This is a genomic window from Filobacillus milosensis (assembly GCF_004402015.1).
Lineage (GTDB): Bacteria > Bacillota > Bacilli > Bacillales > Alkalibacillaceae > Filobacillus > Filobacillus milosensis.
In genome coordinates this window covers 1-230,686 of the sequence record NZ_SOPW01000002.1, presented here as the reverse complement: position 1 = coordinate 230,686, position 230,686 = coordinate 1, and the positions used below count along the sequence as shown (strand labels likewise).

The 230,686-nt window shown below is 37.2% G+C and carries 222 protein-coding genes, 1 tRNA gene, 1 other RNA gene and 5 riboswitches (1 of these 229 cut by a window edge); of the genes, 170 read left to right on the top strand and 54 right to left on the bottom strand.

All coding sequences use genetic code 11. The features are described from left to right. The 5 genes from E3U55_RS02775 to E3U55_RS02755 form a co-directional block, all read left to right on the top strand. Positions 1-339 carry the 3' portion of a TRAP transporter large permease gene (locus E3U55_RS02775; RefSeq protein WP_134338795.1) on the top strand. Its footprint begins 942 nt before the window's first position, so the window shows 339 of its 1,281 coding nt (coding positions 943-1,281); its start codon lies beyond the left edge, outside the window; it ends in the stop codon at positions 337-339. Between the two features lie 306 nt (positions 340-645). After that, a complete protein-coding gene (locus tag E3U55_RS02770) occupies positions 646-1,293 on the top strand; it encodes a bifunctional 4-hydroxy-2-oxoglutarate aldolase/2-dehydro-3-deoxy-phosphogluconate aldolase (protein ID WP_134338794.1) in 648 nt (215 codons plus the stop codon). Position 1,294: 1 nt separating this feature from the next. Beyond that, on the top strand, positions 1,295-2,443 hold the full coding sequence (gene dgoD, locus E3U55_RS02765) for a galactonate dehydratase (protein WP_134338793.1): 1,149 nt from the start codon (positions 1,295-1,297) through the stop codon (positions 2,441-2,443). Between the two features lie 6 nt (positions 2,444-2,449). Continuing rightward, positions 2,450-3,346: an AEC family transporter gene (locus E3U55_RS02760; RefSeq protein ID WP_134338792.1), complete on the top strand. Its 897-nt coding sequence runs from the start codon at positions 2,450-2,452 to the stop codon at positions 3,344-3,346. Between the two features lie 18 nt (positions 3,347-3,364). Beyond that, entirely contained in the window at positions 3,365-3,628 is a 264-nt protein-coding gene (locus tag E3U55_RS02755) for an HPr family phosphocarrier protein (RefSeq protein ID WP_228547453.1), read from the top strand. 38 nt (positions 3,629-3,666) lie between these two features. On the opposite strand, the gene E3U55_RS02750 is transcribed toward E3U55_RS02755, so the two are convergent. After that, positions 3,667-4,455 carry a carbon-nitrogen family hydrolase gene (locus E3U55_RS02750; RefSeq protein ID WP_134338791.1) on the bottom strand — a complete coding sequence of 263 codons (789 nt, stop codon included), beginning with the start codon at positions 4,453-4,455 and terminating at the stop codon, positions 3,667-3,669. Between the two features lie 176 nt (positions 4,456-4,631). Here E3U55_RS02750 and E3U55_RS02745 point away from each other — a divergent pair, with 176 nt between their 5' ends. From E3U55_RS02745 to E3U55_RS02715, 7 genes are all read left to right on the top strand, one after another. Next, complete coding sequence (locus tag E3U55_RS02745) at positions 4,632-5,528, top strand: AEC family transporter (RefSeq protein WP_134338790.1); 897 nt, start codon at positions 4,632-4,634, stop codon at positions 5,526-5,528. Between the two features lie 60 nt (positions 5,529-5,588). Then, complete coding sequence (locus E3U55_RS02740) at positions 5,589-5,963, top strand: cytochrome-c oxidase (protein WP_134338789.1); 375 nt, start codon at positions 5,589-5,591, stop codon at positions 5,961-5,963. A 323-nt stretch (positions 5,964-6,286) separates the two neighbouring features. After that, positions 6,287-7,279, top strand: a complete 993-nt coding sequence (locus E3U55_RS02735) for an ABC transporter ATP-binding protein (RefSeq protein ID WP_194840800.1) — start codon at positions 6,287-6,289, stop codon at positions 7,277-7,279. Further along, positions 7,276-8,247 carry an ABC transporter ATP-binding protein gene (locus tag E3U55_RS02730; protein ID WP_134338788.1) on the top strand — a complete coding sequence of 324 codons (972 nt, stop codon included), beginning with the start codon at positions 7,276-7,278 and terminating at the stop codon, positions 8,245-8,247. Before E3U55_RS02735 ends, E3U55_RS02730 begins: the two co-directional genes overlap by 4 nt. Before the next feature lie 51 nt (positions 8,248-8,298). Beyond that, positions 8,299-9,999: an ABC transporter substrate-binding protein gene (locus tag E3U55_RS02725; protein WP_134338787.1), complete on the top strand. Its 1,701-nt coding sequence runs from the start codon at positions 8,299-8,301 to the stop codon at positions 9,997-9,999. 103 nt (positions 10,000-10,102) lie between these two features. Continuing rightward, positions 10,103-11,107: an ABC transporter permease gene (locus tag E3U55_RS02720; protein ID WP_134338786.1), complete on the top strand. Its 1,005-nt coding sequence runs from the start codon at positions 10,103-10,105 to the stop codon at positions 11,105-11,107. A gap of 52 nt (positions 11,108-11,159) precedes the next feature. Next, on the top strand, positions 11,160-12,029 hold the full coding sequence (locus tag E3U55_RS02715) for an ABC transporter permease (RefSeq protein ID WP_407644092.1): 870 nt from the start codon (positions 11,160-11,162) through the stop codon (positions 12,027-12,029). A 327-nt stretch (positions 12,030-12,356) separates the two neighbouring features. On the opposite strand, the gene E3U55_RS02710 is transcribed toward E3U55_RS02715, so the two are convergent. Continuing rightward, positions 12,357-13,262, bottom strand: coding sequence for a LysR family transcriptional regulator (locus tag E3U55_RS02710; protein ID WP_134338784.1), 906 nt, complete (start codon positions 13,260-13,262; stop codon positions 12,357-12,359). A gap of 229 nt (positions 13,263-13,491) precedes the next feature. On the opposite strand from E3U55_RS02710, the gene gltB reads away from it, so the two are divergent. From gltB to proC, 3 genes are all read left to right on the top strand, one after another. Continuing rightward, positions 13,492-18,006: a glutamate synthase large subunit gene (gene gltB, locus E3U55_RS02705; RefSeq protein ID WP_134338783.1), complete on the top strand. Its 4,515-nt coding sequence runs from the start codon at positions 13,492-13,494 to the stop codon at positions 18,004-18,006. Positions 18,007-18,027: 21 nt separating this feature from the next. After that, positions 18,028-19,515 carry a glutamate synthase subunit beta gene (locus E3U55_RS02700; RefSeq protein WP_134338782.1) on the top strand — a complete coding sequence of 496 codons (1,488 nt, stop codon included), beginning with the start codon at positions 18,028-18,030 and terminating at the stop codon, positions 19,513-19,515. A 162-nt stretch (positions 19,516-19,677) separates the two neighbouring features. After that, positions 19,678-20,478 (top strand): pyrroline-5-carboxylate reductase, encoded by an 801-nt coding sequence (gene proC / locus E3U55_RS02695; protein WP_323740392.1) that lies wholly within the window; start codon positions 19,678-19,680, stop codon positions 20,476-20,478. 227 nt (positions 20,479-20,705) lie between these two features. On the opposite strand, the gene E3U55_RS02690 is transcribed toward proC, so the two are convergent. Both E3U55_RS02690 and E3U55_RS02685 read right to left on the bottom strand, forming a co-directional pair. Beyond that, positions 20,706-20,939, bottom strand: coding sequence for a hypothetical protein (locus E3U55_RS02690; RefSeq protein ID WP_134338780.1), 234 nt, complete (start codon positions 20,937-20,939; stop codon positions 20,706-20,708). A 49-nt stretch (positions 20,940-20,988) separates the two neighbouring features. After that, positions 20,989-22,086 carry a M20 peptidase aminoacylase family protein gene (locus E3U55_RS02685; RefSeq protein ID WP_134338779.1) on the bottom strand — a complete coding sequence of 366 codons (1,098 nt, stop codon included), beginning with the start codon at positions 22,084-22,086 and terminating at the stop codon, positions 20,989-20,991. Positions 22,087-22,196: 110 nt separating this feature from the next. Here E3U55_RS02685 and E3U55_RS02680 point away from each other — a divergent pair, with 110 nt between their 5' ends. From E3U55_RS02680 to E3U55_RS02670, 3 genes are read left to right on the top strand one after another with little or no spacing between them, the layout of a single operon-like run. Further along, complete coding sequence (locus E3U55_RS02680) at positions 22,197-22,691, top strand: VanZ family protein (RefSeq protein ID WP_194840799.1); 495 nt, start codon at positions 22,197-22,199, stop codon at positions 22,689-22,691. Positions 22,692-22,751: 60 nt separating this feature from the next. After that, positions 22,752-23,717, top strand: coding sequence for a GNAT family N-acetyltransferase (locus tag E3U55_RS02675; RefSeq protein ID WP_134338777.1), 966 nt, complete (start codon positions 22,752-22,754; stop codon positions 23,715-23,717). Beyond that, complete coding sequence (locus E3U55_RS02670; protein WP_134338776.1) at positions 23,710-24,426, top strand: PIG-L deacetylase family protein; 717 nt, start codon at positions 23,710-23,712, stop codon at positions 24,424-24,426. The genes E3U55_RS02675 and E3U55_RS02670 overlap by 8 nt, the downstream gene beginning before the upstream one ends. 36 nt (positions 24,427-24,462) lie before the next feature. On the opposite strand, the gene E3U55_RS02665 is transcribed toward E3U55_RS02670, so the two are convergent. Continuing rightward, entirely contained in the window at positions 24,463-26,025 is a 1,563-nt protein-coding gene (locus tag E3U55_RS02665) for a SpoIID/LytB domain-containing protein (protein ID WP_194840798.1), read from the bottom strand. Positions 26,026-26,236: 211 nt separating this feature from the next. Between E3U55_RS02665 and E3U55_RS02660 the strand changes: the two genes are divergently transcribed. The 11 genes from E3U55_RS02660 (at position 26,237) to E3U55_RS02610 (ending at position 38,793) form a co-directional block, all read left to right on the top strand. Then, a complete protein-coding gene (locus tag E3U55_RS02660; RefSeq protein ID WP_134338774.1) occupies positions 26,237-27,208 on the top strand; it encodes an N-acetylglucosamine kinase in 972 nt (323 codons plus the stop codon). Next, the gene (locus tag E3U55_RS02655) at positions 27,205-28,161 is read left to right on the top strand and encodes a GNAT family N-acetyltransferase (RefSeq protein WP_134338773.1); all 957 of its coding nucleotides are present in this window, start codon (positions 27,205-27,207) and stop codon (positions 28,159-28,161) included. The genes E3U55_RS02660 and E3U55_RS02655 overlap by 4 nt, the downstream gene beginning before the upstream one ends. Before the next feature lie 13 nt (positions 28,162-28,174). Beyond that, entirely contained in the window at positions 28,175-29,221 is a 1,047-nt protein-coding gene (locus E3U55_RS02650; protein ID WP_134338772.1) for a serine hydrolase domain-containing protein, read from the top strand. Positions 29,222-29,233: 12 nt separating this feature from the next. Next, positions 29,234-30,805 (top strand): beta-N-acetylhexosaminidase, encoded by a 1,572-nt coding sequence (nagZ, locus tag E3U55_RS02645; protein WP_228547452.1) that lies wholly within the window; start codon positions 29,234-29,236, stop codon positions 30,803-30,805. 435 nt (positions 30,806-31,240) lie between these two features. Beyond that, positions 31,241-32,401 (top strand): anhydro-N-acetylmuramic acid kinase, encoded by a 1,161-nt coding sequence (locus E3U55_RS02640; RefSeq protein WP_134338771.1) that lies wholly within the window; start codon positions 31,241-31,243, stop codon positions 32,399-32,401. 27 nt (positions 32,402-32,428) lie between these two features. Further along, on the top strand, positions 32,429-33,763 hold the full coding sequence (locus tag E3U55_RS02635) for an extracellular solute-binding protein (RefSeq protein ID WP_134338770.1): 1,335 nt from the start codon (positions 32,429-32,431) through the stop codon (positions 33,761-33,763). Positions 33,764-33,818: 55 nt separating this feature from the next. Next, on the top strand, positions 33,819-34,775 hold the full coding sequence (locus E3U55_RS02630; protein WP_228547450.1) for a carbohydrate ABC transporter permease: 957 nt from the start codon (positions 33,819-33,821) through the stop codon (positions 34,773-34,775). A 12-nt stretch (positions 34,776-34,787) separates the two neighbouring features. Then, the gene (locus E3U55_RS02625; protein ID WP_134338769.1) at positions 34,788-35,762 is read left to right on the top strand and encodes a carbohydrate ABC transporter permease; all 975 of its coding nucleotides are present in this window, start codon (positions 34,788-34,790) and stop codon (positions 35,760-35,762) included. A gap of 15 nt (positions 35,763-35,777) precedes the next feature. Then, on the top strand, positions 35,778-36,923 hold the full coding sequence (locus tag E3U55_RS02620; RefSeq protein ID WP_134338768.1) for an exo-beta-N-acetylmuramidase NamZ family protein: 1,146 nt from the start codon (positions 35,778-35,780) through the stop codon (positions 36,921-36,923). 12 nt (positions 36,924-36,935) lie between these two features. Further along, positions 36,936-37,847 carry an N-acetylmuramic acid 6-phosphate etherase gene (murQ, locus tag E3U55_RS02615; protein WP_134338767.1) on the top strand — a complete coding sequence of 304 codons (912 nt, stop codon included), beginning with the start codon at positions 36,936-36,938 and terminating at the stop codon, positions 37,845-37,847. Between the two features lie 73 nt (positions 37,848-37,920). Beyond that, entirely contained in the window at positions 37,921-38,793 is an 873-nt protein-coding gene (locus E3U55_RS02610; RefSeq protein ID WP_134338766.1) for a MurR/RpiR family transcriptional regulator, read from the top strand. Positions 38,794-39,051: 258 nt separating this feature from the next. Here the strand turns inward: E3U55_RS02610 and E3U55_RS02605 are convergent, their stop codons facing one another. Both E3U55_RS02605 and glcD read right to left on the bottom strand, forming a co-directional pair. Beyond that, positions 39,052-40,353, bottom strand: a complete 1,302-nt coding sequence (locus E3U55_RS02605; RefSeq protein ID WP_134338765.1) for a (Fe-S)-binding protein — start codon at positions 40,351-40,353, stop codon at positions 39,052-39,054. A gap of 14 nt (positions 40,354-40,367) precedes the next feature. Continuing rightward, entirely contained in the window at positions 40,368-41,774 is a 1,407-nt protein-coding gene (glcD, locus tag E3U55_RS02600; RefSeq protein ID WP_134338764.1) for a glycolate oxidase subunit GlcD, read from the bottom strand. Positions 41,775-41,890: 116 nt separating this feature from the next. Here glcD and nagA point away from each other — a divergent pair, with 116 nt between their 5' ends. Both nagA and nagB read left to right on the top strand, forming a co-directional pair. After that, positions 41,891-43,024 carry an N-acetylglucosamine-6-phosphate deacetylase gene (gene nagA / locus E3U55_RS02595; RefSeq protein ID WP_407644090.1) on the top strand — a complete coding sequence of 378 codons (1,134 nt, stop codon included), beginning with the start codon at positions 41,891-41,893 and terminating at the stop codon, positions 43,022-43,024. Between the two features lie 14 nt (positions 43,025-43,038). After that, the gene (nagB, locus tag E3U55_RS02590) at positions 43,039-43,743 is read left to right on the top strand and encodes a glucosamine-6-phosphate deaminase (RefSeq protein ID WP_194840805.1); all 705 of its coding nucleotides are present in this window, start codon (positions 43,039-43,041) and stop codon (positions 43,741-43,743) included. Positions 43,744-43,965: 222 nt separating this feature from the next. Here nagB and E3U55_RS02585 read toward each other — a convergent pair whose 3' ends face one another. Both E3U55_RS02585 and E3U55_RS02580 read right to left on the bottom strand, forming a co-directional pair. Further along, positions 43,966-45,099 carry an ABC transporter ATP-binding protein gene (locus E3U55_RS02585; protein WP_134338762.1) on the bottom strand — a complete coding sequence of 378 codons (1,134 nt, stop codon included), beginning with the start codon at positions 45,097-45,099 and terminating at the stop codon, positions 43,966-43,968. A gap of 100 nt (positions 45,100-45,199) precedes the next feature. After that, positions 45,200-46,057, bottom strand: coding sequence for a PucR family transcriptional regulator (locus tag E3U55_RS02580; RefSeq protein WP_134338761.1), 858 nt, complete (start codon positions 46,055-46,057; stop codon positions 45,200-45,202). A gap of 62 nt (positions 46,058-46,119) precedes the next feature. Here E3U55_RS02580 and E3U55_RS02575 point away from each other — a divergent pair, with 62 nt between their 5' ends. The 4 genes from E3U55_RS02575 to E3U55_RS02560 all read left to right on the top strand — a co-directional run bounded on the left by E3U55_RS02575 (position 46,120) and on the right by E3U55_RS02560 (position 50,097). Then, positions 46,120-46,593, top strand: coding sequence for a GntR family transcriptional regulator (locus E3U55_RS02575; protein ID WP_228547449.1), 474 nt, complete (start codon positions 46,120-46,122; stop codon positions 46,591-46,593). After that, the gene (locus tag E3U55_RS02570; protein WP_134338760.1) at positions 46,590-47,465 is read left to right on the top strand and encodes an ABC transporter ATP-binding protein; all 876 of its coding nucleotides are present in this window, start codon (positions 46,590-46,592) and stop codon (positions 47,463-47,465) included. The genes E3U55_RS02575 and E3U55_RS02570 overlap by 4 nt, the downstream gene beginning before the upstream one ends. Continuing rightward, positions 47,455-48,417, top strand: coding sequence for an ABC transporter permease (locus E3U55_RS02565; protein ID WP_134338759.1), 963 nt, complete (start codon positions 47,455-47,457; stop codon positions 48,415-48,417). The genes E3U55_RS02570 and E3U55_RS02565 overlap by 11 nt, the downstream gene beginning before the upstream one ends. 204 nt (positions 48,418-48,621) lie before the next feature. Continuing rightward, positions 48,622-50,097, top strand: a complete 1,476-nt coding sequence (locus E3U55_RS02560) for a S8 family peptidase (RefSeq protein ID WP_134338758.1) — start codon at positions 48,622-48,624, stop codon at positions 50,095-50,097. 51 nt (positions 50,098-50,148) lie between these two features. Here E3U55_RS02560 and E3U55_RS02555 read toward each other — a convergent pair whose 3' ends face one another. Both E3U55_RS02555 and E3U55_RS02550 read right to left on the bottom strand, forming a co-directional pair. Beyond that, positions 50,149-51,234, bottom strand: a complete 1,086-nt coding sequence (locus tag E3U55_RS02555; protein WP_134338757.1) for an AI-2E family transporter — start codon at positions 51,232-51,234, stop codon at positions 50,149-50,151. Between the two features lie 156 nt (positions 51,235-51,390). Beyond that, positions 51,391-51,948 (bottom strand): hypothetical protein, encoded by a 558-nt coding sequence (locus tag E3U55_RS02550; protein ID WP_134338756.1) that lies wholly within the window; start codon positions 51,946-51,948, stop codon positions 51,391-51,393. A 308-nt stretch (positions 51,949-52,256) separates the two neighbouring features. Between E3U55_RS02550 and E3U55_RS02545 the strand changes: the two genes are divergently transcribed. Beyond that, positions 52,257-53,741, top strand: a complete 1,485-nt coding sequence (locus tag E3U55_RS02545) for an APC family permease (protein WP_228547448.1) — start codon at positions 52,257-52,259, stop codon at positions 53,739-53,741. Positions 53,742-53,947: 206 nt separating this feature from the next. Here E3U55_RS02545 and E3U55_RS02540 read toward each other — a convergent pair whose 3' ends face one another. Beyond that, complete coding sequence (locus E3U55_RS02540; protein WP_228547447.1) at positions 53,948-55,492, bottom strand: S8 family peptidase; 1,545 nt, start codon at positions 55,490-55,492, stop codon at positions 53,948-53,950. A gap of 390 nt (positions 55,493-55,882) precedes the next feature. Then, the gene (locus E3U55_RS02535; RefSeq protein ID WP_194840796.1) at positions 55,883-57,247 is read right to left on the bottom strand and encodes a S41 family peptidase; all 1,365 of its coding nucleotides are present in this window, start codon (positions 57,245-57,247) and stop codon (positions 55,883-55,885) included. A 126-nt stretch (positions 57,248-57,373) separates the two neighbouring features. Between E3U55_RS02535 and E3U55_RS02530 the strand changes: the two genes are divergently transcribed. Next, positions 57,374-57,592, top strand: coding sequence for a CopG family transcriptional regulator (locus E3U55_RS02530; protein ID WP_134338754.1), 219 nt, complete (start codon positions 57,374-57,376; stop codon positions 57,590-57,592). Between the two features lie 95 nt (positions 57,593-57,687). On the opposite strand, the gene E3U55_RS02525 is transcribed toward E3U55_RS02530, so the two are convergent. Together E3U55_RS02525 and secA2 are read right to left on the bottom strand one after the other, a co-directional pair. After that, on the bottom strand, positions 57,688-58,578 hold the full coding sequence (locus E3U55_RS02525; RefSeq protein ID WP_134338753.1) for an accessory Sec system S-layer assembly protein: 891 nt from the start codon (positions 58,576-58,578) through the stop codon (positions 57,688-57,690). Between the two features lie 11 nt (positions 58,579-58,589). After that, a complete protein-coding gene (secA2, locus tag E3U55_RS02520) occupies positions 58,590-60,977 on the bottom strand; it encodes an accessory Sec system translocase SecA2 (protein ID WP_134338752.1) in 2,388 nt (795 codons plus the stop codon). A gap of 180 nt (positions 60,978-61,157) precedes the next feature. On the opposite strand from secA2, the gene E3U55_RS02515 reads away from it, so the two are divergent. After that, positions 61,158-62,342, top strand: a complete 1,185-nt coding sequence (locus E3U55_RS02515; RefSeq protein ID WP_228547456.1) for an N-acetylmuramoyl-L-alanine amidase — start codon at positions 61,158-61,160, stop codon at positions 62,340-62,342. A 263-nt stretch (positions 62,343-62,605) separates the two neighbouring features. Further along, the gene (locus tag E3U55_RS02510; RefSeq protein ID WP_134338750.1) at positions 62,606-63,655 is read left to right on the top strand and encodes a glycosyltransferase family 4 protein; all 1,050 of its coding nucleotides are present in this window, start codon (positions 62,606-62,608) and stop codon (positions 63,653-63,655) included. Positions 63,656-63,808: 153 nt separating this feature from the next. Here E3U55_RS02510 and E3U55_RS02505 read toward each other — a convergent pair whose 3' ends face one another. Next, positions 63,809-64,450, bottom strand: coding sequence for a YigZ family protein (locus E3U55_RS02505; RefSeq protein ID WP_134338749.1), 642 nt, complete (start codon positions 64,448-64,450; stop codon positions 63,809-63,811). Between the two features lie 151 nt (positions 64,451-64,601). On the opposite strand from E3U55_RS02505, the gene E3U55_RS02500 reads away from it, so the two are divergent. Both E3U55_RS02500 and E3U55_RS02495 read left to right on the top strand, forming a co-directional pair. Continuing rightward, positions 64,602-65,747, top strand: coding sequence for a sensor histidine kinase (locus E3U55_RS02500; RefSeq protein ID WP_134338748.1), 1,146 nt, complete (start codon positions 64,602-64,604; stop codon positions 65,745-65,747). Between the two features lie 58 nt (positions 65,748-65,805). Continuing rightward, entirely contained in the window at positions 65,806-66,510 is a 705-nt protein-coding gene (locus tag E3U55_RS02495; protein WP_134338747.1) for a response regulator, read from the top strand. Between the two features lie 81 nt (positions 66,511-66,591). Here E3U55_RS02495 and E3U55_RS02490 read toward each other — a convergent pair whose 3' ends face one another. Both E3U55_RS02490 and sda read right to left on the bottom strand, forming a co-directional pair. Next, positions 66,592-67,134, bottom strand: a complete 543-nt coding sequence (locus E3U55_RS02490) for a hypothetical protein (RefSeq protein ID WP_134338746.1) — start codon at positions 67,132-67,134, stop codon at positions 66,592-66,594. A 24-nt stretch (positions 67,135-67,158) separates the two neighbouring features. Next, positions 67,159-67,326: a sporulation histidine kinase inhibitor Sda gene (sda, locus tag E3U55_RS02485; RefSeq protein WP_134338745.1), complete on the bottom strand. Its 168-nt coding sequence runs from the start codon at positions 67,324-67,326 to the stop codon at positions 67,159-67,161. Between the two features lie 100 nt (positions 67,327-67,426). Continuing rightward, positions 67,427-67,512, bottom strand: a riboswitch (cyclic di-GMP riboswitch). A 386-nt stretch (positions 67,513-67,898) separates the two neighbouring features. Here sda and E3U55_RS02480 point away from each other — a divergent pair. From E3U55_RS02480 to E3U55_RS02210, 55 genes are all read left to right on the top strand, one after another. Then, complete coding sequence (locus E3U55_RS02480; RefSeq protein ID WP_134338744.1) at positions 67,899-68,891, top strand: nuclease-related domain-containing protein; 993 nt, start codon at positions 67,899-67,901, stop codon at positions 68,889-68,891. A 162-nt stretch (positions 68,892-69,053) separates the two neighbouring features. Next, entirely contained in the window at positions 69,054-69,899 is an 846-nt protein-coding gene (locus E3U55_RS02475) for a DegV family protein (protein WP_134338743.1), read from the top strand. Between the two features lie 79 nt (positions 69,900-69,978). After that, positions 69,979-71,307: a DEAD/DEAH box helicase gene (locus tag E3U55_RS02470; protein ID WP_194840795.1), complete on the top strand. Its 1,329-nt coding sequence runs from the start codon at positions 69,979-69,981 to the stop codon at positions 71,305-71,307. Further along, positions 71,308-71,991, top strand: coding sequence for a ComF family protein (locus E3U55_RS02465; RefSeq protein WP_134338742.1), 684 nt, complete (start codon positions 71,308-71,310; stop codon positions 71,989-71,991). 77 nt (positions 71,992-72,068) lie between these two features. Further along, a complete protein-coding gene (locus tag E3U55_RS02460) occupies positions 72,069-72,494 on the top strand; it encodes a TIGR03826 family flagellar region protein (protein WP_134338741.1) in 426 nt (141 codons plus the stop codon). 63 nt (positions 72,495-72,557) lie between these two features. Further along, on the top strand, positions 72,558-72,827 hold the full coding sequence (flgM, locus tag E3U55_RS02455; RefSeq protein ID WP_134338740.1) for a flagellar biosynthesis anti-sigma factor FlgM: 270 nt from the start codon (positions 72,558-72,560) through the stop codon (positions 72,825-72,827). A 12-nt stretch (positions 72,828-72,839) separates the two neighbouring features. Next, positions 72,840-73,334, top strand: coding sequence for a flagellar protein FlgN (locus E3U55_RS02450; protein WP_134338739.1), 495 nt, complete (start codon positions 72,840-72,842; stop codon positions 73,332-73,334). A gap of 181 nt (positions 73,335-73,515) precedes the next feature. Then, complete coding sequence (gene flgK, locus E3U55_RS02445) at positions 73,516-75,129, top strand: flagellar hook-associated protein FlgK (RefSeq protein WP_134338738.1); 1,614 nt, start codon at positions 73,516-73,518, stop codon at positions 75,127-75,129. A gap of 10 nt (positions 75,130-75,139) precedes the next feature. Beyond that, on the top strand, positions 75,140-76,027 hold the full coding sequence (flgL, locus tag E3U55_RS02440; RefSeq protein ID WP_134338737.1) for a flagellar hook-associated protein FlgL: 888 nt from the start codon (positions 75,140-75,142) through the stop codon (positions 76,025-76,027). A 62-nt stretch (positions 76,028-76,089) separates the two neighbouring features. After that, positions 76,090-76,680 (top strand): DUF6470 family protein, encoded by a 591-nt coding sequence (locus E3U55_RS02435; protein ID WP_134338736.1) that lies wholly within the window; start codon positions 76,090-76,092, stop codon positions 76,678-76,680. 17 nt (positions 76,681-76,697) lie between these two features. Then, positions 76,698-77,147, top strand: a complete 450-nt coding sequence (gene fliW, locus E3U55_RS02430; RefSeq protein WP_134338735.1) for a flagellar assembly protein FliW — start codon at positions 76,698-76,700, stop codon at positions 77,145-77,147. Continuing rightward, a complete protein-coding gene (gene csrA, locus E3U55_RS02425) occupies positions 77,131-77,358 on the top strand; it encodes a carbon storage regulator CsrA (RefSeq protein WP_134338734.1) in 228 nt (75 codons plus the stop codon). The genes fliW and csrA overlap by 17 nt, the downstream gene beginning before the upstream one ends. A gap of 131 nt (positions 77,359-77,489) precedes the next feature. Continuing rightward, positions 77,490-78,632, top strand: coding sequence for a flagellin N-terminal helical domain-containing protein (locus E3U55_RS02420; RefSeq protein WP_134338733.1), 1,143 nt, complete (start codon positions 77,490-77,492; stop codon positions 78,630-78,632). 451 nt (positions 78,633-79,083) lie between these two features. Then, on the top strand, positions 79,084-80,136 hold the full coding sequence (locus E3U55_RS02415; protein WP_134338732.1) for a hypothetical protein: 1,053 nt from the start codon (positions 79,084-79,086) through the stop codon (positions 80,134-80,136). 103 nt (positions 80,137-80,239) lie between these two features. Beyond that, entirely contained in the window at positions 80,240-80,608 is a 369-nt protein-coding gene (flaG, locus tag E3U55_RS02410; protein WP_134338731.1) for a flagellar protein FlaG, read from the top strand. Positions 80,609-80,632: 24 nt separating this feature from the next. Further along, positions 80,633-82,189, top strand: coding sequence for a flagellar hook-associated protein 2 (locus E3U55_RS02405; RefSeq protein WP_134338848.1), 1,557 nt, complete (start codon positions 80,633-80,635; stop codon positions 82,187-82,189). Positions 82,190-82,217: 28 nt separating this feature from the next. Next, positions 82,218-82,607, top strand: coding sequence for a flagellar export chaperone FliS (gene fliS / locus E3U55_RS02400; protein WP_134338730.1), 390 nt, complete (start codon positions 82,218-82,220; stop codon positions 82,605-82,607). After that, positions 82,607-82,957 (top strand): hypothetical protein, encoded by a 351-nt coding sequence (locus tag E3U55_RS02395; protein ID WP_134338729.1) that lies wholly within the window; start codon positions 82,607-82,609, stop codon positions 82,955-82,957. Before fliS ends, E3U55_RS02395 begins: the two co-directional genes overlap by 1 nt. An 8-nt stretch (positions 82,958-82,965) precedes the next feature. After that, on the top strand, positions 82,966-83,343 hold the full coding sequence (locus tag E3U55_RS02390) for a hypothetical protein (RefSeq protein WP_134338728.1): 378 nt from the start codon (positions 82,966-82,968) through the stop codon (positions 83,341-83,343). A 262-nt stretch (positions 83,344-83,605) separates the two neighbouring features. Next, the gene (gene hpf / locus E3U55_RS02385) at positions 83,606-84,175 is read left to right on the top strand and encodes a ribosome hibernation-promoting factor, HPF/YfiA family (protein WP_134338727.1); all 570 of its coding nucleotides are present in this window, start codon (positions 83,606-83,608) and stop codon (positions 84,173-84,175) included. Between the two features lie 397 nt (positions 84,176-84,572). Next, positions 84,573-84,803 carry a hypothetical protein gene (locus tag E3U55_RS02380; protein WP_134338726.1) on the top strand — a complete coding sequence of 77 codons (231 nt, stop codon included), beginning with the start codon at positions 84,573-84,575 and terminating at the stop codon, positions 84,801-84,803. Positions 84,804-84,992: 189 nt separating this feature from the next. Further along, complete coding sequence (gene secA, locus E3U55_RS02375) at positions 84,993-87,509, top strand: preprotein translocase subunit SecA (RefSeq protein ID WP_134338725.1); 2,517 nt, start codon at positions 84,993-84,995, stop codon at positions 87,507-87,509. A gap of 141 nt (positions 87,510-87,650) precedes the next feature. Beyond that, positions 87,651-88,697, top strand: a complete 1,047-nt coding sequence (locus E3U55_RS02370) for an S-layer homology domain-containing protein (RefSeq protein ID WP_194840794.1) — start codon at positions 87,651-87,653, stop codon at positions 88,695-88,697. Between the two features lie 168 nt (positions 88,698-88,865). Further along, positions 88,866-89,970, top strand: a protein-coding gene (prfB, locus tag E3U55_RS02365) for a peptide chain release factor 2 (RefSeq protein ID WP_134338723.1) whose coding sequence is annotated in 2 segments (ribosomal slippage) — positions 88,866-88,937 and positions 88,939-89,970 — 1,104 coding nt in all. Because the reading frame shifts where the segments join, the coding sequence is not laid out codon by codon here. 59 nt (positions 89,971-90,029) lie between these two features. Then, positions 90,030-90,419, top strand: a complete 390-nt coding sequence (locus tag E3U55_RS02360; protein ID WP_134338722.1) for a c-type cytochrome — start codon at positions 90,030-90,032, stop codon at positions 90,417-90,419. A 341-nt stretch (positions 90,420-90,760) separates the two neighbouring features. Then, a complete protein-coding gene (ftsE, locus tag E3U55_RS02355) occupies positions 90,761-91,447 on the top strand; it encodes a cell division ATP-binding protein FtsE (protein WP_134338721.1) in 687 nt (228 codons plus the stop codon). After that, positions 91,437-92,330, top strand: a complete 894-nt coding sequence (gene ftsX / locus E3U55_RS02350; RefSeq protein ID WP_134338720.1) for a permease-like cell division protein FtsX — start codon at positions 91,437-91,439, stop codon at positions 92,328-92,330. Before ftsE ends, ftsX begins: the two co-directional genes overlap by 11 nt. A 36-nt stretch (positions 92,331-92,366) precedes the next feature. Next, positions 92,367-93,710, top strand: coding sequence for a PcsB-like coiled-coil domain-containing protein (locus E3U55_RS02345; RefSeq protein ID WP_134338719.1), 1,344 nt, complete (start codon positions 92,367-92,369; stop codon positions 93,708-93,710). A gap of 153 nt (positions 93,711-93,863) precedes the next feature. Further along, positions 93,864-95,366 (top strand): S41 family peptidase, encoded by a 1,503-nt coding sequence (locus E3U55_RS02340; protein WP_134338718.1) that lies wholly within the window; start codon positions 93,864-93,866, stop codon positions 95,364-95,366. 344 nt (positions 95,367-95,710) lie between these two features. Next, entirely contained in the window at positions 95,711-96,904 is a 1,194-nt protein-coding gene (locus tag E3U55_RS02335; RefSeq protein WP_134338717.1) for a PDZ domain-containing protein, read from the top strand. Between the two features lie 194 nt (positions 96,905-97,098). Further along, positions 97,099-99,069, top strand: a complete 1,971-nt coding sequence (gene uvrB, locus E3U55_RS02330) for an excinuclease ABC subunit UvrB (protein WP_407644089.1) — start codon at positions 97,099-97,101, stop codon at positions 99,067-99,069. Positions 99,070-99,078: 9 nt separating this feature from the next. Then, positions 99,079-101,943, top strand: a complete 2,865-nt coding sequence (gene uvrA / locus E3U55_RS02325) for an excinuclease ABC subunit UvrA (RefSeq protein WP_134338715.1) — start codon at positions 99,079-99,081, stop codon at positions 101,941-101,943. Between the two features lie 12 nt (positions 101,944-101,955). Next, positions 101,956-102,309, top strand: coding sequence for a YojF family protein (locus E3U55_RS02320; protein WP_134338714.1), 354 nt, complete (start codon positions 101,956-101,958; stop codon positions 102,307-102,309). Positions 102,310-102,321: 12 nt separating this feature from the next. Beyond that, on the top strand, positions 102,322-103,011 hold the full coding sequence (bshB2, locus tag E3U55_RS02315) for a bacillithiol biosynthesis deacetylase BshB2 (RefSeq protein WP_134338713.1): 690 nt from the start codon (positions 102,322-102,324) through the stop codon (positions 103,009-103,011). Positions 103,012-103,120: 109 nt separating this feature from the next. Then, a complete protein-coding gene (locus tag E3U55_RS02310; RefSeq protein WP_194840792.1) occupies positions 103,121-104,209 on the top strand; it encodes a DUF4097 family beta strand repeat-containing protein in 1,089 nt (362 codons plus the stop codon). Between the two features lie 15 nt (positions 104,210-104,224). Next, positions 104,225-104,581, top strand: coding sequence for a phage holin family protein (locus tag E3U55_RS02305; RefSeq protein ID WP_134338711.1), 357 nt, complete (start codon positions 104,225-104,227; stop codon positions 104,579-104,581). A gap of 141 nt (positions 104,582-104,722) precedes the next feature. Further along, on the top strand, positions 104,723-105,661 hold the full coding sequence (gene hprK / locus E3U55_RS02300; RefSeq protein ID WP_134338710.1) for an HPr(Ser) kinase/phosphatase: 939 nt from the start codon (positions 104,723-104,725) through the stop codon (positions 105,659-105,661). 14 nt (positions 105,662-105,675) lie between these two features. Then, a complete protein-coding gene (gene lgt, locus E3U55_RS02295) occupies positions 105,676-106,536 on the top strand; it encodes a prolipoprotein diacylglyceryl transferase (protein ID WP_134338709.1) in 861 nt (286 codons plus the stop codon). Positions 106,537-106,560: 24 nt separating this feature from the next. Then, a complete protein-coding gene (locus tag E3U55_RS02290) occupies positions 106,561-107,535 on the top strand; it encodes a nucleoside recognition domain-containing protein (RefSeq protein WP_134338708.1) in 975 nt (324 codons plus the stop codon). Beyond that, positions 107,510-108,148 carry a pyrophosphatase PpaX gene (ppaX, locus tag E3U55_RS02285; RefSeq protein ID WP_134338707.1) on the top strand — a complete coding sequence of 213 codons (639 nt, stop codon included), beginning with the start codon at positions 107,510-107,512 and terminating at the stop codon, positions 108,146-108,148. Before E3U55_RS02290 ends, ppaX begins: the two co-directional genes overlap by 26 nt. 4 nt (positions 108,149-108,152) lie before the next feature. Next, entirely contained in the window at positions 108,153-108,668 is a 516-nt protein-coding gene (locus E3U55_RS02280) for an acyltransferase (protein ID WP_134338706.1), read from the top strand. A gap of 329 nt (positions 108,669-108,997) precedes the next feature. After that, positions 108,998-110,491, top strand: coding sequence for a glycerol kinase GlpK (gene glpK, locus E3U55_RS02275; protein ID WP_134338705.1), 1,494 nt, complete (start codon positions 108,998-109,000; stop codon positions 110,489-110,491). Positions 110,492-110,504: 13 nt separating this feature from the next. Further along, positions 110,505-112,160, top strand: coding sequence for a glycerol-3-phosphate dehydrogenase/oxidase (locus E3U55_RS02270; RefSeq protein ID WP_134338704.1), 1,656 nt, complete (start codon positions 110,505-110,507; stop codon positions 112,158-112,160). 242 nt (positions 112,161-112,402) lie between these two features. Then, entirely contained in the window at positions 112,403-113,380 is a 978-nt protein-coding gene (locus tag E3U55_RS02265; protein ID WP_134338703.1) for a tetratricopeptide repeat protein, read from the top strand. A 72-nt stretch (positions 113,381-113,452) separates the two neighbouring features. After that, entirely contained in the window at positions 113,453-114,403 is a 951-nt protein-coding gene (gene trxB, locus E3U55_RS02260) for a thioredoxin-disulfide reductase (RefSeq protein ID WP_134338702.1), read from the top strand. 462 nt (positions 114,404-114,865) lie between these two features. Beyond that, positions 114,866-115,336, top strand: a complete 471-nt coding sequence (locus tag E3U55_RS02255; protein ID WP_134338701.1) for an 8-oxo-dGTP diphosphatase — start codon at positions 114,866-114,868, stop codon at positions 115,334-115,336. 27 nt (positions 115,337-115,363) lie between these two features. After that, positions 115,364-116,251: an RNase adapter RapZ gene (gene rapZ, locus E3U55_RS02250; protein ID WP_134338700.1), complete on the top strand. Its 888-nt coding sequence runs from the start codon at positions 115,364-115,366 to the stop codon at positions 116,249-116,251. Next, positions 116,252-117,208, top strand: coding sequence for a gluconeogenesis factor YvcK family protein (locus E3U55_RS02245; RefSeq protein ID WP_134338699.1), 957 nt, complete (start codon positions 116,252-116,254; stop codon positions 117,206-117,208). A gap of 38 nt (positions 117,209-117,246) precedes the next feature. Then, positions 117,247-118,194 carry a DNA-binding protein WhiA gene (whiA, locus tag E3U55_RS02240; protein ID WP_134338698.1) on the top strand — a complete coding sequence of 316 codons (948 nt, stop codon included), beginning with the start codon at positions 117,247-117,249 and terminating at the stop codon, positions 118,192-118,194. A gap of 100 nt (positions 118,195-118,294) precedes the next feature. Next, complete coding sequence (locus E3U55_RS02235; protein ID WP_134338697.1) at positions 118,295-118,549, top strand: HPr family phosphocarrier protein; 255 nt, start codon at positions 118,295-118,297, stop codon at positions 118,547-118,549. A gap of 374 nt (positions 118,550-118,923) precedes the next feature. Further along, positions 118,924-120,093: an LL-diaminopimelate aminotransferase gene (locus E3U55_RS02230; RefSeq protein ID WP_134338696.1), complete on the top strand. Its 1,170-nt coding sequence runs from the start codon at positions 118,924-118,926 to the stop codon at positions 120,091-120,093. Positions 120,094-120,132: 39 nt separating this feature from the next. Next, on the top strand, positions 120,133-121,767 hold the full coding sequence (locus E3U55_RS02225) for a thiamine pyrophosphate-dependent enzyme (RefSeq protein ID WP_134338847.1): 1,635 nt from the start codon (positions 120,133-120,135) through the stop codon (positions 121,765-121,767). A gap of 36 nt (positions 121,768-121,803) precedes the next feature. Further along, on the top strand, positions 121,804-123,306 hold the full coding sequence (locus tag E3U55_RS02220) for an aldehyde dehydrogenase family protein (RefSeq protein WP_134338695.1): 1,503 nt from the start codon (positions 121,804-121,806) through the stop codon (positions 123,304-123,306). A gap of 39 nt (positions 123,307-123,345) precedes the next feature. Continuing rightward, on the top strand, positions 123,346-124,521 hold the full coding sequence (locus tag E3U55_RS02215) for a saccharopine dehydrogenase family protein (protein WP_134338694.1): 1,176 nt from the start codon (positions 123,346-123,348) through the stop codon (positions 124,519-124,521). A gap of 81 nt (positions 124,522-124,602) precedes the next feature. Beyond that, entirely contained in the window at positions 124,603-124,911 is a 309-nt protein-coding gene (locus E3U55_RS02210; RefSeq protein ID WP_134338693.1) for a DUF3870 domain-containing protein, read from the top strand. Between the two features lie 362 nt (positions 124,912-125,273). Here E3U55_RS02210 and E3U55_RS02205 read toward each other — a convergent pair whose 3' ends face one another. From E3U55_RS02205 to E3U55_RS02185, 5 genes are all read right to left on the bottom strand, one after another. Continuing rightward, a complete protein-coding gene (locus tag E3U55_RS02205) occupies positions 125,274-126,728 on the bottom strand; it encodes an NAD-dependent succinate-semialdehyde dehydrogenase (protein WP_134338692.1) in 1,455 nt (484 codons plus the stop codon). Between the two features lie 4 nt (positions 126,729-126,732). Beyond that, positions 126,733-127,947 carry an acyl-CoA dehydrogenase family protein gene (locus E3U55_RS02200; protein WP_134338691.1) on the bottom strand — a complete coding sequence of 405 codons (1,215 nt, stop codon included), beginning with the start codon at positions 127,945-127,947 and terminating at the stop codon, positions 126,733-126,735. Positions 127,948-127,961: 14 nt separating this feature from the next. Then, complete coding sequence (locus tag E3U55_RS02195) at positions 127,962-129,149, bottom strand: CaiB/BaiF CoA transferase family protein (RefSeq protein ID WP_134338846.1); 1,188 nt, start codon at positions 129,147-129,149, stop codon at positions 127,962-127,964. Positions 129,150-129,377: 228 nt separating this feature from the next. Continuing rightward, positions 129,378-131,288, bottom strand: coding sequence for a vWA domain-containing protein (locus tag E3U55_RS02190; protein ID WP_134338690.1), 1,911 nt, complete (start codon positions 131,286-131,288; stop codon positions 129,378-129,380). A 10-nt stretch (positions 131,289-131,298) separates the two neighbouring features. Then, complete coding sequence (locus tag E3U55_RS02185) at positions 131,299-132,177, bottom strand: ATP-binding protein (RefSeq protein WP_134338689.1); 879 nt, start codon at positions 132,175-132,177, stop codon at positions 131,299-131,301. Positions 132,178-132,474: 297 nt separating this feature from the next. Between E3U55_RS02185 and E3U55_RS02180 the strand changes: the two genes are divergently transcribed. From E3U55_RS02180 to E3U55_RS02170, 3 genes are all read left to right on the top strand, one after another. Beyond that, entirely contained in the window at positions 132,475-132,747 is a 273-nt protein-coding gene (locus E3U55_RS02180; RefSeq protein ID WP_134338688.1) for a YhdT family protein, read from the top strand. Next, entirely contained in the window at positions 132,744-134,189 is a 1,446-nt protein-coding gene (panF, locus tag E3U55_RS02175; RefSeq protein WP_134338687.1) for a sodium/pantothenate symporter, read from the top strand. Before E3U55_RS02180 ends, panF begins: the two co-directional genes overlap by 4 nt. Positions 134,190-134,322: 133 nt before the next feature. Then, complete coding sequence (locus tag E3U55_RS02170; protein WP_134338686.1) at positions 134,323-134,928, top strand: plastocyanin/azurin family copper-binding protein; 606 nt, start codon at positions 134,323-134,325, stop codon at positions 134,926-134,928. A 132-nt stretch (positions 134,929-135,060) separates the two neighbouring features. On the opposite strand, the gene clpP is transcribed toward E3U55_RS02170, so the two are convergent. Further along, the gene (gene clpP, locus E3U55_RS02165; RefSeq protein WP_134338685.1) at positions 135,061-135,639 is read right to left on the bottom strand and encodes an ATP-dependent Clp endopeptidase proteolytic subunit ClpP; all 579 of its coding nucleotides are present in this window, start codon (positions 135,637-135,639) and stop codon (positions 135,061-135,063) included. Positions 135,640-135,868: 229 nt separating this feature from the next. On the opposite strand from clpP, the gene E3U55_RS02160 reads away from it, so the two are divergent. Next, positions 135,869-135,940 (top strand) — tRNA-Arg (locus tag E3U55_RS02160). A 386-nt stretch (positions 135,941-136,326) separates the two neighbouring features. Here E3U55_RS02160 and E3U55_RS02155 read toward each other — a convergent pair. Then, complete coding sequence (locus E3U55_RS02155) at positions 136,327-137,445, bottom strand: N-acetylmuramoyl-L-alanine amidase (RefSeq protein ID WP_134338684.1); 1,119 nt, start codon at positions 137,443-137,445, stop codon at positions 136,327-136,329. A 215-nt stretch (positions 137,446-137,660) separates the two neighbouring features. Here E3U55_RS02155 and E3U55_RS02150 point away from each other — a divergent pair, with 215 nt between their 5' ends. Next, on the top strand, positions 137,661-138,176 hold the full coding sequence (locus tag E3U55_RS02150; RefSeq protein WP_134338683.1) for a hypothetical protein: 516 nt from the start codon (positions 137,661-137,663) through the stop codon (positions 138,174-138,176). 382 nt (positions 138,177-138,558) lie between these two features. Continuing rightward, positions 138,559-138,642: riboswitch (cyclic di-GMP riboswitch) on the top strand. A 74-nt stretch (positions 138,643-138,716) separates the two neighbouring features. Continuing rightward, the gene (locus E3U55_RS02145) at positions 138,717-139,430 is read left to right on the top strand and encodes an EAL domain-containing protein (RefSeq protein WP_134338682.1); all 714 of its coding nucleotides are present in this window, start codon (positions 138,717-138,719) and stop codon (positions 139,428-139,430) included. A gap of 355 nt (positions 139,431-139,785) precedes the next feature. Here the strand turns inward: E3U55_RS02145 and E3U55_RS02140 are convergent, their stop codons facing one another. Both E3U55_RS02140 and E3U55_RS02135 read right to left on the bottom strand, forming a co-directional pair. Continuing rightward, entirely contained in the window at positions 139,786-140,475 is a 690-nt protein-coding gene (locus E3U55_RS02140) for a DUF421 domain-containing protein (RefSeq protein ID WP_134338681.1), read from the bottom strand. Positions 140,476-140,647: 172 nt separating this feature from the next. Next, a complete protein-coding gene (locus E3U55_RS02135) occupies positions 140,648-141,712 on the bottom strand; it encodes a nitric oxide synthase oxygenase (protein ID WP_323740390.1) in 1,065 nt (354 codons plus the stop codon). Between the two features lie 203 nt (positions 141,713-141,915). On the opposite strand from E3U55_RS02135, the gene E3U55_RS02130 reads away from it, so the two are divergent. From E3U55_RS02130 to rnr, 12 genes are all read left to right on the top strand, one after another. Beyond that, positions 141,916-142,284, top strand: a complete 369-nt coding sequence (locus E3U55_RS02130; protein WP_194840791.1) for an ATP-binding protein — start codon at positions 141,916-141,918, stop codon at positions 142,282-142,284. Between the two features lie 3 nt (positions 142,285-142,287). Further along, entirely contained in the window at positions 142,288-142,536 is a 249-nt protein-coding gene (locus tag E3U55_RS02125; RefSeq protein ID WP_134338678.1) for a glutaredoxin family protein, read from the top strand. Positions 142,537-142,674: 138 nt separating this feature from the next. Next, the gene (locus E3U55_RS02120; RefSeq protein ID WP_134338677.1) at positions 142,675-143,694 is read left to right on the top strand and encodes a sugar-binding transcriptional regulator; all 1,020 of its coding nucleotides are present in this window, start codon (positions 142,675-142,677) and stop codon (positions 143,692-143,694) included. Between the two features lie 23 nt (positions 143,695-143,717). After that, positions 143,718-144,725, top strand: a complete 1,008-nt coding sequence (gene gap, locus E3U55_RS02115) for a type I glyceraldehyde-3-phosphate dehydrogenase (RefSeq protein ID WP_134338676.1) — start codon at positions 143,718-143,720, stop codon at positions 144,723-144,725. 152 nt (positions 144,726-144,877) lie between these two features. Continuing rightward, on the top strand, positions 144,878-146,062 hold the full coding sequence (locus tag E3U55_RS02110) for a phosphoglycerate kinase (RefSeq protein WP_134338675.1): 1,185 nt from the start codon (positions 144,878-144,880) through the stop codon (positions 146,060-146,062). A 17-nt stretch (positions 146,063-146,079) separates the two neighbouring features. Continuing rightward, on the top strand, positions 146,080-146,844 hold the full coding sequence (tpiA, locus tag E3U55_RS02105; RefSeq protein ID WP_134338674.1) for a triose-phosphate isomerase: 765 nt from the start codon (positions 146,080-146,082) through the stop codon (positions 146,842-146,844). Continuing rightward, a complete protein-coding gene (gpmI, locus tag E3U55_RS02100) occupies positions 146,834-148,369 on the top strand; it encodes a 2,3-bisphosphoglycerate-independent phosphoglycerate mutase (RefSeq protein ID WP_134338673.1) in 1,536 nt (511 codons plus the stop codon). Before tpiA ends, gpmI begins: the two co-directional genes overlap by 11 nt. A gap of 28 nt (positions 148,370-148,397) precedes the next feature. Continuing rightward, positions 148,398-149,681, top strand: coding sequence for a phosphopyruvate hydratase (eno, locus tag E3U55_RS02095; RefSeq protein WP_134338672.1), 1,284 nt, complete (start codon positions 148,398-148,400; stop codon positions 149,679-149,681). A 196-nt stretch (positions 149,682-149,877) separates the two neighbouring features. Further along, complete coding sequence (locus E3U55_RS02090; RefSeq protein ID WP_134338671.1) at positions 149,878-151,125, top strand: dicarboxylate/amino acid:cation symporter; 1,248 nt, start codon at positions 149,878-149,880, stop codon at positions 151,123-151,125. A 229-nt stretch (positions 151,126-151,354) separates the two neighbouring features. Next, positions 151,355-151,588, top strand: a complete 234-nt coding sequence (gene secG, locus E3U55_RS02085) for a preprotein translocase subunit SecG (RefSeq protein ID WP_134338670.1) — start codon at positions 151,355-151,357, stop codon at positions 151,586-151,588. A gap of 131 nt (positions 151,589-151,719) precedes the next feature. Then, complete coding sequence (locus E3U55_RS02080; RefSeq protein ID WP_134338669.1) at positions 151,720-152,466, top strand: alpha/beta hydrolase; 747 nt, start codon at positions 151,720-151,722, stop codon at positions 152,464-152,466. A 22-nt stretch (positions 152,467-152,488) separates the two neighbouring features. Then, positions 152,489-154,696 (top strand): ribonuclease R, encoded by a 2,208-nt coding sequence (rnr, locus tag E3U55_RS02075; RefSeq protein ID WP_134338668.1) that lies wholly within the window; start codon positions 152,489-152,491, stop codon positions 154,694-154,696. 89 nt (positions 154,697-154,785) lie between these two features. Here the strand turns inward: rnr and E3U55_RS02070 are convergent, their stop codons facing one another. After that, on the bottom strand, positions 154,786-155,649 hold the full coding sequence (locus E3U55_RS02070) for a GNAT family N-acetyltransferase (protein WP_134338667.1): 864 nt from the start codon (positions 155,647-155,649) through the stop codon (positions 154,786-154,788). Between the two features lie 135 nt (positions 155,650-155,784). On the opposite strand from E3U55_RS02070, the gene smpB reads away from it, so the two are divergent. After that, positions 155,785-156,246 (top strand): SsrA-binding protein SmpB, encoded by a 462-nt coding sequence (gene smpB / locus E3U55_RS02065; RefSeq protein ID WP_134338666.1) that lies wholly within the window; start codon positions 155,785-155,787, stop codon positions 156,244-156,246. Positions 156,247-156,320: 74 nt separating this feature from the next. Next, positions 156,321-156,680, top strand: a transfer-messenger RNA (tmRNA) gene (gene ssrA, locus E3U55_RS02060). A gap of 644 nt (positions 156,681-157,324) precedes the next feature. On the opposite strand, the gene E3U55_RS02055 is transcribed toward ssrA, so the two are convergent. Then, positions 157,325-157,723 carry an LAGLIDADG family homing endonuclease gene (locus E3U55_RS02055; protein ID WP_134338665.1) on the bottom strand — a complete coding sequence of 133 codons (399 nt, stop codon included), beginning with the start codon at positions 157,721-157,723 and terminating at the stop codon, positions 157,325-157,327. 159 nt (positions 157,724-157,882) lie between these two features. Between E3U55_RS02055 and E3U55_RS02050 the strand changes: the two genes are divergently transcribed. After that, positions 157,883-158,038, top strand: a complete 156-nt coding sequence (locus tag E3U55_RS02050) for a DUF1540 domain-containing protein (RefSeq protein ID WP_134338664.1) — start codon at positions 157,883-157,885, stop codon at positions 158,036-158,038. A gap of 47 nt (positions 158,039-158,085) precedes the next feature. On the opposite strand, the gene E3U55_RS02045 is transcribed toward E3U55_RS02050, so the two are convergent. Both E3U55_RS02045 and E3U55_RS02040 read right to left on the bottom strand, forming a co-directional pair. Then, positions 158,086-158,835 carry a TspO/MBR family protein gene (locus E3U55_RS02045; protein ID WP_134338663.1) on the bottom strand — a complete coding sequence of 250 codons (750 nt, stop codon included), beginning with the start codon at positions 158,833-158,835 and terminating at the stop codon, positions 158,086-158,088. 133 nt (positions 158,836-158,968) lie between these two features. Further along, positions 158,969-160,027, bottom strand: coding sequence for a M42 family metallopeptidase (locus E3U55_RS02040; RefSeq protein WP_134338662.1), 1,059 nt, complete (start codon positions 160,025-160,027; stop codon positions 158,969-158,971). 142 nt (positions 160,028-160,169) lie between these two features. Between E3U55_RS02040 and E3U55_RS02035 the strand changes: the two genes are divergently transcribed. From E3U55_RS02035 to E3U55_RS02020, 4 genes are all read left to right on the top strand, one after another. Next, positions 160,170-161,378 (top strand): MFS transporter, encoded by a 1,209-nt coding sequence (locus E3U55_RS02035; RefSeq protein ID WP_228547446.1) that lies wholly within the window; start codon positions 160,170-160,172, stop codon positions 161,376-161,378. A 109-nt stretch (positions 161,379-161,487) separates the two neighbouring features. Beyond that, entirely contained in the window at positions 161,488-161,568 is an 81-nt protein-coding gene (locus E3U55_RS02030) for a YjcZ family sporulation protein (protein WP_134338845.1), read from the top strand. A gap of 106 nt (positions 161,569-161,674) precedes the next feature. After that, positions 161,675-161,767, top strand: a complete 93-nt coding sequence (locus E3U55_RS02025) for a YjcZ family sporulation protein (RefSeq protein WP_134338660.1) — start codon at positions 161,675-161,677, stop codon at positions 161,765-161,767. Positions 161,768-161,899: 132 nt separating this feature from the next. Beyond that, positions 161,900-161,989 (top strand): YjcZ family sporulation protein, encoded by a 90-nt coding sequence (locus tag E3U55_RS02020; RefSeq protein ID WP_134338659.1) that lies wholly within the window; start codon positions 161,900-161,902, stop codon positions 161,987-161,989. Between the two features lie 117 nt (positions 161,990-162,106). Here E3U55_RS02020 and E3U55_RS02015 read toward each other — a convergent pair whose 3' ends face one another. Then, positions 162,107-162,973: a DMT family transporter gene (locus E3U55_RS02015; protein WP_228547445.1), complete on the bottom strand. Its 867-nt coding sequence runs from the start codon at positions 162,971-162,973 to the stop codon at positions 162,107-162,109. A 122-nt stretch (positions 162,974-163,095) separates the two neighbouring features. Between E3U55_RS02015 and E3U55_RS02010 the strand changes: the two genes are divergently transcribed. Then, positions 163,096-164,064: a cation diffusion facilitator family transporter gene (locus tag E3U55_RS02010; RefSeq protein WP_134338658.1), complete on the top strand. Its 969-nt coding sequence runs from the start codon at positions 163,096-163,098 to the stop codon at positions 164,062-164,064. A gap of 46 nt (positions 164,065-164,110) precedes the next feature. On the opposite strand, the gene E3U55_RS02005 is transcribed toward E3U55_RS02010, so the two are convergent. Next, positions 164,111-165,352 (bottom strand): MFS transporter, encoded by a 1,242-nt coding sequence (locus E3U55_RS02005; RefSeq protein ID WP_228547455.1) that lies wholly within the window; start codon positions 165,350-165,352, stop codon positions 164,111-164,113. A 113-nt stretch (positions 165,353-165,465) separates the two neighbouring features. On the opposite strand from E3U55_RS02005, the gene E3U55_RS02000 reads away from it, so the two are divergent. The 4 genes from E3U55_RS02000 (at position 165,466) to E3U55_RS01985 (ending at position 172,392) form a co-directional block, all read left to right on the top strand. Next, the gene (locus E3U55_RS02000; protein WP_134338656.1) at positions 165,466-166,599 is read left to right on the top strand and encodes a zinc-dependent alcohol dehydrogenase; all 1,134 of its coding nucleotides are present in this window, start codon (positions 165,466-165,468) and stop codon (positions 166,597-166,599) included. A gap of 79 nt (positions 166,600-166,678) precedes the next feature. Further along, positions 166,679-168,289: an ABC-F family ATP-binding cassette domain-containing protein gene (locus E3U55_RS01995; protein ID WP_134338655.1), complete on the top strand. Its 1,611-nt coding sequence runs from the start codon at positions 166,679-166,681 to the stop codon at positions 168,287-168,289. A 102-nt stretch (positions 168,290-168,391) separates the two neighbouring features. Continuing rightward, on the top strand, positions 168,392-169,573 hold the full coding sequence (ftsW, locus tag E3U55_RS01990) for a putative lipid II flippase FtsW (RefSeq protein WP_456071342.1): 1,182 nt from the start codon (positions 168,392-168,394) through the stop codon (positions 169,571-169,573). Positions 169,574-170,100: 527 nt separating this feature from the next. Next, complete coding sequence (locus E3U55_RS01985) at positions 170,101-172,392, top strand: sensor domain-containing protein (protein ID WP_134338653.1); 2,292 nt, start codon at positions 170,101-170,103, stop codon at positions 172,390-172,392. Between the two features lie 46 nt (positions 172,393-172,438). Here E3U55_RS01985 and E3U55_RS01980 read toward each other — a convergent pair whose 3' ends face one another. Genes E3U55_RS01980 through E3U55_RS01965 form a run of 4 tightly spaced genes read right to left on the bottom strand, consistent with a single transcriptional unit; the run spans position 172,439 to position 175,471 of the window. Then, the gene (locus E3U55_RS01980) at positions 172,439-172,849 is read right to left on the bottom strand and encodes a Fur family transcriptional regulator (protein ID WP_134338652.1); all 411 of its coding nucleotides are present in this window, start codon (positions 172,847-172,849) and stop codon (positions 172,439-172,441) included. After that, the gene (locus E3U55_RS01975) at positions 172,839-173,702 is read right to left on the bottom strand and encodes a metal ABC transporter permease (RefSeq protein ID WP_134338651.1); all 864 of its coding nucleotides are present in this window, start codon (positions 173,700-173,702) and stop codon (positions 172,839-172,841) included. The genes E3U55_RS01980 and E3U55_RS01975 overlap by 11 nt, the downstream gene beginning before the upstream one ends. Before the next feature lie 15 nt (positions 173,703-173,717). Continuing rightward, positions 173,718-174,461 (bottom strand): metal ABC transporter ATP-binding protein, encoded by a 744-nt coding sequence (locus E3U55_RS01970; protein WP_134338650.1) that lies wholly within the window; start codon positions 174,459-174,461, stop codon positions 173,718-173,720. 11 nt (positions 174,462-174,472) lie between these two features. Continuing rightward, positions 174,473-175,471, bottom strand: coding sequence for a metal ABC transporter solute-binding protein, Zn/Mn family (locus E3U55_RS01965; protein WP_134338649.1), 999 nt, complete (start codon positions 175,469-175,471; stop codon positions 174,473-174,475). Between the two features lie 151 nt (positions 175,472-175,622). Here E3U55_RS01965 and E3U55_RS01960 point away from each other — a divergent pair, with 151 nt between their 5' ends. From E3U55_RS01960 to E3U55_RS01920, 9 genes are all read left to right on the top strand, one after another. Further along, the gene (locus tag E3U55_RS01960) at positions 175,623-176,015 is read left to right on the top strand and encodes a DUF302 domain-containing protein (protein ID WP_134338648.1); all 393 of its coding nucleotides are present in this window, start codon (positions 175,623-175,625) and stop codon (positions 176,013-176,015) included. A 144-nt stretch (positions 176,016-176,159) separates the two neighbouring features. Continuing rightward, entirely contained in the window at positions 176,160-177,077 is a 918-nt protein-coding gene (locus tag E3U55_RS01955) for a proline dehydrogenase family protein (protein WP_134338647.1), read from the top strand. Between the two features lie 386 nt (positions 177,078-177,463). Next, complete coding sequence (locus E3U55_RS01950) at positions 177,464-179,866, top strand: 3-hydroxyacyl-CoA dehydrogenase/enoyl-CoA hydratase family protein (protein ID WP_134338646.1); 2,403 nt, start codon at positions 177,464-177,466, stop codon at positions 179,864-179,866. Between the two features lie 33 nt (positions 179,867-179,899). Further along, complete coding sequence (locus E3U55_RS01945) at positions 179,900-181,075, top strand: acetyl-CoA C-acetyltransferase (RefSeq protein WP_134338645.1); 1,176 nt, start codon at positions 179,900-179,902, stop codon at positions 181,073-181,075. Positions 181,076-181,096: 21 nt separating this feature from the next. Then, positions 181,097-182,881 (top strand): acyl-CoA dehydrogenase family protein, encoded by a 1,785-nt coding sequence (locus E3U55_RS01940; protein ID WP_134338644.1) that lies wholly within the window; start codon positions 181,097-181,099, stop codon positions 182,879-182,881. A gap of 229 nt (positions 182,882-183,110) precedes the next feature. Then, positions 183,111-183,467: an arsenate reductase family protein gene (locus E3U55_RS01935; RefSeq protein ID WP_134338643.1), complete on the top strand. Its 357-nt coding sequence runs from the start codon at positions 183,111-183,113 to the stop codon at positions 183,465-183,467. Between the two features lie 78 nt (positions 183,468-183,545). Further along, positions 183,546-183,929: a glycine cleavage system protein GcvH gene (gene gcvH / locus E3U55_RS01930; protein WP_134338642.1), complete on the top strand. Its 384-nt coding sequence runs from the start codon at positions 183,546-183,548 to the stop codon at positions 183,927-183,929. A gap of 92 nt (positions 183,930-184,021) precedes the next feature. Continuing rightward, positions 184,022-184,387 carry a toprim domain-containing protein gene (locus tag E3U55_RS01925; RefSeq protein WP_134338641.1) on the top strand — a complete coding sequence of 122 codons (366 nt, stop codon included), beginning with the start codon at positions 184,022-184,024 and terminating at the stop codon, positions 184,385-184,387. Then, positions 184,384-184,695, top strand: coding sequence for a thioredoxin family protein (locus tag E3U55_RS01920; protein WP_228547444.1), 312 nt, complete (start codon positions 184,384-184,386; stop codon positions 184,693-184,695). The genes E3U55_RS01925 and E3U55_RS01920 overlap by 4 nt, the downstream gene beginning before the upstream one ends. A gap of 45 nt (positions 184,696-184,740) precedes the next feature. Here the strand turns inward: E3U55_RS01920 and E3U55_RS01915 are convergent, their stop codons facing one another. Then, positions 184,741-185,166, bottom strand: coding sequence for a TlpA disulfide reductase family protein (locus E3U55_RS01915; RefSeq protein WP_134338640.1), 426 nt, complete (start codon positions 185,164-185,166; stop codon positions 184,741-184,743). Positions 185,167-185,251: 85 nt separating this feature from the next. Then, positions 185,252-185,360: riboswitch (SAM riboswitch) on the top strand. Between the two features lie 90 nt (positions 185,361-185,450). Then, positions 185,451-185,559: riboswitch (SAM riboswitch) on the top strand. Between the two features lie 105 nt (positions 185,560-185,664). Between E3U55_RS01915 and E3U55_RS01910 the strand changes: the two genes are divergently transcribed. The 19 genes from E3U55_RS01910 (at position 185,665) to aceA (ending at position 207,065) form a co-directional block, all read left to right on the top strand. Next, positions 185,665-186,693 carry a methionine ABC transporter ATP-binding protein gene (locus tag E3U55_RS01910; protein ID WP_134338639.1) on the top strand — a complete coding sequence of 343 codons (1,029 nt, stop codon included), beginning with the start codon at positions 185,665-185,667 and terminating at the stop codon, positions 186,691-186,693. After that, a complete protein-coding gene (locus E3U55_RS01905) occupies positions 186,683-187,351 on the top strand; it encodes a methionine ABC transporter permease (RefSeq protein ID WP_134338638.1) in 669 nt (222 codons plus the stop codon). Before E3U55_RS01910 ends, E3U55_RS01905 begins: the two co-directional genes overlap by 11 nt. A gap of 21 nt (positions 187,352-187,372) precedes the next feature. Next, entirely contained in the window at positions 187,373-188,245 is an 873-nt protein-coding gene (locus tag E3U55_RS01900) for a MetQ/NlpA family ABC transporter substrate-binding protein (RefSeq protein WP_134338637.1), read from the top strand. A gap of 246 nt (positions 188,246-188,491) precedes the next feature. Beyond that, a complete protein-coding gene (locus E3U55_RS17525; RefSeq protein WP_194840806.1) occupies positions 188,492-188,632 on the top strand; it encodes a hypothetical protein in 141 nt (46 codons plus the stop codon). A 224-nt stretch (positions 188,633-188,856) separates the two neighbouring features. Further along, positions 188,857-189,642 carry a Fe-S cluster assembly ATPase SufC gene (sufC, locus tag E3U55_RS01895; RefSeq protein WP_134338636.1) on the top strand — a complete coding sequence of 262 codons (786 nt, stop codon included), beginning with the start codon at positions 188,857-188,859 and terminating at the stop codon, positions 189,640-189,642. A gap of 19 nt (positions 189,643-189,661) precedes the next feature. Continuing rightward, complete coding sequence (gene sufD, locus E3U55_RS01890) at positions 189,662-190,969, top strand: Fe-S cluster assembly protein SufD (protein ID WP_134338635.1); 1,308 nt, start codon at positions 189,662-189,664, stop codon at positions 190,967-190,969. Continuing rightward, entirely contained in the window at positions 190,969-192,189 is a 1,221-nt protein-coding gene (locus E3U55_RS01885; protein ID WP_134338634.1) for a cysteine desulfurase, read from the top strand. Before sufD ends, E3U55_RS01885 begins: the two co-directional genes overlap by 1 nt. Further along, entirely contained in the window at positions 192,179-192,625 is a 447-nt protein-coding gene (gene sufU, locus E3U55_RS01880) for a Fe-S cluster assembly sulfur transfer protein SufU (protein ID WP_134338633.1), read from the top strand. Before E3U55_RS01885 ends, sufU begins: the two co-directional genes overlap by 11 nt. 37 nt (positions 192,626-192,662) lie before the next feature. Beyond that, positions 192,663-194,060, top strand: a complete 1,398-nt coding sequence (gene sufB, locus E3U55_RS01875) for a Fe-S cluster assembly protein SufB (RefSeq protein WP_134338632.1) — start codon at positions 192,663-192,665, stop codon at positions 194,058-194,060. 366 nt (positions 194,061-194,426) lie between these two features. Continuing rightward, the gene (locus E3U55_RS01870) at positions 194,427-195,467 is read left to right on the top strand and encodes a zinc-binding dehydrogenase (protein ID WP_134338631.1); all 1,041 of its coding nucleotides are present in this window, start codon (positions 194,427-194,429) and stop codon (positions 195,465-195,467) included. Positions 195,468-195,722: 255 nt separating this feature from the next. Further along, on the top strand, positions 195,723-196,544 hold the full coding sequence (locus tag E3U55_RS01865; RefSeq protein WP_134338630.1) for a sulfite exporter TauE/SafE family protein: 822 nt from the start codon (positions 195,723-195,725) through the stop codon (positions 196,542-196,544). Between the two features lie 25 nt (positions 196,545-196,569). Continuing rightward, positions 196,570-197,949, top strand: coding sequence for a bifunctional metallophosphatase/5'-nucleotidase (locus E3U55_RS01860; RefSeq protein ID WP_134338629.1), 1,380 nt, complete (start codon positions 196,570-196,572; stop codon positions 197,947-197,949). 60 nt (positions 197,950-198,009) lie between these two features. Then, on the top strand, positions 198,010-198,315 hold the full coding sequence (locus E3U55_RS01855) for a YunC family protein (protein WP_134338628.1): 306 nt from the start codon (positions 198,010-198,012) through the stop codon (positions 198,313-198,315). 68 nt (positions 198,316-198,383) lie between these two features. Then, positions 198,384-199,481, top strand: a complete 1,098-nt coding sequence (locus tag E3U55_RS01850; protein ID WP_134338627.1) for an HD-GYP domain-containing protein — start codon at positions 198,384-198,386, stop codon at positions 199,479-199,481. Between the two features lie 52 nt (positions 199,482-199,533). After that, a complete protein-coding gene (gene yunB / locus E3U55_RS01845) occupies positions 199,534-200,334 on the top strand; it encodes a sporulation protein YunB (RefSeq protein WP_134338626.1) in 801 nt (266 codons plus the stop codon). 54 nt (positions 200,335-200,388) lie between these two features. Continuing rightward, a riboswitch (Lysine riboswitch) is annotated at positions 200,389-200,559 on the top strand. 87 nt (positions 200,560-200,646) lie between these two features. Continuing rightward, positions 200,647-202,209 (top strand): Na+/H+ antiporter NhaC family protein, encoded by a 1,563-nt coding sequence (locus tag E3U55_RS01840; protein WP_134338625.1) that lies wholly within the window; start codon positions 200,647-200,649, stop codon positions 202,207-202,209. A gap of 240 nt (positions 202,210-202,449) precedes the next feature. Further along, a complete protein-coding gene (locus tag E3U55_RS01835) occupies positions 202,450-203,796 on the top strand; it encodes a sodium-dependent transporter (RefSeq protein ID WP_134338624.1) in 1,347 nt (448 codons plus the stop codon). Positions 203,797-204,231: 435 nt separating this feature from the next. Further along, positions 204,232-205,797 carry a malate synthase A gene (gene aceB, locus E3U55_RS01830; protein WP_134338623.1) on the top strand — a complete coding sequence of 522 codons (1,566 nt, stop codon included), beginning with the start codon at positions 204,232-204,234 and terminating at the stop codon, positions 205,795-205,797. After that, entirely contained in the window at positions 205,794-207,065 is a 1,272-nt protein-coding gene (aceA, locus tag E3U55_RS01825; RefSeq protein ID WP_134338622.1) for an isocitrate lyase, read from the top strand. Before aceB ends, aceA begins: the two co-directional genes overlap by 4 nt. Before the next feature lie 66 nt (positions 207,066-207,131). On the opposite strand, the gene E3U55_RS01820 is transcribed toward aceA, so the two are convergent. Continuing rightward, positions 207,132-207,782, bottom strand: a complete 651-nt coding sequence (locus tag E3U55_RS01820; RefSeq protein WP_134338621.1) for a DUF1287 domain-containing protein — start codon at positions 207,780-207,782, stop codon at positions 207,132-207,134. A gap of 222 nt (positions 207,783-208,004) precedes the next feature. On the opposite strand from E3U55_RS01820, the gene E3U55_RS01815 reads away from it, so the two are divergent. Then, on the top strand, positions 208,005-208,466 hold the full coding sequence (locus tag E3U55_RS01815; protein ID WP_134338620.1) for a GNAT family N-acetyltransferase: 462 nt from the start codon (positions 208,005-208,007) through the stop codon (positions 208,464-208,466). 106 nt (positions 208,467-208,572) lie between these two features. On the opposite strand, the gene E3U55_RS01810 is transcribed toward E3U55_RS01815, so the two are convergent. Continuing rightward, positions 208,573-209,823, bottom strand: a complete 1,251-nt coding sequence (locus E3U55_RS01810; protein WP_134338619.1) for a S1C family serine protease — start codon at positions 209,821-209,823, stop codon at positions 208,573-208,575. Between the two features lie 168 nt (positions 209,824-209,991). On the opposite strand from E3U55_RS01810, the gene E3U55_RS01805 reads away from it, so the two are divergent. From E3U55_RS01805 to E3U55_RS01795, 3 genes are all read left to right on the top strand, one after another. After that, positions 209,992-210,678 carry a response regulator transcription factor gene (locus E3U55_RS01805; protein ID WP_134338618.1) on the top strand — a complete coding sequence of 229 codons (687 nt, stop codon included), beginning with the start codon at positions 209,992-209,994 and terminating at the stop codon, positions 210,676-210,678. Then, positions 210,675-212,015: a sensor histidine kinase gene (locus E3U55_RS01800; RefSeq protein ID WP_134338617.1), complete on the top strand. Its 1,341-nt coding sequence runs from the start codon at positions 210,675-210,677 to the stop codon at positions 212,013-212,015. The genes E3U55_RS01805 and E3U55_RS01800 overlap by 4 nt, the downstream gene beginning before the upstream one ends. Positions 212,016-212,172: 157 nt before the next feature. Beyond that, the gene (locus E3U55_RS01795) at positions 212,173-212,619 is read left to right on the top strand and encodes a hypothetical protein (RefSeq protein ID WP_134338616.1); all 447 of its coding nucleotides are present in this window, start codon (positions 212,173-212,175) and stop codon (positions 212,617-212,619) included. Positions 212,620-212,689: 70 nt separating this feature from the next. On the opposite strand, the gene E3U55_RS01790 is transcribed toward E3U55_RS01795, so the two are convergent. Together E3U55_RS01790 and E3U55_RS01785 are read right to left on the bottom strand one after the other, a co-directional pair. Next, positions 212,690-213,703: an aromatic acid exporter family protein gene (locus tag E3U55_RS01790; RefSeq protein WP_134338615.1), complete on the bottom strand. Its 1,014-nt coding sequence runs from the start codon at positions 213,701-213,703 to the stop codon at positions 212,690-212,692. A gap of 61 nt (positions 213,704-213,764) precedes the next feature. Beyond that, positions 213,765-214,739, bottom strand: a complete 975-nt coding sequence (locus E3U55_RS01785; protein ID WP_134338614.1) for a M23 family metallopeptidase — start codon at positions 214,737-214,739, stop codon at positions 213,765-213,767. A 111-nt stretch (positions 214,740-214,850) separates the two neighbouring features. On the opposite strand from E3U55_RS01785, the gene E3U55_RS01780 reads away from it, so the two are divergent. Further along, positions 214,851-215,129 (top strand): YutD family protein, encoded by a 279-nt coding sequence (locus E3U55_RS01780; RefSeq protein ID WP_134338842.1) that lies wholly within the window; start codon positions 214,851-214,853, stop codon positions 215,127-215,129. Positions 215,130-215,156: 27 nt separating this feature from the next. Here E3U55_RS01780 and E3U55_RS01775 read toward each other — a convergent pair whose 3' ends face one another. Both E3U55_RS01775 and E3U55_RS01770 read right to left on the bottom strand, forming a co-directional pair. Beyond that, positions 215,157-215,444: a cytosolic protein gene (locus E3U55_RS01775; protein WP_134338613.1), complete on the bottom strand. Its 288-nt coding sequence runs from the start codon at positions 215,442-215,444 to the stop codon at positions 215,157-215,159. A gap of 43 nt (positions 215,445-215,487) precedes the next feature. Further along, on the bottom strand, positions 215,488-215,760 hold the full coding sequence (locus E3U55_RS01770) for an SAV0927 family protein (RefSeq protein WP_134338612.1): 273 nt from the start codon (positions 215,758-215,760) through the stop codon (positions 215,488-215,490). Positions 215,761-215,910: 150 nt separating this feature from the next. Here E3U55_RS01770 and hepT point away from each other — a divergent pair, with 150 nt between their 5' ends. Both hepT and E3U55_RS01760 read left to right on the top strand, forming a co-directional pair. Then, on the top strand, positions 215,911-216,354 hold the full coding sequence (gene hepT, locus E3U55_RS01765; protein WP_134338611.1) for a type VII toxin-antitoxin system HepT family RNase toxin: 444 nt from the start codon (positions 215,911-215,913) through the stop codon (positions 216,352-216,354). A 5-nt stretch (positions 216,355-216,359) separates the two neighbouring features. Next, on the top strand, positions 216,360-217,124 hold the full coding sequence (locus E3U55_RS01760; RefSeq protein WP_134338610.1) for a TIGR01457 family HAD-type hydrolase: 765 nt from the start codon (positions 216,360-216,362) through the stop codon (positions 217,122-217,124). A 54-nt stretch (positions 217,125-217,178) separates the two neighbouring features. Here the strand turns inward: E3U55_RS01760 and E3U55_RS01755 are convergent, their stop codons facing one another. Beyond that, positions 217,179-217,676, bottom strand: coding sequence for a phosphatidylglycerophosphatase A family protein (locus E3U55_RS01755; protein WP_134338609.1), 498 nt, complete (start codon positions 217,674-217,676; stop codon positions 217,179-217,181). A gap of 84 nt (positions 217,677-217,760) precedes the next feature. Here E3U55_RS01755 and E3U55_RS01750 point away from each other — a divergent pair, with 84 nt between their 5' ends. Beyond that, positions 217,761-218,723, top strand: coding sequence for a 2-hydroxyacid dehydrogenase (locus tag E3U55_RS01750; protein WP_134338608.1), 963 nt, complete (start codon positions 217,761-217,763; stop codon positions 218,721-218,723). Between the two features lie 263 nt (positions 218,724-218,986). Here E3U55_RS01750 and E3U55_RS01745 read toward each other — a convergent pair whose 3' ends face one another. Continuing rightward, the gene (locus E3U55_RS01745; RefSeq protein ID WP_134338607.1) at positions 218,987-219,211 is read right to left on the bottom strand and encodes a NifU family protein; all 225 of its coding nucleotides are present in this window, start codon (positions 219,209-219,211) and stop codon (positions 218,987-218,989) included. A 157-nt stretch (positions 219,212-219,368) separates the two neighbouring features. On the opposite strand from E3U55_RS01745, the gene E3U55_RS01740 reads away from it, so the two are divergent. From E3U55_RS01740 to E3U55_RS01725, 4 genes are read left to right on the top strand one after another with little or no spacing between them, the layout of a single operon-like run. After that, positions 219,369-219,695, top strand: coding sequence for a YuzD family protein (locus E3U55_RS01740; protein ID WP_134338606.1), 327 nt, complete (start codon positions 219,369-219,371; stop codon positions 219,693-219,695). 46 nt (positions 219,696-219,741) lie between these two features. Further along, positions 219,742-219,981, top strand: a complete 240-nt coding sequence (locus tag E3U55_RS01735) for a DUF1450 domain-containing protein (protein WP_134338605.1) — start codon at positions 219,742-219,744, stop codon at positions 219,979-219,981. Positions 219,982-219,992: 11 nt separating this feature from the next. After that, positions 219,993-220,862 (top strand): diaminopimelate epimerase, encoded by an 870-nt coding sequence (gene dapF, locus E3U55_RS01730; RefSeq protein WP_134338604.1) that lies wholly within the window; start codon positions 219,993-219,995, stop codon positions 220,860-220,862. Between the two features lie 47 nt (positions 220,863-220,909). Beyond that, positions 220,910-221,266, top strand: a complete 357-nt coding sequence (locus tag E3U55_RS01725; RefSeq protein ID WP_134338603.1) for a HesB/IscA family protein — start codon at positions 220,910-220,912, stop codon at positions 221,264-221,266. 36 nt (positions 221,267-221,302) lie between these two features. Here the strand turns inward: E3U55_RS01725 and E3U55_RS01720 are convergent, their stop codons facing one another. The 3 genes from E3U55_RS01720 to E3U55_RS17925 all read right to left on the bottom strand — a co-directional run bounded on the left by E3U55_RS01720 (position 221,303) and on the right by E3U55_RS17925 (position 223,389). Next, positions 221,303-221,995, bottom strand: a complete 693-nt coding sequence (locus E3U55_RS01720; RefSeq protein WP_134338602.1) for a TerC family protein — start codon at positions 221,993-221,995, stop codon at positions 221,303-221,305. 202 nt (positions 221,996-222,197) lie between these two features. Further along, the gene (locus E3U55_RS01715; RefSeq protein WP_134338601.1) at positions 222,198-223,196 is read right to left on the bottom strand and encodes an NAD(P)/FAD-dependent oxidoreductase; all 999 of its coding nucleotides are present in this window, start codon (positions 223,194-223,196) and stop codon (positions 222,198-222,200) included. A gap of 91 nt (positions 223,197-223,287) precedes the next feature. Continuing rightward, a complete protein-coding gene (locus tag E3U55_RS17925) occupies positions 223,288-223,389 on the bottom strand; it encodes a hypothetical protein (RefSeq protein WP_407644091.1) in 102 nt (33 codons plus the stop codon). An 82-nt stretch (positions 223,390-223,471) separates the two neighbouring features. On the opposite strand from E3U55_RS17925, the gene E3U55_RS01710 reads away from it, so the two are divergent. The 3 genes from E3U55_RS01710 (at position 223,472) to E3U55_RS01700 (ending at position 225,867) form a co-directional block, all read left to right on the top strand. Then, complete coding sequence (locus E3U55_RS01710) at positions 223,472-224,692, top strand: NAD(P)/FAD-dependent oxidoreductase (RefSeq protein ID WP_134338600.1); 1,221 nt, start codon at positions 223,472-223,474, stop codon at positions 224,690-224,692. 99 nt (positions 224,693-224,791) lie between these two features. Further along, complete coding sequence (locus E3U55_RS01705; RefSeq protein WP_134338599.1) at positions 224,792-225,109, top strand: YuiB family protein; 318 nt, start codon at positions 224,792-224,794, stop codon at positions 225,107-225,109. Positions 225,110-225,174: 65 nt separating this feature from the next. Then, on the top strand, positions 225,175-225,867 hold the full coding sequence (locus E3U55_RS01700; protein WP_228547443.1) for a 3D domain-containing protein: 693 nt from the start codon (positions 225,175-225,177) through the stop codon (positions 225,865-225,867). Positions 225,868-226,002: 135 nt separating this feature from the next. Here the strand turns inward: E3U55_RS01700 and E3U55_RS01695 are convergent, their stop codons facing one another. Further along, entirely contained in the window at positions 226,003-226,476 is a 474-nt protein-coding gene (locus E3U55_RS01695) for a divergent PAP2 family protein (RefSeq protein WP_134338598.1), read from the bottom strand. Between the two features lie 147 nt (positions 226,477-226,623). Between E3U55_RS01695 and E3U55_RS01690 the strand changes: the two genes are divergently transcribed. Then, a complete protein-coding gene (locus E3U55_RS01690; RefSeq protein ID WP_134338597.1) occupies positions 226,624-228,090 on the top strand; it encodes a leucyl aminopeptidase in 1,467 nt (488 codons plus the stop codon). A 66-nt stretch (positions 228,091-228,156) separates the two neighbouring features. Here E3U55_RS01690 and E3U55_RS01685 read toward each other — a convergent pair whose 3' ends face one another. The 4 genes from E3U55_RS01685 to E3U55_RS01670 form a co-directional block, all read right to left on the bottom strand. Continuing rightward, on the bottom strand, positions 228,157-228,741 hold the full coding sequence (locus E3U55_RS01685) for a biotin transporter BioY (RefSeq protein WP_134338596.1): 585 nt from the start codon (positions 228,739-228,741) through the stop codon (positions 228,157-228,159). 125 nt (positions 228,742-228,866) lie between these two features. After that, positions 228,867-229,577, bottom strand: a complete 711-nt coding sequence (deoD, locus tag E3U55_RS01680) for a purine-nucleoside phosphorylase (RefSeq protein WP_134338595.1) — start codon at positions 229,575-229,577, stop codon at positions 228,867-228,869. 125 nt (positions 229,578-229,702) lie between these two features. Next, complete coding sequence (locus E3U55_RS01675; protein WP_134338594.1) at positions 229,703-230,104, bottom strand: VOC family protein; 402 nt, start codon at positions 230,102-230,104, stop codon at positions 229,703-229,705. A 146-nt stretch (positions 230,105-230,250) separates the two neighbouring features. After that, positions 230,251-230,686 (bottom strand): transposase (locus E3U55_RS01670; RefSeq protein ID WP_194840789.1); only part of this gene is annotated, 436 nt, incomplete at its 5' end.

Sequence of the window (230,686 nt, the reverse complement as noted above, 5' to 3'; positions counted from 1 at the left end):
GTTTTAATTTTATTAATTACCGCGTTGTTATTATTGGTTGGTTGTTTCATGGATACGTTAGCAGCCATCATTATCTTGACACCCATTCTGTTACCGATTGCAATGAATATTGGTTATGACCCAATTCATTTCGGTATTATTATGGTTGTTAGCTTGGCTATTGGGTTTATTACGCCACCTCTGGGAGTTAATTTGTTTGTTGGCTCAGGAATATCAGGATTATCGATTGAACGGATCTCTAAAGCGGTTTTTCCGTTTTTCGTGGCGATGGTGTTTTCGGTGCTAATGATTATTTTCATACCTGAGATTTCATTATGGTTAATTTCGTTTGGGGATTAAAAATGTTGACTGACAGAGTGGATAACCGTTCTGTCAGTTATCTTTTTATTTTATAGGTTTGTTGTTGTTATGGTGAATCGCTTTCAGTGGACGCTTTCCGAAGAACAGGACGTTCAAGTGTCGACGTTGGCCACAAATGCTACTTGCATTACTTCTTTGCTTTTATTTGCGCCGAGTAATCGCAGGCGCAGGACGTGGCCGATTCTAGTCGACCAGGAGTCGCCACCTTCGCTCATCACCATACAACAACTCATTATTATTTCTTAATAAATCAAAACTAATCTTTCCTTTAAGAGGAGGTTCAGCATGAGTAAGTTGAATAACTTAGAAAAGTTAAAGCAATCGGGAGTGGTTGCGGTTTTAAGGAGAGTACCTAAGAAGCAATTATTTCCGCTAGTTGAAACACTAATTAATTCAGGTGTAAATGTTCTTGAACTAACGGTTGATAGTGAAGATGCTTATGGTTCTATTCGTGAGCTAAATGACCGTTTCGGTGATCAGGCACTGGTCGGAGCAGGTACGGTATTAACAACAGAAGAAGCAACTCAAGCTTTAGATGTCGGTGCAAAGTTTATTTTTTCACCATCATTTGATAAAGAGGTTGTGAAGTTGACGAATGACCGTGATGCGATTTCAATTCCTGGCGTTATGACACCAACAGAGATTGTTGAAGCGCATCAGGCTGGTGCTGATGTAGTGAAAATATTCCCTGCCTCAGCAGTGGGACCAGGTTACTTAAAAGATTTACAAGGACCCTTAGGGCATATTCCAATGATTCCTACTGGTGGAGTCGATGTGAAAAATGTTGGCGAATTTATACAGAATGGTGCTGTAGCCGTAGGAGTAGGTGGTTCACTAATTAATAAAAAAGCAATTGAAAACAATGATATTCAATCCATTGGAGAGGTTGCTGAAGCTTTCCAGGCAGAAATACGCAAGGCAAGAGGTGAGTAACTTGAAAATCACTAAACTAACAACATACGTCGTACCACCAAGATGGTTGTTTTTAAAAGTAGAAACGGATGAAGGTATTGTCGGGTGGGGAGAACCTGTCATTGAAGGGCGTGCGGAAACCGTTAAATCAGCTGTCCATGAATTAGAGGATTATTTAATTGGTAAAAATCCGCTTCACATTGAAGACCATTGGAATGTGATGTATCGCTCTGGTTTTTATCGTGGTGGACCGATTCATATGAGTGCAGTTGCTGGTATTGACCAGGCTTTATGGGATATTAAAGGTAAATATTATAATGCACCAATCTATGAATTAATGGGAGGCGCCTGCCGTGAATCAATTAAAGTATATTCATGGATTGGCGGTGACCGCCCATCTGATGTCGGACAGGCTGCGAAAGAGGTCGTCGATAAAGGTTTCCATGCTGTGAAGATGAATGGAACTGAAGAATTACAGTACATCGATACGTATGAAAAAATTGATCAAGTGGTTGCGCGTGTTGCTGCTGTGCGAGAAGCAGTAGGACCAAACATTGGTATAGGTATTGATTTTCATGGGCGTGTTCATAAACCTATGGCAAAAATCCTGGCTAAGGAATTGGAACCTTATCGTTTGATGTTTATTGAAGAGCCTGTTTTACCAGAAAATAATGAAGCATTAAGAGAGATTGCCAATCATACGGCAACCCCGATCGCAACAGGTGAAAGAATGTATTCAAGGTGGGATTTTAAACCGCTGTTTGAAGATGGTTATGTCGATATCATTCAACCAGACCTTTCTCATGCAGGTGGAATTACTGAAGTGAAAAAGATTGCTAGTATGGCTGAAGCATATGATGTCGGAATGGCTCCTCACTGCCCACTTGGTCCAATTGCTTTAGCGGCCTGTTTACAAGTGGATGCAACGAGTCACAATGCGTTTATTCAGGAACAGAGTTTAGGTATTCATTATAATAAAGGAAATGATTTATTAGATTACATCGAGGACCGCTCGGTATTTGATTATGAGAACGGGCATGTTCGACTGCCGAAAAATCCTGGATTAGGAATATCAATTAACGAAGATTATGTCAAAGAAGTGGCTGAAAAAGGGCATCGCTGGCGTAATCCGGTTTGGCGACATCAAGACGGAACAGTAGCGGAGTGGTAATTTCTTATGGCAGTATTTATTCAAGTCGTTCTACCAGTTATCTCAATATTTTTTATAGGTTTTATGCTGCAAAAATGGTTAAGACTAGATGTGAAATCAGTTTCAGCTGTCGCTTTATATGTTATGCTGCCATGTTTAGTTTTTCAGACTTTTTATGATGCAGAATTGGATGCACAATATGTTAATATGGTTGTTTTTTCTGCCATATTATTAGTTGCTATTTTATTGATCAATAAGATTATTAAATGGATTATGAAATTGGATGAGACGGAAGAGAGTTCTTTAGTGCTCGGGACAGCTTTCATGAATGCAGGTAACTATGGTGCACCGATTATTCTGTTTGCATTCGGTGAAGAAGGCTTCATTTATTCAGTTTCATTCCTAGTTTTACAAGCAATGATTATGAACTTCTTTGGCGTTTATTATGCGGCTCGAGGTAAAAGTGGCGGAATGACACGAGCGATTCAGTCTGTTTTAAAAATGCCGCCGACTTATGCGTTAATCGTCGTGATGTTTGTGAAATTTTTAGGAATAGAGATGCCTGAAGAGGTCATGTCATCAGTAGATTTATTAGCCGCAGCTCTCGTACCGATGGTTATGGTTGTGTTAGGTATGCAACTCGCTAATATTAAATTCGAAAAGCTGGAGTGGTGGAAAGTATCATATGCGACAGTAGTGCGCTTATTCCTTTCACCTTTAATTGCATTTATTATTGTGTCGTTTATGGAGATTGATCCGTTATTAGCCAAAGTTCTAATCGTATCATCAGCTATGCCGTCAGCAGCGACAACCACGATGTATGCGGTTGAATTTAATTCGAAACCAGATTTAGTTTCAAGTATCACGTTAGTCACAACATTGATGAGTATTTTCACCATATCTGCATTGTTAATGATTGTATAAAGATGGAGGTGGCCAACTATGGCTGAAAAAATTAGTAAGACAATTGAAATTCATCTAAGTGATGCACAAACGATTATGGAACTTAGTCAGCTCATTCAAAAATATGATGCTGAAATATTCCTGAAGAAAAATGTGAATGGCAGCATAATGGAAGCTAATTTAAAGAGTATTTTAGGGTTAATTAACTTGCAGCTTCAAGGTAGTGACCAAGTGACAGTTGTTTGTGAGGGACCTGATGCGAAGGAAGCTTTGGAAGCAGTAGAAAACTTCCTAAAGCAATAGTAAGTGAAAAAGCGATTCCCGGTGGTGGGGATCGCTTTTTACATGTACAAGTCAGGTACACGGCTGGAAAATACAGGGACGTTTTGTCTCATGTTCTTTACTTCATTAAAATCAAGTGTTGTGGTGAGAATTTCTTCTTCATTATTACTTCCTTCTTTGATAATATCTCCAGAAGGGTTAATGAACATGGAATTTCCACTAAAATTGACGTTGTCGTAAGTACCAATTCGGTTACTTGAAATCACAAACATCTGATTTTCAATTGCTCTGGCCAATTGTAAAGTTCGCCAATGGTGGCGCCTTGCAGAAGGCCACTCGGCAACTATAAATAATATTTCTGCCTCTTCCAGTGCCAGAGGGCGAATCAGTTCCGGGAATCTTAAATCATAACAAATGATTAGCCCCATTTTAATTCCTTCAAGTTCAAAAACTTTGGCTGCTGATTCACCACCACATAGGTAGTGATGTTCATTAAGCATAGGAACTAAATGGATTTTATCATATTCATAGACTAATTCCCCTTTTCGATTGATGACAATGGAAGTATTATAGATTTGGCCGTTCTTTTTATTAGCGAATGAACCACCTATAATATTAATATTATTTTTAATGGCCAGTTCTTTTAAAAAAGAAGTGGTAGGTTGATTATCAAGGTCGGCTAAATCGTCTAATTGTGAGAGTGTATAGGCCGTGGTCCACATTTCTGGTAGAACAATCGTGTCAGGTTGATTTTTTTTGCAATCTTTAGCGATCCAGTCGGCAACTTTATTCCGATTTTGTTCAGGCTGCCCTGGAATAATATTCATTTGATAGGTAGAAATTTTCATAGAGTTGAACACACCCTTAAGTCGTTTTCGTTATTATTCAACATAAGATGTATTAGTTTTATAGTCAAGAAAGAGCCATCATGAAGATTTACAGAATATAAGAATATGATTTAGTATGAAGAGGTCGCTTAAGGAGATATATGCGCGTTTAGATTAAATAGAAAGATGGTGTAAGTATGGGGGTATTCTTTGAGGTAGTTTTACCGATCATCAGTATATTTGTTATTGGATTTGTCGTTCAGAAGTGGCGAAAATTAGATGTGAAAACTGCTTCGACTCTAACGATATATGTTTTTATTCCTTTTTTAGTATTTCAGGCTTTTTATGATAAAGAGTTCAGTGGCGATTTTTCAATGATCGTCATGTTCTGCTTTATTTTGTTGTTTTCTATTATTCTTTTAGATAAGATTTTGGCTAAAATTCTAAAGTGGGACCGAGGGGAAGAAAGCGGAATTATCCTCTCGACAGCTTTTATGAATGCGGGTAATTATGGTGCTCCGGTTGTCTTGTTTGCGCTGGGGCAAGAGGCCTTTACATATGCGGTAATTTTCTTTTCTATCCAGGCAATCATCATGAATATATTCGGAGTTTATTATGCTTCGAGGGGTGGATATGAAATTCGCTACGCCTTTTATTCTGTTCTAAAGATGCCTGCGACTTACGCCATTATACTGGCGTTCTCCTTAAATGGTTTGAACGTTCAATTAGGTGGACCGGTTATAGAAATGATCGATTTCATGGCTGCAGTAGGTTTGCCGTTGATGATGGTGGTGCTTGGTATGCAGCTGGCTAATATTGAATTTAAAGAGTTCGAGATTAGTAAGGTGGCGATAGGTTCAGCTATCAAACTCCTGGCTATGCCATTAGTTGCATGGTTATTCGTTTGGTTACTTCCGGTTTCGCCACTCATAGGTAAGGTAATCATTATTTTATCTGCGATGCCAACCGCAGCAACCACCACCATGTTTGCTCTAGAGTTTAAGGCGCGTCCTGACTTAGTTTCGAGTGTCACCATGGTGACTACGTTATTGAGTGTCGTGACGAATTCAGTCTTATTGGCTATTTTAGTATAATTTGTCAACTCCTTTCATAAAGTTAAGTAGTTAATGACTCTATGAAAGGAGTTTTTATTTATGGTTGTTTGGATGTTTCGGTTAGCCGTTTTGTATTTCCTAGTCGGAGTATGTATGGGACAATATATGTCTCAGGCGCACGATTATACATTAACTGGTGTGCATGTTCACATTAATTTAATTGGTTGGGTATCATTTGCACTAGCAGCCGTCATTTATAAATTGTATCCGAACGCTGCAAAAAGTTGGATGGCAAAAGCACATTTCTGGCTACATACAATTGGGTTACCTCTGTTCATGTATGCTTTAGCACAATATATTCTAGGTGCTGAGTTTGACGGGGTTGTTGCAATTGGTATGATGATGTCTTATGCAATCATTTTAGGTGTGATCTTGTTTGTGTTAAATGTGTTTATAAATGTTAAAGATAAATAAGTTATCACTGTTAAAAACATATTTTAGATTAGATCTAAAGGCTTAGTAGCTTTTTTAAGTTGCTAGGTCTTTATTGTTATGTGAAAAAGTATATATTGCATAAGTGCTACGTTTGGACTTTAATAATGAATTATTACTAAGACTTTAGCTGCGTCTTGTTTTGTCGAAAAATGTAAAATATCCTCGAAACCCTTTTAATTAACTTGACATACAAGTGTATTTTATATAATATTTATTATCAATCATAAGAATTTTCTTTAAATTTAGTAAAATTAAATAATTACATATTTATGCATTTTGTACAGAGAGAAAGGCGGTAAAATATGTTGAAAGAATATGAGCTACAGGTTAAAGGCCTTAGAACATCTTTTTTTACCGATGATGGGGAAGTGCCAGCAGTCGATGATGTAGATTTTTATGTAAGAGAAGGGGAGATCCTTGGCATTGTGGGGGAATCAGGATGTGGAAAAAGTGTAACGTCCCTCTCAGTGATGGGCTTAATTCCTAAGCCGCCTGGTAAGATTGTTGGTGGTGAAATTTTATTCAAGGGTGAAGACTTAGTTCATGCATCTGAAAAGAGAATGCGTAAGTTAAGAGGTAACGATATTGCGATGATTTTCCAAGAACCAATGACCTCATTAAACCCTTTGTTTACGATTGGAGATCAATTAGTTGAAGCGTTGTTAACACATAAAAAAGTAAATAAAAAACAGGCCCGGCAAAAAGCGGTTGAAAAAATGAAGTTAGTTGGCTTGCCTCGAGCTGAGGAACTATTAGATGATTATCCGCACCAGTTATCTGGTGGGATGAGGCAACGTGTCATGATTGCAATGGCGTTAATGTGTGACCCAAAGGTTTTAATTGCGGATGAACCGACGACAGCTTTGGATGTGACCATTCAAAAGCAAATCTTAAAGCTAATGAGAGAATTAAATAAAAAATTAAATATGGCAATCATAATGATCACCCATGATTTAGGGGTCGTAGCAGAAGTGTGTGATCGTGTGACGGTGATGTACTCAGGTAAAGTCGTTGAGGAATCAGATGTTAAAACGATTTTTAAAAATCCTCAACATCCATATACCAAAGGTTTATTAGCCTCTATCCCTGATATAAGGGACAAAGTAGATACATTATATTCAATTCCGGGTAACGTTCCAAAACCTGGTTCGATCAAAAGAGGGTGTCGATTTGCACCTAGGTGTCAATTTGCTTTCGATCGATGCTTTGAAGAAGATCCTGAATTATATGAAGTTAGTGAACCAAATCATTTGGCGCGATGCTTTTTGCTTGATGAAGAGGGGGAACAACAATGACTCAAACATTAATGGAAGTAGAAGGCCTTAAAAAGTATTTTCCAATCACCGGAGGCGTTTTTGGTAGAAAAGTAGGCGAGGTCAAGGCCGTAGACGATGTTTCTTTTATGGTTAGGAAAGGGGAAACATTAGGTCTTGTGGGTGAATCGGGTTGTGGTAAATCTACAACAGGAAGATTACTCCTTCGTTTAATAGAAGCGACTGAAGGAACGGTGAAGTTTGAGGATAAAGAAGTTAACACTCTATCAACTACTGAGATGAAAAAGATTCGTCGAGAGATGCAACTAATCTTCCAAGATCCATTAGCTTCCTTAAATCCTAGACAAACCGTGGAAAAGATTTTAATGGAGCCATTGGTTGTACATAAAATAGGCGAGAAAAATGAACGAAAGCAAATGGTTAAAGAGATACTCGAAGTGGTCGGTCTGGACGAATACCACGCGAAACGTTACCCGCACCAATTTAGTGGAGGGCAACGACAACGAATCGGTATTGCTCGTGCTTTAATGACGCGGCCAAAATTAATCATTGCCGATGAACCTGTGTCAGCCTTGGATGTGTCCATTCAATCTCAAGTATTAAATCTATTGAAAGATTTACAGAAGAAATTTTCTTTAACTTATATTTTTATCGCACACGACTTAGGCGTTGTACGTCACATTAGTGATCGCGTTGGTGTGATGTATTTAGGTAGATTGGTAGAGTTAGCAGATGTCGATCAGATTTTTGCTAATACGCTTCACCCATATACTGAAGCACTTTTATCATCGGTACCGATTCCAGATCCGGAATTGGACCAAGACCAGGAAGATGTGTTAGGTGGAGAAATTCCAAGTCCAGCTAATCCGCCAAGAGGTTGTGCGTTTCATACAAGGTGTCCATTAGCAATGGATGTATGTAAAGAAGTAAGACCTGTTTTTAAGGAAAAAGAACCAGGTCATTACGTTGCTTGTCATTTACATGAATGATGAGCACTTAATGAAAATAAATTTTTTAAAATTTTAAGGGGGTATTGATCCATGACAAAACGTTCATGGCTACTAATGTTATTAATGCTTGTCTTCCTATCTGCAGCTGTCGTAGGTTGTAGTGGTGGCGAAGATGATGAGCCGAACAACTCAGAAGATAGTGGCGAAACTGATGACAGTGGAGATACTACAGATGACTCGGATTCTGGAGATGATGAATCTGATAGTAGTTCTGATGATGGAAACAGTGATGAAGCGGCAGCAGGTGGTAATACACTTGTTTATGCCCGTGGTGGGGATTCGACTTCACTTGATCCAATTACGACTACTGAAGGTGAAGCGTTCCGTGTAACGGAAAATATCTTTGAAGGATTAGTTACTTATGCGGTTGATAGTACTGAAGTTGTGCCTTCACTAGCAAAAGATTGGAAAGTTAGTGATGATGGTTTAACTTATACATTCGAACTAGAAGAGGGTGTAACGTTCCACGATGGAACTGATTTCACAGCGGATGATGTTGTTTACAACTTCGAACGTTGGATGAATGGTGATGCTGAGAAGTATCCTTACTACACAATGTTTGGTGGTTTCAAAGGTGATGAGAACCACGTCATTAAAGAAGTAACAGCTGAAGATGATTATACAGTGAAATTTACGCTTAACCATCCTCAAGCGACATTCATAAAGAACTTAGCGATGAGCCCATTCGGAATGGCAAGTCCTGAAGCACTTGAAGAAAAAGGTGAAGACTTCATGTCTAGCCCAGTTGGTACTGGTCCATTCAAGTTCGAAGAGTGGAAGCGTGAAGAACAAATCGTATTAGTGAAAAACGAAAACTATTGGCAAGACGGTTTACCAAAATTAGATAAAGTTATTTATACAGTAATTCCAGATAACTCAGCTCGTTTGAATGCACTTAAAACAGGTGATGTTCACGTCGTTGATGGTGTAAACCCATCAGAGGTTTCAAGTATTGAAGAAGATCCTAACTTAAAAGTGTTAGAGCGACCTTCAATGAACGTTGGGTACATGGGCTTCACGTTTGGTCGTGACAACCCGTTACAGGATGTAAAAGTTCGCCGTGCGTTAAGCCATGCGGTTCCTAAAGAACAATTGATTGATGCGTTCTACTATGGTCAGGCTCAGCCGGCTAAAACGTATATGCCACCAAGTGTAGCTGGTTATAATGATGAAATTGAAGACTATGAGTATGATCCAGAAAAAGCTAAGCAATTATTAGCTGAAGCTGGTTATGAAAATGGTTTTGAATTCGACTTAATGTATATGCCAGTTGCTCGTCCTTACATTCCAGAAGGACAGAAGATTGCTGAGGTACTTCAATCAAGTTTTGCAGAGATTGGCGTAACTGCTAATATCGATACGATTGACTGGGGTACTTATTTAGAAGAAGCTTCTTCTGGTCAATATGATGCATTCTTACTAGGTTGGACTGGTGATAACGGGGATGCAGATAACTTCCTACACACATTATTAGGTATTGGAAGTGGAAGTAACTATACAGGTTATGAAAACGAAGAAATGAACGACCTTCTATTAGAAGCTCAAAGAATTACGGATGAAGAACAACGTATTGAGCTTTATAAACAAGCACAAGAAATCTTACATGAAGAAGCACCGTGGATTCCATTAGTACACTCAACTCCAGTTGTAGCTGTTTCAGCTAATGTGTCTGGCTACACGCCGCACCCAACTGGTTCTGAAGCTGTAACTCATGTTGAATTAAGTAAGTAATGTTATGGAATAGGGGGTGTTTCGGCACTCCCTTTTCTTTACATTAATAAACCTTATTATTTACATAACATACCCATCGAGCAGCATAGGAGGTGCTACCATTATGACAGCTTATATTATACGAAGAATTCTTATGCTTTTTCCGGTGTTGTTTGGAATGAGCGTTCTAGTATTTTCAATTATTTATTTGATTCCAGGTAATCCAGCACAAATCATGTTAGGCCAACGTGCGACTCCTGAAGCTATTGCTGAGGTTGAGAAACAATTAGGTTTAGACCAACCGTTTTACATTCAATATTTTGATTATGTAGGTAATCTATTAACAGGTGATCTTGGGACCTCAATCAAAACAAAAGGTGCCGTGGCAGCAGAGTTGTTTCCTCATTTATTAGCAACTGTTGAATTGACTATTGTTGCTATGACGATTGCCATCTTTATCGGTGTTAATGCTGGTATTATCAGTGCTTGGCTACATAATACAATTGCAGATTATGCCGTGATGGTTTTTGCATTAGTTGGGGTATCTATGCCGGTATTCTGGTTAGGTCTAATGGAGCAATACATTTTTGCGGTTGAATTATCCTGGTTACCTTCAACGAGTCGAACCAATGCGCTGACGGATGTTAATCCAATTACGCATTTATACCTCATTGATACGTTAATCCAGGGTGAATACGCTCAGTTTAAAGATGTTTTAAGACATATCATTTTACCGAGTGTGGCGCTTGCTACTATTCCAATGGCGATCATTGCGCGTATTACACGTTCAAGCATGTTAGATGTGATGAAATCTGATTATATTCGTACAGCACGAGCAAAAGGTGTTAAAGGCTTTATTGTTGTATACAAGCACTCATTAAGAAACGCTGTTATTCCAGTCATGACAGTTATTGGTCTTCAGGCAGGTTTATTACTTGGTGGAGCGATTTTAACCGAAACCATTTTCGGTTGGCCAGGACTAGGACGTTACATTTATGATGCTATACAAGCAAGGGACTATCCTGTTATTCAATCTGGAATTTTAGTCGTTGCAACAATTTTCGTATTCATCAATCTAATTGTCGACTTATTATACGCTGTTGTTGATCCGCGTATTAAATACAACTAGGAAGGGGGATGTATTCGTGGCAACATTAGAAAAAGAAAAAAGACAAGAGAAAATTAAAATACAAGAACAAGTTGAAAAACCAGTCTCGCCATGGAAAGACGCTTGGCGAAGTTTTAAGAAAAATAAAATAGCTTTGATTGGTGCGATAATTGTATTGCTATTCGTAGTCGTCGCGATTTTAGCACCATGGATTATGCCGTATGATTATAATAAAAATGATTTAGTTAATCGATTACAACCTCCAACTGGTGACCATTGGTTAGGAACGGATGACTTTGGTCGGGACATATTATCGCGGAGTATGTATGGAGCTAGAATTTCACTTACGGTAGGTTTCTCAGCCGTTTTAGGCTCAATTATTATTGGGAGCTTCCTGGGTGTGGTTGCTGCTTATTATGGTAGATGGGTAGATACATTAATTTCAAGAATTTTTGACATATTATTAGCTTTTCCTAGTATTCTATTAGCAATCGCGATTGTGGCGATACTAGGTCCGAGCTTAAGAAACGCTTTAATTGCGATAGCGATTATTAATATACCGAACTTTGGACGCTTAATCCGTTCGCGTGTATTAAGTGTTAAAGAAGAGGAGTACATTGTCGCTGCGCGGGCAGTGGGGATGAATGATAGTCGGATATTAATTAGACATATAATTCCAAATAGTATCACCCCTGTTATTGTACAAGGAACATTAGCGATCGCTACTGCAATTATTGAGATTGCTGCTTTGAGTTTCCTAGGTTTAGGTGCCCAGTCACCTAAAGTTGACTGGGGTAAGATGCTTGCTGACTCACAACAATATCTCGTTAATGCGCCGTGGACAATGATTTTCCCTGGGGTTGCGATTATGTTAACAGTATTAGGGTTCAACCTCATGGGTGATGGTTTACGAGATGCCCTTGATCCGAAAATGAAAAGTTAATAAATGTAGAGTATTAAGAGAACCAGTCGTGAATATCATGACTGGTTTTTTGTGTTTATTGAAAAGTTTGATGAAGATTAATAGGGCTATGAACTAAATCATTGAAATATACTTTTATGATGAGATTGGTCGTGTGAATTAGAAATAAACGGGATAATGTTTGATTAACTTTAGTAAAAATTCGAATAATAATGGGAAATTTTCGCTTAATCAAATAAAAAGTCGCTTAAAACGAAATAAAGTTAGAAATAAAAATGTACCTCATGATATGGAAGTTCTAATATCGTCACAAAAAAAGGTGTGTACTTCATAAAACAGTACACACCTTTAATACCCAAATTGATTTAATTTTTCATAGTAGCTTTGTAGAAATTCAAAGAAGACTTTTTCTGAAGGGGCGAGTTCCCGGTTCGTCGGAAGGATAATTCCCACTGTTCTCGTCACATCAGGTTCAATGATTTCTATGGCTTTTGTGTTACGCATCGGCATATCGTTTAATGTGATCTCGGGAAGGAGACTCACGCCTAACCCTGCAGATACGAGACCTTTGAGAGTATCGACATCTTCACCTTCAAACGCAATTCTCGGTTGGAATCCAACTTGAGAACATGCTTTCATCACAATATCTCGAATGATATAGCCTTGTCGGAACAGGACAAAGGGTTCGTAGCGTAACTGTATTAGTCTCAAGTAGGGTTCATGGACGAGTTCGTGTTGTTTTGGTAGAAGGGCCATCATTTTTTCAGTAAAAAAGATGTGACCTTCTACTTCGTCTTCACCTGATGGAACAGGGGAAACGAATGCGATATCGATATGCCCCTGGATAACTGCTTCCGTTAGTTCTTTTACGGTTCCTTGTTCAAGTTGAAACCCAATTTGCGGGTGTTCTTTTCTGAAAGCTGAGATAACATTCGGTAAGGTTTTCGCGGCTAAACTTGTAGGGAAACCGAGACGAATGGTACCAGTCTCAGGGTTTAAGTATTCGTAGATTTCTCGTTCAGCTTTATCAAGTTCGAACATAGCGCTTTTTACGCGTTCCAAAAAAATTCTTCCTACCGGTGTAAGACGAATACGTCGTCCTCCGCGTAAAAACAATTTAACTCCTAGCTCGTCTTCCAAATTTGCGATTTGTCTGCTGACTGCAGATTGAGCAACGTGTAATTCAGCGGCTGCTTCACTTACGTGTTCCAATTCGGCTACTTTTATAAAGTATTTAATTTGTCTGAGCTCCATTATATCAACCCTCACAAGCGATCTATCTCAAATTGCGATTAATTCTATCGAATATATATATTGATAGCATAACAGAAAAATCATACTATTAGAATAGATACTTGTCGCATTTTTACCAGTTTTTTAAATTGTTCATAAAATTAATCTAATAGTAATTCGGAACAACAATTTATGGGTACTTATTAAATAAAGATTTAACTGAGATGAACGAGAAAGGGTGGATTTATAGATGATACGAACAGGGCTTCCGTCAAAACAAGGGTTATATGACCCGGCTTTGGAAAGTGATGCTTGTGGTATTGGTTTTATCGCAAGTATAGATCATAAAAAAACTCATCAAATGATCCAAGATGCGATTACGATTCTCTGCCGTTTAGAGCATCGTGGTGGTCGAGGATCAGATCCGAGTACAGGTGACGGTGCAGGAATTATGATGCAAGTACCAGATGAGTTATTCAGAAAACAGTGGAATCAGATGCTGCCACAACAAGGTGATTACGCTGTCGGGATGGTATTTTTACCACAAGATGAACGTTTAAGACTAACAGCTGAGTCGATTATAGAAGATGTTATGGAATCTGAGGGTCATGACTTAATCGGCTGGCGTACTGTGCCCGTTGATGAATCGATGCTTTCTGATACAGCTAAATCGACGATGCCGTTCATTAAGCAGGTTTTTATTAAAAAGCCTGAAGATACTTTTTCAACTGAGCGTTTTAATCAATCATTATATTTGATTCGTCGCCTAATCGAGCGTCGAGTGAATGAAACGTCTGAACTTCAAGAAGGGCCATTTTATTTTGCGAGCCTTTCTTCTGAAACGATTGTTTATAAAGGGATGTTAGCGCCAGAACAAATGGATGAATTTTATTTAGATTTAAAAGATCCAATGGCGAAAACCGCTTTCGGTATGGTGCACTCCCGTTATAGTACGAATACGTTCCCGTCATGGGAGCGAGCTCACCCGAACCGCATGATTATGCATAACGGTGAGATCAACACAATTACGGGTAATGTGAACTGGATGAAGGCTCGTGAAACGGCTGCGATTTCGCATGTTTACGGAGATCGTCATAAAGAACTTCTACCAGTTATAGATGAAACGTCGAGTGATTCAGGTATGCTTGATCAGGCGTTTGAATATTTAGTGATGAATGGGCGTACTATGTCGCAAACAGCCATGATGATGGTACCTGAGGCATGGGACTTAAACGAACAAATGAAAGATCCTGAGCGTGCGTGCTTTGAGTACTTAAGTACGATTATGGAGCCGTGGGACGGTCCAAGTGCAATTGCTTACACAAATGGTAAGCAGATTGGAGCTTCATTAGACCGTAATGGATTACGTCCAGCGCGTTTTTACATTACTGAGGATAACCGAATTGTTTTGTCATCTGAAGTAGGTGTGGTTGATATTGAACCGGAAAAAATCGTTCAAAAAGGGCGTCTAGCACCAGGTGAGATGATTTTTGTTGATTTAGAAAAACATGAAGTTAAATTTAATGATGATATAAAGAACGATATTGCGATGAGATTCCCTTATCGTGACTGGTTAAATAATTCACTTGTTCAATTAAAAGGATCCTTAGATATCAGTGCGAACGAAGAAGTAACAGAAGAAGAGCTGTTGAAGTTCCAGCTGGCTAATGGTTATACAAAAGAAGAGATGATGAAAAACATCCTGCCAATGGTCACAGAACAAAAGGATCCAATCGGTTCGATGGGTAATGACACGCCACTTGCGGTGTTATCGGAACAGCCGCAGCTTATGTTTAATTACTTTAAGCAGTTGTTTGCGCAAGTAACGAACCCGCCGATTGATGCGATTCGTGAGAAAGGCGTTACATCAACAACTTCTTACCTTGGACCACGTCACAATTTCTTAGACGATGGCCCTGAGCACTGTAAGCGCATTCGTTTATACACGCCAATTTTGAAAAAACAAGAGTTTGATGCAGTGGTTCATAATAGTCGAAGTGATTTTCGTTTTGAACGTGTGCCGATTACGTATCCTGTTTCACAAGGGGCACATGGTATAGAAGCGGCTCTTGAATCATTATTCAAACGTGTTGAAACAGCGATAAATCAGGGTGTCTCAATGATTGTTTTAACAGACCGTGATACATCTAGTGAACGTGTGGCTATGCCATCATTATTAGTTACAAGTGGATTGCACCACTATCTAGTGCGTAAAGGTATGCGTACAAAGGCGAGCATACTATTAGAAACGGCTGAAGCACGCGATGTCCATCAATTCTCTGTGTTAATCGGTTTTGGTGTTGATATGATTTATCCGTATTTAGCTTACCGTGCGATTGAAAAATTAGTCAACGATGAGTTTGTAGAAGAATTTTCTTATGAAAAATCCATCGAGCGTTATCGTGAGGCGGCAACGGCAGGAATCGTTAAAGTCATGTCTAAAATGGGTATTTCGACGATTCAGAGTTACCGTGGCGCGCAAACATTTGAAGCAATTGGTATTGCCAGCGATGTGATTGAGAAATATTTCTATGGAACTCAATCGAAAATCGGTGGTGTTGATCTAGAGACAATCGCGGAAGAGTCTTTAGTGCGTCATGAGATGGCCTATAAACAGGAGCGAAAAACGTTGCCTTCTGGTGGTGACATGCAGTGGCGTAGTGATGGGGAGTACCACTCGTTTAACCCGCGTACGATCCACACGTTACAGCATGCGGCTCGAATGAATAGTAAAACGATGTACGAGAAATTTTCGGACCTCGTTGAAAGTGAAAAAGTAACGTATTTACGTGATTTATTAGATTTTAATTTTGATGATTCGAAATCAATCCCGGTTGAAGAAGTTGAACCGGCTGAAAATATTTTTAAACGATTTAAAACAGGTGCCATGTCTTATGGTGCCTTGAGTCAAGAAGCGCACGAGACGCTAGCGATTGCGATGAACCGTATTGGTGGTAAGAGTAATAGCGGTGAAGGTGGGGAAGACCCGGACCGCTTTACGCCTGATGAAAATGGTGACTTCAGACGAAGTGCGATTAAACAGGTTGCATCAGGTCGTTTCGGTGTCACAAGTTTTTATTTAACAAATGCGGATGAAGTTCAAATTAAAATGGCGCAGGGTGCTAAGCCGGGTGAAGGTGGCCACTTGCCAGGTAAAAAGGTTCACCCTTGGATTGCTGAAGTTCGTAAATCAACGCCTGGTGTTGGTTTAATTTCACCACCACCACACCATGATATTTATTCGATTGAGGATTTAGCTCAGCTCATTTATGACTTAAAGCATGCGAACCCTGAAGCGCGGCTAAATGTGAAGCTGGTTGCGAAATCGGGTGTTGGTACGATTGCAGCTGGTGTGGCTAAAGGTAAGGCTGACGTCATTCTCATTAGTGGTTACGAAGGTGGTACGGGTGCATCGGCCAAAACAAGTATCCGTCATGCTGGTTTACCATGGGAATTAGGTTTAGCTGAAGCACATCAGACGTTAGTTTTAAACGGATTGCGTGAGCGTGTTCGTTTAGAAACAGACGGTAAATTGATGACCGGTCGAGATGTCATTAAAGCAGCATTGCTCGGTGCTGAAGAGTATGGTTTCTCTACTGCACCAATGGTTATTTTAGGTTGTATTTTAATGCGTGCATGTCACTTAGATACATGCCCCGTTGGTATTGCGACTCAGAATCCAGAGCTTCGTAAAAAATTCGAAGGTAGTGCTGATCATGTCGTGAACTACATGCGTTTTGTTGCAGAAGAAATGCGAGAAATTATGGCGCAACTTGGCGTTCGTACATTAGATGAGTTAATCGGTCGTACTGATAAGCTTAAAGTTAGTGACAAAAAGGATACTCATAAAAAAGCGAAGCAATTAGATTTAAAACCTTTATTATATACAGTTGATTCAAGTTGGGTTCAAAACGAGCGACCGTCGATTAATGTGTACGATGAACATTATATGGATACGGAAGACATCATCCCGCAAGTGGATGCGGCTTTAACCCAAGGTAAAAAGGTCCAGTTAGATTTACCGATTGAAAACTTGAACCGAACAGTTGGTACGACATTAGGCTTTGAAGTATCAAAACGATATGGTGAAGCAGGGCTTCCAGAAGATACAATTGATCTTCGTTTTACAGGCTCAGCTGGTCAAAGTTTCGGCGCATTTGTACCAAGAGGTGTAACGATGCGTGTAATGGGTGATGGAAACGACTATGTTGGTAAAGGTTTGTCAGGAGGAAAACTCATTTTCCAACCTAACTTACCATCCGCTTTACATCGAATCGAAGAAGTCATCATTGGTAATGTAGCACTATTCGGTGCAACGAGTGGAGAAGCTTACATTAACGGAGGAGCAGGTGAACGTTTTGCTGTCCGTAATAGTGGGGCGCATGCTGTTGTTGAAGGTGTAGGCGATAACGGTTGTGAATATATGACTGGTGGTCGTGTCGCTGTACTTGGTAGTATTGGTAAAAACTTTGCTGCAGGTATGTCAGGCGGAATCGCTTATGTATGGGCAACTGAAGCTAAAGACGTTAAAAAGAAGTGTAATAAAGAACTTGTTTTATTTGAAAAACTAGAAGACTCAGATGAAATTAATGAATTAAAAGATATGTTAATGAAACATGTAGAGTACACGGGCAGTAAGCGAGCGAAATTTATTTTGAATCATTGGGAAGAACAGGTTCGTCATTTCGTTAAAATTATTCCTGAAGAGTATAAAACGATGCTTTCTATAGAAGACAACGAGAAGCATGATAAAGTCGTTCAATAAACTGTAAAGGAGGGAGATTGCATGGGATATTTAACAGGTTTTATGGAATATAATCGAAAAGACCAAGACGTAAAAGACCCAGTTGAACGAATTAAAAATTGGGAAGAGTACGTGATACGTTTTGATGACCAAGAAATAAAAGAACAAAGCTCACGCTGCATGGACTGCGGAACGCCATTTTGCCATACAGGAGCTGAATGGGAAGGCGCTTATGTCGGCTGTCCAGTTAATAACTTTATTCCTGAGTGGAATGAGCTTGTAAGTGAAGAAAACTGGGAAGAAGCATTAAGGAACCTGGAAGAAACGAATAACTTTCCAGAGTTTACAGGACGGGTATGTCCAGCCCCATGTGAAGGCTCTTGCACACTGGCGATTAATGATGATCCGGTAACCATTAAGTCGATTGAAAACGAAATTATCGAGCGTGGGTTTGATAATAATTGGGTTGAAGCTAAAGTGCCGGAGCGCCGAACTGATAAACGTGTCGCTGTTGTTGGCTCTGGTCCGGCAGGCTTAGCCGCTGCTGATCAGTTAAATGAAATGGGACATCACGTCACTGTGTTTGAACGTGATGATCGCCCAGGTGGCTTATTAATGTATGGTATTCCGAATATGAAGCTGGATAAAGATACGGTTGACCGCCGAATTAAAGTGATGAAAGCGTCTGGAATTGAATTTGTTTGTAACACTGAAGTTGGTGTAGACATTACTCGTGAAGAGATGAAGCGGGATTTTGATTCTGTGATAATGTGTACAGGTGCGCAGGATCCGCGTGATACACCTATTGAAAACCGCGATAGTAAGGGCATTCATTTTGCTATGGACTATCTAACAGCTGCAACGAAGGCGCTGGAAACGGATCCTAAGAATACTCCGATTACGGCTGAAGGTAAAAATGTCATTGTGATCGGTGGCGGTGACACGGGTGCCGACTGTGTAGCAACTGCGCTACGCCAAAAAGCCAAACGTGTTGTTCAGTTTGGTAAGCACCCGGCGAGCCCTGATGAACGTACGGATGATAATCCTTGGCCGGAGTTCCCGATGACATTTAAGTTAGACTATGGTTATAAAGAAGGCTTGGAGACTCAAGGCGAGGATCCACGTAAGTATGAAGTTCTTACGCAACGTTTTGAAAAAAATGAATCTGGCCAAGTAACGGCTCTTCATACGATGAATGTTGAAAAAGTTTATGAGAACGGAGAAGTCATTACTAATGAAGTTCCTGGAACTGAGCAGAAGTGGAATGCCGATTTAGTATTGATTGCGATTGGATTCTTAGGTCCAGAGCAAGACGTGTTAGAACACTTTGGGCTTGAAACCGATGAGCGTGGACGTATTTGGACGGTTGATGGGACAAAAGATTATCGCACGTCTGAAGAAGGCGTTTATGCTGCTGGTGATGCGCGTCGTGGCCAGAGTTTAGTTGTTTGGGCTATTCGTGAAGGTCGAGAAGTAGCAGAACAAGTGCACGCTTATTTGATGGATAAAGAAACAAAACAGATCGTATAATTCATGAAAATTCCGCCTCGTGCGGAATTTTTTCTTTCTAATTGACTCAAGATAAATTTATATTTAGACTAAAATAATGTTTAACTGAGTGTTTTGTTTCTTTAAGGATAGGTAAAACAATTTTTTCTAACAATAAAAATTTATTATTAAAAATCGAAAGGGGTGTGTAGATTGGCAATCCGAAAAATTGGTTTCATTGGTTGTGGTCAAATGGCTCAATCCATTATTAATGGCATGATTACTTATGGTGGCTATTCACCCGAGCAAATACAAGCAACAGCGGTTTCCGAAGAAACGATTAATTACGTAACAGACAAGTTTGGTATACACATGGGGCAAGATAATAAGAAGGTTGCAGCAGAAAGCGATATTCTTTATCTAGCCGTAAAACCATATCTGTATCAAGACGTCATTGAAGAAGTTCGCTCCCAGGTTCGTGAAGAAACGATTATTGTGACCATTGCGGTAGGCGTCACACTAAGGGAAATGGCAAGTTTATTTTCTCAAAATACAAAAGTGGTGCGGACGATGCCTAACACACCTGCTTTTGTCGGTGAAGGTATGACGGTTTATAGTCCAAATAGTAATTTAACAGAAAAAGATATTGAAGACGTACAACAATTGTTTTCAAGTTACGGAAAAGCTGAGATGGTTAAAGAAAGCTTAATGGACTCTGTACCTGGAGTTAGCGGTTCATCTCCAGCATACGTATACCTTTTCATAGAAGCGATGGCAGATGGTGCGGTAAAACAAGGAATCCCTCGAGAGCTCGCTTATGAACTAGCGACCCAGGCTGTTTATGGAGCAGCAAAAATGGTAAAAGAAACAGGGCTTCACCCAGGGGAGTTAAAGGATCAAGTCACTACACCAGGTGGGGCAACCATTAGAGCACTATCATCACTAGAAGAAGATGGGTTCAGGGGGGCAGTAATCAGAGCAATGGATCATTGTTTTAAAAAATAAAGAAAATCGTAGCCCAGTTGGCTACGATTTTTCATTTAATTGAGCGTTCACCGAAATAATTGAGCGTTCACCGAAATAATTGAGCGTTCACCGAAATAATTGAGCGTTCACCGAAATAATTGAGCGTTCACCGAAATAATTGAGCGTTCACCGAAATAATTGAGCGTTCACCGAAAAAATTGAGCGTTCACCGAAAAAATTGAGCGTTCACCGAAGAAATTGAGCGTTCACGGGAAAAATTGAGCGCTCACCGGAATAATTGTTGCACTCACGCGAATAATTGTTGCACTCGCGTGAATAATTGTTGCACTCACGTGAGTAATTGTTGCACTCACGTGAGTAATTGTTGCACTCACGTGAGTAATTGTTGCACTCGCGTGAGTAATTGTTGCACCCGCGTGAATAATTGTTGCACTCACGTGAGTAATTGTTGCACTCGCGTGAATAATTGTTGCACTCACCAGAATAATTGTTGCACTCACAGCAATAATAGAGAGTTCACGAAACTATTTATTGGTTATTAATCGTCTTCAAAATTGTTGCCATCATCACATCAACCGCTTTTGATAATACATCATGATTAAAAGTCATGTTGGGGTGGTGCAGACCTGGTTTAAGGTCACACCCAATGCCAAGCATCGTTGCTTTTAGGTTCGGACGTTTGATCGTGTAGAAATGAAAGTCGTCTCCACCTGTTGTGACGATAGGGTCTCGTAAGCAATCTTCACCTGCTGCAGCAACAATCCCCTTAGTCATATAGCTTATAGCTTCATCGTTTGTAACTGAAGCGACAATGTTAGCTCCAAGCTCCACTGGAATCTTAACCCCGTGATATTCACTCAACTTTTCTACCGACAGTAAAAACTGATCATATAATTCTTCCATTGCGTCATTGGTTTGAGCGCGTAAGTCGACTGAAAAGCTTGCGTTACCTGGGATAATATTTGGACTTTTACCGCCAGCTTGAAAGTGAGTCATTTTTATCGAATGTGGGATCATCGGATTGACCTGAATGTTTCGCAATAAATGATTAAAATCGGAACCAACGTCAATCGCATTTGATGTCAGGTGTGGACGAGCTCCGTGCGCGTCGTCACCAACAATTTTTCCGTGAATAAAACGGGCAGCACCATGCTTAATAACTGGTGAAAACTCTCCATAACTTAATTCTTCAGCAGGTCGCAAGTGCAAACCGTACAGGAAGTCCACATCATCAACGACGCCTTTTTCAACAAACTTTAATGCGCCTGTCCCTTTTTCTTCAGCTGGTTGAAAAATAAAACGAACAGTACCGGAAAGCGACTTCTCTTGTTTCAACGCTAAAGCGGTGGCGAGCACAATGGACATATGTGCATCATGGCCACACGAATGATTAGCTTGAAAATTTCCATTAACCTCTTGCCACAGAGCATCCATGTCCGCACGTACAGCAACTATTGGTTGTCCGTGACCAATGTCAGCGACGAGTCCTGTAATATCTGGAAATGTTCTAACTCGAATGCCAGCACCTTCAAGAATGTTTTTTATATAAGTTGTTGTTTCATATTCTTCCCAGCTAATCTCGGGGTTCAGATGTAAGTAATGAAAGAACTCTACGCTTTTAGTCATTTTCCGATACTCCTTTAAATAATATTAGAAAAACTTTAGCATATGATATTGTGCAATTCAATAGATTTTTAATCTATAATATGAGTAGTTTATATAAAAGGATGAATCTAATGAAACAATTATTGTGGTGGCTAATTCCAATGGCTTGGATGGGTGTGATTTTCTCCTTCTCAAGTCAATCTTCTGAAGATCAAGAAATGGAACCATTTTTATCAACCTATTTACCTCTTGAAAAAATAGAACCCATTTTAAGTAAGATTGAGTTTACATACTTTCATCGCTTAAGAAGTGTTGAGGCGATGGGGTTGGAACCTTTTGTTGAATTTTTAATAAGAAAACTTGCTCACTTCGGTGTTTATTTTATTTTAGCTGCATTAATTTATTGGGCTGTTAGGAAAACGTTAAAGTCGCGACAATTATATCAGATATTAATGACTTACTTTTTGGTTGTTCACTTTGCGATTTTAGATGAGCTTAGTCAAAGTTTTTCAGCAGGTCGCACACCGTATTATGGAGATGTGGCTATTGATGCGTTTGGTGGATTAATCGGACTTGGCAGTATTTATTTGATACTTAAATTTGTGAAAAGCAAAGCTGAATTGTAAAAATATTTTGTAAATTGTATAATTATTTTAAAATATTAATTCAATTCAGGGGTGAATCATATGAGTGTTACGTTTCGGTGTTATCAGCCAGGTGATGAAAAAGCAATCATCTCTCTTTGGAATCAATGTCTACATTTTGACCCTATATCTGTAGAACGATTTCGTCACCTGATTTTATTAGATGCCAATTTTAGTAGTGAAGGTATGATTCTAGCATTTGATCAACAGCGATTGGTCGGAGCGATTTATGGTATCATTAGAAAAATTCCTTTAAACCGAGATGATCTAGAACTGGATAACGGATGGATTTCATTTTTCTTTGTCCATTCAAATTATGAAAAGCAAGGCATCGGCAGCGAATTGATGCAACGCGTTTCGAACTTTTTCAAAACACATCACCGAAAAAATGTTTTCTTCTCATCCTATGCTCCCAATTACATCTTGCCAGGAATAGATGCATCTGCGTATCCTTCAGGAAACCAATTTTTAGTTCAACAAGGCTTTCAAAAACAATATACAGCTGCCGCTATGGACTTTTCGCTTCTAGACTATCACTATCCTCAAGGCATTCAAGACTTAACATTGAAAAGAGAAGAAGAGGGTTATCATATTCGTCAGGCCACAGACTCAGATTTAATAGAGTTAATTGAGTTTGCGAATGAATCTTTTAACCCTGATTGGGGTCGTGCGATTCGAGAGGGATTAATTAACGGGATGCCAATGAAAAATATTGTTATTGCTAGAAACCCGAAATCAAAATTAGTTGGCTTTGGACTGTATGGAGCATACGAAGGTGTTAATGAGAGGTTCGGACCGTTCGGTGTGGATCCTGAAGAACGCGGTAAAGGTTTAGGGAAAATTATTTTAAACCTTTGCTTAAATCAAATGAAAGCAGAAGGTTATCATAATGCCTGGTTCCTCTGGACTGGCGAAAAAACAACTGCGGGATATTTGTATTTACAAACTGGATTTAAAGTGACCAGACGATTTGATGTAGTGAAAAAGGAGATCGTGAGTCATGACTAATCCTTATCATATTATAGCTGTAGGTGCGCATTGTGGGGATTTAGAATTACAAGTTGGATCGATTGCTCACAAGTATGCCAAAGTGGGACATCGAGTGACTTTTCTACATATGACGGCGGGTGAAAAAGGAACGCCTCCAGGGGTGGATCCAGAAGAATATCGTGTCCAAAAAATTAAAGAGTCTGAGGAAGCGGCTGATATTTTAGGAGTGGAGACGATCACATTAGAGTATCGTGATGCTGAGCTAAAAATAGATGATGATACGATTTCACACGTTGCAAAAATTATAAGAGAATTAAAGCCTGATGTTGCTCTTACTCATTGGGTCAATTCGATGCATCCAGATCATGAAGCTTGCCCTCAAATTGTTGAAGCGGCTTGGTTAAAGGCTGCCTTGCCTGGTTTTGATCTTGATGGATTGGAACCACATGGTATGCGTGGAATGTTCCATAGTGAAAACTGGGAAGACATGGAGGGGTATGAGCCAGATGTTTTTATTGATGTGTCAGATGAATTTGATACTTATTTGAAAGCATTATCGAAATACTGGTTTATCATGAACTCCACATCTTTTCGATATTATGATTACTATCAAGCTCTAGGAACGATGCGAGGATGTTTAGCCAGAGTAAAATATGCTCAGACCCTTAAGTATCCAACTGGCATGAACGTAAGAAAGGGAGCAGATATACCAAAGCTTCCATTATAATAAAAAGCTCGGGACTGGTATCCCGAGCTTTAATCATTAGTATAGTGTTTCTAATTCAATGCCTTGGTAATAGTGTTTTAAAATGTCATCAAATGTAGAGCCTTTTTCAGCCATGCCAACAGCGCCTGTTTGTGATAAACCTACACCGTGGCCCCAGCCACCACCATAAGCTTTGAACCCTACAGAACCATCTTTATTTTCAACGGGTTCTATATAAAATAGTGTACTTAGTAATATGCTTTCGCCACCGCTAGCATCAATGTAAGGTAACGACCAACGCACACGGTCTTTATATTCATAGAACGTACCATTTTCAGTTACATATTCAATCTCCATAACACGACCGGAGTCTGAGCGTTCGAGTACATTAATTTCGTAAACCTCACCTACATCTGTGTTATAGTATCCACTTAACACTTGCGAGATTTCTTCAGATGACCATTCAAAATTCCAACGATGATATTTTGACCAATCTGATTCAAAGTCGCCGTTTTTGGCAGCACGTAATGATGTTGGATTAGCAGAATTTTTGAAAACTGATAAATTTGGCACGTGTTCTAATGCCTTTCCGCGTTGTGAATCAGGCACCCCTCTTAAATAATCTTCAGCATCTGAATTCCATACATCTTCGTTATTTGCTGTAAAACCACCACTTGTTGAATGGTAGACAGCAGTAATTAGGTCACCTTCATGAGTTGCGACTACTCCTCTAGTTTCTTCGACCGCTTGAGTCGATACAGGATGCTCAGCATCATAACCACCATAAACTTGGTCATAAGTTGTTGGTAACAAGTCGTAGCCATCTGAACTTCGTTTACCTAAATTTGCAAAAGTGTAAGTACGTGCGGCTACTGCTTGTGATTTTTGAGCCTCTAATTCATCGTAAGGGACAGGAGGTAATTCACGAGGTACAACACCTTTTAAGTATTCTTCGATTGGTAATTCATTAATCCCAGCTAACGTTCCTGCTGAGTTAAAGCCAACCTCAGCCAACCCACGGTAACGTTTTTCATTAATTGAAACGATGTTACTGTCTGATTTTAAAACGACTGGGTTTTCAACTGTTACTGATTCATTATTGTAAGTTAATTTAACAGCTGATTTACCTTCATTAATTGTGATCACTTTCCAAAATGCATCTGAAGCCGCCAAACCTTTTTCAACAACTTCATTTTTAAAGTTAACACGGGTACTCCACGATGCATCAGGTGCAAACTCACCAATAAATAATCTCCATCCGCCATTATATTCTTCAACATATGTTGGGTAGCCTTCCGCTTCAGCTTTTGTTAGCCAATCATTAACATAAGGCTCGGAAGTTGTCCAAGCAACTTGAAGTCGAAAATTAGTTTTGATCGTTCCAGTTGAATTCAATTCCACAAGAACAGAATCATCAGCACCAGTAAAAAGTACTTCACCCGTTTCTTTATTTTTTACCGTAAACTCACCTTCACTTCCAATTGTAAGTTGTTCAGCCGTCGGAACAACTCCAATTCTAATGTCAGGACTTTGTTCTTCAGCTGTTGAAGTAAAGAAGCCTACTCCAATAAGAGCGCTTACAATTAATAGTAGCGTCAAACTTTTAAAAAGACTTTTCAAAACCATCATCCTTTTCAAAATTTTTTCTTGCTATCTATTTATTTCGTGCACTTATTTGAAAAATCCTTTCAAATATTATAGATTAATATTAAAATAATATTTTAGAATGATAGTTTTACAGTTTTTACTAATAACATAGTTCTAAATTAAGATAGCGTTATTTATATATAATTTTATAATGTATATAACTACTTTCTGAGGGGAGTGAAGTATGTTGGCGATTGTCATAGGAATAGACGGAGGCGGTACGAAAACTAAAGGTGTCATGGCTAATGAAAAAGGTCAAATATTAGCTGAAACAACTGTCGGTGCAACTAATCCCAACTCAGTATCACCGCGTGACATTGAGGACCGTTTAAAGAAATTGTTTAGAACATTAAAACATGAAGATCAGTCATCTTTCGAACAAGGACGTTTTTGTTTCGCTGGTATGTCAGGGATTGGTGAGTCACAAGACGATAACGTGTTAAACAAGGTATTCAACAAGGTTTGCGCATCACATTCAATTGCATGTCAATTAAATAATGACGGAATCAATGCTTTGTATGCAGGTACACTTGGTGAACCAGGTATCGTTCAAATCGCTGGGACAGGTGCCATTACATATGGTTTAACTCAACAAGGGGAATTCCATCGTGTGGGCGGTTGGGGTTATTTATTTGATGATCAAGGAAGTGGGTATGATCTTGGGAAACAAGCTTTAAGTCGAGTTTTTCAAGCATATGACGGGCGAGGTAAGCCGACGATTTTATCTCAATTATTACTAGATTATTTTAGTGTCGATGAGATTCCAGAATTAATCCCTAAAATATATACAGACCGAGAAGCTAGAGATATAATAGCTCCAATAAGTCAACTGGTTTTAAATGCATACGATTCAAATGATGAAATTGCACACGAAATCGTTCGTGGAGCTGCTGATCAATTTACCTTAAATATTCAAACTATAATGGATCAAGCCTTCCAACAAGAGACTCCACCCCAAGTCGCTTTAGCAGGTGGGATTTTTAATCGCAGCGATGTGTTTATCCCATTAATCAAAGAAAAACTTGAGCCTTATTTAGAAATTAATAGAGTTGAATTAGAGCCAGTGGCTGGGGCTGTAATTGCTGCCTTTAAATGTTTAGATATTAAAATTTCAGAAGAGTTTGAATCGAATTTCAAGAAAGGTGTGTTTAGTTGAAGTATAAAAATCTTACCCGTAAAGATTCAAAACAGATCGTTGAATGCTGGAACCGAAATATAGGGAATCTTTTTCCAATGACTGAAAAGTTATTTATACAAAATAGTTTAAATGATTACAACCTGGATCCAGATGCTTCGATCGTAATTAAAGATGGAGAGCTGATCGTAGGTTTTATCATTGCAAAGCACTATCAAGAATCTATTGATTTTGGGATTCCAAGTCACATTGCTAACATTCAAGTGTTATTAGTCGATAAAGAGTATCGCCAGCAGGGAATAGGCAAAAATTTATTGAATAAGTGTTTAGATACATTATCGAAAAAAGGAAAGAAAGAGGTACGACTTGGTCGGGATACATGGCATTACTTCCCTGGCGTTCCCGTAGAATATGAAGATACAAGAAGCTGGTTTGAAAAACAAGGATTCAGTCGTGGTAGATACATAGATACAGATATGTCTCGCTCATTTTCAAAAGATGAACCATTTGAACAACTGCAAAACCCCGATGCAGACTTTTCGATCTTGAAACCAGAGGATCAAGATGAGTTGTGTGAATTTATGAAAGCAAATTTTCCTGGACGATGGGATTACGAAGTTAATAAATACTTCGAGCTTGGCGGTACGGGTCGAGATTTTGTGGTCTTACGTATAGATGGCGCAATTCAAGGATTTTGTCGAATGAATGATGAAGTTACGCCATTTATTGGTTGCAATGTGAACTGGGCTGGTGTTTTCGATGGCAAGGTTGGCGGCATTGGGCCTTTAGGCGTCAATAAGGATGTGAGAGGTAATGGTTTGGGTCTGGATGTAGTTAAGGCAGGGATGAATACTCTACGTGAACGTGGTATTGACCATATTATTATTGATTGGACCGGTTTAGTAGATTTCTATAAAAAAGTAGGATTTGATGTGTTTAAACAGTACGGCACGTATTATAAAAAATTAACTTAAAAGGAGGGAAATGATGAGAGAGCAAGTCATTCAATTTTTAGAAAAAGAAATAGACCATGAGCATATACCTGGTGCTGTTATTTATGTTTCAAGAGGCGGGCAGGAGTTATTAAAAGAAGCTGTAGGTTATCGAACGTTTTTTCCAGAAAAGACGCCGATGCAAATGAATCAAGTATTTGATGTTGCTTCTTTGACTAAAGTGGTCGCGACATTGCCTGCTTTTTTTAATTTACTCGAACAAGGTGACATACGGTTAAATGATCGTGTATCTTACTTTATCCCGGAATTCGCGACTCGAGGGAAAGAAGAAATTACTCTATTTCATTTACTTACTCATACTTCAGGGCTGCCGGCTCACCGACCATATTTTTTAGAAAAGCTAAACAGAGAACAAGTTTTGTTCCGAATTTGTGATGAACACCTCATTAATTCAATCGGAGAAAAAGTGGTTTATTGTGATTTGGGTTACATTCTGCTTTTTGAAATCATCGAACGTGTTACAGGTGAACGGTTTGAAGTGTTTACGAAAAAACAGATCTTTGAACCTTTGGGAATGAATGAGACAACTTTCCTGCCGAATTATCCTAAAGAACGCTATGCACCAACTGAATACAGTGAGTTGTTGGGGGAGTATAAACATCATATTGTTCATGATGATAATACAGAGTTCATGGGCGGTGTCAGTGGTCATGCGGGACTTTACTCAACGATGGAAGATTTAATTAAGTTTACAGACATGATAGAACATAATGGATGGATTCATGGAAATAAGTTTTTATCTGACGCATCACTTAATCTATCAAAAATGAATCATACGCCTATTGATTCACTAGGTAGAGGTCTTGGATGGCAGCTAAATACTGACTTAGGAGCACCATGTGGGAGTTTATTTTCAAAAGAGACTTATGGTCATACAGGCTATACAGGAACCAGCTTTTATATGGACCCGACAGATCACTTAAGAGTCATTCTGTTAACTAATCGTGTTCACTTTGGTCGAAAAGATCCGATTGTTCGTCTACGTCCACGATTACATAATTTAATTAAAGCAAATGTATAGGGGGAAGTTGTTGTGGAATTAACAAAAAAAGTGGGTCAAATGATGGTGTTTGGCTTTAAAGGGGTAACAGCATCGGATGAAATAAAATATTTAATTCGAGAATATCATATCGGTGGTGTGATTTTATTTGGCAGAAATATTGGGACACCTGAAGAAATATTAAATTTAACAAGAGAACTCCAGTTAGAAGCTAAAAACGCTGGTTATGAACGCCCACTATTAATTTGTATTGATCAGGAAAACGGAGCAGTGAGAAGACTCGGTGAAGGTGCAACGATTATGCCGGGTGCCATGCTACTTGGGGCGACAGGCAAACCAGAATTAGCGTATGAAGCGGGGAAAGTGACCGGTCGAGAGCTGCGTGCATTAGGTATTAACTGGAACCTCGCACCAGTTGTTGATGTGAATAATAATCCATTGAACCCTGTGATTGGTGTAAGATCCTTTGGTGAAGAACCAGAGAAGGTCGCTGATTTTGCAAGTGAAGCGGTAAGGGGTATGCAGGAGTCTGGTGTCATGACGACCATTAAGCACTTCCCGGGTCATGGAGATACTAATGTGGATTCGCATTTAGATTTACCGGTGATTAACCATGGTATGGATCGATTAGAACGTGTGGAGCTGGTACCTTTTAAAGCATGCCTTGAAAAAGGCGCTGATACGGTTATGTCTGCTCATGTTTATTTTCCTACGATTGAACCTGAGCAGAACCGTCCTGCAACATTATCCAAGCGTGTCATTACTGGGTTGTTAAGAGAAAAGTTAGGTTTTGATCGAGTCGTTACTACAGATTGTATGGAAATGGATGCGATTGCTAAAGGTATCGGCACACCTCAAGGTGGAGTTGAAGCGGTCAAAGCCGGCATTGATTTAGTGATGGTCTCACACCTTCATGATCAACAAGAAAAAACGATTGAGCTAATTGTTGAATCTATTAAAAATGGAGATATTTCTAAGGAACATATTAATCAATCGTTAACACGGATTAATCGTTTAAAGGATAAATACTTAAATTGGAATGACATTGAAACGAACGATGAAGTTCACTCAAGTGTGGGAAGTGATGAGCATCATAAGGTAGCGGATTTCATTTATAAAAATGGTATAACGGTTGCTCAAGGTGAATTACCTATTAATCTAGCAGAGGAACAAAAGGTTTTAGTCGTTTACCCGAAAAATGATTATGCTGCGTTAGTTGAAGACAAACGCTATTCAACAATGACACTGGGTGAACGCTTTAAGGAAATTCATCAGCAAACAGATATTTTAGAGATGGATAATCCTATTAGTAATACTCAGATAAAAGAGTTAATGGATAAAGTATCTGACTATGATTTGATTGTCTTAGGAACATTAAACGCTTCTTTAGACGAACCGCAACAGCATTTACTTAAAGAACTAGAAAAAGTAAAGGTGCCGATTGTCGCTATTGCTATTCGCAGTCCGTATGATGTAAAACTACTAGAGTTCACACAAGCGACATTATGTACGTATGAATTTTCTCAACCAGCTCTACAAACAGCGATAGAAGCAATTGTAGGGCAAACAACTGTTAATGGAAAATTGCCAGTGACTATTAAATAGTTTTATTGATGTTATTAAATAAAGATTGAATGTTGGATTGAGCGAAAGGCGGCGACTCCTGGTCGACTAGAATCGGCCACGTCCTGTGGCCAACGTCGACACTTGACCATCCAGGTCTTCGCGGGAACAGCACGAGCCGAAAATCACGGTAGATGCACCTGCGTCTACTAGTATTGCTTCGCAGTAAGCTTCCTCGGTGCAAAGGTGCAATGAAGCGAATTCATTGATGTACCTTCGTTGAGGCCGTGCCCGCGGAAAGCGTCCGCCTGTAGCACTAATAAATCATCACTATAATTAGTCATAGAATTGAACCTATTAAATAGATTTGAAAAAATATTTTAAATTTTTAATAAAAATATTGATATATTATTTTGTTTTCATTAAAATATAATTAAGCGCTTACATAAATACTCTATTTTTAAAGGAATGTTTGAAATGAACAAGATGATTGTATGTGGGTTGATGTCTGGCACATCACTTGATGGTGTAGATGTGGCCATTACTCAATTCCAGTCAAAAGACAATAACATAGAATTTGAGAATTTGTTTTTTCAAACATATTCATTCGAGCTAGATTTAAAGAATCGCTTACAAGAATTAGTTTTACCTACTGCGACTTCACCAGAAATATCATCGATGAACTTCCTATTAGGTGAAGTGTTTGCAGAAGCGGTAGAACAAGCAATTATTGAATCTGAATTAGAGAAAGATGATATTGATTTAGTCAGTAGTCATGGTCAGACAATTTTTCACGATGTAACGCACAAACAAGATGATCCGCTTCATCGTTCTAATACGCTACAAATAGGTGATATTAGTGTCATTGCTGAAAAGACTGGCATTACGACGATTGGAGATTTCAGAACTCGTGACGTGGCTGTTGGAGGTCAAGGCGCACCATTAGTTCCATTTGCTGATTACACGTTATTTCGCTCTCATCAAGTTGGGAGAATATTAGTTAACATTGGTGGCATATCAAATTTAACTGTGCTACCTAGAGAGTGTAAGAAAGAAGATGTTAAGGCTTATGACTCTGGGCCTGGCAATATGTTGATTGATGCATTTGTTTATTTTTATTCAAATGGAGCGCAAAACTACGACAACAATGGTGAACTGGCACAACAAGGTGAAGTTAATCAAGAATGGTTAGAACAATTATTAAGCCATCCTTACTATCAACTTGAACCTCCAAAAAGCACTGGGCGCGAAGAGTTTGGTTTCAATCAAGCTAAAGCGTTATGGAAGGAAGCAGAAACATTAGGGATCGTTGAAATTGACCGTATAGCAACGATTACTGCTTTATCATCCCACACACTAGCGCAGGCAATTAAACAACACACAATCAAAGACGACATAAAAGAGATATACATTAGTGGTGGTGGATGGCACAACCCTATTTTAATAGAAGGTGTCAAAACTCTTTTGCCAAATAACTTAATCTTTAAATCTACTAATGATTTAGGCATACATAGTGATGCAAAAGAGGCCATCGTATTTGCTTTATTGGGTTATCTTGGGTTCAATAAACATTCAAATAATCTGCCAGCTGCAACTGGTGCCAACAAGAGCGTCATCATGGGAAAGATTGCATGGTAAATATTAAATTTAGGGGGAATTTTCACGATGAAATGGGTAAGAAAATCAGTTTTATCCGTGTTAAGTGTTGTGCTACTAGCAGGTTTATTAGCTGCTTGTAGTAATGGGGAAGAAGGAAGTGTTGATGAGGATGGTAACTGGACGGGTACCATTACAATTTGGGATGGTCCACGTTGGCCAGATGAAGATGAGAACAAATACCACTGGTTAGAAGCTAAAGCTGCCGAGTATGAAGAGGCTAATGAAGGTATTGAAATTGAAATTGTTCAAGTACCTTGGGCTGAAATGGGCGATAAGTTAGGTGTTGCTATCGCAGGTCAATCGTGGCCGGATATCGCTCCTGTTGATATTTCTGGTAGTGCAGTAAGTATTGATCATATTGAGCAAGGTGTTGTTGAACCATTAGATGAGCTTTACACAGAAGATGAACTATCGGATTTCTATGATAACGCAGTAGAGGCATATACATTTAACGATAAATTATATGGTATTCCTAACTCGATCACTGTTCACTCAATGTTATTAAACCTTGATTTATTTGAAGAGGCTGGCGTTGAACCACCAGCAGATGGTAAATGGACTTGGGATGAATTCGTAGAAACTGCAGAAGGATTAACGTTCGACCGTGATGGCGATGGTGAAATTGATGTACACGGTTTCTCTACGTATATTTTAGAAGGCTATTATGAAGCATGGCCATTATTTTACAAAGATGGCGGACGTCCGTTAAGTGATGATTTATCTGAGTTTACTTTCAACTCACCTGAAGCGGTAAAAGCAATCCAAGATGTTGCCGATTTAAAACTAGAATTAGGTGTAGCACCTGAAACTCTAGGTGGTAACGATGTTGGTGGAACGTTCCAGGCTTGGGCTAACGAAGAACAACGTACTGTTGCTATGGAACCTTGGGCGACTTGGGCGATTCAATCTGCTCAATCAGCATACCCAACTAACTTTATGGTAGCTGAATACCCTGTTGGTGAATCTGGTAAACCAGTAACAATCGGTGGTGTTGGCGGCTGGATTATGTTCGGTCAAGACAGTGATCCTAAAAAAGAAGCTGTAGGCGAGTTTATGAAGTACCTATCTTCAACAGATGAACAATACACAATGGCTACAGAATATGGCATCTTCCCGGCACGCAAGAGTACTGCAGATATGGATCCATATGCAGAGAACCCGCAAATGGCTCGTGCACAAGAAATGACTAAAGATGTTGTGATGTTACCTCGTCACCCTGAATGGAAGAAAATTGACGAGATCATCCAAGGTAAACTTCAAGTTGTATTCAACGGAGAAAAGACTGCACAAGAAGCTATGGATGAGGCACAAGAACAAATAGAAGATTTATTAAGCGAATAATTCAATAGCAGGCTTCTAACCAGGAGCCTGCTTCAATTTTAAGGGGGTGGAACGATTGGAAGGGAATAAAGCTTTAGCGTCAACGGCTGCAAGAGATCGAGATTTAAAGCCGCCTAAAAAGCCATCTTACAATCATAAACGTAGTGTTTGGCGTGAAATGAAGAAAAACTACGCCTCGTACTTATTCTTATTGCCTAAATTAACACTATTTACATTATTTATAGCTTTTCCGGTTGTTTGGGCACTCGTATTATCATTCCAGCAATATCAAGTTAATGGAAGTTTCTTTATTGGACTTGATAACTACATAGCGGTATTCCAAAGTGATGCGTTTATGGAAGCACTTGAGAATACAGCGCTTTTTACCGCAGTGACGGTACCTTTTAATATCATTAGTTCACTGGTAGTTGCCTCCTTAATATTTCCATTAGGGAAACTATCACAAAACTTTTTTAGATCAGCCTTTTACTTACCAACTGTAACCTCGATGGTTATTATCGCAATGGTATGGCGTTGGATGTACAACTATGATTTTGGTTTATTTAATCATATCCTTGGCTGGTTTGGAATTGAAGCTGTGAACTGGTTAGGACAATCAAGTACGGCTCTATGGGCATTAATTATTATGCAATGTTTAATTCCATTTGGAGTCGGTATTATTATGTATCTTGCTTCAATGGGTGCCATTTCAAATACATTGTATGAAGCAGCAACCATCGATGGCGCTGGTGCCATTAAAAAATGGTTTTACATTACGATTCCGCTACTTAAGCCGACAACGTTATACCTTGTCTTACTGAGTACAATTGGATCGTTCCAGGTCTTTACCCAGATTATTATGATGACGGGTGGAGGGCCGGATAATGCCACCGAAACATTAGTGCACTTAATTTATAAAACTGGTTTCCGTGATTTTGAATTTGGTTTAGCAGCAGCTCAATCAGTTGTGTTATTCTTAATCATTTTAGTATTCTCGGTGATTCAGTTTAGAATGCTACGCCATGATGAATAGGAGGGGGATTTTATGTACAAGAAAGATCGGTTTGATAAATTAAATAAAGCGTTAATTTATGTCATGTTATTCTTCTTCTCAATTGTCTCCCTTCTACCTTTATACTGGGTGTTCTCTACATCCATGCAGTTGAGCAGCTATGAAGGTCCAGAAATGGAACGACCAGTTTCGTATGTCGATTCAAATCCACCAAAAATGTACCCAATGGGTTTTGAATTATATTTCGAACACTGGGGAGATGCAAGAGAAGCTAAAAAAGCAGGAAATTTGGAAGAAGCTCAATATCATAGAGAGCAAATGGACCACATTGTCGATAACACATTTTCTAGTTTTGTAGCATTATTTCAAAAACACGATATTGGAAAGTGGTTTTTTAATAGTTTTTACATAGCCGTGGTCGTAACCTTTGGAATCTTGCTCCTGGATTCGATGGCCGGATATGTGCTGGCCAAGAAGAGGTTTCCAGGGAGGAACATTATTTTCTGGGTCATTATTTCGACCATGATGATTCCGGGGCAGGTAACACTCGTGCCAATGTTTATAATGATTAGAGATCTTGGAATTATGGATACACACTGGGCGTTAATATTACCTGACTTATCCATGGTGTTTGGTGTTTTCCTCATGCGGCAATATATGTATTCGATACCGGATGAATTACTTGAAGCATCCAAAATTGATGGTGCGAGTGAATGGAAAACTTTTTGGACGGTTGTTCTGCCACTCGCCAAACCAGGGTTAGCAGCTTTAGGTATTTTCACTTTCATGAATGTGTGGAACTCATTCCTATGGCCGATTATCGTTTTAAACAATGCTGATTTATATACGTTACCTGTTGGTCTTAAAACGTTACAGGATGCTAACTTAGCAAGCTTTAAATTGTTAATGAGTGGTGCAGCAATTGCAGCGATCCCAATGATTATCGTATTCTTAATCTTCCAGCGTTACTTTGTTAAAGGTTTAACGTTAGGTGGAGTCAAGGAATAAACAAGGTGTGTTTGAATGAAGTTAGGGTTAGAAGTGTTTCTAGAGCAATATCTCGATGAATATTTGAATAAACGTATTGGGTTAGTCACTAACCCGACTGGAGTTAATCAAAAGCTTGAATCAACCATCGATTTGTTTTTTGAACTATTGAATTTAAAAGCTCTTTTTTCACCTGAACATGGCATTCGTGCAGATATAAAAGAGGGTGAAAAATTTGAAGATATGGTTGATGATGTCACTGGTTTACCTGTCTTTAGCCTTTACGGGAAGACACGGAAGCCTACTCAAGAGATGTTAGAAAATATTGATGTTATGTTTTTTGACATTCAAGATATTGGAAGCCGCTACTATACGTTTATTTATACGCTGGCTTATGTGATGCAGGCTTGTAAAGAACATGGTAAGGAAGTAGTCGTTCTCGATCGTCCGAACCCTATCGGAGGTCGAAAAGTCGAAGGAAATTTAGTAGAAAACGATTTTACTTCTTTCGTCGGTCTTTATCCAATTCCGACAAGGCATGGCATGACAATTGGTGAGCTGGCTAAGTTTTTTAATGAAGAACACCATATACATTGTGATTTAACAATAATACCTATGGAGGGTTGGGCTCGGCATAAATACTTTGATGAACTCGGCCTTTCATGGGTGCCCCCTTCACCTAATGTCACTGGATTATACATGCAACTTTTGTATCCAGGTACTTGCTTGGTAGAAGGTACGAATCTTTCAGAAGGAAGAGGGACCGTGCGTCCTTTTGAGATGATTGGTGCGCCATTTATAAACGCAAGGTCATTAGCAGAAGAATTTAATCGGTTAGGATTAGAGGGTGTCTTGGCGCGTCCAGTTACTTTTATCCCAACCTATCAAAAATTTAAAGATGAAAAGTGTTACGGTGTCCAACTGCATGTAATAGATCGAGATACCATTCAACCGGTTGAAGCAGGTATACGTTTATTGCATTTGATTTATCACTTATATCCAAATGACATGACGTTTATTGAAAATGACCGATTGAGGCATTGTTTCTTTGATTTATTAGCGGGCACAGACCAGGTTAGAAAAGTGATTACAAGTACAAATATTAATCAATATTTAGAAAAACTCAAAAGAGATTATGAAAGATTTTTACCCATTCGCAAGAGGCATTTAATTTATGAGTAGGATGGTAGTTAAATGGATAAACTTACAAAATTAACAACAGAATCATATAATTCAAAATCAACGAACTTAGATCAAATGACATCTCGAGAGATTCTTGAGCTTATGAATCAAGAAGATATGGCTATTCCACAAGCGATCCAGCAGGTTATCCCAACGATAGAAAAAGTGGTTCATGCTGTGCAATATGCTTTTCAAGAAGGCGGCCGTTTATTATATGTTGGGGCAGGAACGAGTGGTCGCATTGGTCTGTTAGACGCTGTGGAATGCCCACCCACATTTAGCTCTGATCCGGAACATGTTCAGGCAGTATTGGCAGGCGGAGAGCAGGCATTAATGATTGCTGTTGAAGGCGCAGAAGATGATATGGATCTTGGCGAACGAGATATGGTTAATCGCAAGCTTAATAAACACGATGTTGTGATTGGTATTGCGGCTAGTGGTCGTACCCCATATGTCAAAGGTGCTTTAAAATATGCACAGAAAGTAGGAGCTGTAACTGTAAGCCTGACGAGTAATGAACGAGCAGAAATTAGTCAGTACGCTGATTATCCGTTAGAGGTTGTTACCGGGCCAGAGGTTTTAACAGGCTCCACAAGGTTAAAAGCCGCAACAGCTCATAAAATGATATTAAACATGATCTCAACCGCATCAATGGTTAAGGTCGGCAAAGTCTATCAAAATTTAATGGTTGATGTTAATGCGACAAACTACAAGTTAAAAGAACGCGCAAAAAATATTGTTTGTGAAGCAACAGGCGTTAGTTATGATGAGGCTACGAAAGTGCTTGAAGAAACAGGCTATGCTGTGAAACCGGCAATTGTTATGTTGTTAGGCCAAGTAAATTTTTCACAATCTCAGGTGTTATTAGAACAGTCTAATGGATTTGTTCGTGAAGCAGTTAAATTATCACAACTAGAAAGGTAAGCGAACTAGCTTACCTTTTCATGTTTGGTGTTTATTATCATTTTTAGGTAGAATGTAGGGAGGAGGTCAAAACATGGGACGAACAAATGCAGGAATATTTATGCTTAATGAAATGAAAAGTAAACTCCCTCCTTCTGAGAAAAAGATTGCACAGTATATACTTGATCATCCGGAAAAAGCTATCGGTATGACTGCAACAGATTTAGGGCGAGAGAGTGAAACGAGCAGTGCAGCAGTTATTAGATTATGTAAATCTTTAAATCTAAAAGGTTTTCAAGAGCTTAAACTGCGAATTGCTGGTGATTTACAGCGTAATGAAGTAAATGAAGTCAGGGATATTGAGTCTAATGAACCAATATTATCTACTATAGAAAAAGTAACGCTTAATAGTGTTCAAACGATACAAGAAACATCTGACTTACTAGATACTGACAGCTTAAATCAAGCGGTTGAGTATTTGCTGAATGGTAAAAGGATTCATTTCTTTGGAGTAGGGGCATCAAGCATACCAGCGATTGATGCACATCAAAAGTTTTTAAGAATTAATCAATCAGCATCAGTTTTTACAGACTTACATATGGCAGCGACAGCTGTCGCTAACGCAGATGAAGATGACGTGGTTTTTGGGATTTCTTTTTCAGGTGAAACACATGAAGTTGCTAAGATATTAGAAATTGCGAATTCAAAGGGAGCCAAGACGATTAGCTTAACGAAGTATGGACGTTCAACGGTAGCGGACCAATCGGATGTCAGTCTATATACTTCTGCAACAAAAGAAGCCACATTCAGAAGTGGTGCGACGTCTTCAAGGCTTGCTCAATTACATGTCATTGATATTTTGTTTATGTGTGTGGCATCTAAGTCTTATGATCAGACGGTTGATTATTTGGATAGCACAAGAGAAGTAATTAAAACGTTAAATCAAAAAGTGAAGAAGAAGAAATAAAATCCACTTTCCCTGGGCGGGGAGGTGGATTTTAATTTGAGCGAATGATTTAATGGATTCTCCGAATCGCTACAGGCGGGCGCTTTCCGCGGGCACGGCCTCAACTTCCCAAAACTCACTGCCGTTCGTTTTGCGTGATTTTCGGCTCGCGCTGTTCCCGCAGGAGTCGCCGCCTTTCGCTTATCGTAGAAGATATTCTACTTATTATTTACTTTATTTTATCAACATTAAGTTTTAAAAGCGCAAAGTACTTAGCAGCTAATCTTGATTAATTACCGCTTCAAGCAAGAAGTCAGCTAGGTGCATTGCGCGCATCTTATCTGATTTCCCTTCACGTTCGATCCCGACCTTCATCTGCAAAAGACAGCCGGGGTTTGACGTAATTATCGTTTGAGCCTTCGTGTCATTAACGTTTTCCATTTTATGATCAAGAATCTGCATGGACATGTCTGGCTGCGTTAAGTTATATATGCCAGCAGAGCCACAGCAATGGTCGGCTTGAGACATTTCTATATATTCTGCTCCTGTTACCGCACGTATAAGTTCCCTAGGCTCACGGAAAACCCCCAGGACGTTTCTTAGGTGACATGAATCTTGGTAAGTCACGATTTGATTTTTGATATGTAGAGGGAAATTTTTATTAAATTCTAACTCTAATAAAACAGATGAAAAATCTACTATTTTGGATACGAAAGATTTAGCTCGTTCAGCCCAATTTTCGTCATGTCGAAGTAAGTGATCATAATCATGTAAAAAGGCGCCACACCCTCCAGCATTCGTAATGATATAATCACAATTAACCGCTTCAAAGGCTTCGATATTTTTTTTAGCTAATTCGACTGCACCTTCTTTTTCACCACTATGTCCATGTAAAGCCCCGCAACAATTCTGAGAATCAGGAACAATGACGTCGCAGCCCGCTTTATTTAAAAGTTTAATCGTGGACTGATTCGTTTCATGAAACATGGTGTCCATGAGACAACCACGAAACATTGCCACCGTTGCTTTTGTTTCTCCTTGCGCTTTAAAAATTGCCTCAGGATGGCTCTTTTTCTTGGCCACTTTTGGTAACGCGCGTTCCATTTGTTGCATATGTTTCGGAAATAGTTTCATGAAGCCAAGCTTGCGAGACGTTTTTTGCAAACCAGAATTTTGATAAAATCCGATTAAGCTTGTCGCTTGTTCCATTCGCTTTTGATTTGGGAACAGATGAGTGAACACCGTTTTACGTACGGTTTTCTCTTTGATTGAATGTTCATGGTGTTCATTAAAAATGGCACGGGCTTCTTCTAACATGTGACCATAATTAACACCTGCTGGACAAGCGGGTTCACAAGCGCGGCAACCCAGGCAAACATTTAAAGATTCTTCTACCTCTTCATAAGAACTTATATCGCCATCACGAACAGCTTTCATTAGTGCTATTCGACCTCTAGGGGAGTGAACTTCGTCTTTAGTTTCTATGTAAGTCGGGCAAGCAGGTAAACAAAACCCACACCTCATACAGTTAAGCAATTCATTTTCTTCAATTCGGTTCTGAAAGTCAGTTTGAATCGACATGTTAAATCACCACCTTAAAGGGTTATCCGTTTACGTGTGTCTTTGGCAAACATTTTCCTTGGGTTCATGATGTTATGCGGATCAAAAGCTGTTTTAATATTTTTCATTGCAGCTAAACCAGCTTCTCCAACTTTCCATTCAAGGTAAGGTGATTTCATTTCACCAACACCATGCTCGCCAGTAATCGTTCCACCGCATTCTATCGCATAAGCAAATATTTCTTCAAATGCTTTTTCGACTCGTTCCCACTCATCCTGATTACGAGCATCAGTCATACAAGTCGGGTGCAGGTTCCCATCACCAGCGTGGCCGAACGTAGCAATGTTTAAATCATACTTAGCCGCAATTTGATTAATGGCTCGAACCATTCTAGCAATCTCAGAACGCGGAACTGTTGCATCTTCTAGAATAGTTGTAGGACTTAAACGAGCCAGGGCTGATAAAGCTGAACGGCGTCCTTCACGTAATTGATTAGCTTCTTCTTCAGTTTGCGCTGTTTTAACCTCAATGGCACCTTCAGCCTTGCAAAGTTCCGCAATTAGCTTTATGTCTTTTGATACAACCTCTACTGGGCCATCTTGCTCAATTAATAGAACGGATTCAGCTTGAGTTGGCAATCCTAAGTGAGCATATTCTTCAACAGCCTTAATCGTTGGCTGGTCCATAAATTCTAAAGTTGCGGGTGTCATTTTATTTGCAATTATACTAGAGACTGTTTTAGATGCTTGGTCAATAGATTCATAGATTGCCAGTAAGGTTTGTTTAGATTCCGTCATTGGGACTAGTTTTAACGTCGCTTCTGTTACGATTCCTAAAGTCCCTTCTGAACCGACAAATAATTTGGTTAAGTCATAGCCAGCTACATCTTTGGCTAGTTTTCCACCAGTTCTTATAGTATCACCATTAGGCAAAACAACTTCTAAGGCAAGGATGTAGTCTTTGGTTACGCCGTATTTTAAACCTCTTAATCCACCAGAGTTTTCATTAATATTGCCACCAATGGTCGAAATTTTCATCGAGCTAGGGTCAGGTGGATAAAAAAGACCTCTAGCTTCAACGGTGTCACAGATTGTTTTCGTGATAACACCGGGTTGTACGGTTATGGTTAAGTTTTCTTCATCTAATTCTAGAATTTGATCTAAACGAGTAAATAATAAAACGACTCCGCCTTGTGTGGGGGTGGTTCCTGCCGCTAAATTAGTGCCTGATCCGCGAGGCACGATAGGCACTTGATACTCCGTGCAGAGCTTTACAATTTGAGCAATTTCTGTTGTGCTTCCAGGGGTTACAACAATGTCTGGTTTGGATTGGAAGTTTGGGGTAGCATCGTAAGAGTAAGCTAGTAAACTGGCTTCACTTTGTTCAATATATGTTTCCCCAACAATATCTACTAATCTTTTCACAAAAGAATTACTCAACATGACGAACTCTCCCTTTAATATTCTTATGTTTTATTATAATATGAATGTAAAGGGAATGAAATAAAATTACGAAATTATATGTAATTTTATAAAATTTAAATTCACAGGTGATCGGATTGAGAACACTCATAAAGAATATCAATATTTACACTGAGTTTAATGTACTTAAAAATAGTTCTCTTGTTATAGATGAAGGGGTTATAGAAAGTATAGGTGAAGACTGCGTAGATGGTTATGAGATTGATGGTGAAGGGTTGAATTTAGTTCCTGGGTTTATTGAAGGGCATATTCATGGTGCTGATGGGTTTGATGTCATGGATGGAACCGATGAGGCATTAAGTGGTATGGCTCGTTTTTTGCCCAAAGAAGGAACGACTTCATTTGTTGCCACCACTATAACGAGTGATCAAAAGTCTCTTGAGCAGGTTATTCAACAAGTTAGTCAATATCAAGGTTCCAAAGGGGAAGCAGAGGTTCTCGGGTTACATATAGAAGGACCATTTGTTGAACCAAGTAAAGCCGGGGCACAACCGAAAGACTTCATTCTGAAACCGGACCTTGATTTGATGAAACACTGGGTATCGTTAGCTCAAGGGAAAATTAAAACCGTTACGATGGCACCTGAGTTAGACCCAGATGGTCAATTAATCAACTACTTGGTTGAGAATGGAATTAATGTCTCAGCCGGGCACACGAATGCTAACTTTGCAGATATAATAAAAGCCGTCAAACAAGGTGTTAGTCAAATGACTCATTTATGTAATGCGATGAATGGGATTCACCACCGAGAAATCGGTGCAGTGGGCGCAGCATTTTTGTTAGAAGGTTTAACGAGTGAAGTTATTGCTGATGGCGTCCACCTTTCAAAGGATATGTTAAAACTTCTTTATCAATCCATAGGTCCTGAGCGTTTAATGTTAATTACAGATTCCATGAGGGCTAAAGGGAAGCCGGATGGAACCTATACATTAGGTGGGCAGAAAGTGACCGTTTCTAATGGTATGGCCACATTAGATGATGGAACTTTGGCCGGTAGTATTTTGACAATGGACCAGGGCGTACGAAATATGTTAAATGAGACTGATGCGACTTTAAAAGATGTCATCCAAATGGCTTCGGTCAATCCTGCTAAACAGCTAGGCATATTTAATCGGAAAGGGAGTATTCAAGTGGGGAAAGATGCAGACTTATTAATGGTCGATGATTCCTTCAATATAATTAAAACATATAGCAGAGGGGTGTCTGTATGATCGAGGTGAAGGGCTTGGAAAAATTTGAAGTTAAAAGTTATGAACAATTAAGTCATATCGCAGCAACTTTTATAATAGAACAAATTCGAATGAAACCTGATTCGGTTTTAGGGTTAGCAACAGGGAGTACACCAGTTGGACTTTATCAAAAATTAATCGCATCGCATCAAAAATGTGAGATTAGTTTTAGAGAAACGACAACTTTTAATTTAGATGAGTATGTCGGCCTTCATTCATCTCATCCACAAAGTTATAACCGTTTTATGCACGATCATTTATTTAGTCGAATCGATATAAATAACGATCAGATTCATATACCGAATGGCGAGACACGTAATCTACAGTCAGAATGTTTTCGATATGAAAAGGCAATTAAAAATCAAGGACCAATTGATATTCAGGTTCTAGGGTTAGGCGTGAATGGCCATATTGGATTTAATGAACCAGGCACTAGTTTTCAAACACGAACTCATGTCGTTGATTTAGCGGAATCTACTCGAGAGGCTAACGCTAGATTTTTTGCTTCAAAAGAGGCTGTTCCTAAGCAAGCCATTACGGTTGGTATTGATACCATTATGGACAGCCATAAAATTATTCTATTAGCTTTCGGGGAACAGAAGCAAGCAGCAATTGAGCGATTAAATAATGGGGAAGTGAGTGAAGATTTTCCTGCGAGCATTTTAAAAGAACACCCAAATGTGACGTTGATTTATGGGTAAGTTGTATTATATTACAGAAATTTTGTTTAAGTGAATTATGAACTTGGTAACTCATTCTATGGACTTGGAGACTAATTTTGTATACTTGGAAACTAATTTTATAGGCTTGGAGATTAATTTTTTTAACTTGGTAACTAACAGATCATACTTAGAAACTAAATAAAACAACAAAAAACTAGTCGTGATTAAACTAAATCGCGACTAGTTTTATTTATAAGTTCTTTACACTTCCTGCGTTTCTTCAACGTTTTGATTGTTGTAATCAATTCGTTCTTCTGTTTCAGGATCAAAGAAGTGAGCTTTGTTCATATCAACTGCTAGCGTAATGTTTTGCCCAGCATCAACGTTTGAGCGAGCATCCACTCGAGCAGTAAATTCCTGCTCACCAATCTTAGAGTAAAGGTAAGACTCAGACCCCATTAGCTCAGCTACTTCAATATCAGCTGTAAAAGCAGCTCCTTCAGCACTTTGTAAAAATGCTGGTTCGTCATGTAAATCTTCTGGACGAATGCCTAGAATGACTTCTTGACCCACATATTCCAAGTCACGCAGAACTTTCATTCGACCTTCAGGAATTGCAATGTCATTACCTTCAATCGTAATTGAGTTTTCATTTAAAGTACCTCTTAAGAAGTTCATCGCTGGTGATCCGATAAATCCACCAACAAATGTGTTATTTGGTTTATCATAAACTTCTTTTGGTGAACCAACTTGTTGAATCAATCCGTCTTTCATAACAACTAGACGTGTTGCCATCGTCATTGCTTCAGTTTGGTCGTGTGTAACATAAATCGTTGTTGTTTGAAGACGCTGGTGAAGCTTTTGGATTTCCGCACGCATTTGTACACGAAGCTTAGCATCTAAGTTTGATAATGGTTCATCCATTAAGAAGACTTTGGCGTCACGTACAATCGCACGACCTAGTGCCACACGCTGACGTTGACCACCTGATAGAGCTTTAGGCTTACGGTCTAGTAATTCTTCCAGACCTAAAATTTCAGCTGCTCTATGAACTCGTTCTTTAATTTCATTTTTGTTTACTTTACGTAGTTTTAAACTAAACGCCATGTTGTCATACACATTCATGTGAGGATATAGCGCATAGTTCTGGAATACCATTGCAATGTCACGGTTCTTCGGTGCCACATCATTCATACGATGCTCATCAATGAAAAAGTCCCCATCAGTGATTTCTTCAAGACCAGCAATCATTCGTAGAGTTGTAGATTTACCACAACCGGATGGTCCAACAAATACGATGAATTCTTTGTCTTTAATGTGTAAATTAAAATCTTGTACGGCGTGTACATCTTTATCATAGACTTTATTGATATTTTCGAGGCGTAATTCTGCCATCACAATCACTCCCTTATGTATTACTTATAGTTTAATTGAAAGGAAAGCGGTTTCATATGGTACACCTGCACAAAAAAATCAGTAGTTTTTGTGCAATTGATTAATCCATCAGAAGTAAAGCGAGGTATACACGAATCATTTGATCAAATTGACGGATATCAGACCCTGTTTCCTCAATAAATTTATCGACTCTGTATTGAACACTATTTCTATGCATAAAAAGCTCTTTGGAGGCTGATGTGATATTACCCTGATTTTCGATGACTGTTTTAATTGTATTAAGCAATGATGACTTGTTTATTGTTTCTTTTAATATAGATTCAACGAAATAATGTCGATCCTGGTCAGAAAGTAAAGATGGAAAAAGTTCTAATAAACTATCTTGTTGATGAATGATTCTTTTTCCTGTTGCTTTCCAAATCATATGGCTCATCGAAGTCAGCCATTGAAGATAGTCAGGTGCCTCATTGATGTGATGTTTTATATCACTAACGAACACCCTCAAATGAACATCAAGGTCCTCGCTCATGACATCAATGATATTTTCAAATGTGACGGGTTCTTCATTATGTTTTATTTCTTCAAGTAATGTCACGTGACGATTATTTTGCCAGAGTAATGTGATTGGCTTGTTAAGTATGATCTGAAGTGATTGCCTAAATTCCTCGGGATTCACTTTACCATCTTGAATGCGGATCACATTAAAACGGTATTGTTCCAACTTTTGCGGTGGCTGTGCCATTTGTTTATGTAAAAAGTTTTGCCAAGCGTTTTCTTGTTCCGTATGAAAAGGCGTATGATCTGTTAGGGCATCGAGCAAATTTTTCTGATCCTGTGACACTTCATCAAATGGTATAGCATATTTTTGACCATTCATTAAAAAGGTGAAGTGGTCATTAGGTTCAATCGTCACTTGCTTAATATTAGGGAACAGCTGCATTAATTTCTCTACATTCATAAAACATGCTCCTTTATTCGTCTTACTTACGTCTTATTATATCAGAGGAGTGCTTGAGTTGTATGAACTTGAGTACTTATCAAAAAAGTGTTGCAAGTGTACTATTCAATGTAGTACACTTAATACAATTAAGTGAGGTGATGAGTATGCACATCATGTTAAATCCAACAAGCAACAAACCAATCTATGAACAGATTATCGAACAAGTTCGCATACGCGTGCTACAAAAGGTGGTTGTTGCTGGTGATAAAGTTCCGTCAGTTCGGGAACTATCCGCGCAGTTAATGGTTAACCCTAATACGGTGAGTAAGGCTTATAAAGAATTAGAGCGAGAAGGGATTTTTGTGACTTACCGGGGGAAGGGGACGTTTATCAGTGAGGATGTCCACGATCTAGTTAGACAAAAAGAAGTTGAACAATTAAAAACAAAAACTCAACAATTAGTTCAATTAGCAAAGCAAACAGGCGTAACTCATGATGAACTTAATCAATGGGTAGACGAATTTTTCTCAAGAAGTGAGGGTGAGGATCAATGATTCGAGTAAGTGGAGTCTCGAAATCGATTCATAAAAATCAAATATTAAAAGATGTTCATTTTTCAGTAAAAAATGGAACAGTCACGGGATTAGTCGGTCGAAATGGAGCAGGGAAAACAACATTATTACGTATGATCGCCGGAATTTTAAAGCCTACGAATGGTGAAATCACAGTCAATGACAAAAACGTTTTTAAACAACCCAGCATTAAGCAAAATGTTGTATTTGTACCAGATTCAGCAGATGCGTTAAAAACATATACGATTAGTGAGATTGTGATGTTTTATAAAGAAATATATCAATTTAATGAAGAGTATTTCAATCAATTACTAGAAAAATTTGAGTTTAATAAGCAAGGTAAAATAAAACATTTTTCAAAAGGACAGAAGGCGCTTTTTTCTTTAATACTAGCATTTTCAACAAATGCGAAATATATTTTACTTGATGAACCAACAGACGGTTTAGATGTCATTATAAAGAAGAAAATTTTACAGTTTATCGCTGAAGAAGTTGCAGAAAAAGATGTATCAGTTATCATCTCGTCGCATCGTTTAGATGAACTGGAAAAAATGGCTGACCATATCATCGTGTTAAAACAAGGGCGAGTAGATTCAGAGATTGAGATGGAAGAGTTAAAGAGTCAATATCGAAAAATACAAGTGGCGTTTGAAACATCACTGCCGAATTACATACGTGAACAATCAGAAGTTTTAAGTGAATCTGGCCGTGTAGCTGTTTTGTTAATTGATAGTGATGATGAGAAGACGGATCAGTTGATAAATGATGCTTCTCCAATCCTGTATGAAGATTTACCGTTAACACTTGAAGATATTTTTATTGCTAAATTAGGGGGTGAATTGTATGTTTCCTAAAGCACTTTGGATGAAAGAATGGAAGCATGCGAAGATGGTTTGTTTCGCATTGTTTGTGATTTATTTAATCAACTACCCGATAGCAGCTACGTTTATGATCGATAGCTGGAAATACAGCGGGGTAGGCAATGAATCGTTTGAGATTCAAAACCTGTTTTCAGGAAATGTGTTTAGTGTCTTTTCAATTGGGCTCATTATTTTGTTGGCAGGCTTTTTGATTGGGATTGAAAAAAATTCTAAAAGACACGATTTTATGATGGCTTTACCGTTTTCACGCACTCAGCAGTTTTTAACAAAATATGCTTTTGGGTTTTTATCTATTATAATCCCATATTCAATCTCATTTGCGCTAGGTTATTTTGTGATTGTGCAGTCAGATTTTAGCTATCTATTAGATTATTTGAATACATTCGAATCATTTTTTACAACTCTATTAGGGTACTTTGTAATCTACTCGTTAGCGATGTTAATAGGTACGATTTCTGGTGAGATAAAATCTCAGGTAGTTTTAACCATCATATTCTTATTTTTGCCACAAGGTCTTTTAATGCTATTAAGTGTTTTCGCTGATACACATGGTTTTGATGCCAATCGATTATTCGAATTAGAATTCATTACAAAAGATATTTTCTGGGTCATGTATGTGAATACCATGATGGATTTTAGTTTAATGTATCCATTAATTTTTGGCATTTTGTTTACCCTTTTAGCATGGTTCAGTTTCAAACATACACCTTCCGAGCATAGTGGCGAGTTTTTGATGTTCCCGAATTTACACCCTGTATTCGCACTAGGGATTCCAATCTGTGGAGCATTAGTTGGCGGCATGTTCCTTAGTGTAATAGTTCCATATCACTCAGGGGATGGCGTAAAAATGATCGCTTATTGGCTAGGGTTTTTAATAGCAATCTTTTTCACATGGAAGATTACTAAGCGATTATTAAGGTGGTAAAAATTTGAACTTGAAGTAAGTAATATATTATAAAAGTACTGACTTTTATTTTCCTTAATTAGGTATTTCCCCCTTATTTTTAAGGATTTTATAATCAAATGTCGAATAAACACTAGTTTTGAGAGATTTCACTTTTTAGAGGAATATACCTAAAAGTATAGAAATAAATATAGTGTGTAAAAAATAAAATATGGGGGAGAGAAAATGAAAAAGTTCTTAGGTATTTTCTTAAGTTTAGTTGTTATTTTAGGGCTTGCATCACCAAGCTTTGGTGGTGAAAAAGAAGAAACAATAAACTATACTGTTGTTTTTAAACAAAGTCAACTACCTTCTAATGCAGATCGTGTAATAGAAGAACTAGGTGGAACGATTGTTTATGAAGTTCCTGAGATTGGATTGGTTCAAGTAGAAGCACCTGCAGATTTTGCGAAAAAGGCGATCGGTTCAAGTGCTATTACAGCTGCTAACCCGTCTATGACATTTGAACTGCCAGAAGGAAAAACTATTGAGATGGACGAGCAGTTACAACAAAGCCTTACAGATCAAGCAGCACTTTTTGACGCTTATCAATGGGATATTAAAAGACTAACAAATGATGGAGCTACATTTGAAAACCATAGTGGTAGTCATGATGTAGTGGTTGGTATCATTGATACAGGTATTGATTTGAATCATCCAGATGTGTCGAAAAACCTTATGGATGGATCTAAAAACTATGTCCCTGCAGGCGGAATGTACGGTGTTGATGAGTCTGAAACAGGAGATATTAATGACATACAGGACCGTAATGGTCACGGAACGCACGTAGCTGGTAGTATTGCTGCAAATGGTGCCATGTTAGGTGTGGCTCCAGATGTTGGTTACCGTGCTTACCGTGTATTCGGAGCTGAAGGTGGAGCTTACAGTGCTTGGATTATGGCAGCAATTATTGGGGCTGCAAATGACGGTGTGGATGTCATTAACATGAGTTTAGGAGGCATCTATTCTAAAGGACAAGTCTACTTAGATGGAGAAAGATTAGGTAGTGACATTGCAGAATATGTTGCTTATAAACGTGCTACAAAATATGCTGAGAAGAATGGAGCTCTAATTGTTTCTTCGGCAGGTAACGATGCAATTGATGCGAAAAGTCCGAAAACAGTTACTGATTTAGCAAATGAAAAATACGGCTATTTAGGTTACGAGTTCCAAGGTGCAAGTGTCTATGCTCCTGGAGATATTCAAAATGTGGTAACAGTCTCTGCAACTGGACCTCAGGACGAATTGTCAGTGTACTCTACTTACGGTAATGGCTATGTTGATGTAGCTGCTCCTGGTGGGAACTATGATTTAGCGCTTGAGTACTTAGCTGCTGGAAAATATGATGAATATTTAGAACAGATGCTATATACGCAAGAATATGCTTTCAGTTCAGTGCCAGTTTTAAATTACGAAGTAAATGAAAATGGTCTTGTTACAAACTACACGTATGAAAGACCAGGCTATAGCTGGTATGTAGGAACGTCAATGGCCGCTCCAAAAGTTTCAGCTATTGCTGCTATTCTATTTGATGAACATGAAGGTATCTCGCCTAAAAAAGTAAAAGTTTTACTTCAACAATCGGCTGAAGATATTGGGAAGAATGGTCATGATGGACAATTTGGCCACGGATTATCAACAGTCTACTCATTATTTGAATAATAATAAGCTTAGTATAAAACAAGCTCCACGGAATATCCGTGGAGCTTTTTCTTAATCAAACATCTCTTTATTTCTGAGTTTAATAATTCGATAGATGTGGCTTACAATAACTTTACCGACTGCATATGTTGGAACAGCGATAATCATCGCCACAATGCCTCCAAATTTTCCTGCAAAAAGTAGCAAAAAGATAATCGTAATTGGATGAATGTTTAATTTCTTACCCATAACTTGTGGTGAAATTAAGTTACTCTCAACCTGTTGTACGACTACCGCTACGATTATGACGAGTAAAGCTTGAAAAGGTGATTCAAGTAACCCTACAATTACCCCTGGGGCAGTACCAATCCAAGGTCCAATAAAAGGAATAAAGTTAGTGAATAAAGCGATAAAGGCTAAAATTAAAGCAAATCTCAGATCAATAATTAAATAGCCAATATATATCAAAACCCCGACACAGACACTAACAATGATCTGACCTTGAATATAATTACTTAACGCATCATCCATCTCATCTAAAATATTCCCTACTTCACTTTGATATTTTTTCGGTAAGAATCCAACGATACGCTTAGGCAGACGCTTACCATCTTTTAATAGATAGAAAAGAACAAATGGAACGACGATTAATACAATTAAAATACTCGCGATGACTCCAAGGTAAGTTGTAATCTTACTTGCCACAGTAGTTAAAATATCTGTTAATCGACTTTCAATTCCACTTAACCATTTAGTGATGGCATCTTGTTCTGGTGAAACTCTGGCAAACCAATCACTTTCTTGAATAGCAATTAAAAGCTGATTAGCTTCTGCCACATAATTTGGAACATACTCTGCCAAGTTATTAATTTGTCGTTGTAACTCTGGGGTGACAATGATAATTAATGCTGTAATTATTCCAATTCCACTTAAAAATACTATTAATATCGCAAGAGAGCGTGGCATCTTTTTACTCATTAAATCGACAAGTGGTCGAGTTAAATAATATAAAATTCCTGCGATAATTAATGGTGTGAAAATAGTTTGTGCTAAAACAAATAAAGGTGCGAAGATAAATTCTATCTTTGTTGATAAGTAAATTATTAACATGATAATAAGGATCGTATAACCGACCCGAAACCATTTACTATCAGGCACTATGTCACCAACTCTCCTATATGTATTATTTATATTGTAATATAGTAAAATTTTCTAGTCTATACTTTCTGAACATATGTATCTATTATTTCCAAAACTAATAGAGGTAAACGTAGAAAAGCCGTGAACTTTTTGATGTTCACGGCTTACATATTTTTAAAAACGTTTTTGTTCTTCAATCCAGCTGTTCGCTTCTTGAACGAGTTCATTTTTTATGTTCCTCTTTGTGTATTCATACTGACGCTCTAATTTTTTTACTGGCGTGGTTGAGTAGCCTAATTGGTGTAGCCTTGATAAATAATTTTTGAAAAAGTCATCAAAAGTTTGGTCAATCTCCTGTTCAAGCTGCTCTGCTTTTTTTTCATACTTTAATATCGTCATTCCAAGTGTTAGTGGGTTGGTCTCTGTATTTAAATTACCAAGAACTTCAGTTTTTAATTGTTCGATATGATCCAGTGTTTCAGTCTTTAGTAAGTCAAATCGGGCTTCATATTGACTAACTACTGTTTCAAATTTTGGTTTAATGTCGTCTTTATGCTCTTCTATGTAAATTGCTTCATCTACCCAGCGGGGTTCTGATGGAGTTAGTGAAACTTTTGCTTCATTAATTTCTTTTTCTACCTCTAAATCTAATGCGTAATTTAGGTATTTCATTCCGTAATTGAAGGAAAAATAAAGCATGATGATCAGTAAAATAAACAATAATTTGCGCATAAGTTTCACAGCCTTTCCAATGGTGAACCGTCATTCGTTCTTTCTGTTTTCATCTTGGTCAAAAAATTAATGATTTATACGGTTCAAAATGGGGAAAATAACATTAGTAGTGCTTGATTTAGACAAAATTCGCCATATTTAAGTCTGTGAGGTCTCTATTTACATTCATAGTGGTATATCAGGGATATAGTTGTATTTACGTGGATATAGTTACTCATTCTATTTTTTGTATTGCAAGTAAAGAGTGGTAAAATTAATTTTGTGTCGAATTTATGAATTATATTTTATAAAAAGAAGGAGTTTTCACATTGAGTTCTGAAAGTGGACTGACAAGGAAAAAACTAAGTAAGACACTTAAACCGCATTGGGTATGGGCCATTGCATTAGGTTCTTCGATTGGTTGGGGGTCATTTGTATTACCAGCTGATTGGATGCAGGGTGTTGGACCTATGGGTGTCATACTGGGATTATGTATTGGTGCTGTATTAATGGCGATCATTGCAATTAGTTATGGTGTCTTAATAAAAAACTATCCGGTTTCTGGTGGTGAGTTTGCGTATGCGTTCTTAAGTTTGAATCGTATACATGCTTATATTAGTGGTTGGTTCTTAACATTGGGTTACATATGTATTGTGGCATTAAATGCAACGGCATTTGCCCTGATGTTGAAATTTGTATTTCCAGATTTCATTCAAAACATGAAAATGTATGAAGTAGCTGGATGGGATGTTTATTTTACTGAAGTCATTGTTGTGGCATTATTAGTTGGATTTTTTACATTCTTAAATATTAAAGGGTCTGGGTTATCCGGACGTATGCAATTCTTCTTTGTGTGTGTATTAATTTTAGGCGTATTTACTTTAACCGGTCTAATGACAGTTAACGAAGCAACATCATTTAGTAATATGTCACCAGCGTTTAGTCCGGAAGCAGCATCTCCACTTGCGGCGATTTTAACTATTTTAGCGATCGCGCCGTTTGCTTATGTTGGTTTTGACAACGTACCACAAGCTGCAGAGGAATTTAATTTTTCTTCTAAAAAAGCTTTAACATTGATTATGATGGCGCTATTGTTCGCAGCTATTATTTATTCATTTATGATTATCACAACAGCAGTAGCAGCACCGTGGCAGGATACTGCCAATGCAGGTGCATTATGGGGAACAGGTGATGTTGTAACCGAAATCCTCGGTAATGGTGGAATGATTATCTTGGTTATTGCCCTATCGATGGGAATATTCACTGGCTTAAATGGTTTCTTAATCTCTGCAAGTCGTGTGCTGTTCGCAATGGCACGTGGAAAAGTGTTACCTGAAAGGTTTTCTAGATTACACACGAAACACAATACACCTTACTTTGCGATTATCTTCGCAGCAATCGTTGCAATTGTTGCACCGTTCTTTGGTCGTAATGTATTAGGATGGATTGTTAGCATGTCCTCAGTAGGTGTATCAATTGCTTATTTCTACACATGTTATGCAGCATTTACCATGTTGAAGTGGAAGAAGGAAGATCGTAAATTTAATCCAGACTTACACATCGTCGGACCTGGTAAGAAATTCATTGCTATTATTGGGATGGTTTCAAGTGTGGCATTCTTGGCATTGTTATTAATTCCAGGATCTCCAGCTCAGTTAGGCACAGAATCATTTGTAGCATTATTAATCTGGGTGGTATTAGGATTTATTTTCTACCTTGTTAGACGAAGCGAATTACAAAGCTATAATCGGGAAGAATTAGCTTATCTAATTTTAGGCGAAGGTCAATTTAAACGTGGAGACGATGATAAATAGAGAAGAGGAGGCGGAGCGCTTTAGGGCGTTCCGTTTTATGTTTAACATATCCATTATCGTTCACTAATTACTGTATATTGGCTACTAATTTTGAGTTATTGGTCACTAATTAGAATTTTAGGACACTAAAATTGCCGTATTGGCCACTAATACATTGGTTTAAAATAAAAATCTCTCACGATTGGTTTCGTGAGAGATTTTATTAATTATTGTAGTGCTTTATAAGCGTTTAAGTGTCCGCTTCCAAAGTACTTAGAATCAGTGCCTGATACTTCATCAACAGCGTTATTTAGAAGCATGTGTTTAACTTCTGCAGGTGATAAATCACCATTATGTTGATCGATAATTAGACCAGCAACAGCTGATACTTTAGGCGTTGCCATTGAAGTACCTACACTGAAGTAATAACCAGTGTCAGAGCGGTTATCAGCGCTTAAATTAAATTCCCAATAATACATACGGTTAGCTAAATATTCATCTAAACGTCCTTGAGAAGCATACCAACTATATAAGCGAGTGTCTCCACCTACAGTTGCAATGTCAATTTGACCAGCACCATAGTTAGAGTATTGAGCTAATACATCCTCTGGTCCAGTAGCTGAAACGTTAACAACGTTAGAAAGTTGTGCTGGAACAGTTTTAGCAGTCCCGCGGAATTGAACGTTTTCACTACCGTATTCAGAATTTAAGTAATTCATTACTTGATTGTTGTTGCTTAAATCAAGTCCATCATTACCTGCAGCAACTACGATTACAGAACCTTTATTCTCAGCATATTTAGCAGCACGCTTATATGCTACATAATCCGCTACATCGTTACCAACATTTTCCCATTTGCCTGTTTCAGAGTTTTTAACGAATGTTTGTCCGAATAAATCCCATCCTCCAAGACTCATAGAAAGAACATCAGAACCATCATCAGCAGCCGCAATCATTGCATTGTAAATCCATGCAGATTCAGCCGAGCTTGTGCCGAATACACGATAAGCACGTAGACCTAGGTCTGGAGCTACACCTAACATACCATTACCAGCACCTGCGATTGAACCAGACACGTGACTACCATGACCATGTAAATCTACATAATTACCTGGGTCACCAGTTTCAGAAGGTTCAGTACCACGGAAACCGCCTGGAGGTACAAAGTTTTTAGAGCCAGGCATTAAGTTTGGAGCTAAATCTTGGTGTGTTGGATTAATACCAGTATCAATAACTGCAACTACAGTGTCATGTGAACCAGTATGTTCAGCATAGCTTGCACCATTTTCAGTGATTCGTTGAATATCCCACTGAATTGGCCAGAATCCTGGCATTTCCATACCAGCTTCTTCTAATAGGTCGCCATTTAAATCCCCTAAAAGGTCCCCATTAAAATGCCCATATAAATCTCCGTATAAATCTCCATTCAAATCACCTAATAGGTCACCTGAAAGATCTAAATCACCATTGAAATCAATGTTTTGAGTTTCAGGTAGGTTCCAAGATAGTGATGTGCTAGCTGCTTGAACTCCTTTAAACCCTTTAATCTGATTTAAATCACCTTCAGTACCTTTTATTTGGTAATATCCAATCTCAGGTACTTCATAAACAATCTCAGCATCTATTAAGGACAGATCACCTTTAAATTTCTCCACTTGAGCATTGTTTTTAAGAACAATTGAATAATAGTTCTCTTCAGTCTCCGCTCCTAAAGTAGAGAATGACATTAGTGCGATTGCGAGTCCCGCAATCAAAGCTATTAATTTACGCATTAAATATTTTCCTCCCCCAAATTATTTTTTAATGCACTTAATTAGATTCGTTTTTAAAAGAGTAAAAACCTTCAGACTATTGTATTAATTCACTAATAGGACAAAGTGCTCAGTTTATTATTAATAATAATTATAAAAAAATACTAATTATAATTTTGTGAAAAAATTTGGCTCAAAAAGTGAATTTTCATTACGAATTTGCAAATTATTTATCAACAGGTTAACCATTGTGTTCATTATATAACTATAATAAAATAGAAATTGACCTCGATCATAAAGGGTTATTTAGACGCTATCTTTTATTTGCCTCTCACTTGAGTGAGAGGTCTTTTTTTGTTTTTATACAAAAGAACTGTACCTCAATGAAGAGATACAGTTCTCTTTTCTTTATTATTCAGAAACACTAATTCTTACAATGGCACCTTCATTTGCTAAGCGCCCCTCGCTATTTGTCCAACCTGGCTGAATATACATCGCATACTCGCCACCCGACTTTAAGCTTGAGTTAGGAGATACTTCATAACGGTTATTTTCTAGAAAATCGACTTCAAAGTCAATCAATTCTCCACCTAACGTTGCCAGTTTCACTTTATCTTTAAATGTTTCAAGATCTGCTTTTTGATTTAATGTAATTTTAAATTGGTGATCTGGATTGATATCCTCTAAATGCTGAAAAACATTATACTCAAATACTTCATTTAACTGATCCCAATGCGCATCTTCAAGTGGTTGATTAGTTTTTATATGAGGTTCAACGCCAACACCGTCGATGATATTTCCAAATGGCGATAGAAATGTAGCAACTGTTAACTTAACGATACCACCTTCAGGTAAATCAAATAAGTTTTGCATACGTCCTTTGCCAAACGTTGTATTTCCAAAAAGAGTTGCTTTTTCATAATCTTTTAAAGCAGCTGCAAAAATTTCAGACGCACTAGCACTATATTCATTAATTAATAGATTCATAGGTTTCGAAAACTTTTCATCTTGATCTATGGTTTGAATCGTATCATGATACTCTTTAAAGTTAGCAACCATTGTCGTATCAATACCTTCAAACATACCCAGTAATTTTTGAGCTGAAGTTAATAATCCGCCTCCGTTATTTCTAATATCAACAATCCAACCATCGACACCGTTTAGTGCTTGTTTGTGTTGTTGAATCATTTGCGTTAATTCACCAGGGAAGGAGGAGAAATGTATATATCCTATGTTACCAGCTAATTTCCCTGATTGGACAATAGGTGCTTGAATTTCTTCTCTTTGAATATTTACATTAAAAGTTGTTTCTCCACGCTTAATGGTAAGATTAACTGTGGTATTAACATCACCACCTATAAGAGCCACCATTTTTTCGCTCGATGCACCATTTAGGGACTCACCATCAACCTCAATGATTATGTCGCCAGGTTCAAGTTCTGCTTGTTCTGCTGGGGAACCTGGAAAAACGTATTGAATGAAGGCGCCTTCTTGAACAACTTCAAATGAAATACCAATTCCTACAAAAGATTGTTCAATACTATTCATAAATTGATTGTACTCTTCATCGGTATAATATGTACTATATGGATCTAACTCATTAAAGACATCATCCACCGTTCCGTTATAAATCGATTCATCAACTTCTTCAAAATAGGCTTCCTCGATAATCGGTTTAACATCTTCAACAGTAATCGCAGAAGCCGGTATAGCAAGCATGGTCAGAAAAGATATAACAAAGCTAAAGGATGTCATATTTCTAATTATTTTTTTCATAAAATGTCTCTCCTTTAATATAATTCGACAAACCATATTACTTTATATTAAAATTGGGTATATATTTATAAGACCTTTACAATAAATCGTCCTCGTCTTATGATATTTTTAGGAGGTTTTTGTCACATGTCGAAAAAGAAACTAAGTATTTCCCTTGATGCGGAAGTGCATAAAGAAATTGAATTGCGTGCAAACCGTTTAGGGATTGCCAAAAGTGCTTTTGTGTCATTTGCCACTAATTACTTTTTACATCAGCTAGAAGCAAATGAAAAGTTAGTTGGGTCAAACGTCAATGTGTATGAATTATTAAGAAATAACATCGAAGCACAAAAAGATTATAAATAGATCAGAAATTCTCTCGTGAAAGTTCGCGGGAGATTTTTTGTATGTAAAAATAAATAGATCAGCTTCATGCCAGAAGCTGATCTTTAGGTTGCTGGTTAATTCTGAGGTGGGTAAGCTTTCCATTGAGATAAGTCGGCACTCGGTTTTTTAATTAAATTTTGAGGGAAGATGAAGTTCCATGGTTTGCTTGTGTTAGCAGACACTTTGAATTCTTCCATTTTAAATCCGCCTTGAGCAACAACATCTCCATCTTTATCTTCTACAACTAATGGAATCTGTTCTAAATTAATTTCTTTCTCACTTCCATTACGGATTAAGATCGTGACTTGTAAATTACCACTACCTAAAAACTTAGCATCTAACCCCATGAAGTTAACTTCGCCAGGTTTTGGAGGATTTACATTCTTAGTAATTTCCTCAAGTTTTTGCACATCCGCAGAACCTAACGAGTCTTTCCATGAATCGGCAAGTTCCAGTTGATGTTCCTTGCGTTTTTTCTTCAATTCAAATGCAAGCTGAAAGTCTTCAGTTGGTATATCAGCTAAATCAACTAGAAGGTCTTTTTTAGCAAATTCAAACACCCAAGGTCGACTAGATTCTGCTGGAAGTTCACCTAGTTTAGAAAGATTAAATGATTTGCGTGCTAATTTTCTACCTTCATGATTAAGTAAAACGATTGACGTTTCTTCTAATTTAATGGCCTTTGGTAATGAATGTCTGACAAAAGCACTGACAGAAACACCCTTATCATCAACTACATTCAGTTCAATACCTGCTAGTGATAGTTGATTCGGCTTAAGAGCTTCTAAGTTGTTATTTTGAAAACGAAATACATATAAATCTTCTTCCTCTATACGCCATTGAGGATGGATCGATAACTCTGGACTGACTTCTTGGTCACCTTCTTGGCTTTCAACCCCATCAACGAGTTGGTCGGCATCGATTGATGTATCTTTACCTTTACGTTTTTTGAATGGATTAATCATACGTTAGCCTCCTAGTTTTTTACCTTTGTACGTTGTTCTTTTTCTTTCTGTAATGAGGCACGGACTAAACGTGATAATTGTTCAGTCATACCTTGGCGAATTTCATTGAATGCATGCTGGAATAAATCGAAACCGTCTTCTTGATATAAACGAATTGGATCTTCTTGCTGGTATTGTCTTAGTCCAACACCTTCACGTAAACGGTTCATGCGCTCCAGGTGTTTAACCCAATGGTGATCCAATGTAGCAATCGCTAATTGTTTCATTTTGTGTTGCACAGTTTCTTCACTTCTATATGGCTCAACAAACTCAATATATTCGTTAATTATTTCAGTGATTTTTTCCTGTAAATCTTCAATATCTTCGTATTCTTGATCAGTTAGGTTGATTTCAATACCAGGGAAGAGGCGTTTTAATTGTAGTTCTAATCGATCTATTGGCCATTCTTCTGGTACTACCGTTTCAGGGCAATACTTTTCAGTTAACGTATAAATAAACTTCGGAATGTTTTCAGTAACCATATCAATTGCATTCTCTGTTTCAAGTAATTGATCGCGGAATTGATACACAACTTTTCGTTGGTCGTTAACAACATCATCGAGTTTTAAGTTGAATTCACGGATATTAAAATTACTACCTTCTGAAATTTTCTGAGTCGAATCAATAAATTTATGAATGTTTTTCGTGGTGATTCGACCTGACTTATCTATGTCAATTGATTCTAGCTTTTTCTCTTTATCTTCCTTAGCGAAACGATTAATAATGTCATCCTCTAAAGAAATAATAAATCGTGTTTCGCCTGGGTCACCCTGACGGCCGGCACGACCTTTTAACTGGTTATCGATACGACGGGCACCGTGACGCTCTGTTCCAATAACGCAAAGGCCACCAAGTTCTTTCACGCCTTCACCGAGCATGATGTCTGTTCCACGTCCTGCCATATTGGTTGCTACAGTGATTTGTCCTTTTTGACCAGCTAATGAAATTAAGCGAACTTCCTGTTCAACACTTTTCGCATTTAAAATCTCGTAATCTAGTCCAGTTTCGTCTAAGTATTCTGCTACTTTTTCAGATTGAATGATGGAGGTGGTTCCGATCAGTACAGGTTGCCCTTTAATATGACGTTCACGAACCTCATTTACAATTGATCTAAATTTATCATCTTTATTCACGTAAACGACATCATTATGGTCAGTACGTGCAATAGGCTTATTAGTTGGTACTTGAACGACATTCATGCCGTATACATGTTGGAATTCTTTTTCTTCGGTTTTAGCGGTACCTGTCATTCCTGATAGGGTAGGGTACATTCGGAAATAGTTTTGAATGGTAATATTGGCCTGAGTTTTATTTTCCTCAGTAATCGTTAGACCTTCTTTCGCTTCAATCGCTTGGTGAAGTCCATCAGATAATGTACGACCTTCCATCACACGACCCGTAAACATATCTACAAGCTTTACTTCGCCGTCCTGCACGATATAGTCGACGTCTTTTTCAAACATGACATAAGCACGTACGGCCTGAATCATATAATGATAGAGCGTTTGGTGTTCAATTTCGAATAAGTTATCGATTCCAAAAGCGCGCTCAACTTTTGAGATCCCTTCATCTATTAAACTTGTTGCTTTAGTTTCTGGATCGAATAGATAGTCTTCATCTGGCTTGAACGTTTTAGCTAGTTGTGTACAAACGCGTTGAAGCTTTTCACTACCTTGTGTTTTACCTGCAATAATTAATGGTGTTTTTGCTTCATCAATTAGCACACTATCAATCTCATCTATAATGGCATAGTGGTATGGTCGTTGAACTTTTTGACTCATGTCTTTAACCATATTGTCACGTAAAAAGTCAAAACCAAATTCAGTTCCAAGCCCATATGTAATATCAGCATTGTATGCTTGCTTTTTAGCAGATGGGGCCAATCCCGGAACATTAAGACCTACAGTTAAACCTAGAAATTCATGAATTTGACCCATTAGTTCTTTATCGCGCTTTGCTAAGTATTCGTTAACTGTAATGATGTGAACACCTTTACCTTCAAGAGCACGTAAGTAAGCAGGGAGGGAAGAAACTAGTGTTTTACCTTCCCCTGTAGCCATTTCTGCAATATGCCCTTCGCATAGCACAAGTCCACCAATCAATTGAACATCAAAATGTCGCATGCCTAGGACACGCTTTGATGCTTCTCTGACTACAGCGAAAGCATCTGCCTGAATGTCAAAGATTGATTTTCCTGACTCTAATTGTTCTTTGAAATACTTCGTCATATTTTGTAATTCTTCATCTGAGTACTTTGTATATTGATCTTCTAATTGATTTATAGTTTTGACGACTTTTTCATAGCCCTTTAATTGCCTATAGGACGCATCATTAAAAAATCTTCTGATATTGCTAAACATAGTTTAACTCTCCTAAATGTAGATTCTCATTGATAGAAACGTATAGTTACACAAATTTAATTATACTACACGTCGGATTTAATTTAAACGTCTGACATATATGTATATTTTGTACTATTTAGTCGATTGGTAATATATTGTAAAATAGGAACCATACAACGTATAGGTGGTGACAACTTGATGAAAAAAGCATTACTTTTTGTAACATTAGTGTTAACACTGGTAATATTTACTGGTGGACAAGTTTTAGCAGATGAATCACAGCAATGGATTAATTTTGGACACAAAAACAATGTAGCAATAGATAAGGAATGGACGATTACATTTAATGAAAAAATGGATCGTTCAACATTACATAGTAATTCCGTGTATGCGGTGAATGAAAATGGGGAAAAACTGTTTCTAGCAACCTATTTAAATGAAGAGAGGACCAAATTGAGAGTTTTACCTCCAGCAGATTTATATAATCCTGGTGAAGATTATACGCTTTACATAGAATCTGATGTTAAGTCAGCAGAAGGGTATAATATGAGAAATGGTTATAAGATGACTTTTTCGATTGATCCAACAGCGGAAAAACCTTATACTCTACCAAATAATCCTAAGGCTGATTTTTTTGGAACCGTTACGGCTGACACTCTTAATGTAAGAAGTGGTAAAAGTACAGATACGGAAGTGATCGGACAAGTATTCAAAGGTCAGGAACTTCCTATATATGATACTGATGGATTCTGGGTCGAAACTGAATTTGAAGGACAAACAGCCTATTTACATAAAGATTATTTGAAATTGCGTCATGTCAGTGGAAAATTACTTGAAGGACTTAATATCGTAGTTGATGCTGGTCATGGTGATTGGGATCCAGGTGCAGCAGTGAACGGTGCTGAAGAAAAGGACATTGTCTTATCTGTGACCAAAAACGTTCGTGATCGATTGGAAAGATTAGGCGCAAATGTGATTTTAACAAGGAATAATGATTATTTCTTGTCGTTGGAAGAACGCGTAGCACTATCTAGAAGTGTCTACAATGACCTATTTGTTAGTATTCATGCCAATAGCTTTTCAGATCCTTCTGTGGATGGATCTGAAGTTTTTTACAGTGATTCAAAATATGGAAATGTTGATGAAGGTCGTTTTCTCGCGATGGAACTTCAACAAGAATTAGTTCAAATGGCAGAAATGGATGATCGAGGTGTTAGAGATGCCGATTTTTGGGTTATATATAAGAATGGGTCTCCTGCAGCACTTGTTGAATTAGGGTTTATGACTAGTCCGTCTGATTTAGAGAAATTACTTAACTCAAATCATCGTTATCTATACGCTGATTCCATCACTCAAGGAATCATTGAGTACTTTGAACGATAAGAAAATTTTATCGTTAAATAATGCGCAACTTTTATAGATAAGGCGTCATAAAACGTATATAGCGACGAATAGTCTAATTGTGAAACTTTTCGTGAGCTATAACGTCTAATGCATAGGATGGGCTAAAATATCTTAACGAATGCTCATGTTCGTGGTATAATTTTATTTTAGTATGTCCGAGATTAGCTGGATTATACATGGATGTTATTACACGATTTAAAAAAAGCGATTATGGCTATTCTAATAGATAAGGAGGGCTTTTTATGGAATTTGAGTCCTTGTTACTGACATTTGTTGTTGCATTGTTAATTACGCCACTTGTTAAAAAGTTGGCTATTCAAATAGGTGCGGTTGACAACCCGTCCGGAAGAAAAGTTCATAAAAAAATTATGCCACGATTAGGCGGTTTAGCGATATATCTAAGTTTTATGATTGGTATGATTTTCTTTTATCCTGATTCGGTCTATACGATTCCAATTTTAATTGGTGGAACTATTATAGTTATTACCGGAATGCTGGATGATTTATACGAACTTTCGCCAAAATGGAAGTTGCTTGGACAAATCTTGGCTGCAGTTGTTGTGCTAGGTGTTGTTCAAGTTGAATTTGTTAACTTACCATTTGGTGGACAGTTATACTTCGGGATGTTAAGTATTCCAATCACCATTCTTTGGATTGTAGCGATCACCAATGCCATTAACTTAATTGATGGTCTGGATGGCTTAGCAGCTGGTGTATCTTCCATTGCATTACTAACTATTTCTAGTATGTCCATCATTATGGGGAATGATTTAGTTATGTTGATGGGCTTTATGCTTTTAGGGAGTACAGTTGGATTTTTATTTTATAATTTCTATCCAGCCAAAATATTTATGGGTGACACCGGAGCCTTATTTTTAGGTTATATGATAGGTGTCTTCTCGTTACTCGGGTTTAAGAACGTAACAGTATTCTCGTTTATTATTCCAGTAATCATTTTAGGCGTACCAATTTCGGATACGATTTTTGCGATGATTCGTCGTAAGCTACAAGGTCTACCGATTTCTGCACCAGACAAAAACCACTTACACCATCGATTACTGCAAATTGGTTTTAGTCACCCGGTAACGGTATTGCTTATTTATGTATTAAGCGGTATTTTTAGCTTGGCCGCTGTGCTATTCACTAAAGCTACAATGTGGGGGTCTTTATTACTCACGTTAGTTTTATTCTTAATTGTTGAGTTAGTTGTAGAGTTAACTGGCTTAATTAGTAAGAACTACCGCCCATTATTAAATTTTGTTAAAAAAGGCTTAGATATACGTCGATACTAATAGAAACGTCTGGCAATTCGCTCGTTTGCGGTGCCAGACGTTTTTTGTTTGTTGATGCAACTTGAGTATTAATTTAAATAGCTTAAGTACTATTCACAAAACTTGAGTACTAAAAATCTCAACTTGAGTACTTCGTTTATTTTTTGGAAGAATTTAATTTACTTCCACATCTTGTTCTACATATTTTTCTTCGCCAAGTTCCATTTCAATTTGATTTGAAGTTAAGTCAATGATCCAGGTTTCGAATACTTCTTTTTGGGCTATAGGTACATAGACATGAAACGTGACATTTTCTAAATATTCTATGTGATCTAAGAGGTATGAACTGCCTCTAAGTTCATTTTCTAGTTTTCCAATAAGTCCATAATCAGCTTTGATTAGAACTTCTTGCATTAATGAACGTTCGACAACACCAATATGTTTAATGGCTTCTGAAGTGGCACTGGAGTAAGCGCGTATAAGTCCTCCTGCACCAAGTTTAGTACCTCCGAAATATCGCGTAACGACAATAGTGGTGTCTTTTAGGTCCATTTTTTTCAGGACTTCTAGCATGGGTACACCAGCTGTTCCACTTGGTTCGCCATCATCCTGGGCTTTCTGGATTAAGTTTTGTTCACCAATCATGTAAGCTGAGCAATTGTGTGAAGCATCACTGTATTTCCTTTTTAAATCTAATATAAATTGTTGGGCATCTTCTTCAGTTTCTGTACGTTTGATGTGTCCAATAAACCGAGATTTCTGAATGACAATTTCATGAGATCCTTCTTCTTTAACGGTGAGATATTTTTCTAACATGTTATTGGCTCCTCTCCAAGTTCATTATAAGGAAGATAGGGAAAATGGGCAAAAGATGTTTTAAAGTAAAAAAAGTGATAAAATATGACTATAACCCCCACGAAAAAAGTCTTATAACCGAAATGGTATAGATATATTGGAGGAATTTGTGATGTCGGTTATTAAAGATAACGATCGAGCTTTAGACCAAGTCATTGATGAAATGATTAATGTTGTCTCAAATAGTAAAGATGAAGTCTTCGAAATTGGTGAAGAATCTCGAAAACAGCAAGATGCTTTAGATCAAGAAGTGAAGGAAATTAAGACTGAAGTGCAGAAGATAATTAAAGAAAGTGACGAACTTGAAAAAAGCCTTAAAGCTTCAAGACTTCGTTTATCTGAAGTAAGTAAAAATTTTAATCAATATTCTGAAGAAGAAGTGCGTAAAGTGTATAATAGTACGCATGAACTCCAAACTCAGCTTGTGGTACACAGACAAAAGGAAGTAGCTTTAATCAAGCGTCGCGATGAGTTAGAACAGCGAATTAAAGCTTTAGCTACAAGTGTAGAGCGAGCAGAAAACTTAATGAGTAAAATTAATGTAATTTTGACTTATCTTCAAGAAGATTTTAAGCAAGTTAATCAAGCATTAGAATCTGCTAAAGAAAAACAAGAGTTTGGACTCCAAATTATTGAGGCGCAGGAAGAAGAGCGCCGGAAATTATCGAGAGAGATTCATGACGGCCCTGCGCAAATGCTTGCAAATGTTTTATTACGTTCAGATATTGTCGATAAAACAATTAAGCAACGCGGTGTCGATCAAGCATTGAAAGAGATAAAAGATATGAAAGAAATGGCGCGCGGAGCTTTATATGAAGTGCGTCGGATCATTTACGATTTACGGCCGATGGCTTTGGACGACTTAGGGTTAATTCCGACATTACGAAAATATTTATCAACAATTGAAGACTATCATGAAATGAAAATTAACTTTGAAACAAGAGGTAAGGAAATGCGTTATGGGCATAAGTTTGAGGCTGCTGTGTTCCGCATGGTACAAGAAGCGGTTCAAAATGCAGTTAAACATGCCCAAGCCACATTAATTCGTGTCGTGTTTGAAGCGACGAACCAACGCTTAAATCTACTTATTGTAGATGACGGTATTGGATTTGATCAAACAGAAAAGAAAAACCAGTCATTTGGATTGATTGGTATGCGTGAACGTATAGAGATGTTGGACGGCGAATTGAGTGTCGAATCAGAAATAGGAAATGGCACTAAGGTTAAGATTTCTTTACCAAATGTTTACGAGGCTTAAAAGAAGTAATGTATCAGTTATACTTGAAAATGGAAACGTAAAACTGGGAGGTAAAATCATGGGTACACGAATCGTATTGATTGATGACCATAAATTATTCCGCGAAGGCGTTAAACGAATTTTAGAATTTGAAGATGGTTTTGAAGTCGTTGCTGAAGGTAGCGACGGATCTGATGCTGTAAATATTGTAGAAGAAACGAATCCTGACATTGTTATTATGGATATTAATATGCCGAACATCAACGGTGTTGAGGCGACAAGAAAGCTAATCGATCGTTTTGACGAATTAAAAGTGATTATTTTATCAATCCATGACGATGAATCATATGTCACACATGCTTTGAAATCAGGTGCATTAGGCTATATGCTTAAAGAAATGGATACTGATGAACTGGTTAATGCCATTAAGATTGTAAGTGATGGTGGTTCTTATGTTCATCCAAAGGTGACACACAACTTAATTAAAGACTACCACCGTATGTCAGCTATTCCTGGTGGACAAGTGGAGAGTGGCGGTTCGAGTAACGGTGCCTTTCAGCCTGTTGAGTACCGTAAACCTTTACACCTGCTTACCCGCCGAGAATGCGAAGTTCTGCAGTTAATGGCAGATGGTCAAAGCAACCGTGCCATTTCAGAAACATTGTATATTAGTGAAAAAACGGTTAAAAACCACGTATCAAACATTTTACAAAAAATGAATGTAAATGACCGAACGCAAGCTGTTGTGACAGCGATTAAAAACGGTTGGGTCGAAATGAACTAAAGAAAAGTCGTCGAAACGAAAAGTTTCGGCGACTTTTTGTTAATAGAGAAGCTTAAATTTCGGCGATGAATCGGGAACTTCTTATAATGCGTCCGTTTGATGATATTCTTGTTGACACAATAACGCGCTACTTAAAATCTGATTGAAATTGTTGTCTTGTTCCAAAGCTTTTAACTGATCACTTTTAACTTGATGGTTTAACCAAACATAAAAGTCTTTCTTTAGTTCAAAGTTAAAATCTTTTTCTACCTTACTCATCCACTGTTCACATGAATAGTCGTATAGAAAAAATTGTCCTTTGTGTTTGGGATTTGTTAGTTTGATGACACCAAGGCCGGATTTAAATGCTAAATTGAGATCAATGGGTTCATGTGTAGTAAACAGTTTGCGGTTAATACTGTATTGATTGATAACTGGATAAACAGCAGTAAATTCTTTGTTTATCGTTTTCAGGTGGGATTCTAATATGTTGCAGTCCAACTTAATAAATTCGTTGAAGGGCTTGTCTGCATATTCAAAATAAGGAAGTAATTGATGCCGAACTTGGACCATATAAGATAAATTTATATAGTCCTTGTTTTTCTCTAGTCTGTGATTAGGTTTCAAAAGGGTTATAGGACTCAATTAACTCACCTCGATCCACAATTTTTATGAGTTAAAGCTATCCTGTTTAAGACTGACTTTTTGCTCATTAGGTGGTTGTAAACCCCTTAATTTTATCTCTTGTTCAATGAGCAAAATAAAATGGTTCTCTAAATTTAATGTTTTCGCATTTGAATACAACTTGATTAACTCATGATCGCTTAAAGCGTACACTCAAAACACTCCCTAACCATCGCCCGAAGATTTAATATTCCTTCACTCACAAATAGGCAGTCTCGCCGAATGGCAGAGACTGCCTGCTTGTCTCACTCCTTTCGACAACTCGGCGATCATAGTAAATTTCACCTTAGACCCGTAGTTTTGCGTCCTTACCTTTCAGCAAGTTTGCCCTTTTCGATTCGTGACTTTCGTATCTGTATGTTTAAATCTATCATATCTAACAAACAGGGCTAAGTAAAGTATATTTATGCAAAAATCTAAATATTTCGACATTAATTTCAAATTAAGTAATTAAGCTATTTATAGTGCGTCGTGAATAGGAAGGAAGACTTAAGAAGTGTTTTCTGATGACGGGAATTTAATTAGTGTCCGATACAAAGAATTTAGTGGCCAATACGAAAAAATTAGTGGCTTATACTTTCGATTAGTGTCCAATTTATATAGGTTAGTGTCTAATAGTAAATAATTACTAAAACATACTCTTCCATTTTTTGAGATTTAATTATATAATAATACCGAAAATTAATAGTTTTTCCTCAAAAATCCCTTTCAATGGAGGTGTGATCTTGATCATTAAAAATCATGAGCCCCCACACAAATTACTAGTCGCAGAATCCCTCAAAAGGCGGCTAATAACTCAACATCATTTTTATGGTAAAGTTAATGAGATTTTTCTGATGGAACGTGCAGGTTTCTTTGGAGAATTGAAGGTGGATTATCCATTAAGTAAACTTAACTTCAAACACGTGATTGCACACGATTTAAGGCTTCCTTTTTATCAAAACTACTTTCAAATGGACACACTTCTATTAAACCCTCGCATTCTATTAATTTTAGAAGTGAAAAACCTTCCTGGAATAGTATCCTTTGATTTAACTGCAAACAAAATGATCCGTACTCGAGATGGAGTAACAGATTATTACGATGACCCTGTCATTCAAGTGAAAGAACAAGCCTTCCAGTTGAGTGAATGGCTTGAGACGCATGGGTATTCTAATGTGCCAATTGAATATTTAGTGGTTATGGCAAATCAGGAAACGATACTAGACATAGACTCTTCATATCATGAACATTTAGAGAAGGTTGTTCCAATTTATGGGCTTTCACAGAAAATCCGTTCAATTTATTCCTCTTATTCCACAGATTTCATTACTTATTCCAACCTTTTTAATCTCGGTCAATTAATGGTGGACCACCACACTCCAGCAAAAGTAGATTTGATGAAGAAATTAGGAATAACAAAAGAAAATCTGATTAGAGGGGCTTTTTGTCCTAAATGTAGTGCAGTACCGATGATGTGGAAGGGGAGGCGGTGGCAATGTTGGAGTTGTAATCATCGTTCTCTTACAGCACACTTACCTGGTCTTAAAGATTATTATTTATTGTTAGGTGATCAAATCTCTAAACAAGAATTTATGTGGTTTATGAACTTAAAGAGTGATCGTACGGCAAAACATTTATTAAATAAAGAGAACCTAATCAAAAACGGGAGTGCTAGAGGTATTACGCATGAATTAAATTATAATTTAGAAAAAGATTTTAACGATATCATATTTTAATGGCCGATACTTAGAAATTAGTGTCCGATTTTCATGAATAATAGCCAATACTATTAAGGTAGTGTCCAATAAAGGGCTGGCATTTTCGATTTTCCAAATGGCACTATAAGTTTTTTAATATATATAGTAAAATTATAGTTATAAAAAAGGGAGGTAGAGTGAATGAAGACTGTTGTTGTGACGGATAGTACAGCATACATACCGCAAAAGCAACTTGAAGAGCTGAATATTCATGTGGTACCGCTTTCTGTGACGTTTGGGTCGGAATCATATCGTGAGATTTATGATATTACAACGAAAGAGTTTTATGAAAAAGTTAAGACATCTGACGAGCTTCCGAAAACATCGCAACCGTCGATTGGTGATGTACTTACGAAGTATGAAGAGTTAGCTGAAAACTATGATACTATTATTTCAATCCATTTATCGAGTGGGATGAGTGGAACTTATCAAGCGGCGGCTTCCGCAGCTCAAAGTATCGAAGGAGCTAACGTGCATCTGTTTGATACAGAAATTAGTGCGATGGCTCAAGGTTTTTATGTACTTCGTGCAGCTGAAATGGTCAAGCAGGGTGCAGAGCCAGAAAAAACCATTGATGAGCTTGAAAACATTAAAAAAGAAATGCGTGCTTATTTTATGGTAGACGATTTGCGTCATTTGCAGCGTGGTGGTCGCTTAAGCGGTGCGCAGGCTATGGTTGGAAGCCTTCTTCAAATGAAACCACTTCTTCATATTGAGAATAAGACGATTGCCCCTTTTGAAAAAATTCGTACAAGCAAAAAGGCGTTCAAGCGTATGGAACAGCTGTTAGCAGAAACGGCTGAGGAGGCGGAAGAAGTTAAGGCGTGTATCATTCATGCTGAGCGCGAAGAAGCAGCAAACAAGTGGAAAGAGGATCTTGAAGCGAAGTATCCTAATGTTAATTTTGTTTTAAGTTATTTTGGTCCTGTCGTTGGAACACACTTAGGTGAAGGCAGCTTTGGCCTTTGCTGGTATAAAGTCAAATAATTATTGAACTCATTTATTTTTAATTCCAGAAAAGACAGGCGCCCTTGCCTGTCTCTTTTCTTTATAGGAGAGATGATGATTGAACCTAGAAACATTAGCCTCGCAATATGATGGAAAACTTCTATTAAAACAAGAACTCGATGATTCTATTTTTAATGAATTAGTAAATAAAGGTCTGATACAAAAAGTGTCTGGTATTCAAAAACGATTAGGCTTAACGACGTGTCAGAGGTGCTTTAATCAAGAAAATAAGTACTTTGGAAAAATGCCTATGGATATTATTTATTGTAGAAGATGTATCATGATGGGGCGGGTTAGTGAGGTCGAGCCTCTGTATTACTGGTTGGGGGATTCACATGGTGTTGAACCTATTGAAAAAGCGTGTCAATGGAAAGGTGAGCTAACGCCCTTACAACAAAAGGCTTCTGATGCGATTATTGATACTATTGAAAGAAAAAGTCGTTTGCTTATCAATGCGGTTTGTGGAGCAGGTAAAACTGAGATGCTTTATGAAGGGATTGAAGCGGCCATTGCGCAAGGCCTGAAAATCTGTATCGCCACACCGCGAACGGATGTGGTAAGGGAATTAGCCCCTAGGCTGAGGCGAGATTTTCCGAGAATCCAGTCAGCAGCACTTTATGGTGATTCAACCGAGCTTGATCATGGTGCGCATTTGGTTATTGCAACCACTCACCAACTCTTGAGGTATCGTCAGGCCTTTGATGTCATCATAGTCGATGAAGTCGATGCCTTTCCGTATCATAAAGATAAATCACTTCCGCAAGCAGTAAAAAGAGCGGCGAAACCAGAGCATGCGATGATTTACTTAACCGCTACTCCTCGAACAGACCTCAAAATTAAGTCGGCACTTCATTTAATCCAGACGGTTTCAATTCCGATGCGCTTCCACGGACACCCCCTTCCAGTACCAACCTTTAAATATGTTAGAAAACTAGAAAATCAGCTTCTTGATCAAAAATTACCTCAAGCTATTCAGCGATGGATTTATAATCGAAATGGAAGAAGATATTTGTTATTTGTGCCCACGATTGAAATGGCCCACCACTTATCAAGACTCCTCAATAACACCCCTTATGTTTTTGCAGAAAGCCCCAACCGTAAAGAACTCATCCAACAATTTCGTAATAAAAATATCAGTGCGCTGATTACCACAACTATTTTAGAACGAGGAGTGACTTTCCCTTCCATTGATGTTGCAGTTATAAAAGCTGACCATCATGTGTTTGATGTAGCTGCACTAGTACAAATCTCAGGTCGATCTGGAAGAAGCGCAACTGATCCAACGGGTGATGTCACATTTTTCTATGAAACGAAAACGAATGCTATGGTTCAAGCGAAGCAATATACGTTAAAGAAAAATAAAGAAGCAAAGGAGTATATGAGGTAAATGCATTGTTTGATTTGCTTTAATACGCTTCATGAAGACACTACTTGGGCGACGTTGTTTGAGTCTAAAGAAGAAATTGTTTGCGAATCGTGTAACGAAAAATTTGAGCGATTGGACTTAGAAAAACATCACTGCCAAAGATGTATGAAACCAATATCTCATGAAGTGAATCTATGCGGTGACTGTGTAGCTTGGCGAGAACGCATGGGTATAGACCCGTTATCTCGAAACATTTCAATCTATTCTTATAATGAAGACATGAAAGACTTAATGGCACGATTCAAATACCGTGGCGATTATGAGTTAGTTAAGGTATGGGAACAAGAAGTAACACAAATCTACCAGCACTATTTCGCAGGAAATGATTTTACTATTGTCCCGATTCCATTATCCGAAGAAAGACTCTCAGAACGAGGCTTTAATCAAGCAGAAGCCATCGCGCAATTAATCGGTCCCACTCAATCCCTTCTCATTCGTAAACATTCTGAAAAACAATCAAAGAAAACGAAGTTGGAACGAATGCGCACTAGCAATCCATTCCGTTCTAAAATCCGGAACGCGCCTCGTCACATTTTGCTAGTCGATGACATCTACACAACGGGAACAACGTTAAGGCAAGCAGGACAAGTCCTCTTAAACAGTGGTGCGCAACAAATTTTTTCCCTAACCTTAATACGTAGTTAAAAAATTCAAAGAACGACTTTGTGATTCGAGGTTTTTGTCGATATAATAGATAGAAAGAATGTACGAGGAGGAGTAACATGGGGGAATTAGCGAATTGCCCGAGATGTGGGGCATTGTTTTTAAAAGGGGCACAGGATGTTTGTAAGGACTGCCACAATGAAGAGGAAGAGAAGTTTGATACAGTCTATGCGTTTATCCGTCAGAAAAAGAATCGTATGGCGACCGTTCTGGAAGTATCTGATGCAACAGGGGTTGAGGAATCTCTAATTATGAAGTGGGTTCACAAGAAACGTCTGCATCCGGCATCTTTTCCGAATTTAACTTATAAATGTGAGCGCTGTGATAATCAGATTTATGAAGGGAATTTATGTAAGGATTGTGCTGAGGAACTGAAGAAAGGTTTCACAGATGATCAGCCGAAGACAATTGCTGAACAAAAAGCTGAACAAGATAAGAAAAGAGCTTATATTAATATGACTGAAGAAAAAGAATGGAAGCGTTAAACATTTTTCGGTTGTTGCCGATATAATTGTTAGATAGTAAGTCGGTAAAAGAGGTGAAATGAATTGAAAATTAATCCATTAAATAACACCAATCTGAATCCATATAAAAAGAATATTCAAAAACAGCAGGACGTAAAGAATGCTGGGCAACCTCAAGATAAATTAGAGATTTCAAATCAAGCGAAGCAACTACAGGGCAATAATAGTATTGTAGAGGCAAGACAAGAGAAAGTGGACGAATTAAAGAAACAGGTTCAAAACGGTGATTATCAAGTAGATCCGAAGAAAACCGCAGAGAAAATGATTGATTTTTGGACGAATCGACGGTTATAAGGAGAGGGTCCTTTGTCTATTCAAAAGATTACCGAGCATTTAGAGAAATTATATCAGCTGAATGAAAGTTTATTAACTTTGTCAAAACAAAAAACAGAGCTTGTGAAGAAAAGCAAGATCGATGAGTTCAACGAGCTGCTGATGAAAGAACGTAAACATGCTCAGGCAATTGAACAGGTTGAAGCAAAACGAGTGGAATTAACTGACGAGTGGTTTATGAAGCATGCGCCAAATACGAGTGAAAAAACTTTGAGTCAGATGATTGAACTGGTGGAGGGCGAAGCTGAGAAAGAAAAACTTCAAACTGTTTATGAGAATCTGATTGTTAATTTAGCTGATTTGAAGCAACAGGAAGCATTAAACCAAGATTTAATTCAACAGTCGTTACAGTTTATTGAGCTTTCGATGGAGATGTTCCAACCGAACTCAAAAAACATGAACTATGATAAGCCTAAAGGACAGCAGGGTAAGAGTTCGAGTCAATCGGTATTTGATTCGAAAGCTTAAATAGAGCGGCTGATTATTGTCTAGCGCATTACGCCCAACGACTGGGTGACTTCCCAAACGAACCTACGATAAGTCAACATCGACTCGTTACCTCGTCGTGTTTCCTTTATCTCAGTTCGTTCGGTCCAGTCACTGCGTCGTTAATCGGGCGCATGCGCTTTTCGAAAAAGGAGCGAGACATATGCCTTCAACTTTTCACGGATTAGAAGTTGCTCGACGCGCGTTATTCACGCAGCAGTCGGCATTACATACAACAAGCCATAACATTGCGAATGCCAATACGGAAGGTTATTCGAGACAGCGTGTTAACTTTGAACAGACAAGTCCTTTCCCTGCACCGGGGCGTAACCGTCCTGAAATTCCTGGGCAAATGGGAACTGGGGTTGAAGCGGGTCAAATCGAACGTATTCGTGATGAATTTTTGGACTTTCAGTATCGCAGTGAAAATAATAAAAATGGGTATTGGAGCGAACGATCTGATGCGCTTAGTCGCATGGAAGATATTATGAATGAGCCGAGTGATCAAGGGCTAGCTAAAGCGATGGACCAGTTCTGGAAAGCAACTCAAGATTTAGCGACTAACCCTGAAGACGGTGGTGTTCGCCGAGTGATGCGTCAACGGGCGACATCTCTAGCTGAGACATTTCAATACGTTGACCAATCTTTGAAGGACGTTCAAGGTGAACTGAAAAATCAACTCGAAGCCAATGGTAGTGAAGTCAACGCAGTTCTGAGTCAAATCCAGGAACTTAACGATCAAATCGGCCGAGTAGAACCGAATGGGTATTTACCTAATGATTTATACGACAAGCGCGATAATTTGATTGATCAGTTATCAGAGTTTGTGAATATTAAAGTTGATTATGTTGGTAGTGGTGGAAACTCAAAACCTTCTGCGATGGGGAAGGCGGTTATCACCCTGGCGAATGATGATCGACAAGCGATGCAGTATGACTCTGATGGCGATGGAACAAAAGACAGTGATATTCAATTAATTACTAGTAACAATAAAGTTCAAGACTTTAGCGTGGATTTCAATAAATACAATGGGCAAGAACTTGTGTCGATGATTAATGTTAACGGTGTGGATAGCAGTGGGAATGCGTTCCAAGTAAACATTGATCCATCAGATTTCAACTCATCTGGGCAATTACGAGCTGTGATGCATGCGAATGGTTATGTTGACGTTGATGATGTTAATAATCCTACGACCTTTTCAAATGAAGGTGGGGATTATTATCAGATGATTAGTGATTTGAACAAAGTTGCTTTTGAATTTACGAAAAAATTCAACGAGGTCCACAGACAAGGTTACGATATGAACGGCAACGACGGCAGAAACTTCTTTGTTACAGTTGGAGGAGCTACAAGCATTGACGAAACCAATGCGGCATCAATGATTGACTTACATCAAGATATTAAAGACAGTGAAAACAACATCGCAGCTTCAGCTGATGGTAATCCAGGTAATGGTGAACATGCCATAGAATTAGCAGAAGTTAGAGATTTAAAAACTGTCGATTTAAATGGAAACTCCGTACAAAAATATTACGAAGGTATGATTGGTGATTTAGGCGTACAAGCTCAAGAGTCTAACCGAATGGCGAACAACTCTGAACAACTTCTTACATCAGTAGATAATAATCGTCAATCAGTAAGCGGTGTTTCTTTAGATGAAGAAATGGCAAACATGATTAAATTCCAACATGCATATAATGCAGCTGCGAGAAGTATGACAACGGTAGATGAAATGCTTGACCGAGTAATTAATCAAATGGGAATCGTTGGAAGGTAGGTGAAAACTGATGCGCGTCACACAAGGTATGCTTAATAACAATATGCTAAGAAATATCAGCCAGGGTTATGAACGGATGGACAAGTATATGGATCAGCTATCGACTGGTAAAAAGATTAACCGTCCATCAGATGATCCGGTTGTGGCAATGCGCGGCGTTAGTCATCGTTCAACTTTAGATAAAGTTGAACAGTATGAGCGCAACATCTCAGAAGTACATAACTGGATGGATAATTCTGATGAGGCTTTGAATGAAACGGGACAGGCTTTGCAACGTTTGCGTGAATTAACAGTTCAAGCAAGTAACGATACGTATGATAATAACCAGCTTAAAAATATTAATGAAGAAGTGAAACAACTTACTAATCACATGAAAGAATTAGCAAATACGAAAGTAAATAATAAGTATATTTTCAATGGCACGGATACCACGCAACCACGTTTCAAAGAAGACGGTACACTAAATGATGCAGCCAACATTTCTAATGCAGCAGTAAACATCGAAGTTTCTGACGGTATTCGATTACAGGCAAATGTAAACCCGGAAAATGTTTTTAGTCAGCAATTATTTGATGATTTGCAGGAACTTGGAAATAAATTAAGTGATCAAAATACAGCAGGCGCTGATTTAGATGAGTATATTGGTAAAATTGACGAACACTTTCAAGGCTTAGTCAATGAACGTGCTGACCTTGGTGCACGTATGAACCGTGTTGAAATGGTGGAAGATCGAGTAAGCCAGCAGAAGGTCGCTACCACTAAACTTCTTTCTGACAATGAAGACGCGGATATTGAAGAAGTTATCATGAATTTGAAAATGCAGGAGAGTGTTCATCGTGCATCATTAAGTGCAGGTGCTCGAGTCATTCAACCGACTTTAATGGATTTCTTACGATAATAAAATGCTTGGACTATCTGTGTGAAGCAGATAGTCTTTTTAGCATAAAAGGTGAGTAGCTTATGGACTTCCCACAAATTCGAATACAGTCACAACCAGCGAAAATAAACATTCAATTGACTAAGGGGCAACAAACCATTCAACAACCCAAGGCAGAGCAATCGATTCAACAGCCTAAAGCTGATTTACAGATTAAAACTACACCTTCAAAACTGACGATTGATCAGAATCAGGCATGGAAAGACATGGGTTTTTTGAGTTCAGTTGAAGCGGCAGAAGAGTCTGCTCAACGGGGTTATCAGGATTTATTAGCTGGAATCGCAAGACGAACTCAAGAAGGCGACCAACTTATGCGTATTGAAAATGGTGGGGATCCAATTGCCTCCATCTCTAAAAGTAATGCCAATCCACCAATGAAAGAATTTAATATTGGATGGATCCCTTCTGCAGGATCAGTCAAAATAAACTATCAGCCATCCGAAGTGAATATAGAGTCGAGAACCAATAAACCAATTATTGAAGTACGACCTCGTAAACCAATGCATGATTATCAACCAGGTAATGTAAATATATCAATGCAACAATATCAAGATTTGCAAATAGATTTTGAGAATTTGAAATATAAGTTTTTAAATTTTGAGAAACAAATATAAAAAAGAAGTGGTGAATTATGAATATTCAAACGTTATATTTTGGCGAAGTACAAATTGACGAATATCAAGTGATTAAATTTCAAAGTGGAATCCCTGGCTTTAATGAATTTAAACAGTTTGTTTTATTAGATATTGAAGACAATCCTATATACAAAGTGTTGCAATCGTTAGACGAAGAAGGACTTGCATTTATTGTGACGAATCCATTCTTAATCTATAAAGGCTATGAATTTGACTTAGATGACGCAGTGGCTGAACAACTGGAAATAAAGACAAAAGAAGATGTTTCAATTTTTTCAATTGTGACAGTTGAAGAACCTTTCGACCAATCCACTATTAATTTAAAAGCACCTATTATCCTTAATCTAAACAAAGGTTTAGGGAAGCAAGTAGTATTAAACCTAGAAAACTATCATACTAAACATTCAATTAAAGGGGGGGAGCTCAGTCATGCTCGTACTGACTAGGAAAGTAGGGGAGTCGATTCAAATTGGGGATGACATTCAATTAAAGGTCGTTTCTGTAGATGGAGACCAAATAAAGGTGGGCATCGAAGCTCCCAAATCCGTGGATATTTATCGATCAGAAATCTATGAACAGATTAAGCTAGAAAACGAAGCAGCCATCCAAATGACAAAAAATACACTAAATTTATTAAAAAATACAAAAAAAGACTAAAAGAATGTTTCACAATGTCGATATAATACATGTAAAAATAATCAGTCACAAGTCGGCCGACAAAAGACTGTTTATTTTGCCACAAGGACGTGGTGAAAAAATAACTTTATATTCAGGGAGGAATATATACAATGAGAATTAATCACAATATTGCAGCATTAAATACTTATCGTCAATTATCTAATGCAAACAATGCTCAACAAGGTTCAATGGAAAAATTATCTTCTGGTTTACGTATTAACCGTGCTGGAGATGACGCAGCTGGTCTAGCTATTTCAGAGAAAATGCGTGGACAAATCCGCGGTTTACAACAAGCAGAAAGAAACGCTCAAGATGGTATCTCATTAATTCAAACTGCTGAAGGTGCTTTAAACGAGACTCATAGTATTTTGCAACGTATGCGTGAGCTAGCAGTTCAAGCATCAAACGACACTAACACAGACACTGACCGTTTTGAGCTTCAAAAAGAAATTAACCAGTTAACAGAAGAAATCACTAGAATTGGTGATAATACTGAATTTAATACTAAAAATCTATTAGATGGCTCTTTTTCAGGTTCTTTCCAAATTGGAGCAAATGAAGGACAATCAGTATCACTCGACATTGGGGATATGACTTCTGATAGTTTAAATGTTACTGCTGATAGTGCTGTATCTGTAGTTGATAAAGGCTCAACAGATATGACTGGAAGTTCAAACTTAGATAAACTTGCAGGTGGAAGTTACTCAATTGAAGTTGCAACAGACGGTAGTGCAACACTTTATGCTGATGATGGGACGAGTGTTGCAACAGGTTCAGTAACGGACACTGCTTCATCTGATGCTTCTGTATCTTTCTCTGTTTCTGGTAGCTACACTGCTGATGGATCATCTTCTAGTGTATCGATTACTTTAGCTGATACTGATACAAGTTCTAGTGGTGTAGCAACTACTGCAGGTACTATTAATGTAAATGTATTAGAGCAAGGTCAGGGTATTAGTGTAATGGATCAAAATGATGCTGATTCTGCTATTACATCAATTCAAAGTGCTCTAGATCGTGTTTCTGCAGAGCGCTCAAAACTGGGTGCATATCAAAACAGGCTAGACCATTCAATTAATAATTTGGGGACTTCAGCTGAGAACTTAACTGCAGCAGAATCTCGTATTAGGGATGTAGATATGGCAAAAGAAATGATGAATCAAACAAAGTCATCTATACTTGCTCAGGCATCTCAAGCAATGCTCGCACAAGCCAACCAACAGCCACAGGGAGTACTTCAACTATTACGTTAAATTTTATTAAAGGCCGCCCATTTTGGCGGCCTTTAATAATTTAGGCTCTATAATATTGGCTCTAAAATATATGTTGGGGTACAGGTAATTTACTGATAAATAAAAAAACACGCAATCTCCTAATTTTGTTAAACTTTATTTAGACCAATAAACAAGCTCAAAAGGAGATGCGTGTATTATAAACAAATGAAATTGAGTACTTCGTCAAACCACCTTTGCTATTATCTTTTAATTGATAAAGAGCTATATTTCTATTGGAACTACATTAATGGTCCTAAGGATTTTCTCTTATAGTATCATCACCTTTGAATTCATCAATGCAACAACTTCAATAAAAAGAAATTATTACACCAACAATTTAAAGATATAAAAGTTCTAGTCGTATAAGTTAGGAGTGAGCATTTACTTATCCCACATTCGAAATAGAACAATAATTTAGGAGTTGATTAGATTGAAGACTATAAATTTAGATATAAGTACAAAAGTTAGTGTAAAACTTAATGAACCAATCTTAAATTATTTGGGTGGAGTAAACCCCAAAACTGAGTGGGAAGAGAGGACAATTGCTGCACATAAAATTCCTAGTAAGGAAATAAGAGATAAGCTTAAAGCTGAAAAACAAAAAGCAGAAGAATATATACATACTCAAGAAGGTGCAACAAAGGTGAAAGAGTTTGCCACTGAAACTACTAATTTATTTAATAAAATGTTAGGTAATCCTGGATATGCATTAGAATATATAGGAAATAAAAGGTTTGTGTTTATTGGTGGAGCAATGCGTACCGGCGGAACTTTTCTAGAACAGAAATTATTTAACTTATTCGACTTGAACATTAAAGAATACAACTTACATATTGTACACGATACATTACCTAATGGTGTGGCAATTAGGCATATGCATAGACCCCCTAATTATTACTTAGTACTTTTCGAAATAGCCGAATTCTTAGTTTGGGCTAAAAGAGAATTTAAAAATTCTTCTATTATTATAAAGAAAAGATCATCTTTCGAGACTATACTACCATTTCTTTATAGTATATTCGGTGATCAGGCTAGTTACTTAATTACAGTAAGACATCCTATTCCCTCGGGCTATTCAATGGCAAAGAAAAGAGGATTTAAAATAGATGCACATGATAGCCCAGATTGGTGGGAAAAATTTGTTCGTTCAAATGATCCTATTACTGAATCAGATTGGAATAAGCTGAATTATATTGAACGTTTCATAAAATACTGGCAATGTTCATATGAACTAGTAGCCAAGAATAGGACTTATAATCAAAACATAGATATAGTCACCTACGATCAACTTAGTTTTGAAGAAACTCTTAATAATATCTCAAAAAAATATAATGGGCATGAAGTAGATATGACTGATTTCAATTTAATTGAGAGACATTATAACAAAGCTTGGTCTGCAGATGTATTAGGTGAATCTATTGAACGAGTAAGAAGACAATGGAGTATAAGTGGATTAGAATTTCCGGAATTAGAATTAAAATAAGCTATCCTTAATAGTGATAGCTTATTTCTATAAAGAAGTAAACATTATTGTGAAATTGCCGATATAAATGTAAAGATAATTTGGATGAGGAGTTGTGTTTAAAATGGAGGCAAGTCCTATTTTAAAAGGATCTCAACTCCTGCAGAAATCTAGAGAAAATGAACCATTTACACCAGTCAGGAACCGATCCGTCAAAGAAAGTTTAAAGGAACATCAAGAGAAAGTTATAAAAAAAGAAGAATCTCTATCTAAGGATGAAGCAATTAAATTAATAGAAGGGTTAAATGATTTCTTAAGCCCAGTCGATACACAATTAAAGTTCGAGTTTCATGATAAGTTGGATGAATATTATGTAACTCTTATTAATCCTGAAACTAAAGAAGTAGTTAAAGAGATTCCACCAAAAAAATTGCTTGATGTTTATGCTGCAATGGCGGAACAATTAGGTTTTATAGTAGATGAAAAAGTCTAATAGGAGGTGTCTAAAGTGAACAACATGCGAATTGGTGGTCTTGCCTCTGGGATGGATATCGATAAACTTGTTAATGATTTAATGAAAGCTGAACGTATTCCACTTCAGAAAATGGAACAAGATCGAACATGGATGACTTGGCAACGAGATGCTTATCGTGAGATGAACACTTTATTATACGAACTTGATCAACAAGCTTTGAATTTAAAATTAGATAAAACTTTTAATTCGAAGTCGACAACTTCTTCTCAATTAGACTCAATTACAGCAACTGCGACAACAGAAGCAAAAGAAGGAAGTTATGAAATTGAAGTCAAACAATTAGCAACAGCTGCTATCAATGTTAGTCAAAGTGGTATATCAGCTACTAATAAAAAAATAGATCCTAATAACTCATTGCAAGCTGAAGCAGATGCTGGTAATTTAGCTAATACATTAGTAACAGGCCCACTTGAATTTACAGTTTATAGAGAAGATGGACCTCAAGATTACTCTATTAATGTTCAGGGGTCAGATTCACTAAATGATGTTTTAAATAAAATCACTAACCAAGACAATGGAGTAAGAGCTTTCTATGATTCCCAAACCGATAAAGTAGTTTTAGAGCGAACTGAAACAGGTGATTATAATCAATCAAATAACTATTTAGGAGCTGAAATTGCGTTTAATGGTTCAACTTCTTCTGGATTTTTTACTGAAACTCTGCAAATAAAGAATGGTGATAATTCCACGGGGACTTGGAAAAAGGTTGAAAAAGGTGGAACGAACGCCGAATTCATTTATAATAATGCCCTTACCTTGGAGTCAAGTTCCAATTCATACACATTAAATGGTATAACATTTAATTTTTCTGACAAAACAAATGGTAATGCAATAATTTCAGTAAACAGCAATATTGATTCTACAGTTGAAAAAATCACAGGTTTTGTAGATAAGTATAATGAATTAATCGAAAAGTTTAGTGACCGGTTAAACGAAGAACGTTATAGAGACTATAAACCACTTTCTGATAAAGAAAAAGAAAGTATGACAGAAAAACAGGTTGAACTTTGGGAAGAAAAAGCTAAAAGTGGTTTGTTAAGAAATGATGGTATTTTACAGAATAGCTTATATGATATGCGACGAGCATGGTATAGCGAGATTGAGAACAATAATGATAAGATTAATTTAATATCTGATATTGGGATTACCACATCTTCTAATTATTTAGAAAACGGGAAATTAATCGTAGATGAAGAGAAATTAAAACAGGCATTACGTGAAGATCCTGATGCTGTACAAAACCTTTTTTCAAATGACAATAGCGGAGAATCCCGTGGAATTGTTAATCGATTAGAGGATGTTATGAAAAATACTATGAGTCGTATTAATGAGCGTGCAGGAAAAAGTTCTTATGTTTTCTCTCAATACACTATAGGCAGGAATATTGATGATCTTAATGACGAAATTAATCAGTTTGAAGAAAGGTTAACTAGTGTTGAGAATAGGTATTGGAATCAATTTACTCAAATGGAAAAAGCTATTCAACAAATGAATCAACAATCAGCTTTCTTAATGAATCAATTCGGCGGTGGAATGTAAAAGCAATTGTTTGGGGGAGTGTAAAACTATGAATAAACCATATCAAACCTATCAACAAAATTCAGTACAAACGGCATCACCTGGAGAATTAACCTTAATGCTTTATAATGGATGTATTAAATTTATTAAAGTTGCAAAAAAATCTATTGAAAACAAAGATATCGAAGCTAAAAATACGAACATTCAGAAAGCTCAAAACATTATTAGTGAGTTAATGGTAACGTTAAATCTAGATACAGATGTATCGAAACAAATAATACCGCTATATGATTACGTTTATCATCGTCTAGTTCATGCGAATACGCAAAATGATGTTGAAGTTCTAGATGAAGTACAAGGTTTAGTCGAGGAATTCCGCGATACTTGGAAGGAAGTTATTAAATTGAATCGTCAACAAAAAGTGAGTGGAGTGAATTAATGCCAGCCCTTCAAGATTTGTACGTTTTGACAACTCAGATGGTAGATAAGTTCGAAGAAGACCAGAACGAAAATAGAGAGGAAATGGTTAAAACCTTTAATTTTTTCGTAAATGAGCGTCAGAAATTATTGAAAGAAATCTCTGCTCCCTATTCGGAAAAAGAACTGGAAATGGGACAAGAACTCGTAAGGTTAGACCAACAATTAAAACTTTTAGTCGATGATTATTTTACAAAGTTTAAGGTTGACATGACTAAACTTAGTAAAAAACGTCATTCGAATAAAAAGTATGTAAATCCTTACGCAAATGTTTATGGTACTGATGGAAGTTTTATAGACAAAAAAAATTAGGTGATTATTTGACAGAAGTAAAAGAAGAGACAATTGAGTTAATGAAAAAATATTTGACGATGTTACAAGGGGTAGACGAAGCGCTACAATATATATCAATCAATACAGATATTGAAGGGTCTGCATTTCCACAAGTTCCACAAATTTTCGAGGATACTCTAGAAGCCCTTCAACAAATGAACAGTGCTCATGAAATCTTCCAAAAAGAAATTGATGTAAAAACGGAAGCTCAAGAGTTTGATGAGTTCGTCCAAATTTTATCTTATTGGAATCAAATGCAAACTAATAGTGAGAAGCAACAATTAATTCAGGATCAAGCTTTCCCAAAGTTCAATGTTTTCAAAAAACATATAGAGAAACGCCTAAATGAATATGTGATGCATTAATTAAAACTCAGGAATTTCAATCTTTCCTGAGTTTTTTATATTAAAAAGCCTATCTGGTAATATCTAGCCCTTTAAAGAAATGTATTATTTGTTAGAATAAAAATAAAGATATAGTAATCCCTACATGTACCCCTTAAATATATAAAAGATTTGAAACAAAAATTTTTTCGACAAAATATTTTAAATTTTTCGACCGTTTATGAAGGGATATTTGAGGGAAATGTAGAATATAGATTACATATCTTGAAAGGAGGATGTGCATATGATTTACAACGTTAGAGGAGAAAACATCGAGGTAACGAATGCGATCCGAGACTATGTAGAGAAAAAGATAGGTAAGCTGGAAAGATATTTTGACACACCGCCTTCATCAGAGGTGCACGTGAACTTAAGTGTACACAATGATGAACAGCGCATTGAGGTGACAATCCCAATGACAGACTTGTTATTGCGTGCAGAGGTGAGTCACAACGATTTATACGCCGCTACGGACTTGGTGGTTGATAAGTTAGAACGCCAGATTCGTAAGCATAAAACTAAAATTAATCGTAAATTCCGTCAGAAGGGTGCTCCAAAGCACGTATTCGCGGAGATGGAAAGAGAAGCTGCTGCAGTGGCAGTAGATGAACAACCATCAATTACTGATGAAGAAATACAAATTGTTAAGAAAAAACGTTTTGATTTAAAACCAATGGATGAGGAAGAAGCGGTTTTACAAATGGACATGTTAGGTCACACGTTCTTCGTCTTCGAAAATGCCGTAACTGGTGATACAAACGTAGTTTATAGACGTAATGACGGCAAATATGGTTTAATCGAACCAAACGCATAAAATATATAATTAATCCTCTCGCACAGGTTGCGAGGGGATTTTTTGTGACGTTGACCATAGGTATCTTAGTAACTAAATGTGCAAACTCGGCAACTAATCCGATGAACTCAGAAACTAATTTTCACAACTTTAATACTAAAATAATGAACTTGGTCACTAATATGTCAAACTTGGTTATAAGTCAATCAATAGTAAGTAAATCAAATCCAATAAAAAAACTTTAAAAAATATAAATTATTAAGTTTTTTCATTTTCGACATCAAACTACATTAAACTCGTCAAAAATTCATTCAAAAACCTTAGTTTCCGCTAGCGAAACGGGCATTTTCGTGCATGTGACAAGACAATTTCACCGTGATATAACTATATCAACAAGATCATGAAGGGGGAATGCGAAATGAGCAACTTCACTCCGATAACCAGATGCCCCGGTTGCTCTGAATTAAAAAAGTATGTCGATCAACAAGCAGAGTTGATTTCCCAATTAATGAAAATTATTGGACAGACCCACGAAAAGCTTGTCGTGCTTGATAAGCGCGTCCAAGAAATATCCTCACTTGAACATATGTTATACACTTATTCCGTTTCCGAGTCGCCCAACTCCTCTACCCATTCAGAAATTGATTAACCCTCCAACCCTTATGGTCTTGTTGAAGGTCAGCTACAAAATTTAACTGGCCTTCTTTTCTTTTTTACATAAATGACTATCGACAATAATCGTGAATATACGCTGTCTCATTGAGTTGTACCGAATTTTCTTTAGTGTTATCATTATATTTGGATTAATGTAAACGAAACAGAATTAGAGGTGCAGAGTATGAGGCAGTTATTGACTAAAGTTTTTGGTGATGGAAACTCAAGACAATTAAAGAAACTTGAAAAAATTGCTGATCAAATAGAAGAACTTGAACCAGAGATGCAACAGTTATCTGATTCTGATCTTCAAGCAAAAACAGATGAATTAAAAAAACGTTATCAAGCTGGTGAATCATTAGATGATTTATTAGTTGAAGCGTATGCAGTTGTGCGTGAAGCGGCTGTTCGCGTATTGGGTCTACGCCCTTATAAGGTTCAGTTATTAGGTGCAATTGCTCTTCACAATGGTGATATTGCAGAGATGAAAACAGGTGAAGGTAAAACTCTCGCTTCAACGATGCCAGCTTATTTAAATGGTATAACTGAAAAAGGTGTGCACATTATCACAGTTAATGATTACTTAGCTGATCGTGACTCGCATGAAATGGGTGAACTCTATGAATGGTTAGGACTAACTGTTGGTCTAAATACGAATGATCTTTCGAAAGATGAAAAGCGTGAAGCTTACGCGAAAGACATCACGTATGGTACGAATAATGAGTTTGGTTTCGATTACCTGCGTGACAATATGGTTCTATATAAAGAAAAAATGGTACAACGCCCTCTACACTTTGCCATTGTCGATGAGGTCGACTCGATTTTAATCGATGAGGCGCGTACGCCACTGATTATTTCGGGTTCTCAGAAGCGTTCACAATCAAACTATATGCAAGCTGATTCGTTTGTGCGTACGTTGAATGGCGAAGAAGATTATTCTTATGATGAAAAAACGCGTAATGTTCAGTTAACGGAATCAGGTATTTCAAAGGCTGAAAACTACTTTAATATTGAAAACTTATATGATTTAAATAACGTATCGTTAACACACCACATAAACCAGGCGTTACGTGCGCATGTCGTTATGCAGCGTGATACCGATTATGTGGTTCAAGATGGTGACGTGGTAATTGTTGACCAATTTACGGGACGTTTAATGAAAGGTCGTCGTTACAGCGATGGTCTTCACCAGGCGATTGAAGCTAAAGAAGGTCTACAAATTCAAAAAGAAAGCATGACACTTGCGACGATTACGTTCCAGAACTTTTTCCGTATGTATGATAAATTAGCTGGTATGACGGGTACGGCAAAAACTGAGGAAGAAGAGTTCCGTAACATTTACAATATGAGTGTTGTGGCAATCCCAACGAACAAACCGATTGTTCGTCGAGACTATGCTGATTTAATTTATAAGTCGACTGAAGGCAAATACAAAGCGCTAGTCCAGGATATTAAAGAACGTTATGAAAAAGGACAGCCAGTTCTAGTAGGTACGGTTGCTGTTGAAACGTCTGAATTGATTTCTCAGCTTCTGAAAAAAGCGGGCGTGAAACACAATGTGTTAAACGCGAAAAACCACTTTAAAGAAGCAGAAATCATTCAAGAAGCGGGAAATAAAGGTTCCGTGACAATCGCGACAAACATGGCCGGTCGTGGTACGGACATTAAACTAGGTGACGGTGTCATTGACCTAGGTGGTTTAGCTGTTATTGGTACAGAGCGTCATGAGTCACGTCGTATTGATAACCAGCTTCGTGGTCGTTCGGGCCGTCAAGGTGACCCTGGTGAATCACAATTCTATCTATCTATGGAAGATGAATTAATGCGCCGCTTTGGTTCTGAAAATATGCGTAGCATGATGGAACGCCTAGGTATGGATGACAATCAGCCAATTGAGAGTAAAATGGTTTCTCGTGCGGTTGAGTCAGCTCAGAAACGTGTAGAAGGTAATAACTTCGATGCACGTAAACAGCTACTTGCTTACGATGATGTGATGCGTCAGCAGCGTGACATTATTTATGAACAGCGTTTCCAAGTGTTAACGAGTGATAATTTGCGCGAAATCATTATGACTATGATTCGTTCGACAGTGGACCGTAATGTTCAAGCTTATACTCAGCATGATGAAGAAGAGAAGTGGGAATTAGACTCGCTTGTTGATGTCATTCATGCGAATGTGCTTGAAACAGATGAGGTTTCAGCAAATGATTTAAAAGGTAAAGATCCGGAAGAAATCACTGAATATATTATGGAAATCGTTCAGAAAAAGTATGATGAGCGTGAAGAAGAATTAACAGATGATCAAATGCGTGAATTCGAACGCGTTATTTTACTTCGTACGGTTGATTCGAAGTGGATGGACCATATTGACCAGATGGATCAGCTTCGTCAAGGTATCCACCTTCGTGCCTATGGTCAAACCGATCCATTACAAGAGTACCAAATGGAAGGTTTTTCGATGTTCGAAGAGATGATTGCAGCGATTGAGCAAGAAGTTGCGAAGTATGCGATGAAGGCACAAGTTCGTGATAACTTACAACGTGTCGAAGTCGCATCAGGAACGAAAGCCATTGCTGGTGGTCGTCAAAACCAAGAGAAGAAACGCAAGCCATATATTAAAAAAGAAAACATCGGGCGTAATGACCCATGTCCATGTGGTAGTGGTAAGAAGTACAAGAACTGCCACGGTAAAAGTGAATAATTTATCGAACCCCAGATTGGCTGTTACAGCTAGTCTGGGGTTTTTAGTTATATTGAACTAAATTATAAAATGGTTCATTTTCCTTTGAATTGCTGTGATAACATTTCTCTAATACATCTAGTATTGAGAGGGGAATACATCATGTTTAGAAAAAAACTTTTGATTGGCACATTAACTGCGTTATTATCAGTTGGACTTTTTTATAGTTCAGTCAATGCTGAGAGTGTTTTTACTGATGTTGATGAAGACTATTGGGGATATCCAAGTATTACAACATTAGTTAATCAAGATATTATAAATGGTTTTCCTGATGGCACTTATCGACCTGAACAACCTCTAAGCAGGGCGCAAAGTGCGATTATTATTGGTAAAACTTTAGAAATAAATCCAAACATTACACCAACGCATTCGTTTACTGATGTAAACGGCAGTGTGAGTGGTCATCAATATGTGTATGCCTTAGCTGAAGAGGGCGTTTTTGCCAAAGTGGATCAATTCAATCCTAATAATCCGTTGACCCGTGCTCAAATGGCTAAAGTGTTAGTGGAAGCGTTTGATCTACAAGCTGAGGGAAATGTTCAAGTAAACTTCAGTGATGTAGACCGTGACCATTGGGCTTATAGCTACATAGATGTCTTAGTTGATACAGGTATCACAGCTGGAACTTCAGAATTTACTTTTAGCCCAAGTGAGTCTGTCACCAGAGTTCAAATGGCCGTGTTTGTTGATCGAACGTTAAGGTATTTAAATGGGGAAAAGCCTGTTGTTGATGTACCAGGCCAAAACGACCGTCCTCAAGAGTATTATGCCATTGCTGATGAGATCCTAATGCTGACTAACCAAGAAAGAACAGAAAGAGGATTACCTGCTTTAAAAATCGATACTGAACTACAAGAAGTCGCGATGGTTAAGGCTAAAGATTTTGATGTAAATAAATACTTTGCTCACACATCTCCAGTGTATGGCAGTCCATTTGATATGATGGGTGAATTTAATATTGACTTTAGATCTGCTGGTGAAAACATTGCATACGGGCAACCGTCTGCAGCATCTGTAGTGGAAGGATGGATGAATAGTGAAGGTCATAGAAAAAATATATTAAACGGCTCATTCACTCATATTGGTATTGGATATTATAAAGATGAAAACGGAAGACCATACTATGTTCAGATGTTTATAGGAAAATAAATTTTGTTGGAGGATCTAATTTGATTAGGTCCTTCTTTTATTTTTTATTAAGGGCCTCGCCGCTTTGCCCCTTAGCACTCGCCACAAATCGAAAAATCATTTATTGTTTTTACCCAGATTTAAAGTGGTATACTAACATTAGTTAATACATAGTTGAGGTGAAGTTTTATGGATTTATCAGAAATTAAAGATCAGCTGAATAAGCTGCAAAACAGACTAGAAGACTTTAGGGGGTCTCTTTGACTTAGATGAAGACCGCGAACGAATTGCAGAACTCGACCAACAGATGACAGCACCAGAATTTTGGGATGATCCATCTGCTGCTCAAACAGTCATTAATGAATCGAATGCGTTAAAAGATCGCGTTAATAAATTTGAAAAAAATGAAGAAGACCTTGAAAATCTGGAGGTCTCTTATGAATTAGTTAAAGAAGAGAACGATGAAGAGCTGTTCGAAGACTTGCAAAGTGAAATCAAACGAGTAATTGATCATTTCAATGAATTTGAATTAGAAATTTTATTAAATGAACCATATGATAAAAATAATGCCATTCTTGAAATTCACCCAGGTGCTGGTGGAACTGAGTCTCAGGACTGGGCTGAAATGTTACTTAGAATGTATAAGCGTTATGCTGATAATAAAGGTTTCAGTGTTGAAACATTAGATTATTTACCAGGCGATGAAGCGGGTGTTAAAAGTGTAACGCTCCTCATCAAAGGCCACAATGCCTATGGGTATTTAAAAGCTGAAAAAGGTGTGCATCGATTGGTGCGTATTTCACCATTTGATTCTTCAGGCCGCCGTCACACATCGTTTGCATCATGTGATGTGATGCCTGAATTTAATGATGAAGTCGAAATCGATGTAAAAACTGAAGACCTAAAAATCGATACCTATCGTTCAAGTGGTGCAGGTGGTCAGCACGTTAACACAACTGACTCAGCTGTAAGGATTACGCATACACCGACAAATACAGTTGTTACTTGCCAATCTGAGCGTTCTCAAATTAAAAACCGTGAACAGGCTATGAAAATGTTAAAATCCAAATTATATCGATTGGAAATTGAAAGGCAGCAACAAGAGCTGGATGAAATTCGTGGTGAACAGAAAGAAATTGGCTGGGGAAGTCAAATCAGATCTTATGTTTTCCACCCATATAACATGGTAAAAGATCATCGTACAAATAAGGAAAATGGTAATACTCAAGCAGTCATGGATGGGCAAATAGGCGAATTCATTGATGCTTATTTACGCTCAAAAGTTAAAGGATAATTTTTGGACAAACAGGGTAAATTATAGTTACTTCATCCAAAAGGAGGTAAAACTTTAACATGAAAAAAATACTTATGGGTGTTTTTAGTGTAATGCTTGTATTAGCTGCTTGTGGCGGAGGCCAAGATGATGATGGTGGAGACACTGGTGGCGATGGCGGTACTGAAGAGTCTGGCCAAGAAGAAACAGGTAATGGCGACAATGGTGGCGACGGCGGTACCGATGGTGAAACGGCGCAAGCCGGTGAGCAGTTATACCAACAAAACTGTTCAACATGTCACGGCGCTGACTTATCAGGCGGTGTAGGACCCAGCCTGAAAAATGTTGGCGATAAATATGGTGTCGAAGATATTGTTGGTATTATTCAAAATGGTAAAGGTCAGATGAATGCCATTGACATTAGTGAAGAAGATTCAAAGTCAATCGCTGAATGGTTAGTTAATCGTTAAAAGTAAGAAAAATGGAGTAATAGTCCTTGGAATAGTATCTAAGGACTATTTTTTTATGCCAATTTATTTAATATTATATTAAATAAAGACAAAAACCCCCATGTTTACAAAAATTTTTACGAAAATTATGACTTTTGAAAAGAAATCTTAATAAAAATCCCCTAAACATTTTGTCATAACGTGTTATAATGTAATATATATTAACTAGATTGGAAGAAATAGATAGATTTTCATGTACTAGTCAAGGCAAAACTTGTCGTTTTATGATATAATACATACAATTAAAAGAATTTTCAGAATATATTCTTTTCTTCTGCAACAGGAGGGTACAGATTACGCCTATGATTGAAATGAAAGAAGTTTTCAAAGTGTACAAAAATGGTGTGACTGCTTTAAACGGGGTGGATGTTACAATCAATCAAGGTGACTTCGTTTATGTGGTTGGACCAAGTGGTGCGGGTAAAACATCGTTTATTAAAATGATGTACCGCGAAGAAGTTCCATCTAGAGGCAATGTATACATAAATGGTGTTGAAATAGGTGGGCTTAAGAAAAAGGAAATCCCTTACTTGCGACGCGATGTGGGAGTGATTTTCCAGGACTTCAAGCTGTTACCACGTAAATCAGTTTACGAGAATGTAGCTTTTGCTCTTGAAGTTATTGAGGAAAACTCTAAAAAAATTCGTAGGCAAGTTATGAAAGTGCTTGAGCAGGTGGGTTTAAAGCACAAAGCAAGATTTATACCCGCTCAACTATCTGGTGGTGAACAGCAGCGTGTAGCTATTGCGAGGGCAATTATTAACAACCCAAAATTAGTGATTGCGGACGAGCCTACAGGTAACTTAGATCCCGAGACGTCTTGGGAGATTATGCGTATTTTTGAAGATATTAATTCAAAAGGTACAACAATTATAATGGCGACACACAGCCAAGATATTGTTAATCAGTTGAAAAAACGCGTGATTGCTATGGAGAAAGGACAAATAGTAAGAGACGAGCATCGAGGGGAATACGGTTATGAAGCTTAGTACGATGGGAAGACACCTCAGAGAAGGTTCTAAAAATATAATAAGAAATAGTTGGATGACGGTAGCTTCGGTAGGTGCAGTAACGACAACTTTAGTATTAGTTGGGATATTCTTAACACTAATGCTGAACTTAAATCAATTAGCACAAAATATAGAAGACGAAGTTCAGATGAGTGTTTATATACAATTGACTGCAGATGAGACACAGATTAATGAATTAGAAGAAAACATTAAACAAGTTAACAATGTAACCAGTGTTGAATTTTCTTCAAAGGAAGAAGAACTGGACAAGTTAATTAAAGATATGGGTGAAGAAGGTGAGCAGTGGAAACTGTTTGAACAAAATAACCCACTAAACGATGTTTTCATTGTTAGAGCAGAAGAAGCTAGTCAATATAAAGCTATATCACAAAAGGTGAAAGAGTTTAGTAACGTTGATGATGTAACCTACCAGCAAAATACAGTTGAACGTTTATTGACGTTCAACAAATATGCTCGATACATAGGTTTTGCGTTCATCAGTGCTTTGATATTAACAGCGATATTCCTAATCTCTAACACTATTAAAATGACGATTATTGCTCGTCAGGATGAAATTAGCATTATGAAGTTAGTTGGGGCTAAGAATAGTTTTATTCGTTGGCCATTCTTTGTAGAAGGTATGTTAATGGGAATGCTAGGCTCGATTATTCCGATTGCATTAGTCTTATTCGGTTACAAGTATTTATATACAAACTTTAATGACCGAATTAATATGAGTTTCGTAGAATTGCTACCTTTCGACCCGTTTGCATGGCAGATTTCGTTATTACTTCTTGGTATTGGAGTGGTTATTGGAATCTGGGGAAGTGTGATGAGTGTACGTAAATTCTTAAATGTATAACAAAATAGAAAAACATAATAAGAGAGGAGCTTACTATTGATCAAAAAAGCACTCAGTATTCTGGCAGTAATGGTCATTGTATTCGGAGTATTTACATCGTTGAATGAAGATCAATCAGCACAAGCAGCTCAATCATTGGATGAAATTGAACAAGAATTAAAAGAAATTGAACAAGAAAAGCAACAGATTAATGGTGAATTAAGTAATTTGAAGGAGCAAATGGCTCAAGTTCAATCAGAAAAAAATACGGTTGAAAACAAATTAGCGAACTTGAACTATCAAATTAGAACAAAAGAAGCGGAAATAGATTTAAAAGAAAATGAGATTGCCCAAACTGAAACGGAAATTAGAGGACTAGAGAAAGAGATTGCTAGTTTAAAAGAAGAGATAGCAAAGCTTGAAGCAAATATTGTAAAGCTAAAGAAAGAAATTAAAGAGACTGAACAACGTATCGCAAAACGTGAAGAAATTTTAATCGAACGCTTACGTACGTTACAACGTAATGGTGGTTCCATTAAATACTTAGAAGTTATTATGGGAGCTAAAGATTTCGGTGAGTTTATTAGCCGTACATCAGCAGTGAACAAAATAATGGACCAGGACCAGAACATCCTTGAAAACCATTTTGCTGATAAAGAAAAACTGGAAAAAGACAAGAAAGCTGTTGAAGAAAGCAAACAGGTTGTAGTTAAGAAGAAAGAAAAAGTGCAAGCAAATAAAGCTCAAGCAGAGCAGAAGCGTAATAAATTAGTAGCTAAAAGAAATGAATTAAACCAATTAGTTGCTAGTCTTGGTGATAAGAAAAAAGAACAACAAATTGTTTTAGCCAGCTTAGAGAAGAAAGAAAATGAAATTCACCAAATTCAATTATCTGCTAAAGAAGAAATGAAATTAATTAAGCAGCGTGAACGTTACTTAGAGCAGGCGAAGAAAGTAGCAAGTGGAAATGGTTTCATCACACCTTCAACGGGTTATATTTCGTCGCATTTTAATCCAAATCGAGTTCACCCAATTTATAAATATCCACGTCCACACAATGGACTAGATATTGCAAATAGTCGGGGAACTGCGATTAAAGCAGCTGCATCTGGAGTCGTTTATAAAACATATACTTGGTGTCAAAGAGGAAACATGTCTTGTGGTGGCGGATTCGGTAATGCTGTATTTATTACCCACAATATAAATGGTAAACAGTATGATACTGTTTATGCTCATTTATCTGGAGTCAACGTGTCTGAGGGACAGACGGTAACTGCTGGACAATTAATTGGTAGAATGGGATCAACAGGTGCATCTACTGGCGATCACTTACACTTTGAAATTCACCCAGGTGGTTATAAGAACCCTACGAACCCTCTAAACTATGTTTCAGCACCTTAATCTAATTAATAAAGCATCACACAAATGTGTGGTGCTTTTATTTTCATTTATTAGTACCTATACTATTATTTAACCTTTATCATTACATCTTAAACATTCAGTGATATAATGATAAAATATACATAATTTTGGTTAGAACATTGGGGTGAATCCATGAATTTAAGTAAAAAACTTTTAGTTATGATTGTAGTACTTTCTCTACTTGTTGGAGGAGTTGTAACAGCAGTTACATTGGAAATAATTAATCAGGATGAAACTGTAGAAAGTGATTCTAAACAAACAAATAATGATGACGAATCTTCTAATGAAGAAGAGCAGCATCAAAATAAAGAGTCAGATAAAGACAATAATGAAGAAGTAAGCTCCGATATGGAGATTATAAGCTATGCCATGAGCTTATTAGAAGAAAATTATGTTGATGAAATTAGCCATGAAGAATTAATTGAGGGAGCAATTGAAGGGGTTGTAAATAAATTAGATGACCCTTATAGCGAATATATGGATCCCGAAACTATGAAGCAGTTCCAAAGTCAAATTGAATCAACATTTGAAGGAATCGGTGCTGAAGTAACGAAAAGAGAAGGTTATATAACAATTGTTACACCATTAAAAGGAACGCCCGCTGAGAAGGCAGGAATACGTCCTAATGACCGCATTATAGAGGTGGATGGTGAAAGTTTAGAAGGCTATACAGTATTTGAAGCCGTGACACTGATTCGTGGTGAAAAAGGTACAGATGTAACGTTAACGATTGATCGCCCTGGCGAAGAACAGCCATTCGAGGTGGTCATTACACGAGATACGATACCACTTACAACAGTCTATTCAGATGTTCAAACTCAGGATGGCAAAAATGTAGGTGTCTTACAAATCCGTTCATTCTCTGAGAAAACGGCAGAGGAATTCAGAACGGAATTAGAAAAGTTAGAAACGGAAGAGAATATCGAAGGGTTAGTTATAGATGTAAGAGGTAACCCAGGTGGTTTATTAAATTCAGTTGAAGATGTATTAGGTCATTTCTTGGGTGATGAGCAACCTTACGTACAAACAACACGTCGTGACCAAGATCCTGAACCACTTTACTTGAAGAAAACCGGTAGTAAGGACTATCCAATTTCAGTTCTGGTCAATGAAGGTAGTGCATCGGCTTCTGAAATTTTAGCTGCTGCGATGAAAGAAGTTGGAGAATATGAGGTTGTTGGTACGACGACATTTGGTAAAGGTACCGTACAACAAACGATGCGTCTTGGAGAAGGTTTATTAAAGGTTACAGTTATGAAATGGTTAAGCCCCGAAGGTAATCCAATCAATGAGGTTGGGGTTGAGCCTTCTGTAGAAGTGAAACAGCCTGAGTATTACTATTTAACCTTAATTCAAGCTGAAGAACCGTTAAAAAGAGATGCTAATGGAGAAGAAGTGGCTAAACTTCAAACAATGTTAGAAGGTATAGGTTATCAACCAGGTCGAACTGATGGATATTTTGATGGTCAGACTGAAACAGCTCTAGAAAACTTCCAACAATCAAATGATTTAGAAGTTACAGGCGTCTTAAATGAAAAAACGGAAGAAGCACTAGAACAACAAATCTTAGATGCTGTTAATAACCCAGAAAATGATCGCCAATTACAAAAAGCAATAGATGTATTATTTGAATAAAGAATAGAAGCTTATCTGCATTAAAAGAAATGCCCTCCCTTTCCGCGGGCACGGCTCGAGCCTCCTCGGCAGAAAATCACTGCCTGTGGGGTCTCGAGACTCGTGCTGTTCCCGCAGGAGTGTCGGGCATTTCTTCATTTTTTATTCTATAATATATAATCGAAGTTCCATCATTTCTCTGATATTATATATTTGATTAAGATTACTTACTTTGGTTTTCCACAAGATATTATTTAAATCACTTCCTATTATTTAAGTCACTATTTATAATGAAAGTGAAGGATTTATAGTCTAGAATGCCGAATATGTTTGGTAATGGATTTTACAGAGCGGGGGTTGGCTACATGGACTTGGAATGGCTTAAAGAATTCGGGCTGGGATTATTATGGGTGTTTGCCCAACCGTTATTATATATTGCAATAGCGTTTACTTTTTGGACAGGCTATTATCGTGTTAAAAATGACCGTAAAATGTTTGGTCATAGAGTGTTCCCGATTGGTGCAGAATGGCATGGGACGATGTGGCTTGGCATTATGTTTGGGGTTATTTTATCAACTTCATTAATACTTAGTGGGTCGCTTTTAAATTATCAATGGTTATTACTAATTTCTACGATTGTATTTGTGTTTGCTCTTAGTAACCAAATTTGGTTATTATCGCCTATATATACAATTGGTTTAGCCTTGATAGGAGTTTGGTTATTTGGAAAATTTAGTGCTGAACCGAATGCCTGGTTCAGTCCGTTGTTAGAAGTTGATTTAGTTTTAATCAGCTTCTTATTAACCAGTTTAGTAATTGCAGAAGTTATCCTAATACGACTGACTAAGCGCAACAAAACATTCCCTGAAATGAAAAAGGGGGATCGTGGAAAATATATTGGTGGTCATCATGTTAAGCGTTTAATGATGGTGCCGTTTTTTGTGCCTGTACCTAATGGCGTGTTGGAATTAAGCATGTTCAACTGGTGGCCGATGTTTAGTATAAGCGATACGTTTGGGTTGATGTTGTTTCCGTTTATCATTGGTTATAGCCAACGTTTTGGGGGGAGTTTTTCAGAGATTGGTGCCAAGCGTACTTCTAATGCACTGGCGATTTTAGCCTTGGTGTTAGTCGGTGGTTCTGTAGCTGTGTATTTTTATCCAGAGTGGACAATTGCACTTGGCATTATCGCAATCGCTGGACGGGCTTTAATTCATGGAGTGACACATTATTTAGATTTAGAAAAACGATCAATTTTCACCCCGAAGCAGGACGGTATTATTGTGGTTGGTATTATCCCAGGTTCTCCTGCAGATGAAATGGGAATACACATCGGTGAAAAGATTGAAAAGATTCATGACATCGAGGTCACAAATGAACACGAGTTTTATGAAGTGATGAGTGATCATCGAACGTTTTGTAAATTAGCAGTTAGAGATTTTAACGGTGAAATTCGATTTGTTCAGCGTGCTTTATATGAAGGGGAGTATCATGAACTAGGTTTAATTTTTGTTAAAGAAACACCTAGATTCACGTTAAAAACTGAAGAAATTAGTTAAGCTCGAGTACACTAGTATTCGAGTTTTTTCAATTTATTATGGAGCCACATTCTTTGCAAATTCCTTTATCCCAAATTATCCTAATAATACAGAAAAAATTTAACAAACAGAACTTTTGTTCGTGTTTTATGTTATACTTAAATATAGAAGAAATAATAGTTTTAATAGATACTTTTTAAATTGGAGTTGGTGTTGTGGAACAATTTGATCTTCATTCGCAGTTTCAACCACAAGGTGATCAACCGAAAGCAATAGAGAAAATTGTGGACGGTATTAATAAAAATGAACGTCATCAAACTTTGCTAGGTGCAACAGGTACGGGTAAGACGTTCACAGTGTCTAATGTGGTAACTGAAATTAATCGACCGACATTAGTGATTGCTCATAATAAAACCTTAGCTGGTCAGTTATATAGTGAGTTTAAAGAGTTTTTCCCTAATAATGCTGTGGAATATTTCGTGAGTTATTATGATTATTATCAACCTGAAGCCTATGTACCGCATACTGATACTTTTATTGAGAAAGATGCCAGTATTAATGATGAAATTGATAAACTACGTCATTCGGCAACTTCATCATTGTTCGAAAGAAATGATGTATTAATTGTAGCGAGTGTGTCGTGTATATATGGTTTAGGTTCACCGGAAGATTATAAGGACTTGGTCTTGTCTTTAAGAGTCGGTATGGAAAAAGAACGTAATCAGGTGTTAAGAGAATTAGTAGATATCCAATATGCACGTAATGATATTGACTTCCAGCGTGGAACATTTCGTGTAAGAGGGGATTCTGTAGAAATTATCCCTGCATCAAAAGAAGAACATTGTATACGTATTGAGTTTTTTGGAGATGAAATTGATCGCATCAGAGAAGTTGATGCGCTAACTGGTGAAATCGTTGGTGATCGTGACCATGTTGCTATTTTCCCGGCATCTCACTTCGTAACGAAAGAAGAAAAGATGAAGCGCGCGATTAAGAATATAGAAAAAGAATTAGAAGAACAGTTACAAAAGTTTCATGATGAAGGAAAATTACTGGAGGCTCAACGTCTTGAACAGCGCACGAAATATGACCTCGAGATGATGAATGAAATGGGCTTTTGTTCAGGTATTGAGAACTATTCACGTCACCTTGCTTTTCGTGAACCTGGTTCAACACCTTACACATTACTAGATTATTTTCCAGATAATTCATTAATTGTGATTGATGAGTCTCATGTGACATTACCACAGGTTAGGGGTATGTATAATGGGGACCGTGCACGTAAGATGACGTTAGTTGATCATGGTTTCCGTTTGCCGTCAGCACTGGATAACCGTCCATTAAAATTTCATGAGTTTGAAAAACATATTGATAATATTTTATACGTTTCAGCCACTCCGGGTGATTATGAAATAGAACATTCTCCTGGTGTGATTGAACAGATTATTCGCCCAACAGGGTTATTAGATCCGGAAATTGAAGTGCGTCCAATTAAGGGGCAAATTGATGATCTAATTGGAGAAATTAATAAACGCAAAGACAAAAATGAACGTGTGTTAGTAACAACATTAACAATAAAAATGTCAGAGGACTTAACGAATTACCTTCAAGAAATGGGTATTAAAGTCGCTTATTTACACTCTGAGATTAAAACGCTTGAACGAATTGAGATTATACGTGACTTACGTTTAGGTGTTTATGATGTTCTTGTAGGTATTAACTTATTGCGTGAGGGTCTCGATATTCCTGAGGTTTCTTTAGTGGCAATACTTGATGCCGATAAAGAAGGTTTCTTACGTTCAGAACGTTCACTTGTTCAGACAATGGGGCGTGCTGCGCGTAATGAAAATGGTCGAGTTATCATGTACGGTGATAAAATCACAAAATCAATGCAATATGCGATTGATGAAACCAATCGTCGTCGTGAAATACAGATGGCTTACAATGAGGAACACGGTATTACACCAACAACCATTAAGAAAGAAGTTCGCGATGTTATTCGTGCTACTTATGAGTCAGAAGAGGAACAGGAAAAGGTTGCTCAGTATGATAAGTTGTCTAAAGAAGAAAAAGCAGAAATGATCGATCGAATGGAAGCAGAGATGAAACAAGCAGCTAAAGATTTAGACTTCGAAAAAGCAATGGAACTAAGAGATGTGATCTTAGAGTTAAAGTCGGAAGGATGATTTTAATCGATGAAGTCAATAACGATACAAGGCGCACGTGCGCATAATTTAAAAGATATTGATGTAACAATCCCAAAAAACAAACTAGTTGTGATGACGGGTCTATCTGGTTCAGGTAAGTCTTCTTTAGCTTTTGATACGATTTATGCTGAGGGGCAGCGACGTTATGTTGAATCATTATCGGCTTACGCCAGACAGTTTTTAGGTCAAATGGATAAGCCCGATGTGGATGCAATTGAGGGTTTATCTCCAGCGATATCAATTGACCAAAAAACCACGAGTAAAAACCCTCGATCAACGGTTGGAACCGTAACGGAAATTTATGATTATTTACGTTTACTGTACGCGCGTGTTGGACGTCCCATTTGTCCTATACACGGGGAAGAAATTTCTGCACAAACAGTTGAACAGATGGTTGATCGTGTGATGGAACTAGAAGAACGAACAAAACTACAAATTCTTTCACCCGTTGTTTCAGGGCGTAAAGGTGAACACGCCAAAGTGTTATCAGACTTGAAAAAAGAAGGATATATCCGCCTGCGTATAGATGGTGAAATGCGTGAGATTAGTGAAGAGATCGAATTAGATAAAAATAAAAACCACACGATTGAAGTGGTAATTGACCGAATCATCGTTAAAGAAGGTGTAGAAACCAGGTTAAGTGATTCAATTGAGACTGCTCTTAAGTTAAGTGGCGGTCAAGTTATTGTTGATTTAATCGAAGGTGATGAAATTTTCTTTAACGAAAATCATGCATGCCCGATTTGTGGTTTTACAATTGGTGAATTAGAACCAAGACTGTTTTCATTCAACAGTCCTTTTGGTGCATGTAAAACTTGTGATGGGTTAGGGTCGAAGCTGGAAGTCGACTTGGATTTTGTTATTCCTGATTGGGATTTATCTTTAAACCAAGGTGCGATTGTCCCATGGGAGCCGATTTCATCACAATACTACCCACAATTGCTGAGGAGTGTTTGTGCTCATTATGATATTGACATGGATACACCGGTAAAAGATTTACCTAAAAAACAAATGAACAAGATTCTATATGGCAGTGGCAAGCAAAAGATTCTCTTTAGTTATGAAAATGAACGTGGCAATCGTCGCGAAAATAAAATTTTCTTTGAAGGTGTTATTAACAATATTTCCCGCCGTTATCATGAAACATCATCAAGCTATGTTCGTGAGCAGATGGAGAAATATATGGCACAGTCTGAATGCCCAACATGTGAAGGCTATCGATTAACTGAGGAAGCATTAGCGGTTAAGGTTGATGGTATTCATATTGGTAAGGTCACAGAAAAATCGGTTACTTATGCTTTGGAATGGATACAAACAATTGAATTAAGTGAAAAAGAAGAACAGATTGCACGTATGATTGTTAAGGAAATCGGTGATCGTTTAACATTCTTAGTCAATGTTGGTCTGGATTACTTAACATTATCTCGTTCGGCTGGAACATTATCAGGTGGAGAAGCACAGCGTATCCGCTTAGCAACACAAATTGGCTCAGCTTTAACGGGTGTGCTTTATGTATTAGATGAGCCATCGATTGGTCTTCACCAGCGAGATAATGACCGACTAATTCAAACATTAAAGCGCATGAGAGATTTAGATAATACGTTAATTGTCGTTGAGCATGATGAAGATACGATGTTAGCAGCAGATTGGTTAATCGACATTGGACCAGGTGCCGGGGCACAAGGTGGAGAAATTGTAGCAGATGGCACTCCTCAAGACGTGATGGATAATGACCAATCACTGACGGGGCAATACTTGAGTGGTAAAAAATTCATTCCTTTACCTACAAAACGTCGTAAAGTAACTAAAAAGAAAATGTTAGAAATCCGACAGGCTGAAGAAAACAACTTAAAGGAAGTGGATGTTTCTATACCACTCGGTTTAATGACGGTCGTTACAGGCGTTTCAGGGTCAGGGAAAAGTACATTAATTAATGAAATTCTATATAAAACGTTATCTCAAAAACTACATCGCGGGAAGTCTAAACCTGGTAAGCATAAAGAAATCCGCGGAATTGATCATTTAGAAAAAGTAATCGATATTGACCAATCACCAATTGGTCGTACACCACGTTCAAACCCAGCCACTTATACGGGGGTTTTTGACGATATTCGTAATGTGTTTGCTCAAACAAGTGAAGCTAAAATAAGAGGTTACAACAAAGGTCGTTTTAGTTTTAACGTTAAAGGTGGCCGTTGTGAAGCTTGTCGTGGAGACGGGATTATCAAAATTGAGATGCACTTTTTACCTGATGTGTATGTTCCATGTGAAGTGTGTCATGGTAAACGCTATAACCGTGAGACATTAGAAGTGAAATATAAAGGCAAAAATATTGCGGATGTATTACAGATGCGCATTGAGGACGCCTTAGAGTTTTTCGAAAACATTCCTAAAATCAAGCGTAAACTTCAGACCATAGAAGATGTCGGTTTGGGTTATATTCGCCTAGGTCAGCCTGCAACTACCTTATCAGGTGGTGAGGCTCAACGAGTAAAGTTAGCAAGTGAACTTCATCGTCGTTCAAACGGACGTTCACTGTATATTCTGGATGAACCTACAACAGGGTTGCACGTTCATGATATTGCACGTTTGTTAAATGTGTTACAACGATTAGTTGAAAATGGTGATAGTGTGCTTATCATTGAACACAACTTAGACGTCATTAAAACAGCTGATTATTTAATAGACTTAGGTCCTGGTGGTGGAGAAGGTGGCGGACAAATCGTAGCTACTGGAACACCAGAAGAAGTAACTGAGGTTGAAGGTTCATTTACAGGGAAATATTTAAAACCTGTCTTAGAACGTGAACGTCAACGTATGGAAGAACGAATTCTAGAAAGTACGCAAAACTAAAGGGGGACAATTATGGACTCTATAAAAATTGAAGAAGTTCAAAAATATATAGATGAATTTGCCAATCAACCCGTATATGTTCACTTAGAGACAACGAACGGGGCTTATGCCAGCCACTTCAACGCAAATGCATATAATGTTGGCGCTTATATCCGAAATGCTCATTTAACATATAAACAAGGAAAAATTGTTGAACATGATGACTCTTATCGTGTCGGCTTAAAACATGACATTGGTTGGATTTATGCAGAAGGTCTAACTGACTTTGAAGTGACTGATACCGGTCAATTATTAATTGCAGGACATGATCGAGAAGGCCGATTAATGGTGACACTTGAAATTAGCACCGAGCCATTTTCTTACTAAGGGGGTAACAGAATGAATTATAGTGATCATAAACATGTCGTCGTATTATATCCTCATCCAGATGACGAGTCATTTGGAGCAGCAGGTACAGTAACTAAATTTCGTGAAGCTGGAGTCCCCGTCACTTACCTTTGTGGGACGTTAGGTGAAATGGGTCGTAATATGGGGAGTCCATTTTTTGCTAACCGTGAAACCTTACCTGACATTCGAAAAAAGGAATTACAAGACGCATGTGAAGTATTAGATATGAACCTTGAAATGCTCGGCTATCGAGATAAAACGATGGAGTTTGAATCAAGAGATGAAATGGCTGAGCGATTTAAAAAATACATCGAAGACCTGGGAGCAACACTCGTTATTACGTTCTACCCTGGCTATGCTGTTCACCCGGACCATAATGCCATGGGTGCTGCTGCTTTTGAAGCCGTTAAGCGTATTGATCAAGAAAAACGTCCAACACTATGGGCGACTGCATTTTCAAATAATCACCGTGATAACTTAGGAAAGCCTAACGTTGTAGTGGACTTAATTGATTCATTTGATAAAAAACTTAATGCAATTAAATCACACCGTTCACAAGCAGAAGGTATGTTAAGTCAGTTATTAGCCAATAGTGAATCGGATAATGAATATGAAGCGGCTTTAGAGCGATTCCGTTATGAGGGCTTTTATGAGGTGGACGTGGATCAAGTTAATTATTAACTCCGTCTAGAGATGGAATTTTGTTTTGAGTTTTTCAGTCTAGTGATTGATGGCACACGTCTTAAATATTAGTAAAATAGAATTAAGATGTGAAAGAGGAGGCTCTTTTATGAGTGAAGAAAGAAACAAGATTTTGAAGTTGTTAGAAGAAGGACATTTAACAGCAGATGAAGCAGAAAAATTACTAGATGCACTAGATAATAAAAATGAAGCTAACCAAGACTCAAAAAAAGATAATCGCCAAAGCGAGTCATCAGAGAAAAACTCATTTCAAAATACAGTAAAAAAAGATTTCAAAAGCTTTACTGATGGATTAATGAATTTTATAGACGACACGATTCAACGTGTTAAAGAAGGCCCATTTGAATTTAGTTTTAATCATGTATCTGTTAAACGTAAATACGAATTTTCTTCAGAAGAAGTCAATCACCTGAATTTTGATCTAACGAATAGCAGCGTAGAATTTTTACCAGCTGAAGGTGAAACGGTTACTATTCAATGTAACGGTAAAGTTTACAAAGAAGACGATCAGGAAACTGCAGAAAAAATCTTTGATTCTTCTTTATCTGTCGGGATAACAAATGACAAGCTGCACATTGATCAGGAACAGAAGAATGTTTCAGCAGAATTGGTTATTCACATGCCTAAGAAGGTCTATGAGCAGGCCTACATTAAAACGGTAAATGGTTCAGTGAAATCACGCTCAGTTCAACTAAATGTTGCTCGAATTACAACTGTTAATGGCAGTGTTCGTTTAGGAGATTATGAAGGTGATATGTTATATGTGGAAGCGAAGCATGGTTCTATTAAATTGGATGATGTGAAAGTCTCCAAAGCTAAACTAGAAACGACTACAGGATCCATTTATTATGATGGTAAAGTAGACTATTTAGATGCTGACGTGACAACAGGTAGTGTAAGAGCCTATCTATACAATACTGACGCACAAAGAGTGGATTTAAAAACAGCAACTGGATCGACTCAACTGTATTTACCAAAAGATATTAAAGTGAAAGGTAATGCGAACACAAGTGTTGGAAGCATTGATGTTAACTTACCTGAAGTTGTTGTAAATAAAATGGATCAACACATGGTCAAGAAAATGGTGCATTTTTATAATGTAGCTGAAAACGAATCCGGCCTTGATGTTGATATAGAAACAAAAACGGGTAGTATAAGAATATATTCACTTTCGTAATAAAGGAGCTATTCTATGCTGAAAAAATGGTTAATATCAATTATTGTGAACACCGTTGCACTTATGGCAGTGGCAGAACTGTTTGATCGTTTTCATATTGATAGTGTCACCACCGCTATTCTGGCAAGTATCATTTTAGGTATCTTAAATGCTATTGTTAAACCAATCCTAGTCATTTTTACCTTACCAATAACTGTTCTAACATTAGGTCTGTTTTTATTTGTAATTAATGCCATCACACTTATGTTAACGCAGTGGATGTTAGGGGATGCCTTCGTGATTGATGGATTTGGTATAGCAATCATAGCAGCTATTATCATTGCCATCCTAAACACACTACTACAAAAGTTATTAAAACAAGTATTTGACTAAAGTTGACCTCTCGCTATCTTGCGGGAGGTTGTTTTTACGTTTTTTGCAACCATAAAATTAAAGTGTAATCATTTTTCATGATGACTTTCATTCAGATATGATATAGTTATGAATAATGTTACATATAAAGGAGAGATACGGATGATTAAAGTCCGTACTAAGGATTTAATCGAACGATTTGATTTAGAGTTAGTCGCCGGAAAAGACGGCGTTCATCGTGAAATAGTTACAAGTGATATCTCACGTCCTGGAATGGAGATGGCAGGGTATTTTACACATTATCCTAAAGAACGACTCCAATTAATGGGACGAACAGAGTTAATGTTTTTATACGATTTACAAGTAGATGAAATTAAAGACCGAATGGAGAAGCTATGTACGGATGTAACTCCTGGCATTGTAATTACCAGAGGGTTAGATGTGCCAAAAGCACTCATTGAAGCCGCAGACCATGCTGGCGTTCCGGTGATGCGCTCTCCATACAAAACGACACGAGTTATTAGTCGTTTAACGAACTTTTTAGAAACAAAATTCGCGCCTTCGACTGCATTGCATGGCGTACTAGTTGATGTTTATGGTGTTGGAGTCCTTATTACTGGTAAAAGTGGTATTGGTAAAAGCGAGACTGCGCTTGAACTTGTTAAACGAGGTCATCGACTGGTTGCAGATGATAATGTTGAGATTCGCCAGGAAGACTACGATACATTAATAGGAAACCCACCAAATCTGATTGAGCACTTACTTGAAATTCGTGGGTTAGGAATTATTAATGTGATGACGTTATTTGGGGCAGGTGCGGTTCGTAATTATAAACGAATTTCATTAGTTGTTAATCTAGAAACTTGGGATGAACATAAACTATATGACCGCCTGGGCTTAGATGAGGATACGATGCAGATTATCGATGTACATCTGCCGAAAGCTACCATACCTGTTCGACCTGGTCGAAACGTCTCGGTCATTATTGAAGTGGCAGCGATGAACTTTAGGCTTAAACGAATGGGAGTTAATACGGCTGAAGAATTTTCAGAACGTTTAAATTCGATGATTGGCGATGTAGACAAAAAAGAGATTGAATAAGGGGGACGATTTAAATGTACTGTAAGGCAGAACCTTATGATCGTGTGTTTATTGAATTAGGTCCATTTCCGGTCTATTGGTATGGATTTTTAATTATGTTAGGAGCATTAATCGCTTTATTGGTTGCTCAAAAGGAATCCAAGCGATTAGGGCTACATAAAGATTTCTTTATTGATTTACTAGTGTTTGCTATTCCAGCAGCCATCATTGGTGCAAGACTGTATTACGTTATTTTTCAATGGGAGCATTATGACTCGTTCTTAGAAATCATAGACATTCGTGAAGGTGGTTTAGCCATTCACGGAGCGCTTATTGCTTCAGTATTAGTGGCTTATATTTATGCAAAACGAAAAAATGTATCCTTCTGGAAAGTTGCAGATATTGCTGCGCCTAGTATTTTAATTGGTCAGATGCTAGGACGCTGGGGTAACTTTATGAACCAGGAGGCTTATGGTGGCCCGGTATCTGAATCGACATATCAAAATGTGTTGCAGTATCTACCGGATTGGATCATGAATCAGATGTGTGTCGATGGAGTATATCATCACCCAACATTTTTATATGAATCCATGTGGAGTTTACTTGGTATTGCATTGTTATTATTCCTACGATATAAAGTGAACCCAAGACGTGGTGTGATTTTCCTATCTTACGTCATGTGGTATTCATTCGGAAGATTTTTTATCGAGGCAATGCGTACGGACAGTTTATACATCGTTCCTGGACTACGAACGGCTCAGGTTATTTCTATTTTATTAATTCTTGGCAGTTTGATTGTTTTATATTATCGTCATAAAATAGGTTATGATGATGTGTTATATGATGGGACGTCATTAAAGAAAAATAATAAAAAGTCAAAGTTGAAAAAGAAGTAGTTTGAACGATAGGGGAGAACAAACGTGAAGGGAACTTTAAAAAGGGGACTGAATAGTGGTTTATCGTTAACTTGGACGTTAGGTAAAGTAATTTTTCCAATTACATTAATCGTATCTATTCTGCAATACACACCGGTTTTGCCGTTTGTGATAGATTGGTTAGAACCTTTGATGGGATTTTTAGGCTTGCCTGGTGAAGCGGCTGTACCGTTAGTATTAGGTAATGCGCTTAATCTGTATGCCGGGATCGGTGCGATTGTCAGTTTTGATTTTACAGTTAAAGAAGTATTCATTTTAGCTTTAATGCTTTCTTTTTCACACAATTTATTTATCGAATCGGCCGTTGCATCAAAAGTTGGCGTGAAGTTTTGGGTCATTATTGCGGTAAGAGTTGGTTTAGCCGTATTCTCTGCGATGATGATTAACCTGTTCTGGAGCGGTGGGCAGGAAATGGCTAAATACGGTCTGATTTCTAATGAAGGTGCTGCGCCAAATGGATGGATTGAAATCACGTTATCCGGTTTAGAAACAGCTGCGTTATCGATTGTTCAATTAGCAGCAATCGTCATTCCACTCATGATTATTATGCAGTGGTTGAAAGAGCATCATTGGATGGATTGGATGTCTAAGAAGCTAGCACCGTTTACTAAGATGTTAGGTGTAAAAGAGAATGCTTCGATGACATTAGTGGCTGGCCTGACGATTGGATTGGCTTATGGAGCAGGTGTTATGATTCAAGCGGTTAAAGAAGACAATGTATCCAAAAAAGATATGACTCTTGTGTTAATCTTCTTGGTCACATGTCACGCCGTCGTTGAAGATACCGTAGTTTTTATTCCATTAGGTATACCTGTTTGGCCATTATTGTTGATAAGATTAACGACAGCAATTATATTAACTGCTGCTATTGCTTATATTTGGAACCGAGCTGAAAAGAATAAAGAAAAAGGCATCAGAAAGGATACTGTTAGACATGAGCGTACGTACGATACTATTTGATTTAGATGGGACACTTATTGATACAAATGAATTGATTGTAGAATCTTTTAAACATACATTTCGTGAACATTTAAATGAAGACTACTCTACAGAAGACATTTTACAATTTATGGGACCGCCTTTGCGTGATTCTTTTGAAAAAGTTAATCCAGATGAAGTTGATGAAATGGTTCAAACATATAGAAAGCACAATCTTGCGAATCATGATTTATTTGTAACAAGCTATGATGGTGTATTTGAAACGATTCAGCAGTTACATGAGAAAGGCTATAAGATGGCGATTGTAACGACGAAAATTCGAGAAACTGCTCTTAAAGGATTAGCATTAACTCACTTAGACCAATTCTTTGATGTAGTCATTGGTTTAGATGATGTGAATCATGCCAAACCAGATCCAGAACCTGTATTAAAAGGGATGAAAGCACTGGGTGGCAAACCGGAATCAACCATTATGATTGGTGATAACTCTCACGATATTCACTCAGGAAAAAACGCTGGAACGAAAACTGCAGGTGTAGCGTGGTCTGCTAAAGGAAAAGATTTTATTGAATCATTAGAACCAGATTATGTATTAGATCATATTTCAGATTTATTAAAGATCGTTGAGGAGTGATCACATGCGCAAGACTGAGCGCTACCGTGTAACGTCGAACAATTCACTTTGGCAGATTTATAAAACCGTGCCATTTTTAAAAGTATGTAAGAATTTTATTTTTATCCAAATAGGACGTTATACACCATCATTAGCCGTAAAAAGTTGGTTATATAAGACCTTTTTACGAATGGAAATTGGTAAGCACACGGCGCTCGCGCTGATGGTCATGCCTGATGTGATGTTTCCTGAGAAAATTCATATAGGAAAAAACTCGATTATAGGATATAACACAACGATTTTAGCGCATGAGTATTTAATAGATGAATACCGTTTAGGTGATGTACGCATTGGTGATGAAGTGATGGTCGGTGCCAATTGTACGATTTTACCTGGAGTGACAATTGGTGACGGTGCTGTTATTTCAGCGGCAACGCTCGTCCATGAGGATGTACCGGCAGGAAGCTTTGTCGGTGGAAATCCTATGCGTGTCATCTATACAAAAGAAGAAATGGAGCAACGCCAGCTTCAACAGAAATAATTTTCATTACTCTCACGTATACTTCCAAGAGATGGACTGACATCAATGGTGGTATACGTTTTTTGTTTATTTGTTTAGTTTTCTAATTCGATGTTGTTGCTAAAAATATATTGATATGAAAGGTTGAGCGAAAGGCGGCGACTCTTGCGGGAACAGCACGAGCTGAAAATCACGCAAAACGAACGACAGTGAGTTTTGGGAAGTTGAAGCCGTGCCCGCGGAAAGCGTCCGCCTGTAGCGGACTACTAAATAAAATTGAATCTTAGTTTTGTTTGAACTAATCAAATGAGCGGGAATATACAAGTATCGGTTTTAGAGGAGGAATTGGAATGGAAAAATTTATGTTATCACTTGATCAGGGAACCACGAGTTCAAGAGCTATTCTGTTTAATAAGGATGGTCAAATTGTAGAAGTCGCTCAACAGGAATTCAAGCAATACTTCCCACAACCGGGTTGGGTTGAACATGATGCGAATGAAATTTGGACATCAACACAATATTGTATGACTGAAGTACTGCGAAAAGCAGATGTTGAACCGAATCAAATTGCGGGAATCGGAATTACGAATCAGCGTGAAACGACAGTCGTTTGGAATCGTCATACAGGTAGACCCATTCATAAAGCAATCGTTTGGCAATCGAGACAAACCGAGGACATTTGTAATGACTTAAAAGATAAAGGTTATGAAGATACATTTAGAAAAAAGACCGGATTACTCCTCGATCCCTATTTTTCAGGAACAAAAGTCAAGTGGATTTTAGAAAATGTGGATGGAGCACAAGAGCAAGCTAAAAATGGAGATTTAATGTTTGGAACAATTGATACCTGGTTAATTTATAAGCTGACAGGTGGCAAGGCGCATGTAACCGACTATTCAAATGCCTCGCGCACCCTTTTATATAACATTCACGAATTAAAGTGGGATGACGAATTACTTGAAATTTTAGGCGTTGATTCGAGCATGCTGCCAGACGTAAAGCCATCCTCTGAAGTTTATGGCCACACCGCTGAATATCAATTTCAAGGCTATCAAATTCCAATTGGAGGAGCGTGTGGTGACCAACAGGCAGCTTTGTTTGGTCAGGCATGTTTTGAAAAAGGTATGGCGAAAAACACGTACGGAACGGGCTGTTTCATGTTAATGAATACTGGAAGTGAAGCTGTTCAGTCAGAGAATGGGTTATTGACCACCTTGGCGTGGGGAATCGATGGCGAAGTCCACTATGCTTTAGAAGGCAGTATTTTTGTCGCTGGCTCTGCTATTCAATGGCTGAGAGACGGTTTAAGAATGTTCAAGTCTGCATCAGATAGCGAAGCTTACGCAAAAAGGGTTAAATCAACTGATGGTGTGTATGTTGTGCCTGCTTTTGTTGGTCTCGGAACACCTTACTGGGACAGTAAAGCTCGTGGTTCAGTATTCGGGTTAACTCGAGGGACGGAAAAAGAACATTTTGTTCGTGCCACACTTGAATCCTTAGCTTATCAAACAAAAGATGTCGTTAATGCGATGATTGAAGATGCTGAATTGAAGTTGAAAAAACTCCGCGTAGATGGTGGTGCGGTTCAAAACGACTTTTTAATGCAATTCCAGAGTGATATTTTAAATACAAAGGTTGAACGTCCAGTCATTAATGAAACAACTGCGTTAGGAGCAGCTTATTTAGCAGGACTTGCCGTAGGTTTCTGGGACAGCAAAGAAGAGATTGCGAATCAATGGAAGATTGATTATACTTTTGAACCGAACATGAGTGAAGAAGTTCGAGAAGAAAAATATGATGGATGGAAACGTGCCGTAAAAGCAACTCAAGCCTTTACATCTTAGAAAGGGTGCTTAGATGAATTTTTTAAATAATCAACTTCGTGAGATAAACAAAGAAGTTTTACAAAATCAATTTGATTTAATCGTCATTGGTGGAGGTATAACAGGTGCAGGTATTGCGCTTGATGCTGTGACTCGCGGCATGAGTGTGTTGTTGTTAGAAATGCAAGACATTGCTGCGGGTACATCTAGCCGATCGACTAAACTTGTTCATGGCGGTTTACGTTATTTGAAAAACTTCGAAGTCAAAATGGTCGCAGAAGTTGGCAAGGAACGCGAAATTGTTTATGAAAATGGTCCTCATGTGACAACACCTGAGTGGATGCTGCTGCCGCTTTATGAAAAAGGTTCATTCGGTTCGTTTTCGACTAATATCGGCCTTCGAGTTTACGACTACTTAGCGGGTGTAAAGAAAGACGAGCGTCGCCAAATGTTATCAGTAGAGGAGACTTTAGAAAAGGAACCTTTACTTAAAAAAGAAGGCTTGAAGGGAAGCGGCTATTATGTAGAGTATAAGACTGATGATGCGCGCTTAACATTGGAAGTGTTAAAAAAAGCAGTCGAAGAAGGGGCTGCGGCGTTTAATTACATGAAAGTTGAGCAGCTCTTATATCGAGATGGTAAAGTCATTGGTGTTAAGGCTAACGATTTATTATCTAATACTCAATACAATGTTTATGGGGAAACGGTCGTCAATGCAACTGGACCTTGGGTGGATCATATTCGTTCGATGGACCACACCAAGCACAATAAACACCTTTATCATACAAAGGGTGTTCATGTTGTTTTTGATCAAGCTAAGTTTCCGTTACAGCAGGCTGTATATTATGACACATCCGATGGCCGGATGGTTTTTGCCATACCTCGTGAAGGTAAAACCTATGTCGGGACTACGGATACAGAATTTACAGAGGAATTATCAACACCTACAATAACCAAAGACGATCGGGCTTATTTATTAGATACGATTCGAGATATGTTTCAGGGATTGGACTTAACTGAGGATGATATTGAATCTACTTGGGCTGGGATTCGCCCGCTCATTCATGAAGAAGGGAAGAGCCCATCTGAAATTTCACGTAAAGATGAAGTGTTCGTGTCTGACTCAGGTTTAATCTCAATCGCTGGTGGAAAGTTAACTGGTTATCGTAAAATGGCTGAACAAATTGTTGATCAGGTGAGTGATGTTTTATCTAATAAAACTGACCGAAGTTTTCCAGAATCACAGACCAAGCATTATCCGATAAGCGGAGCAAATGTAGGTGGTTCAAAAGGATTTAAAGCATTTAAAGCGATTGCTACAAACGAGGGTCAAGATAAAGGCATTCCTGATGAAGTTTTATCACAATGGATTGACCGTTACGGCTCAAATGTTCATCTTTTATTTAATGAATATGAACGAGTGAAAGTACTGGAGGATGAATTAGCTCCTGAAATTCATTCGGAACTTTTATATTCCATGATGCACGAACTCGTATACAAGCCAGTTGACTTTTTTATTAGACGAACAGGCGCATTATTTTTTGATATAAAATGGGTTGAAAAGTATAAAGAACCTGTTGTGAAGAAAATGAGTGAGTTTTTTGAATGGAATGATGAAGAAACAGACATTTATTATAAAGAGTTAGATATAGCGATAAAACAAGCGAAGGAACCAACCCCACAGGCTTAAATCTGTGGGGTTTTATTATGGTTGCTTTTTCCAAAAACAGGAGTATTGGACACTAAATTACACAAATCGGACACTAATTTTTCTGTATTGGACACTAACGAGGAGTATTGGCCACTAATTCTTTCGAATCGGCCACTAATCGAAAATTTCTACAATCTATGACAACATTAAACACCCATCGATAACATTCTACAAATATGCTATACTTTATAAGTTAGGAAATCGTTATGTAGGAGGCCTTTATGCAAACATCAGAGTCAAAGATTATTCCATATCGTCATGATGGTGACTTTTATTTTACATATGGTGTTAAAGCGTTTAAGGAAAAACGTTTTGATCGAGCGGAGAAGTGGATGTTAAAAGCGTTGGATGTACATCCGAAGAATGCTTTATACTTATCGCAACTATCTGTATTATATACGGAAATTGGACAATACCATCGTGCGAATGATCAATTGCAAAAAGTTATCGATCTTCATGGAGAAGATTATGCTGATTGTTATTATTTATTAGCAAACAACTATGCGCATTTAGGTCTATTTTATGAAGCTAAAAAATATGCTGAAAAGTACCTTGAACACCATGAAGATGGGGAGTTCAAGGGTGAAGTTCAAGAGTTATTAACGATGTTAAATCAATTATCAGCTGATGAAGATGCTGAGGATGATTTAGAGTTAGATGACATGGATGAGATCATTATTTATCAAGAGACAGCTTTTTACCATTTAGAGCATGAAGAATGGGATGAGGCATTAGAGGTCCTCGAAGAAATGATGACTTTATATCCTGAGTATCTTCCTGCTAAACACGAGTATGCTTACGCTTTATTTCGCAGTGGTGACCAAGAAGAGGCAATTACACTTGAAGAAGCTTGGTTAGATCAAGATTTTAATAATCTACACAGTCGATTGAATTTAACATATTTTTATTATACAACTGGAAAAAACAAGGAATTCCAAGAATTGTTACCATCTTTAAATAATGTATATCCAACTTACGAACCGCAGAAGTTAAAGTTAGCGATTACCTTAGCTCGTGTAGGTGAATATGAGGCTGCCCTAAACCGTTTTAAACTAATTAATCGTCATCAAGTCTCGAACTATATGAGTTATTTTTATTGGTACTCTAAAGTATTAGACAAAAATAATTTTCACGAGACCAGTAAAAAGATTTGGAAACAAGGGATTCAAAAGCATCCTGTTCTTGATTCGTTTAGATAAGCAGAAGATTTGTCGCTATCGCATTAATTTAATATGATATAGAAAGAACGAATGATTAAAGGAGTTGAAAGTATGACAGAGGAACGTATTTACGATGTCATCATTGCCGGTGCTGGTCCTGCTGGATTAACCGCAGCAGTCTATACCTCTCGTGCTGATTTAGACACGCTAATGTTAGAACGAGGTGTACCTGGTGGGCAAATGGTGAACACTGAAGATGTTGAAAACTATCCAGGATTCGATCATATTCTTGGTCCGGATTTATCTAATAAAATGTTTGAACACTCTCAGAAATTTGGCGCAGAATATGCGTTTGGTGATATTAAAGAAATTAAGGACGGTAAAGAATATAAAACCGTTATTGCAGGAGAGAAAGAATACAAAGCTCGTGCCGTTATTTTAGCGACAGGTGCCGAGTATAAAAAATTAGGTATTCCTGGTGAAGAAGAATACGGTGGACGCGGTGTATCTTACTGTGCTGTTTGTGACGGTGCATTCTTCCGCGATAAAGATATTTTCGTCGTAGGTGGGGGAGACTCTGCTGTAGAAGAAGGCGTGTATCTAACCCGTTTTGCGAATAAAGTAACAATTATTCACCGTCGTGAGGAATTACGTGCACAGAAGATTTTACAGCAACGTGCTTTTGATAATGAGAAAATTGATTTCATTTGGAATACGGAAATGAAAGAAATTAAGGAAAAAGACGGCAAAGTAGGTAGTGCTGTACTTTATAATAATGAGACTGGTGAAACGACAGAAGAGCCAATCGAAGGTGTATTTATTTACATCGGAATGCTTCCATTAAATCAGGCTTTCACTGACTTAGGCATCACAACAGATGAAGGTTATGTAAAGACTGATGAAAACATGGCAACAAATGTACCAGGGATTTTTGCAGCAGGCGATATTCGTGATAAAGAACTTCGCCAAATTGTAACTGCAACTGGTGATGGAAGTATCGCTGCTCAGTCAGCTCAACATTATATTGAAGAACTACTAGAAGAATTAAAGGTGGAAAGTTAAAAACGTAACTCCATTTTAACCCTGTTGTAACACGGATGAAACATTTATCTAGTAGAATGGGTGTTAATTAATTGACCCCCTTTATTAACTATAGATTAGTTAACGCGCAGGTAGCCATTCTACCTGTGTTTTTTTTGTTTAATTTTAAATGGATGGGGCGCTATCCGCGACTTAGGTTGATCAATCCGCCAGATTTACAGGTCAATCCGCTAGTTCCTACCACCAATCCGCGAGATTAGAGGTTCTATCCGCTAAATCAGGTCATCAATCCGCGAGATAGAGTAGGCTATCCGCTAAATCACAAGAGCTATCCGCCAATCTAAAGTTTGAGTATAAAATAATTACTGTAATTCATATAGATTTTCCCAATTTGATTTTCTGTTCTAGAGCATACATAGGGTGTATAATGTTAGTAGAGAATGTCGTTTTAATTTATGTTCAACTTTTTTAGGAGTGAACAAAATGCAACGAGTCACTAATGCTATTTATATTAACCAAAATCATGTTTTAATGATCAAGAAGCCTAGGCGAAACTGGTATTCTGCGCCAGGCGGTAAAATGGAATTTGGAGAAAGTATAACCCAGGCTGTTATTCGTGAATTCCAAGAGGAAACTGGATTCACATTAAAGAACCCGAAGCTATCGAGTGTATTTACATTTGTTATGGATCAAGAAGAAGAATGGATGTTATTTACATATTTTTCAGAAGAGGCTGACGGTAAACTTTTATCAGAAACCCCAGAAGGTAAACTTGAGTGGATTCCGATTAATCAAGTTTTAAATCTCCCAATGGCAAAAGGAGACAAGGAAATTATTAAGCATGCAATTAATCAACCACAATCTGTTTTATCGGGAACATTTTATTATTCAAAAGAATTCGAGTTACAACGCCAACGGTTGGACGAATGGTTAACCAAAGAAGATCGTGTTTAGCTAATCAATGACAAAGAGGGGATTTTCATGCAGGAGCAAAACAAAATTGTTGAATTAGTCATTATCACTGGGATGTCAGGTGCCGGGAAAACAATTGCGATTCAAAGCTTTGAAGATATGGGATACTTTTGTGTGGATAATTTACCGCCAACATTATTACCAAAATTTTTAGAGCTCATGAAGGAAAATCCTGAAGAAAACAAGAAATTGGCAGTAGTGATGGATTTACGTGGTCGTGAATTTTTTGATAGTTTATATGAGACACTAGATCAATTAGGTGCTCAAACTTGGATTCAGGAGCATGTATTATTTTTAGATGCTAGCGATGAATCACTCGTTCAAAGATACAAAGAATCTCGCAGATCACATCCGCTTGCGCCAGAAGGCTTACCGTTAACTGGAATCAAACAAGAGCGAAACATTTTAGATGAACTAAAAGGCCGAGCTCAAAAACTCCTAGATACGACAGGGTTGTCGGCGCGTGAATTAAGAGAGAAGATTTTAACCAATTACACAGAAAAAACACAAGATATTTTTTCTGTTCAAGTTGTATCCTTTGGGTTTAAGCATGGCGTTCCGATTGATGCTGATTTAATGTTCGATGTTCGATTTTTACCAAACCCGCATTATGTTGAATCCATGCGTGATTTAACGGGGTTAAATCAAGAAGTTAGCGGCTATGTGTTTAAGTGGAAAGAGACCCGACAATTTGTTCGTAAGTTACAAGATCTGTTAATGTTCATGTTGCCCCATTATGTACGTGAGGGAAAAAGCCAATTAGTCATAGCAATTGGCTGTACAGGTGGTCAACATCGCTCAGTTGCGCTTTCAGAGAAAATCGGTGAAATCATTAATGACCAGTACAATGCACATGTCTATCACCGTGATATTGATAAAAAGGGGATTAAACAGTAGATGACAAATGTACACGGACCAAAAGTGGTCGTCATCGGGGGAGGAACTGGTTTACCAGTTTTATTACGAGGATTAAGACAATTTCCTGTGAATTTAACAGCCATTGTTACAGTATTTGATGATGGAGGAAGTACGGGGCGGTTACGAGAAGACCTTTCCATTCCTGCTCCAGGAGATATTCGAAAAGTTATTGCTTCAATGTCCGATGTCGAGCCAACGTTAATGAAATTATTCCAGCACCGTTTTGAAAATGGTAATGGGTTATCTGGGCATTCGTTAGGAAATTTAATTCTTGCCGGTATGACGTCGATTACTGGGGATTTTTATAAGGGGATTAAAGAAATATCGCGTGTGTTTAATGTAAAAGGAAGAATTTACCCTATTGCGAATGCGAATATGTATTTAAAAGCAGAATTTATTGACGGTACTGTTGTGCGTGGAGAATCTAATATACCTAAAGTCGGTAAAAGGATTAAGCGAGTGTTTTATGACCCTCCACAAATTCAACCGTTACCTGAAGCGGTTCAAGCGATTAAACGTGCTGAAATGATTGTTATTGCGCCGGGAAGTCTTTATACAAGCATCATTCCCAATTTGCTTGCACCTGAAATTAAGCAGGCATTAAAGGAAGCCAAGGCGCAAAAATACTATATTTGTAACATTATGACTCAGTATGGTGAAACAAGTGGTTATAAGGCTTCGGACCATATTGAAGCTCTGCACCGTCATGTCGGTGTACCATTTATTGATGAGATTGTCGTTCATAGCGAAACAATTAATCCTACGATAAAAGCTGGGTATGCTAAAGAGAAAGCAGAGCCTGTTATTTGTGATGGTGATGCACTGTTTGACCAAGGTGTAACGGTGTTAAAAGGTGATATCGCAAGTCTGCATAGTGATGGCACATTAAAACACGATGAGCATAAGATCGCTAAATTATTATATGACTTGTTATAATATTAATAGTTAAGTGTAGTAGAAATGAGGGGAATACCATGTCATTCGCATCTGAAACGAAAAAAGAATTAACCAGTGTGGAGAGCGATGACTGCTGTAAACGAGCAGAATTAGCAGCATTGATACGTATGAACGGATCACTATCGTTCTCCAATCGTCAGTACATTTTAGATGTACAGACAGAGAATGCGGCTATTGCGAGGCGGATTTATTCGTTAATCAAAAGTTTAAATGACGTACCTCTAGAACTGCTTGTACGCAAAAAAATGCGTTTAAAGAAAAACAATATATATATCGTTCGGATGTATGATCAAGTAAAGAGTTTATTAACTGATCTCGAAATTCTTGAACATTCATTTGCAATTAAGCGTGTCGTATCTGAAAGTTTTATCAAAGAAAACTGCTGTAAGCAATCCTATTTACGCGGGGCGTTTTTAGCAGGTGGATCAGTTAATAATCCTGAGACGTCTTCGTATCATTTAGAGATTTTTTCTTTTTATGAAGAGCATAACCAATCATTATGTGAACTCTTGAATTATTTTGATTTAAATGCTAAAGAACATGAACGAAAAAAAGGGTTTATTTGCTATATTAAAGAGGCTGAAAAAATTACTGAGTTTCTCATTCTGATCGGTGCTCACCAAGCGTTACTCAAATTTGAAGACGTTAGAATTATGAGAGATATGCGTAATTCGGTTAATCGGCTGGTCAATTGTGAAACAGCTAACTTGAATAAGACGATTGGAGCTGCTTTTCGTCAGGTCGAAAACATTAAATACATTGAGCAAACAGTCGGCCTTGAAGCTTTGCCAGATAAGCTACGTGAAGTTGCTGTGTTACGTGTTAAATACCAAGATGTTTCATTAAAAGAACTTGGGGAACTCTCAACAACCGGTAAAATCAGTAAGTCAGGTATTAATCATCGTTTAAGAAAAATCGATGAATATGCTGAAAAACTGCGTAAGGGTGAATTGTTAGAAAATTAGGGATGAGGAGCTTTTTATTTCCAATTTTTCATGCTATAATGAATAAAAATTTCAGTGAAGCGCTTTAATGCCGAATAGATGAAGAGAGGAGTAGCTGAATTTGGTAGAAAAAGAATTAACCGTAAAAATGGAAACAGGTTTACAAGCTAGACCTGCAGCTAAGTTTGTTCAAGAAGCTAATCGTTTTTCTGCAGATGTTTTTTTAGAAAAAGAGGGAAAACGCGTAAACGCAAAAAGTATTATGGGCGTCATGAGTTTAGCCATTGGTTCGAATGAGGTTATTAAACTTCAAGCAGATGGCCCGGATGCACAGCAAGCCTTGGATTCATTAGTATCTTTTATTGAAGAAGAATAATATTATCCATAACGACCACGTTTAGGTACTTTAGCCTTGACGTGGTTTTTGTTTTTTTATACACTCGCCACTTTAATTACTCCACTAGTCATTAGGTTGCTGGTTGACTCGTCCCTACAGTTGTCCACTCTCTAAAATGCTTAATGATTTGCCACTAAAAATTTCACTCGCCAGTTTCCATTCAATCACTCGCCACAATATTATTTTCCTCAAAAATTTTTGATCTACGATAAAGGCTTATGTATCGATATATATCAGTAATTGTCAAAAGGTTTGACTATTCAAAGTATTGTAAAAATTATGTAGTACACATATAATCGGTTATATAGAGATAAACAAACTTCATCATTAATAATGCGAATGGAGGCTGGGTATTGAATTATTATTCGGAGCGTATACAAACGTTGCCACCTTATATTTTTTCTCAGTTTCAACAGCGTAAAAAAGAGCTCGAGGCTAAAGGGATGGATATCATTGATTTAGGGATCGGAGCTCCTGATTTACCAACACCAACATTTATCATTGATGAACTTGTTAAAGAAACTTACCTAACACAAAACCACAGATATTCACCATATCAGGGCTGTGCAGAATTCCGTGAAGCAGTTGCAAATTTTTATCAAAAACATTATGGAGTTATATTAGATCCTGATCATGACGTTTTAACATTGATTGGATCCAAGGAAGGAATCGCAAACTTCATTACTGCAACTATTAATCCTTCAGAAATCGTTCTTGTACCTAATCCAGGCTATCCAGTCTATCAATCAGCGATTCATTTAGCTGGCGGAATTACAGCTCATATACCACTCCTTGAAGAAGAGAACTTCAAACCAAACTTTCAACAACTATCACATGAACAATTAGATCAAGCCAAATTAATGCTATTGAACTATCCGAGTAATCCAACCGCAGGAACGGTGGAAAAAGAAGTTTTTGAAGAAGCGGTTCATTTAGCTAAAGAACACGAGTTTATTATTGCGCAAGATGCCGCCTATGATTTAATGACTTTTGGCGATTATGAAGCACCGAGTTTACTGCAAGTCCCAGGGGCAAAAGATGTAGCTGTTGAATTTGGCTCACTATCCAAAAGTTTTAATATGACAGGCTGGCGAATTGGCTATGCAGTTGGTAACAGAGATTTACTTAAGGCCTTATCCATTGTGAAAAGTAATACAGATACGAGTCAATTCCTGCCGATTCAAAAAGCAGCAGCCGTGGCGTTAAATAGCGATTTATCATCAGTTAAAGCCAATAATTTAATCTATGAAGAACGATTAGAGAAGACACTTAAAGCTCTAGATACGTTAGGAATTAAAGTGAATCGACCGCGGGGTACCTTCTATGTTTGGGCAAAGGTGCCAAGTAATTTCGATTCCATGAGTTTTGCGAGTGCGATGTTAGAGCAAGCGGGAGTAATCATCACACCGGGGACAGCTTTTGGCCAAGCTGGAGAAGGTTATTTCAGAATATCTTTGTCAGTGCCTAATGAAAAACTTGAAGAAGCCATCGAACGAATGAAAGCTTTAGAGGGGGTCTTATAGTTGGAAAAAACGGTGAACCCGTCCATCATACAAAAAGAAATGAATGCCGGTAAAGCGGTCGTTGAGTTTATGAAAAGGGAAGGGACGTCAAAAGTATTTTGTGTGCCTGGTGAAAGTTACTTGCCCATTCTAGATGCCTTATATGATGAGTCATCCATTCAGTTAATATCTAATCGCCATGAAGGTGGAGCAGCTTTCATGGCAGAGGGTTATGCTAAGGCTTCAGGGAAACCAGGTGTGGTTATGGCAACTCGTGGAGTAGGGGCAGCAAATTTATCAATTGGTGTTCATACTGCGATGCAAGATTCGACCCCCATGATTGTTCTCCTTGGTCAGGTTCACAGTCAATTTAGAGGGCGTGAAGGTTTTCAGGAAGTGGACTTGGATCAATTTTTTAAACCGATATGTAAATGGGCTGTTGAAGTCCAGGATGCTGAGCGAATTCCAGAGCTAATGCAACGAGCTTATCGAGTAGCACAATCAGGTCGTCCAGGGCCGGTTGTTTTATCATTTCCGGAAGATGTATTACGAGAGCATCAATTAATGACATTCGGACATTCGTATCAACCTACTCGTCCAAAACCGAGTACGGATGAAATAGAGATGATCAAGAGCTGTTTATCAACAGCGGAAAAGCCAATCGTAATTGCTGGTGGCGGAATCAAGTTATCAGGAGCCGAAAATGCCTTCGAGGAATTTATTGACCAATATCAGATACCAGTATTGTCTGCCTTTAGAAGGCACGATGTCTTAAGAAATGATCATCCGAGTTACGTTGGCCATTTAGGGCTTGGAACTCATGCTGACATCAAAGATATTTTAAAACAGGCTGATGTTGTTTTAGCGATTGGTACTCGCTTATCAGAGGTAACCACTCAAGATTATTCTATTATTTCAAACGAACAAAAGCTGATCCATATTGATATATCTGATGATGTGATTGGAAAGTCATTTATTCCATTTTTGGGCGTGCAATCTGATGCGAAGGTCGCACTTGAAGGTTTAACCAGTATTGATTTTCAACACACATGGTCCTTATGGACGAAATTGTGTCGTGAAGTGTACGAGGAGGTAATTTTTAAGCCTATTCAGGCATTAGATCCGATTAATCGTCATATCATTGAACTATTGCAGAAACATTTGCCTGGCAATTCGATTCTAACTAATGATGCAGGAAATTTTGCAGGGTGGTTGCATAGCTTTTATCAGTTTAATGACAAGAATACTTATGTTGGTCCGACTTCTGGTGCCATGGGATATGGTGTGCCTGCTGCCGTGGGGGCCAAACTTGCATGTCCTGACAAAGTAGTCGCTTCGTTGTCTGGTGATGGTGGCTTTATGATGACGATGCAGGAAGTGGAAACGGCGGTTCGATATCAAATTCCGGTAATACATTTAGTTTTTAATAATGAAATGTATGGAACGATTCGAATGCATCAGGAAAAGCACTATCCTGAGCGGGTCGTTGGTACAAACCTTGGACAAGTGGCATTTTCTGAAATTGCGAAACATATGGGTGCTCAAGGATGTAGAGTGAACGATATTTCCAGCTTTGAATCAGCGTTATTAGATGCTTTAAATCATCAAGGACCTACTGTCATCGAGATTATGACAGAGCCTGAACATATATCAGTCTCATCAACGATTGAATCGTTGCGACAATCACGAGGGTAACCTCATTCAAATTTATTAATTGGAGGGATTTTAGTTATGTCTAACGCATTAGTCACAGAGAAGAAATTATCAAACTTTATCAACGGTGAATGGGTGGCTAGCAATCATGAAAGGTTCGCACCAGTCATCAATCCAGCGAATGGAGAGAAGTTACTCGACGTTCCTTTGTCCACGAAGGATGATGTCGATCAAGCGGTAGAAGCAGCAAAAGTTGCACAGAAGGAATGGGCTCTTGTCCCTGCTCCTCAACGGGCAGAAGTGCTTTTTCGTATTGGATATATCATGAAAGAACGAAAAGAGCATTTGTCTCAATTGTTAACGATGGAAAATGGAAAAGTGATTGAAGAAGCTCGTGGAGAAGTTCAGGAAGGTATTGATATGGCCTTTTATATGGCTGGAGAAGGCAGAAGACTGTTTGGACATACGACTCCAGCAGAATTAAAAGATAAGTTTGCGATGAGTCAACGTGCACCTGTTGGCGTGGTGGGTATTATTACGCCTTGGAACTTCCCAATTGCCATTGCTACCTGGAAGTCGTTCCCGGCGATTGTTGCAGGAAATGCCGTCATTTGGAAACCAGCGACAGAGACGCCAATGATGGCTTATGAAATGGCTAAAATATTTGAAGAAGCAGGCTTACCAAAAGGTGTTGTGAATGTCGTGTTCGGTGCAGGGTCTGAAGTAGGGGATGCCATGGTTGAACATCCTGATATCCGAGTTATTTCGTTTACAGGCTCAAACGATACAGGGCGTCAAATCGCAGGGAAATGTGGTCAATTATTGAAAAAAGTTTCCCTTGAGATGGGTGGTAAAAATGCCGTTATTGTGATGGAGGATGCAGATTTAGAGTTAGCCGTTCAAGGAATTTTGTGGAGTGCGTTTGGTACAAGTGGACAGCGCTGTACAGCGTGTAGTCGTGTCATCGTTCATGAGAGTTTGAAAGAACGTTTAGAAGAACGTCTACTCGCAGAAATGGAAAAAATCACAATCGGTGACGGTTTGGATGAAAATAATAAAATGGGACCGATTATTAACGAAGCTGGCCTTCGCAAAATTGAAAAATACATTCAAATCGGTAAAACAGAGGGGGCTCGTTTACTAGCTGGGGGATACGCATTGGATGAAGGAGACTTTAGTAAAGGACATTATTTTGCCCCGACTTTATTTACAGATGTAACAGCTGATATGCGTATAGCTGTAGAGGAGATTTTTGGACCTGTTTTATCTATTATTCCAGTCAAAAGTCTGGATGAAGCAATCGCTGTTAATAACGATGTTTCTTTTGGATTATCTAGTTCAATTTTCACACAGGATATTAATAATGTGTTCAAAGCACAGCGAGATTTAGATACAGGTATTGTTTATGTCAATGCTGGCACAACTGGTGCTGAGATTCACTTACCGTTTGGTGGTACGAAAGGTACTGGTAATGGACATCGTGATTCAGGTCAGGCTGCACTTGATGTGTTTACTGAATGGAAAGCGGTTTACGTTGATTTCAGTGGAAAATTACAACGTGCACAAATTGATGTGGAATAGGTTTTTGTAAGATAAATATACCAAAGGGGGAGTTCTATAGTGAAAGTAGCAGTATTAGGTTCTGGTTTAATGGGAAAAGAAGCAGCTCGTGATCTTGTAAATAGTGAAGGGGTTTATGAAGTTGGGTTGGCTGATATTGATTTGGCTCGAGCTAACCAAGTGTGTGATACACTAAATTCTTCAAAAGTTGAAGCCTTCCAAGTAGATGCGAGCAATCGTGAAGAGCTAGGTAATTTTATTAGACAATACGATGTGGTTATCAATGCATTATTTTACAGCTTCAACAAAATTGTAGCAGAGACGGGGATTGAAGTCGGTACCCATGTCGTTGACTTAGGTGGGCATATCGGACACATTACCGATCAGGTGCTTGATTTAAATGAAGATGCTCAAGCAGCGGGAGTAACGGTTATTCCTGATTTAGGAGTAGCTCCTGGAATGATTAATGTATTGACTGGGTATGGCTCCAGCCAACTAGATGAGGTGGAAGATATCAAATTATTTGTTGGTGGAATTCCTGTTCAGCCTGAGCCGCCTTTAGAATATAATCATGTGTTTTCAATGGAAGGGCTGTTGGACCATTACACAGACCCAGCTCTTATTATTCGAAACGGCGAAAAAGTTGAAGTACCTGCTTTATCCGAAATTGAAACTTTATACTTTGAACGTTTTGGGCCTTTAGAAGCTTTTCACACATCAGGTGGAACATCTACATTGCCTCATTCATTTCCAAATGTAAAAACGTTGGAGTATAAAACGATTCGTTATAGAGGGCATGCTGAAAAATTTAAACTATTAGTAGATCTAAATTTAACGCGAAACGATTATGAAGTGAATCTACACGGTCAGCGTGTGAAACCTCGGGATGTTTTCTTAAAAGTGATCGAGCCAATCGTTGAATTGAAGGACCGAGACGATGCGGTGCTGTTAAGAGTTATGGTTGGTGGAATGGAAGAGGATGCTAAAGTGGAATACCATTACGAGATGGCGACATTTAAAGATCGTGTAAATAATGTAACAGCAATGGCTCAATCAACAGCAAACTCCATATCCGTTGTAGCACAAATGATCGGAAGTGGTGCCATTACAAAGCGTGGTGTTTATCCACCTGAACAAATCGTTCCAGGACGCGCTTATATTGATGAAATGGGTAAAAGAGGCGTCATCATTAAAGAGAGCCGAAAGCAAGATTCCTTTGTAGCTAAAACACATTAAGGATTGGAAATCCCTCGGAATTGAGGGATTTTCTTTTGTGATAGAATCATAGTAATACAAACTGAAAATGGGGGAATTGGTGTGAATACTTATTTCATTGCTGGACATGCAAAACTTCCATCAGGAATGGCTGCACAAAGTGTCTATGATAGTTTATCAGTAACGGTAGAAGTAGATAAAAAATATGGTGTAATCATAGAAGCAAGCTGTACGTTAGCTACTGAACATAGCCGGGACTATATTAGTCAGCTGTTGAAAGGTTATAGCTTGAGAGATGGGATTGATGCCCCGGTACAATCTATTAAAGAGCATTATCTAGGGAAGGCAGGCAACGCTCTCGCTTCAGCGTTAAAAGATTTATATAAACAATATCAGCAAGAGAGAGGGTAATTGAGCGCTCGTCGGGATAAATGAGCGTTCAAGAGAATAATTGAGCGTTTGCTGCGATAATTGAGCGTTAGAGAGAATAAATGAGCGCTCACGGGAATAAATGAGCGCTCGCGAGAATAAATGAGCGCTCGCGAGAATAAATGAGCGCTCGCGAGAATAATTGAGCGCTCACGGGAATAAATGAGCGCTCGCGAGAATAAATGAGCGCTCACGGGAATAAACGAGCGCTCGCGAGAATAAATGAGCGTTCAGAGAAATAATTGAGCGCTCATGGGAATAAATGAGCGTTTACAAAAATAATCATCGTCACCCAAACCTATTGATAATGAAAAAATCTCGCAGTTGCCCACGAGATTTCCATTTTATTTATTCATTCCAATCGATACATATTTTTGTTCAACGAATTCGTGAATGCCGTGGTGACCGCCTTCTTTACCCACCCCTGATTGTTTAATGCCTCCAAATGGTGCTTCGGCAGTGGCAGGGAAGACGTCATTCACGCCAACAATGCCATACTCTAATTTTTCCATCACGCGTAGCGAACGGTCCAGGTTTTCGCTGAAAATGTATGCTGCTAAACCATAGTCGGTGTTGTTCGCTTCAGCAATGGCCTCCTCTTCGTCTGCAAACGTTTGAAGTGGGAGGAGAGGACCAAAAGTTTCTTCATTCATAACCGCCATATCATTTGTTACGTTTTTGACAACGGTTGGCGTGTAGAAATACCCCTTCATTCCGCCATCCCATTTGGAGCCGCCATGAATCACTTCAGCACCCCTAGTAATCGCGTCATTCAAATGATCATCAACTTTTTGTAATGCCTGTTTATTAATAAGTGGTCCGACATCGGTACTTGGATCTAATCCATCTCCAACTGAAAGAGCTTCAACATGCTCCATAAGTTTTTGAGAGAATTTTTCCTGAACGGATTCGTGAACATAAACTCTATTCGCACAAATACAGGTTTGCCCGGCATTACGATATTTACTTGCCAGGGTTAACTTAGCCGCAACGTCTAATTCGGCATCTTCAAATACTATGATTGGAGCGTGACCGCCTAGCTCAAGCGACACCTTTTTCACATGTTCAGCGCTTTCACGCATTAAGTACTTACCGACCTCAGTCGATCCTGTAAAAGTAATTAATCGCACGTCTTTACTCTTTAACATCGCTTGCCCAATAGCTTCTGCGTCACCTGTCACTAAGTTTAAAACACCCTTAGGTAAACCAGCCTCTTCAAATAATTTAACAAGTTCGATCGCTGATAAAGGTGTTTCAGGTGCAGGTTTTAATACCACCGTACATCCCGCCGCTAAAGCAGGGCCTATTTTTCTGGTAATCATGGATGATGGGAAATTCCAAGGTGTAATGGCTCCGACGACTCCAACTGGTTGCGGGACTACTAAGATACGTTTCTGATTTTGAGAAGAAGGAATCCATTCGCCATAAACACGATTCGCTTCTTCTGCGTACCATAAAAGAAAACTAGCCGCTGATTTGATTTCGCCTCGAGCTTCCTTTAATGGTTTCCCTTGTTCAGTCGTTAAAATTTCTGCTAAACGATCGATGTTGTCATAGATTAGCTGATGGGCTTTGTATAAAATTCGTGAGCGCTTACGAGGGCTCATCTCAGACCATTCAGGAAAAGCTTCTTTTGCTGCTTGAATGGCGCGATTTGCTTCAGACTCGCCACCGTATGCCACTTCACTAATCGTTTCTAAATTAGCCGGGTTTAATACTGATTCTGTTTGACCAGAATCGGCTTCAGCCCATTCACCATTAATAAACAAACTTGAAATTTTAGTTTCAACAAGAGCCATTTCATCATCCCCTTTGCATAATTTCATCTTCCTCATAAGGCCAAGCAGGTAACATTTTATTTAATTTTTTATCTTGACGATAACCTAATACGTATTCCGCCTGCATAATTGTATGAATCTCGCGTGTGCCTTCATAGATGACAGGTGCTTTTGAATTTCTTAAGTAACGCTCGACTGGGTATTCACTGGAGTAACCATAGGCGCCGTGAATCTGAACCGCATCATCTGCCGCTTGATTCGCGAAATCGCACGCTTGCCATTTCGCTAAAGAAGTCTCGCGTGTGTTACGTTTTCCTTGGTTCTTCAACTCCCCAGCGCGATAAACCAATAAACGACTCATTTGAAGGCCAGCTTCCATTTTGGCAATCATTTGTTGAACGAGTTGGTGTTTTCCAATTTCTTTGCCAAACGTGCTACGCTCATGGCAATAATTCACACTGGCTTCGAGACAGGCATCAATTAGACCGCAAGCGCCGGCCGCAACAGTAAATCGTCCATTGTCTAAGGCAGACATGGCGATCTTAAAGCCTTCACCTTCTTCACCAAGTAAATTCTCCTTAGGCACTTTCATATCTTCAAAAAATATTTCTCCAGTATTGCCTGATCGAATGCCTAATTTACCTTTAATCGCTTTTGAAGAAAAACCAGGCATGGTACGCTCAACAATAAAAGCTGAGATTCCTTTATGTTTTTTCGATTTATCCAAATAAGCAAAAACTAAGAAGTGATCAGCACTGTCACATAGAGAAATCCAAGTTTTTTGACCGTTTAAAACATAATAGTCGCCTTTGTCTTCAGCGGTTGTTTGCATTGCCGCAACATCTGAACCTGCACCTGGTTCGGTTAAACCGAAAGCTCCAATTTTTTCACCTTTTGCTTGCGGTACAAGGTATTTTTGTTTTTGTTCTTCAGTTCCCCATTGAAGAATCGTTAGGCTGTTAAGCCCGGTGTGAACAGAGACAGCTGTACGAAACGTGGTGTCGCCGCGTTCTAACTCCTCACAAACAATCGCAAGCGAGTTGTAATCCATCCCGCTACCACCATATTCTTCTGGAATACAAACCCCCATTAAGCCTAGTTCCGCTAATCGGTTCCAAATCTTTGGATCAAAAGAACCCTCCTGGTCCCACTTCGCAATATGAGGCATAATCTCCTTATCAACAAATTGTCTTGCAGTCTGTCTTAACATGTTCTGTTCATTACTAAATTCGAAATTCATTTGTCAATTCCTCCCTATATTAATTTATTTTCTCGATATCCATTTAATGTCTCTTGGTCGTAACCAATAGATTTTAAGATTTCATCTGTATGTTCACCAGCTTCAGGCGGGTGCTTACTATAAGAAACAGTTGTCCGTGAAAGTTTAAGAGGACTGCCGATCATACGAATATCCCCAGCAACCGGGTGAGTTGAATCTATAAACATTTCTCGCACTTTAAGCTGAGGGTCATTTTCTAATTCTCGTAAATTCTGGATCGGTCCACACGGAATAGAATGCTTGCGACATTGCTCTGTCCAATATTCAGTCGATTCTAGTAAAAACTTCCCCTGTAATATAGCTGTGAGTTGATTGCGATGCTGAACCCGATCTGGATTCGTGGCAAACCTTGAATCATTAATGAGCTGTGGTTCACCGATGACATCACATAGTCTTGCGAATTGACTATCATTTCCCACCGCGATTACCATTTCTCCATCGCTCGTTTGGAACGTTTGATAAGGTACAATATTCGCATGAGTATTACCAAGACGTGTAGGGGTCTGTCCGGACATCAAATAATTACTTGCGATGTTAATTAATGAGCTTACGGCTGAATCATATAAAGATAAATCTAGTTTTTGACCTTCACCTGACCGCGTTCGTTCGATTAAAGCAGCTTGAATCCCATTAGCAGCATACAAGCCTGTTAAAACATCAGTAATCGCCACGCCTAATTTTTGTGGTCCTGAATGTTCATCGCCTGTAATACTCATCAGACCACTCATAGCTTGGATAATAAAATCATAGCCTGGAAAATGTTTATAAGGCCCTGTTTCACCAAAGCCAGTAATCGAACAATAAACTAGACTCGAGTTGAGCTTCATCAATTCTTCATAAGCTAATCCTAAACGCTCCATGGTTCCAGTTTTAAAGTTATGGATGAGAACATCAGTCTGCTTAATCAGCTTTCTTATAATCTCTTGACCTTCAGTAGATTTCAGGTTGACGGTTAAGCTTTTCTTGTTGCGATTAGCACAAAGATAATATGAACTTACGCCTTCCTTAAATGGAGGGCCCCACTTCCGAGTATCGTCACTCCCTCCAGGTGCCTCTACCTTAATGACTTCGGCTCCTAAGTCTCCCAAAATCATGGAACAATAAGGGCCGGCCAAAACCCTCGAGAGGTCGAGAACGCGAATACCATCTAAAGCTCCTGCCAGAACAATCAACTCCTTTCGCTAAATAAAAAAGCCAGTCTTCACCCATAGAAAAACATATGAGTAAAAACTGGCTTCACATCTGTTGAACCGAACCGGGCGTTGGTCGGTACCAGATAGAACAGTTGCTATCAAATTAAAAACGGTCAGAGGGATATGCTTACCTTTAGGTCAGTAAGTTAATCTCTGTTAAAGGTAATTATAAATCATTCTAAAAATTCTGTAAATAATCTAAATGGTCGATAATAGAATTTTGCGTAGTAAAAAAGACAGGGAGTCTGGTAACTCTTCAAGGCCTTGTACGAGCAAATGTTCACGGCCGTAAATGTTTTTCATCATATGAGCTTCTTCCTCATCAATGGTTTGATCTGATAAAAACACACCAATCACATCCACGCCAAGTTTCCGTGTATCCAGGACGGCATCATGTGTATCTATAATTCCGTTTTGACTGTAATTGTAGGCCGATGGTTCGCCATCTGAAAACACTAATAAAACTTGATGTTCTGCCTGATGATGCATCAACTCTTCTGCAGCTATTCGAATACTGTAACCATCTCGATTATCCTCTTGTGGTTCCAGTTGCATTAAAGTTGGGCCGCTTTTTGGGTCTAAGGATTTTTCAAACGGAATCACACGATGAAAGTAATTCGGCTGCTCTTCATCATCTGACTCAAATCCATCTTCCCAAAATCCGATCACGGAGTGAGGTATCTTTAATTCTTTTAAAACTTCATGGAATAAAACCGCTGCTCGTTTTGTTTCCTCCATTTTATTAACCATGGAAGCGGAACAATCGATTAGCAAAGTAAAAACTGCATCAATTTCTTTAGATTCATGATCTTTTTTATAAAATACACGTGCTTGCTCATCTAAAATAATAGGGAGGAGCTGTCGTTTGGACAATCGTCCAGTTAATAAATGGTCACGTGCAGCATTTTGTTTATGCTCAAGTGCCTGGTCAATCGTTCGTTTGAGTTTCAGTTTCTCTGATTGAACATCGCTAACAAAATCCTTATATAATTCTTTTTCATCCAGTGAGGGAGATGCGGGCTCAATATCGTGCTTTGTCGCTTTTAAATTTTCTTTACCATACCTTCCAGCTTCACCTTCCTGCTGTTCATTTTTCTTTTCATCAAGGTTTTCATAATCAGAATAGTCATACTCACTGCTTTCAGAAGAAATGCCTTGAACACTTGCCATCGCCTGATCACCATCTTCAGTTTCGCGAGCGCCGTCACCTAAAATATTCGTTTTAGTGCCTTGCTCAAGTTCATAACGTAAAAAGCTTTGCTTCCGGTCGTCATTTTCATTTTCACGATGCCAGGTTGAAAACTTTTCATCGGTAACCTCATCTTGATCATCAACGTCTTCCTGGTCGTCGTTAGCCAAAGGGTCTGTCCGCATGAGTTCATCGAATAGTAAGTCGTTTTGAAAGTCACCCTCGTGTTTAACAGGGAAGACGAAATAACGATTAATAGCATCTGAATAATTTTCCTTAATCAATTGTTCAACCTTCATACATAGACTTACAATCTCGCGAGTCGTTTTGGCTTCGAATGTTTCAAATAAAAGTGGTTTTAGCTGGTCTAATGTATTGAGTTGCCTCCGGTTAGCTCGAGGAAAATTTTGATCAGGTGAAGTGGATGTTAACGTCAGGTAAATCATGCAAAAAAGTTCGTCTGTTGGAAAGTTGCGCGTTACATTAGTGTCTAACTGTGTTTTAAAATAGTGCGTATAGGTTTTGCTCCTTGATTGAAACCAAGGAATCGTTCCTCGACGTGACTGACGAATTTTTTCTTCAAGCCTTAAATCTTCTAATAAAGTAAATAGCTCCGTCGTAAAATTAGGCAGTTTAGATTGTTCGACCCAGTCGTGAATGTTCTGCCAATCCTCTAGATTGGTTTCCCGCATGGTCCCTAATGCACGAAGTAACACGTCAGTTTTATATCCAGCGATGCGCTCACTGGTTTCGTAATGATCCCAAAAGTGACTGGCCGAGATTTTTCGTTCATCGACATGGATGTAATGGCCAAACTGATAATCAAACTCCAAGTCGGGCACTTTAGACAAAACTGTCGCCATGTCTTGCAGTTCGGCAAAAAGTTTGGCATCTATGACTGAATTGTTAAATTTAATCATTTCAAATCCCTCATTCAAAAAGCGTTTCAGCTAGGTTGCGTACAACTTCTTTTTCGCGGTCGTCTTCTAATTTATCAATAATTGCTCTTAGAATCGCTCGTTTAGGCGGGATCATGCCACTCAAATCACACGCATCCAATAATGCACGAATACTTGCGGCATCCTCGGAAACTTTCCCTTGCTGAGTAGCTTCGATTAAATCACTTGATAATTGAACAAATTGATTAATAAGTTTGTCGTCATCAAGTTCAGTGTTTTGTTTAATTAATTTCTTAAGCTGCTCACCTTGAAGGTATGAAATATCAATGATGATGAAGCGGTTTTTAAGTGCTTCGTTCAAACGAGTAGTACCGATGTACCCTTCATTAATAGCGGCGATGACGTTAAATGCTTCTTTAGCTTTAATGACTTCGTTGGTGAGTGGGTTAGTAATCTGTCTACGATAGTCAAGCACACCATTAATGATAGGAAGTGTTTCAGGTTTTGCCATATTAATTTCATCAATGTATAAGAAGTGACCGTTTTTCATGGCTTGTACTAATGGTCCAGGAACGAACTCAATCATCTGTTTTCCTTCTTTAAAGTCAATGGTTTTAAACCCGACAAAGCTCTCAACATCTAAGTCGACAGAACAATTCACGCTGAATAAAGGTTGGTTAAATAAATTGGATAGGGTTTCAGCAAGTTTTGTTTTACCCGAACCGGTCGGGCCTTTTAATAAAACGTTTTTACCTTGAGATAAAGCAACGATGATGTCAGTTAGAATCTCTTCGTTGTTAGGAATATATCCACTTTCACCAATTAAGTAATCAAAATCGGTGAGTTCGGAGTTTTTATACTGATCAACTAATGTTTTTATTTGGTCGGGTAGTTTTTCGGTTATATTCATTTGGTGCTCCTTTCGGTGTTTACATACTTTCTAGTATTTCAAAAAAGTTTCTAGTAAATACGGAATTCTGTCTAATAATTTCTGCGATGTGTCTAGTAAATCTTCAAAAGTTTCTAGTATTTTTTTCATTTTGTCTAGTAACGGCCGCAAACTTTCTAGTAAGCGTTTAAAGTTTCTAATAAAGTGCGCACCCTATTCGCATTGTACTACACATTGCGTCAGGACGTTAAACCTTATACTTCAAAGCTAGTTGTTGCGTGGTATAATATAACCAACTAAAAAGAGGGGGATTTTATTATGGGGAAGGATCGACGTTTTCGTATTGCGCATCGAGAAGCGTTGATTGGTGTTGTGCTTGCAATATTCAATTTCCTCTGGTGGTATGGGTTTGCATACGGACTAGGGAGTAAATCACCAGAAGAATATACATATATATTAGGATTTCCAGCTTGGTTTTTCTGGAGTTGTATTATCGGATTTATAGTGATGGTGATTTTAGTTATCATTGTCGTTAAGTTTCTTTTAACAGATGTTCCTCTAAATGACGGAAGGGAGGAGCAGTCTGAATGAATTGGGATGTATTAGTGCCTTTATTGTTATTTTTAGTTATTATTTTCTTGATTGGAATTTGGTCGAATAATAAGTTAAAACAATCCAAGTCATTTTTAAGTGATTACTTCATTGGAAGCCGTGAACTGGGCGGGCTGGTTTTAGCCATGACGATGGTCGCGACCTACGGAAGTGCTTCAAGTTTCCTGGGAGGTCCTGGGGCAGCTTATTCGATTGGTTTAGGCTGGGTCTTACTAGCGATGACTCAGGTGGCTACTGGATATTTTGTGTTACTCATTTTAGGTAAAAAGTTCGCCATTATCACAAGAAGTTACAATGCCGTAACGATCACAGATTATCTAAAAGGACGTTATGAAAGTTCAACAGTGGTCATTTTATCTGCATTGAGCATTATTATCTTCTTATTTTCTGCGATGGCCGCTCAGTGGATTGGTGGGGCGTACCTCATTCAATCCATTACAGGGTTAAGTTATATTAGTGCGTTATTTATTTTCGCCGTTGCGGTTTTAGTTTATGTGGTCATTGGCGGTTTCAGAGCCGTTTCAGTGACTGATACTTTGCAAGGTGTGGTCATGTTCTTTGGAACACTTCTATTATTAATAGGAGTAGTCATTGCGGGTGGGGGACTTGATCAGATTTTTGCTGATCTAACAGCAGAGAACCCAAACCTTGTCACACCTTATGGCAATGATGGAAACTTATCCGCATTATATGTTTCGTCATTCTGGATTTTAGTCGGTGTTGGGGTTGTTGGTTTACCTCAGGTAGCCGTACGTGCGATGTCATATAAAGATTCTCGTTCGATGCACCGTGCTTTAATCATTGGAACAATTGTTGTCGGCTTCATTATGCTAAACATGCATTTAATCGGTGTGTTTGCAAGACCCGTTTTACCTGGAATTGAGGTAGCTGATCAAGTCATACCACTTGTTGCCTTAGAAGTGCTGCCTGGTTGGCTCGCCGGCATCGTGCTAGCTGCACCACTTGCAGCAATCATGTCGACGGTGGATTCGTTGCTATTATTAGTAAGTTCATCAGTGGTCAAAGACATTTACGTCAATTATTTGAAACCTGATGCCACTAGAAAAAATATTCAAAAGGTGAGCTATGGTATAACGGGGATCATTGGTGTCATTGTGTTCTTAATGGCGGTCCAACCACCTGACTTTATAATCTTTTTGAATTTATTTGCATTTGGTGGTTTGGAAGCAGCGTTTATTTGGCCAGTGGTTCTAGGTTTGTATTGGAAGTCGGGTAATAAGTATGGGGCGATGGCATCTATGTTAGCCGGAATTAGTCCTTATATTGCTATCCACTTTTATAATGAAGCAAATGGATCTTTATTCGGTGTGCACACGGTAACAGTACCTGTATTTATTTCACTTATTGCATTTGTGATATTTAGTTTATTGTTTAAAAAGAAGATAAAATTAAATTATTAGACTGTTGTTTTATAAAAAAAGTATTTGAGCTGTGTGAGAAAAGTCACAAATATTATTGGACAAGTTGTTTAAATTTAGGTTTCAATGATAAGATTGTTAAAAATATTCACTACTACTAGAGGAAGGTGACACAATGATTAATATAAAGAAAATGTTGTATTCATTAGGAATTTCGTTAGTAATAGTAGGCTTACTAGTTGGATGTAATAGTGATGAAGGTGCAAATGTCAAAGAGGACAATCAGACTAAAACAGAGGAAACAAAGCAAGAAGAATCTGAGAACACAGAGCAAGGGAATGAAAAAGCTGATACAGAACAAGAGACTGCAGATAATGTAATTGAAATATCTGCATTTGAAATGGGGTACACACCACCGTCAGTTAGTTTAGAAAAAGGTAAGGAATATACCTTGATTCTTAAAAATAATGGGGAGTTATTTCACGATTTAACGGCCAAAGATTTTGATGTAGAAATTACTTATATGGGAGAAATGCCTGACCACCCTGACGAAACATCATTTATTGATGTAATTGATAAATTATTAGGTACTAAAAAGGTTTATGCAGATGAAGGGCATGGCCATAAAGATGAAAAGATGAAATTTATTCATATGAATGCTAAAGCTGGCCAAACAGTGGAAATTAAATTTATACCAAAAGAAACTGGTAAATTTGATTTCATATGTACCGTTCCTGGTCATAAAGAAGCAGGAATGCATGGAGAAATGGAAGTTAAATAATATCAATTAATTATAAATATAAAAACAGCTTGAGAAAACTCAAGCTGTTTTGTTTTGATTAAATTAGTTTAAACTTTTATTGAGTTGTTTCATTCAGCCACTGAAATAGTTCAGATTACGTTAATGACTTCATTATTTTTGCATAACCTCATCAATTAAACCATATTCTTTAGCTTTTTCAGCTGACATGAAGTTGTCACGATCTGTATCGCGCTCAATCACATCATAAGGCTGACCTGTACGTTCAGAAAGGATTTGGTTAATCTTTTCACGCATTTCTACAATACGTTTGGCATGGATTTGAATGTCAGTCGCCTGACCTTGAGTACCACCTAATGGCTGGTGAATCATAACTTCACTGTTTGGTAAGCCGTAACGTTTACCAGGCTCACCTGCTGCTAGTAAGAAAGCACCCATTGAAGCTGCCATACCTACACAGATTGTAGATACGTGGGGCTTAATGAACTGCATCGTATCATAGATTGCCATACCAGCTGTAATGGAACCACCTGGTGAATTGATGTACAACGAAATATCCTTCTCCGGATCTTCTGCCGCTAAGAAAAGCATTTGAGCGACAATGGAGTTAGCGATATTGTCGTCAACGGGACCTCCAAGCATAATGATGCGGTCCTTAAGTAAGCGAGAGTAAATATCATAAGCACGTTCACCGCGGTTAGTCTGTTCAATAACTGTAGGAATTAAATTCATCCTCAATTTCCTCCTTTACAAGCTCAATTTGTTTCTTCACTTTTTATCTTACTCTTTTGGTCAATTAAGGTCAAACATTTTAACTAATGATCACACAAAAACAATTTTCCCATAACTGACTTGATTTAAACGTACTATATTTTATCGTTTCACCCATAAAAGTATGCTTGAATTATATCGGAACTAGAAGTATAATTACAAATGCATTTTAACGCATATTTTTATTTATGCCCTCGTGGTGTAACGGATAACACATGAGATTCCGGTTCTCACGATGGGGGTTCGATTCCCTCCGAGGGCGTAATTAACACCATTTTAATTCGATAGAAAATATATATTAAGCTCAAAAACGTTGATATATCAGCGTTTGAGTTACTTTCGATATTCATTTGTTTTGTATGAGAATTCGATTTAAAAAGTTATAAAACGAAATTTCTAAACACATTCTAAACACATTAGCCACCAATTGATCAATAGTCTTGGTGGCTTTTTGTTCATCTTCATCTTTTAGTTCTTTAATAACAAGGAATGATTTGAAGTATTCTTGATTTTCTATTGCAATCTCTTTCTCATCCCTAACAAGTAAATCATATATTTATGCATTTTGTAAGTAATCTGCAGCTAAACGCGAGATATTGAATGAACCCTAACTCCATAGGAGAAGGGCTTTTTATATTACAGTATTTTTTACTTTCTAGTTAATTCAGCGCTTACACCGGACCATTGTTCATAATCGGTAATACTACCATCAAATTGGATAAATGCTTTATTTACTTGTGGATATTTAAAGATAACATTTCTGATTTCTTGATAGATCTCAATTGATTGATTAGCTGAAGGTTGAGATGTATTAAAATGTTTAAAATCTATAATTAAGGTTCCTTCAGAGTTGATTGAAACCCCGTTTAGCAAACTTGTATCAGAAATCGTATTAAAAATAGATTCTTCATCTTTAAATAGATTATTAATATCGGTTGCAAGACTATCAAATGGTTTACCAAATGTATTAAGTTCATATCCTCTTTCTATTAATTCGATTCTATCTGTTGATGAATTAGCAACTCTATTATAATCTTCTTCTAACTGCTGTCTTATCTCTTGGCTTTGCATACAAACTTCAAACCTACAATCATTAGCACCAGTACCCTTATGAATACCACGAGATATATCGTTGGCAACTGTAGAATGCTGCTTTAACCAATTAACGTCGGGACCAAATGTATGAAAAGCAGTTTCAACATAACCACCGATTGCGTTAGTATTAGTCAATTCAAGTAATCTAGCTTGGCCACCATATAAATCGTAATCATTTGTGTGTCTATCAGTTGTACCTGGGCTTTCACCATCCAATACAGAAAGTATATCCTGTGAAAAACTCTGACTTGATGATTCACCATATTCAGATATTAGCAAAGTGCCACCGTTACTATAATCATTTCCTTCACAGTCCCAATCTGCTGAGTCAGAACTATTTGCATTTGTGTGAATTGGGACATGATATTCAGCTCCCCAGGTGTTAGAACTATTGGCGTTTGCCTCCCAATCCCCATCACCAACTAAAACAAAATAACCAATAGATTGTAAGTCTTGTGCTACTTCGTGAGCAATGGCTGCTACATTATCATTCTCTGAAAACCCCCAACAGCCTGTTTTTTCATAATGACCTGCTGGCGATAGATAGATCTTTACCCCGTTGGTTTCACCACTTGGGTTATAAGGGGTATCTGCACTAGATGATGTTGTGAAAATTATTAAGAAAACCAACAATACTATGAAGCTCAAAGAAAACTTTTTGTTGTAAAGCATTTCATGACTCCTCCTTTAAAAATTTATTACACTTACATATTTATACATTAAATACTAATAACCTTCTGTAATTTCAAGAATAGTAAAAATTATCCATTTAAAAATATTTTGAAAGACTATAACATAAAGTTAACTAGGTTTATTGCTCTAGATTTTTACTCGAATCCATTTTATAGATTAACTTTGCTATATTAATTAATTTGTTAAAAAGGAGTGTGATTAAGATTAGTACAAGAGTTATAGTATTTACATTATTTCTCTGTGTTGTTGTAGGTTGTTCAAACCAACAGAATAATACATACACACAAGAAACACACAACATTTCGAAAATTGAAGAAGGTGAAGTTACATCTTATGAAGACGTGTTTGTTGCAAGTGATGTAAAAGAGGATTTAAATGGAGATGGGGAGAAAGAACGGATTATTTTAAGGATATCCCCTGCCCCAGTTCTAATTTCAGAGAATCCCAAACAATATGGCTGGGATGATTCTCACATTTGGCAATTATTAGTTGAAGATCATGAAGGTAATACTTATCCTCTATTTGATGATTCTGTTCAATTTTCAGGTCAGATGTATATAGTCAGTAAAGAAAATAATGAAAAAGCGATTATTTTTGAATTAAATGGGACATCTTTAAAACTAATAGAATACAGGTTTAACACAAAAGGTTATTTTGAAAAAGAAATTATGTATAAGAATAGACCAATTATTCATAAATCGTCGATATAAGTTTTAAAGCCCTTGGTGGTATAATTATTATTTAAAAATTGGGGCCGTTAGTCTCAGAAAACGATATAACAAATAGGCTTGGATTTTTATATCCAAGCCTATTTGTTTACTATTTTTACTTTAGAGTGATGATTAGCTGTTTTTTGCATTTTCTCTAAGGTATCGGAACTGCTTAAGTTAATAAACTGAACAATATTTACACAGTGATAATAATTAATTATTAAAAAATGTTTATAATGTATAGATACACCTAATGTCTAACACATTTACCTGCTTATTTTTAATAAATAATCTTGTTCTATCAATAATTGAGAAATTCAAAACTTGATTTAATTAATAAAATAGGTTTAGAATATATTATATAAAATGAATATTTTCCCATCTCCGATAATGGCAAACTTATTGAAAAGTAAGGACGCAAAGCTACGGGGCTAAAGCTATGTGCTATGCTCGCCGAGTTACCGAAGAAGATGGTTGCGTTTTAAAACGGGACCACCTTTTTGGGGTGGTTTTTTTGTTTTTTTAGGGGGAGTTTGATAAATGATGCACGGAATAAATAAGTTAATTGATGATGAGATTTTTTATCATCATTTTCAGCCTGTATTTAACTTATCAGTAAACCAACCAATTGGATATGAAACACTACTTAGGACTACAATGTTTGATAATCCAGCAATGGTTTTTAACAGTGCAATAGAAGTTAATAGGTTATTTGAGTTAGATGTGAAGTCTTTAAAAAAATCAATAGAAACTATTTCTAATCATGATGCATTAAAAGATGATCAATTACTGTTTGTTAATATATATCCAACTAATCTGGCTGATAATAAATTTGAAGAATTTGTAACTGAAATATTACATAGATGTTCACTAAAACCATATCAGATTGTATTTGAAATTAATGAAGGAGAAGTAATTAAAGATATGGAAATTCTTCAAGAAAAAATTAAGCAACTGAGAAATTTAGGCTGCTTACTTGCTATTGATGATGTAGGAAAAGGTGCAGCATCGTTACGTGTCATGATTGAAACTCAGCCAGATTTTATAAAATTAGATAAATATTTTAGTAATGAGCTCTCAGAATCTACATATAAACAAGCTCTTATAAAATCATTTATTACATATTGTGAAGGAACCCATACGAAATTAGTTCTTGAAGGGTTAGAAGAAGGAAAAGATCTTCAGACAGCAATAAAAATGGGTGTAATATTGGGACAAGGCTTCTTACTGGGAAAACCCAAGCCTATTAATTAATAAATCCATAAAGTAATAAGGGGATTTAGAAGGTAACGATTATTAGTTCGTTACCTTTTTAATGTTGTGAACGAACAAAGGTTCTTTAACTAATAAAAAAGACAATGATTGCTACTATTGCCCTTTATCTTTACCTCGAATCAGTTTTTAAAATTATCCATTATTGAGGAAATTATATTATAGAAATTTATGAAGCTATTAACTCAGAATAATTATGAATAAAAATTTAAAAAGTGTAAAAAGATAAAATTTCTTTCTACACTTTTTAAACACATGACAATATATATCAACGTTCATTATGCTATAACAATTCCCTCAGAGGGTCGTTATACTTTTGTTTCATAAGAGTATAACCTTAAGTATCATCACGCCGATCAATATATAATGACCCATCCTTTTGAACTTCTGCATAAAAAACTTCAGATACTGAATTAATCCCCAATGATTTTAGTTGAGTATCTATCCATGTTCGATCTACATTTAATTTGTCTAAGACCTTATTAACTATTTTTCCATCTGAAATAACTGTCGTAGAAATAGGGAAAACGTCTTTAGTGTTAGGTATATTCATATCTTGTTTGATTAAAGGTTGTTTACTTTCTTTTTTCATTACCGATAAACTACCGTCTGTTTCAAATATGGCGTAATCTACATCTGATATAGCAAAAACATTCTTTTTCCTCAGTAAATTGAGCAATGCATCGATATCTAATCGAACTCTTTTAAGTTCATTCTCCATTATTTTTCCTTTTTTAATCAGTATTCTCGGTTGTCCTTCTACAACGTAGCGGATTTTCTTTGATTTAAGATCTATATATCCAATAAGTATTGTAAAAAGGCTCCATATAACTAAGGCAAGTATTCCGTGGGAGACACTTAAAGACGAGTCAATTGCTAGTGTAGCCCCGAGTGTTCCAATTGAAATCCCGGATACAAAATTAAAAAAAGTCATTTGAGATATTTCTTTTCTTCCCATCATTCTGGTTAAAGTTAATAATGTGATGAAAGCAATAGCAAGTCTGATGACTAATTCAGAAATATTCATAAATAAGCTCCTTAATTAACATTACTAAACAAATATTATTTCATTCTCCTTATTGTTAATGTATTTTTTTTAACTATACATAAAAGTTGTTTAAATAATATTAAAGTTTTACAGTGGATGAGTTGCTATTCTTATAATGGTTACTTATAGATAATTTAAACTTATATTATGTTTAAAAAGGTTTCTTTTGATAAAAATAATTGGGCGTAAGCTCTTGTTCATCATATTGGTTGTGAAAAATGTGAGTGGCTGCTGGTGTCAGAGGCGGGATCAGCCATGACCATTTACCTGTAATGGGTCTGCCAATTCTTTTTTCCTTTTGTTCAAAACGTTTAAATTGTTCAGCAGCTGTATGGTGATCCACAATTGTCACACCACTTGCCTTAAATGAATGTAAGACAGCGGTATTCAACTCAAGTAATGCACGATCACGCCAAAGCATTGAACGATTGCTTGTATCTAACTCCATTGCATCAGCAATCTCTGGTAGTAAGTTATATCTAAAATCATCAGCTAAATTACGTGCGCCTATTTCAGTACCCATGTACCAACCATTAAATGGTGCAGCAGAATAGGTTATTCCACCGATTTCTAATGACATATTCGAAATAATTGGCACAGCATACCACTTTAATTTCAACTCATCAAATGACTTGATGGTCGGGGGTTGGATGTTCACTTCAAGTATAATTTCATCAGGGAGTTCAAATAATTTTGTTTCTCCATTTAGCTCAATGACTAAAGGTAAAACATCAAATCTTCCATATTTCGGCTCCCATCCTAACTCTATACACTTTTTTGTAAACTGAATAGAATCTGGGTCACCCATGTTACCTTCATCTGTCTCGTAACCAGCATAACGAATCAGCTGATGATTCCAAACTCGTACGTTATTAGGTGAGAATACAGTTATAGTTGGTCGAACCTTACCTTTGTTTGTAGCATATTCAATGTGTTTAACTAATACATTATATATTTGCTCGTGTGTATCTAATTGTCTTTGATCAATTACATGTAAACTATCCCAAAACAATCTCCCAATACAGCGAACGCTGTTCCGCCATGCTACTTTTGCGCCGTATTCAAGTTCTTCAGATGTATGCTTATAGGTTCCACTAAGCAGAATTTGTTGATTCACTTCACTTAACCGATTCTTTAAATCATCTTCAGATTTATTAAGTTCTTCATAACATTGATGAATAAATATATAAGCTTCATTTAGAAGTTGACTTTTCAATGGAATTCCTCCTACTTTAAAAATATAAATTAAGGGTATCATAGTCGTTTTAACCGTGAATTGATTCAAGTGACAAAATTATAAACAGTTCTGTTAGTTTTTGTTTAATAATCCATTAGTCGTGGAATATAATGTATAACACTTCATTTTTATAGTTAAAAAGTATGAGTTATTACTCTATAAATGAATGGGAGAATAGAATAATGAAAAGGGTTGAAACGTACTGTATTTATTCAATGAATGAGTATAAAAAAGTAAGAAAAATGATACATGAAACGTTGGTAGACTATTTTTCTGGTGATAAAATGTTAGTAGATTTGGCTTTATTTGAAGCTGTTAAAAATGCCATGGAACATGGTAATCAAGGTAATTCGAATAACCCCATTGAGATTAAACTTCATTTTTTAGATCATTCACTAATTGCTAGAATTGAAGATCAAGGAAAAGGTTCTAATTGGCAAGATGATTTAGACAAAAATGGGGAAGGTTTGCACTTAATTGGTCAAATTATGGACAGCGTGGTATATTCAAAGAAAGGCAACCAAATCTTAATGCGCAAATGGGTGAGTTAATTAATGAGCCAGGTAATCACACTATTCACAAAGCCGAATTGTAAGCTTTGTGAAGATGCTAAAGCCATGCTGGAAACTTATCAGTTAATGTATAACTTTGAAATCGTCGAACAAAATATTGAAGACAAAGATGAGTGGCTGGAAAAATATTTTTTAACTATTCCTGTCGTAAAAACCAAAAGTTACGAGCTTGATGCTCATTATTTAAATATGGACACATTAGACCAATTTTTGCAAAAGCATTTGGAGTAATTAAAAATGTTTGCTAATCCAATTTTGTTTTGCTATTCTAACTATAGAATATTTTTTTGGTTATGGTGGGACATTTTTTGTCTATGTAGAGGACGATAATTGACCAACGAACATCCAAATAAGAAGGTGATCGTTCATTTGAATAAACTTTTTCAATTTCAAAAAAGGCTTGTACCAGATGTGCTAGAGGTTATAGACAAGCGCTATGGTATTTTAAAAACGATTCACTTATATGAACCTATTGGTCGCAGGGCATTAGCAGAACACCTCAAAAAAACAGAGCGACAAATTAGAAGTGAGATTGAGTTTTTGGATGAACAACAATTGATTAATGTAACTACAAAAGGTATGTGGGTGAGTGATGTGGGTAAACAGATTGTAGAAGATTATCCATCAATCATGCGTGAAATTTCTGATCTGGATCATCTTGAATCTCAGCTAAAGCAATCACTTCCAGTATCTGATGTTAAAGTCGTTTCTGGAGATGCCGATCAATCTGAGGAAGTTAAAAGCTTGTTGGGTCAAGCGGCTGCACAAACATTGACTCAATATGTGCATGACGAATCCATTGTAACTGTGACAGGTGGTTCGACATTGGCTGCTGTGGCCAAGCATATGAAACCGCTGAATCAGATTCGTCCGTTATTTGTTCCGGCAAGAGGTGGGCTAGGTGATATGCATGAATACCAAGCCAGCTCTATATGTGTTCAAATGGCGAAACAAATGAATGGAAGTTATCGATTGTTATATGTTCCAGATACTGTCGGTCATGAGGTTTATTCCAAGATGATGGAGGAACCAGCAGTAAAAGACGTCATTTCACTTATTCGCCAAGCTGATATCGTTATTCACGGTATTGGTGATGCGTTAAAAATGGCTCATCGACGTAAAGCAGATCCGAAACAACTAGAGCTTCTTAAAGAAAAATCTACAGTAGGCGAAGCTTTTGGTTATTACTTTGACCAAAAAGGGAAGACTATCCATCAGCTTAATTCAATTGGTATGACGAAAGAACATTTGACGAATGATAAAACCGTGATGACAGTTGCGGGTGGGACGTCAAAATGTGAAGCAATTTCAGCCTTTTTTAAGTGGGGTACAAGTGATGTTCTTATTATTGATGAGGCCATCGCCAGACACTTAGTAAAACATATATAAAAACTTTTAGGAGGTTTTTCAAAATGGCAGTAAAAGTAGGTATTAATGGTTTTGGAAGAATTGGACGTCGTGTGTTTCGTGCGGCATTAGAAAATAAAGATGTTGAAGTAGTAGCAGTAAATGATTTAACAGATGCAAAAATGTTAGCTCATTTATTAAAATATGATACGGTTCACGGTGAGTTAGACGTGGATATCGAAGCAAAAGAAGATGCAATCTCAGTAGATGGAAAAGATGTTAAAGTTTTATCAGAACGTGACCCAGCAAACTTACCTTGGGGAGACCTAGGTGTAGAAATTGTGATTGAATCAACAGGTCTATTCCGTAAGCGTGAAGATGCTAAGAAGCACGTAGATGCAGGCGCAAAGAAAGTTATTATCTCTGCACCAGCACCTGATGAAGATCTAACAGTAGTTATGGGTGTTAATGAAGACAAATATGATAAGGATAGCCACCATATTGTATCGAATGCTTCTTGTACAACAAACTGCTTAGCACCAGTTGCAAAAGTGTTAAGTGACAAGTTCGGTCTAAAACGTGGAATCATGACAACTGTTCACTCGTACACGAACGACCAGCAAATCTTAGACTTACCGCATAAAGATTACCGTCGTGCGCGTGCAGCATCAGAGAACATCATTCCTACAACAACAGGTGCGGCTGAAGCTGTTGCCAAAGTTTTACCAGAGGTTAATGGTAAATTAACAGGTATGGCTATGCGTGTTCCAACTCCAAACGTTTCAATCGTTGACTTAGTGGCTGAATTAGACAAAAGCGTAACAGTAGAAGAACTAAACCAGGCTCTTAAAGACTCAGCTGAAAATGAGTTAAAAGGTGTGCTTGACTATACAGATCTACCATTAGTTTCTAGTGACTATAATGGCAGCCCATTCTCTTCAATCGTTGATGGCGATTCAACATTAGTTATTGAAGATAACATGGTGAAAGTTGTATCTTGGTACGACAATGAATCAGGTTACTCTCACCGTTGTGTAGATTTAGCAGCGTTTATGGCTGAAAAAGGACTATAAGTTTCGAATGGTTTTATAAATAGTGGTAAAATATAGGGAGGAACATAACAAATGTTCCTCCCTATTTTCAAGCACTAATGTTTATGAAAGTAGGAACATGTAATTTCTTTTGCTATATTAGTTACATAAACAAGTTTTGGAGGTATTTATTCATGCACAAAATGACGGTAAAAGATGTTGATCTAAAAGGTAAACGCGTATTTTGTCGCGTCGATTTTAACGTCCCTATTTCAAAAGGTGAGATTTCAGATGACACAAGAATTCGTGCGGCATTACCGACGATTCAGTATTTAGTTGAACAAGGCGCTCGCGTCGTTCTTGCAAGTCACTTAGGACGTCCAGGTGGGGAAGTGGTTGAAGATTTACGCTTAGACCCAGTGGCTCAACATTTAAGTAACTTACTACAACAATCAGTTCTTAAAGCAGATGATGTTTACAGTGAAGAGGTCGTTAAAAATGTTAATAGCATGAGTGATGGCGATGTTTTATTATTAGAAAACGTTCGCTTCCATCCAGGTGAAAAGAAAAATGATGAAGAATTAGCAAAACAGTTTGCATCACTAGCTGATGTATATGTAAATGATGCTTTTGGAGCGGCTCACCGCGCGCATGCATCAACAGAAGGTGTAGCGCATCATTTACCTGCAGTATCAGGTTTTCTATTAGAAAAAGAGATTGAAGTATTAGGACAAGCACTGGAAAATCCAGAGCGACCATTTACAGCAATTATTGGCGGTGCAAAGGTAAAGGATAAAATCGGTGTGATTGATCATTTATTGGATAAAGTGGATCACTTACTCATCGGTGGTGGCCTTTCTTATACGTTTATTAAAGCGTTAGGTTTTGAAATCGGAAATTCTTTATTAGAAGAAGATAAGATTGATTTAGCTAATGAGTTTATTGAGAAGGCAAAGGAAAAAGGTGTGTCATTGCACTTACCAATTGACGCTGTGGTGGCAGACGAATTTTCAAGAGAAGCGAATACAAAAGTTGTGCCAATTGAAGAAATTCCAGCTGATTGGGAAGCGCTTGATGTTGGTCCGAAGTCGGTCGAGAAATTTAGTCAGATTGTAAAAGATTCTAAATTAATTATTTGGAATGGACCAATGGGTGTTTTTGAATATGAAGCATTTGCAAACGGAACTAAAGGTGTAGCTGAAGCCTTATCACAAACAAATGGTTATTCGGTTATCGGTGGTGGAGACTCTGCATCAGCAGTAGAAAAATTCGGTTATGCTGATCAAATGGATCACATTTCAACAGGTGGAGGCGCTTCACTAGAATTTATGGAGGGTAAAGTATTACCAGGGGTAGCAGCCTTAAACGATAAAGAATAAAAAGACGAGGTGAAATTATGCGTAAACCAATTATTGCAGGAAACTGGAAAATGAATAAACTAGTCGCTGAAGGAGCACGTTTTGTTGTTGACATTCGAGAAAGCGTGCCATCAGATGAAGAGGTTGAAACAGTGATTTGTGCACCATTTGTGCATATTCCTTTTATATCTGAAGCGGCAAGAGAATTTCATATAAAAATTGGTGCACAAAACATGCATTATGAAGAAAGCGGAGCATTTACGGGTGAAGTAAGTCCTAAAATGCTTGAAGACTTACTTGTCGATTACGTGATTATAGGTCACTCAGAGCGACGTCAATATTTTAATGAAACAGATGAGTCCGTAAATAAGAAAACGAAGGCAGCGTTTGAACATGACTTATTACCAATCGTATGTGTCGGAGAATCACTTGAACAACGTGAAGCTGATCAAACGATGACGTTTGTTGAAAGCCAAGTCAGACAAGCGTTAGACGGTTTAACAAACGAACAAGCTAAGCAAGTTGTGTTAGCTTATGAACCGATTTGGGCGATTGGTACAGGAAAAACAGCCACTAGTGAACAGGCTAATGAAGTTTGTGCGCATATTAGAAATGTGGTCAAAGATCAATTCGGTGAGGAAGTAGCTGAAGCTGTGCGCATTCAGTACGGCGGAAGTGTTAAGCCAGAGAACATTGAAGAACTACTAAGCATGACTGATATTGATGGAGCATTAGTTGGCGGTGCAAGTATGAAAGAAGATTCATTTATGAAGTTAGTGGAGGCTGGTAAGAATGCCCGCTAATCCATTGGCAGCACTGATTATACTGGACGGATTCGCGCTTCGCGATGAAGAATACGGAAATGCGGTTAAACAAGCCAATACACCAAATTTTGATCGTTATTGGAACACATTCCCTCATTCAACACTTAAAGCCTATGGTGAAGCGGTAGGGTTACCTCAAGACCAAATGGGAAATTCAGAAGTTGGGCATTTGAACATTGGTGCAGGCCGTGTGGTTTATCAGAACTTAACTCGAATTAATTTATCCATTAAAGAAAAAGAGTTTCACCAGAATGAAGCGTTTGTTAATGCATCACAACATGTGAAGGAAACTCATGGAGCACTTCACATTTTTGGTCTTTTATCAGATGGTGGGGTTCATAGTCATAACGAGCATATTTATGCCTTGCTTGAAATGGCGAATCAACAACAGATAGAAGATGTTTATGTTCATGCGTTTTTAGATGGACGTGATGTAGGTCCTAAAACAGCGATCACTTACTTAAAAGAGTTAGAAGATAAGATGGCTGAACTTGGTGTGGGTGAACTGGCATCAGTTTCAGGTCGTTATTATGCTATGGACCGCGACAATCGCTGGGAGCGTGTTGAAAAAGCATTTCGTGCGATTCGCTTAGGTGATGGTCCAACTTCAACTGATGCGACCAAAACGGTTGAACAGTCTTATGACCAGGAAGTGGTTGATGAGTTTGTCGAGCCGTTTGTCATGGTCGATGAAAACGGTGAACCTGTAGGTAAAGTGAGTGATGGCGATGCGATTATTTTTGCCAACTTCAGGCCAGACCGTGCTTTACAATTAACAGATGTGTTTGCTAACAATCGTTTAGATGTGTTTGAAAATGACTATGAAGCGATTGATAACTTAAGAATGGTAACGATGACTCAGTATAGTGAAGAGTTAAACGTGGATATTGCTTACCCACCAAACATGCCACAAAATACGATCGGCGAAGTGGTATCAAATAAAGGAATGAAGCAGCTACGAATTGCGGAAACGGAAAAGTATCCACATGTGACTTACTTTATGAGTGGTGGGCTGGATCAGGAATTTGAGGGAGAAAAACGGATTTTAATTGATTCACCAAAAGTGGCAACATATGACTTGAAGCCTGAAATGAGTGCTTATGAAGTAACCGATGCATTGATGAATACGCTTGATCAGGATCCTCCAAATTTAATCATTCTAAACTTCGCTAACCCTGACATGGTAGGTCATTCAGGAAAAGTTGAACCGACAGTTAAAGCAATTGAAGCTGTTGATGAGTGTTTAGGAAAAATTGTCGATCAAATTCTTGATATGGGTGGTCATGCTGTAATTACGGCAGACCATGGGAATGCGGATCAAGTGTTAAATGAAGATGGGTCACCGATGACTGCTCATACAACTAACCCTGTACCTGTTGTCGTGACTAAAGAAGGAATTAATTTAAGAGATGATGGAATTCTAGGGGACTTAGCTCCTACAGTTTTACAATTATTAAATGTTGACCAACCCGAAGAAATGACCGGCCAATCACTAATTAAATAAATAATATAGTTTAAAGGAGAGACGTAACATGCCATTTATTGTTGATGTTTATGCTAGAGAAGTATTAGATTCAAGAGGTAATCCTACTGTAGAAGTTGAGGTTCAAACTGAATCAGGTGCGTATGGTTCAGCTTTAGTCCCAAGTGGAGCTTCGACTGGTGAATATGAAGCGGTTGAATTACGCGATGGTGACAAAGGCCGTTACCTAGGTAAAGGTGTTGAGCAGGCGGTTAAAAACGTAAATGACATTATTGCACCTGAATTAGTTGGTTTTAGTGTTACGGATCAAATTTTAATTGATCAGCAGCTAATCGAATTAGACGGTACAGAAAACAAGGCTAAGCTAGGTGCTAATGCGATTTTAGGTGTATCAATGGCTGCGGCTCATGCTGCGGCTGATTATCTCGGATTACCGTTATATCAGTATTTGGGTGGTTTCAACTCTACAACGTTACCAACACCAATGATGAACATCTTAAATGGTGGTGAGCATGCGGATAACAATGTAGATATTCAGGAATTTATGGTTATGCCAGTAGGTGCTCCGACGTTCAAAGAAGCACTTCGTCAAGGCGCAGAAATTTTCCACGCATTAAAGAAAGTCCTTAAGGATAAAGGCTACAACACAGCAGTAGGTGACGAAGGTGGTTTCGCTCCAAACTTAAAATCTAACGAAGAAGCACTTGAAACGATTGTAGAAGCAATTGAAAAAGCTGGTTACAAACCAGGTGAAGAAGTGAAGCTGGCGATGGATGTGGCAGCTTCTGAAATCTATGATAACGGTAAATACAACCTCAAAGGTGAAGGTGTGACTCGTTCAGCTGAAGAGATGGTTGACTGGTACGAAGAAATGGTTAATAAATTCCCAATTATTTCGATTGAAGACGGCTTAGATGAGAACGACTGGGATGGTTTTAAATTATTAACTGATCGTATTGGCGACCGTGTACAGTTAGTAGGTGACGACCTATTCGTTACAAATACTAAGAAACTATACGAAGGTATTGAAAAGGGCATCGGTAACTCAATCTTAGTTAAAGTTAACCAAATTGGTACGTTAACAGAGACGTTCCAAGCAATTGAAATGGCTAAGAAAGCTGGTTACACTGCAGTCATTTCCCACCGTTCAGGTGAAACAGAGGATGCAACGATTGCTGATATTGCAGTAGCAACAAATGCTGGTCAGATTAAAACAGGTGCACCATCCAGAACAGATCGTGTAGCTAAGTATAATCAATTATTAAGAATTGAAGATTACTTAGGAACAGCAGGTGTTTATGCTGGTCAATCTGCATTTTATAACTTGAGATAAACTATTAACCCCTACCTAATAGGGTAGGGGATTTTTTAGGTAAGTTTTACCTAGATTTCCAACATAAAATTCCTATTAAAATGGGATTTTGCAATTTATAAAGTAGAAAAAATAGCAATTTAGTGCCTGTTACAAATTGGACAAATATTATAAAATTAATTACCATTACATATAGCAAAAAAGGAGGTAAAAACATATGATAAAGAATTTAACTAAATCAATACTTATAGCATTAGCTCTCGGTATAGTAGTTGGTTTAGGCATGAATATATGGACTCCAGACCTGTTCCCAACAGTAGACAAATATTTCTTCTCTCCATTAGGAGATATCTTTTTACGACTCATTCAAATGATGGTTGTTCCAATTGTGTTTATTTCAATTGTGTTAGGAACAGCTAACTTAGGTGATCCTAAAAAACTTGGCCGAATTGGTGGTAAGACGATTGGATTTTTCTTAGCATCAACTGCGGTAGCGATTTCAATCGCAATGGCTTTAGCATTTATTTTCCAACCAGGTGAACCTGGATTGTTAGATCAGCAGGAAGAAGGTTTTGAAAGTGAAAAAGCTCCTTCTGTTGTTGATACGATTGTGAATATTATTCCAACTAATCCATTAGACGCTATGAGTAGTGGAGAAATGTTACAGATTATCTTCTTCGCTATTTTCATCGGTTTTGGCCTAACCATATTGGGTAAGAAAACAGACCGTATTTTTAAACTATTTGAACAAGCAAACGAACTTGTGATGTATTTAATTATGGTTATCATGTATACGGCTCCAGTCGGTGCTTTTGGTTTAATTGCATCAGCGGTAGGTGGAGCTGGCCTTGATGCGATTGCATCCATGGCAGCTTACTTCTTTGTTGTACTCGCTGCTTTATTACTACACGCTTTAATCACATATAGTGCAGTTGTGAAATTTCTTGCTAAGAAGAGTCCGATGTGGTTCTTCAAAAACTTCGTACCAGCGATGAGTGTGGCCTTTGGTACTGCTAGTAGTGGAGCAACACTACCTGTCAGTATGAGAACAGCTCAAGATCGCTTAGGTGTTAAGAAGTCTGTAAGTAGTTTTGTACAACCACTAGGTGCGACCATTAACATGGATGGTACCGCTATAATGCAAGGTGTTGCGACGGTTTTCATCGCACAAGTAACAACCACTAACTTGAGTTTCTCAGAAATTATGATGGTGGTAATCATTGCAATTCTAGCTTCTATTGGTACAGCAGGTGTACCAGGAGTCGGATTGATTATGTTAGCAATGGTTCTAGATCAAGTTGGATTACCTGTTGAAGCTATTGGTTTAATTCTAGGGGTTGACCGTTTACTTGATATGACAAGAACTGCAGTCAACATTACGGGTGATGCCGCTTGTGCATTATTTATTTCGGAAACAGAGAAAGACATTGATATGGAGAAACCTTCAGTTAAAAATGAAGCTTAAGTAAAAGCCGCCTTTTGAGGTGGCTTTTCTTTTTAAATTATTGGCCACTAATCGGATTAATCGGCCACTACTTTACTGGAATCGAACACTAATCACGATTATCGGCCACTAAATTTTTAGTATTGGCCACTAATTCATTTATAAGTGAAAATAACCTTGCGCAAACACCCCAAATTATGCTACATTATTGTTATGGATTTGTGCGTATGAACTAGGAGGTCAATGAACTATGTATGGAGTTTTAGTGACGCTATTATTTATCGTTACAATTGGATTAATTACAGTAGTTTTACTACAAGCAGGTAAAAGTGCAGGATTATCTGGAGCGATTTCAGGTGGTGCTGAGCAACTATTTGGTAAACAAAAAGCACGAGGAATTGATGGCGTATTACACCGTCTAACAATTATCTTTGGTATTGCTTTTATGGTTATTACGTTTTTATTAGGTTACATTCTTCAGTAAGATATAAATTAGCTGTTAAAACAGTAAGTGATAAACTTACTGTTTTTTTATGTGAAATTGCAGTGGAAATGATTAGTAATACATAAAACAGGGAAAAATTAATTTTAGAAGTGTTCTGGAAGGAGATAAAAATGCAAATTAAACAACCACAACCATTTACATTTGAAGCAGGGGACCGAGCAGTACTACTATTACATGGATTCACAGGACATTCTGCAGACGTTCGTATGCTAGGGCGTTATTTAGAAAAAAAGGGCTACACATCACATGCTCCTATCTATAAAGGACATGGCGAACCACCAGAAGAGTTAGTTAAATCTAATGCGAAAGATTGGTGGAAGGATGCTTTAGATGGCTATAATCATCTAAAAGATAAAGGATATGACGAAATTGCAGTCGCAGGTCTATCCTTAGGCGGTGTTTTAGCATTACGGTTAGCCTATGAAAAGCCGGTCAAAGGTGTTGTGCCGATTTGTTCGCCAATGTTTTTTGATAATGTTGAGGAATTAACGCAAGGTTTTCGTCAATTTGCCAAAGAATATAAGCAATTAGAAAAGAAAGAAGAAGACCAAATTAAACAAGAGATTGATGACATCATGGAAAATTCTGAAGAAACTTTCGAAACATTAAGTGATTTAATTAAGGAAGTTCATGATCAAGTAGATCATATTTATGCACCAACACTTGTTTTACAAGCCGAAGAAGATGAGATGATTAATAAGGATAGTGCCAATTACATCTATGACAATGTAGAAGCAGATGAAAAAGACATCAAATGGTATGAAGGTGCTCCACATGTTATTACTCTAAGTGACTACAAAGAGAAGGTACATGAAGATGTATACAACTTTTTAGAAAGCTTGGATTGGTCGAAATAGTAGAAATGAGGTGACGATAATAATGGAAGAACTTAAGCAACAGTTAATGAAATTTTTTAATGAAGAAGCAACTCGACCGATGAAGGTTAGGGATTTACAAGAAGAATTTGAGATGAATGAAAGTGATGAAGTTTCTGTTTTAATGAAATCATTAAATGAATTAGAAAATGAAGGTATGCTAGTTAGAAACAGAAAGAACCGTTACGGTTTACCTGAAAAAATGAATCTGATTCGTGGTCGAATACAAATGCATTCAAAAGGGTTCGCATTTTTAATACCTGATGATGAAGAGCAGAATGATATCTATATCCATCAATCGGATTTAATGACTGCGATGAATGGAGATACAGTCTTAGTTCGTATCGAAACAGACTCAGTTGCAGGGAATCGCCCTGAGGGAACTGTTGTAAGAATTGTCGAGAGAAATAATGCCCCGGTTGTAGGAACTTACCAAGACAATGGCCGCTTTGGTTTTGTTATTGCGGATGATAAACGAATTCCGAATGATATCTTTATTCGTGAAGGGAATTCAGGTGGCGCAGTAGATGGTCATAAAGTAATTGTTGAAATTACTGAATACCCTGAAGGCCGTAAGAGTGCTGAAGGACAAGTTATTAATATTTTAGGGCATAAAAATGACCCAGGCATTGACATATTATCGATTATTCATAAGCATGGTATTAAAGCGGAATTTGATCCCGAAACTCTACAACAAGCCAATGACGTTCCAGATGAAATTGATCCAAAAGAAATTGAAGGCCGTCGTGATTTACGAAAAGAACAGATCGTTACGATTGATGGTGCAGATGCGAAAGATTTGGATGATGCTGTTCGAGTTGTAAAATTAGACAACGGCAACTATTTATTAGGCGTTTATATTGCCGATGTTTCATATTATGTAAAAGAAGGTTCACCGATTGATAAAGAAGCGTTTGAACGTAGTACAAGTACTTATTTAACAGACCGAGTTGTACCTATGATTCCGCACCGTTTATCAAATGGTATCTGTTCATTAAATCCACAAGTTGACCGCTTAACATTAAGTTGTGAAATGGAAATCGACTCAAGTGGTGATGTGGTAAGTCATGAGATTTTCCCAGCTGTGATTAATACGACAGAACGTATGACGTATGTGGATGTTAATGCAATTTTGAATGACGATGAAGAACTAAATAAACGATACGAGCCACTTGTTCCAATGTTTCATGACATGAAGGAATTAGCTAACATCTTAAGAAAGAAACGTATGGCTCGTGGTGCGATTGATTTTGATTTTAAGGAAGCGGAAGTACTCGTTGATGATCAAGGGGAGCCGACTGATGTTGTGCTACGTGAGCGCGGAGAAGCAGAGCGCATCATTGAGGACTTTATGTTAGCTGCCAACGAAACAGTGGCGCAACATTTCCATTGGATGGACGTACCATTTATTCACCGTATTCACGAAGACCCAGACCCTGCAAAACTTCAAACGTTCTTTGAGTTTATTGCTAACTTAGGTTATCAAATTAAAGGAACGCTAGACGATGTTCATCCTAAAGCATTACAAGGCGTGTTAGAAGAAATTCGTGGCAGTAAAGAGGACTTAATTGTATCGAAGCTTATGCTTCGTTCGATGCAAAAAGCACGATATGCACCTGAGAGTGTTGGGCACTTTGGATTGGCAACGAAGTTCTATACACACTTTACGTCACCAATACGTCGTTACCCAGATTTAATCGTTCACCGTTTGATTCGAACGTATTTAATCGAAAGTGATATTAGTGAAGAAACACAAAAACGTTGGGACAGTAAACTCCCTGATATTGGACGACATACATCTGAAATGGAGCGCCGCTCGATCGATGCGGAACGTGAAACAGATGATCTGAAAAAAGCCCAGTTTATGAGTAATAAAATTGGTGAAGAATTTGACGGAATCATCAGTTCAATCACCAACTTCGGAATGTTCGTTGAATTACCGAATACGATTGAAGGTTTAGTCCATGTCAGTCACCTAACGGATGATTACTACCATTATGACGATAAACATCATGCCATGATTGGTGAACGCACAGGTCACGTTTACCGAATCGGTGATGAAGTTCGAGTGCGCGTAATTGGTACAAATATTGAAGAGCGCGTCATTGACTTTGAAATTGCCGACATGGATTCACAAGAGGAAGATAATGAGCAAGAAACGAAAAAAGTTCTTAAAGCAAAAAAATTAAATAAGAAACCAAAGAAGAAATAAAAATAACGCCATAACCCTAATAGGGTTGTGGCGTTTGATATGTTTGTTGGGGCTTTTATGCGTAAAATATTCTGTTTACGCGTAATTGACTATTTCCACTTGCCATGTAAAATCCAAGCATCTTGAAATTCAAAAGCGTCTTCATTAGTCTTCTGTCTTGATTCATCAGTCAGATCAATCCAAATTTTAGTGTCATCTCCATAATTCTGTTGAAACTCTTTATAAGTTTCTAAAATCGTTTCCCATAACCCAGGTTGTTCAAATACATCATCCCATAGATAAATGACATGCATGTAACTATATTTTTTTTGGTCAAAATTCATAATCACAAAACGGTTATTTTCAGGATTCCTAAAGAAATACCAATCTTTTATTTCTTCATCCTTGAAAAGCGTAGGGGAAGCTGGGAATGGGTAATAACATTGGTAAGGGAAAATAACATCTGGATCATTTTCGATCTGTTGAACAATAGAGCGTTTCTCTTCTAACGAGGTAACAGCTTCCCATTTCTCACCAGAAGCATAGTTTAGGTTGTTAGAATCAATTAAGGTAGAGGCGTGGAGAGCTTTCAGCATAGGAAGCTTCAATTTTTCCAATACTCTTAACGCCGGGAAATTAGTTCTCTGAGTATTAGCCCCAATCCACTTAATTTGTTCATTCTGCTTTAATTCATCCATGATATATTGAACGATTTTTGTTGCATAGCCTTTGCCTTGGTAACGTAAATCACTTCTCCAACGACCAAGCATGGCATAATGGTCGGCAAAAATCGTATAGCCTGACACAGAAACAAGTTGCCCGTCATCAAACAAACCGAAAATCTTGTGCTCTTCACTTGTGACTAAACGTTCAAAAATACGAACAACATAATCATCTTCAATACCCGTATGCATATCTTTTAAGATGTCATAATCATCTATAGTTAAAGGACGAATTTGAATAGTATCAATCATAGAAGGCTCCCCTTTTTATATGTACTCTAATTAATTATAGTGCCATAAAATATTTCTTAATGTCTATTAAAGTGATTAGTTTTAAACGTTCAATCTTTTTGGTAAAATAACGTTATGCAGTGAGGAGGAAGAGAAATGGCGAAAAAAGGTTCGAATGCCATTGCGACTAATCGTAAAGCAAGTCATGACTTTTTTATAGAAGAAACGTATGAAGCGGGAATGGTGCTAAAAGGAACAGAGATTAAATCCATTCGTGCTGCCCGTGTAAACTTAAAGGATTCTTTTGCCCGAATATCAAAAGGGGAAGCTTATATTCACAATTTGCATATATCGCCTTATGAGCAAGGTAATCAGTTCAATCATGAACCAACACGTGCAAGAAAACTGTTACTTCATAAAAAAGAAATCAATAAACTGATTGGCCAAACGCAACAGAAAGGCTATTCTTTAGTTCCGTTAAAAATATATATTAAAAACGGTGTGGCTAAAGTATTGATTGGATTAGGTAAAGGTAAGAAGAAGTATGATAAACGTGAAGACTTGAAACAAAAAGCGATGAAACGTGATGTGGAACGCGCATTAAAAGATAATTACTAAGCAAGTATTTCCATTTTCATTCGCAACAACGCGTGTTATAATAAGTAATACAAACGAATAGTTGTTATTTATCCGGGGACGTTCCGGATTCGACAGGGATAGGTCGAGCTTAAGTAGCGAGCCGAGGTGACGACTCGTTAAACGTCATTCAGTTTATAATAACTGGCAAACAAAACGATTTCGCTGTAGCTGCGTAAGCAGATACTACAGGATCCTTCCTGCCATCGCCCGTGTGGCAGATAGAAGGGTCTCAAACTAAGCGGGCTACGCTGAAGGCCACCGTCTGAGGTCTTCAGAAGAGACTAATCAGACTAGCCACTCGGAAGCCTGTCGGTAGGCTGAAGAGTCGGTGAATGATAATATACCGAATACGCTCGTAGAAGCTTGAGTGCCGATATCCTTGGACGCGGGTTCGACTCCCGCCGTCTCCATTTATTGGGAATAATACCATTAAATGTAAGTTAAAGCATGAGTTTGCAGAAAACTGTAAGCTTATGCTTTTTTAGTTTGTTTATTTATACGCTTATAGTATGTAAAAAGTAAATTATTTATGGTGAATAGAGGTAATATTTAATAGCGTTTACTAAATAAACATTACAGAACCGAGGGTTTTCTGAGCTATTCCAGAACTAATCCCTCGGTTCTTTTTTTAAAAATTTTTCTCTTTCAAATATGTTGTTATAAAACTTACTTTATATAGAAATATCTAAAGAAAAGGTCCTCTAAATCTGTTTCGGTGTCTAAACCTGCGACGTGGTCCAAACCCAAAGAATGGTCTGACTCTTCTGCGTGGTCTGAAGCCAAAGAATGGGTTGACTCTATGGGGGCGTCTATAAAATGACATAAATATCACTCTCCAAATTAGAATAATCATTAATAGTGTATGTAGTTTACATAAGCTTGTATAGAATAAGCGACTATAGAATTCAGAAAATGATCAAACTATCTAACCCGCCGGTTATCTAAACCTATCCGCTTGGTTAGAAGGTGAAATAAAGTAAATGAGCTACCCCTTTTTTAAGGAAGTAGCTCATTTACTATTTACTTCAAAAGACTTTTATGAGTAATTACAAACTGTTTAATAAGCTTTTTTCAAAATGATTTCTTCCCCCTGAGCTTTCTTCGGAGGTAAAATCGATCTGATTTTTGGATTGAATTGATTCAATACTTTTTCAACTTCTTGTTTCTTTTTGTCTGTATGCAAGAATTGTTGAATTTGTTTAATTGCTTCATACACAGATTCCCTCATGTTAATTTCAAGTGTATATAAGTAAGTAGAGTCACCAGTTATTGTGATTTTTTTACTTGATAAACTTCCATTCAAAATAGATTGAATGTAAACTAACATTTTTAAGTCTTTAGAACTTATGGATATTATAGGATTTCGATTCCCTTTAGAGTCTCTATTTTTAAATGAAATGGTTCCCTCACCGTCAATCATACCTGCAAGGTAAGCTGCTTCCCATGACTTCAACATGTTTATGACGTCCCCTTTCAATACTTTATAAATTAAGTATACATGTTTCTCACAAAAAGAACAAGTGTTCGCGTTTGTTTTTTAGTAATTTTTTCGTAATTATAACCAGTATCTTCGTTAAGTATTTTGATAACACTATTCTCAAGGAGGTGTGTTATTTTGGCACAAGATGTTTTATGTGAAGTAAAGAACTGTCAGTATTGGGAAGAAGGAAATAAATGTGTGGCTGATGCGATTTATGTAGTAAGTCATAAAGGTAAAGAAGCAGAAAAAAGTGAAGAGACTGACTGTAAAACATTTGAACCTCTGCATTAAGTAATAAAGGGTAACCTGAGCTTTAGGTTACCCTTTTTCCGTTTATTTTAAGATACGATCTTAATCGTTTTATTCTTAAATATAGTGTATACAATGAACACGACTAAAATAATCGTCATGATTATAGCAGTATAACCAATAGCAGGATATTCAGCGATGCGTTTAACAGCTATACCAATAAAAGCCCAGACAAAGACGAGGGGGTAAAGTAAGTCTTTCTTCGTTATTGCAAACCACATTGCTAAAAGTGTAGACATAATCAGCAAGAGGATCGTCCAAAGGGGTTCATATAAAATATATTGCTGGTAGCCAAATGTTTTAAGTACAATGCCTACGTTTAAAATCGTGGCTATTGTAACCCATCCTAAATAAATCGAAAAAGGAATCTGCCACATACGTGAGATGTTAGGGTCATTCAAAATGTTATAGATATAAATTAAATTAAAGAGTAACCCAACCATAATTAAAAGCGTCCATGCAAAATACTCATAATGGAAGAAAAATATCCAACCGATGTTAAGAAAAGCGTTGATCACGAATAAATAACTAACTCGATTAGCAATATCCCTGCCAGCAGAGCTATAAAATAAACCGATTACCCAAAACACTAACAATAAGTAAATCAATCCCCAAATGCTAAATACATATCCTGCAGGTGTAAATAAGACGTTAATTTCACTAGATATTTGTCCGGTAGTCTGCCCATTGATTGGTAGGTAATTGGATAAAAAGTTAACTAAGATCACTAACAATAATGCTATAGCATTATATATTGCCAACTTAGTTGAGTTTTTCATATTCCCAGGCTCCCCTTAATGAACTTGTACAAACTGTTATATATATAATATATGAACATTTATAAGATGTAATGATTATTAAAAAAATCACCTACAACATAATATGTCATAGGTGTTCCCTTAAACGTTAGAACTAAATCGTGAATTTATACTCTTCAGCTTTTTTCACATTTTTAATAAAGCTAATTAACAAATCTTTAGTTGCTTCAAGGTCATTCATATCAATAACTTCAATGGATGAGTGAGCATACCTGGAAGGGATTGAAAGTACACCAGTAGGAATGCCATGCTTCGCTAAACTCAATTCACCTGCATCTGTGCCGATACCTGGGAAAACTTCTAATTGGTGGTTAATGTTGTTAGCTTCAGCAAGCTCTACTAAATGATTTCTTACTTTTTTATTCGCAATCAAACTCACATCTAATACTTTAATGCCTGTACCAGCACCTAAAGCTAGTGTTTGATCCATCATTTCTTCTGTGGTGTCACTAACAGCCGTTGTATCTAATGCAATTGATACGTCTGCATCTAGTTGATGTCCCGCTACTCTTGCACCTCTTAGTCCAACTTCTTCTTGAACAGAGAATACTCCAATTATTTCACCTGCAAATTCATTTGAATCTAAATCTTCTAAAGCTTGTATTAGTACGGCACACCCAGCACGGTCATCAAAGGCTTTACCTACAATACGGCTTTCTGATAATTCATCAAAATGAGGCTGCCACGTCACTGTATCGCCGACTTTAATGCCAAAGTCTATCACTTCCTGTTTGTTTGAAGCGCCAACATCAATATATAACTGTTGATGAGTTCTTACTTTATTAGGGTCATCAAATTTCTTCATATGTGCTGAGATTGTACCAATGACCCCTGAACGTAGTCCATTTGACGTGTTAATTTGAACACGTTGTGAAAGTAAAATTCGATCATCATGTCCGCCTAATTTTTCGAAGCGAAGCAACCCATTTTCTTCAATCTTCTTTATAATGAAACCAATTTCATCCATGTGAGCAGGAACGACAATGTTTGGCCCGTCTTGATGTCCTTTTTTACGAACTATAAGGTTACCTACACCATCGACCTCAATTGAATCGACACTACCTTTAAGTCGGTTTGTTATGTATTTGGCCACATCTTCTTCAAACCCGCATGGACCGTGTATTGAGGTTAAATTTTTAAGTAGTTCTTTCATGGAATCTTCCTCTCCAAATATAATTTAGTTTATTAATACTATATCAGAATAAAACATCATCTTAAAACAACATGTTCATTTAATATTCAAAAAAAATATAAATTTCAGAAACTAGGACTGTTAGACTACAATTAGGTAGGTGATGATCTTGTTTACATGGAAATCTCCGATGCTGTTAATTTTAGGGATTGGAATATCTTATCTCGGTAACTGGATTTATTTAGTTGCCATTAATTTATACATATTAGATTTAACTGGTTCTGCGGCTGCGGTAGCCGGCCTATTTGTCATTAGACCGATAGCTACAATTATGACTAACACATGGTCAGGAAGTGTAATCGATCGAGTAAATAAGAAGCGGCTGTTGGTATTTGTAGACATAATCAGAGGAGGACTGGTATTTACTATTCCTTTTATAGAAAACTTATGGGGCATATACTCAATGATTTTTGTCATTAGTTTGTTCGCTTCATTTTTTGGACCAACTTCTCAGGTCTATATTACTCGATTAGTTCCACAGGAAAAACGCCAGCGTTTTAACTCGATTTTAGGAACGATGAGCTCTGGAGCCTTCTTAATTGGACCAGCGCTATCTGGTGTGCTGATTATGAGTTATGGAACGGACTTAAGCATCTTTATCAATGCGCTAACTTTCATTATTTGTGGTGGTTTAATCCTTCTATTACCTAATATAGATGGAAAAGGATCTGTATCGAAACAAACCGGTATTCAAGAATGGATTAATGATTGGAAAGTAGTGACCGGGTTCTTTAAGAGTTCGAGATTTTTTGTAACGGTTTATTTATTATTTCAAATCACAATGTTAATTGGATTTGCTTTAGATTCTCAAGAAGTTACGTTTATTAAACAACATTTAAATTTAAGTGATGATGGATATGGATTTTTGGTGAGTATAACAGGAGTGGGTTCTATCATTGGGGCTTTAATAGCTGCGACCTTAGCGAATAAAGTCCACTTGCGATACTACTTAGGTGGCGGGATACTTTTATCAACAGTCGGATATATCTTGTTCTATTCATCATTTAATTTTATTTCAGCTTTAACAGCTTTTTTAATATTAGGGTTCTTTTTGGCATTTGCTAATGCTGGGTATGCAACCTTTTTCCAAAACAATGTCCCGACAGATATTATGGGGAGAATCGGAAGTGTCGCGAATATGATTCAATCTGCCATTCAGATTCTTTTTACATTAATTTTAGGATTTGTTGCAGAGATTTTCACCTTACAAATGGTCACATTAATCGGATCAATTTTAGCGTTTATAATAAGCATAGTTCTTGTATGTTATTTGTTTGCTAATAAATCACAGTTTAATTCAAACGAGATTTAATTTGAGGACTAAAGATAATCGTCTATACAATCTCATCACAGGTGTCATAAAAGTAGAGTAGTAAGAGAAAAAAATCTCTTAAAACTAATGAAAAGGAGGCACTTGTAATATGGGTAATTATGGTGGTGGCTTTGCGCTAATTGTCGTATTGTTCATCTTATTGATTATTGTAGGCGCTTCTTGGTACTAGGATTTAATTAAATAAGATGAAACAGTTGTTCATTCTGGCCCATTTCATTTTAGACAGTGAATAGAATTGATCATCTCCGAAAGAAAATGGGAGGGAGTTTTCGATAATGTTAGGTAATTGCGGTTATAACAACGATTTCGTTTTATATGTCGTATTATTTATCCTACTTGTTATTGTAGGCGCGGCATTCTATTGCTAATACAAAAAAAGCCTTACCATATTCGGTAAGGCTTAATTTTAATAAATTTTTTTGTAATTCCGCATTCGCCTTATCACTATAGGTTATAACTACATATATTGTTAATGAAATTGGATAAAGGAGGAATTGCTAATGTCAGGAGGATATGGATACGGCAACGGTTTCGCATTAGTTGTCGTTTTATTTATTCTATTAATTATTGTAGGTGCTGCTTGGTACTAAATTGAGGTGAAGCACTGGCCTTAGGGCTAGTGCTTTTTTTCTGTTGCACTATATAACTTTACTCTTGTTAAAAGTTTATAAAAACTAAGGCTTTCGCCAACAGGATTGGGAGATAAGCTAAGTTTTCCGAACAAGACTGGTTAAATAAATGCCACTAAATATAATCAGCATTCCGAGTAATAGGTTGGCAGTAATCGGTTCATTTAACACAATATAACTTGATATAATTGCTGTAATTGGTATGATATAGGCAACTGTAGCAGCAAATTCAGGTGTGCCGTTTATAATCATATAATAAAGTAAAAAGTGTGCTACACCAGAACCGATAGTTCCTAAAATTAAAACTACGAGTGTCGTTTGAACATCAAACTGCGAAAAGTTAGGTAAGTCATTGAACAAGAAACCCACTGTTAAACCAACGATTGATGCAACAAATAGAGAAATTGTAATCGTAATGACTAGATCTAGTTTTTGAAGATGTTTTTTTAAATACTGCGAGCCAAAACCGTAAAATATCGTTGCAAGCACCATCGTACCAATACCAATGAAGTTACTTCCTAATAATTGATGGATTTGAAATTCAGTTAAAATAACAATTCCTAAAAATCCAATGAAAATTCCTAACCATTGCTTTTTAATTAATTTCTTTTTGAAAAATAAATACCCAATTAGTGCTGTGAAAATTGGAGTCAAAGCATTTATAACAGAGGTTGTATTACTGTTGATCACTGTTTCGCTCCAAGCGAGTAGACCCCAAGGAATCCCAGCGTTTAATATACCTAAAATGATCAATTGTTTATAAGGAATTGGACGTTCAAAGTGACGTAAACGAATCAGGAACAATGGGAGTAAAGTAAGTGCGCCAAGAAAGCACCTTAAAAAAACCATTCCCCAAACGCCTGTATCGTCTACTGTCATTTTGATTAAAATAAAAGCGATGCCCCAAATGAAGCTTAAGCTTAATAAGGCTACATAAATTTTCATGATATTCACCTATACTCAATATATGGTTGGGCGATGGGTTCGTGCTTGGCAAAAGGAGTATCTTTTTTTGTGAAATAGTTAAACATATTAAATAAATAAGCGTTATGAAAGTAGGAAGAGATATGCTGGAATTATTGAAAAAAGGGAATAAATCTTCTGGGATTTCGGCTTTAGGAAACATTGCAATTGCTACTATTAAAGGGATCGCTGCTGCCATTAGTGGAAGTGGTACGATGTTTGCGACCACGATTCACTCGATTGCAGATGCCATAAACCAAGGTATGGTTTATTTTGGTAGTGCGTTAGCAGAAAAAGAACCAACCAAACGCTTTCCAACTGGTTTTGGACGAGTGGTGAACCTATTTGTATTACTTGCGGTCATTGTTGTTTCAATTATGGCTTACGAAACGTTACATAAAGGGTGGGAAATTATACAACACCCTAAAGAATCCAGTAACTTTTGGCTAAATGTCATAGTGTTATCGGCATCCGTTTTAATTGATGGATCGGTATTGTTTAAAGTCATGAAAGAAGTTGTTCAGGAATCCGAGGAAGATACATCTGAAAAAGGTTTTTTCAAAACAGTTATTGAGAATATCAAATATGCTGCACCGCCCACACGTCTCGTGTTCTATGAAGACATCGTAGCAACTCTAGGTGGTTTTGTAGCGATCATTGCCGTCATTGTTGCTCATTTTACTGGAAATTATATCGTCGATGGTATTGGTACCATTATAATCGGTTTATTACTAATTGGAATCGCAATTAAAATCGGTTATGAGAATACAGTTGGATTAATCGGTGTCGCTGCACCTAAAAAAGTGGAGCATAGAGTAGCTGAGATTATACTGGGTCACTCTAAAGTGGTCGATATTAGAAATTTAAGAGTGATACAAGAAGGAAGACAATATCATGTAGAGGGTTATATTGAATTAGAAAAGGGCATGGCATTGGCTGATGCGGATGATATTAAATTTGAAGTGGTTGAGTTATTGATGCAAGATAAAGATGTAGATGATGCAACACTTGGTGTGATTGAATCTGATGATGTACAGTCGTTTAATTTAGATGAAGAAAATAAGGGCGATTAATTTTATCGCCCTTATTTTTTGTAAAAAAGTCCGGAAAAAACGTGCTTCAGACAGATTGTTGTGAAGGTTTTATAAAAATAAAAGTAAGTATTAAAATTAAAACACCTAAACAACCGCCTAATATATAAATTACCTTAACATATTCATTCATAAAAATAGAAATTAATGGTGGCCCTAAAGCAACACCGATAAATCGAGCTGAGCTATAAAAAGAAGTAATTGTTCCACGTTCATCTTTTTCAATATTCTCTGTGATCATGGCATCTAATGTTGGTAAAAGGGCGCCGATTGATAACCCAACTACACTACTTATGAGAAGTAACATTCTCACATTGTCTTCAAGAAACCCTACAAACGGTACAAATAGTGAAAGGATACCGACTCCAACCACTAATAAATAGCGCATGACATTTAAATCACCTTTGATATTCTTACCGGCTAATAATGAAGCCAGGCATAATACTAGTAAAGGAATGGCTAAAATAATTCCCTTCCTGACACCTTCAATATCATGTGATTTTTCCAGAATATCTGATAAATAAAACAGTATTCCAAACAAGACAAGCATCGTATATGCGCCAATTCCAAATACCACATATAGCCAATTCCCTTCTCGTTTAAAAATATCCTTAGTTTTACTTAAGAATATCTTAAGTGGATCGTGAGGATTTTGATCTCTTGGAACTTTAATAAAAAAGAGGACAAATATTAAAGAGATAAGACTAAATACTGATATCGCATAAAACGGAATATACCACACAATTGCCGCAAACGCAGCCCCAACTATAGGACTTAGTACTTTACCGAATGTGTTAGAGGTTTCTATGATTCCTAAACAGGAGCTGGCATGCTCATCGTCATTCTTATATAAATCCCCAACTAAAGGCAAAACAATTGGCGCAGCCCCAGCTGCGCCAAACCCTTGCAGAATACGACCTAATATAATCCACAAATAAGGGCTGTCAGTCATGGATGAAGCTAGGCCTGCAATTAATCCTCCAATTAGTGTAAGAATCAAACTGGGGATGATTACCTTTTTCCTGCCAAATCGATCAGATAGATAACCCGCAATTGGTATGAGTAAAATAGCGGCAATTGAATAGCTGGTAATAATCATACTAGACTGAAAAGAGCTGATATTAAGTTTATCTTCAAATATAGGTAACACTGGTATGAGCATGGAATTGCCCAAAGTCATGACCAGTGGTATGGAAGCCATAGATATAACACACCATAAACCAACTTGTTTGTTCATTTTATTACTCCTAAGAAAACATTTATTACTAATTTGCTCATTTCAAGAAATTATATAAAAGGGATAAATAGGAAGTACCTTTTTTATTAAGGAATTATTTTTAAGGGAAACTAATTTAGAATGTAATAAATACAGGAGTGGTTTAGGTGAAAGCAGTCACTTATCGTTCACCCTATAACGTGGGTGTAACTGAAGAAGATGATCCAAGATTAGAAAAGAAAGATGATATTATTGTTCGAATTACTTCAACAGCAATTTGTGGCTCTGATTTACATTTGTATCAGGGGAATTTCCCTCTTCCTAAAGGCTATATTATTGGACATGAACCTATGGGGATTGTAGAGGAAATTGGGCCTGAGGTAACAAAAGTAAAAAAAGGTGACCGGGTAATCATCCCTTTTAATGTATCCTGTGGTCACTGTCCATATTGTGAAGCGGGAGAAACCAGTCAGTGTGACAACTCTAATCCCCATTATGACTCGGGAGGTTATTTTGGTTATACTGAGAAATTTGGAAATTACCCTGGTGGGCAAGCTGAATATTTAAGAGTTCCGTTTGGCAATGATACACCATTTGTTGTTCCGAAAGATAATGAAATGGAAGATGAACAGCTTCTATTTTTATCAGATGTTTTACCTACAGCTTATTGGAGCGTAAAGCATGCTGGAGTAAAAAAAGGTGACACAGTTGTTGTGTTGGGGTGTGGACCTATTGGCTTAATGGCACAAAAATTTGCTTGGTTAAAAGGCGCTGAACGTGTCATAGCGATTGATTATTTAGATTACCGCATGAATCATGCTAAAAAAACAAATAAAGTTGAAATATATGAATTCACCAAGTATCCAGATATGGGTGAGCATCTAAAAGAAATTACTAAAGGGGGTGCTGACGTGGTTATTGACTGTGTCGGAATGGATGGTAAGAAGTCACCTCTTGAGTTTGTAGAGCAGAAACTTAAACTTCAAGGGGGGACACTTGGTCCAATCCAAATCTCTACTAAAGCAGTAAAAAAGACAGGGACAGTTCAATTAACCGGAGTCTATGGAAGTAATTATAATGTCTTTCCACTTGGCGCATTCTTTTCTAGAAATGTAACTCTTAAGATGGGACAAGCTCCAGTCATTCCGTTTATCCCTAAACTATACGATATGTTGATTAAGAAAGAAATCGACCCAACAGACATCATTACGCATAAACTACCGTTAGATAAAGCTGAACACGGTTATAAAATTTTTAATAACCGAGAAGAAGACTGTATAAAAGTTGTTTTAAAACCTTAACATTATCGTTCGTCAAATCCCCCATTTAGGTGCTATAATGTATTGAGCTGAATTTATTTTTGAGTGGAGGATTTTAATTATGTTACAAGCAACAGACGTTAGTTTACGTTTTCCAAGTCGTAAACTATTCGAAAATGTTTCTATAAAATTTACAAGTGGGAATTGTTATGGATTGATTGGTGCTAATGGTGCTGGTAAATCAACGTTCTTAAAAATATTATCAGGTGAGATTGAACCTCAAGAAGGTCATGTCTCTGTAGGTAAAGATGAGCGTATTGCGGTATTAAAACAGGACCACTATGCGTACGAAGATGAAAAGGTTCTTGATGTTGTGGTCATGGGTCACACAAGATTACATGAAATCATGCAAGAAAAAGACGCTATATATGCTAAAGGTGAATTTACTGAAGAGGATGGCATGCGTGCCGCAGAGCTTGAAGGTGAATTTGCTGAATTAAACGGTTGGGAGGCTGAAGGTGATGCAGCGACATTACTACGAGGTCTTGGTGTTGATGACTCTGTACACGATAAAAAGATGTCAGAGCTATCAGAATCTGATCGTGTAAAAGTATTATTAGCTCAAGCGTTATTTGGTAACCCAGATATTTTACTTCTAGATGAGCCGACAAACGGTTTAGACATTCAAGCGATTCGTTGGTTAGAAGAGTTTTTAATTAACTTTGAAAACACGGTCATTGTTGTTTCACACGACCGTAATTTCTTAAACAACGTGTGTACGCACATTGCCGACTTGGACTTTGAGAAAATTACGCTTTATGTTGGTAACTATGATTTCTGGTATGAATCAAGCCAATTAGCTCTTAAGATGTCACAAGAGCAAAACAAGAAAAAAGAGGAAAAGGTTAAAGAACTGAAAGAGTTTATTGCCCGTTTCAGTGCGAATGCTTCCAAATCCAAACAAGCAACCTCTCGTAAGAAATTGCTTGATAAGATTGAGTTAGATGATATTAAACCATCTTCAAGAAAATATCCTTACATTGCGTTTACACCTGAACGCGAGATCGGTAACGATTTACTTGAAGTAAAAGGATTAAGTAAAACAATTGATGGCAAAAAAGTGCTAGATAACGTCACCTTCCGTATGGAGAAGGACGATAAAATTGCACTACTCGGTGATGATTTAGCTGTTACAACATTTATGAAAATCATCATGGGTGAAATCGAGCCAGATGAAGGAACTTACAAATGGGGAGTAACGACATCTCAGTCCTATTTCCCTAAAGACAACTCTGAGTTCTTTGAAGGGTCTGATAAAAACTTAATTGATTGGTTACGTCAATATTCACCAGAAGATGAGACAGAGACATTTTTACGTAGTTTCTTAGGTCGTATGTTATTTTCAGGTGATGATGTATTTAAGAAAGCAAGTGTTTTATCTGGTGGAGAAAAAGTACGTTGCATGTTATCTCGTATGATGTTAAGTAATGCGAACGTGTTAGTTCTTGATGATCCTACAAACCACTTAGACTTGGAGTCAATTCAATCACTTAACAATGGTTTAATTAAATTTAAGGGGTCAGTGATCTTTAGTTCACACGACCATCAATTCATTCAAACGATTGCAAATCGTATCATCGAGATTAAAGATGAAGGTATTATTGATAAGTCTATGACTTATGAAGAATATCTTGATGATGTGAAGAAAATTAAGACACAACCAACAATATAACCTAAGTCAAACTGCTCAGACGTACTGCTGAGCAGTTTTATATATGCAAAGAAAATCCTATTCTGTTTTTCAGCATTTTCAGTTATAGTTGTATATAGGATGGTGTTCGGCTTGAAAAAACATTTAAAAAATATGGATTATCCATTATTAGTTATTATATTGTTACTATCATTATTTGGACTAGTCATGGTTTATAGTGCAAGTTTTGTGCATGCTGGATTAGACCCTAATGTTAATGATCCTGCCTTTTACTTTAAACGCCAACGACTTTGGTTAATACTCGGTTTGTTTGTGTTCTTTTTTATGAGTATGTTTTCGTATCGTCGTTTAGGGCAATTAACGCCTTTATTGTTTTTAATAACATTTTTATTGCTCCTGGCAGTTATTATTCCTGGTCTTGGAGTGACAAGAAACGGTGCAACTCGTTGGTTGGATTTAGGCTTCTTCTTACTACAGCCATCTGAACTTGCAAAAATATCAATGGTGTTGTATTTTGCGTATGCGCTAACGAAGAAAGAAGACCGTTTAGATAGCTTTAATAAAGGGTTGTTACCTCCATTGTTGTTATTATTAGGCGTATTCACGTTAATCGTCTTGCAGCCGGACTTTGGAACCGCTGCTTCAATCATGATTGCGTGTGGAATTATATTGTTATTTGCCGGAGCTAAATTTATTCACTTATTAGGCCTAGGTTCGGTGGCAATAGTAGGAGCCCTTTTATTAATTTTAGGCGCAGACTATCGTCGAGAGCGCTTAACTTCTTTTATGGATCCGTTTGCAGACCCTTCAGGTGATGGTTATCAACTCATTCATTCATTAATAGCGATTGCTTCAGGTAAAATTAATGGCGTTGGACTTGCAAATAGTGTTCAAAAGTCAGGGTTCTTACCAGAAGCACATACTGATTTTATTATGTCAATTATTGCTGAAGAACTTGGATTGATTGGTGTTTTATTTGTCATTATTTCGTTTATGGTTCTTATGTTTAAAGGTGTCCTTATTGCGAAGAGAGCCCCAGATCAGTTTGGGCGGTTGCTTGCCCTTGGAATAACCTTTCAAATCATATCTCAAGCGATAATTAATATGGGAGCTATTTCAGGATTATTACCAATAACTGGTATCACCTTGCCGTTAATCAGTTATGGTGGTTCTTCATTACTTATTACTTTCGCTTTCTTAGGCATCTTAATGAACATAGCGATTAAAGGTAACATTGTACGTGGTTATAACAGAGAAGAAGAGGTTGACAATTCTAAAGAAAAACAATTTAAAGCTGCGAGATAAAAGGTGGATCTATTTAAATAGGTCCACTTTTTTCTGTAAAGTTTTTTCTTGATTTTACGAATCGCTACAAGCGGACGCTTTCCGCGGGCACGGCCTCAACGAAGGAACATCAATGAATAATCTCCATTGCACCTTTGCACCGAGGAAGCTTACTTCGAAGCATTCCTAGAAGACGCAGGTGCATCCCGCGTGATTTTCGGCTCGTGCTGTTCCCGCGAAGACCTGGATGGTCAAGTGTCGACGTTGGCCACAAAAGCTACTTGCTTTATTTCTTTGCGTTATTTTGCGCCGAGTAACCGCAGGCGCAGGACGTGGCCGATTCTAGTCGACCAGGAGTCACCGCCTTTCACTCTTCGTAAAAGTCAATCTGATCCACTAAATAAACATTGAACTTCATTAGATTCTACTGTAAAAATGCCTGAATGGACCGATAATAAGTATATAATGCAAAAAAATTGGCGAAATATTTAGAAAAAACAGTAAATTTGTTGTATAATAGTAACAACTCTTAAGACAAGGTGATAAAAATGACTATCGATCGTTATAACCAAGAGCTTAGCCAGTTAAAACAATTTCCCACTAAATTTTTAGTGTTGTATTTGTTGATTGGTTTATTGTGGATTACTATGTCTGACAGATTGGTTGAAATTTTAGTTCAAGACTTATCTGCAATTTCTTTTATACAATCACTTAAGGGTTGGTTTTATGTATTTATGACTGGGGTATTCTTTTATTATTACTTAATGAAAGAAACTCGGAAGAATGTCGACTTTTACAAAGAATTGCAAAGAAATGAGGAAGAAATCTCATTAACGAACGAAGCATTCAATAACTTAAACCAGGGGTTATTAATCACAGACCATATTGGTTATATCTTAAAAACGAACAAACAGTTTCTTGATATGGTAGGGCAATCGAGTGAAGAAGTCATTGATGAACGTTATGAACGTGTATTGCAGTTTCAGTCAAATGAAAGTTATCGGAAAATGCGACGAACATTAGAAGAAGATGGTCACTGGGAAAGTGAAGTCTTGATGATGGATAAAAAAGGAGAAAAAATACCCAGGCATTTTACTCTTCACCAAGTGGTAGATGAACAAGGAAAGTTAACCAATTATTTTGGTTTTCTTGTTGATATAAAAGAACGTAAGAAAAAAGACCAAATGTTACATATAACTAAGACCCAACTACAAGCCATATTAGAACATTCACCTTTAGGCTTAATTGCATGTGATACAAAAGGAAAAATTAATGTCTGGAACGGGCAAGCTGAAGAAATACTTGGAATTTCAGGGGAAGAAGCATTACACCAATCCGTTTTAGACGTAGGACCTCAAATTCTTCATGGTGCTTCTTCTTATTTAAAGAAATCATACAATGAAGCAGAAGTATTTAAACAAAATAGAGAAGTTATAAATGCTTCTGGTGAGCAGAAGTATCTGCAGTTGGCTTATTCAAATTTATATGATTCAGATGGCGATACCATAGGTTTGCAAGTGATGTTCAGTGATTACACCAATGAGAGAGAATTTAGAAAAGAACTGGACTACTTAGAGCATTTTGACTTTATTACAGGACTTTATAATTTTAATACATTTAATGGTGAAGCAGCTAATTACATTAATAGGTTACCAGACAGTAAGCACGCTTTTATGATATTAGATATTGATCGTTTTCACTCAATTAATCAACAATATGGCACCGATTTTGGTGATCAGTTGATTCTATCTATCGCTAAAACAATCAAAAATAAAGTGCGCTCTAGAGGTTTAGTTGCTCGTTTAAAGGGTGACGAGTTCGGTATTTTTATTCCTAGGGTTGATAATGACTCTGAATTGAAGGCTATTATTTCAAATTTACAAGAAGAATTTAGACAACCGACTAATATAGGAGAAGAAGTGATTCATCCGACGATATCTTTTGGAATATCTGTCTATCCTAATGATGGAATGAGGTTTGAAGAAATCTATCAAAAAGGTAATGCCGCTTTAAAAAATGCTAAAAAGCTGCGTGATTCTTATAGCTTTTATGATTCTTCAATGAATGAGCATATGGAAACTTATTTTTATGAAAATGAACTCCATCGGGCAATTTTGAACAATGAAATTGAACTGTATTATCAACCCAAAATTGATATGGATACAGGAAGTATTCAAGGTGTTGAAGCACTTTCGAGATGGTTCCACCCTGAACAAGGAATGATTTCCCCAGGCGTGTTTATCCCAATCGCTGAAGAAACAGGCTTAATTTTTTCGATGACGGATTATGTCATAAAAAAAGCTTGTGAAGACTACGTAAGTTGGAAGAAAGCAGGCATTAATATTCCTAGTTTTTCTGTGAATATTTCAGCTAAGCAGTTCGCGAAGCGAGAGTTTGTTACTGAAGTTTTAGACATCATAGATGCTTACCAAATTCCTAAAGGTGTATTTGAGATTGAAATAACAGAATCGATTACAATGGATATCGAGAATAATTTAGGAAAGTTAAATCAGTTGAGGGAAGCTGGGATTAAAATTAGTATTGATGATTTTGGAACGGGTTATAGTTCACTTAAATATATGAGAGATTTACCTGTGGATTTTGTGAAAATCGATCGTTCGTTTATCAATATGATTGGATTTAATGAAGGAAAGAATATGGTTGATTTCATTGTGGACTTAGCAAAGTTGTGTGAGGTTGAAATAATAGGAGAAGGTGTTGAGACACAAGCCCAGATGAATTACTTGCGTTCAATTGGGTGTCGTATTGGTCAGGGTTTTTATTTCTCAAAACCTATACCTGCAAAAGAAATTGAACAGTTATTGTATGTGGTTAAATAAATTAACGCCTTAGGTTCTATGATAGAATCTAAGGCGAATTTTTATATTAAAGACAACTCGGACATAGTCCGTATACTTCAAATTTATGATTCTCAATATAATAACCATCAAAGTTCTGTCTTATATGGTTCATCGGACATGATTCAATAGCTTTTGTCTTTCCACATGACTTACAAATGAAATGGTGGTGGTGTTCATCGTGACCACATGAAAGTCGAAAATGTTTTTCTCCACCTAGCTCAGTCGTTTCTAAAATATTTAAGTCATGAAATAAATGAAGGTTACGATAAATCGTGTCGTAACTAATTCCGCTATATTTTTTGCTTAAATAATTTAATAGGTCGCTGGCTGTGCGGTAACCATCTTCTTTATTAAAGAAATTTAAAATATCTTCGCGTTTTTCCGTATATTTATATCCTTCATCTTTTAAAATTGTTAAGGCTTGCTCAAGCTGCATAGTGATCATCCTTTTTTAATGCTACTTTGAATTTAACTTTGTTATATAGAAGCGTTAATCCAAGAAGTAAAGACGAAACAATTACAATCGTACCGCCAGGTGGAATTTCAAAATAGTATCCAGAAATTAAACCTAGTATAACGGCAATCTCTCCATAAATAATACTATAGATGATAGTTTGTTTAAAGCTTTTCGCAACTCTCATGCTTGTTGCGACAGGCAATGTCATAAGAGCTGAAACTAGTAAAACACCAACAATTCTAATAGAAGCTGAAATTACAAGTGCTGTCATTAGAATGAAAATAAAATGAATCAGTTTGGCTTGTATGCCTGAAACTTTCGCAAATTCTTCATCAAATGATAAAGCGAATAATTTTTGATAAAGGGCGAAAATCATGATTAATACAAATAAAGAAATAGTGATAATCAAATATAAGTCTGACCGACTTACTGCAGCGACTGACCCAAACAAATATGAGAAAATGTTCGTATTAATTCCGTCGGCAAGTGCAATAAATACAATACTTAACCCTACACCCATGGACAAAATAATTGGGATTGCGATTTCTTGAAATGCTTTATATACATCGCGTAAATTTTCAATAATTAAGGCACCTATTATTGAAAAAGCAATTCCGGTGTGGAAAGGCGTGAACATGAGTAAGGTGTATTTTTTTTGCATGAACAAGCCAAATGCTAAACCAGCTAAGGTCACATGAGATAGACCGTCAGCGATCATCGATTGACGGCGAACTACAATAAACGTGCCAAGTAATGGGGCAATCAGTCCGACTAATAATCCTGTATAGAATGTATTTCTTAGTAATTCAAATTTTAATAAAGCTTCTAACAATGTAATCGCCCCTTTCTAATGATCGTGTGTAATGGTATGAATTTGATGGCCGTAAAGTGTTGAGCGTTGTTCATCTGGCATATTTTCAAAGTCTCCAGGATTACCATGATAATGAATTGATTTGTTTAGGCATAGCAGGTCAGTCACATAAGTGGTGATAGCACCTATATCGTGCGAGACCAATACTAAAGTAATCCCTAGTTTTTTATTTAACTTGGATAGTAGTTGATAGAAATGTTGAACATTTTCTGAATCTACTCCAACAGTTGGTTCATCAAGGATGAGGAGTTCTGGTTGACTAACAATTGCACGAGCTATAAATATACGCTGTTGTTGACCACCGGATAAGTCTCCAATATTTCGATTTAAATAATGTTCCATATTTACTTGCGTTAAAGCGTGAATAATTTGTTCATACTTTTTCTTTTTGGATAATTGATTAGAGATAATCCCCATTGAAACAACTTCTTTAACCGTAGCAGGGAAACCCCTGTTAAATGAATTGGATTTTTGGGAAACATAACTAATTCGACCTTTATTTTTAAACTTTTGGATTGGATGATCAAAAGCAAAGATTTGACCTTTTTGTAATTTTTCTATCCCTAATATAAGTTTAATTAATGTGGTTTTACCTGAACCGTTAGGACCGACTAGCCCAACAAATGAACCTTTTAAGATATCAAAATTAATGTGTTCTAAAACGTTTTGCTGGTCGTAGCGGTGTAATACATTTTTTACCGAAATGATGGGTTTTGACATCTTATCACCCCTTACTGACTAATTTGTTTTAAGACCTCTAAATTATCGAGCATAATATCATAGTAATCTTTGCCTTGCTCGATTTCTTCTTCTGTCCGTGTTGATAGGTTACTTAAATAATATTTTTTGAGGTTTAATTCGTCTGCGATGTTTGCAGCTAATCGATCTTCTGAATTAGTTTCTAACACAATATGATTGATGCCTAATTCTTCAATTTCTTTAAATAAAGCTTGCAGCTCTTTCTGCGATGGTTCTTGTGCAGAAGTTAATCCTCGTATTGAATGTTGTTTAATTGGATATTTTTGTTCTAAATATGAAAAAGATTTGTGTGTAATTAAGACATTGACTTCATCTGAAAGAGTATTACTATACTGTTCATCTAAGTCATGCATGTTCTCTTTGAATTTATCAAAATTCTTTCTGAACTCTTCTTCATGTTCAGGGTAAAGTGCAATTAAATCTTCTAAAATGAGTTCACCGGCACTAACCATGCGATTAGGATCTAACCAGAAGTGTGGATCGAAATCTCTATGGGCATGTTCATCTTCATGCTCCTGCTCATCATGTGATTCATGATCATGGTTTTCATCTTCAACGTGATCATCGCTGTGGTCTCTTTCCTTGTGTTGATTAGTAAAATCAGAGAATAACTCTGTGTGTTTTCCTAAACTTAATAAATGAACACCTTCTGTTTTTACCGTTTCAGCTAATGTAGCAGAAAATGATTCAAAACCTTCACCAATATAGAAGAAGCCATCACTATCTGCTAACTCTATCATTTCCTTTGTTGATGGTTCATAAGAATGTGGGTCTGCTCCAGAAGGCAAGACCGTTTCAACTTCTGCATCCTCTTTAGCAATTTCAGAAATAATATATTCAATCGGATAAATAGAGGTAATGATTTTGCCTTTTTCAGTTTCAGAAGTATTTTGTGATTCGTTATTAGATGAATTACATGCGAATAATAGTATTAATAAAAGCGATAATAAAGTAATTTTAAGACCTTTCATGTTTGTTCCCCTCTCAAGCAAATCAAATTTATAACTTACATCATCATATCGTAATCATTACGATTTGTAAATAGGAATGTTTACGATTTACGGAATGATTTTAGGGCAGCTATTTTGGGTATACTTTAAGTGAATAGGTAGGAGGGATATAATGTTTGATTATACTGTAGAAACTAATAAACCAGTAGATGATGCGGTAACCTCATTAGAGGAAAGTTTGAAAGAAGCGAAGTTTGGTGTGCTGTGGGATTTTGATGTGAAGGAAACCTTACACAAAAAAGGGTTTGAAGATTTTGACCAGACATTTCGTATTTTAGAGGTGTGTAATCCACGAGCGGCCAAAGACGTATTAGCAATGGAAGATAAAGTAGCTTATTTCTTACCATGTAAAATTGTAGTTTATAATAGTAAAGATGGGTCGACTAAAATAGGAATGCCGAAACCAACTGCTTTAATGGAAAATATTGATAACAAAGATGTAAAAGCTTTTGCTGAAGACATTGAAAATACAATGGTTAGCGCCATTGATCAAGCAGCAAAATAATAAGTGTAATGACCAACTCCCAAGTAGTAAAACTTGGGAGTTACTTTTTTCATATATTAATTATCTTTTTTGTCGAAAAAGTGGTAAAATAGAAACCGGTTTCAGATAAAAAACATAGATATATACAAAATTGGGGGGCTCATCATGGAGAAATTAATGCGTAAGTTTTTCTTGTTTTTATCTAATAATAAATTTTTTACTAAACTAGCAAAAAAATATGGTTTACGTTTTGGTGCCGCTCGTTTTGTTGCTGGCGAACAGATTGCTCAAGCAACTGATACGATTCGTAGATTGAATAAACATGATTTAGTTGTTACATTGGATCATCTTGGAGAGTTCGTAAGTGATGAAAAAGAGGCGAGAGAACGTACAGAACAATGTGTTAAGGCGATTGAAGCTATTGCAGAAGAAAATCTAGATTCTCAATTATCTTTAAAAATGACTTCAATGGGATTAGATATATCACGCGAGCTTGTTATGGAAAATATGCGAAAAATACTTGAAGCGGGTAAAAAGCATAACGTATTTGTAACTATAGATATGGAAGATTATGAGCGTTGTCAGGCGACTATTGATATTTTTGAAGAGTTAAAGAAAGATTATGATGGACTAGGTACAGTTTTACAAGCCTACCTATATCGTACGGTTGATGATCTTCAACATTTAAATCAATATAATCCTAATCTGCGCTTAGTAAAAGGTGCTTATAAAGAATCACCTGAAGTAGCATACCCGAATAAAAAAGATGTGGATGAAAACTTCAAAAAGATTATCAAAATGCATTTAGAAAATGGTAACTACACAGCAGTCGCAACGCATGACGATGCGATGATTGAATACACGAAAGAATTAGTTAAAGAAAAAGGTTACTCTAAAGATCAATTTGAATTCCAAATGCTATATGGGATTCGTAATGAACTTCAAGATCAGTTAGTGAAAGAAGGGTACACAGTACGCGTGTATGTACCTTACGGAAACGACTGGTATGGTTATTTCATGAGACGCTTAGCAGAACGCCCAGCAAACGTAGCGTTTGTGTTGAAAGGGATTTTGAAGAAGTAATTTAATAAATTTAAGGTTTTCGAGCTACAGGCGGAGGCTTTCCGCGGGCACGGCTCGAGCCAGGGAACTACATTGAATAATCTTTTATGTCCCTTGCGCTGAGTAATCACAGGCGCATCCCTCGAGAGAAAGTCACTGCCTGTGGGGTCTCGAGACTCGTGCTTTTCCCATAGAACTCACCGCCTTTCGCTCATTCAGTTATATGCTTTTGGCCGACCATTACTAACTTAAATGACTATTTCAAAAAAACATTTGTAAATGGATTGCGAAATGTCAGAAAATATTTTATAGTTAATATTAGATAACATTATTGGATAGAATAACCTATCCAATATTTTTTGGGACAAAATGAATGAGTATTCATTCAAAGAACAGGGGGAACAAAAATGAACCGTAAAATCAAGCGCGCCGCAGTATTGGGCTCAGGTGTCATGGGTTCAGGTATTGCTGCACACTTGGCCAATGTAGGAATCCCTACATTGATGTTAGACATTGTACCTCGTGAACTAACAGAAGCTGAGGAGAAAAAAGGACTATCATTAGAAGATGCAGCTGTACGTAATCGAATTGCAGCTTCTAACAAAGAAAAATTAAAAATACAGAAGCCTTCTCCAATTACGAGTAAGAAGAGCTTAGACTTAATCCAGGTCGGTAACTTTGATGACCATATGGAACAACTATCTGAAGTCGACTGGGTAATTGAAGTTGTTGTAGAGAATTTAGATATTAAGAAAAAAGTATACGATCAAGTAGAGAAGTATCGCACTGAAGGAACAATTGTTTCTTCTAATACATCAGGTATTTCAATTAATGATATGGCAGAAGGACGTTCTGATGACTTCAGGAAACATTTCATGGGAACACACTTCTTTAACCCGCCACGTTACTTGAAATTATTAGAGGTTATTCCTAATAACGATACCGATCCAGAATTATTAGCGTTCATGAAGCGCTTTGGTGAAGATGTTTTAGGTAAAGGTGTTGTTGAAGCAAAAGATACACCAAACTTCATAGCGAACCGTATCGGAACATATGGTTTATTAGTAACTGTTAAAGAAATGCTTGAAGGCGGTTACACGATCGGTGAAGTAGATTCTGTAACAGGTCCAATGATCGGTCGTCCGAAGAGTGCAACGTTCCGCACATTAGACGTTGTTGGATTAGATACATTTATTCATGTAGCTAAAAACGTTTATGACAACGTTGTAGGTGAAGAAAAACAAGCATTTGAAGTACCTGAGTTCATGAAACAAATGAACGAAAAAGGTTGGTTAGGTGCTAAGTCAGGTCAAGGGTTCTTCTTAAAGAAGAAAGGCAAAGATGGAAGCGTAATCTTTGAATTAAACCCTGAGACAATGGAGTATGAAGAACGTAAAAAGCTTAAGACAAACGCATCTGGTATGGCCAAACAAGAGAAGGGACCTAAACGTAAACTACGTGCTCTTGTTAATGCTAAAGGCGACCGTGCTGGAGATTTAGTTTGGAATATTACAAAGCAAACTTTAATCTATTCAGCTGATTTGCTTGGCGAAATTGCAGATGACATTAATGCAATCGACGAAGCGATGAAGTGGGGCTTCGGTTGGGAACTTGGTCCATTCGAAATGTGGGATGCAATAGGTGTGAAAGCATCGGTTGAACGCATGAAAGAAGAAGGTGCCAATGTTCCAGCGTGGGTTGAAGAAATGCTAGAGAAAGGCATTGAGTCCTTCTATAAAACTGAAAATGGTAAAGTGTATTTCTACCAAGATGGGGAATACGTTGAGAAAAAAGTTAACCCAAAAGAAATTAACTTGAAGTTACTTAAAGATGTTAAAGGTGTCATTAAGAAAAATGCTGGTGCTAGTCTAATAGATTTAGGTGATGACGTTGCTTTATTAGAATTCCACTCGCAAAGTAATGCGATTGGTTTAGACACCATTCAAATGATCAATTACGCACTTGAGGAAGTGAATAAAAACTATAAAGGGCTAGTGATTGGTAACCAGGGTAAAAATTTCTGTGTTGGTGCTAACCTTGGCATGATGCTAATGGAAGCGCAAGATTTTAACTTCCCTGAACTAAACTTAGTCGTTAAGCAGTTCCAACAAGCTATGATGAAAATCAAATACAATGAAAAACCAGTTGTAGCAGCACCATTTGGTATGACCCTTGGTGGCGGTACGGAAGTTTGTCTTCCAGCCCACAGCATCCAAGCTTCACAAGAATCTTACATGGGTCTCGTTGAAGTTGGTGTTGGTCTAATTCCTGGTGGTGGCGGTAACAAAGAGTTTTACTTAAAACAGTTAAGAGGCCTGCCAGAAGGAGTAGACTTTGATCTACAAAAAGTAACAAATGATGTATTTGAAAAAATCGCAATGGCCAAAGTATCAACATCAGCGGCTGAAGCATTAGAAAATGGTATCTTAGATGACCAAACGGATGCAATCAGCGTAAATGGTGATCACTTAATCCATGATGCGAAACAGAAAGTATTAAGTCTTCACAATGCTGGCTTCCAACCACCAAAACGTCAGAAAGTACCAGTAGTTGGTGAACCTGGATATGCTACGATGTTACTTGGTGCGAAAGGCTTAGCGAACAGTGGCTATGCTTCTGAACATGATATCAAAATTGCTGAAAAACTAGCATTCGTTCTAGCTGGTGGCCGTCTAAAATATGGCACATTAGTAGATGAAGAATATCTATTAGATTTAGAACGTGAAGCATTCTTGAGCTTAATTGGTGAAGCTAAGACTCAACAGCGTATGCAGCATATGTTGATGAAAGGCAAACCATTACGTAACTAAAAATTAACTCCAATAAGGATAGGGGGATGAGTTGTGAGAGAAGCAGTAATAGTTGCAGGTGCTAGAACACCTGTAGGAAAAGCGAAAAAAGGAACACTTGCAAATACAAGACCAGACGATCTCGCGGCTTTAACAATAAAAGAAACATTAAAACGCGCTAATAACTACGATGGCCCAATTGATGACGTCATTATGGGGTGCGCCATGCCAGAAGCTGAGCAAGGAATGAACATGGCACGTAACATCGCAGGTTTAGCTGGACTTCCAAATGATGTTCCAGGTATTACAATCAACCGCTATTGTTCTTCAGGTTTACAAAGTATTGCGTATGCCGCTGAACGTATAATGGTTGGTGGTAGTGATGCCATTATCGCTGGTGGCGCGGAATCTATGAGCCTAGTACCTGTAGGTGGTCATGTGATTAAGCCTAACCTTGAACTTGTGCAAAATGCACCTGGGTATTACATGTCTATGGGGCACACAGCTGAAGAAGTAGCAAACCGTTTTGGTGTTTCTCGTGAAGACCAAGACGCATTTGCTGTAAGAAGTCATGAACGTGCCGCTAAAGCCATTGAAGAAGGCAAGTTCGATGATGAGATCGTACCTGTTGAAGTAACAAACCGTGAATTAGGTCCTGATAACAAAATCAAAGAAACAACAGTTACATTTTCAAAAGATGAAGGTGTACGTAAAGGGACTAAGCAAGAAGTTTTAGCAAAATTAAAACCAGCTTTCCATGTTAAAGGCAGTGTAACTGCAGGTAACTCGTCACAAATGAGTGATGGAGCTGCATCTGTATTAGTTATGGATCGTGAAAAGGCTGAAAAAGAAGGTTTAACGCCATTAGTTAAGTTCCGTTCATTTACAGTTGCTGGTGTAGAACCAGAAATTATGGGTGTCGGACCGGTTAAAGCTATTCCTAAAGCAGTGGAGCAAGCTGGATTAACCATGGATGATATTGGGTTATTCGAATTAAATGAAGCATTTGCTTCACAATCATTACAAGTTATTCGTGAGTTAGGACTTAATGAAGACATCGTGAATGTTAACGGTGGTGCGATTGCTCTTGGACACCCATTAGGATGTTCAGGTGCCAAGCTGACATTAACATTAATGCATGAAATGAGACGTCGTGATGTGAAATACGGTGTTGTAACAATGTGTATCGGTGGCGGTATGGGTGCTGCTGGAGTATTTGAATTACTTTAAACCTTAAAGGGGGATTTTAAGATGGGTGAAACAACTGAGAAAGTTTTTAAAGGTGGCGGCTTTTTAGTCGAAGATGTGAATGCGGAGGATATTTTAACTCCTGAAGATTTCTCTGATGAGCATAAGATGATTGCGAAAACAACAGAGGAATACGTAAAAAATGAAGTATGGCCGGTATTAGAAGATCTAGAAAATCATGAATTTGATAAATCAGTAGAGCTACTTAAGTCTGCAGGTGAGCTAGGTTTATTAGGTGCTGATGTGCCTGAAGAATACGGTGGTTTAGAGCTTGATAAAATCAGTTCATCTTTAATTACAGAAAAAATGTCACTAGCTGGTGGTTTCTCAATCTCTCATGGTGCACACGTGGGTATTGGTTCACTACCAATCGTTTTCTTCGGTAATGAAGATCAAAAACAAAAATATCTACCAGCACTAGCAACGGGTGAAAAACTTGCAGCCTATGCATTAACTGAGCCTGGATCTGGTTCAGACGCATTAGGTGCAAAAACAACAGCTAAGTTAAACGAAGCTGGTACGCACTACGTGTTAAACGGTGAAAAACAATGGATTACAAACTCGGCTTTCGCTGATGTGTTTGTTGTTTATGCGAAAATCGATGGTGATAAGTTCACTGCGTTTATCGTTGAGAGCGAGTTCCCAGGCGTTTCAACTGGTGCTGAAGAGAAGAAAATGGGTATCAAATCATCTTCTACTCGTACATTAATTTTAGAAGATGCTGAAGTGCCTGTTGAGAACGTACTTGGTGAAATTGGCCGTGGTCACGTGATCGCATTCAATATTTTAAATGTTGGTCGTTACAAGTTAGCTATTGGTGGTGTCGGTGGTGCTAAGCGTGCTATTGAAGTTGCTACTCAATATGCAAATGAGCGTAAACAGTTCAACACACCAATTTCTAAGTTCCGTTTAATTCAGGAGAAAATTGCAAGTGTTGCAGCTAACACTTATGCAAATGAAAGTGCAGTATATCGTACTGTTGGTCTATTCGAACAACGTTTAGGCGGATTAACTAAAGAACAGTTAAACGAAGGTAATGAAGTTGCTAAAAGTATAGCAGAATACGCGATTGAGTGTTCAATGAACAAATATATGGCAACAGAACTATTAGACTTCGCTGTGGATGAAGCAGTTCAAATTCATGGTGGTTATGGCTTCATGGCTGAATATGAAGTTGAGCGTATGTACCGTGATTCTCGTATTAACCGTATCTTTGAAGGTACAAACGAAATCAACCGTATGATCGTTCCAGGTACGTTCATGAAGAAAGCAATGAAAGGTGAACTGCCGTTACTACAAAAAGCTCAAGGTTTACAAGAAGAGCTAATGACGATGATGCCAGAACCTGTTGGCGATGAGCCATTAGAACAAGAATTTTACCTACTAAAGAATGCTAAGAAAATTGGCTTATTATCTGCTGGTATTGCAGCTCAGAAGTACGGTGAAAAGCTTGAGCAAGAGCAAGAATTACTTGTTAACATTGCAGACATTGCTGCAGAAATTTATAATATTGAATCAGCAATTCTGCGTACACAAAAGTCATTTGACAGCGTTGGTGTTGAGAAGAGCGAACAGAAACTCCTTTACACTCAAGTGTATGTCCAAGAAGCATTCAACCGAATTGAAGCACATGCGAAAGAAACATTAATCGCAAGTGATTCAGGTGATAGCCTCCGCATGATGTTAGGTGCGTTACGTAAACTGACTCGTCACGATCCAATTAACGTGATTGAGAAGAAACGGGAAATCGCAGCAAAAATCATCGATGCTGAGAAATATGTGGTTTAATTAATGTAAAAACCAGCTGATTTTAATCGGCTGGTTTTTCTCATGAAAACATTATTGGACACTAATCTATCTATATTGGTCACTAATTGAAAGTATCGGACACTAAATTTTTAGTATTGGACACTAATTTTTCGGTATCGGCCACTAACTTTCAAATTTGTTCATAGTGAGCTCACAAAGAGGTCTGGACCAAGGTTTTATGTTATGATACTGCTAAGGAGGTGCTCGAATGAGTGTAACAGTTTATCAATATCCTAAATGTGGCACATGTCGGAAAGCGATCAAATGGTTAGATGAAAACGGAGTAGAATATGAAGCTATACATATTGTTGAACACCCTCCGTCAACAACTGAATTAAAGTCATTTATTGAAAAAAGTGATTTACCGGTTAAGAAATTTTTTAACACTTCGGGCAAAAAATATCGTGAGCTTGGTCTTAAAGATAAGTTGAAGGATATGTCCGATGATGAGATGGTTGAGCTGTTGGCATCAGATGGGATGTTAATTAAGCGTCCAATAGTAACTGATGGTCATAAGGCAACTGTAGGATTTAAAGAAGATACTTTTGCACAAACTTGGAAATAATATTAATAGTTTTTGTGTAAAAATGATGAATTTTATTGTATGATTAATTTGTGATACTAGAATGTTGGAGGGTCAAAAATGAGCTTACCGAAAGATTATCGTTATTCTAAAGAACACGAATGGGTTAAAGTTGAAGGAGACAAAGTAAGAATTGGTATTACAGAATTCGCACAAGACGAACTAGGTGACATCGTTTTCGTTGAATTACCTGAAGAAGGTGACGAATTAGAATTAGATGAGCCGTTCGGAAGCGTTGAGTCTGTTAAAACAGTATCGGAGCTTTATGCGCCTATTTCTGGGAAAGTCGTTGAGATTAATGAAGAACTAGAAGATAGCCCGGAACTAGTTAATGAATCTCCTTTTGAGAAAGCCTGGATGGTTGTTGTTGAGCTAAGTGATGAGTCTCAACTTGATGACTTAATGGATGCAGATGCATATAAAGAAATGACTGATTCGGAATAATTATGAGAAAGCTGATCCATAGGGGTCGGCTTTTCTTATACACTATAATGTAAAGCATTATGCGTGTGAAAAACTGTATAGATGGTGATGACATGGATGATTTGTCGAGAGTTTTAATTGTTGAAGGCAAGCAGGATCGAAATAAAATAAAGAAAATATTAGATGATGAAGACGTATTTATTTTGTGTACATTTGGTACATTGGGGATCGATGCCTTGGAAGAATTAGTGGATGATTATCACTTATTTGATCGTGACGTATACATTTTTACGGATACAGACGAACCAGGTGAAAAACTAAGAAAAATGCTCAACCGGGAATTATCACATGCTCATAACATTTATATTGATAAAAAATATCGTGAAGTTGAAGATGCGCCTGAACATGTGTTAGCATCCATTTTGCAAGCAGCAAATATGAAAGTTAAGGTGGATTACCTGAAAGGATTTTCACAGTGATTGAAATCAACAGAGAAAATGCTCAATTTTTAATCAAGAAAAAGGACTACCACATCATTTTTGTGAATAGCCCTTTTTGTGGAACATGTAAAGTTGCCAAAAGAATGTTAGATTATATTGAAGATACAATGGATCAAGATAAGTTTTACGAATTAAATGCCACCTTGGCACCTGACTTGATGCAGAAATATGCCATCAAAAGTGTGCCTTGCTTAATCGTATTTAAAAATGGTGAACCCATTGATCGTCTTTATGCTTTTCATTCCGTTCCATATTTACTAAAAGAAATTGGACCTTACATTGTTTAGACACCCGCTAAAGATAGGGTGTCTGTTTTATTTAGAAGTTCTATTCTATTTTGATAATTCGCCGCTAATCGCATGAATGATTTCAACAAATTCAGCTTTATCCCCGAATCGACCAATAATTTCACCTTCGCGATTAATCACAATAGTCGTTGGAAGTGAAGCTCCTTCATATAAATCAAAGACTTCGCGTCCGCGATCTTTTAAGACAGGTTGTGTTAAGAACTGGTCTTGATATTTTAAGGCTTCGTCTTCACCATGTTCACGGTCAGTGACGTTAATAGTTACCATTTCCAGGTCATCATTATGTGATGTTTTATAAAATTGTTCTTTCTTTGGTAAATCACGGGCACAATCAGGACACCATGATACCCAAAAAGTGAGGAGAATAACTTTTTTACCTAATACATCTTTAAGGTTATATGATTGGTTTTGTTTGTCTAAGTATGGAAGTTCGAAAATTGGTGCTTTCATTAAGATCATCCTTTTATAAAATTTTTATTGACTTCACTTTAACACCATGCTAACATAAAAAACATCGAAAATATGAATAAAATAATTCTTATCCAGAGAGGTGGAGGGATCTGGCCCTGCGAAGCCCGGCAACCATCAGGTATAACCTGGCAGGTGCTAATTCCAGCAATGATTTGATCATTGCAAGATAAGAAAAGTAGACGGATTTATTCGACTCTTTTCTTGTGCTTGCAAGAGAAGAGTTTTTTAGTTTTCAATAAAAAATTAAATATAACAAATAATAACTCTTATCCAGAGTGGCGGAGGGATCTGGCCCTATGATGCCCGGCAACCATCAGGTATAGCCTGACAGGTGCTAATTCCAGCAAAGCATTGAGCTTTGAAAGATAAGAGGACGGAATCCTACCTTTCTGTTCTCTTATGAGCGGGAAGGTATTTTTATTAGCTAAAACTAAAACGCATTAAAGAGATAAACAGTTAAAAGAGAGAGGTATGAATATGATTTCCATTAAGGGCTTATCTAAGTTGTATAAAACTAAACATCAAGACGTTAAAGCAGTTGATAATGTTTCGTTAGATATAAAAAAAGGCGAGATTTATGGCGTCATTGGTTACAGTGGTGCTGGAAAAAGCACATTTATTCGTTTAATTAATCGATTAGAAGAACCTAGTAATGGTGAAGTCTTGATTAACGATACGAACATCACGGGATTATCTGTAGGTAAATTGCGTAAAGAACGCCAAAAAATTGGGATGATCTTTCAGCACTTTAATCTTCTTTGGTCACGCACGGTCTATGATAATATCGCTTTTCCATTAGAGATTGCTGGAGTACCTAGTCGTGAACGTCGTGACACAGTGCTTGAATTAATCGAGCTTGTTGGTCTTAAAGGACGTGAGCAAGCTTATCCATCTCAATTGAGCGGTGGGCAAAAGCAGCGTGTCGGAATTGCACGTGCATTAGCTAATGACCCGGATGTCTTGCTATGTGATGAAGCCACTTCAGCACTAGATCCTGAAACGACGGATGACATTTTAGATTTATTAGTCTCAATTAATGAAAAATTAAACTTAACAATTATTATGATTACGCATGAGATGCATGTTATTCAAAAAATCTGCCACCGTGTAGCAGTTATGGACCAAGGGAAAGTTGTTGAGCACGGCGATGTGTTGGACGTTTTTGTAAAACCACAATCAAAAACAGCTAAGCGATTTGTTCAGCAATTAAGCCCACTAGAGCATAAACAAGATACGCTTCATCGGTTTATTACAAAAGACGAAAATAGTGAAGTCGTTAAACTGCACTTTATAGGTAACGATGCAAAACGCGCACTGATTACAGATGTGATTAAACGTTTCGACATTGAAGTTAATATCCTCCAAGGTTCTATTTCTCCAACACAAGAAGGGGCCTATGGTACGCTCTATGTCGAATTGAAGGGTGCAGCTAATACGATTCAAGAAACAACCCAGTATATTAGAACATCAGGAGTAGAAGTTGAGGTGATTCGAGATGTTACGTGAATGGTTTCCGAACGTCAACATGGAAGACATGTGGACAGCAACCTATGAAACGTTATATATGACCATTATTTCTGTAATTGGAACATTGATTTTAGGAATCATACTGGGTCTATTATTATTTTTAACTGAAAAAAACAACTTGTGGCAGAATCGTTTTCTTAATTCAATAACGGCGGCTGTGGTTAATATTTTCCGTGCCATACCGTTTATTATATTGATTTTATTACTATTCCCGTTCACGGATTTTCTAATGGGAACCATCCGTGGGCCGAATGCAGCTTTACCTGCACTCATTATTGGAGCAGCACCATTTTACGCAAGGTTAGTTGAAATAGCATTTAAGGAGGTGGATAAGGGGGTTATTGAAGCGGCTAAATCCATGGGGGCAAAAACGCACACGATTATATTTAAAGTGCTTTTACCGGAATCAATGCCAGCTTTAATATCAGGTCTTACCGTGACAGCAATCGCATTAATCAGTTACACGGCCATGGCAGGTGTCATTGGAGCTGGAGGACTGGGAGACCTTGCCTATATGAAAGGGTTCCAACGTCGAGATAATGATGTAGTCTTCGCATGTACTGTATTTATTGTTGTTATTGTATTTATTTTCCAATTTATTGGAGATGCATTATCAAGAAAATTAGATAAAAGATAATTAGAAGGGGAGAATTTGATTATGAAAAAATTATTAGCATTATTATTAGTAGGCTTGTTATCAATCGCACTAGTTGCTTGTGGTACTGCAGGTGAAGAATCGAGTGAAGAAGAGAATACTTCAGGTGAACAAAAAGAAGGTGAGCAGGAAGCTGAAGCGAATGAAGAAATCGTAGTAGGTGCAACGAGTGTTCCGCATGCTGAAGTATTAGAAGAAGCAAAACCTTTATTAAAAGAAGAAGGTATAGACTTAAAAATTGAAACTTACCAAGATTATATTTTACCAAATGAAGATTTAAGCAATGGTACTTTAGATGCTAACTACTTTCAGCATATCCCTTATTTAAAAGATCAAAAATCAGAATTTGGGTATGACTTCGTAAACCTTGGAGGCATTCACATTGAGCCGATGGGTATTTATTCTAAAAATATCTCAAGTGTTGAAGATATTGAAGAGGGTACAGAGGTAATTCTAAGTCGTTCTGTAGCGGATCATGGACGTGTACTATCACTGCTACAAGAAAATGGATTAATTAAACTAAGTGATGATGTCGATCCTGTATCAGCAACATTAGATGATATTGAGGAAAATCCTAAAAACTTAGAGTTCGATGCCAGTATCGAAGCAGGGTTACTTCCTGAATTTTACGAGCGTGAAGAAAACGCGCTAGTTGCCATTAATACAAATTATGCCATTGAAGCGGGTCTTGTCCCTGAAAATGATGCATTGATTTTAGAAGGATCTGAATCACCATATGTCAATGTCATTGCAGCACGCAGTGAAGATGAAGATAATAAAGCTCTTCACACTTTAGTTGAGGTATTAAGATCAGAAGAGATTCAAACATTTATAAAAGAACAATATGAAGGTGCAGTTGTTCCGGTTAGCGAATAATTTTAGGCAAATTTCGAATAATTAAAGTTATACAAGAGGATTAAAGATTAATTATAAAGGGTAAGGATATGAGTAAGGGTCATTAACTCATATCCTTTTTTATTTATAATAATAAGGAATTATCGAGTTTTTGAATACTTAAGCAAAGTGGTAATATAATAAATGTAAACAAAAGAAAGGAATGATTTAGTCATTTTAAATGAAAATGAGATTGATCTGACGTATACGTCTGAAATGGAGAAAAACATGCACCAATCTCGTGGTGTTGGTTATCAGGAGTATAGTCAAAACCTTGAAAAACGTTTAGAAGTTGAGAAACAACGTGAGAAGGAATATAAACAAAGTAGAAGAGTAGTCGCTGAAGTTGATCGTCAAATTCATCGTTAAATATACTGAAAATCCACTGCTAAATAAGCGGTGGATTTTTTTTGCTTCATTAATATATGGCTTTTCGTTTAAATATGACAAAATATCCTATATAATAGAAAGGTATGACCTGTATGGTTATTCTGAAGTTATAAGTTGAATATACTTTAGAAATGTTTTAAAATTATAATGAGAATAAATTGAGAATGACCATCAATTTAAGTATAGAAAATGGAGGTATTCAAATGGCAGGATCTACTTTAGAAATCAAAGATCTTCATGTCGAAATTGAAGGACTAGAAATCTTAAAGGGAGTTAATTTAACCATTAAAGGTGGCGAATTCCACGCTGTAATGGGACCAAACGGTACTGGTAAGTCTACACTTGCTAGTGCAATTATGGGACACCCTAAATACGAAATCACAAAAGGTCAAGTTTTATTAGACGGTGAAGACGTATTAGAAATGGAAGTTGACGAACGTGCTCAAGCTGGACTTTTCTTAGCTATGCAATATCCAAGTGAAATTAGTGGTGTAACTAACTCTGATTTCTTACGTTCATCTATAAATTCTCGCCGTGAAGAAGGCGATGAGATTCCGTTAATGCAATTCATTAAGAAAATGGATGACAACATGGATTATCTAGAAATCGATAAAAACATGGCTCAACGTTACTTAAATGAAGGTTTCTCAGGCGGTGAGAAGAAGCGTAACGAAATTCTTCAACTAATGATGCTAGAACCAGCAATTGCAATTTTAGATGAAATTGACTCTGGTCTAGACATCGACGCGCTAAAAGTTGTTTCAAAAGGAATCAACCAAATGCGTAACGATGAATTCGGTTGCCTAATCATTACACACTATCAGCGTTTACTTGACTACATTACGCCAGATCACGTTCACGTTATGATGCAAGGACGTGTAGTTAAATCTGGTGGCCCAGAATTAGCTCAACGTTTAGAAGCTGAAGGTTATGACTGGATCAAAGAAGAACTAGGTATCGAAGACGAAACAGTTGGTCAAAACGCGTAATAGGATAGGAGGTAAAAGGATGACAGTGGAAACACAGCTACCTTATGATAAAGATTATATCACGCAATATTCCGAGCGACGCCAAGAACCACAATGGTTCCGCGACACTCGTTTACAAGCAGCAGAAGTAGCAGAAGGTCTACCTATGCCTAAGTTAGAAAAGACACGAATTAACAACTGGAACTTTACTAATTTCAAACATGATGTTTCAGGAGATAAAATTGAAGACTTCGATAAACTTCCTGAAAAGGTTCGTGTATTGTTAGGTGAAAAATCTGCTAGCGATAATTTAATCATTGTCCGTAATAATGATGTAGCTTATGCATCATTATCACAGGAATTAAAAGATCAAGGTGTTATTTTTAAAGACATCTTTACTGCAATGACAGAAGATGAAGATCTTGTGAAAAAATACTTTATGCAAGAAGGCGTGTCTGTTGATGAAAATAAATTAACAGCTCGTCACGCAGCACTATTAAACAGTGGAGTTTTCTTATACGTTCCTAAAAAAGTTCAAGTAGAAAAACCAATTCAGGTTGTTTTCTGGCAGGAAGACCCTGAAGCTGCATTATTCAATCACGTTTTATTAGTGGCTGATGAGCATAGTGAAGTGACTTATGTAGAAAACTATGTATCACAAAACGAAAATGAAGAAGCTGTTGCCAACATCGTAAGTGAAGTTTTTGCTATGGATGGTTCTAAAGTATCTTACGGTGCAGTTGATAACTTCGAAAAAGGTACGACAACTTATGTTAACCGTCGTGGTACAGTTGGTCGCGATGCCACATTAGAGTGGGCATTAGGCCAAATGAATGATGGTAATACAATTTCTGAAAATATTACAAACCTAATGGGTGAAAACGGCTTATGTCATGCAAAAGCTGTATCTGTTGGGCGTGGAGATCAAAAACAAGACTTCACAGCTAAAATTGTACACTTTGGTAAAGAATCAGAGGGTTACATTTTACAGCACGGTGTTATGAAGGATAACGCTTCATCCATTTTCAATGGTGTAGGTAAAATTGAACATGGTGCATCTAAGTCAAATGCAGAGCAAGAATCACGCGTCCTTATGTTAGACCAAGGTTCTCGTGGTGATGCTAACCCAATCCTTCTAATTGATGAAGATGATGTAACAGCTGGTCACGCAGCTTCTGTTGGCCGTGTAGATCCAGTTCAACTTTTCTACCTAATGAGCCGCGGTATTTCGCAACGTGAGGCTGAGCGCTTAGTTATTCATGGTTTCTTAAGCCCTGTTGTAAAAGAAATTCCTATTGAAACGGTTCAAACTCAACTACGAGAAGTCATCGAAGGGAAAGTCTATTAATGCTAAATGAAGAAGTTCGCAATCAGTTCCCGATTTTGGATCAGGAAGTTAACGGACATTCACTCGTTTATTTAGATAGTGCGGCTACATCCCAAAAGCCGCAACAAGTGATTGATGTGATGAACAGCTACTACTCAGGATATAATTCCAATGTTCACCGCGGTGTTCATACTCTTGGTACGAGAGCAACTGAAGGTTATGAAGGTTCTCGTGAAAAGGTTAAGAACTTCATTAATGCCAATAGTACTAAAGAATGTATCTTTGTTCGTGGTACAACGACAGCAATAAACACTGTTGCTCATAGTTATGGTAGAGAACACCTTTCTGAGGGCGATGAAATTGTTTTAACTAAAATGGAGCACCATAGTAATATTATTCCTTGGCAACAAGTAGCTAAGTTAACAGGTGCAAAATTAAAGTATCTTCCATTACAGGAGGATGGCACAATTTCATTAGATGATGTCCGTACTGCGGTAACATCCAATACGAAAATTGTTGCCATGACACATGTTTCAAATGTGTTAGGAACAATTAATCCGATTAAAGAAGTTGCTCAAATTGCTCATGACAATGATGCAGTAATTGTTGTTGATGGTGCACAAGCGGTTCCACACATGAAAGTAGATGTTCAGGATTTAGAGGTAGATTTCTATGCTTTTTCTGGTCATAAAATGTGTGGTCCAACGGGAATCGGTGTTTTATACGGAAAACAATCATTGTTGGAAAATATGGAGCCTGTTGAATTTGGTGGTGAAATGATTGATTTTGTAGACCTTCACGATTCAACGTGGAAAGAGCTTCCGTGGAAATTCGAAGGTGGTACACCGATCATTGCAGGCGCTGTTGGACTCGGTGCAGCAATTGACTTCTTAGAAGAAATTGGAATGGAAGCCATTGAAAAGCATGAAGAAGAAGTGGTTCATTATGCAATAGAGCAAATGGAAAAGATCGATGGCATCACAATTTATGGACCGAAAGAACGAGCTGGCTTAGTAACATTTAATTTAGATGATGTTCACCCACATGATACAGCTACAGCACTGGATTCTTTAGGTATTGCGGTTCGTGCCGGTCACCACTGTGCACAGCCATTAATGAAAGAATTACAAGCTACAGCTACTGCAAGAGCTAGCTTTTATCTGTATAATAGTAAGCAAGACGTGGATTTACTCGTCGATGGATTACGCAAAACAAAGGAGTATTTCGGTGATGTCTTTTAATAATTTAGATACACTATACAGACAAGTAATTATGGATCACTACAAGACCCCTCGAAACAAAGGGAAACTTGAGGGTGACCATATTACAGTTGAATTGAATAATCCAACTTGTGGCGACCGTATTGACTTACAGTTAAAAGTAGAAGATGGTGTCGTTCAAGACGCCAAGTTTGAAGGTGAAGGCTGTTCAATCAGTATGGCATCAGCTTCAATGATGACACAGGTCATTATCGGAAAATCTGTAGATGATGCAGTAAAGATTTCTCATATGTTTTCTGAAATGATGCTAGGTCATGAAGTAGATACAAGTGAATACAAGTTAGAGGATTTAGGAGATATTCAGGCATTACAAGGTGTCTCTAAATTCCCAGCAAGAATAAAATGCGCGACATTAGCTTGGAAAGCAATGGAGCAAGGTGTTGAAAAAGAACAATAACTAATTGTTCCCTAATTATTTAAAGGAGGGGTATCACATGGCTAAAAAGGCACCAGAAGTAGGCGATTACAAGTATGGCTTCCATGATCGTGACGTATCCATTTTCCGTACGGAAAGAGGCCTAACTGAAAAAGTCGTACGTGAAATTTCAGACCGTAAAGAAGAACCTGAATGGATGTTAGAATACCGTCTTAAAGCTTTAGAAAAATTCTATAGCAAACCAATGCCTCAATGGGGCGGTGACTTAGCTGAGTTAGATTTTGATGAAATCACTTATTATGTAAAACCTTCTGAACGTACACAACGTTCTTGGGATGAAGTACCTGATGAGATTAAACAAACATTTGATCGTTTAGGTATTCCAGAAGCTGAACAGAAATATCTTGCAGGTGTTTCTGCACAGTATGAATCAGAAGTGGTTTATCACAACATGGAAAAAGATTTAGAGGATATGGGAGTTGTTTTCAAAGACACAGATACAGCTCTTAGAGAAAACGAAGAGTTAGTTAAAGAATACTTTGGAAAGCTAATCCCAGCTTCTGATAACAAATTCTCAGCATTAAACACTGCGGTATGGTCAGGTGGATCATTCATCTACGTACCGAAGAATACAAAGGTTGAAACACCATTACAAGCGTATTTCCGTATTAACTCTGAAAATATGGGTCAGTTCGAGCGTACGCTAATTATTGTTGATGAAGGTGCTTCAGTACACTATGTTGAAGGTTGTACAGCTCCAGTTTATTCATCAAACTCACTACACAGTGCAGTTGTTGAAATCTTTGTTAAGAAAGACGCTTACTGCCGTTACACAACCATCCAGAACTGGGCAAACAACGTTTATAACCTGGTTACTAAACGTGCTTCAGCAGACGCTAATGCGACGATGGAATGGGTTGACGGTAACTTAGGCTCTAAGCTGACAATGAAATATCCAGCAGTGCTACTAAAAGGCGAAGGTGCACGTGGTATGACACTATCTATCGCCTTAGCAGGTAAAGGTCAGCACCAGGATGCCGGTGCGAAAATGCACCACCTGGCACCAAATACGTCATCTACAATCGTTTCAAAATCCATCTCTAAACAAGGTGGTAAAGTAACGTATCGTGGTATCGTACACTTTGGTAAAAAAGCTGACGGTGCACGTTCGAACATCGAATGTGACACATTAATCATGGATAACGAATCAACATCAGATACAATCCCTTACAACGAAGTTCTTAATGAGAATATCTCATTAGAGCACGAAGCTAAGGTATCTAAGGTTTCTGAAGAACAGTTATTCTACTTGATGAGCCGCGGTATTTCTGAAGAAGAAGCTACAGAAATGATCGTAATGGGCTTCATCGAGCCATTCACAAAAGAACTTCCAATGGAATACGCGGTAGAAATGAACCGCTTAATCAAGTTCGAAATGGAAGGTTCAATCGGATAATAAAACTTAACCCTTATCACTATATGTTAGTGGTAAGGGTTTTTTTATGTAATTGAAGTGTGTTGATAAAGTACGATGTTGATATCAATTATTGGTGTAGAATGAGTTGTTGAATTGTGATGAGCGAAGGTGGCGACTCCTGCGGGAACAGCACGAGTCTCGAGACCCCACAGGCAGTGCCTTTCTGCCGAGGAGGCTCGAGCCGTGCCCGCGGAAAGCGTCCACCGAAAGCGAATCATAATATCAACAACGTACTTTAACAGAACTAATTGTACTTTTTGACTACAAAAGTCAGAGTGAGGAATAATAAGTTTTGTTATTTACGTTTCTAATAAATAATATTACTAACATAAAAGGAATGATATTGTGAAGGCGGTACAAGTAACTGGCTATGGAGATGTTGATCAACTAAAAGTCGTTGAAATTCCTATACCTGAACCTAAAAAAAATGAAGTACTTATAAAAGTGAAGGCCTGCGCTATTAATAATACAGAAATTTGGATGCGAGAAGGGGCATACGGTACAGGCTCTAAATCTGGCTGGCGACCAGAAGGGGTACAGTTCCCACGTATACCTGGTTCTGACATAACAGGCGAGATCGTAAAAGTCGGAAAATCAGTAGAAGAATCTATGGTAGGTAAAGATGTTGTTTTATTTCCTTTTACCTCAAGTGGAGAAGAAGGGTACGAGCATATTTCTGAGGATATGTCTTTTATTGGTTCAGAATATGACGGAGGTTATGCTGAGTATGTAGTTTGGCCTGCAGAACTATGTTTTGATATGCCTCTCTCTAGTTATAAAGAAAGCGCAGTTTTTTCAGTTAGTGGGTTAACAGCCTGGCATATGGTCAACCAAATTCAGGTTCAACCTGGGGAGACTGTTATGGTAACTGGAGCAAACGGTGGTGTCGGATCATTAAATGTTCAAATTGCATCCAAAGTATTTGGTGCTAAGGTCATTGCAATTATTGGCGATTTAGATGCTAGGGAGCGAATGAAAGAGCTAGGGGCCACCCATGTGTTATCTTATAAATCCGATAATCTTGCCGAAGAAATTTTAGAAGTGAATGGAGGACCAATCGACTCAGTATTAGATGTTGTAGGGGATGCTTTGTTCGCGACATCACTTCACGTTCTCAAAAAAGGAGGTAAGTTCTGCATATCTGGTTCGGCGGGTGGTCAAAAGACTAATCTTGATTTTAGAACTTTGTATTTAAAACATATTACGATGTATGGGTCTGTGTTAGGCACGAGAGAAGAGTTCCAAGATATGCTTAATGCCATATCTGAGGGGAAAATTAAGCCCGTCATAGATAAAACCTTTCCATTAAATAAAGCTAAAGAAGCTCAAGTATACTTTAAAAATAAGGGTAAATTAGGAAAAATAGTTTTGCTACCTGAAGAATAGTTTATAAATAGGAGCCGACCTTGAGAAAAGCTAAATTTCTATAGCTTTTCTTTTTTTATGGGGAAATTGTATGTGTTTATGGGGATTTATTTTTATTTATGGGGATTTTAAATTTTTTATGGGGAATTTTTTTATTATATGGGGAAAATATTTAATTTATGGGGAATTGTAGTATTTTAAACTAAATCACTCCCTATTTAAAGTTAAAAGATTATGCTAATGTTATATTAAAAGAAAAGGATCGGGGGATGCATCATGTTAATGGTATTAATGCTCATCATTGGTTTGGCCAGTGCTTTTATGGGAAGTCTGGTTGGCTTAGGTGGAGGGCTTATTTTTGTGCCTTCATTACTCTTTTTATCTAAAGTATTAGACTCATTCACTTGGGTGACACCGCAAAATGTTGTAGCAATGTCTTTATTGATTATGATTTTTACAGGGTTGTCATCCACTCTTACATATTTGAAAAACAAACGAGTAGATATACATAGTGGACTCATATTTCTAATAGGTAGTATTCCTGGAGCATTAGTAGGTGTGTGGCTAAATAATTATGTAGATATAGAAAGCTTTGAACTCTATTTTGGTATATTAATGTTATTGTTGGCAAGTTTATTTTTTGTAAAAGATAAACTATTAAAACATGCTCAAAATAAAGATCTATCTCAGAAAAAGTTTTATGTTCATCGTCAGTTTGAAATAAATAATGAAACCGTCGTATATTCATTTTCAGTTGTATTAGGCTTAATTATTTCCTTTTTTGTTGGACTGATTTCAGGGTTGTTTGGAATTGGTGGCGGATCTTTAATGGTTACTGCGATGATATTATTTTTTAGCTTTCCAGCCCACATTGCAGCCCCAACTTCGATGTTTATGATTTTCGTCTCAAGCATCTTCTCAACAGGTGCTCATGTGTTTGCTGGACATGTCATTTGGGAATATGCAATTATGGCCGTTCCTGGTGCGTGGATAGGCGGTGTATTAGGCGCTAAACTGAACCAAAGATTAAATAGCAATATTCTAGAATGGATATTAAGACTTTTAATGATTATAATTGGAGTACGGTTAATTTTGTAATCGCTAGATATGAAGGAGATGGAGTATGAAGGAAGCGCTATACTTTTATTTTACAAGCGATTTACATAGTCATTTTGAAAATTGGCCTAAGATTATGAATGACATTAATAAAAAGATAGATAAAAATAAAAAGAACAACGAGTTTTATATGCTGCTGGATAATGGTGATCATCTGGACCGGTCACATCCCGTTACAGAAGCAACTTTGGGTGAAAGTAATATAGAACTGTTAAACCATTCAGGATTTAATGTATGTACACTTGGAAACAATGAAGGAATTACTTTACCTTCAGACAAGCTATTTCACTTATATGATGAAGCTCAATTTGATGTGGTTTGTGCAAACATCAACCTTAAAAATGAGGACAACCCCTCATGGTTAAAACCATATGATATTTATCAGGTGTCTTCTGGGATTAAGGTTGGTATTATTGGGCTCACTGCACCATTTGAAGCTTTTTATAATAAGTTGGGGTGGCAAACATTTCACCCAATGGATACATTAAGAGAGTTATTACCAGAAGTTCGTGAGCAGTGTGATGTTGTCATTTTATTATCCCATCTAGGCTATAGTATGGATGAACAAATAGCTGAAGAGTTTGATGTTGATGTGATCATTGGTGGTCACACCCACCACTTAATCAAACAGGGCCAATTAATAAATAATACACTCTTAACAGCAGTCGGAAAACATGGCCATTATTATGGTGAAATAGTATTAGAGTATAATCATCTAGAACAACATATCTGTGGTAAAGAGGCTTTTGCCATTCCTGTAGAACATGAGCCTGATGAAAAAGAAACGAATCAATTATTAAGCAAACTTGAGCAAAAAGCTAATGAAAAATTAGGTCAAGTTATAACGAATCTTACTCAGCCATATCCAATTGACTGGTTAAAAGAAACACCACTTATGAAAACATTTGTCAGTACACTCCGTGAATGGACAAATTCTGACTGTGCAATGCTGAATTCAGGTGTACTACTCCATGGATTTGAAGATGGACCAGTCACTAAACTGGATGTCCATAGAAGCTGCCCACACCCAATGAACCCTTGTACCATGGTGCTGACAGGAAAAGAGCTCATTGAAACAGTAAGAATGTTAGAACAAGAGCGATTTATCCATTTTGAATTAAAGGGCTTAGGATTTCGTGGCAAAAAGATTGGGAAGATGGTTTATTCCAACCTAACCATTGATTATCATGAGGATTCTAAATATGTGGAAACTGTGTTTGTTAATGGGGAAAAAGTTAACTCTAAACAAAAGTACACGATTGCAACTGCAGATACCTTTTCATTCCCGTGGTTAGTTCCTCCGATCTCATCGGTTAAAGAAAAACATTATTACTTACCTGAGTTTTTAAGGGACTTATTAGAGGAGTGCCTATCTACCTTAAAATAAGGGTTTGACAGGCACTTCTTTTCTTCCTTTTCATACGGTATATGAGAAGGAGGATGAGAAATGGTACATGTAGAACCAATTTGGATTGATGACGTTGCGTTCACTTTTGTTCATGTTGAATTACCTAAAACAGATTTATTAGTGGTTTCTAATGATATTGGATATATCATGTGTGGTGCTTTAGATGTTGACTTACTTAATGAAAAATTAAAAGACCGTCATATTGTGGCAGGCAGAGCTGTAGGTGTAAGGTCATTAGATGAATTATTATATGCTCCACTTCAAAAAGTAACGGATTATTCTAAAGAAAAGTATGGTTGGGAAGAGGGCATGAGTGGTAAAAATGCACTTCTGCGTTTGAAATAGACATTGAAAAGATCTCTAGAAACCGATATGATAGTTGATAGTAAAAAATGGATTAAGGGGAAAAATTAATGAAAGCAGTCAATATAGATGCACTTAGACCAGGCGATCAATTAGCTAAACCTATAATTGATTCATATGGAAGAATATTACTTCAGAAAGAAGTCATCTTTACTGAAAGATTGATTAGGCGTCTAAAGGATTTCGATTTTCTATATGTATTTATTGAAGATACATTATCCGAAGATATTGTTCCTCAAAACTTAATTGATCAAGAATTAAGAATAGAAGCTATATCTAAAATTCGCCAGACATTCAAAGTGTTTGATGAATTTAATAAAAATAAACACCAGCAATATGTTCTTGAAAAGTCGATTAATGATATTCAAGGGACGGTCGGCGAAATTATTGATGTAGTTAACGGACACGAAGAAATAATTTCGATCATGTCTGATATTTTTATGTTCGATGATTATTTGTATAACCATTCTGTTAATGTGACTGTCTACACATTAGTACTCGCAAAAGAACTAGGATTTACCAATAGACAGACTGAAGAAATTGGCATTGGTTCCATGCTTCATGATATTGGTAAGATGAAAGTTCCAAAGAATATTATCAATAAACCAGGTAAGTTAACTAATATCGAATTTGAAGTTGTTAAAGAACATACGACTTACGGTTACGAAACACTAAAACAATTTAAACACTTACCTCCAAATGTTGCCTATTGTGCATACCAGCACCATGAACGATTAGATGGTAGTGGTTACCCGTTAGGTTTAAGAGAGCCTAATATCCATGAGTATGCAAAAATAATGGCCGTATCTGATGTCTTTGATGCGGTCACTTCCAACCGTGTTTATCGAAATGCTTTCTTACCACATGAAGGGTTAGAAATTTTATATTCTGGTAGTGATTCGCAATTTTCACAGAAGTATATAGAATTATTTAGAAAACATATTTCAATCTACCCTAATGGTGCCTATGTTGAATTAAGTGATGGAAGAAGAGGAATTATTGTTAAACAAACGAGCTTACCAGATAGACCAATCATACGAGTTTTAGAAGAAGAAGATCATGAAATTCATGTGAGTCAGATTTATGAATTAGATTTATCTAAATCTCTTTCAGTTGTCATCACAGATTGTAATACAACCCCTGCTTAATTGTACATATCATAACCCCCTTGGACATAAAATGTCTCGAGGGGGTTTTCTAATGCGCCTGACATATCGTAAAAGACCAATGAAAAGAAAACCAAAAACATTTAGTCAAATATTAATGTTAACTTTGGTGAGTTTTTTCGTTTCTATTATCTTTTCAGTTTGGATTATAAATAAAGGGATAGAGCCGACGTTAATTGATATTGCTGAAAGACTAACGGGGCAATATGCTCGTGAAGCGATTAATGAAGCGGTGAGTAAACGTATTGTTCAACAATTAGATGTTGATGAATTAATACAAGTTGAAAAGAATGAAGATGGAAATATCGTTTCAATGGGCTGGAATTCTGTTGTTGTCAATACTGTTATTCGTAATGCTACCTTTCGTGTTCAGAACTATTTAAAACGCTTGGAACGAGGAGAACGCCCGATTGGAGATTCATTAGATTTTGATTTGGATGAAGAGGAACAGATTATTGAGGAAGATGAGACAGTTAATAATGAAGCTTTAGTCGAGATTCCGATTGGTCAAGCTACAGGTAATGCATTACTGGCCAATTTAGGACCGAAAGTACCTGTACATTTTAGTGTGATTGGTGAGGTACAACCAGATTTTATTACAGACGTTCAAGAGTATGGAATAAATAATGCCATGATTAATATCGAGATCGAAGTAAAGGTTAATGTGCAAATTGTCATTCCATTTTCAACTAAAACAACTGAAGTCGTAACAAGAATTCCTGTCGACACACGAGTCATACAGGGGCTAGTACCAAACTTTTATAGTAATGGTGGAAATGGTGCTGATATCTCAATTCCTTACAGTGAATCTCAAAAACGTAGTTTACAAGAATAATAATTCTGTGCTATATTAACATAGTAAAATTAACAACTAGATAACCTTATCAATCGATGAGGTAGAGGTGCAACTAACATTAGTAATGTGCAAGAGGATGACAACGTAGATTGTACATGAAAGGGTTATTTGCCGAAGCATTCATTTTAGTCAGAAAAATGAATGTTGGTGTGTATCTGAAGAAGGTATATACTCTCGCGTTAAGAGCGGGGTGCTACTGATCGAGAAATAACCAGCGTGTAAAGTAATGGTAGATTTCTCTATCATTACTTTTTTTATTTTGTAAAGAATAATTTTAAGGAGGAATGTTGTATGGATTTCGTCGGTACAATATATTCGTTAATTCCACCACTCGTTATGATAATACTTGTTCTTTTAACAAGAAAAGTATTAATTTCATTAGGTGTCGGAATTATTGTCGGAGCTTTAATGATAGAAAGCTTTGATGCAGTTAACACTGCGAAGACTGTTTGGCTTTCATTTCAAGAAATTTTCTATTCAGGTGGAGAATGGGGAGTTTGGAGTATTCAATTAATAGCGTTCTTATTACTTTTAGGAATTTTAATCGCTTTTTTAACTGCAACAGGTGGTGCAAAAGCATTTGGGAATTGGGCTATTAATCGAGTTAAAACACGAGAAGGCTCACAATACACTGCTGGTTTATCAGGTCTTGCTATTTTTATTGATGATTATTTTAATAGCTTAACAATTGGTCAAGTTTCGCGCCCTATTACAGATCGCCATAAAGTTTCCAGAGCTAAATTAGCTTATCTCATCGATTCAACGTCTGCGCCAGTTACCGTCTTAACACCTATTTCTAGTTGGGGTGCTTACATTATTGGTACGATTGGTGGAATTATTGCGACTGACAAACTTCAAGAGCAATTATCAGGTTTTTCAGCATTTAACACTTTTATAGGAACCATTCCTATGAACTATTACGCTATTGCAGCTATTATCCTTGTCTTTTTAGTGATTAAAATGCGTTTAGACTTCGGGTCAATGAGAGAACATGAAGTTCGTGCACAGGATACAGGTGAATTGATTGATCCTTTGAATTCAGATGTGCCAGGTGATTTACAAGACGATGTTCACGAAAATAACAATGGTCGCATTTATCACTTAATTATTCCAATTTTGGTGTTGGTAGTTGCTACTGTAACCTCAATGATTGTAACAGGCGTACAAGCGACAGAGGGTGAAGTGACAGCAGTATCTATATTTGCGAATACAAATGTTAACTATTCGTTAGTATTAGGTGGCGTACTTTCAGTTTTAACAGGCATGTTATTTTATTTAATACAATCTGGCGAAAAAACGAATTTCTTCCGTGTAATTTGGGAAGGAATCAAAGCTATGCTGCCTGCTATATATATTCTTGTATTAGCATGGATGATTGTAAGTATTATTGATGGCATTGGTACGGGTACTTATTTAGCAGAAGCAGTTAAAAGTTGGAACATTAGCATTGCATATTTACCGTTAATTATTTTTATCATTTCTGGACTCATGGCGTTTGCAACAGGAACATCTTGGGGAACTTTTGGAATGATGTTACCTATAGCTGGTGAAATTGCAGCCTTAATCGATCCAGACTTCTTTGTCGCTTCACTTGCTGCAGTATTAGCTGGTTCAGTATTTGGAGATCACTGTTCACCAATTTCTGATACATCCGTATTATCATCAACTGGTGCAGGATCGAACCATATTGATCACGTATTAACACAAATTCCATATGCGTTACTAGCTGCACTTGCATCAATTTTCGGTTATTTACTATTTGCATTAACATCATCAATGCTTGTAGGTTTACTGGTAACAATTGGTGTATTAGTCTTACTAGCTTATTTAATTAAAAGTCGTTTGCCGAATTAATGTTATATAAAAGAGACACATTCCATTGAGGAGATTGTGTCTCTTTTTTTGTGTATGAGAAATGTTTGGTATCGTTGTCACATTATGTAAATATTAAAAATACTTTGACACTTCATGTAGCTATATATATAATACAAGTTGTACAAGTTGTAATTATTCAGAAAAAATAAAAAATTAAAACATTACATATTACAACTTGTCATATACTTTACTAAATAACTATATGGGGAGGAAAATTATATGGAACGTGAACAGTGGGCCAGTAAGCTGGGGTTTATTCTGGCAGCAGTAGGTTCAGCAGTTGGACTAGGTAATATCTGGCGTTTCTCTTATCTTGCTGGAGACAGCGGGGGAGCAGCATTCTTAATTATCTATGTTGCATGTATTTTACTTATCGGACTACCTGTACTAATGGCCGAGTTTTCAGTTGGTCGTAAAGGTCAATCTGATGCAATTCAGTCTTACCATAATTCTGGAGCAGGTGGCTTTTGGAGTTTAGGTGGTTTCTTAGGTGTTTTATCTGCATTCTTAATTTTATCTTTCTATGGTGTAATCGCCGGTTGGATTGTTTATTTCTTATACAGTTACTTAACTGGTGCAGCACAAAGTGTCGAAGAAGGTGGCGTTGGTGATTTCTTCGGTGGATTTATCAGTGGAACAGCAGGACCTATTTTCTGGCAGTTCTTATTTATGGCAATCGTAATTGCAATTGTATTCTTTGGTATTAAAAAAGGTATCGAAATTGCAAACAAAATATTTATGCCTTTATTAGCACTTATTTTAGTTCTTTTAGCGATCTACAGTTTAACTTTAGATGGTGCAGGAGAAGCAATGAATTTCTTATTTGCACCTGACTGGTCAGCATTTGGTAACTTTGATGTATATGCTGCCGCTGTTGGGCAAGCATTCTTTACTTTATCACTTGGTATGGGTGCGATGATTACTTATGCAAGTTATTTAGGAAAAGAAGAAAAATTATCTTCAGCAGCTGGTACAATTGTGACATTCGATACATTATTCGCAATCATTGCTGGTATCGTGATTTTCCCAATTGTATTTACATTTGGTATTGATCCTTCTGCAGGTCCTGGATTAATTTTCGTTTCATTACCAGAAGTATTTAACTTAATGGGTGGAGCAGGAACTTTTGTAGCGATTCTCTTCTTCTTCTTAGTAGCGGTTGCGGCACTAACTTCTGCGATTTCTCTATTAGAAGTTAACGTAGCCTTCCTAATGAGAAAACTTAAGTGGAATCGTAAGACTGCAACACTTGTAGCGGGTATTGTTGTAACACTATTTGGTGTTCCATCAGCATTATCACAAGGTGGACCAGTTACATTCACAATATTCGATAACTCTTTCTTAGATGCGATCGATTTATTAACTGCTGAGTACACATTACTTCTTGGAGGTATGATTACTTCTCTATTCGTTGGATGGAGATGGAAGAAAATTGACGCACTTAGAGAGACTGGTTTCGGGGAATCTATCTTCGGAATTCTTTGGTTATGGTTCGTAAGAGTAATTGCTCCAGCATGGATCTTGATCTTATTAATCATTAACTTCTATAATGATTTTCTTGCTTAAAACCTTAAGGTAAGTAGCCTATCTGTTAATGGATAGGCTGCTTTTTTAATTTATCCTCAATTGGACTTAGTCCTGGTATCTGCGAAATCAGCATTCCTATCCGCCCGAGAGTTTAAGACTCCCCTCTATTTTTTATACATTTAAAACTAATACAAAATTTCAAAAAATATCTGAAAACTGTTGCACTTTTCTGGATTAAAACATAAACTGTTTTATAACAGTAATAAAGTAAAGTTATTGTTTTAATACAGAGAGGGTGATATCCGTGATTAAACATGTGTGTCCGGAATGTGGAAAACCAATAGATGAGCGTGTACCGGTTTTAGAGTGTGAACATTGTCTTTCTAAAAAGGAAGATTAATTTTTTGTATATGTTGTTATATAACAACATATAATTTAATGTTTGTTTTATAACAGAGTGGGAGTGAAGAACTATTGATTAAAAAACAAGAAGGCATTGAGATTTCAACGTTTGTAGAGAGAGGAGAAGAAATATTAACTGAAGAAGCGATCGAATTTCTTTATGATTTGCATCGCCATTTTAATCAGAGACGCAAAGACTTGTTGGCAACTCGTTTAACAAAACAAGAAGAGCTTAATGACATGCCTAATTTGGATTTCTTACCTGAAACTCAACATATTAGAGAAGGTAATTGGACGATTGATTCACTACCTGAAGATTTGTTGGATCGTCAAGTGGAAATCACAGGTCCAGTTGATCGGAAAATGATTATTAATGCATTGAATTCTGGTGCAAAAACGTTTATGGCAGACTTTGAAGACGCATCCTCGCCAACTTGGGAAAATATGATCAATGGTCAACTTAATTTGAAAGATGCTGTACGGCAAGAAATTGATTTTACAGCTGATAATGGAAAAGAGTATCGATTAGTTGGAGAGCCTGCTGTGTTGATGGTACGCCCTAGAGGTTGGCATTTAGAAGAACAACATTTTTTAATAGATGGTGAATCGATTTCAGGTAGCCTCTTTGATTTTGGACTTTATTTCTATCACAATGCCAACCGATTAATCGAAAATGGTAGCGGACCTTACTTTTATTTACCTAAATTAGAAAATCACAAAGAAGCTAGATTGTGGAATGATGTTTTCGTATTTGCGCAAGATCAATTAGATATTCCACAAGGGACTATAAAAGCAACTGTCTTAATTGAAACGATAACAGCCGCATTCGAGATGGATGAAATTTTATATGAACTTAAAGAACATTCTGCCGGGTTAAACTGCGGAAGGTGGGATTATATTTTTAGTTATATAAAGAAATTTCACCGCCACCCCGAATTCGTTTTACCAGATCGTGCAACAGTGACGATGGAATCCCCGTTCATGAGAGCTTATTCGCTATTAACCATTCAAACGTGTCATAAGCGAAATGCACCAGCAATCGGTGGGATGGCGGCTCAAATTCCAGTTAAGGGTGACGATGCAGCGAACCGGTTTGCTTTTGAAAAAGTCCGAAAAGATAAAGAGCGAGAAGTGAAAGATGGTTATGACGGCACTTGGGTCGCTCATCCTGGAATGATTAACTTAGTAAAAGATATTTTTAATAGTAATATGCCGACCTCAAATCAGATTGATCGTCAGCTCGAGTTAAATATAACAAAAGATGATTTACTAGAAGTACCTACAGGAAAAATCACAGCGGAAGGCTTACAAACCAATATTTCAGTAGGTGTACAATATATTGCTGCTTGGTTGAATGGACGTGGAGCGGTCCCGCTTAATCATCTAATGGAGGATGCCGCAACAGCTGAGATATCGAGAGCACAACTATGGCAATGGGTTCATCATCCAAATGGCAGATTGGAAGATGGGCGGGAAGTAACCATGGAATTAGTTGAAGAAAGTATAACAAAAGAATTGAAAGAGCAGTACCCAGAATCAACAAAGCTTTTCATAGATTTAGTGAAAAAAGATCATTTTGAAGAGTTTTTAACAATACCAGCGTATAACTATTTAGTTCAAGGGGGAATGGTGAAATGAGTCAAAATCGTGTTGACCTTATTAAACAAGACTGGAAAACTAATGAACGGTGGCAAGGTGTTGAGAGACCTTATTCAGCTGAAGAAGTTGATCGGTTAAAGGGATCTATAGATATTGAGTATACTTTGGCATGTAAAGGCTCAGAAAAATTATGGCGCTTGTTAAAGAATGAAGATTATGTAAATGCGTTAGGCGCATTAACAGGCAACCAAGCGGTACAGCAGGTGAAAGCAGGCTTGAAAGCCATTTACTTAAGTGGGTGGCAGGTGGCTGCTGATGCGAACCTTTCCGGTCAAATGTATCCTGACCAGAGCTTATATCCAGCTAACAGTGTCCCTAGTGTCGTAAAGCGCATCAACCAGGCACTACAAAGAGCCGACCAGATTCACCACGCGGAAGGTGATGATTCAGTTGATTGGTTTGCTCCAATCGTGGCTGATGCTGAAGCTGGTTTTGGGGGACAGCTAAATGTGTTTGAACTGATGAAAGGGATGATTGAAGCGGGTGCATCAGCTGTTCATTTTGAGGACCAATTAGCTTCAGAGAAAAAGTGTGGTCATATGGGTGGTAAAGTGTTACTTCCAACTCAAACAGCTGTGAGGAATTTAATCTCAGCTCGATTAGCATCAGATGTGATGGGAACACCGACATTAATTATTGCTCGTACAGATGCGAATGCAGCTGACTTAATCACAAGTGATGTGGACCCTTATGATGAACCTTTTATAACTGGTGAACGAACGGCAGAGGGTTTTTATCGCACACATCCCGGGTTGGAACAAGCGATTGCAAGGGGGCTTGCTTATGCACCTTATGCTGATTTAGTATGGTGCGAGACGGCAGAACCAAACCTTGAAGAAGCAAGACGTTTTGCAGAGGCTATTCACGAGAAATACCCGAATAAAATGTTAGCTTATAACTGTTCACCATCGTTTAACTGGAAGAAGAAATTATCAGATCAGGAGATTGCACACTTCCAACAAGAGCTGGGGGCGATGGGGTATAAGTTCCAGTTTGTAACGCTTGCTGGATTCCACGCCTTAAACCATAGCATGTTCGAACTAGCTAGAAAATATCGTGATCATGGAATGGCAGCATACTCTGAACTTCAACAGGCTGAATTTGGTAGTGAGGAATTTGGTTATACCGCAACGAGACACCAGCGTGAAGCGGGGACTGGTTACTTTGATGAAGTTGCTCAAGTGATCAGTGGAGGAACATCTTCAACAACAGCTTTGACCGGTTCAACAGAGGTGGAACAATTTTAAGACATGATTATAATGAAACACGTGAATTCTTTTGGATTTACGTGTTTTTACATGAGTGGAATAATATTAGTCTAGTATCCTCGCAACATCACGCGGAATCCATTTTTTATTTTTATGTTCTTTTACAACAATTAGCTTCGGGTGTGCTTCTACTTCGTTATAAGTACCATCCTCGTGAACAGCTGTTACAAGTGTCGCATGATATTGACCATAAAAAACAATATCCCCAACTTCAGGTGTCTCAACTTCCTCAATTAACAAGTCATTACCTTTAGCAAAATCATATACATTACGGACGCGTCGGAAAAAGAAAGGCGTTTCAGGTGTATTGATACCACCTTCTGCATCATAATGCTCAGGGCTCCTTTGGTAATCTTGCTCAAGTAAATCAGCCAAAGATATACCTGCATGCCCGTAAGCAATCCGCGGTACATCAATACATACAATAAATCCTAACTTTCCTCCAACATTATATATACCACCTTTGAGTGGATCATAAAGAGTGCCAACTAACTGACTTGCCTCATTGGAGATTTCTTCTTTGTTAGAAATACCATTTTGATTTGCATCTGTATTTATAGGCAAGTTGTCTGTAGATGAACTTGAAGAAGCATCTACAAAACTTTCTCCGTGGTAACTATGAAATGAAAATAAATACAATAATCCTAATGTCATGATCCCAGTACCGGCAAATATTATTTTATGAATTTTTTTCATGTCATGACTCCCTTTCAGACACGTTCTAAAACGATTTATGAGTAAAACTCTTTATCTAGTTTTACTCAATTTAAATCTTTGTCTAAATACTACCATATATTTCATTTTCTAATCTACAATACAAAGGTTTTGTGGTAAAATAAGACAATTAATTTAATAGTTTTATGAAAATGAGACAAGTATTGCAAATTATTTTAAATAAAGAATAATGGGGGTGTAACGATGAATATAAGACTTGCTGAATCAAAGGATATTAATCAACTAATACGACTGAGGTGGGATTTCACCGTTGAATACGATGAAAGTAAAAAGAATTCATCATTTGATGGATTTGAAAATGAGTGTCGAACTTTTTTAGAGAATGCACTTATTAACAATCAATGGTTTATTTGGGTTGCTGAGAAAGAAGGGAAAATTGTATCGCATATTTACATCGAATTAATACATAAAGTCCCGCGTCCTGGTAGAGTAACACACCCATTTGCTTATATGACTAATGTATATACTATTCCTGAATTTAGGAATAAAGGTATTGGAAGTGAAATACTAAGTTTGATAAATAAATGGGTTAAGGAAAACAAATTTGAGTTTGTTATAGTATGGCCAAGTGATGAATCCATTAATTATTATAAGAAAAATGATTACGTTCATTGTTCAGAGCCTATGGAATATTTTCCGTCATAAAGTAATTTTAACAATATTCATTAAGAAATTATCTTATCAGATGAGTGTGAAATTGAATAAAGAAAAAGGTGCTATTCCACTCAGAATAGCACCTTTTGCATTTGTATTAAATCGCTTCATCTAGTTTCAGTTGAAGGGTTTGTTCTTCACCATTTCTGTAAATGGTTAACTCGACTTCATCGTTGACTTTGACTTCATTATATAGATACGTTTTTAAATCGAGAATGTTTTTAACTTTTTCATCATTAATTTTTGTAACGACATCGTACTGTTGTAGACCAGCCTCATCAGCAGGAGATCCTTCTTTCACTTCTGCGATGACTAATCCATTTTGTACATCTTTAGGTACTTGAATGTTCTGATCATATGGTTTTGGAACCTGACCTAGTGATACGGCACTAATTCCAACTAATGGACGTTTAACTTCGCCGTGTTCTTCAAGTTCTTGGACAATCTTTTTCGCTTGATCAATTGGGATTGCAAAGCCCATTCCTTCAACTCGTTGTTTAGCAATTTTCATAGAGTTGATACCGATGACTTTACCGTTTTCATTTACAAGTGCACCACCGCTATTACCAGGGTTAATGGCTGCATCCGTTTGGATAACTTCTGTTACCCAATCTGGCTGACGATCACCATTGGTATCCACACTTAACGAACGGTTTAAACCACTGATAATACCTTTTGTTACAGAGTTAGAAAACTGTAAACCTAATGGATTACCGATTGCTACAACTGAATCGCCAATTTTAATATTGTCTGATTTTCCTAGCTTTGCTACGTGTTTCACTTTATCAGCACTCATTTTTAATACCGCTAAATCGGTTAGTGGGTCTGCACCTACGACTTCAGCATCCACACGTTCATCTTGACTTAAGGCTACTTCGACTTCTTTAGCTCCTTCAATGACGTGTTGATTGGTAATGACATAGGCTTCGTTACCTTCTTTTTTATAAATAATACCTGACCCTGTACCTGCTTCAGAACCTTTATCAAATACGTTTTTCTTCTGAATGTTTACAACACCTACGATGGCTTCAGATAGTTCATTTAAATTATTCATTACCGAAGAATCTTCTGAATCGAAAACTTTCTCTGAGATTTCTGGTTGTTGACTGTCAGCTTGTTGAGATTCATTTGACTGATCTTGTGAAGCGCTCGATAGAATGTTTGATGATAATAATAAAACGGTTAATACAGTAGCGAACAAACCACCTAAAAACGCTGCAGATATTACTTTACCTATTCCTTTCTTTTCTTTGGGTTTATCGTTACGTTTTGAATATGTCATGTCTTCTTGTTGAGTTTCTATTTGATTAGTAGTTTGTTGTTCTTGTTCTTGTTCTTCGTTAAACATGTGTTCATCACCTCTCAATTAATTTTACAATTCTAATTATGGTATAGGTTTGTGGCAATCATTTAAGAAAAATGTATAAAAAGTGTGTAATTTTAGATAATGTACCCAATTTCTATTAAAATAGATGTAACAATGTAATAGAGTAATAACTTTTTGGAGGTGGTGAAGATGAAGCAAATTGCTGTCATAGAAGATGATCCACATATTCAACGAATAGTCCAAGCATATCTATCAAAAGCCAATTATGATGTGATTGTGATGGACTCTGCAGAAAAAGGGCTTGAAATGTGGGAAACGAATCCTCCAGATATGTGGATTGTAGATATAATGCTTCCTCAAATGGATGGCTATGATTTTTGTAAAAAGATTCGCGAGAAAAGTAATGTGCCAATAATTATCATCTCAGCCAAAGGTGAAGATGTTGATAAAATACTGGGTCTCGAATTAGGTGGTGACGATTATTTAACGAAACCATTTAGTCCAGGAGAGCTGGTGGCTCGTGTGAAGAGATTATTTAAACGCGTAAATGCAAATAATGAAGAAGAGCAAGAAACACATACAGTGCGAATTAATGATTTAGTGATTGAATTAACAGAGAGGCGGGCATTTTGGAGAAACGAAGAGCTTGATCTCACATCAAAAGAGTATGAGTTAATCACTTTACTAGCTAAACATCCAAATCGTGCTTTTTCAAGAGAAGAGTTACTAGATCGTGTGTGGGGGGATGATTACTTCGGAAGTGATCGTGCCGTAGATGATTTAGTCAAGCGATTACGGAAAAAACTTAATGAGGTTCCTATTGAAACAGTTTGGGGATTTGGATATCGACTTAAAGTTGACGGTGAACATATATGAAATTAAGAACACAATTAAACCTGGCTTTTTCAGCTTTGCTTCTTGTTATATTAACGTTAGCAGGCATTATTATTTATTCATTAATTCTAGACATGTTAATAGAAAAAGAAGAAGTTGAGCTGAGACAAAAAGGTGAATTATTAATTGATATCTTAAATAACGATTATGGTTCGATTCAATCTGTAAATGAATTTCAAGAATTTATAAACTCTCAAGATGGCGATTTAATTTTGTATCATGCTAATAAAAATACCATTTTATCTACTACCATGCCTGTTAAAAACGCACGACATTTTTATGAAGAAGGCTACTTTAATGATTATTCTAATAATCTTTGGGAGGGCGCGAATCAGAAATATGTAACGTCCAGGATTGCGAGGAAACCTCAGGGAGAGGATATAGAATTAATATTATTAACGCCTTTGAATGATTTGCAGGATGTTCAACAAAGCTTTTTTAAACGTTTGCTAATTGTATTTATTGTTGGTGGAATATTAGCTGTATTATTAAGTTATTATTTTACTAATCGTTTAGTTAAGCCGTTAACATTACTTAAAAAAGAACTGAAAAAAGTTGAGAAGAGGCAATTTGATGACTTAGAGCGAGTGATTGCTACAGGGGAAATTAAAGAAGTAGAGCAAAGCTTATTTGATATGGCAGATGAGCTTAAACGATATATGAGATCACAACAGACCTTTTTCCAGAACGCGAGCCATGAATTAAAGACGCCGCTTATGACCATTCAAGGATATGCTGAAGGAATTAAAGAAGGTGTTTTTGAAGGAGAAGAGCGAGATAAAGGGTTAGAGACCATGGTAGAAGAAATCGGTCGTCTTAAAAAAATTATTAATGAGATGATTTGGTTGGCTAAATTGGAAAGTGCAGAAGATACGTTTGAAAGACGTTCCATTTCAACTAATGACCTAATCGAGCGTGTATATGATCGAGTTATTCCATTAGCCGAACAACATCACATTCAAATAAAGTTAAATGAAGTGGAATCCTTTGAAATCTATTCTGATGAAGAAAAATTGTTGCAGGCAGTGTTAAATATTACGGTCAATGCCATTCGTCATGCAGAATCAAAAGTTAGAATTACCACTAAGGGTCGGACGCTCATGATTGAAGATGATGGTGATGGTATTCCCGAAGATTTAATCCCTTACATTTTTAATCGTTTTGTTAAAGGAAAGGGAGGAGAGACAGGTTTAGGATTAGCCATTGCACGTACAATTATTGAGGAATCTGATGGGAAGTTAGAGGTAAGAGAATCTCATTTAGGTGGAGCATTATTTAAAGTCGAATTCAATATATCAATATCGTCACCACACTTTTAAGAAAAGTGTGGTGATTTTGATATAATAAGATTTACTTAGAATATTTTTACAAAGGACTAAAAATTTGTAAAAGTAAAAATTTTGGAGAAAAGAGGACTTTTTTATCATAATATAGAAGATAATGTAGAGATATAAAAACTTATTAGGGGGAATTAAGATGAAAAGTAATAATTTAGGTTTACCTATTTTAGGCGGATTGTTAGCTGCAGTAGCTGGTGCAGCAATATGGGCAATAATTGCTATTTTAACTGAATATGAAATAGGAATCGTTGCGTGGGCAATTGGTGGCTTGTCTGGTTTAGCAGTAATATTCTTTGCAAAGCAAGAAGTTAACAACGCTCATCAATTTATAGCCGTAATTTCAAGCTTATTAGGAATATTTTTAGGAAAGTATTTTATTTTTGGTTATTATTTTAATAATGGTGATCTAGCGGGATTGGTAGCAGGAGAAACCATAGTATACTTTCAACAGTTTTTTTCTTCTTTCTTTGAATTTATTGATATTATCTTTATATTATTAGCGGTTGTAACTGCATGGCAGTTGCCGGGCAAGCTTGTTAAAGAAGCAACACCTGTAAATTCAAATGCTGAAGCTGCTGAATAGTTAATAAGAGCCTTTAGTACTTTTAAAGTACTAAAGGCTTTATTTAGACTTGGATTAAAAACAAGTTCATTTAAAATTTAGATTCCTTATAATAATTCTCAACTAAATAAAAAATAGATACTAATTCATACAGGACAATAATTTCGGCTGGGAAGGTTGTGGTGTATTCTTGTCTGTACTGTCTAAGTTTGTCACTGTCTTCCCAATACAACTCCATTAGTTGTTTCAGCTTTAATCTGTGACTTTCCAGATCAAACGGTGTATTTTGCCTCATTGAATAAGCAAGCTCTTGTACAGATTCTAAAATCATTTCTCTTTCTAAAGCGGTTAATGATAATTCAGTAAGCGGAGTATTTAATATATTATCCATATGATAAATAATCAGCTTAATTCGAACGAGTTGCTTTTCGGTGTACTCAAATTCTTCTTGTTCTGTTACGGTTAAAGGGTGATATTTAGATTCATCCTTTTGAAATTGAATAAGTGACTCAATTTTATGTACTTTTTGATCTAGTTCATCAAGGTTGATCTGACATGTTTGTTTGTCTAAATCATTAATTAAATATTGATGAAAAATTTGTTCAACAGCTAAGCCGGTACGTTCAGCAATGGAATTTAGTTTAGTCTTAATATCTTTTTTATAATCTGGTGGTAATACAAACATATTAACCAATGTTGAGACTAATAAGCCTATTGTTGTTGTACCAAGTCTAATAAAGAATGACATGATGACATTGGTATGGATCACTTCGATCATAGCAACAGATGTTAACGTAGCGACTAGTAAACCAGAGTATAATTTAAGACGATAAGTTGTAATAATCGTAAATACGGCAGCTAAAGCATAGGTGATTGCCGAATGTCCAAAGAAAGAAATAAATAAAACAGCGAAAAAAGAACCGATTGCAGAAGCGGGGAAACGAACGATTCCTTTTTTTATCGACTGAGACACAGTTGGCTCTATAGTAACAATTGCCGTAATAACTGCGAATACTGGTGGCCACCCCAGCCATTCACAGATTAAGGCAGTTATAAAAATGGCTAATCCGGTTTTGATGACTCGACTACCTACGATTTTTTTCATGTATTCCACTCCAAAATGGTTTCCTAATTACATTTTTCCAATATTGAAGTGAAATTGCAAATTATCGATTGCGTTCCCATCGTCTTAAATAAGGGTAAGGGTCATAAGCCCATTCATTTTTTCCGTTATCTTTATACATTCCATAATGTAAGTGGGGAGGAAACTTGCCTGAAGTTCCTTTTTTACCATAACCTGAAGAACCTACATAGCCAATTACATCTCCTGGTTTAACAATACTTCCTTCTTCTAAACCTTTTTCAAAACCGTTTAAATGTGCATAATAGTGATAAATATTGTACATATCACGAATACCCACTCGCCAGCCGCCGAATCGGTTCCAACCTTTAATTTCAACGATTCCATATGAAGTACTTCGGACAGGTGTACCGTAACCTGCGAAGATATCTGTGCCTTCATGAATTCGTCTGCCGCCATAGCCTCGTGTATCACCCCAAGTAGAACGATAACTATAGTTGTTCCACTTAGGAATTGGAAAAGCTCTTTCACTTAAATTTGTTGTCTTAAAATGATTGAATAGTGTAGCAATCTCTAAAATTATTTGAGCGGCTTTTTCTCGTTCGTAATAAGCAGTAATCGCCGATTCCAGGTCGTCATTAGAGGAGATTTTTTGCTTAATTTCCATAGCAAACGTATATAAAACATCTTCATCATTCGTTGGATCTGCAATGCCGTCACCGTCCCCATCTTTTCCTATTCCTCCGAAGAGGTTCAATGTGTTTTCTTGTTGTTGATGATTAGGATCAGCAGGTAATACGCCATACCATTGTTCATAAGGGATTTGTATACCTGTTATTCTATCTTCATTCGTTTTCTTAATGTTTCGTTCATATTGGTCAATTGCTGCTAGAATATACCACGGAACTTGAGTTAATGTTTCTGTTTTTTCATAAAGAGATTTTCGTAATGTATAATCATCAATCTCTTTTGTTTCTTCTGCTGACATAAATATTGATTGAGTCATTGATACAATGAATAGAGCAATTAAGACTGTAATTAGTCTATGTAGACGATTCATGATAAAATCTCCTTTAGAAATGAGTACTTGATTAATATACTGTTCATTTATGCTAAAAAAATGTAAGCTTTAGATTAGGAAAATATGGTACAATGTTATGTATTAGAGGTGATGATAGTGGAACTTTTAGGACAAAGTTATGAACTCGTCCATAATCATAAAGAAGCCTTTCAGGAAGAGGCCATTGAAGAACGGTTTAGTGATATTCTAGTGAAGTATGATTATATCGTTGGCGATTGGGGTTTTGGTCAACTTCGTTTAAAAGGATTCTACGATGATCAAAATCAAAAAGCAACGTTTGATACTAAAATTTCAACTTTAGAAGATTACTTATATGAATACTGTAATTTTGGATGTGCATTTTTTGTAATGAAGCGAATTGACAAATAAAAATGAAGAATGACCTGAGATTACAGGTCATTCTTTTTCATCATTTGTTATACCTTCATCATTGGGGAAATCTTGAGGTTCGTGAGCACCTGGATACGCTCTTGGAATATCTGCATGTAATTCTTTATTTTCATAATTAAAAGCTGAATGGTGTCGTTTAGATTCTTTATTTGGATAAGGCTTTAAAGGACGGTCAGCATTAAAGGGACTGCCATAATTACCATCAGGGAATTCCTCAGGGACTTGATAATTGTCTTGAACCTCAACTGGTGTAAAATCGTCTTGCTGGTCTTTGATTCTTCGACTTTTCTTCATTAAAAAACCTCCCGTACCATTAGTTTGTACAGGAGGCTTCAACTTATTCTAGAACATCTTTTAAGAACTCATAAATCTCATCAGATTCATACTCATTGACATTAAAGGCGTGAGCTAGATATTCACTGTCTTCAATTTTGTGTTTACTTATTCTTGTATATCTTGTTCCTTGTTGGTCCATTAAAATCACTTCGCCTTTTTCCTTCAGAGTTTCGCTGGATATTATAGCTAAGTCATATCGGCGAGTATCAGTATTAACACTTACATATCGAATTTCAGCTGGTTCTTTTTCATCAGATAATATGTGGATGTTCATTAAAGATCCTCCTACAACTATTTGTCCATATTTTAGCAAATTTAAATGCGCATGTCATAAAATAACTAATTTATCAGTACGTTACAAGAAAGAAATATGATAAGATTACTAACTGAAGAGATAATATAAAATGAATTAGGAGTGTTGATCATGTATTTCGTTGACCGAGAGCACATTGAAAATACTTTACTATATATGAATGGTTTATTAGAAACATACGAGCAAAAGAAGAGTGTCTCATTTTTAGAAAAATTGGGGATTGAGCGTCTGGCACAGATGGTTGTTGAGTCGATTATTGATGTCGGCAATATGATGATTGACGGCTTTATTATGCGTGACCCAGGCAGTTATGATGACATTATAGATATTTTAGTTGATGAAGAGGTTATACCAAAAGAAGATGAGCAGGCATACAAAGATACAATTGCTCTTCGTAAGATGTTGGTTCGTGAATACACAAATATTAATCATGATGAAATTGAAGAAATCTTATCTCAACACGTCTCAACGCTTGAGAAGTTTCGACCTTATGTTCTTGATTACCTGGAAAAAGAGATGGGACCAGTCACAACCTTTAAAAAACGTGAGGAGTAATTGTGTTGAAAAAATATGAAGCTTATCTAATTGATTTAGATGGAACCATGTACCGTGGTAAATCACCTATTCCTGAGGCTAAGTCATTTATCGAAGAGCTAAAGGCCCAAGGTATACCATTTATGTTTGTGACAAATAATTCTTCTAGAACGCCAGAAGATACCCAAATTAAATTAAAGCAATTTGGAATTGAGTCAGAAGTTCATCAAATCATGACAGCATCGTTGGCAACTGCCAGTTATTTAATAGAAGAAAAGCCTGATGCTACAGCTTATGTAATTGGTGAAAAGGGATTAACTACTGCTTTAGAAGATAAAGGCGTACAACTTGTAGAAGACCATCCAGATTATGTGGTAGTAGGGATTGATCGCCATAATACATACAAGAAAATAAGACAAGCATGCCTTCATGTACAAAATGGGGCTAAATTAATTGCAACAAACCCTGATATTAAAGTTCCTACTGAAAAAGGAATGGTTCCTGGAAATGGGGCGTTCGTTAATCTCATTGAGAATGTCACTGGTATGACGCCCGAAATTATTGGTAAACCAACAGGTCACATGTTACAAATTGCATTAGAGCAATTAGGAGTAGAACCTGAGGATGCAATAATGGTTGGCGATAACTATTTAACGGATATTCAAGCAGGGATTCGTGCTGAAATGGATACACTTCATGTGCATACTGGGGTCACTTCAAAAGATGAATTGATGCAATATGCCGTTCAACCAACTTATTCGATTGAAACATTGGCTGATTGGGTATTTTAGTATTAAACAATAAAGGAGCTTCTAAGTTAATTAGAGGCTCCTTTTCAAAAACTATTAATCATCTACAGTATCAATATCATTATCATCTTGACTATGAGCTAACCGGCTTGATGCAGCTGCAGCAATAGCTCCAACAATATCATCTAAAAATGTATGGCAACCATTTCGCTTGTCATTTAGAAATTCAAGTATGCCTGGTTTTACCTTGTCAATATATCCAAAATTAGTTAAGCCAATTGACCCATAAACATTCACAATAGATAGAGCAATGACTTCATCAATTCCATATAAACCTTGATCTTGCTCAACAATCTGCTGTAGTGGTTCTTCCAACTGATTTTTTTCGGCTAATTTATCAAATTGAATTCCAGTCAAAATCGCATTTTGAACTTCTCGTTTTTGAAGTACCTTTTTAACATTTGATAAACATTCATCTAAAGATAATTCATCTACATAATCTTTTTGTAAAAAGTAGACGAGATCAGCTATTTTGTCTAATTGGACACCACGTTCTTGTAAAGATTCTAATGCTCTAAGTTCTAAATCACTCATAAACGATACACCTTCTCTGTTTTGTTTTTTATATTTTACTTCATTTAAAAGATATTATAAAGATAATTCTTTAGGAGGGTTTATATGAAGAAAAAAATATATGTCACTCGTCAATTACCCGAATCTGTATTATCTAAACTAAGGGATCAATTTGAAGTTGACATGTGGACAAAGGAAGACCAACCTATTCCAAAAGATATTTTATTGGAAAAAGTAAAAGGTGTTCATGGTTTACTCACGATGTTAACAGAACAAATCGATTCTGAAGTTTTTGGTAAGGCTAAAAACCTTGAAGTTGTAGCAAATTTGGCTGTAGGCTATGATAATATCGACCTTGAGGCAGCTAAGAAGTATGATGTAACTGTAACAAATACGCCAGAAGTATTAAATGAAACGACAGCAGATTTAACATTTGCCTTATTATTAGCCACAGCTCGTCGGATTCCAGAAGGTGTAGATTATATTAAAGAAAATAAATGGGAGACATGGTCACCTTTACTGCTTGCTGGTTCTGATGTTCACCATAAAACGATTGGAATCGTTGGGATGGGTAATATAGGAGAAGCGGTAGCAAAACGAGCAACAGGTTTTGAAATGAACATTTTATATTACAATCGTTCGCGTAAAGAAAAAGCTGAAGACCGCTTAGGTGCAAAATATGTTTCCTTTGATTATTTATTAAATGAGTCTGATTTTGTTGTTTGTATGACCCCTCTAACTGACGAAACAAAAGGAATGTTTGATGCTGAAGCGTTTAGTAAAATGAAAAACTCTGCCATTTTTATAAATACTTCTCGTGGTGGCGTAGTGAATGAGGATGACCTTTATGAGTCATTGAAAACGAAAGATATCCATGCTGCAGGGTTGGATGTTTTTAGAGATGAACCTATTCATCGTAACCACCCGCTATTAGAATTAGACAATGTGATGGCACTACCTCATATTGGATCATCCAGTGTGGAGACAAGAATAAAGATGATGGAGTTAGCAGTAGATAATATTGAGCGAGTACTCAAAGGAGAGAAACCTAAAACACCTGTTAAATGAAAAAACTATGTTAGAGTTAATTGTTGATTCTCCGAATCGCTACAGGCGGACGCTTTCCGCGGGCACGGCCTCAACTTCCCAAAACTCACTGCCGTTCGTTTTGCGTGATTTTCGGCTCGTGCTTTTCCCGGAGGAGTCGCCGCCTTTCGCTTTTCGTAGATAAGTATCATCCTACATCTTGTACTTTTTATTTTACAACATCAAATCAAAATAAAAAGGAGCAATGACACCTTCTTGCATTGCTCCTTGATTATTATGGTGAATTAAAAAATTTGTTCTACTTCTTGGACACCAGGTACTTCTGCGCGTAAGGCACGTTCAATTCCAGCTTTTAATGTAATCGCTGAACTCGGGCAATTCCCACATGCACCTTTTAATCGTAAAAGCACAATACCGTCGTCGTCTACATCGACAAGCTCAACGTCACCGCCATCACGAAGTAAAAAAGGGCGTAGTTTACCAATGACTTCTTGTACTTGTTCAAACATCGTTCATCTTCCCCTTTCATGTAACTATATTATATCACGAATTCGTATTTTTTCTAACCGTTTTATAACAAATTATTGAGAATCATTATCATTGTAACTTTATTTTATTCTCGTGTAAAATGAAACTAACTGATGAATTTACTTTAGGAGGAAAACCATGGGGAATAACGTAGAGTTAGTTGTTTATGGAGCAGAAGTGTTATGCCCAAGCTGTGTGAATTTGCCAAGTTCAAAGGAGCAATATGAATGGTTGCAAGCTGCTATTGGACGTAAGTTTGGTGAAGAGGGCGTCACGTTTAAATACATTGATATTTATAATCCGCCTGCAGAAGAGCCTTATAAGGATTTTGCAGAACGAGTTATTGAAGAAGATATGTTTTACCCTGTTGTCTTAATTGATGAAGAAATCGTTGGAGAAGGAAATCCTCGATTAAAAACAGTTTATAAAGCTTTGGAAAGTAGAGGGTTGGAACCTCAAGGATAATTTGAGATCCAGGGTTCACACAACGTTAGATTAAGGAGTGTCACAATTGAACCCAATCGTAGAGTTTTGTATCAATAATCTGATGAGTGGATCTCAAGAAGTTTTTGATAAGTTATCAAGGGATCCAGATTTAGATGTTGTGGAATTAGGGTGTACAAGTCACTGCGCGTTATGTTCAATGACTTTGTTTGCACTTGTTGAAGGTGTCTGTGTAACAGCTGAGTCACCGGAACAGTTATTAAATAATATTTATAAGCAATTAGAAGAAGAGGAACCATCAATATAGGGAGAATAAAGATGAATATACCTTATACAAAGATGCATGGTTTAGGTAACAGTTATATTTATATAGATGGCTACCAGACCAATTTATCTGAAAGTGAATTGCCTAAATTAGCTCAGGCTGTTTCAAATGTGAATACAGGAATCGGTTCTGACGGGCTGATTTTAATGTTGCCATCTCAGGTTGCTGATGTCCGTATGAGAATTTTTAATAAAGATGGTTCAGAAGCGATGAATTGTGGAAATGGGCTTCGATGTGTTGCTAAATTGGCATATGATTTAGGTTATGTTACAAAAAAGCAATTTAAGATAGAAGCAAAATCAGGTGTGGTTGAGGCAGAAGTGGAGTTAGTAGGAGATGCTGTCAACCAAGTTACAGTTGATATGGGTAAACCTGAACTCAATAGAAGCAAGATTCCAATGCTGACTTTAAGTGGTGATGGAGATGAGAAAGTCATTAATGAACCATTTTTAGTTGGTGAAGAAAATTTACATGTAACGGCTGTTTCGATGGGAAACCCACATATTATCTTTTATGTGGATGATATAGGAGAAGCTCCAATCCATTCGGTAGGTCCAAAGGTTACAAATGACCCGCGATTTCCTGAGGGAGTCAATGTAGAATTTGTAGAAGTTTTAAATCAAAAAGAGATAAATTTCCGTGTATGGGAAAGAGGGTCTGGTATTACTCAGGCTTGTGGAACAGGTGCATGTGCAGCAGTAGTTTCGTCAGTATTAAATAATTTTGTCGAGCGGAATCAAGAAGTTATTGTCCATTTAGATGGGGGAGATTTAATAATTTCTTGGGTTCATAGTGGTCATGTCATGATGAAAGGACCAGCTGTGACGATTACAAAAGGTGAATTTTACTGGCAAGGTGTTTGATGCATGAGGTTTTGATTTGTATAATTAGGTTAAGGAGGTTATGTCGTATGGCAATCCAAATAACAGATCAGGCAAAATATCAAATTCAAGAGATGTTAAAAGCGGAGTCCGCTGATCAAGTATATCTGCGCTTTGGTGTAAAAGGTGGAGGTTGTAGTGGTCTCTCATATAAATTAGGCTTCGATTATGAAGTGAAAGAAACAGATGAGCTATATGAAGACTATGATTTTCCAGTTGTTATAGCTAAAATGGACCGTCCTATTGTTGAAGGTACAACCATTGATTTTAAAGAGAACATGATGGGTGGAGGCTTCACAATCGATAATCCTAATGCGATTGTTTCTTGTGGTTGTGGCTCTTCATTTAAAGCGAAGGATCGAGAAGGGACACCGGAAAATTGTTAATAAGAAAAGCCACGTCATTGACGTGGCTTTTTTAACTTATGCTTGTCCACTTGCTTCTTGATGAGTATGGTTTTCAATAGAACGTTTTTTAAAGTGTGCAAGAGTTAATATTAGCGCAACAACTAATATTTCAAATCCATATTTCACAAAATCATTTGTAAAATATGTGTGTACGAATGGTTCGCCAACAATCATTTTAGAGGCTGTCCATGCTAATACACCACCACCAATTGTCACGATAATTGGATATTTATCCATTAATTTTAGAACTAATTGACTTCCCCAAACGATAATAGGCACTGATATTAATAATCCAATAACGACAAGTAAGAAATCTCCATGAGCCGCTCCAGCCACTGCAAGAACATTGTCCAGCCCCATCATTGCATCTGCAATAACAATAGTTTTAATCGCAGCTGCCAAGCTGTTACCTGCTTTGATATCAGGATCCTCATCTTCAGTGAGTAGTTTATATGCAATCCAAAGGAGCACAATACCACCGATTAGTAATAGTCCAGGTATCTTAAGTAACCAAACAACTAATAATGTCGCAGTTGCTCGAATGGCAATAGCCCCGACAGTTCCCCAAACAATAGCCTTCTTCTGGTGTTCTTTAGGAAGGTTTCTAGCGGCCAGTGCAATAACGACTGCGTTATCACCAGCTAAAACTAAATCAATCATAATGATTGCTAACAATGCTGTGAAAAATTCAACAGTAAATAGGTCCATAACTACACTCCTTAATAAATTGGAATATTATGTAACAAAAAAGACCTTTGCCTACCTATCCTAAGGTAAGCAAAGGTCTCGCTAACAAGTAATTGCCAATAACGCCGAGGGTTTCTCCCTGAAATGACGACGATTATTGTAAAAGCTACTCCCCTTTGTATAACTATCAAAATATTATACAAAAACTGTGAAGAAGTCAATATTATTTATCTTCAAACACCTTCATAGAAGTTGAGTGTTTAGGCTGTACTCTTGAATTCGGATCGATACGAACTTTAGCATTATTAACAGCTGTTGGGCCTTCGCCAAATCCTGAAGCAATGAGTTTAACTTTACCAGGATAAGTACAAATATCTCCAGCTGCATAGATGCCTTCAATGTTTGTTTCACTTTTAGTGTTAACCACAATGCTGTTTTTCTCGAGTTCAAGTCCCCAATCTTTAATTGGGCCAAGAGATGAAATGAAACCATAGTTTACAATAACATCGTCCACATCGACTTCAACAATTTCTTCAGATTTTACTTTTTGAAGAACAACTTTATTAATCTCTTCTTCGCCTTGAAGTTCATATGGAACATATGGTGTTAAAATTTCTACAGAAGAATCTTTTAATTGTTCAACACTATGTTCGTGTGCACGGAATTGATCTCTACGGTGAACAAGTGTCACTTTTTCCGCAATTGGTTCTAGCATTAAAGACCAGTCTACGGCTGAGTCACCGCCACCACAAACAAGTACTTTCTTATCTCTAAAGGCTTCAAGATCTTTAATATAATAATGAAGGTTTGTACTTTCGTACTTTTCTGCACCTTCTACCTTAATGCGACGAGGTTCAAAAGCACCATTACCTGCAGTAATAATAATAGATTTTGTATAGAAAGTGTCTTTATCGGTCGTAAGTTTAAACAAGTTTTCCTCAATCTTTTCTACCTCTTGAACAGCATGGTCAAGTGTAATTTCAGGATTGAAGGGTTTCACTTGGTTATATAAATTATCGACTAATTCTTGAGCACGGACTTTCGGAAATCCGGCAACGTCGTAAATGTATTTTTCTGGATATAAAGCAGATAATTGACCACCGATGTGAGGAAGGCTTTCAATGATTTGTACATCAGCTTGTCGTAAGCCGCCGTAAAACGCTGTGAAAAGACCAACCGGGCCGGCGCCAATGATCGTTATGTCTCTAACATGATCACTCATATATATTCCTCCACCTTTTATGAATTTCAATTTACACCATTGAACATTATAACATTATACAGGTATTTATGATAACTTTTTTATCCATCAATTATCTGAAATGTTTGGAAATAAGGTGAGGGTTGAAAATGTATAAAAAAAGTTCTATGATTGAATTTAGATAATGTTTAACGAAATTATGACAATTTTTTATCTTTATCTGTGAAAAAAATCACAAAGTGGATATTGTTAACGTTTCTTTATTTTAAAATTTTTTAAAGATGGAAGGGATTAGAATGAACAGACCAAACATTGTCATTTTGGGTGCAGGTTATGGTGGAATCATGACTGCTGTAAACCTTCAGAAGAAATTTTCTGCTGAAGATGCACATATCACTTTAGTCAATAAGCATGATTACCACTATCAAACAACTTGGTTACATGAAAATGCAGCCGGTACTTTACATCATGATCGTACACGTATTTCAATTAAAGATGTGATTGATTTTAACAAAATCAATTTCGTACAAGACACCGTTCAATCTATTGACCCGAAAAGTAAGACAGTCAAACTTGAAGATGACGAGTTATCTTATGACTATCTTGTAATCGGTTTAGGATTCGAGTCGGCAACATTTGGAATTGAAGGCTTGAAAGAACATGCTTTCTCAATTCAAAACATTAATAGTGCACGTTTAATTCGTGACCACATTGAGTACAATTTTGCTCAGTACAACCTTGAAAAAGGAGAGCGTCAAGACTTAATTACAATTGTAGTCGGTGGTGCTGGTTTCACAGGTATTGAGTTTGTAGCTGAATTAGCTAATCGTATTCCTGAACTTTGCCAGGAGTATGATGTACCACGTGAAAAAGTACGTTTACTAAACGTTGAAGCGGGTCCAACGGCATTAGCAGGTTTTGATCCTGAACTTGTTGAATATGCTATGAACCGTTTAGAAGAAAAAGGTGTTGAGTTCAGACTTGGCACAATGATTAAAAAGGTCAATGAAGACGGCATTGTTGTTGAGAAAGACGATGAGCAAGAAGAAATTAGTACGAAGAATGTTATTTGGGCTGCTGGTGTAACTGGTAATTCAATCGTCCAAGAATCTGGTTTTGAAGTGAACCGTGGTCGTGTTCCAGTTCGTGATGATTTACGAACTCCAGACTATGATAATGTATTTGTTGTAGGTGACTGTGCGGTAATTATGAACCCTGAAACGGAACGTCCTTACCCACCAACTGCACAAATTGCTATTCAAATGGCTGATACTGTAGCACATAACTTAAAACAGTTATTAAGCGGCAGCGACAAATTTGAAAGCTTTAAACCTCATATTCAAGGTACAGTGGCTTCACTAGGCCACACAGATGCAATTGGCGTTGTCTTTGATGATAAGAAGCTATATGGTCGTTCTGCTTCTGTAATGAAAAAGGCAATAGACAATCGTTATTTAATGAAACTTGGCGGCTTAGGCTTAGTTCTTAAAAAAGGTAAATTAGATATGTATCACTAAAATATTTAACGAGAAGCAAAGGCATCAGTCTTTGCTTTTCTTTTATTTTAAGATACAATATTGGAGTGAAATTAGAGATATAAAGGTAGGGGACAAGTAGTGGGCTTTTTATTTGGTTTTGTATTGTCGTTGTTGTTCTTTATATTGTTTTTTGGTATAGCATTTATTATAAACATGCTATTAAGAGCATCCTGGTTAATGGCGATTGTTTTTCCAATCATTGTTATTTTGATTATTGATGATATATCAATCTGGAGTTATTTCACTTCTCCAGTCTCAGCGCTTTCACATTTGCAGGAACGCTTTGTGAACTTAGAGACGTTTGATGTGATTGTCTTAATATCTGGTTTTCTAGGAACCTTAGTTGCTGGATATGTGATTAAACTATTACGTAAAAAAGGTTATCAAATGTTTTAAATTTTCAGTTAAATGTATAAAAGTTTCTTAATCTGGTTACGCTCTTTGACAAAGAGGTGTTTAAAATGCGTAATCAATTAAGGAACTTTTTCTTTTTGATTTTGTTAATGACTAGCATTGCAGCACTGTTGTTATCAATCAACATGTTTATGACAGCAGATGTGAATACACCATCTAAACAATCGAAGAATCACGATGAACTCCAAGTATCTTTAACTCATAAATCCTATGAATGGGAAGAGGAACTACTTGAAGAAGATGGGGAAGAAGTAGTAGCAGTGCAAGGTGAAAGCGCTGATGAAGATGAAGCTGAAAATATTGAATTGGCTTCTATGTCAGCAGAGGTAGCTTTTAAGCAGTATCCAGTTAAAACAGTCGTAGCAACTGGGTATACAGCTGGTTATGAGTCTACTGGGAAAACAAAAGACCACCCTTTATATGGGGTGACGTTCTCAGGATTGAAAGTACAGCGAGACACACTTTCAACCATTGCGGCGGACCCAAGGGTATTCCCGCTAGGAACAGTAATGTATGTACCTAACTATGGGTATGGAATTGTTATGGATACCGGTGGCGCGATTAAAGGTAATAAAATAGATTTGTATTATGAAACAGTTGAAGATGTTTACAATGAATGGGGTAAACGTACAACAGAAGTATACGTTATTGAAAAGGGTAATGGATCTGTTACTAAGGCGGATATCGCTTTCTGGGAAGGACAAGTTGGTTCAGAAGTGATGCCAGTATTTAATAAATAATAAACAAAAGCAGTTGCGATTTTGTTCGCAGCTGCTTTTGTATTGATTGATAAAATTTCGAAAAAGGCAAATAAATTTTTAAAATGAGCAAATAAAATTTTTGAAAAAGCAAATATAAATAGGGAATAAGCAAATTTAAATTAATGAATAAAAAATAATAGCGATTAAAATTCCAGTAATAGCCCCAAAGAAAACTTCAATAGGCTGATGACCTAATAATTCTTTTAGTTCACGTTGCTTTTCTTGTTCTTCTTTCTCCTGCCAACTTTTAGCTTCGTCCACAAAACGTTGAAAATCTTTAACTAATTGATTTAATAGAGTGGCGTGTTGGCCCGCATGTCTTCGGATTCCTGTTGCATCATACATCACAATAATACTTAAAACGCATGAGATCGCAAAGAAAGGAGAATCAAGACCATGCTCAATACCTACAGATGTTGTTAGCGCTGCAACTGCCGCCGAGTGACTACTAGGCATGCCGCCAGTACTAAAAGCTAAAGAGGCATTAAGTTTTTTCTCAGCAATAAAATAAATCGGTATTTTAACTACTTGTGCGAAAATAACTGCAAATAGTGCAAGGAATAAAGGAGTATTATTGAGAACATCCATTTTGTCTGCCACCTTTAAAAGTTATTTACTATTCAGATAGGTTCATTCTACATTATTTTAATGCTTAACGAAAATATAATATGATCTAATTTCGCATTCTCGATAATCTTTGTTAATATTGAAAGTACTAAACTTGGAGGTGGCATAATGTTTAAGGCAGTCAATCAAACTGTGACACAAGCAGAAACCGAAGCAATGGTCGTAGGAATTTACGAAGAAAATAAAGAAGAACAAACGATTTATCAAACGTTAAATGAATCGTTTGATTATCAAATGGATGATTTAGTTAAGAGTGGAGATATTAGCAACAGTTATGGTGCAGTCTCAAAAGTACATACACTTGGTAAAATAAATGCTAAACGAATTTACTTTATTGGTTTAGGCAAAAAAGACGAATTGGATGTAAACCGATTCCGAAAAGCCATGGGTAAAGTATTGAAGCAAGTGAACAAGGACCAAATTGAAGCAGCAACATTATCAACTGAAAGTCTTACTGAAGACTTAACATTTGTCGAAGCAATTGGCGAAGCGTTTGCGATGGCTAATTATCAATTACAAACGTACCACACGTCGAGAAAGCCTGAGACATATTTAACAAAGCTCGACTTGCTGACAGATAATGAAGAGTTAGTAAAGGCCCTTCAAGTAGGTTATGCATTGGGACAGGGTGCTAATACGACTCGTCATTTAGTAAACATGCCAGGTAACTTGTTGACGGCTGTTGATTTAGCAGCATTTGCTGAAAACATTGCGAACAAACATGGTATGGAAATTGAAGTATTTGAGAAAGAGCAAATTGAAGAAATGGGCATGGGTGCGTTATTAGCAGTCAACCAGGGGTCAAAAGAGCCACCACGTTTTATAGCCATGAAATATCAAGGGAAAAGCGAATGGGTGGATCCTGTTGCATTAGTCGGTAAAGGGATTACTTTTGATACGGGTGGTTATTCCATTAAAGGTAAAGAAGGTATCATTGGCATGAAAATGGATATGGGTGGCGCAGCATCTGTGTTAGGAGCCATGGATGCCATTGGTCAGATAAAGCCAGAAGAAAATGTTATGTGCTTAATCCCATCTACAGATAATATGATTAGCGGAGCTGCATTTAAGCCAGATGATGTTATTGTGTCAATGAGCGGTAAAACGATTGAAGTACGAAACACAGATGCTGAAGGTCGTTTAGCATTAGCTGATGCCATTACATATGCTAAACAGCAAGGTGCAGCTAAAATTATTGATGTAGCTACACTAACAGGTGGAGTAGTCGTTGCATTAGGTGATGAAATGACTGGTGCCATGACGAATAATGGTGAATGGTTCGATGAAGTCTATGAAGCTTCGGAACAAACTGGAGAATTAATCTGGGAGCTTCCTTATCATGATGTGTTTAAAGAGAAGGTTCGCACGAGTCACATTGCAGATTTGAATAATTCGCCTGGACGTAAAGGGCATGCCGTGCTTGCAGGGTGCTTTGTAGGTGAATTTGTAGAAGATACACCGTGGGTACACTTAGATATTGCCGGAACAGCTATGACTGAATCTGAGCACGATTTAGGACCAAAAGGACCAACAGGTGTGATGGCAAGAACATTAGCGAAAGTTATTACTGGATAAAGGCAAATCCCCAGCTCATTGGCTGGGGATTTACTTTTACTCTATAATTAAATGTGGGTTGTGGGACTAAGATCTTGTCGTTGCTAAAGATGGAACCGCTTTTGTTAGTCTTGTTATAAATTGAGGTAAGACCACTGCTGCAGCCATTGTAATAATGAAATCTTTAATAAAGAATGGAATCATGATTTGGAAAGCTGTCACTAATGACATGCTTGTTTCCATTACATAATTTAAAGATAAATACATAAAAGGTGTTCCGATTAGATAATTAGTCATGAGTCCAACAAAGGTAGCGATTAAGTATGTTTTAATTGATTCCTCACTCTTTTCAACAATTAAACCAACAAAAAACGCAACAAAAACAAATGAAATTAAAAATCCACCTGTTGGTCTAATGAAATGGATCACACCTGCAGATAAGTCAGCAAAAACTGGTATTCCTACTGCACCAACTGCTAAATATGCTACCATTGAAAAGGCACCTAACTTCTTACCTAATAATAGACCAGCTAAAATCGCAAAAAATGTTTGCAATGTCAGTGGTACCCCGCTTACTTTTAATAAAGGAAACCAAGTAGCTATATTTGCACCAATCGCCATTAAAACAACAAAAATAGCAGCAAAAGCTAATTTGAAACTCAAATTATTCATTTCTCTCTCTCCTTTCTGAAAATTATAATAGACAAAACAGAAGGGATTGTCAACTTAATTTTCATCAAGGTGAACAATATTTTTATAAAAAAACCTCTCATTATTTAAAATGAGAGGTTTAACTATTATTGCGTAATGCTAGCTTCAAGTGCAACTTCAATCATATCGTTGAATGTAGTTTGACGCTCTTCAGCTGTTGTTTCTTCACCTGTTAGAATGTGATCACTTACTGTTAAAACTGATAAAGCATTACGATTAAATTTAGCTGCTAAAGTATACAATGCAGTTGTTTCCATTTCAACAGCTAATACATTGTAATCAGCAAGTTGTTGGAATAGATCCATCGCGTTGTCACGGTAGAAGCTATCACTTGTGAAGACGTTACCTACACGTAGGTTTAATCCTTTATCTTCACCAACTTCGTAAGCTTTCTTAAGTAAATTGAAATCCGCACCAGGTGCATAGTCAATACCGCCAAACACCATACGGTTCATTTGAGAGTCAGTAGTAGATGTTTGAGCTAAAATAACATCACGAACTTTAACATCTTTTTGTAATGCACCACAAGAACCTACACGGATCAGGTTTTGTACGTCATATTCTTGAATTAATTCATTAACATAAATAGAGATGCTCGGTACACCCATGCCAGTACCTTGCACAGAAATACGTTTGCCTTTATATGTACCTGTGTAACCGTACATGCCACGTACTTCGTTGTAGCAAGTTACATCCTCTAAAAATGTGTCAGCAATATATTTTGCGCGAAGTGGGTCACCTGGAAGTAAAATCGTATCAGCGATGTCACCTTTTTTCGCACCGATATGTGTACTCATTTAATTTCCTCCTTCAATCATGTTTACCTCACTAAACTACCATAATTTATAGGGCTTAACAATTTAAAAGGGTTTAGTTAATTAATTCAATAAATTCGCACAATATAAACGGATTTAACAAATTTTTATTGATATTTATGTAAAACATTCGTTACGCTTAATTTGTTTCCGTCGGGGTCTTTAAAACCAAATCCGCCCATTCCGTTTTCGGGGTGAACATTCAGAGGACCTACCTCAACATCTTGTTCAGTTAACCAATAACGAAAGTCTTCGAGTGATTCTGTATAAAAATCAATGACCGTGTGTTCAACATCTGAATTCGTATTATGGAAAGAGACACCTTCAATTTTGTCAGTTTCAACTAAGAAAATGGTAGGCACACCTTTCTTATTAAAACTGAGCATGGCATTTTTCTCACCTTCAAATATAACTTCTACTTCCAATACTTTTGTGTAAAATTTTATAGAATTTTTTAGATTAGATACTGGTATCTCAACTGTTCCAATGTGTGATATAAAACTAGACATAATAACATCCCCTTGAAAATATTGTTAATAACTGAATTCTACAAAATACATTATAATCCTTCTAAAAGTTAGTTGTTGCTTCTCGACAAATAATAAAAAACGGGTTCTAAGTCAAATGTTGGGGTGAGCGAACGCTCACTCCTAATTTATGCGACTCGAACTGCTACATTTTTATATTGATGGTGTAATAACACCTTTAATCTAAAACGATCAAACCGTTTAAATCCAAATGCGTTTCGTTTAATGACTTTGGTCTGGTTATTTATCCCTTCAACATACCCATTGTGTAAGTTGAAAGCGAAGCTGTTCATAATTTCTTTTTGCCAATTTTGAAAGGTCGATATCGACCTTTCAAATTCAATTATTCCTGAAGTTTTAACGAGATCATAATATTGATATAACTTCTCTTTAATTAACTTTAGATGCTTAGTTCCAAGAGCCTTTGCTTCTTCGAACCACGTTCGATACTCTTCTTTTAATTGATAAGCTTTTCTCAAATAATCAGATTTACTTAAGTAGTGTTCTAAGTACCACCGTTGCTTCTCAGACAAGTTCTCCTGATGCTTATAAAACACATGTCTC

Excerpts from the sequence above, each read along its gene's own strand:
- E3U55_RS02770 (WP_134338794.1), top strand. The coding sequence starts at position 646 with ATGAGTAAGTTGAATAACTTAGAAAAGTTAAAGCAATCGGGAGTGGTT.
- E3U55_RS02760 (WP_134338792.1), top strand. The coding sequence starts at position 2,450 with ATGGCAGTATTTATTCAAGTCGTTCTACCAGTTATCTCAATATTTTTT.
- E3U55_RS02755 (WP_228547453.1), top strand. The coding sequence starts at position 3,365 with ATGGCTGAAAAAATTAGTAAGACAATTGAAATTCATCTAAGTGATGCA.
- E3U55_RS02750 (WP_134338791.1), bottom strand. The coding sequence starts at position 4,455 with ATGAAAATTTCTACCTATCAAATGAATATTATTCCAGGGCAGCCTGAA.
- E3U55_RS02745 (WP_134338790.1), top strand. The coding sequence starts at position 4,632 with ATGGGGGTATTCTTTGAGGTAGTTTTACCGATCATCAGTATATTTGTT.
- E3U55_RS02740 (WP_134338789.1), top strand. The coding sequence starts at position 5,589 with ATGGTTGTTTGGATGTTTCGGTTAGCCGTTTTGTATTTCCTAGTCGGA.
- E3U55_RS02735 (WP_194840800.1), top strand. The coding sequence starts at position 6,287 with ATGTTGAAAGAATATGAGCTACAGGTTAAAGGCCTTAGAACATCTTTT.
- E3U55_RS02730 (WP_134338788.1), top strand. The coding sequence starts at position 7,276 with ATGACTCAAACATTAATGGAAGTAGAAGGCCTTAAAAAGTATTTTCCA.
- E3U55_RS02725 (WP_134338787.1), top strand. The coding sequence starts at position 8,299 with ATGACAAAACGTTCATGGCTACTAATGTTATTAATGCTTGTCTTCCTA.
- E3U55_RS02720 (WP_134338786.1), top strand. The coding sequence starts at position 10,103 with ATGACAGCTTATATTATACGAAGAATTCTTATGCTTTTTCCGGTGTTG.
- E3U55_RS02710 (WP_134338784.1), bottom strand. The coding sequence starts at position 13,262 with ATGGAGCTCAGACAAATTAAATACTTTATAAAAGTAGCCGAATTGGAA.
- gltB (WP_134338783.1), top strand. The coding sequence starts at position 13,492 with ATGATACGAACAGGGCTTCCGTCAAAACAAGGGTTATATGACCCGGCT.
- E3U55_RS02700 (WP_134338782.1), top strand. The coding sequence starts at position 18,028 with ATGGGATATTTAACAGGTTTTATGGAATATAATCGAAAAGACCAAGAC.
- E3U55_RS02685 (WP_134338779.1), bottom strand. The coding sequence starts at position 22,086 with ATGACTAAAAGCGTAGAGTTCTTTCATTACTTACATCTGAACCCCGAG.
- E3U55_RS02680 (WP_194840799.1), top strand. The coding sequence starts at position 22,197 with ATGAAACAATTATTGTGGTGGCTAATTCCAATGGCTTGGATGGGTGTG.
- E3U55_RS02675 (WP_134338777.1), top strand. The coding sequence starts at position 22,752 with ATGAGTGTTACGTTTCGGTGTTATCAGCCAGGTGATGAAAAAGCAATC.
- E3U55_RS02670 (WP_134338776.1), top strand. The coding sequence starts at position 23,710 with ATGACTAATCCTTATCATATTATAGCTGTAGGTGCGCATTGTGGGGAT.
- E3U55_RS02660 (WP_134338774.1), top strand. The coding sequence starts at position 26,237 with ATGTTGGCGATTGTCATAGGAATAGACGGAGGCGGTACGAAAACTAAA.
- E3U55_RS02650 (WP_134338772.1), top strand. The coding sequence starts at position 28,175 with ATGAGAGAGCAAGTCATTCAATTTTTAGAAAAAGAAATAGACCATGAG.
- E3U55_RS02640 (WP_134338771.1), top strand. The coding sequence starts at position 31,241 with ATGAACAAGATGATTGTATGTGGGTTGATGTCTGGCACATCACTTGAT.
- E3U55_RS02635 (WP_134338770.1), top strand. The coding sequence starts at position 32,429 with ATGAAATGGGTAAGAAAATCAGTTTTATCCGTGTTAAGTGTTGTGCTA.
- E3U55_RS02625 (WP_134338769.1), top strand. The coding sequence starts at position 34,788 with ATGTACAAGAAAGATCGGTTTGATAAATTAAATAAAGCGTTAATTTAT.
- E3U55_RS02620 (WP_134338768.1), top strand. The coding sequence starts at position 35,778 with ATGAAGTTAGGGTTAGAAGTGTTTCTAGAGCAATATCTCGATGAATAT.
- murQ (WP_134338767.1), top strand. The coding sequence starts at position 36,936 with ATGGATAAACTTACAAAATTAACAACAGAATCATATAATTCAAAATCA.
- E3U55_RS02610 (WP_134338766.1), top strand. The coding sequence starts at position 37,921 with ATGGGACGAACAAATGCAGGAATATTTATGCTTAATGAAATGAAAAGT.
- E3U55_RS02605 (WP_134338765.1), bottom strand. The coding sequence starts at position 40,353 with ATGTCGATTCAAACTGACTTTCAGAACCGAATTGAAGAAAATGAATTG.
- glcD (WP_134338764.1), bottom strand. The coding sequence starts at position 41,774 with ATGTTGAGTAATTCTTTTGTGAAAAGATTAGTAGATATTGTTGGGGAA.
- E3U55_RS02585 (WP_134338762.1), bottom strand. The coding sequence starts at position 45,099 with ATGGCAGAATTACGCCTCGAAAATATCAATAAAGTCTATGATAAAGAT.
- E3U55_RS02580 (WP_134338761.1), bottom strand. The coding sequence starts at position 46,057 with ATGAATGTAGAGAAATTAATGCAGCTGTTCCCTAATATTAAGCAAGTG.
- E3U55_RS02575 (WP_228547449.1), top strand. The coding sequence starts at position 46,120 with ATGAACTTGAGTACTTATCAAAAAAGTGTTGCAAGTGTACTATTCAAT.
- E3U55_RS02570 (WP_134338760.1), top strand. The coding sequence starts at position 46,590 with ATGATTCGAGTAAGTGGAGTCTCGAAATCGATTCATAAAAATCAAATA.
- E3U55_RS02565 (WP_134338759.1), top strand. The coding sequence starts at position 47,455 with ATGTTTCCTAAAGCACTTTGGATGAAAGAATGGAAGCATGCGAAGATG.
- E3U55_RS02560 (WP_134338758.1), top strand. The coding sequence starts at position 48,622 with ATGAAAAAGTTCTTAGGTATTTTCTTAAGTTTAGTTGTTATTTTAGGG.
- E3U55_RS02550 (WP_134338756.1), bottom strand. The coding sequence starts at position 51,948 with ATGCGCAAATTATTGTTTATTTTACTGATCATCATGCTTTATTTTTCC.
- E3U55_RS02540 (WP_228547447.1), bottom strand. The coding sequence starts at position 55,492 with ATGCGTAAATTAATAGCTTTGATTGCGGGACTCGCAATCGCACTAATG.
- E3U55_RS02535 (WP_194840796.1), bottom strand. The coding sequence starts at position 57,247 with ATGAAAAAAATAATTAGAAATATGACATCCTTTAGCTTTGTTATATCT.
- E3U55_RS02530 (WP_134338754.1), top strand. The coding sequence starts at position 57,374 with ATGTCGAAAAAGAAACTAAGTATTTCCCTTGATGCGGAAGTGCATAAA.
- E3U55_RS02525 (WP_134338753.1), bottom strand. The coding sequence starts at position 58,578 with ATGATTAATCCATTCAAAAAACGTAAAGGTAAAGATACATCAATCGAT.
- secA2 (WP_134338752.1), bottom strand. The coding sequence starts at position 60,977 with ATGTTTAGCAATATCAGAAGATTTTTTAATGATGCGTCCTATAGGCAA.
- E3U55_RS02515 (WP_228547456.1), top strand. The coding sequence starts at position 61,158 with ATGAAAAAAGCATTACTTTTTGTAACATTAGTGTTAACACTGGTAATA.
- E3U55_RS02510 (WP_134338750.1), top strand. The coding sequence starts at position 62,606 with ATGGAATTTGAGTCCTTGTTACTGACATTTGTTGTTGCATTGTTAATT.
- E3U55_RS02505 (WP_134338749.1), bottom strand. The coding sequence starts at position 64,450 with ATGTTAGAAAAATATCTCACCGTTAAAGAAGAAGGATCTCATGAAATT.
- E3U55_RS02500 (WP_134338748.1), top strand. The coding sequence starts at position 64,602 with ATGTCGGTTATTAAAGATAACGATCGAGCTTTAGACCAAGTCATTGAT.
- E3U55_RS02495 (WP_134338747.1), top strand. The coding sequence starts at position 65,806 with ATGGGTACACGAATCGTATTGATTGATGACCATAAATTATTCCGCGAA.
- E3U55_RS02475 (WP_134338743.1), top strand. The coding sequence starts at position 69,054 with ATGAAGACTGTTGTTGTGACGGATAGTACAGCATACATACCGCAAAAG.
- E3U55_RS02465 (WP_134338742.1), top strand. The coding sequence starts at position 71,308 with ATGCATTGTTTGATTTGCTTTAATACGCTTCATGAAGACACTACTTGG.
- E3U55_RS02460 (WP_134338741.1), top strand. The coding sequence starts at position 72,069 with ATGGGGGAATTAGCGAATTGCCCGAGATGTGGGGCATTGTTTTTAAAA.
- flgK (WP_134338738.1), top strand. The coding sequence starts at position 73,516 with ATGCCTTCAACTTTTCACGGATTAGAAGTTGCTCGACGCGCGTTATTC.
- flgL (WP_134338737.1), top strand. The coding sequence starts at position 75,140 with ATGCGCGTCACACAAGGTATGCTTAATAACAATATGCTAAGAAATATC.
- E3U55_RS02435 (WP_134338736.1), top strand. The coding sequence starts at position 76,090 with ATGGACTTCCCACAAATTCGAATACAGTCACAACCAGCGAAAATAAAC.
- fliW (WP_134338735.1), top strand. The coding sequence starts at position 76,698 with ATGAATATTCAAACGTTATATTTTGGCGAAGTACAAATTGACGAATAT.
- csrA (WP_134338734.1), top strand. The coding sequence starts at position 77,131 with ATGCTCGTACTGACTAGGAAAGTAGGGGAGTCGATTCAAATTGGGGAT.
- E3U55_RS02420 (WP_134338733.1), top strand. The coding sequence starts at position 77,490 with ATGAGAATTAATCACAATATTGCAGCATTAAATACTTATCGTCAATTA.
- flaG (WP_134338731.1), top strand. The coding sequence starts at position 80,240 with ATGGAGGCAAGTCCTATTTTAAAAGGATCTCAACTCCTGCAGAAATCT.
- E3U55_RS02405 (WP_134338848.1), top strand. The coding sequence starts at position 80,633 with ATGCGAATTGGTGGTCTTGCCTCTGGGATGGATATCGATAAACTTGTT.
- fliS (WP_134338730.1), top strand. The coding sequence starts at position 82,218 with ATGAATAAACCATATCAAACCTATCAACAAAATTCAGTACAAACGGCA.
- E3U55_RS02395 (WP_134338729.1), top strand. The coding sequence starts at position 82,607 with ATGCCAGCCCTTCAAGATTTGTACGTTTTGACAACTCAGATGGTAGAT.
- hpf (WP_134338727.1), top strand. The coding sequence starts at position 83,606 with ATGATTTACAACGTTAGAGGAGAAAACATCGAGGTAACGAATGCGATC.
- E3U55_RS02380 (WP_134338726.1), top strand. The coding sequence starts at position 84,573 with ATGAGCAACTTCACTCCGATAACCAGATGCCCCGGTTGCTCTGAATTA.
- secA (WP_134338725.1), top strand. The coding sequence starts at position 84,993 with ATGAGGCAGTTATTGACTAAAGTTTTTGGTGATGGAAACTCAAGACAA.
- E3U55_RS02370 (WP_194840794.1), top strand. The coding sequence starts at position 87,651 with ATGTTTAGAAAAAAACTTTTGATTGGCACATTAACTGCGTTATTATCA.
- E3U55_RS02360 (WP_134338722.1), top strand. The coding sequence starts at position 90,030 with ATGAAAAAAATACTTATGGGTGTTTTTAGTGTAATGCTTGTATTAGCT.
- ftsE (WP_134338721.1), top strand. The coding sequence starts at position 90,761 with ATGATTGAAATGAAAGAAGTTTTCAAAGTGTACAAAAATGGTGTGACT.
- ftsX (WP_134338720.1), top strand. The coding sequence starts at position 91,437 with ATGAAGCTTAGTACGATGGGAAGACACCTCAGAGAAGGTTCTAAAAAT.
- E3U55_RS02340 (WP_134338718.1), top strand. The coding sequence starts at position 93,864 with ATGAATTTAAGTAAAAAACTTTTAGTTATGATTGTAGTACTTTCTCTA.
- E3U55_RS02335 (WP_134338717.1), top strand. The coding sequence starts at position 95,711 with ATGGACTTGGAATGGCTTAAAGAATTCGGGCTGGGATTATTATGGGTG.
- uvrA (WP_134338715.1), top strand. The coding sequence starts at position 99,079 with ATGAAGTCAATAACGATACAAGGCGCACGTGCGCATAATTTAAAAGAT.
- E3U55_RS02320 (WP_134338714.1), top strand. The coding sequence starts at position 101,956 with ATGGACTCTATAAAAATTGAAGAAGTTCAAAAATATATAGATGAATTT.
- bshB2 (WP_134338713.1), top strand. The coding sequence starts at position 102,322 with ATGAATTATAGTGATCATAAACATGTCGTCGTATTATATCCTCATCCA.
- E3U55_RS02310 (WP_194840792.1), top strand. The coding sequence starts at position 103,121 with ATGAGTGAAGAAAGAAACAAGATTTTGAAGTTGTTAGAAGAAGGACAT.
- E3U55_RS02305 (WP_134338711.1), top strand. The coding sequence starts at position 104,225 with ATGCTGAAAAAATGGTTAATATCAATTATTGTGAACACCGTTGCACTT.
- hprK (WP_134338710.1), top strand. The coding sequence starts at position 104,723 with ATGATTAAAGTCCGTACTAAGGATTTAATCGAACGATTTGATTTAGAG.
- lgt (WP_134338709.1), top strand. The coding sequence starts at position 105,676 with ATGTACTGTAAGGCAGAACCTTATGATCGTGTGTTTATTGAATTAGGT.
- ppaX (WP_134338707.1), top strand. The coding sequence starts at position 107,510 with ATGAGCGTACGTACGATACTATTTGATTTAGATGGGACACTTATTGAT.
- E3U55_RS02280 (WP_134338706.1), top strand. The coding sequence starts at position 108,153 with ATGCGCAAGACTGAGCGCTACCGTGTAACGTCGAACAATTCACTTTGG.
- glpK (WP_134338705.1), top strand. The coding sequence starts at position 108,998 with ATGGAAAAATTTATGTTATCACTTGATCAGGGAACCACGAGTTCAAGA.
- E3U55_RS02270 (WP_134338704.1), top strand. The coding sequence starts at position 110,505 with ATGAATTTTTTAAATAATCAACTTCGTGAGATAAACAAAGAAGTTTTA.
- E3U55_RS02265 (WP_134338703.1), top strand. The coding sequence starts at position 112,403 with ATGCAAACATCAGAGTCAAAGATTATTCCATATCGTCATGATGGTGAC.
- trxB (WP_134338702.1), top strand. The coding sequence starts at position 113,453 with ATGACAGAGGAACGTATTTACGATGTCATCATTGCCGGTGCTGGTCCT.
- E3U55_RS02255 (WP_134338701.1), top strand. The coding sequence starts at position 114,866 with ATGCAACGAGTCACTAATGCTATTTATATTAACCAAAATCATGTTTTA.
- rapZ (WP_134338700.1), top strand. The coding sequence starts at position 115,364 with ATGCAGGAGCAAAACAAAATTGTTGAATTAGTCATTATCACTGGGATG.
- E3U55_RS02245 (WP_134338699.1), top strand. The coding sequence starts at position 116,252 with ATGACAAATGTACACGGACCAAAAGTGGTCGTCATCGGGGGAGGAACT.
- whiA (WP_134338698.1), top strand. The coding sequence starts at position 117,247 with ATGTCATTCGCATCTGAAACGAAAAAAGAATTAACCAGTGTGGAGAGC.
- E3U55_RS02225 (WP_134338847.1), top strand. The coding sequence starts at position 120,133 with ATGAATGCCGGTAAAGCGGTCGTTGAGTTTATGAAAAGGGAAGGGACG.
- E3U55_RS02220 (WP_134338695.1), top strand. The coding sequence starts at position 121,804 with ATGTCTAACGCATTAGTCACAGAGAAGAAATTATCAAACTTTATCAAC.
- E3U55_RS02205 (WP_134338692.1), bottom strand. The coding sequence starts at position 126,728 with ATGGCTCTTGTTGAAACTAAAATTTCAAGTTTGTTTATTAATGGTGAA.
- E3U55_RS02200 (WP_134338691.1), bottom strand. The coding sequence starts at position 127,947 with ATGAATTTCGAATTTAGTAATGAACAGAACATGTTAAGACAGACTGCA.
- E3U55_RS02190 (WP_134338690.1), bottom strand. The coding sequence starts at position 131,288 with ATGATTAAATTTAACAATTCAGTCATAGATGCCAAACTTTTTGCCGAA.
- E3U55_RS02185 (WP_134338689.1), bottom strand. The coding sequence starts at position 132,177 with ATGAATATAACCGAAAAACTACCCGACCAAATAAAAACATTAGTTGAT.
- E3U55_RS02180 (WP_134338688.1), top strand. The coding sequence starts at position 132,475 with ATGGGGAAGGATCGACGTTTTCGTATTGCGCATCGAGAAGCGTTGATT.
- panF (WP_134338687.1), top strand. The coding sequence starts at position 132,744 with ATGAATTGGGATGTATTAGTGCCTTTATTGTTATTTTTAGTTATTATT.
- E3U55_RS02170 (WP_134338686.1), top strand. The coding sequence starts at position 134,323 with ATGATTAATATAAAGAAAATGTTGTATTCATTAGGAATTTCGTTAGTA.
- clpP (WP_134338685.1), bottom strand. The coding sequence starts at position 135,639 with ATGAATTTAATTCCTACAGTTATTGAACAGACTAACCGCGGTGAACGT.
- E3U55_RS02155 (WP_134338684.1), bottom strand. The coding sequence starts at position 137,445 with ATGCTTTACAACAAAAAGTTTTCTTTGAGCTTCATAGTATTGTTGGTT.
- E3U55_RS02145 (WP_134338682.1), top strand. The coding sequence starts at position 138,717 with ATGATGCACGGAATAAATAAGTTAATTGATGATGAGATTTTTTATCAT.
- E3U55_RS02140 (WP_134338681.1), bottom strand. The coding sequence starts at position 140,475 with ATGAATATTTCTGAATTAGTCATCAGACTTGCTATTGCTTTCATCACA.
- E3U55_RS02130 (WP_194840791.1), top strand. The coding sequence starts at position 141,916 with ATGAAAAGGGTTGAAACGTACTGTATTTATTCAATGAATGAGTATAAA.
- E3U55_RS02125 (WP_134338678.1), top strand. The coding sequence starts at position 142,288 with ATGAGCCAGGTAATCACACTATTCACAAAGCCGAATTGTAAGCTTTGT.
- gap (WP_134338676.1), top strand. The coding sequence starts at position 143,718 with ATGGCAGTAAAAGTAGGTATTAATGGTTTTGGAAGAATTGGACGTCGT.
- E3U55_RS02110 (WP_134338675.1), top strand. The coding sequence starts at position 144,878 with ATGCACAAAATGACGGTAAAAGATGTTGATCTAAAAGGTAAACGCGTA.
- tpiA (WP_134338674.1), top strand. The coding sequence starts at position 146,080 with ATGCGTAAACCAATTATTGCAGGAAACTGGAAAATGAATAAACTAGTC.
- gpmI (WP_134338673.1), top strand. The coding sequence starts at position 146,834 with ATGCCCGCTAATCCATTGGCAGCACTGATTATACTGGACGGATTCGCG.
- eno (WP_134338672.1), top strand. The coding sequence starts at position 148,398 with ATGCCATTTATTGTTGATGTTTATGCTAGAGAAGTATTAGATTCAAGA.
- E3U55_RS02090 (WP_134338671.1), top strand. The coding sequence starts at position 149,878 with ATGATAAAGAATTTAACTAAATCAATACTTATAGCATTAGCTCTCGGT.
- secG (WP_134338670.1), top strand. The coding sequence starts at position 151,355 with ATGTATGGAGTTTTAGTGACGCTATTATTTATCGTTACAATTGGATTA.
- E3U55_RS02080 (WP_134338669.1), top strand. The coding sequence starts at position 151,720 with ATGCAAATTAAACAACCACAACCATTTACATTTGAAGCAGGGGACCGA.
- rnr (WP_134338668.1), top strand. The coding sequence starts at position 152,489 with ATGGAAGAACTTAAGCAACAGTTAATGAAATTTTTTAATGAAGAAGCA.
- E3U55_RS02070 (WP_134338667.1), bottom strand. The coding sequence starts at position 155,649 with ATGATTGATACTATTCAAATTCGTCCTTTAACTATAGATGATTATGAC.
- smpB (WP_134338666.1), top strand. The coding sequence starts at position 155,785 with ATGGCGAAAAAAGGTTCGAATGCCATTGCGACTAATCGTAAAGCAAGT.
- E3U55_RS02055 (WP_134338665.1), bottom strand. The coding sequence starts at position 157,723 with ATGTTGAAGTCATGGGAAGCAGCTTACCTTGCAGGTATGATTGACGGT.
- E3U55_RS02045 (WP_134338663.1), bottom strand. The coding sequence starts at position 158,835 with ATGAAAAACTCAACTAAGTTGGCAATATATAATGCTATAGCATTATTG.
- E3U55_RS02040 (WP_134338662.1), bottom strand. The coding sequence starts at position 160,027 with ATGAAAGAACTACTTAAAAATTTAACCTCAATACACGGTCCATGCGGG.
- E3U55_RS02035 (WP_228547446.1), top strand. The coding sequence starts at position 160,170 with ATGATCTTGTTTACATGGAAATCTCCGATGCTGTTAATTTTAGGGATT.
- E3U55_RS02030 (WP_134338845.1), top strand. The coding sequence starts at position 161,488 with ATGGGTAATTATGGTGGTGGCTTTGCGCTAATTGTCGTATTGTTCATC.
- E3U55_RS02025 (WP_134338660.1), top strand. The coding sequence starts at position 161,675 with ATGTTAGGTAATTGCGGTTATAACAACGATTTCGTTTTATATGTCGTA.
- E3U55_RS02020 (WP_134338659.1), top strand. The coding sequence starts at position 161,900 with ATGTCAGGAGGATATGGATACGGCAACGGTTTCGCATTAGTTGTCGTT.
- E3U55_RS02015 (WP_228547445.1), bottom strand. The coding sequence starts at position 162,973 with ATGAAAATTTATGTAGCCTTATTAAGCTTAAGCTTCATTTGGGGCATC.
- E3U55_RS02010 (WP_134338658.1), top strand. The coding sequence starts at position 163,096 with ATGCTGGAATTATTGAAAAAAGGGAATAAATCTTCTGGGATTTCGGCT.
- E3U55_RS01995 (WP_134338655.1), top strand. The coding sequence starts at position 166,679 with ATGTTACAAGCAACAGACGTTAGTTTACGTTTTCCAAGTCGTAAACTA.
- E3U55_RS01985 (WP_134338653.1), top strand. The coding sequence starts at position 170,101 with ATGACTATCGATCGTTATAACCAAGAGCTTAGCCAGTTAAAACAATTT.
- E3U55_RS01980 (WP_134338652.1), bottom strand. The coding sequence starts at position 172,849 with ATGCAGCTTGAGCAAGCCTTAACAATTTTAAAAGATGAAGGATATAAA.
- E3U55_RS01970 (WP_134338650.1), bottom strand. The coding sequence starts at position 174,461 with ATGTCAAAACCCATCATTTCGGTAAAAAATGTATTACACCGCTACGAC.
- E3U55_RS01965 (WP_134338649.1), bottom strand. The coding sequence starts at position 175,471 with ATGAAAGGTCTTAAAATTACTTTATTATCGCTTTTATTAATACTATTA.
- E3U55_RS01960 (WP_134338648.1), top strand. The coding sequence starts at position 175,623 with ATGTTTGATTATACTGTAGAAACTAATAAACCAGTAGATGATGCGGTA.
- E3U55_RS01955 (WP_134338647.1), top strand. The coding sequence starts at position 176,160 with ATGGAGAAATTAATGCGTAAGTTTTTCTTGTTTTTATCTAATAATAAA.
- E3U55_RS01950 (WP_134338646.1), top strand. The coding sequence starts at position 177,464 with ATGAACCGTAAAATCAAGCGCGCCGCAGTATTGGGCTCAGGTGTCATG.
- E3U55_RS01940 (WP_134338644.1), top strand. The coding sequence starts at position 181,097 with ATGGGTGAAACAACTGAGAAAGTTTTTAAAGGTGGCGGCTTTTTAGTC.
- E3U55_RS01935 (WP_134338643.1), top strand. The coding sequence starts at position 183,111 with ATGAGTGTAACAGTTTATCAATATCCTAAATGTGGCACATGTCGGAAA.
- gcvH (WP_134338642.1), top strand. The coding sequence starts at position 183,546 with ATGAGCTTACCGAAAGATTATCGTTATTCTAAAGAACACGAATGGGTT.
- E3U55_RS01925 (WP_134338641.1), top strand. The coding sequence starts at position 184,022 with ATGGATGATTTGTCGAGAGTTTTAATTGTTGAAGGCAAGCAGGATCGA.
- E3U55_RS01915 (WP_134338640.1), bottom strand. The coding sequence starts at position 185,166 with ATGAAAGCACCAATTTTCGAACTTCCATACTTAGACAAACAAAACCAA.
- E3U55_RS01910 (WP_134338639.1), top strand. The coding sequence starts at position 185,665 with ATGATTTCCATTAAGGGCTTATCTAAGTTGTATAAAACTAAACATCAA.
- E3U55_RS01905 (WP_134338638.1), top strand. The coding sequence starts at position 186,683 with ATGTTACGTGAATGGTTTCCGAACGTCAACATGGAAGACATGTGGACA.
- E3U55_RS01900 (WP_134338637.1), top strand. The coding sequence starts at position 187,373 with ATGAAAAAATTATTAGCATTATTATTAGTAGGCTTGTTATCAATCGCA.
- E3U55_RS17525 (WP_194840806.1), top strand. The coding sequence starts at position 188,492 with ATGCACCAATCTCGTGGTGTTGGTTATCAGGAGTATAGTCAAAACCTT.
- sufC (WP_134338636.1), top strand. The coding sequence starts at position 188,857 with ATGGCAGGATCTACTTTAGAAATCAAAGATCTTCATGTCGAAATTGAA.
- sufD (WP_134338635.1), top strand. The coding sequence starts at position 189,662 with ATGACAGTGGAAACACAGCTACCTTATGATAAAGATTATATCACGCAA.
- E3U55_RS01885 (WP_134338634.1), top strand. The coding sequence starts at position 190,969 with ATGCTAAATGAAGAAGTTCGCAATCAGTTCCCGATTTTGGATCAGGAA.
- sufU (WP_134338633.1), top strand. The coding sequence starts at position 192,179 with ATGTCTTTTAATAATTTAGATACACTATACAGACAAGTAATTATGGAT.
- sufB (WP_134338632.1), top strand. The coding sequence starts at position 192,663 with ATGGCTAAAAAGGCACCAGAAGTAGGCGATTACAAGTATGGCTTCCAT.
- E3U55_RS01865 (WP_134338630.1), top strand. The coding sequence starts at position 195,723 with ATGTTAATGGTATTAATGCTCATCATTGGTTTGGCCAGTGCTTTTATG.
- E3U55_RS01860 (WP_134338629.1), top strand. The coding sequence starts at position 196,570 with ATGAAGGAAGCGCTATACTTTTATTTTACAAGCGATTTACATAGTCAT.
- E3U55_RS01855 (WP_134338628.1), top strand. The coding sequence starts at position 198,010 with ATGGTACATGTAGAACCAATTTGGATTGATGACGTTGCGTTCACTTTT.
- E3U55_RS01850 (WP_134338627.1), top strand. The coding sequence starts at position 198,384 with ATGAAAGCAGTCAATATAGATGCACTTAGACCAGGCGATCAATTAGCT.
- yunB (WP_134338626.1), top strand. The coding sequence starts at position 199,534 with ATGCGCCTGACATATCGTAAAAGACCAATGAAAAGAAAACCAAAAACA.
- E3U55_RS01840 (WP_134338625.1), top strand. The coding sequence starts at position 200,647 with ATGGATTTCGTCGGTACAATATATTCGTTAATTCCACCACTCGTTATG.
- E3U55_RS01835 (WP_134338624.1), top strand. The coding sequence starts at position 202,450 with ATGGAACGTGAACAGTGGGCCAGTAAGCTGGGGTTTATTCTGGCAGCA.
- aceA (WP_134338622.1), top strand. The coding sequence starts at position 205,794 with ATGAGTCAAAATCGTGTTGACCTTATTAAACAAGACTGGAAAACTAAT.
- E3U55_RS01820 (WP_134338621.1), bottom strand. The coding sequence starts at position 207,782 with ATGAAAAAAATTCATAAAATAATATTTGCCGGTACTGGGATCATGACA.
- E3U55_RS01815 (WP_134338620.1), top strand. The coding sequence starts at position 208,005 with ATGAATATAAGACTTGCTGAATCAAAGGATATTAATCAACTAATACGA.
- E3U55_RS01810 (WP_134338619.1), bottom strand. The coding sequence starts at position 209,823 with ATGTTTAACGAAGAACAAGAACAAGAACAACAAACTACTAATCAAATA.
- E3U55_RS01805 (WP_134338618.1), top strand. The coding sequence starts at position 209,992 with ATGAAGCAAATTGCTGTCATAGAAGATGATCCACATATTCAACGAATA.
- E3U55_RS01800 (WP_134338617.1), top strand. The coding sequence starts at position 210,675 with ATGAAATTAAGAACACAATTAAACCTGGCTTTTTCAGCTTTGCTTCTT.
- E3U55_RS01795 (WP_134338616.1), top strand. The coding sequence starts at position 212,173 with ATGAAAAGTAATAATTTAGGTTTACCTATTTTAGGCGGATTGTTAGCT.
- E3U55_RS01790 (WP_134338615.1), bottom strand. The coding sequence starts at position 213,703 with ATGAAAAAAATCGTAGGTAGTCGAGTCATCAAAACCGGATTAGCCATT.
- E3U55_RS01785 (WP_134338614.1), bottom strand. The coding sequence starts at position 214,739 with ATGAATCGTCTACATAGACTAATTACAGTCTTAATTGCTCTATTCATT.
- E3U55_RS01780 (WP_134338842.1), top strand. The coding sequence starts at position 214,851 with ATGATAGTGGAACTTTTAGGACAAAGTTATGAACTCGTCCATAATCAT.
- E3U55_RS01775 (WP_134338613.1), bottom strand. The coding sequence starts at position 215,444 with ATGAAGAAAAGTCGAAGAATCAAAGACCAGCAAGACGATTTTACACCA.
- E3U55_RS01770 (WP_134338612.1), bottom strand. The coding sequence starts at position 215,760 with ATGAACATCCACATATTATCTGATGAAAAAGAACCAGCTGAAATTCGA.
- hepT (WP_134338611.1), top strand. The coding sequence starts at position 215,911 with ATGTATTTCGTTGACCGAGAGCACATTGAAAATACTTTACTATATATG.
- E3U55_RS01755 (WP_134338609.1), bottom strand. The coding sequence starts at position 217,676 with ATGAGTGATTTAGAACTTAGAGCATTAGAATCTTTACAAGAACGTGGT.
- E3U55_RS01750 (WP_134338608.1), top strand. The coding sequence starts at position 217,761 with ATGAAGAAAAAAATATATGTCACTCGTCAATTACCCGAATCTGTATTA.
- E3U55_RS01745 (WP_134338607.1), bottom strand. The coding sequence starts at position 219,211 with ATGTTTGAACAAGTACAAGAAGTCATTGGTAAACTACGCCCTTTTTTA.
- E3U55_RS01740 (WP_134338606.1), top strand. The coding sequence starts at position 219,369 with ATGGGGAATAACGTAGAGTTAGTTGTTTATGGAGCAGAAGTGTTATGC.
- dapF (WP_134338604.1), top strand. The coding sequence starts at position 219,993 with ATGAATATACCTTATACAAAGATGCATGGTTTAGGTAACAGTTATATT.
- E3U55_RS01725 (WP_134338603.1), top strand. The coding sequence starts at position 220,910 with ATGGCAATCCAAATAACAGATCAGGCAAAATATCAAATTCAAGAGATG.
- E3U55_RS01720 (WP_134338602.1), bottom strand. The coding sequence starts at position 221,995 with ATGGACCTATTTACTGTTGAATTTTTCACAGCATTGTTAGCAATCATT.
- E3U55_RS01715 (WP_134338601.1), bottom strand. The coding sequence starts at position 223,196 with ATGAGTGATCATGTTAGAGACATAACGATCATTGGCGCCGGCCCGGTT.
- E3U55_RS01710 (WP_134338600.1), top strand. The coding sequence starts at position 223,472 with ATGAACAGACCAAACATTGTCATTTTGGGTGCAGGTTATGGTGGAATC.
- E3U55_RS01700 (WP_228547443.1), top strand. The coding sequence starts at position 225,175 with ATGCGTAATCAATTAAGGAACTTTTTCTTTTTGATTTTGTTAATGACT.
- E3U55_RS01695 (WP_134338598.1), bottom strand. The coding sequence starts at position 226,476 with ATGGATGTTCTCAATAATACTCCTTTATTCCTTGCACTATTTGCAGTT.
- E3U55_RS01690 (WP_134338597.1), top strand. The coding sequence starts at position 226,624 with ATGTTTAAGGCAGTCAATCAAACTGTGACACAAGCAGAAACCGAAGCA.
- E3U55_RS01685 (WP_134338596.1), bottom strand. The coding sequence starts at position 228,741 with ATGAATAATTTGAGTTTCAAATTAGCTTTTGCTGCTATTTTTGTTGTT.
- deoD (WP_134338595.1), bottom strand. The coding sequence starts at position 229,577 with ATGAGTACACATATCGGTGCGAAAAAAGGTGACATCGCTGATACGATT.
- E3U55_RS01675 (WP_134338594.1), bottom strand. The coding sequence starts at position 230,104 with ATGTCTAGTTTTATATCACACATTGGAACAGTTGAGATACCAGTATCT.